The 225,400-nt window shown below is 59.1% G+C and carries 227 protein-coding genes, 2 tRNA genes and 1 pseudogene (2 of these 230 running past the window's edge); 143 read left to right on the top strand and 87 right to left on the bottom strand.

The genetic code is table 11. The features are described from left to right. The 3 genes in view from FBY12_RS08915 to FBY12_RS08925 are tightly spaced (each overlapping or abutting the next) and all read right to left on the bottom strand, a layout consistent with a single transcriptional unit that may run on beyond the window. Positions 1-1,649, bottom strand: partial view of a toxin VasX gene (locus FBY12_RS08915; protein ID WP_145252641.1) — the 5' portion only. 2,074 nt of this gene lie to the left of the window's left edge; 1,649 of the gene's 3,723 nt are visible here — the first part of the coding sequence; it begins with the start codon at positions 1,647-1,649; its stop codon lies beyond the left edge, outside the window. Next, positions 1,646-2,341, bottom strand: coding sequence for a DUF4123 domain-containing protein (locus FBY12_RS08920; RefSeq protein ID WP_178111737.1), 696 nt, complete (start codon positions 2,339-2,341; stop codon positions 1,646-1,648). Before FBY12_RS08920 ends, FBY12_RS08915 begins: the two co-directional genes overlap by 4 nt. Then, positions 2,338-4,404: a type VI secretion system tip protein VgrG gene (locus FBY12_RS08925; protein ID WP_145252643.1), complete on the bottom strand. Its 2,067-nt coding sequence runs from the start codon at positions 4,402-4,404 to the stop codon at positions 2,338-2,340. Before FBY12_RS08925 ends, FBY12_RS08920 begins: the two co-directional genes overlap by 4 nt. Before the next feature lie 252 nt (positions 4,405-4,656). Here FBY12_RS08925 and prfB point away from each other — a divergent pair. The 7 genes from prfB (at position 4,657) to FBY12_RS08960 (ending at position 11,593) form a co-directional block, all read left to right on the top strand. Beyond that, positions 4,657-5,752, top strand: a protein-coding gene (prfB, locus tag FBY12_RS08930) for a peptide chain release factor 2 (RefSeq protein WP_101207550.1) whose coding sequence is annotated in 2 segments (ribosomal slippage) — positions 4,657-4,728 and positions 4,730-5,752 — 1,095 coding nt in all. Because the reading frame shifts where the segments join, the coding sequence is not laid out codon by codon here. Positions 5,753-5,853: 101 nt separating this feature from the next. Further along, complete coding sequence (lysS, locus tag FBY12_RS08935) at positions 5,854-7,356, top strand: lysine--tRNA ligase (RefSeq protein WP_145252644.1); 1,503 nt, start codon at positions 5,854-5,856, stop codon at positions 7,354-7,356. 100 nt (positions 7,357-7,456) lie between these two features. Further along, a complete protein-coding gene (locus FBY12_RS08940) occupies positions 7,457-8,173 on the top strand; it encodes a TetR/AcrR family transcriptional regulator (RefSeq protein ID WP_092272720.1) in 717 nt (238 codons plus the stop codon). 154 nt (positions 8,174-8,327) lie between these two features. Then, a complete protein-coding gene (locus tag FBY12_RS08945; RefSeq protein WP_145252645.1) occupies positions 8,328-8,885 on the top strand; it encodes a hypothetical protein in 558 nt (185 codons plus the stop codon). A gap of 36 nt (positions 8,886-8,921) precedes the next feature. After that, positions 8,922-10,199 carry a flavohemoglobin expression-modulating QEGLA motif protein gene (locus tag FBY12_RS08950; protein ID WP_092272714.1) on the top strand — a complete coding sequence of 426 codons (1,278 nt, stop codon included), beginning with the start codon at positions 8,922-8,924 and terminating at the stop codon, positions 10,197-10,199. Between the two features lie 147 nt (positions 10,200-10,346). Further along, positions 10,347-11,267 carry an alpha/beta hydrolase gene (locus FBY12_RS08955; protein ID WP_145252646.1) on the top strand — a complete coding sequence of 307 codons (921 nt, stop codon included), beginning with the start codon at positions 10,347-10,349 and terminating at the stop codon, positions 11,265-11,267. Next, positions 11,264-11,593, top strand: coding sequence for a hypothetical protein (locus FBY12_RS08960; protein ID WP_145252647.1), 330 nt, complete (start codon positions 11,264-11,266; stop codon positions 11,591-11,593). Before FBY12_RS08955 ends, FBY12_RS08960 begins: the two co-directional genes overlap by 4 nt. Positions 11,594-11,700: 107 nt before the next feature. On the opposite strand, the gene FBY12_RS08965 is transcribed toward FBY12_RS08960, so the two are convergent. The 4 genes from FBY12_RS08965 to FBY12_RS08980 all read right to left on the bottom strand — a co-directional run bounded on the left by FBY12_RS08965 (position 11,701) and on the right by FBY12_RS08980 (position 15,607). Beyond that, complete coding sequence (locus FBY12_RS08965; RefSeq protein WP_145252648.1) at positions 11,701-13,458, bottom strand: hypothetical protein; 1,758 nt, start codon at positions 13,456-13,458, stop codon at positions 11,701-11,703. 172 nt (positions 13,459-13,630) lie between these two features. Continuing rightward, positions 13,631-14,419: an OmpA family protein gene (locus FBY12_RS08970; RefSeq protein ID WP_121731132.1), complete on the bottom strand. Its 789-nt coding sequence runs from the start codon at positions 14,417-14,419 to the stop codon at positions 13,631-13,633. 55 nt (positions 14,420-14,474) lie between these two features. After that, positions 14,475-14,888, bottom strand: a complete 414-nt coding sequence (locus tag FBY12_RS08975) for a DUF4398 domain-containing protein (protein WP_092272699.1) — start codon at positions 14,886-14,888, stop codon at positions 14,475-14,477. Positions 14,889-15,262: 374 nt separating this feature from the next. Continuing rightward, positions 15,263-15,607, bottom strand: coding sequence for a pilin assembly protein (locus tag FBY12_RS08980; RefSeq protein ID WP_121731131.1), 345 nt, complete (start codon positions 15,605-15,607; stop codon positions 15,263-15,265). 228 nt (positions 15,608-15,835) lie between these two features. On the opposite strand from FBY12_RS08980, the gene ppc reads away from it, so the two are divergent. The 7 genes from ppc to FBY12_RS09015 all read left to right on the top strand — a co-directional run bounded on the left by ppc (position 15,836) and on the right by FBY12_RS09015 (position 23,143). Next, on the top strand, positions 15,836-18,466 hold the full coding sequence (gene ppc, locus FBY12_RS08985; protein ID WP_145252649.1) for a phosphoenolpyruvate carboxylase: 2,631 nt from the start codon (positions 15,836-15,838) through the stop codon (positions 18,464-18,466). A 290-nt stretch (positions 18,467-18,756) separates the two neighbouring features. Beyond that, complete coding sequence (gene adk, locus FBY12_RS08990; RefSeq protein WP_121731130.1) at positions 18,757-19,404, top strand: adenylate kinase; 648 nt, start codon at positions 18,757-18,759, stop codon at positions 19,402-19,404. 93 nt (positions 19,405-19,497) lie between these two features. Next, positions 19,498-20,172, top strand: a complete 675-nt coding sequence (gene tsaB, locus FBY12_RS08995; RefSeq protein WP_121731129.1) for a tRNA (adenosine(37)-N6)-threonylcarbamoyltransferase complex dimerization subunit type 1 TsaB — start codon at positions 19,498-19,500, stop codon at positions 20,170-20,172. 234 nt (positions 20,173-20,406) lie between these two features. Then, positions 20,407-20,715 carry a hypothetical protein gene (locus FBY12_RS09000; protein ID WP_092272681.1) on the top strand — a complete coding sequence of 103 codons (309 nt, stop codon included), beginning with the start codon at positions 20,407-20,409 and terminating at the stop codon, positions 20,713-20,715. Then, positions 20,715-21,575 carry a DUF72 domain-containing protein gene (locus FBY12_RS09005; protein ID WP_145252650.1) on the top strand — a complete coding sequence of 287 codons (861 nt, stop codon included), beginning with the start codon at positions 20,715-20,717 and terminating at the stop codon, positions 21,573-21,575. The genes FBY12_RS09000 and FBY12_RS09005 overlap by 1 nt, the downstream gene beginning before the upstream one ends. A gap of 30 nt (positions 21,576-21,605) precedes the next feature. Next, positions 21,606-22,427, top strand: coding sequence for an isocitrate lyase/phosphoenolpyruvate mutase family protein (locus FBY12_RS09010; protein ID WP_145252651.1), 822 nt, complete (start codon positions 21,606-21,608; stop codon positions 22,425-22,427). 2 nt (positions 22,428-22,429) lie between these two features. Continuing rightward, a complete protein-coding gene (locus tag FBY12_RS09015; protein WP_145252652.1) occupies positions 22,430-23,143 on the top strand; it encodes an extensin family protein in 714 nt (237 codons plus the stop codon). A 19-nt stretch (positions 23,144-23,162) separates the two neighbouring features. Here the strand turns inward: FBY12_RS09015 and FBY12_RS09020 are convergent, their stop codons facing one another. Continuing rightward, a complete protein-coding gene (locus FBY12_RS09020; protein WP_145252653.1) occupies positions 23,163-23,783 on the bottom strand; it encodes an energy transducer TonB in 621 nt (206 codons plus the stop codon). 94 nt (positions 23,784-23,877) lie between these two features. Here FBY12_RS09020 and FBY12_RS09025 point away from each other — a divergent pair, with 94 nt between their 5' ends. Continuing rightward, positions 23,878-24,660, top strand: a complete 783-nt coding sequence (locus FBY12_RS09025; protein WP_101207543.1) for a class I SAM-dependent methyltransferase — start codon at positions 23,878-23,880, stop codon at positions 24,658-24,660. Between the two features lie 90 nt (positions 24,661-24,750). On the opposite strand, the gene FBY12_RS09030 is transcribed toward FBY12_RS09025, so the two are convergent. Beyond that, positions 24,751-25,401, bottom strand: coding sequence for a TetR/AcrR family transcriptional regulator (locus tag FBY12_RS09030; protein ID WP_121731125.1), 651 nt, complete (start codon positions 25,399-25,401; stop codon positions 24,751-24,753). 94 nt (positions 25,402-25,495) lie between these two features. Here FBY12_RS09030 and FBY12_RS09035 point away from each other — a divergent pair, with 94 nt between their 5' ends. The 3 genes from FBY12_RS09035 to FBY12_RS09050 all read left to right on the top strand — a co-directional run bounded on the left by FBY12_RS09035 (position 25,496) and on the right by FBY12_RS09050 (position 31,140). Beyond that, entirely contained in the window at positions 25,496-26,596 is a 1,101-nt protein-coding gene (locus FBY12_RS09035) for an efflux RND transporter periplasmic adaptor subunit (RefSeq protein ID WP_101207541.1), read from the top strand. 6 nt (positions 26,597-26,602) lie between these two features. Continuing rightward, complete coding sequence (locus FBY12_RS09040; RefSeq protein ID WP_121731123.1) at positions 26,603-29,668, top strand: efflux RND transporter permease subunit; 3,066 nt, start codon at positions 26,603-26,605, stop codon at positions 29,666-29,668. A 365-nt stretch (positions 29,669-30,033) separates the two neighbouring features. Further along, a complete protein-coding gene (locus tag FBY12_RS09050) occupies positions 30,034-31,140 on the top strand; it encodes a Fic family protein (protein ID WP_145252654.1) in 1,107 nt (368 codons plus the stop codon). 326 nt (positions 31,141-31,466) lie between these two features. Here the strand turns inward: FBY12_RS09050 and FBY12_RS09055 are convergent, their stop codons facing one another. Both FBY12_RS09055 and plsB read right to left on the bottom strand, forming a co-directional pair. After that, on the bottom strand, positions 31,467-32,156 hold the full coding sequence (locus FBY12_RS09055) for a DUF4197 domain-containing protein (RefSeq protein WP_092272652.1): 690 nt from the start codon (positions 32,154-32,156) through the stop codon (positions 31,467-31,469). A 130-nt stretch (positions 32,157-32,286) separates the two neighbouring features. Then, on the bottom strand, positions 32,287-34,788 hold the full coding sequence (gene plsB, locus FBY12_RS09060; RefSeq protein ID WP_145252655.1) for a glycerol-3-phosphate 1-O-acyltransferase PlsB: 2,502 nt from the start codon (positions 34,786-34,788) through the stop codon (positions 32,287-32,289). Between the two features lie 165 nt (positions 34,789-34,953). Between plsB and FBY12_RS09065 the strand changes: the two genes are divergently transcribed. Beyond that, positions 34,954-35,163 carry a cold-shock protein gene (locus tag FBY12_RS09065; RefSeq protein WP_092272646.1) on the top strand — a complete coding sequence of 70 codons (210 nt, stop codon included), beginning with the start codon at positions 34,954-34,956 and terminating at the stop codon, positions 35,161-35,163. A gap of 117 nt (positions 35,164-35,280) precedes the next feature. Here FBY12_RS09065 and FBY12_RS09070 read toward each other — a convergent pair whose 3' ends face one another. The 4 genes from FBY12_RS09070 to FBY12_RS09085 all read right to left on the bottom strand — a co-directional run bounded on the left by FBY12_RS09070 (position 35,281) and on the right by FBY12_RS09085 (position 40,485). Next, positions 35,281-35,658 (bottom strand): hypothetical protein, encoded by a 378-nt coding sequence (locus FBY12_RS09070; protein ID WP_121731119.1) that lies wholly within the window; start codon positions 35,656-35,658, stop codon positions 35,281-35,283. A 75-nt stretch (positions 35,659-35,733) separates the two neighbouring features. Further along, on the bottom strand, positions 35,734-36,543 hold the full coding sequence (locus FBY12_RS09075; protein WP_145252656.1) for a putative RNA methyltransferase: 810 nt from the start codon (positions 36,541-36,543) through the stop codon (positions 35,734-35,736). Beyond that, positions 36,543-37,694, bottom strand: a complete 1,152-nt coding sequence (dapE, locus tag FBY12_RS09080; RefSeq protein WP_145252657.1) for a succinyl-diaminopimelate desuccinylase — start codon at positions 37,692-37,694, stop codon at positions 36,543-36,545. The genes FBY12_RS09075 and dapE overlap by 1 nt, the downstream gene beginning before the upstream one ends. A 199-nt stretch (positions 37,695-37,893) precedes the next feature. Further along, positions 37,894-40,485 (bottom strand): glycosyltransferase, encoded by a 2,592-nt coding sequence (locus FBY12_RS09085; protein ID WP_121731116.1) that lies wholly within the window; start codon positions 40,483-40,485, stop codon positions 37,894-37,896. Positions 40,486-40,703: 218 nt separating this feature from the next. Between FBY12_RS09085 and tcdA the strand changes: the two genes are divergently transcribed. Beyond that, the gene (gene tcdA / locus FBY12_RS09090) at positions 40,704-41,516 is read left to right on the top strand and encodes a tRNA cyclic N6-threonylcarbamoyladenosine(37) synthase TcdA (RefSeq protein WP_178111738.1); all 813 of its coding nucleotides are present in this window, start codon (positions 40,704-40,706) and stop codon (positions 41,514-41,516) included. 103 nt (positions 41,517-41,619) lie between these two features. Here the strand turns inward: tcdA and FBY12_RS09095 are convergent, their stop codons facing one another. From FBY12_RS09095 to FBY12_RS09110, 4 genes are all read right to left on the bottom strand, one after another. Further along, positions 41,620-42,024: a SufE family protein gene (locus tag FBY12_RS09095; protein WP_145252659.1), complete on the bottom strand. Its 405-nt coding sequence runs from the start codon at positions 42,022-42,024 to the stop codon at positions 41,620-41,622. Beyond that, complete coding sequence (locus FBY12_RS09100) at positions 42,021-43,226, bottom strand: aminotransferase class V-fold PLP-dependent enzyme (RefSeq protein ID WP_145253278.1); 1,206 nt, start codon at positions 43,224-43,226, stop codon at positions 42,021-42,023. The genes FBY12_RS09095 and FBY12_RS09100 overlap by 4 nt, the downstream gene beginning before the upstream one ends. Before the next feature lie 417 nt (positions 43,227-43,643). After that, entirely contained in the window at positions 43,644-44,678 is a 1,035-nt protein-coding gene (gene dapD, locus FBY12_RS09105) for a 2,3,4,5-tetrahydropyridine-2,6-dicarboxylate N-succinyltransferase (RefSeq protein WP_092272623.1), read from the bottom strand. Positions 44,679-44,710: 32 nt separating this feature from the next. Then, positions 44,711-45,073 carry an ArsC family reductase gene (locus tag FBY12_RS09110; RefSeq protein WP_010462846.1) on the bottom strand — a complete coding sequence of 121 codons (363 nt, stop codon included), beginning with the start codon at positions 45,071-45,073 and terminating at the stop codon, positions 44,711-44,713. A gap of 246 nt (positions 45,074-45,319) precedes the next feature. Between FBY12_RS09110 and FBY12_RS09115 the strand changes: the two genes are divergently transcribed. Further along, positions 45,320-46,951, top strand: a complete 1,632-nt coding sequence (locus tag FBY12_RS09115) for a Na+/H+ antiporter (protein ID WP_145252660.1) — start codon at positions 45,320-45,322, stop codon at positions 46,949-46,951. Between the two features lie 5 nt (positions 46,952-46,956). On the opposite strand, the gene FBY12_RS09120 is transcribed toward FBY12_RS09115, so the two are convergent. From FBY12_RS09120 to map, 5 genes are all read right to left on the bottom strand, one after another. Beyond that, positions 46,957-47,709, bottom strand: a complete 753-nt coding sequence (locus FBY12_RS09120) for a hypothetical protein (protein ID WP_145252661.1) — start codon at positions 47,707-47,709, stop codon at positions 46,957-46,959. 31 nt (positions 47,710-47,740) lie between these two features. After that, positions 47,741-48,478, bottom strand: a complete 738-nt coding sequence (locus tag FBY12_RS09125; RefSeq protein ID WP_145252662.1) for a M12 family metallopeptidase — start codon at positions 48,476-48,478, stop codon at positions 47,741-47,743. 149 nt (positions 48,479-48,627) lie between these two features. Continuing rightward, a complete protein-coding gene (gene dapC, locus FBY12_RS09130; RefSeq protein WP_145252663.1) occupies positions 48,628-49,824 on the bottom strand; it encodes a succinyldiaminopimelate transaminase in 1,197 nt (398 codons plus the stop codon). 208 nt (positions 49,825-50,032) lie between these two features. Further along, the gene (locus FBY12_RS09140) at positions 50,033-52,735 is read right to left on the bottom strand and encodes a [protein-PII] uridylyltransferase (protein ID WP_092272460.1); all 2,703 of its coding nucleotides are present in this window, start codon (positions 52,733-52,735) and stop codon (positions 50,033-50,035) included. Between the two features lie 44 nt (positions 52,736-52,779). Further along, the gene (gene map / locus FBY12_RS09145; RefSeq protein WP_121731109.1) at positions 52,780-53,562 is read right to left on the bottom strand and encodes a type I methionyl aminopeptidase; all 783 of its coding nucleotides are present in this window, start codon (positions 53,560-53,562) and stop codon (positions 52,780-52,782) included. A gap of 387 nt (positions 53,563-53,949) precedes the next feature. On the opposite strand from map, the gene rpsB reads away from it, so the two are divergent. From rpsB to ispD, 23 genes are all read left to right on the top strand, one after another. After that, positions 53,950-54,687 (top strand): 30S ribosomal protein S2, encoded by a 738-nt coding sequence (gene rpsB, locus FBY12_RS09150; protein ID WP_003219330.1) that lies wholly within the window; start codon positions 53,950-53,952, stop codon positions 54,685-54,687. A gap of 192 nt (positions 54,688-54,879) precedes the next feature. Next, positions 54,880-55,743, top strand: coding sequence for a translation elongation factor Ts (gene tsf / locus FBY12_RS09155; protein WP_121731108.1), 864 nt, complete (start codon positions 54,880-54,882; stop codon positions 55,741-55,743). 211 nt (positions 55,744-55,954) lie between these two features. Then, positions 55,955-56,698, top strand: a complete 744-nt coding sequence (gene pyrH, locus FBY12_RS09160) for a UMP kinase (RefSeq protein WP_003172271.1) — start codon at positions 55,955-55,957, stop codon at positions 56,696-56,698. Then, the gene (gene frr, locus FBY12_RS09165) at positions 56,695-57,252 is read left to right on the top strand and encodes a ribosome recycling factor (RefSeq protein ID WP_145252665.1); all 558 of its coding nucleotides are present in this window, start codon (positions 56,695-56,697) and stop codon (positions 57,250-57,252) included. The genes pyrH and frr overlap by 4 nt, the downstream gene beginning before the upstream one ends. A 13-nt stretch (positions 57,253-57,265) precedes the next feature. After that, on the top strand, positions 57,266-58,021 hold the full coding sequence (gene uppS, locus FBY12_RS09170) for a polyprenyl diphosphate synthase (protein WP_092272448.1): 756 nt from the start codon (positions 57,266-57,268) through the stop codon (positions 58,019-58,021). After that, positions 58,021-58,827, top strand: coding sequence for a phosphatidate cytidylyltransferase (locus FBY12_RS09175; RefSeq protein ID WP_145252666.1), 807 nt, complete (start codon positions 58,021-58,023; stop codon positions 58,825-58,827). The genes uppS and FBY12_RS09175 overlap by 1 nt, the downstream gene beginning before the upstream one ends. Continuing rightward, positions 58,824-60,014 carry a 1-deoxy-D-xylulose-5-phosphate reductoisomerase gene (gene ispC / locus FBY12_RS09180; RefSeq protein ID WP_145252667.1) on the top strand — a complete coding sequence of 397 codons (1,191 nt, stop codon included), beginning with the start codon at positions 58,824-58,826 and terminating at the stop codon, positions 60,012-60,014. The genes FBY12_RS09175 and ispC overlap by 4 nt, the downstream gene beginning before the upstream one ends. A gap of 54 nt (positions 60,015-60,068) precedes the next feature. Further along, positions 60,069-61,421 carry a sigma E protease regulator RseP gene (rseP, locus tag FBY12_RS09185; RefSeq protein WP_109503181.1) on the top strand — a complete coding sequence of 451 codons (1,353 nt, stop codon included), beginning with the start codon at positions 60,069-60,071 and terminating at the stop codon, positions 61,419-61,421. Positions 61,422-61,495: 74 nt separating this feature from the next. Continuing rightward, entirely contained in the window at positions 61,496-63,886 is a 2,391-nt protein-coding gene (gene bamA, locus FBY12_RS09190; RefSeq protein ID WP_121731103.1) for an outer membrane protein assembly factor BamA, read from the top strand. Positions 63,887-63,931: 45 nt separating this feature from the next. After that, positions 63,932-64,435, top strand: coding sequence for an OmpH family outer membrane protein (locus FBY12_RS09195; protein WP_092272436.1), 504 nt, complete (start codon positions 63,932-63,934; stop codon positions 64,433-64,435). Between the two features lie 3 nt (positions 64,436-64,438). Beyond that, positions 64,439-65,494 (top strand): UDP-3-O-(3-hydroxymyristoyl)glucosamine N-acyltransferase, encoded by a 1,056-nt coding sequence (gene lpxD, locus FBY12_RS09200; protein ID WP_145252668.1) that lies wholly within the window; start codon positions 64,439-64,441, stop codon positions 65,492-65,494. 108 nt (positions 65,495-65,602) lie between these two features. After that, the gene (gene fabZ / locus FBY12_RS09205) at positions 65,603-66,043 is read left to right on the top strand and encodes a 3-hydroxyacyl-ACP dehydratase FabZ (protein ID WP_017336708.1); all 441 of its coding nucleotides are present in this window, start codon (positions 65,603-65,605) and stop codon (positions 66,041-66,043) included. Further along, the gene (gene lpxA, locus FBY12_RS09210) at positions 66,040-66,816 is read left to right on the top strand and encodes an acyl-ACP--UDP-N-acetylglucosamine O-acyltransferase (protein ID WP_092272430.1); all 777 of its coding nucleotides are present in this window, start codon (positions 66,040-66,042) and stop codon (positions 66,814-66,816) included. The genes fabZ and lpxA overlap by 4 nt, the downstream gene beginning before the upstream one ends. A gap of 2 nt (positions 66,817-66,818) precedes the next feature. Further along, positions 66,819-67,949, top strand: coding sequence for a lipid-A-disaccharide synthase (gene lpxB, locus FBY12_RS09215; RefSeq protein ID WP_092272427.1), 1,131 nt, complete (start codon positions 66,819-66,821; stop codon positions 67,947-67,949). An 11-nt stretch (positions 67,950-67,960) separates the two neighbouring features. Beyond that, complete coding sequence (gene rnhB, locus FBY12_RS09220) at positions 67,961-68,587, top strand: ribonuclease HII (RefSeq protein ID WP_121731100.1); 627 nt, start codon at positions 67,961-67,963, stop codon at positions 68,585-68,587. Between the two features lie 76 nt (positions 68,588-68,663). After that, positions 68,664-72,185: a DNA polymerase III subunit alpha gene (dnaE, locus tag FBY12_RS09225; RefSeq protein ID WP_145252669.1), complete on the top strand. Its 3,522-nt coding sequence runs from the start codon at positions 68,664-68,666 to the stop codon at positions 72,183-72,185. Positions 72,186-72,325: 140 nt separating this feature from the next. Continuing rightward, positions 72,326-73,273: an acetyl-CoA carboxylase carboxyltransferase subunit alpha gene (locus FBY12_RS09230; RefSeq protein WP_092272419.1), complete on the top strand. Its 948-nt coding sequence runs from the start codon at positions 72,326-72,328 to the stop codon at positions 73,271-73,273. Positions 73,274-73,394: 121 nt separating this feature from the next. Next, positions 73,395-74,708, top strand: coding sequence for a tRNA lysidine(34) synthetase TilS (gene tilS, locus FBY12_RS09235; protein WP_145252670.1), 1,314 nt, complete (start codon positions 73,395-73,397; stop codon positions 74,706-74,708). A gap of 274 nt (positions 74,709-74,982) precedes the next feature. Next, the gene (locus FBY12_RS09240; protein ID WP_092272412.1) at positions 74,983-76,614 is read left to right on the top strand and encodes a CTP synthase; all 1,632 of its coding nucleotides are present in this window, start codon (positions 74,983-74,985) and stop codon (positions 76,612-76,614) included. Positions 76,615-76,619: 5 nt separating this feature from the next. Beyond that, positions 76,620-77,465 (top strand): 3-deoxy-8-phosphooctulonate synthase, encoded by an 846-nt coding sequence (kdsA, locus tag FBY12_RS09245; RefSeq protein ID WP_145252671.1) that lies wholly within the window; start codon positions 76,620-76,622, stop codon positions 77,463-77,465. A 147-nt stretch (positions 77,466-77,612) separates the two neighbouring features. Continuing rightward, on the top strand, positions 77,613-78,902 hold the full coding sequence (gene eno / locus FBY12_RS09250; RefSeq protein ID WP_145252672.1) for a phosphopyruvate hydratase: 1,290 nt from the start codon (positions 77,613-77,615) through the stop codon (positions 78,900-78,902). Between the two features lie 190 nt (positions 78,903-79,092). After that, positions 79,093-79,371: a cell division protein FtsB gene (gene ftsB / locus FBY12_RS09255; protein WP_008028992.1), complete on the top strand. Its 279-nt coding sequence runs from the start codon at positions 79,093-79,095 to the stop codon at positions 79,369-79,371. Next, on the top strand, positions 79,368-80,075 hold the full coding sequence (gene ispD, locus FBY12_RS09260; protein WP_101207659.1) for a 2-C-methyl-D-erythritol 4-phosphate cytidylyltransferase: 708 nt from the start codon (positions 79,368-79,370) through the stop codon (positions 80,073-80,075). Before ftsB ends, ispD begins: the two co-directional genes overlap by 4 nt. 124 nt (positions 80,076-80,199) lie before the next feature. Here ispD and FBY12_RS09265 read toward each other — a convergent pair whose 3' ends face one another. Then, entirely contained in the window at positions 80,200-81,096 is an 897-nt protein-coding gene (locus FBY12_RS09265; RefSeq protein ID WP_145252673.1) for a LysR substrate-binding domain-containing protein, read from the bottom strand. Positions 81,097-81,214: 118 nt separating this feature from the next. Between FBY12_RS09265 and FBY12_RS09270 the strand changes: the two genes are divergently transcribed. The 8 genes from FBY12_RS09270 (at position 81,215) to rpoS (ending at position 88,432) form a co-directional block, all read left to right on the top strand. Further along, the gene (locus FBY12_RS09270) at positions 81,215-82,327 is read left to right on the top strand and encodes an S-(hydroxymethyl)glutathione dehydrogenase/class III alcohol dehydrogenase (RefSeq protein ID WP_145252674.1); all 1,113 of its coding nucleotides are present in this window, start codon (positions 81,215-81,217) and stop codon (positions 82,325-82,327) included. 91 nt (positions 82,328-82,418) lie between these two features. Beyond that, the gene (gene fghA / locus FBY12_RS09275) at positions 82,419-83,264 is read left to right on the top strand and encodes an S-formylglutathione hydrolase (RefSeq protein ID WP_145252675.1); all 846 of its coding nucleotides are present in this window, start codon (positions 82,419-82,421) and stop codon (positions 83,262-83,264) included. A gap of 43 nt (positions 83,265-83,307) precedes the next feature. Next, a complete protein-coding gene (ispF, locus tag FBY12_RS09280) occupies positions 83,308-83,781 on the top strand; it encodes a 2-C-methyl-D-erythritol 2,4-cyclodiphosphate synthase (RefSeq protein ID WP_092272393.1) in 474 nt (157 codons plus the stop codon). Further along, the gene (gene truD / locus FBY12_RS09285) at positions 83,778-84,836 is read left to right on the top strand and encodes a tRNA pseudouridine(13) synthase TruD (RefSeq protein WP_145252676.1); all 1,059 of its coding nucleotides are present in this window, start codon (positions 83,778-83,780) and stop codon (positions 84,834-84,836) included. The genes ispF and truD overlap by 4 nt, the downstream gene beginning before the upstream one ends. After that, positions 84,824-85,573 (top strand): 5'/3'-nucleotidase SurE, encoded by a 750-nt coding sequence (surE, locus tag FBY12_RS09290; RefSeq protein WP_121731091.1) that lies wholly within the window; start codon positions 84,824-84,826, stop codon positions 85,571-85,573. Before truD ends, surE begins: the two co-directional genes overlap by 13 nt. Before the next feature lie 41 nt (positions 85,574-85,614). Beyond that, positions 85,615-86,250 (top strand): protein-L-isoaspartate(D-aspartate) O-methyltransferase, encoded by a 636-nt coding sequence (locus FBY12_RS09295; RefSeq protein WP_177327881.1) that lies wholly within the window; start codon positions 85,615-85,617, stop codon positions 86,248-86,250. A 211-nt stretch (positions 86,251-86,461) separates the two neighbouring features. Beyond that, positions 86,462-87,319, top strand: coding sequence for a peptidoglycan DD-metalloendopeptidase family protein (locus FBY12_RS09300; RefSeq protein WP_121731090.1), 858 nt, complete (start codon positions 86,462-86,464; stop codon positions 87,317-87,319). Between the two features lie 105 nt (positions 87,320-87,424). Next, positions 87,425-88,432: an RNA polymerase sigma factor RpoS gene (gene rpoS, locus FBY12_RS09305; RefSeq protein WP_092272378.1), complete on the top strand. Its 1,008-nt coding sequence runs from the start codon at positions 87,425-87,427 to the stop codon at positions 88,430-88,432. A 480-nt stretch (positions 88,433-88,912) separates the two neighbouring features. Here rpoS and fdxA read toward each other — a convergent pair whose 3' ends face one another. Next, on the bottom strand, positions 88,913-89,236 hold the full coding sequence (gene fdxA / locus FBY12_RS09310) for a ferredoxin FdxA (RefSeq protein ID WP_064393166.1): 324 nt from the start codon (positions 89,234-89,236) through the stop codon (positions 88,913-88,915). Positions 89,237-89,377: 141 nt separating this feature from the next. After that, positions 89,378-91,945: a DNA mismatch repair protein MutS gene (mutS, locus tag FBY12_RS09315; protein WP_178111758.1), complete on the bottom strand. Its 2,568-nt coding sequence runs from the start codon at positions 91,943-91,945 to the stop codon at positions 89,378-89,380. Between the two features lie 485 nt (positions 91,946-92,430). On the opposite strand from mutS, the gene FBY12_RS09320 reads away from it, so the two are divergent. The 3 genes from FBY12_RS09320 to FBY12_RS09330 are packed head-to-tail and all read left to right on the top strand — an operon-like array spanning position 92,431 to position 94,629. Continuing rightward, the gene (locus tag FBY12_RS09320) at positions 92,431-93,366 is read left to right on the top strand and encodes a hypothetical protein (protein ID WP_145252678.1); all 936 of its coding nucleotides are present in this window, start codon (positions 92,431-92,433) and stop codon (positions 93,364-93,366) included. Between the two features lie 20 nt (positions 93,367-93,386). Continuing rightward, on the top strand, positions 93,387-93,590 hold the full coding sequence (locus FBY12_RS28145; RefSeq protein ID WP_371927396.1) for an AAA family ATPase: 204 nt from the start codon (positions 93,387-93,389) through the stop codon (positions 93,588-93,590). Position 93,591: 1 nt separating this feature from the next. After that, positions 93,592-94,629, top strand: a complete 1,038-nt coding sequence (locus tag FBY12_RS09330) for a DUF4435 domain-containing protein (RefSeq protein ID WP_145252679.1) — start codon at positions 93,592-93,594, stop codon at positions 94,627-94,629. A 36-nt stretch (positions 94,630-94,665) separates the two neighbouring features. Here FBY12_RS09330 and FBY12_RS09335 read toward each other — a convergent pair whose 3' ends face one another. The 11 genes from FBY12_RS09335 to FBY12_RS09385 all read right to left on the bottom strand — a co-directional run bounded on the left by FBY12_RS09335 (position 94,666) and on the right by FBY12_RS09385 (position 100,508). Continuing rightward, entirely contained in the window at positions 94,666-95,913 is a 1,248-nt protein-coding gene (locus FBY12_RS09335) for a site-specific integrase (protein ID WP_145252680.1), read from the bottom strand. Then, positions 95,880-96,077 carry an excisionase gene (locus FBY12_RS09340; protein ID WP_145252681.1) on the bottom strand — a complete coding sequence of 66 codons (198 nt, stop codon included), beginning with the start codon at positions 96,075-96,077 and terminating at the stop codon, positions 95,880-95,882. The genes FBY12_RS09335 and FBY12_RS09340 overlap by 34 nt, the downstream gene beginning before the upstream one ends. Before the next feature lie 166 nt (positions 96,078-96,243). Beyond that, positions 96,244-96,663, bottom strand: a complete 420-nt coding sequence (locus FBY12_RS09345; protein ID WP_145252682.1) for a hypothetical protein — start codon at positions 96,661-96,663, stop codon at positions 96,244-96,246. A 76-nt stretch (positions 96,664-96,739) separates the two neighbouring features. Next, positions 96,740-97,561: a YfdQ family protein gene (locus FBY12_RS09350; RefSeq protein ID WP_145252683.1), complete on the bottom strand. Its 822-nt coding sequence runs from the start codon at positions 97,559-97,561 to the stop codon at positions 96,740-96,742. Positions 97,562-97,613: 52 nt separating this feature from the next. Further along, complete coding sequence (locus FBY12_RS09355) at positions 97,614-97,958, bottom strand: hypothetical protein (RefSeq protein WP_145252684.1); 345 nt, start codon at positions 97,956-97,958, stop codon at positions 97,614-97,616. Between the two features lie 58 nt (positions 97,959-98,016). Continuing rightward, positions 98,017-98,259 (bottom strand): pyocin activator PrtN family protein, encoded by a 243-nt coding sequence (locus FBY12_RS09360; protein WP_145252685.1) that lies wholly within the window; start codon positions 98,257-98,259, stop codon positions 98,017-98,019. Next, positions 98,256-98,639 (bottom strand): hypothetical protein, encoded by a 384-nt coding sequence (locus FBY12_RS09365; protein ID WP_145252686.1) that lies wholly within the window; start codon positions 98,637-98,639, stop codon positions 98,256-98,258. The genes FBY12_RS09360 and FBY12_RS09365 overlap by 4 nt, the downstream gene beginning before the upstream one ends. Continuing rightward, on the bottom strand, positions 98,636-98,911 hold the full coding sequence (locus FBY12_RS09370) for a hypothetical protein (RefSeq protein WP_145252687.1): 276 nt from the start codon (positions 98,909-98,911) through the stop codon (positions 98,636-98,638). Before FBY12_RS09370 ends, FBY12_RS09365 begins: the two co-directional genes overlap by 4 nt. Before the next feature lie 10 nt (positions 98,912-98,921). Further along, entirely contained in the window at positions 98,922-99,488 is a 567-nt protein-coding gene (locus tag FBY12_RS09375) for a deoxynucleotide monophosphate kinase (protein ID WP_145252688.1), read from the bottom strand. Then, positions 99,485-99,691 carry a hypothetical protein gene (locus tag FBY12_RS09380; RefSeq protein ID WP_145252689.1) on the bottom strand — a complete coding sequence of 69 codons (207 nt, stop codon included), beginning with the start codon at positions 99,689-99,691 and terminating at the stop codon, positions 99,485-99,487. Before FBY12_RS09380 ends, FBY12_RS09375 begins: the two co-directional genes overlap by 4 nt. Before the next feature lie 139 nt (positions 99,692-99,830). Then, positions 99,831-100,508 carry a LexA family transcriptional regulator gene (locus FBY12_RS09385; RefSeq protein ID WP_145252690.1) on the bottom strand — a complete coding sequence of 226 codons (678 nt, stop codon included), beginning with the start codon at positions 100,506-100,508 and terminating at the stop codon, positions 99,831-99,833. A gap of 623 nt (positions 100,509-101,131) precedes the next feature. Here FBY12_RS09385 and FBY12_RS09395 point away from each other — a divergent pair. From FBY12_RS09395 to umuC, 36 genes are all read left to right on the top strand, one after another. After that, complete coding sequence (locus FBY12_RS09395) at positions 101,132-101,620, top strand: phage regulatory CII family protein (RefSeq protein WP_145252692.1); 489 nt, start codon at positions 101,132-101,134, stop codon at positions 101,618-101,620. Further along, a complete protein-coding gene (locus FBY12_RS09400) occupies positions 101,613-101,819 on the top strand; it encodes a TraR/DksA C4-type zinc finger protein (RefSeq protein WP_145252693.1) in 207 nt (68 codons plus the stop codon). Before FBY12_RS09395 ends, FBY12_RS09400 begins: the two co-directional genes overlap by 8 nt. Beyond that, a complete protein-coding gene (locus FBY12_RS09405; protein WP_145252694.1) occupies positions 101,816-104,515 on the top strand; it encodes a bifunctional DNA primase/polymerase in 2,700 nt (899 codons plus the stop codon). The genes FBY12_RS09400 and FBY12_RS09405 overlap by 4 nt, the downstream gene beginning before the upstream one ends. Before the next feature lie 340 nt (positions 104,516-104,855). Beyond that, the gene (locus tag FBY12_RS09410) at positions 104,856-105,326 is read left to right on the top strand and encodes a hypothetical protein (RefSeq protein WP_256663289.1); all 471 of its coding nucleotides are present in this window, start codon (positions 104,856-104,858) and stop codon (positions 105,324-105,326) included. Positions 105,327-105,515: 189 nt separating this feature from the next. Next, on the top strand, positions 105,516-105,860 hold the full coding sequence (locus tag FBY12_RS09415; RefSeq protein WP_145252696.1) for a phage holin family protein: 345 nt from the start codon (positions 105,516-105,518) through the stop codon (positions 105,858-105,860). Between the two features lie 167 nt (positions 105,861-106,027). Next, entirely contained in the window at positions 106,028-106,591 is a 564-nt protein-coding gene (locus tag FBY12_RS09420) for a hypothetical protein (protein WP_145252697.1), read from the top strand. A gap of 4 nt (positions 106,592-106,595) precedes the next feature. Next, positions 106,596-108,614: a phage terminase large subunit family protein gene (locus FBY12_RS09425; protein WP_145252698.1), complete on the top strand. Its 2,019-nt coding sequence runs from the start codon at positions 106,596-106,598 to the stop codon at positions 108,612-108,614. Position 108,615: 1 nt separating this feature from the next. Beyond that, a complete protein-coding gene (locus tag FBY12_RS09430; RefSeq protein WP_101209236.1) occupies positions 108,616-108,822 on the top strand; it encodes a phage head-tail joining protein in 207 nt (68 codons plus the stop codon). Further along, complete coding sequence (locus FBY12_RS09435) at positions 108,822-110,297, top strand: phage portal protein (RefSeq protein WP_145252699.1); 1,476 nt, start codon at positions 108,822-108,824, stop codon at positions 110,295-110,297. Before FBY12_RS09430 ends, FBY12_RS09435 begins: the two co-directional genes overlap by 1 nt. Next, entirely contained in the window at positions 110,297-111,457 is a 1,161-nt protein-coding gene (locus tag FBY12_RS09440; protein ID WP_145252700.1) for a head maturation protease, ClpP-related, read from the top strand. The genes FBY12_RS09435 and FBY12_RS09440 overlap by 1 nt, the downstream gene beginning before the upstream one ends. Continuing rightward, a complete protein-coding gene (locus FBY12_RS09445; protein ID WP_145252701.1) occupies positions 111,454-111,798 on the top strand; it encodes a head decoration protein in 345 nt (114 codons plus the stop codon). Before FBY12_RS09440 ends, FBY12_RS09445 begins: the two co-directional genes overlap by 4 nt. Positions 111,799-111,860: 62 nt before the next feature. Next, positions 111,861-112,856: a major capsid protein gene (locus FBY12_RS09450; protein WP_145252702.1), complete on the top strand. Its 996-nt coding sequence runs from the start codon at positions 111,861-111,863 to the stop codon at positions 112,854-112,856. 2 nt (positions 112,857-112,858) lie between these two features. Further along, entirely contained in the window at positions 112,859-113,179 is a 321-nt protein-coding gene (locus FBY12_RS09455) for a hypothetical protein (RefSeq protein ID WP_145252703.1), read from the top strand. After that, on the top strand, positions 113,176-113,835 hold the full coding sequence (locus FBY12_RS09460; RefSeq protein ID WP_145252704.1) for a hypothetical protein: 660 nt from the start codon (positions 113,176-113,178) through the stop codon (positions 113,833-113,835). The genes FBY12_RS09455 and FBY12_RS09460 overlap by 4 nt, the downstream gene beginning before the upstream one ends. Further along, positions 113,835-114,350 (top strand): hypothetical protein, encoded by a 516-nt coding sequence (locus tag FBY12_RS09465; RefSeq protein WP_145252705.1) that lies wholly within the window; start codon positions 113,835-113,837, stop codon positions 114,348-114,350. Before FBY12_RS09460 ends, FBY12_RS09465 begins: the two co-directional genes overlap by 1 nt. Next, positions 114,347-114,910, top strand: coding sequence for a phage baseplate assembly protein V (locus tag FBY12_RS09470; RefSeq protein WP_145252706.1), 564 nt, complete (start codon positions 114,347-114,349; stop codon positions 114,908-114,910). The genes FBY12_RS09465 and FBY12_RS09470 overlap by 4 nt, the downstream gene beginning before the upstream one ends. Positions 114,911-114,963: 53 nt before the next feature. Next, positions 114,964-115,221 (top strand): hypothetical protein, encoded by a 258-nt coding sequence (locus tag FBY12_RS09475; protein WP_178111739.1) that lies wholly within the window; start codon positions 114,964-114,966, stop codon positions 115,219-115,221. Positions 115,222-115,226: 5 nt separating this feature from the next. After that, complete coding sequence (locus FBY12_RS09480) at positions 115,227-115,553, top strand: GPW/gp25 family protein (RefSeq protein WP_101207319.1); 327 nt, start codon at positions 115,227-115,229, stop codon at positions 115,551-115,553. Next, the gene (locus FBY12_RS09485) at positions 115,550-116,431 is read left to right on the top strand and encodes a baseplate J/gp47 family protein (protein WP_145252707.1); all 882 of its coding nucleotides are present in this window, start codon (positions 115,550-115,552) and stop codon (positions 116,429-116,431) included. The genes FBY12_RS09480 and FBY12_RS09485 overlap by 4 nt, the downstream gene beginning before the upstream one ends. Before the next feature lies 1 nt (position 116,432). Further along, entirely contained in the window at positions 116,433-117,041 is a 609-nt protein-coding gene (locus tag FBY12_RS09490) for a phage tail protein I (RefSeq protein ID WP_101207321.1), read from the top strand. Beyond that, positions 117,034-118,452, top strand: a complete 1,419-nt coding sequence (locus tag FBY12_RS27805) for a phage tail protein (RefSeq protein ID WP_256663290.1) — start codon at positions 117,034-117,036, stop codon at positions 118,450-118,452. Before FBY12_RS09490 ends, FBY12_RS27805 begins: the two co-directional genes overlap by 8 nt. After that, positions 118,452-118,946 carry a DUF4376 domain-containing protein gene (locus FBY12_RS09500; RefSeq protein WP_145252708.1) on the top strand — a complete coding sequence of 165 codons (495 nt, stop codon included), beginning with the start codon at positions 118,452-118,454 and terminating at the stop codon, positions 118,944-118,946. The genes FBY12_RS27805 and FBY12_RS09500 overlap by 1 nt, the downstream gene beginning before the upstream one ends. Before the next feature lie 104 nt (positions 118,947-119,050). Next, positions 119,051-120,217 carry a phage tail sheath family protein gene (locus tag FBY12_RS09505; protein ID WP_145252709.1) on the top strand — a complete coding sequence of 389 codons (1,167 nt, stop codon included), beginning with the start codon at positions 119,051-119,053 and terminating at the stop codon, positions 120,215-120,217. 12 nt (positions 120,218-120,229) lie between these two features. Next, positions 120,230-120,733 (top strand): phage major tail tube protein, encoded by a 504-nt coding sequence (locus FBY12_RS09510; protein ID WP_145252710.1) that lies wholly within the window; start codon positions 120,230-120,232, stop codon positions 120,731-120,733. 14 nt (positions 120,734-120,747) lie between these two features. Continuing rightward, a complete protein-coding gene (locus tag FBY12_RS28010; protein ID WP_145252711.1) occupies positions 120,748-121,344 on the top strand; it encodes a phage tail assembly protein in 597 nt (198 codons plus the stop codon). Further along, entirely contained in the window at positions 121,334-121,456 is a 123-nt protein-coding gene (locus FBY12_RS27820; RefSeq protein WP_256663291.1) for a hypothetical protein, read from the top strand. The genes FBY12_RS28010 and FBY12_RS27820 overlap by 11 nt, the downstream gene beginning before the upstream one ends. Before the next feature lie 38 nt (positions 121,457-121,494). Next, the gene (locus FBY12_RS09520; RefSeq protein ID WP_145252712.1) at positions 121,495-124,593 is read left to right on the top strand and encodes a phage tail tape measure protein; all 3,099 of its coding nucleotides are present in this window, start codon (positions 121,495-121,497) and stop codon (positions 124,591-124,593) included. 9 nt (positions 124,594-124,602) lie between these two features. After that, a complete protein-coding gene (locus tag FBY12_RS09525) occupies positions 124,603-125,448 on the top strand; it encodes a phage tail protein (RefSeq protein ID WP_145252713.1) in 846 nt (281 codons plus the stop codon). Further along, positions 125,423-125,629, top strand: coding sequence for a tail protein X (locus FBY12_RS09530; protein ID WP_145252714.1), 207 nt, complete (start codon positions 125,423-125,425; stop codon positions 125,627-125,629). Before FBY12_RS09525 ends, FBY12_RS09530 begins: the two co-directional genes overlap by 26 nt. 90 nt (positions 125,630-125,719) lie before the next feature. Next, positions 125,720-126,766, top strand: a complete 1,047-nt coding sequence (locus FBY12_RS09535) for a phage late control D family protein (protein WP_145252715.1) — start codon at positions 125,720-125,722, stop codon at positions 126,764-126,766. A 50-nt stretch (positions 126,767-126,816) separates the two neighbouring features. Further along, complete coding sequence (locus tag FBY12_RS09540) at positions 126,817-127,380, top strand: glycoside hydrolase family 19 protein (protein ID WP_145252716.1); 564 nt, start codon at positions 126,817-126,819, stop codon at positions 127,378-127,380. Next, entirely contained in the window at positions 127,362-127,904 is a 543-nt protein-coding gene (locus tag FBY12_RS09545; RefSeq protein ID WP_145252717.1) for a lysis system i-spanin subunit Rz, read from the top strand. The genes FBY12_RS09540 and FBY12_RS09545 overlap by 19 nt, the downstream gene beginning before the upstream one ends. A 149-nt stretch (positions 127,905-128,053) precedes the next feature. Further along, positions 128,054-128,848: a DNA adenine methylase gene (locus FBY12_RS09550; protein WP_145252718.1), complete on the top strand. Its 795-nt coding sequence runs from the start codon at positions 128,054-128,056 to the stop codon at positions 128,846-128,848. Positions 128,849-129,315: 467 nt separating this feature from the next. Further along, complete coding sequence (locus FBY12_RS09555; protein WP_178111740.1) at positions 129,316-131,433, top strand: acyltransferase family protein; 2,118 nt, start codon at positions 129,316-129,318, stop codon at positions 131,431-131,433. Positions 131,434-132,282: 849 nt separating this feature from the next. Then, complete coding sequence (locus FBY12_RS09560) at positions 132,283-132,708, top strand: LexA family transcriptional regulator (protein WP_145252720.1); 426 nt, start codon at positions 132,283-132,285, stop codon at positions 132,706-132,708. After that, complete coding sequence (gene umuC / locus FBY12_RS09565) at positions 132,701-133,978, top strand: translesion error-prone DNA polymerase V subunit UmuC (RefSeq protein ID WP_145252721.1); 1,278 nt, start codon at positions 132,701-132,703, stop codon at positions 133,976-133,978. Before FBY12_RS09560 ends, umuC begins: the two co-directional genes overlap by 8 nt. 484 nt (positions 133,979-134,462) lie before the next feature. Here umuC and FBY12_RS09570 read toward each other — a convergent pair whose 3' ends face one another. The 3 genes from FBY12_RS09570 to FBY12_RS09575 form a co-directional block, all read right to left on the bottom strand. Next, entirely contained in the window at positions 134,463-134,672 is a 210-nt protein-coding gene (locus FBY12_RS09570) for a hypothetical protein (protein WP_145252722.1), read from the bottom strand. Between the two features lie 496 nt (positions 134,673-135,168). Beyond that, positions 135,169-135,336 carry a hypothetical protein gene (locus FBY12_RS27645; protein ID WP_178111741.1) on the bottom strand — a complete coding sequence of 56 codons (168 nt, stop codon included), beginning with the start codon at positions 135,334-135,336 and terminating at the stop codon, positions 135,169-135,171. Continuing rightward, positions 135,333-136,058 carry a zeta toxin family protein gene (locus tag FBY12_RS09575; protein ID WP_145253284.1) on the bottom strand — a complete coding sequence of 242 codons (726 nt, stop codon included), beginning with the start codon at positions 136,056-136,058 and terminating at the stop codon, positions 135,333-135,335. The genes FBY12_RS27645 and FBY12_RS09575 overlap by 4 nt, the downstream gene beginning before the upstream one ends. A 248-nt stretch (positions 136,059-136,306) precedes the next feature. On the opposite strand from FBY12_RS09575, the gene FBY12_RS09580 reads away from it, so the two are divergent. The 27 genes and pseudogenes from FBY12_RS09580 (at position 136,307) to recX (ending at position 155,564) form a co-directional block, all read left to right on the top strand. Next, positions 136,307-137,041 carry an XRE family transcriptional regulator gene (locus FBY12_RS09580; RefSeq protein WP_092272372.1) on the top strand — a complete coding sequence of 245 codons (735 nt, stop codon included), beginning with the start codon at positions 136,307-136,309 and terminating at the stop codon, positions 137,039-137,041. 396 nt (positions 137,042-137,437) lie between these two features. Continuing rightward, positions 137,438-137,632, top strand: a complete 195-nt coding sequence (locus FBY12_RS09585; RefSeq protein ID WP_145252723.1) for a Com family DNA-binding transcriptional regulator — start codon at positions 137,438-137,440, stop codon at positions 137,630-137,632. A gap of 67 nt (positions 137,633-137,699) precedes the next feature. Beyond that, positions 137,700-139,178, top strand: a complete 1,479-nt coding sequence (locus FBY12_RS27825) for a polymorphic toxin type 44 domain-containing protein (RefSeq protein WP_256663292.1) — start codon at positions 137,700-137,702, stop codon at positions 139,176-139,178. Next, positions 139,156-139,584, top strand: coding sequence for a hypothetical protein (locus FBY12_RS09595; protein WP_145252724.1), 429 nt, complete (start codon positions 139,156-139,158; stop codon positions 139,582-139,584). Before FBY12_RS27825 ends, FBY12_RS09595 begins: the two co-directional genes overlap by 23 nt. Before the next feature lie 210 nt (positions 139,585-139,794). Next, a pseudogene (locus FBY12_RS09600) lies at positions 139,795-139,911 on the top strand (transcriptional regulator); the annotation flags it as partial. 536 nt (positions 139,912-140,447) lie between these two features. Continuing rightward, positions 140,448-140,798 (top strand): phage holin family protein, encoded by a 351-nt coding sequence (locus tag FBY12_RS09605; protein ID WP_092272368.1) that lies wholly within the window; start codon positions 140,448-140,450, stop codon positions 140,796-140,798. 21 nt (positions 140,799-140,819) lie between these two features. Beyond that, the gene (locus FBY12_RS09610; RefSeq protein WP_145252725.1) at positions 140,820-141,329 is read left to right on the top strand and encodes a hypothetical protein; all 510 of its coding nucleotides are present in this window, start codon (positions 140,820-140,822) and stop codon (positions 141,327-141,329) included. 3 nt (positions 141,330-141,332) lie between these two features. Beyond that, entirely contained in the window at positions 141,333-141,944 is a 612-nt protein-coding gene (locus FBY12_RS09615; protein WP_145252726.1) for a phage baseplate assembly protein V, read from the top strand. Between the two features lie 12 nt (positions 141,945-141,956). Continuing rightward, positions 141,957-142,289: a phage baseplate protein gene (locus FBY12_RS09620; RefSeq protein ID WP_092272358.1), complete on the top strand. Its 333-nt coding sequence runs from the start codon at positions 141,957-141,959 to the stop codon at positions 142,287-142,289. After that, entirely contained in the window at positions 142,286-143,281 is a 996-nt protein-coding gene (locus FBY12_RS09625; RefSeq protein ID WP_109503900.1) for a baseplate J/gp47 family protein, read from the top strand. The genes FBY12_RS09620 and FBY12_RS09625 overlap by 4 nt, the downstream gene beginning before the upstream one ends. Next, positions 143,278-144,012 (top strand): phage tail protein I, encoded by a 735-nt coding sequence (locus tag FBY12_RS09630; RefSeq protein WP_145252727.1) that lies wholly within the window; start codon positions 143,278-143,280, stop codon positions 144,010-144,012. The genes FBY12_RS09625 and FBY12_RS09630 overlap by 4 nt, the downstream gene beginning before the upstream one ends. After that, a complete protein-coding gene (locus FBY12_RS09635; RefSeq protein ID WP_121731085.1) occupies positions 144,009-144,539 on the top strand; it encodes a hypothetical protein in 531 nt (176 codons plus the stop codon). The genes FBY12_RS09630 and FBY12_RS09635 overlap by 4 nt, the downstream gene beginning before the upstream one ends. A gap of 79 nt (positions 144,540-144,618) precedes the next feature. Beyond that, a complete protein-coding gene (locus FBY12_RS09640) occupies positions 144,619-145,239 on the top strand; it encodes a hypothetical protein (protein WP_121731084.1) in 621 nt (206 codons plus the stop codon). 9 nt (positions 145,240-145,248) lie between these two features. Beyond that, positions 145,249-145,506: a tail fiber assembly protein gene (locus FBY12_RS09645; protein ID WP_256663293.1), complete on the top strand. Its 258-nt coding sequence runs from the start codon at positions 145,249-145,251 to the stop codon at positions 145,504-145,506. Positions 145,507-145,584: 78 nt separating this feature from the next. Then, a complete protein-coding gene (locus FBY12_RS09650; RefSeq protein WP_121731083.1) occupies positions 145,585-145,770 on the top strand; it encodes a hypothetical protein in 186 nt (61 codons plus the stop codon). Between the two features lie 2 nt (positions 145,771-145,772). Further along, positions 145,773-146,939 carry a phage tail protein gene (locus FBY12_RS09655; RefSeq protein ID WP_145252728.1) on the top strand — a complete coding sequence of 389 codons (1,167 nt, stop codon included), beginning with the start codon at positions 145,773-145,775 and terminating at the stop codon, positions 146,937-146,939. After that, entirely contained in the window at positions 146,939-147,445 is a 507-nt protein-coding gene (locus tag FBY12_RS09660; RefSeq protein WP_121731081.1) for a phage major tail tube protein, read from the top strand. The genes FBY12_RS09655 and FBY12_RS09660 overlap by 1 nt, the downstream gene beginning before the upstream one ends. 183 nt (positions 147,446-147,628) lie before the next feature. After that, entirely contained in the window at positions 147,629-148,228 is a 600-nt protein-coding gene (locus FBY12_RS09665; RefSeq protein WP_145252729.1) for a phage tail assembly protein, read from the top strand. Positions 148,229-148,356: 128 nt separating this feature from the next. Next, the gene (locus FBY12_RS09670; protein ID WP_145252730.1) at positions 148,357-150,618 is read left to right on the top strand and encodes a phage tail tape measure protein; all 2,262 of its coding nucleotides are present in this window, start codon (positions 148,357-148,359) and stop codon (positions 150,616-150,618) included. Then, the gene (locus tag FBY12_RS09675) at positions 150,618-151,001 is read left to right on the top strand and encodes a phage tail protein (protein ID WP_145252731.1); all 384 of its coding nucleotides are present in this window, start codon (positions 150,618-150,620) and stop codon (positions 150,999-151,001) included. The genes FBY12_RS09670 and FBY12_RS09675 overlap by 1 nt, the downstream gene beginning before the upstream one ends. Next, positions 150,994-151,206, top strand: coding sequence for a tail protein X (locus FBY12_RS09680; RefSeq protein WP_145252732.1), 213 nt, complete (start codon positions 150,994-150,996; stop codon positions 151,204-151,206). Before FBY12_RS09675 ends, FBY12_RS09680 begins: the two co-directional genes overlap by 8 nt. Positions 151,207-151,215: 9 nt before the next feature. After that, positions 151,216-152,232, top strand: coding sequence for a phage late control D family protein (locus FBY12_RS09685; RefSeq protein ID WP_145252733.1), 1,017 nt, complete (start codon positions 151,216-151,218; stop codon positions 152,230-152,232). Positions 152,233-152,269: 37 nt separating this feature from the next. Then, the gene (locus tag FBY12_RS09690) at positions 152,270-152,860 is read left to right on the top strand and encodes a glycoside hydrolase family 19 protein (RefSeq protein WP_371927400.1); all 591 of its coding nucleotides are present in this window, start codon (positions 152,270-152,272) and stop codon (positions 152,858-152,860) included. After that, a complete protein-coding gene (locus FBY12_RS09695) occupies positions 152,842-153,372 on the top strand; it encodes a lysis system i-spanin subunit Rz (RefSeq protein WP_145252734.1) in 531 nt (176 codons plus the stop codon). The genes FBY12_RS09690 and FBY12_RS09695 overlap by 19 nt, the downstream gene beginning before the upstream one ends. A gap of 79 nt (positions 153,373-153,451) precedes the next feature. Beyond that, positions 153,452-153,952, top strand: coding sequence for a CinA family protein (locus tag FBY12_RS09700; protein WP_145252735.1), 501 nt, complete (start codon positions 153,452-153,454; stop codon positions 153,950-153,952). An 83-nt stretch (positions 153,953-154,035) separates the two neighbouring features. Beyond that, positions 154,036-155,088 (top strand): recombinase RecA, encoded by a 1,053-nt coding sequence (recA, locus tag FBY12_RS09705; RefSeq protein ID WP_092272316.1) that lies wholly within the window; start codon positions 154,036-154,038, stop codon positions 155,086-155,088. An 8-nt stretch (positions 155,089-155,096) separates the two neighbouring features. Then, complete coding sequence (gene recX / locus FBY12_RS09710; RefSeq protein WP_145252736.1) at positions 155,097-155,564, top strand: recombination regulator RecX; 468 nt, start codon at positions 155,097-155,099, stop codon at positions 155,562-155,564. Positions 155,565-155,614: 50 nt separating this feature from the next. On the opposite strand, the gene FBY12_RS09715 is transcribed toward recX, so the two are convergent. After that, on the bottom strand, positions 155,615-156,733 hold the full coding sequence (locus tag FBY12_RS09715; RefSeq protein ID WP_145252737.1) for a TIGR00730 family Rossman fold protein: 1,119 nt from the start codon (positions 156,731-156,733) through the stop codon (positions 155,615-155,617). A 348-nt stretch (positions 156,734-157,081) separates the two neighbouring features. Here FBY12_RS09715 and FBY12_RS09720 point away from each other — a divergent pair, with 348 nt between their 5' ends. After that, complete coding sequence (locus FBY12_RS09720) at positions 157,082-157,276, top strand: hypothetical protein (protein ID WP_121731072.1); 195 nt, start codon at positions 157,082-157,084, stop codon at positions 157,274-157,276. Positions 157,277-157,292: 16 nt separating this feature from the next. Here the strand turns inward: FBY12_RS09720 and FBY12_RS09725 are convergent, their stop codons facing one another. Next, complete coding sequence (locus FBY12_RS09725; RefSeq protein WP_121731071.1) at positions 157,293-157,718, bottom strand: PA3611 family quorum-sensing-regulated virulence factor; 426 nt, start codon at positions 157,716-157,718, stop codon at positions 157,293-157,295. A 190-nt stretch (positions 157,719-157,908) separates the two neighbouring features. Between FBY12_RS09725 and FBY12_RS09730 the strand changes: the two genes are divergently transcribed. Further along, positions 157,909-158,667 carry a tRNA-uridine aminocarboxypropyltransferase gene (locus FBY12_RS09730; protein WP_092272304.1) on the top strand — a complete coding sequence of 253 codons (759 nt, stop codon included), beginning with the start codon at positions 157,909-157,911 and terminating at the stop codon, positions 158,665-158,667. Positions 158,668-158,800: 133 nt separating this feature from the next. Here the strand turns inward: FBY12_RS09730 and FBY12_RS27830 are convergent, their stop codons facing one another. Next, complete coding sequence (locus FBY12_RS27830) at positions 158,801-158,929, bottom strand: hypothetical protein (protein WP_256663294.1); 129 nt, start codon at positions 158,927-158,929, stop codon at positions 158,801-158,803. Here FBY12_RS27830 and erdR point away from each other — a divergent pair. Both erdR and FBY12_RS09740 read left to right on the top strand, forming a co-directional pair. Then, complete coding sequence (erdR, locus tag FBY12_RS09735) at positions 158,922-159,572, top strand: response regulator transcription factor ErdR (protein WP_145252738.1); 651 nt, start codon at positions 158,922-158,924, stop codon at positions 159,570-159,572. The two genes, FBY12_RS27830 and erdR, sit on opposite strands and share 8 nt — an antisense overlap. Positions 159,573-159,646: 74 nt before the next feature. Further along, on the top strand, positions 159,647-160,009 hold the full coding sequence (locus FBY12_RS09740) for a diacylglycerol kinase (protein ID WP_092272298.1): 363 nt from the start codon (positions 159,647-159,649) through the stop codon (positions 160,007-160,009). On the opposite strand, the gene FBY12_RS09745 is transcribed toward FBY12_RS09740, so the two are convergent. Beyond that, positions 160,006-160,932, bottom strand: coding sequence for a LysR family transcriptional regulator (locus FBY12_RS09745; protein WP_178111742.1), 927 nt, complete (start codon positions 160,930-160,932; stop codon positions 160,006-160,008). The genes FBY12_RS09740 and FBY12_RS09745 overlap by 4 nt on opposite strands. Before the next feature lie 138 nt (positions 160,933-161,070). Between FBY12_RS09745 and fpr the strand changes: the two genes are divergently transcribed. After that, the gene (gene fpr / locus FBY12_RS09750; protein WP_003443014.1) at positions 161,071-161,850 is read left to right on the top strand and encodes a ferredoxin-NADP reductase; all 780 of its coding nucleotides are present in this window, start codon (positions 161,071-161,073) and stop codon (positions 161,848-161,850) included. Between the two features lie 122 nt (positions 161,851-161,972). Here the strand turns inward: fpr and tsaA are convergent, their stop codons facing one another. From tsaA to rimO, 6 genes are all read right to left on the bottom strand, one after another. Next, positions 161,973-162,671, bottom strand: coding sequence for a tRNA (N6-threonylcarbamoyladenosine(37)-N6)-methyltransferase TrmO (tsaA, locus tag FBY12_RS09755; RefSeq protein WP_145253288.1), 699 nt, complete (start codon positions 162,669-162,671; stop codon positions 161,973-161,975). Between the two features lie 166 nt (positions 162,672-162,837). Further along, on the bottom strand, positions 162,838-163,608 hold the full coding sequence (locus FBY12_RS09760; RefSeq protein WP_145252739.1) for an SDR family oxidoreductase: 771 nt from the start codon (positions 163,606-163,608) through the stop codon (positions 162,838-162,840). Between the two features lie 187 nt (positions 163,609-163,795). Beyond that, entirely contained in the window at positions 163,796-164,266 is a 471-nt protein-coding gene (locus FBY12_RS09765; protein WP_092272289.1) for a DUF1456 family protein, read from the bottom strand. Between the two features lie 74 nt (positions 164,267-164,340). After that, entirely contained in the window at positions 164,341-165,051 is a 711-nt protein-coding gene (locus FBY12_RS09770; RefSeq protein WP_121731065.1) for an rRNA pseudouridine synthase, read from the bottom strand. 190 nt (positions 165,052-165,241) lie between these two features. After that, entirely contained in the window at positions 165,242-165,715 is a 474-nt protein-coding gene (locus tag FBY12_RS09775) for a GNAT family N-acetyltransferase (RefSeq protein ID WP_145252740.1), read from the bottom strand. A gap of 108 nt (positions 165,716-165,823) precedes the next feature. Beyond that, a complete protein-coding gene (gene rimO / locus FBY12_RS09780; protein ID WP_092272280.1) occupies positions 165,824-167,161 on the bottom strand; it encodes a 30S ribosomal protein S12 methylthiotransferase RimO in 1,338 nt (445 codons plus the stop codon). Positions 167,162-167,449: 288 nt separating this feature from the next. Here rimO and FBY12_RS09790 point away from each other — a divergent pair, with 288 nt between their 5' ends. The 3 genes from FBY12_RS09790 to FBY12_RS09800 all read left to right on the top strand — a co-directional run bounded on the left by FBY12_RS09790 (position 167,450) and on the right by FBY12_RS09800 (position 170,118). Continuing rightward, complete coding sequence (locus tag FBY12_RS09790) at positions 167,450-169,351, top strand: potassium transporter Kup (protein ID WP_145252741.1); 1,902 nt, start codon at positions 167,450-167,452, stop codon at positions 169,349-169,351. Positions 169,352-169,528: 177 nt separating this feature from the next. Next, on the top strand, positions 169,529-169,819 hold the full coding sequence (locus tag FBY12_RS09795; RefSeq protein WP_121731062.1) for a type II toxin-antitoxin system Phd/YefM family antitoxin: 291 nt from the start codon (positions 169,529-169,531) through the stop codon (positions 169,817-169,819). Positions 169,820-169,830: 11 nt separating this feature from the next. After that, the gene (locus FBY12_RS09800; RefSeq protein ID WP_121731061.1) at positions 169,831-170,118 is read left to right on the top strand and encodes a type II toxin-antitoxin system RelE/ParE family toxin; all 288 of its coding nucleotides are present in this window, start codon (positions 169,831-169,833) and stop codon (positions 170,116-170,118) included. Between the two features lie 243 nt (positions 170,119-170,361). Here FBY12_RS09800 and FBY12_RS09805 read toward each other — a convergent pair whose 3' ends face one another. The 4 genes from FBY12_RS09805 to FBY12_RS09820 form a co-directional block, all read right to left on the bottom strand. Further along, on the bottom strand, positions 170,362-171,657 hold the full coding sequence (locus FBY12_RS09805; protein WP_145252742.1) for a virulence factor family protein: 1,296 nt from the start codon (positions 171,655-171,657) through the stop codon (positions 170,362-170,364). Continuing rightward, a complete protein-coding gene (mprF, locus tag FBY12_RS09810; protein WP_145252743.1) occupies positions 171,657-174,299 on the bottom strand; it encodes a bifunctional lysylphosphatidylglycerol flippase/synthetase MprF in 2,643 nt (880 codons plus the stop codon). Before mprF ends, FBY12_RS09805 begins: the two co-directional genes overlap by 1 nt. Before the next feature lie 278 nt (positions 174,300-174,577). After that, positions 174,578-174,654 (bottom strand) — tRNA-Met (locus FBY12_RS09815). Between the two features lie 220 nt (positions 174,655-174,874). Beyond that, positions 174,875-174,951 (bottom strand) — tRNA-Met (locus FBY12_RS09820). Positions 174,952-175,251: 300 nt separating this feature from the next. Between FBY12_RS09820 and dinB the strand changes: the two genes are divergently transcribed. After that, positions 175,252-176,313, top strand: a complete 1,062-nt coding sequence (dinB, locus tag FBY12_RS09825) for a DNA polymerase IV (RefSeq protein WP_145252744.1) — start codon at positions 175,252-175,254, stop codon at positions 176,311-176,313. Between the two features lie 109 nt (positions 176,314-176,422). Here dinB and FBY12_RS09830 read toward each other — a convergent pair whose 3' ends face one another. The 4 genes from FBY12_RS09830 to FBY12_RS09845 all read right to left on the bottom strand — a co-directional run bounded on the left by FBY12_RS09830 (position 176,423) and on the right by FBY12_RS09845 (position 181,196). Continuing rightward, complete coding sequence (locus FBY12_RS09830; protein WP_092272253.1) at positions 176,423-177,376, bottom strand: hypothetical protein; 954 nt, start codon at positions 177,374-177,376, stop codon at positions 176,423-176,425. 17 nt (positions 177,377-177,393) lie between these two features. Continuing rightward, positions 177,394-179,109, bottom strand: coding sequence for a proline--tRNA ligase (locus FBY12_RS09835; protein WP_145252745.1), 1,716 nt, complete (start codon positions 179,107-179,109; stop codon positions 177,394-177,396). A gap of 130 nt (positions 179,110-179,239) precedes the next feature. Further along, positions 179,240-180,799: an AmpG family muropeptide MFS transporter gene (locus tag FBY12_RS09840; protein WP_121731056.1), complete on the bottom strand. Its 1,560-nt coding sequence runs from the start codon at positions 180,797-180,799 to the stop codon at positions 179,240-179,242. 43 nt (positions 180,800-180,842) lie between these two features. Continuing rightward, on the bottom strand, positions 180,843-181,196 hold the full coding sequence (locus tag FBY12_RS09845) for an MGMT family protein (RefSeq protein WP_121731055.1): 354 nt from the start codon (positions 181,194-181,196) through the stop codon (positions 180,843-180,845). Positions 181,197-181,362: 166 nt separating this feature from the next. On the opposite strand from FBY12_RS09845, the gene FBY12_RS09850 reads away from it, so the two are divergent. Next, entirely contained in the window at positions 181,363-182,370 is a 1,008-nt protein-coding gene (locus FBY12_RS09850) for a DUF481 domain-containing protein (RefSeq protein ID WP_145252746.1), read from the top strand. Between the two features lie 78 nt (positions 182,371-182,448). Here the strand turns inward: FBY12_RS09850 and FBY12_RS09855 are convergent, their stop codons facing one another. After that, positions 182,449-183,876, bottom strand: a complete 1,428-nt coding sequence (locus FBY12_RS09855; RefSeq protein WP_145252747.1) for a toxin-antitoxin system YwqK family antitoxin — start codon at positions 183,874-183,876, stop codon at positions 182,449-182,451. A 132-nt stretch (positions 183,877-184,008) separates the two neighbouring features. Continuing rightward, on the bottom strand, positions 184,009-184,218 hold the full coding sequence (locus FBY12_RS09860; protein WP_002554837.1) for a cold-shock protein: 210 nt from the start codon (positions 184,216-184,218) through the stop codon (positions 184,009-184,011). A 355-nt stretch (positions 184,219-184,573) separates the two neighbouring features. On the opposite strand from FBY12_RS09860, the gene dcd reads away from it, so the two are divergent. Together dcd and FBY12_RS09870 are read left to right on the top strand one after the other, a co-directional pair. Continuing rightward, positions 184,574-185,140 carry a dCTP deaminase gene (dcd, locus tag FBY12_RS09865; RefSeq protein WP_054047011.1) on the top strand — a complete coding sequence of 189 codons (567 nt, stop codon included), beginning with the start codon at positions 184,574-184,576 and terminating at the stop codon, positions 185,138-185,140. Positions 185,141-185,246: 106 nt separating this feature from the next. Next, entirely contained in the window at positions 185,247-185,453 is a 207-nt protein-coding gene (locus FBY12_RS09870) for a hypothetical protein (RefSeq protein ID WP_121731052.1), read from the top strand. Between the two features lie 171 nt (positions 185,454-185,624). Here FBY12_RS09870 and pdeM read toward each other — a convergent pair whose 3' ends face one another. From pdeM to FBY12_RS09930, 12 genes are all read right to left on the bottom strand, one after another. Then, on the bottom strand, positions 185,625-186,278 hold the full coding sequence (gene pdeM / locus FBY12_RS09875) for a ligase-associated DNA damage response endonuclease PdeM (RefSeq protein WP_145252748.1): 654 nt from the start codon (positions 186,276-186,278) through the stop codon (positions 185,625-185,627). Next, complete coding sequence (locus FBY12_RS09880; RefSeq protein ID WP_145252749.1) at positions 186,278-188,764, bottom strand: ligase-associated DNA damage response DEXH box helicase; 2,487 nt, start codon at positions 188,762-188,764, stop codon at positions 186,278-186,280. Before FBY12_RS09880 ends, pdeM begins: the two co-directional genes overlap by 1 nt. A gap of 216 nt (positions 188,765-188,980) precedes the next feature. Continuing rightward, positions 188,981-189,745, bottom strand: a complete 765-nt coding sequence (locus FBY12_RS09885) for an ABC transporter ATP-binding protein (RefSeq protein ID WP_121731049.1) — start codon at positions 189,743-189,745, stop codon at positions 188,981-188,983. Between the two features lie 13 nt (positions 189,746-189,758). Continuing rightward, positions 189,759-190,877 carry a succinylglutamate desuccinylase/aspartoacylase family protein gene (locus FBY12_RS09890; RefSeq protein WP_145252750.1) on the bottom strand — a complete coding sequence of 373 codons (1,119 nt, stop codon included), beginning with the start codon at positions 190,875-190,877 and terminating at the stop codon, positions 189,759-189,761. Positions 190,878-190,904: 27 nt separating this feature from the next. After that, positions 190,905-191,615 carry an ABC transporter permease gene (locus FBY12_RS09895; protein WP_101207623.1) on the bottom strand — a complete coding sequence of 237 codons (711 nt, stop codon included), beginning with the start codon at positions 191,613-191,615 and terminating at the stop codon, positions 190,905-190,907. After that, on the bottom strand, positions 191,612-192,340 hold the full coding sequence (locus FBY12_RS09900; protein ID WP_145252751.1) for an ABC transporter permease: 729 nt from the start codon (positions 192,338-192,340) through the stop codon (positions 191,612-191,614). The genes FBY12_RS09895 and FBY12_RS09900 overlap by 4 nt, the downstream gene beginning before the upstream one ends. Before the next feature lie 56 nt (positions 192,341-192,396). After that, on the bottom strand, positions 192,397-193,179 hold the full coding sequence (locus FBY12_RS09905) for a transporter substrate-binding domain-containing protein (RefSeq protein ID WP_092272210.1): 783 nt from the start codon (positions 193,177-193,179) through the stop codon (positions 192,397-192,399). 192 nt (positions 193,180-193,371) lie between these two features. Further along, positions 193,372-193,914, bottom strand: coding sequence for a hypothetical protein (locus FBY12_RS27650; protein ID WP_178111743.1), 543 nt, complete (start codon positions 193,912-193,914; stop codon positions 193,372-193,374). A 111-nt stretch (positions 193,915-194,025) separates the two neighbouring features. Next, on the bottom strand, positions 194,026-195,714 hold the full coding sequence (locus FBY12_RS09915; protein ID WP_121757265.1) for an ATP-dependent DNA ligase: 1,689 nt from the start codon (positions 195,712-195,714) through the stop codon (positions 194,026-194,028). Beyond that, positions 195,711-196,745 (bottom strand): ligase-associated DNA damage response exonuclease, encoded by a 1,035-nt coding sequence (locus FBY12_RS09920; protein ID WP_145252752.1) that lies wholly within the window; start codon positions 196,743-196,745, stop codon positions 195,711-195,713. The genes FBY12_RS09915 and FBY12_RS09920 overlap by 4 nt, the downstream gene beginning before the upstream one ends. A gap of 188 nt (positions 196,746-196,933) precedes the next feature. Next, positions 196,934-199,384: a penicillin acylase family protein gene (locus FBY12_RS09925; protein ID WP_145252753.1), complete on the bottom strand. Its 2,451-nt coding sequence runs from the start codon at positions 199,382-199,384 to the stop codon at positions 196,934-196,936. A gap of 156 nt (positions 199,385-199,540) precedes the next feature. Beyond that, positions 199,541-200,185 carry a glutathione binding-like protein gene (locus FBY12_RS09930; RefSeq protein WP_145252754.1) on the bottom strand — a complete coding sequence of 215 codons (645 nt, stop codon included), beginning with the start codon at positions 200,183-200,185 and terminating at the stop codon, positions 199,541-199,543. 145 nt (positions 200,186-200,330) lie between these two features. Here FBY12_RS09930 and FBY12_RS09935 point away from each other — a divergent pair, with 145 nt between their 5' ends. Further along, positions 200,331-200,879: a cysteine hydrolase family protein gene (locus FBY12_RS09935; protein WP_145253290.1), complete on the top strand. Its 549-nt coding sequence runs from the start codon at positions 200,331-200,333 to the stop codon at positions 200,877-200,879. Between the two features lie 467 nt (positions 200,880-201,346). On the opposite strand, the gene FBY12_RS09945 is transcribed toward FBY12_RS09935, so the two are convergent. The 4 genes from FBY12_RS09945 to FBY12_RS09960 all read right to left on the bottom strand — a co-directional run bounded on the left by FBY12_RS09945 (position 201,347) and on the right by FBY12_RS09960 (position 203,194). Next, a complete protein-coding gene (locus tag FBY12_RS09945; RefSeq protein ID WP_101207616.1) occupies positions 201,347-201,562 on the bottom strand; it encodes an SEC-C metal-binding domain-containing protein in 216 nt (71 codons plus the stop codon). A gap of 5 nt (positions 201,563-201,567) precedes the next feature. Continuing rightward, positions 201,568-202,053 (bottom strand): LEA type 2 family protein, encoded by a 486-nt coding sequence (locus tag FBY12_RS09950; protein WP_145252756.1) that lies wholly within the window; start codon positions 202,051-202,053, stop codon positions 201,568-201,570. 162 nt (positions 202,054-202,215) lie between these two features. Beyond that, complete coding sequence (locus FBY12_RS09955; RefSeq protein ID WP_109503600.1) at positions 202,216-202,692, bottom strand: YchJ family protein; 477 nt, start codon at positions 202,690-202,692, stop codon at positions 202,216-202,218. Between the two features lie 4 nt (positions 202,693-202,696). Next, positions 202,697-203,194: a DUF6231 family protein gene (locus FBY12_RS09960; protein ID WP_092272180.1), complete on the bottom strand. Its 498-nt coding sequence runs from the start codon at positions 203,192-203,194 to the stop codon at positions 202,697-202,699. 189 nt (positions 203,195-203,383) lie between these two features. Here FBY12_RS09960 and FBY12_RS09965 point away from each other — a divergent pair, with 189 nt between their 5' ends. The 4 genes from FBY12_RS09965 to FBY12_RS09980 all read left to right on the top strand — a co-directional run bounded on the left by FBY12_RS09965 (position 203,384) and on the right by FBY12_RS09980 (position 206,089). After that, complete coding sequence (locus tag FBY12_RS09965) at positions 203,384-204,079, top strand: OmpA family protein (protein ID WP_145252757.1); 696 nt, start codon at positions 203,384-203,386, stop codon at positions 204,077-204,079. Positions 204,080-204,171: 92 nt separating this feature from the next. Further along, positions 204,172-204,897: an OmpA family protein gene (locus FBY12_RS09970; protein WP_121731039.1), complete on the top strand. Its 726-nt coding sequence runs from the start codon at positions 204,172-204,174 to the stop codon at positions 204,895-204,897. A gap of 162 nt (positions 204,898-205,059) precedes the next feature. Next, positions 205,060-205,338 (top strand): DUF1145 domain-containing protein, encoded by a 279-nt coding sequence (locus tag FBY12_RS09975; protein ID WP_145252758.1) that lies wholly within the window; start codon positions 205,060-205,062, stop codon positions 205,336-205,338. Then, positions 205,331-206,089 (top strand): collagen-like protein, encoded by a 759-nt coding sequence (locus FBY12_RS09980; RefSeq protein WP_121731038.1) that lies wholly within the window; start codon positions 205,331-205,333, stop codon positions 206,087-206,089. The genes FBY12_RS09975 and FBY12_RS09980 overlap by 8 nt, the downstream gene beginning before the upstream one ends. A gap of 76 nt (positions 206,090-206,165) precedes the next feature. On the opposite strand, the gene FBY12_RS09985 is transcribed toward FBY12_RS09980, so the two are convergent. After that, positions 206,166-206,630 carry a CopD family protein gene (locus FBY12_RS09985; protein ID WP_121731037.1) on the bottom strand — a complete coding sequence of 155 codons (465 nt, stop codon included), beginning with the start codon at positions 206,628-206,630 and terminating at the stop codon, positions 206,166-206,168. Between the two features lie 99 nt (positions 206,631-206,729). Here FBY12_RS09985 and dinG point away from each other — a divergent pair, with 99 nt between their 5' ends. The 5 genes from dinG (at position 206,730) to pdxH (ending at position 214,787) form a co-directional block, all read left to right on the top strand. After that, positions 206,730-208,874 (top strand): ATP-dependent DNA helicase DinG, encoded by a 2,145-nt coding sequence (gene dinG / locus FBY12_RS09990; RefSeq protein ID WP_121731036.1) that lies wholly within the window; start codon positions 206,730-206,732, stop codon positions 208,872-208,874. Positions 208,875-208,969: 95 nt separating this feature from the next. Next, positions 208,970-211,471, top strand: a complete 2,502-nt coding sequence (locus FBY12_RS09995) for a beta-galactosidase (RefSeq protein WP_145252759.1) — start codon at positions 208,970-208,972, stop codon at positions 211,469-211,471. A gap of 222 nt (positions 211,472-211,693) precedes the next feature. Further along, positions 211,694-212,839 (top strand): serine hydrolase domain-containing protein, encoded by a 1,146-nt coding sequence (locus FBY12_RS10000; protein ID WP_145252760.1) that lies wholly within the window; start codon positions 211,694-211,696, stop codon positions 212,837-212,839. A 116-nt stretch (positions 212,840-212,955) separates the two neighbouring features. Next, a complete protein-coding gene (locus tag FBY12_RS10005; protein ID WP_145252761.1) occupies positions 212,956-214,116 on the top strand; it encodes an OmpA family protein in 1,161 nt (386 codons plus the stop codon). 23 nt (positions 214,117-214,139) lie between these two features. Beyond that, positions 214,140-214,787, top strand: coding sequence for a pyridoxamine 5'-phosphate oxidase (gene pdxH, locus FBY12_RS10010; protein WP_109521706.1), 648 nt, complete (start codon positions 214,140-214,142; stop codon positions 214,785-214,787). A gap of 5 nt (positions 214,788-214,792) precedes the next feature. On the opposite strand, the gene FBY12_RS10015 is transcribed toward pdxH, so the two are convergent. Continuing rightward, on the bottom strand, positions 214,793-215,029 hold the full coding sequence (locus tag FBY12_RS10015; protein ID WP_121731031.1) for a hypothetical protein: 237 nt from the start codon (positions 215,027-215,029) through the stop codon (positions 214,793-214,795). A gap of 167 nt (positions 215,030-215,196) precedes the next feature. Here FBY12_RS10015 and FBY12_RS10020 point away from each other — a divergent pair, with 167 nt between their 5' ends. After that, positions 215,197-215,661 (top strand): glycine zipper 2TM domain-containing protein, encoded by a 465-nt coding sequence (locus FBY12_RS10020; RefSeq protein ID WP_092272142.1) that lies wholly within the window; start codon positions 215,197-215,199, stop codon positions 215,659-215,661. A gap of 63 nt (positions 215,662-215,724) precedes the next feature. Here the strand turns inward: FBY12_RS10020 and FBY12_RS10025 are convergent, their stop codons facing one another. The 3 genes from FBY12_RS10025 to nhaA form a co-directional block, all read right to left on the bottom strand. Continuing rightward, complete coding sequence (locus FBY12_RS10025; RefSeq protein WP_371927404.1) at positions 215,725-215,958, bottom strand: hypothetical protein; 234 nt, start codon at positions 215,956-215,958, stop codon at positions 215,725-215,727. Next, entirely contained in the window at positions 215,955-217,139 is a 1,185-nt protein-coding gene (locus FBY12_RS10030) for a colicin E3/pyocin S6 family cytotoxin (RefSeq protein WP_145252762.1), read from the bottom strand. The genes FBY12_RS10025 and FBY12_RS10030 overlap by 4 nt, the downstream gene beginning before the upstream one ends. A gap of 114 nt (positions 217,140-217,253) precedes the next feature. Beyond that, positions 217,254-218,441 carry a Na+/H+ antiporter NhaA gene (nhaA, locus tag FBY12_RS10035; RefSeq protein ID WP_121757264.1) on the bottom strand — a complete coding sequence of 396 codons (1,188 nt, stop codon included), beginning with the start codon at positions 218,439-218,441 and terminating at the stop codon, positions 217,254-217,256. Between the two features lie 257 nt (positions 218,442-218,698). On the opposite strand from nhaA, the gene FBY12_RS10040 reads away from it, so the two are divergent. Next, positions 218,699-219,793 (top strand): PLP-dependent cysteine synthase family protein, encoded by a 1,095-nt coding sequence (locus FBY12_RS10040; protein ID WP_145252763.1) that lies wholly within the window; start codon positions 218,699-218,701, stop codon positions 219,791-219,793. A gap of 269 nt (positions 219,794-220,062) precedes the next feature. On the opposite strand, the gene FBY12_RS10050 is transcribed toward FBY12_RS10040, so the two are convergent. The 3 genes from FBY12_RS10050 to FBY12_RS10060 all read right to left on the bottom strand — a co-directional run bounded on the left by FBY12_RS10050 (position 220,063) and on the right by FBY12_RS10060 (position 223,182). Further along, entirely contained in the window at positions 220,063-221,676 is a 1,614-nt protein-coding gene (locus FBY12_RS10050; RefSeq protein ID WP_145252764.1) for an NAD(P)/FAD-dependent oxidoreductase, read from the bottom strand. A gap of 95 nt (positions 221,677-221,771) precedes the next feature. Beyond that, positions 221,772-222,425, bottom strand: coding sequence for a COG3650 family protein (locus FBY12_RS10055; RefSeq protein WP_145252765.1), 654 nt, complete (start codon positions 222,423-222,425; stop codon positions 221,772-221,774). Positions 222,426-222,582: 157 nt separating this feature from the next. Beyond that, positions 222,583-223,182 carry a short chain dehydrogenase gene (locus FBY12_RS10060; protein WP_145252766.1) on the bottom strand — a complete coding sequence of 200 codons (600 nt, stop codon included), beginning with the start codon at positions 223,180-223,182 and terminating at the stop codon, positions 222,583-222,585. 105 nt (positions 223,183-223,287) lie between these two features. On the opposite strand from FBY12_RS10060, the gene FBY12_RS10065 reads away from it, so the two are divergent. After that, positions 223,288-224,202, top strand: a complete 915-nt coding sequence (locus FBY12_RS10065) for a LysR family transcriptional regulator (protein WP_101209352.1) — start codon at positions 223,288-223,290, stop codon at positions 224,200-224,202. Positions 224,203-224,295: 93 nt separating this feature from the next. Here FBY12_RS10065 and FBY12_RS10070 read toward each other — a convergent pair whose 3' ends face one another. Next, positions 224,296-224,997, bottom strand: coding sequence for an ABC transporter ATP-binding protein (locus FBY12_RS10070; RefSeq protein ID WP_054046931.1), 702 nt, complete (start codon positions 224,995-224,997; stop codon positions 224,296-224,298). Further along, a protein-coding gene (gene livG / locus FBY12_RS10075) for a high-affinity branched-chain amino acid ABC transporter ATP-binding protein LivG (protein ID WP_092272117.1) crosses the window boundary here: on the bottom strand, positions 224,998-225,400 show its 3' portion. The gene runs 365 nt beyond the window's last position; 403 of the gene's 768 nt are visible here — the last part of the coding sequence; the start codon falls outside the window, past its right edge; the stop codon is at positions 224,998-225,000.

A 225,400-nucleotide genomic window follows, 5' to 3' on the forward strand; every position in this document is an offset into this window, starting at 1 on the left:
TTGCGCGCCAGCGGATCCAGCTGCGCCGGCACGGTGGCGAGGCTGGCGAAAACCTGGCTGACGGCAAACAGTGCGGCGAGGTAATCAAAACCCTCAAGGCTCAAATGATCGGCCAGGGTTTGCTGGGTAACCGGTTGTTGCAGACACTCGGCCAGCAGCGCCTGCGCCATGTTCAGTTGTTGCCAGAGCAGGGCGCGTTCAGCGGTGGCGGTGAAGCGGTTGATGTCGCGGCGGCCGGCCTCTTGCACTTTGTCGAAACAGCCGTGCAGCGGGTTTTTCTGCCCGCCGATCGTCGCCGGCACGATCAGTTGCTGAACCATCACCGCGCTGGCGTGGTGCGGGTGCAGGCTGGCGCGCTCGGCATACCGCGCGAGCAATTGCTGTTGCTGCTGGATCTGCGAAACCAGATGCCGCACGCGGTGGCGTGGGTCTTCCAGCAACACGCCGCAGACGCCTCGCTCGCGGGCCGCTGCAAGCACGTCAACGACGGTGGGTTGGGCGAGCCAGAGATCCGCTTCATCGGCGGATGGGGCTTTTCCAAGCAATTGATCCAGCAATGCGGCGAGGCAATCAGCCCAGGCGCTGCTTTCAAACGTTGCAGGTAACGCAGGTGTGGTGCCTTGCTCCCACTGATCAAGACAGGCCTTGGCCTCGGTTTTGCGCTGCGCCGCGAATTCGCCCGAGAGGTCGCACACGTAACGGCCCGGATGGTCCAGCACGTATTCGAAACCACTTTGGCGAGCCCGTTGCGGGGCGATCAGGTTGAGGGGAAAGGCGCGTGCGGAGAGGTTGCGCCAGGTGATGCTGGCCTTCGTCGCGGTATCGGACGCTTGTGCATCCCACGCATTGAACGCACTGAAAGCTTCCAGCATCGCCGGCCCATCGGGCTGCTGCTCGAAAAGCCGCTCGAAGGTCTGACTCTCGCACTGCAACGCCGGGCTCTGACACCGCTGAGCGCGCAGCTGCGGATCGTCCTCCAGACGTTTCAGACGTGCAGCGCTCAGCTGGATTTCGCTGAAACACAGTTGCACGGCTTCGGCGGGTTGATGATTCCAGGTCGCGGGCAGCCAGATGTCGCTGAGATCGACGCCGCTGGCCTGTCGGTAGTCGTTGCTGAGTTGCTGGTCCTGTCGATAGGCCTGCAGATCGATATCGCGATAGGTCGTGAGTTCGTCGTCCTGCCGCACCTCGAGCTCACGCCACAAGCGATCACGGTAAAACACATAGACATAACCGCTGCGGCACAGCACCGGCGTGCCGAGGTCGTACTTGCTGCGAGTCCCGGGCAGCGCGGCGAAGGGCAGGATCGGCACGATCTGATTCCACTGCGCTTCCAATTGGCGCGGGGTGACACGCACATCTTCCAGCAACGGCAGGCGAATGGGCGAGCCGTGGGTGGTGGCAATTTCCAGCCACAACTGGTGTTTGAGTTGTGCCGACCAATCCCACACAAACAGCTCGCTGTGCACGCTGGTCAACCGCTCGGTTTCGCACGCGGCCTCCTCGGTCAGCGCCAAGAGCGGTTCGACGCCCGACTGATCGACGATCAGCAGTCGCTGGTTTTTGCAATGTCCGGTGCCAATGACCTGAACAATCAGCTTGTCGCGTTCGCAGCCGGGGCCTGCGGTCAGCTTGCCGAGGCGCGTCATGACTGGACCTGCGTGCAGTGGGCGTTCAGGAAGGCGCTGATGTCTTCGCTGTCGTCGATGCCCTGAGCCAGCGCTTGCTCCAGCAAATGGCTGGCCTGCATAAAGGAGTGCTGGGGATGTTGCTGCCACCAGTCATAAAGAAACTGTTCGTTGCGCTGGCGCGTCAAAGCGTCTTCCTGGGCGACGCTCAGCACCATCGCCCGGCGTGTCCATTCAATGCGCCAGTCGTTCGCGTGGGGATTGTCCAACCGCTGCCAGCCAGCTTCGCCTGCGGCTTGAGTGGCCCACGTCGCGCCGAACCAGCGCAGACGGCGGATCGGCCCGAGCCACAGGCTGAGGTCTTGCACAGTGCACGCGGCAAAAAAATAGCTGGCGACGGTCGGGTTGCTGTAGCGCAGCACGCCTTTGCGTTGCTGGTCGAAGTTGACGAACAGCATCTGGCGCAAATGCGCGAGTAGCGACGGCGTGTCGCTGGCGCTTTCGATCAGCAGGCCGGACCATTGCGCCGGGGTTTGCTCGATTGCCAGGGTGAGCGTTGGCTGGTTGTCCAGCCGGACCAGCAGTGGGCTCTGCTCGGCAAAACCGGCGAGTGAAGTACCGGCGAACAGCTTCTGGGTGTCGGGATGTGTCGCCAGGCGATAGAGCGTTTCGAGTTGCGCGGCGGGGCGCTCCAGCAAAATCCATGTGTTCATGAGCGAGCTCCATAGCCCAGGGCTCTGCGGCATTGGCAGTCGCTCAGCGGGCAGTCCAGCGGCGTGCCGCCGCTGGGCATCTGGCAGAGTTCAATCAAGGCCTCGTCGCCGAGCAGTTGTTTGAATAGGGCGGTTGAAACCGTTTCGGTGAGTACCGGCGTGCTCGCATCGAGCGCCACGGGTGTGGCGGCCATCGGCGGCATCGGCGCACCGCCGGTCATAACTGGCACGCTGCTGAAAATCCCTGCCGAATTGATCGTGAGCCACGCGCCAGCGGCCTGGAGCGTGACGCTGGCGCCGCCATCGATGACGACGTGGTGGCCGACGCTGACGTGCACCTGCTGTCGAGCGCTCAACCGATGGCTGGTGGCGCGAATGTGGCGGTCGCCATGCACGGTCAGGTGGTCGTCCTGACGGACTTCGGTCAAGCGGTTGCCGTGGGTGATGCGCTGTTCTTCTGCGTGCAGTTCATGCCGGGCGGTGCCACCAACCACAATGCTGCGCTGGTTGTCGATTTGAACCCGTTCGTCGTGCAACACGTGCTGTACGTAGTCGCGCTGGGCGCGCACGGATATTTCCTCCGCCCCTTTGCGATCCTCGATGCGCAGTTCATTGAAACCTGCGCCGCCGGGGCTGCTTTGGGTCTTGAAAGTGCTGCGGGTTTTCTCGGCGGGCAGGTCGAGCGGGGGACGATTGGCGCCATTCGGCAGGCAAGCGACGATCAACGGTTTATCCAGGTCGCCCTCATAAAACCCGACGATCACTTCCATGCCGACGCGGGGAATCAGCACGCTGCCATAACGGTCGTGAGCCCAGCCGCTGGCGACGCGCACCCAGCAACTGGAGTGTTCGTTGTGCTCGCCGTCACGGTCCCAGGGGAACTGAACACGCACGCGGCCGTATTCGTCGCAGTGGATTTCTTCGCCGGGAGGGCCGCAGACCACGGCGTGTTGATAGCCGTCGATGGTGGTTTTGGGATGAGCGAGCGCGGGCCTGAAAGGGGTGTCCCACGGCGTCGCAAGAAAGGTGTTGCGGTAGCCTTGGGAAAATTCGTCGGTCGGGTCGCTGGTGATCGATTCTTCAAGCACGCTCGGCTGTTTCCCGGTGTGGATGACTTCTGTCAGCAACCACAAGTCGTTCCATTCCTCGCGCGGATGATTGATCAAGGGCAGGAAGTGGCCGCTGAGCAACATTGACTGATCGCTGCGTCCGGTGGCTTGCCGATAATCGCTGCGGTGCCGCTCCAGTGCTCGCCGGGTGCGCTGCTTGCCCTGTTCGCGATCAGTGAAATGGCCGGGAAAGCCGTAGTCTTCAAGTCGCAGCAGCGAAGGATCTTTCGCGCCACTCTCCAATTGCAGTAAAGGTTTCTCGAAGTCGTAGTCGCGGCGGGTCACACCGGTGGCGCGGGTTTGCAGGGCGAGTGTGAAGGCATTGATCACCGGATCATCCGCGACCATCGCGCTGTCCTGCAGGTAGGCGGTGGGTTGGTGGAGTCTGGGGAATACCGTTTGATCATCGCCGAAGACCAGCACGTGCCCCTCGCGGCTGTGCTCAAAGTGGTAATGCAAGCCTTCTTCTTCGCACAGGCGCTGCAGAAAATTCAGGCAGCTCTCGCCGTACTGGACGCAATAGTCCCTCGGTCGGTAATCGCTGCCGAGGGCAAAGCGGTAGCGATCGCCGAGGATGCCGTGGCTTTCCAGGACCTGGGCGATGATCTGCGGCACGCTCAGTTTCTGGAATATTTTCTGGTCGAAACGGTGGCCCAGCCAGGCAAGGCTGGGCATCAGGCTGAGTTGGTATTGGGTCAGGCGCTTGCCTGCATCGCCCTGGCCGACGCTGTAAACCTGGCCATGAATGCCGGCGCCGTGGCCGTCAAAACTGAGGTAGGCGGTTCGATGCAGAAGGCTTTCCAGGTCCAGATCGGGACGTTCGCTGACCAGTTTGAGATCAAAGCGGAAAGGTTGGCTGATGGCTTCCTTGCCGGTGAACTCGAGGACCCGCAGATCGTGGGCTGACCCCTCGATGTCCAAGAGGAAAGAGGCTTGGTTGGCAGGCCCGAACATCACACATCCCTAGTGCTGATTTAGATGGGCGGGACTGTGGATGAGTGAGTGCGGGGTTTATGCAGGGCAGTTCTGTTTCTGGTGTAGGAAGAGTCGTTTTAGTAGTTAGGGATTTTCCTGGGGAGGTTTCCCGCATTTGAGGTGGCCAAAACGCTATTGAAGCGCATTCAGTCCGCCAGGCGGGCTGCCGTCAGAGCTTGATTACGTTATACTCGCCGGCTTTCAAAAGTTCGCCAACGAGTGCTGCCCGCCATGGAAATCAACCCGATCCTTAACAGTATCAAGGACCTGTCCGAGCGCTCCGAAACTATTCGGGGGTATCTTTGACTACGATCAAAAGCATGAGCGTCTGACTGAAGTCAATCGCGAGCTTGAAGATCCAGCAGTCTGGAACAACCCGTCGTACGCACAGGAACTGGGCCGCGAGCGCTCGCTGCTGGCTCAGATCGTCGACACCCTCGACGAAATGCACACCGGCCTCGCCGATGCCAAAGAACTGCTGCTGATGTCCGCCGAAGAAGAAGACCAGGGCGCCGTCGATGACGTCGCGACCGAGGTCGAGCGTCTGCGCGAATCCCTGGAAAAACTCGAATTCCGACGCATGTTCAGCGGTGAGATGGACGCCAACAACGCCTACCTGGACATCCAGGCCGGCTCCGGCGGCACCGAGGCCCAAGACTGGGCCAACATCCTGCTGCGCATGTACCTGCGCTGGGCTGACAAACGCGGTTTCGACGCGACCATCATGGAACTGTCCGCCGGTGAAGTTGCCGGGATCAAGGGCGCCACGGTCCACATCAAGGGCGAATATGCCTTTGGCTGGCTGCGTACCGAGATCGGCGTGCACCGTCTGGTGCGCAAGAGCCCGTACGACTCGGGCAACCGTCGCCACACCTCGTTCTCCGCCGTGTTCGTGTCGCCGGAAATCGATGACAACATCGAAATCGACATCAACCCGTCGGACCTGCGCATCGACACCTACCGCTCCTCGGGTGCCGGTGGTCAGCACGTAAACACCACTGACTCGGCCGTGCGTATTACTCACGTACCGTCCAACACCGTGGTCAGCTGCCAGAACGAACGCTCCCAGCACGCCAACAAAGACACCGCGATGAAAATGTTGCGGGCGCGCTTGTACGAGCAGGAAGTGCAGAAACGCAACGCCGCTTCGCAGGCCCTGGAAGACACCAAGTCCGACATCGGCTGGGGTCACCAGATTCGCTCTTACGTGCTCGATGCGTCGCGGATCAAGGATCTGCGCACTAACATCGAACGCAGTGACTGCGACAAGGTGCTCGACGGCGATATCGACGAATACCTGGTAGCAAGCCTGAAACAAGGGCTTTAAGGCCCGCGCTACAGGGCCAATACGGCCCTGTAGGAGCGTGGCTTGCCCGCGAACCCCGGCTCACGGCCGGGGGCAACGAACCTGATGGAATATCTAAAGACATGAGCGACCAAGAACTCGACCCGCAAGCCCTGCAACAGGAAGAAAACTCCCTGATCGCCCTGCGCAAGGAAAAGCTGGCTGCCGAGCGCGCCAAGGGCAATGCCTTCCCGAACGACTTCCGCCGCGAAAACTACTGCGAAGATCTGCAGAAAAAGTACGCGGACAAGACCAAGGAAGAGCTCGCCGAGGCTGCAATCCCGGTCAAGGTTGCCGGTCGCATCATGCTTAACCGTGGCTCGTTCATGGTGATTCAGGACATGACCGGGCGCATCCAGGTCTACGTCAACCGCAAAACCCTGTCCGAAGAAACCCTGGCCGCAGTGAAAACCTGGGACATGGGCGACATCATTGCAGCCGTCGGCACCCTGGCCCGTTCCGGTAAAGGCGACCTGTACGTTGAAATGACCGAAGTGCGCCTGCTGACCAAGTCGCTGCGCCCGTTGCCGGACAAGCATCACGGCCTGACCGACACCGAACAGCGCTACCGCCAGCGCTACGTTGACCTGATCGTCAACGAAGACGTGCGTCAGACCTTCCGCGTGCGTTCGCAAGTGATTGCGCACATCCGCAGCTTCCTGATGCAGCGCGACTTCCTCGAAGTCGAAACGCCGATGCTGCAAACCATCCCCGGTGGCGCAGCGGCCAAGCCGTTCGAAACGCACCACAACGCGCTGGACCTGGAAATGTTCCTGCGTATCGCGCCGGAGCTGTACCTCAAGCGCTTGGTCGTCGGCGGTTTCGAGAAAGTGTTCGAGATCAACCGCAACTTCCGTAACGAAGGTGTTTCGACTCGGCACAACCCTGAATTCACCATGTTGGAGTTCTACCAGGCGTACGCCGATTACGAAGACAACATGGACCTGACCGAAGAACTGTTCCGCGAATTGGCGCAGCTGGTTCTGGGCAGCACCGACGTGCCTTACGGCGACAAAGTGTTCCACTTCGGCGAACCGTTCGTGCGTCTGTCGGTGTTCGACTCGATCCTCAAGTACAACCCTGAGCTGAGCGCTGACGACCTGAACGATATCGACAAGGCTCGCGCCATCGCCAAGAAGGCCGGCGCCAAAGTGCTCGGCTTCGAAGGTCTGGGCAAGTTGCAGGTGATGATTTTCGAAGAGCTGGTCGAGCACAAACTGGAACAGCCGCACTTCATCACGCAATACCCGTTCGAAGTGTCGCCGCTGGCCCGTCGCAACGATGACAATCCGAACGTCACCGACCGTTTCGAACTGTTCATCGGCGGCCGCGAAATCGCCAACGCTTACTCCGAGTTGAACGACGCGGAAGACCAGGCTGAGCGCTTCATGGCGCAGGTGGCCGACAAGGACGCCGGTGACGACGAAGCCATGCACTACGACGCCGACTTCGTTCGCGCGCTGGAGTACGGCATGCCGCCGACGGCGGGCGAGGGCATCGGCATCGACCGACTGGTGATGTTGCTGACCAACTCACCGTCGATTCGAGACGTGATCCTGTTCCCGCACATGCGGCCGCAAGCGTAAACGTTTCAGTTAAAAAGCCGCCTAAAACAGGCGGCTTTTTATTGCCTGTCTGGTACAAACGTATCAATTGGTTACTTTTGACGTAAGAGGATTACCTGTCGTGAATCGTGCAATCGCTCAAGAAGGTGCAGCGGGTATCGCCACTGCGGTCGCTGAAAGTGTTCAGTACCAGGGCCGCAAGGCCAGCCGACAGGGCAGCGAGCAGCGGCGACAGGATATTCTCGATGCGGCCATGCGCATTGTCGTGCGCGACGGCGTGCGTGCGGTGCGTCACCGTGCAGTGGCGGCGGAGGCTGGCGTGCCGCTGTCGGCCACCACTTACTATTTCAAGGATATCGATGACTTGCTCACCGATACCTTCGCCCAATACGTGGAACGCAGCGCGGCTTACATGGGCAAGTTGTGGGTCAGCAATGAAGGGCTGCTGCGCGAAATGGTGGTCAGCGGTGACGGCACACCGGAGTCGCGTTCGCAGTTGGCCGACGACATTGCGCGGTTGATGGCCGATTACGTGCATCGCCAGTTGATCAATCGTCGCGAGCATTTGATGGCCGAACAAGCCTTCCGCCAAGAGGCGTTGCTCAACCCGCGCCTGGCGGTGTTGGTGCGTTCTCATCAGCAGATTCTGTTGCAGGGCACTTGCCAGTTATTCGAGGTGCTGGGTTCGCGCGAGCCACAACAGGATGCCAAAGTGTTGACGGCGATTATCGGCCGGATGGAATATCAGGGCCTGCTCAACGACGCCGAGCCTGCGGCCGAAGCCGAAATGCTCGGCATACTGACGCGGTACATGCACCTGGTGTTGGCGTCGGTTTGACCCCGTATCCCCTGTAGGAGCGAGGCTTGCCCGCGAAGGCGGATTGACAGTCAACAAATAGGTTGCCTGACACAACGCCTTCGCGGGCAAGCCTTGCTCCTACAGGGGGGCGGTGGCCGCATGAGGTCTGCGTTTGTTCATAGGGAGTTGTCGAATGAAAGCCTGGCGCGTCGTTGTGATCGCCTTGTCGTTCCTGCTGCTCAGTGGCTGTCTGGTGACCTTCAAGGAACCGCTGCCCGCGAGCGATCTTGCGCCCGAAGGCCTACTCGGCAAATGGACCAGCACCAACGCCTGGGGCGAGCCGATGAACCTCGAACTCACTCGCCTCGGCGATAACCGCTACCAGGCCGTCAGTTATTTCAAAGCCAAACCGCGCGAGCGCGAGGCTTTTTCCTTTACCGTGGCGCGCCACGGCAGCCGCTGGTACCTGTCAGCGCCGGTGCCGGCGCAGTTCGGCGGGCATTTCACCATTGCCGGGTTCGAGCTCAACGAAAAGCACGAATTGGTGGTCTACAACCTCGATCTCGAGCAGATCAAGCAAGCCATGGCGCAAAAGACCCTCAGCGGCGAAGGCTTGCAGACCGACGACGGCGAAGGCGTGCTGATCGACAGCGACCTGCGCAAGGTCTTCGCGTACCTCGACGACCCGGCCAATTCCGATGTGTTTATCGAAGCGGTGCGTTATCAGCGCCTGGCCAAAAACAGCAAATAACCCCAGCACGTAACGGTTTTACTACAGGAGTTTCGGGTGGACGATTACCAGCAGACGATACGCATTTTGTCCGATCGAATAGTGCTGGCGCAGACGCCGATTCGCGTCCTCGATGCCGTCAAGTGGGACGACAGCATCCGCAAGGGTTTCCTCAAGGCCAAAGGCAAGGAAATGCCCGCCGTTGACCGCGACTATTACCTCAATCGCCCACTGGCCTTCGACTCCAGCAAGGTCAAACTGGAATTCCAGAACATCGAGCGCGACATCACCCGTCAGCTCGGCCAGTTCAACCCGGTCGGCCAGATCATGCGGCGCATGTGCAAGGAATACCGCATGGTCGTGCGCATGCTCGAAGCGCGCGGCACCGAGGATTTCGGGCTGATTTCGCAGGAACTGTACGGCGCCGCGTCCGATGCGTTTCACGCCGGCGACCCGACTCTTGCCGATCTGGGCCTGATGCTTTCGGATTACCTGAACAACATCGACGGCCGTGGCGACCTCAAGGATGAGCCGAAAACCCTCACCGCCAAGGACGCCGTCAGCCTCTTGCAACATCGGCTGAACAAGGTGTTTGGGGAGGCCGAAGAAACCATTCGCGTGTTCGAATCCGACGGCATCGTCGCCGACGCAGCGGCGGGCGCCGACTACATCAAGATCCGCGCCGACGCGATGTTCAACGACCGTGACGTGCGCGCGCTGGAAGTGCATGAAGGTCTGGTGCACGTCGGCACCACGCTCAACGGTTTGAATCAGCCGATCTGCACCTTCCTGTCGAAGGGGCCGCCATCGTCCACCGTGACGCAGGAAGGTCTGGCGATTTTGATGGAGATCATCACGTTCGCCTCGTACCCGAGCCGTTTGCGCAAACTGACCAACCGCACCCGCGCGATCCACATGGTCGAGGAGGGCGCCGACTTCCTGCAGGTTTTCGAATTCTTCCGCGAGCAAGGTTTCGAAATGGGCGAAAGCTACGGCAACGCCAGTCGGGTGTTCCGCGGCTCGGTGCCCAATGGCCTGCCATTTACCAAAGACTTGTCCTACCTCAAGGGCTTTATCATGGTTTACAACTACATTCAGTTGGCCGTGCGTAAAGGCAAACTGGAGCAAGTGCCGCTGCTGTTCTGCGGCAAGACCACGCTGGAAGACATGCGCACGTTGCGTCAGTTGGTCGACGAAGGCCTGGTGGTGGCGCCGAAGTATTTGCCGGAACAGTTCCGCGACATGAACGCGCTGTCGGCGTGGATGTGCTTCTCCAACTTCCTCAACCACCTGAGCCTGGACCGGATCGAAGCGGATTATTCCAATATTTTGTAATGACGCTTCCCCCTGTAGGAGCACGGCTTGCCCGCGATGAACGATAACGCGGTCTTCAAGTAGACCGAGGCGCATTCATCGCGGGCAAGCCTTGCTCCTACAGATTGGCGGCGTATTTCGAATCCTATTTTTGCGAGGTTTCAAAGGATGAGAATCCTCGGCATTGCCTGCCTTCTCCTGACGCTGACCCTGACCGGCTGCAGCTCGCTGCTGTTCTATCCCGAACCGGGCCAGCCGTTCACCCCTGACCGGGCCAAACTCGAGTTCCGCGACGTCACCCTGACCACCGCCGACGGCCTCAAGCTGCACGGCTGGTGGCTGCCGGCGGCAAAAGGCGTCGAGGTCAAAGGCACGGTGCTGCACTTGCACGGCAATGGCGGCAACCTCTCGTATCACCTCGGCGGCAGTTGGTGGTTGCCGAAAGAGGGTTACCAAGTGTTGCTGGTGGACTATCGCGGATATGGACTGTCCGAAGGCAAACCGAGCTTGCCGGCGATCTATCAGGACATCGACGCTGCGTTCAATTGGCTCGATCAGGCACCCGAAGTCAAAGGCAAACCGCTGATCGTTCTCGGCCAGAGTCTCGGCGGTGCGATGGCCGTGCATTACCTGGTCCAGCACCCGCAGCGCCAGCCTCAGCTCAAGGCGTTGATCCTCGACGGCGCCCCCGCGAGCTATCGCGATGTCGGCCGATTTGCCCTGACCACCTCGTGGCTGACCTGGCCATTACAGGTGCCGTTGTCGTGGCTGGTGCCGGACGGCGACAGCGCCATCAACTCGATGGCGCAGCTCAACGGCGTGCCGAAACTGATCTTCCACAGCATCGACGACGCGCTCGTGCCCCTTTCCAACGGCATTCGTCTGTATCAAGCTGCGCCGCCACCGCGCGTGCTGCAACTGACCCGTGGCGGTCATGTGCAGACCTTCGCCGACCCGACCTGGCGCCAGGTGATGCTGCGTTACCTCGAAGACCCGCAGCATTTCAACGGGCTGCGCCGACTGGGCGAAATCCCCAATTACCCGGTGCCCCTGAATTCCAAAGATGAACCACCAGAGAGTCCGCAATGAGTGAAGAACGCAATCTGATCCCGATAATCCTCACCGGTATCGGCACCATCATCGGCACCGTCGGCGTGCTGTGGTATTACGGCTACCTGCACTTCGCCAAACCCGAAGATGCCTTGCTGCTCAGCGAATTCACCATGCTCAAAACCGTGCCGGGCGAAGACTACAAAATCTCCCTGCAACCGGCGCCGCAAGTCGCGCAATGCGTCGATGGCGTGCTGGTGCTGTTCGACATCGAACAGAAAGGCCTGACCGGCGTCTTGATCAACGCGCAGAAAAAAGCCGTGCGCTGCATGGGCCAGGAAACCCCGCAAAAACTCGAGCAATAACCGCAGCCACCGCTGATATCTGTAGGAGCAAGGCTTGCCCGCGAAGAGGTCGTCAGCCTCAACATCACTGTTGACTGGCCTGACGCATTCGCGGGCAAGCCTCGCGCCTACGGGTTGCGGCGCGCCTTCTCACTCACAAAAAAATCCCGTGTCGGATTACCCGTCGATTGCCGCTCGCCGTTCTTTTGATAGAACGTCACCCTGTGGTTGCCATTGGAAAACGGCGTCGTGCTTTGCGCCGACCAGTTGCCTTGTTCATCCACTAACGCTGAGGCGATAACGTCCGACGGCAGGCCGTTGGCGAGCATCGCTACGGAAACCGTCGCGCCGGCCAGACCGCTGCCGGAGAACGTCGGGTAAGGCGTGGTTTGTGAATTGTTCGCCGGCACATGGACGATGGCCGCATCGGGGGTCTCGATCACAGTGAATGACGGCGAGTAGCTGGCTCCGCCATTTTTGCTGCCCGAGTTGACGAGGTAGGCGGCCAGTCGTTGTTTGCCTGCGGCCAGAGGTTCATCGAGCTGCACTGACCATTTGCCGTCCGCCCGGACAATCGCCGAGCCGACGACCCCGACCATGTAGTGTTCGCGGGTTTTTTCAATCACTGCAACCGCTCCGGGCAATCCTGTTCCGGAGACGAAAGGCCGGTAGCCGGTTTTCTGATTGGCCGCAGGTTGTGCGACCACAACTCCCGGCAGCTCTGGGGTACACGTCGGCAACGGTTGATTATCCATAGCCACCGCAATCGTCGCGCCTTGGGTGTTATTCGAGCACAGGCGAACCTTCAATTTCGCCGCCGGATCGTTGACCACTCGCCCGATCTGCAACGCCGGATCGTCCGTCGCAAGCGTTTCCGGGGTGGCGTCGAGCTGCACGTTATCGACGCGTGTGGTCAGCGTGGTGTAACGCATCCAGACGCCATTCACCCGGTTGTCATCGACGGCGAAGTTATCGTAAGGCGGACCCGGCTGGCGGTATTCCAGAGCGATTTGCAACGGCTGAATGGTGCTGCTGCCCGGGCGATTCAGCAGATACAGCTGCGGTCCGACGCCGCCGAGGACGCCCAGCCGATACAGGCCGGTCTGGTTGATAACCGCCATTTGCGTGTCGTCCAGCCAACCGGCGTACCAGCGGTTGTGCGCCGGATACAGCGCCTGGACGCCATTGGAACCCTGCACCGGATCACCGGTATCGCCATAACGTTTGGTCGCGCAGCCGCTCGGCGCGTCCATGTCGACGCCGACTCCGGGGCAGTTGATGTACGTGTCGAACAGCCCGCCGAATTTGTTTTCATGGCTGAACCCCAGGTTGTGCCCGAACTCGTGCGCCCACAAATAGTGGCCTCTGAACGGTTGATCGCGCAGCACGATGTGGTTGCCCGGCATCGAGGCCTGCGCGCCACCGACGCCGTTCTTATGGACGACAAAAAAGTAGTCGTAGTTATCCGGCTCGTATCCTTGCGCGCGCGCCGCCGCTTTGGCGGCATTGATTTCGCCCCAGAACCCTTCGGGCGGCACCGGCTCGGTGAATCTTGCGGAAATCGTCGTGCCTTTGAGCACCAACTTGCCGCCGGACGCCTTGAGCAAATAATGGCTCAGCGAGAGGGGCTGCCCCGAGAAGCTCGAATCGTAGAGTTTGGGCATGTCCAGTTCACGATCACCTGGCCAATGCGCCGCCACTAGCAACGCGGTTTTGACCCCGGTGATCGGACGTTGATTGATTGCCGGATTCGGCAAGGCAAGGTCGGTCAGCACTGCATCGCTGGGCTCGACCGGGGTGGCGGCGGACGGCGCTGCGGGTGGCGTGCTGCACGCGACCAGGCTGGCGGCGAAGAATAACGTTGATGCGTGTCGGGGGAATCTCATGGGTCGCGCTCCTTTACGCCGAGAGGACAGGCGCTGCGCGATGTATGACCCAAGTGATACCGGTTTGCCTACTGTCATATCTGACAGGGCCGCCGCAGCGATCCGCAGTAAACACCCACGAAAAAGCCCCGCCTGATCGCTCAGGCGGGGCTTTTGCGTTACCGCGTGACGCTTAGTTCGAGCTCAGAGTCGAACGTGGCGCGACAGGCTGGTTGTCATTGGAAATAGTCACTTCCACACGACGGTTCATCGCACGACCCGAGGCGCTGGTGTTTTCAGCAACCGGGTATTCCTTGCCATAACCCTGAACAACGATGCGCGCTGGATCAACGCCCATTTTCACCAGAGCAGTGCGCACGGAGCCGGCACGGCGCTCGGACAGCGACTGGTTGTGGCTCGCAGTACCGGTGCTGTCGGTGTAACCCTCGACGATAACTTTGCGATCAGGGTTTTCCTGAAGGAATTGCGCCAGTTTGTTGATGTTCACCAGACCGCTGGATTTCAGGTCAGCACGGTCGGTAGCGAACAGCACGTCACCGAAAGTCACCAGCGTACCGCGTTCGGTCTGCTTGGCGTTCAGGCTGTCTTGCAGTTGCTTGATCTGCTGATCGCGAGCGTCCAGACGGGCCTGAGCACGTTGGGCAGCGGCGTTCTTCAGGTTGTTTTCAGCGGTACGCAGAGCGATGGTCTGCTTGGCCACTTCAACGCGCTGGTTGGTCAGGTAAGCCAGTTGGTCAACTTTGGCCTGGTCCTGTTTGTCCTGGTAAGCCTTGTCGGCCTTGTCCAGGTAATCGCTGGCGTCTTTGGTTTCCAGCGCCGCAACTTTGCTTGCTTGCGGGTTGGCTTGCAGGCCGGAATAGTTGACGCGAGCCTGTTCCAGGTTAGCGTTCGGTGGCGTCGAGCAGGCTGCCAGTGCAACGCTTGCGGCCAGGAGAGCGGGGATCATCAATTGTTTACGCATAATAATTCGTCCTTTCTATCGATAAGAGCTTCAGGCGTGTGGTCCGGATGCGCGCTTACTGCACAGTGCGCTGACTTTCCTGACGCAGTTCCTGAACACCTTTCTGGGAATCCTTGACTGCTTGCTCGGCTTTCATCGCCTGAGCTTTGCGCTCAGCTACACGAGCATCCCACTCGGCTTGTTCGGCCAGGGTGCGGGCTTCTTCGTATTTCTTGTCGTGCATGGCAATTTCAGCTTGCTTCAATTTGTCCTGAGCGGACTTCATTTCCACGGCTGCGAATTCAGTACCACCGGCGCTGACCGCGCTGTTCACGGCAGATTGGGTCACGGCGTATTGCTCGGTCGGCGGGTTCCCGGCGCAACCGGCAAGTACGAAGGTGCTACCGATAGCCAGTGCAGCCAGTTTCAGACCGCGCAGGTTAGTAAACGAGGATTTGGCAGTGCTGGTCTTCATGGTCTTCAACTCCATTGGATAACTCCTGAAAAACTTCTAATCCATCCTGGTTTTTGGAGCCGTAACCGAACTTTCAAAAGGTTATTTGAAACGGCCGTACCAGGCGTGGTTACAGGGTACGACCCGAGCGCTTTTTCAAAAGTTCAGAGAAGATGGCCCATTGCCTAAAAAAAATTTGATTGAGCGGACAAGGCTCTAGATCGGGAACTTTCGAGGTGTGCAGTGGTATGGCCAGGCTTTTCGAACCCCGGCAACCCACCTTTTTGAAGGGATATAAAAACCAATGCAGGAGTGAGCCTGCTCGCGATAGCGCTGTGTCAGCCGACGATTATTTCGACAGATCCAACGCTATCGCGAGCAGGCTCACTCCTACAGTTTTTGCGGCAGACTCAGTGGTTTTGCTCGTCCTCAACCGACGCCAGGTCATGCAAATGCCGACGCGACAACGCCAGAAAGCGTGGGGTCGGACCGACGTCCTCATAGAGCGGATCACCTTCCTCATCGGTGGCCACCACGGTCTGACCTTTCACGTACGGAAAGCTCGCTTCCAGCTCTTCCAACGCTGCGCCGATCAACTCGCCCAGCAGCTCTTCGGGATGCCGCTTCGGGTACATTTCGGTGATTGCCGCCAGGCGGGCGGCGGCTTCCACGTCCAGATGAATCGTGTAGCCAGTGTCGGTCAGGCGACCCTTGGCGTTTTCTTCCCAATGCTGGGCTAGTTCACGGATTTTCATAATGACCTCATGACATGCCCGCGTTCGGCAGGCAGGGTGAATGCCGCAATCGTGCGCGGCGGCAGCCGTTGTGCGGCTTACTGTTGAGACTAGCTTTTGGCCGCAAGGTTTAAAGTCACTTGGTCGTTCGCTTGTAAGAAGCGTTTTACAACGGCACTCTTTGACTCCAATGCACTAACGCCAATGCATGGCACTGAAGTCACCCGGATTTTTGCTGGAGAACTGCTGATGACCGATATTGATGCACGCTTGCGCGAGGATGTTCACCTGCTGGGTGAGCTGTTGGGCAACACCATTCGTGAACAGTACGGCGAGGGCTTTCTCGACAAGATCGAGCAAATCCGCAAGGGCGCCAAGGCCGACCGTCGTGGTTCGATGGACGCCGAACTCAGTGCCAGCCTCAACCAGTTGAGCGAAGACGAATTGCTGCCAGTGGCGCGGGCGTTCAACCAGTTCCTCAACCTGGCCAATATCGCCGAGCAATATCAGCTGATTCATCGCCGCGAAGAATCGCAACCGGCGCCGTTCGAAGCACGGGTTCTGCCGGAACTGCTGGCGCGCTTGCGCGGCGAAGGTCACAGCGCCGAATCCCTGGCCCGACAACTTGGGCGACTGGAAATCGAACTGGTCCTGACCGCGCACCCGACTGAAGTCGCGCGGCGCACGCTGATCCAGAAATACGACGCGATCGCCGCGCAACTGGCCGCGCAGGATCACCGCGACCTGACCAGCGCCGAGCGCGAGCAGATCCAGACAAAATTGCAGCGCCTGATTGCCGAAGCCTGGCACACCGAAGAAATCCGCCGCACCCGCCCGACGCCGGTCGACGAAGCCAAATGGGGTTTCGCGGTGATCGAGCATTCGCTGTGGCAAGCCATTCCGAATTATTTACGCAAGGCTGATCAGGCGCTGCACGCCGCGACCGGCCTGCGCCTGCCGCTGGAAGCCGCGCCGATCCGCTTCGCTTCGTGGATGGGCGGCGACCGCGACGGCAACCCGAATGTCACCGCCGCCGTCACCCGCGAAGTGCTGCTGCTGGCGCGCTGGATGGCCGCCGATTTGTACTTGCGCGATGTCGATCATCTGGCCGCCGAATTGTCCATGCAGCAGGCCAGCGACGCCCTGAAAGCCAAGGCTGGCGACAGCGCCGAACCGTATCGCGCAGTGCTCAAGCAGTTGCGTGAACGCCTGCGCGCCACGCGCAATTGGGCGCATGCAGCGCTGAGCCAAACCACCCCGGCACCGGCCGATGTGCTGCAAAACAACCGCGATCTGCTTGAACCGCTGGAGCTGTGTTTCAACTCGCTGCACGAGTGCGGCATGGGCGTGATCGCCGACGGGCCGTTGCTCGATTGTCTGCGTCGGGCAGTGACGTTCGGCTTGTTCCTGGTGCGCCTCGACGTGCGTCAGGACTCGTCGCGGCACACCGCAGCCATGACTGAAATCACCGATTACCTCGGCCTCGGTCGCTACGAAGACTGGAGCGAAGAGGAGCGCATTGCGTTCCTGATGCGCGAACAGAGCAACCGTCGGCCACTGCTGCCGGCGCACTTCAAACCGTCCGCCGACACTGCCGAAGTGTTGGCCACTTGCCGCGAAATCGCCGCCGCACCGGGCGCGTCCCTCGGCTCCTACGTGATCTCGATGGCTGGCGCCGCGTCCGACGTGCTCGCCGTGCAACTGTTGCTCAAAGAGGCTGGCGTGTTGCGGCCGATGCGCGTGGTGCCGCTGTTTGAAACCCTCGCTGACCTCGACAACGCCGGGCCGGTGATCGAAAAACTTCTGCTGCTGCCGGGTTATCGCGCGCGGCTGCAAGGGCCGCAGGAAGTGATGATCGGTTATTCCGACTCGGCCAAGGACGCCGGGACCACGGCGGCGGCGTGGGCGCAGTATCGGGCGCAGGAGCGTCTGGTCGATATCTGTCGCGAACAACAAGTGGAACTGTTGTTGTTCCACGGTCGCGGCGGCACGGTGGGGCGTGGCGGCGGTCCGGCGCACGCGGCGATTCTGTCGCAGCCACCGGGTTCGGTAGCCGGGCGTTTCCGCACCACCGAGCAGGGGGAAATGATTCGTTTCAAATTCGGCCTGCCGGACATCGCCGAGCAAAACCTCAATCTGTACCTGGCCGCCGTGCTCGAAGCGACCTTGTTGCCGCCACCACCGCCGGAACCGGCGTGGCGGCATTTGATGGACGAATTGGCCGCCGATGGCGTCGCCGCTTACCGCGCCGTGGTGCGCGAGAATCCGCAATTCGTCGAGTATTTCCGGCAGTCGACGCCGGAGCAGGAGCTGGGTCGTTTGCCGTTGGGCAGCCGTCCAGCCAAACGTCGCGCCGGTGGGATCGAAAGCCTGCGGGCGATTCCGTGGATTTTCGGCTGGACCCAGACGCGGCTGATGCTGCCCGCCTGGCTTGGCTGGGAAGCGGCGCTGAGCAAGGCGCTGGAACGCGGCGAAGGCGAGTTGCTGGGGCAGATGCGCGAGCAGTGGCCGTTCTTCCGCACGCGCATCGACATGCTGGAAATGGTCCTGGCCAAGGCTGACGCCGACATTGCGCAATCTTACGATGCGCGTCTGGTGGAGCCCGATCTGCTTCCTTTGGGTGCGCATTTACGCGACCTATTGTCGCAGGCGTGCGCCGTGGTGCTCGGCTTGACTGGCCAGTCGCAACTGCTGGCACATAGCCCCGACACCTTGGAATTCATCCGTTTGCGCAACACCTACCTCGACCCGCTGCATCTATTGCAAGCGGAGTTGCTGGCGCGGTCGCGGCAACAGGAAGTGGCGCAGGGCAGCCCGGTAGAACAGGCGCTGCTGGTGTCTGTGGCGGGGATTGCCGCCGGTTTGCGCAATACCGGCTGAGGTTTTTGCTGTGGGTTCAGGCACCTGGCGCGGGGAGCGGGTGCCTGCCGGCGAAGCGCGCCAGATGTCTGGCAGGCGACAGTTAATGACGGGGTTGCGACTAGGGTCACCTCGGCGCAAGGTCGCGATGGCCGTGGGTTTCTCCGACTTTCGGCGGCTTGTGTGGGCAAGGCCTGCTGTGTATCTTGATCAGCCTTTGGCCGTTTGGGCGGCCACACGACCCTATTTTTGAGATTGGCCCAAAGAGGCGAATCTGACGTTATCCATATAAAAATTTGAGGAGCACATCGATGCGCGTCATTCTGCTGGGAGCTCCGGGGGCCGGTAAAGGTACTCAGGCAAAGTTCATCACCGAGAAATTCGGCATTCCGCAAATCTCCACTGGCGACATGCTGCGTGCAGCGGTCAAGGCCGGCACCGAGCTGGGCCTGGTCGCCAAAAGCGTCATGGACAGCGGTGGTCTGGTCTCCGATGACCTGATCATCAATCTGGTCAAGGAACGCATCAGCCAGGCGGATTGCGCCAACGGTTTCCTGTTTGACGGTTTCCCGCGCACCATTCCTCAGGCTGAAGCGCTGGTGAAGGCTGGCGTTGAGCTGGACCACGTGCTGGAAATCGACGTCAAGGACGAAGACATCGTGCAACGTATCGCCGGTCGTCGTGTTCACGAGGCTTCCGGCCGCGTTTACCACATCGTCTACAACCCGCCGAAAATTGCCGGTAAAGACGACATCACTGGCGACGAACTGGTGCAGCGCAAAGACGATACCGAAGAAACCGTACGTCATCGCCTCTCGGTCTACCACGCGCAGACCGAGCCACTGGTGAAGTTCTACCAAGAGCTGTCGACCGCTCAAGGCAAACCGAAGTACAGCCACGTCGAAGGTGTTGGCTCGGTTGAAGCGATCACTGGCAAGGTGCTTGAAGCGCTGAGCTGAAAAGTCTGAAACGCTTCATCTTCTACGGCCCGCTTGCGGGCCGTAGTTGTTTATACTGGCGCCCCTTTTCTGACCTCTCTTACGGAAACATCGATGAGCACCTTGCTGGCCCTGGACACCGCGACCGAAGCTTGCTCCGTTGCCTTGCTGCATGACGGCAAGGTTACGAGCCATTACGAGGTGATCCCGCGCCTGCACGCGCAGAAGCTGTTGCCGATGATTCAGCAACTGCTCGCCGACGCCGGCACCACGCTGCAAGCGGTCGACGCCATCGCGTTTGGCCGAGGGCCGGGCGCGTTTACCGGTGTGCGCATTGCCATTGGTGTGGTGCAGGGGCTGGCATTTGCGCTGGAGCGCCCGGTGTTGCCGGTGTCGAACCTGGCCGTGCTGGCTCAGCGTGCGTATCGCGAACACGGCGTGAGTCAGGTCGCGGCGGCCATCGATGCGCGCATGGATGAAGTGTATTGGGGCTGCTACCGCGAGACGGCGGGGGAGATGCGGCTGGTCGGCAACGAAGCCGTGTTGCCGCCGGAAGTGGCGGCGTTGCCGGCGGATGCCAGTGGCGAATGGTTCGGCGCTGGCACTGGTTGGGGTTATGCCGAGCGAATTGGCGTCAGCCTGAGCGGGCAGGACGCAGCGATGTTGCCGCACGCCGAAGACCTGCTGACCCTGGCGCGATTTGCCTGGGAGCGCGGCGAGGCCATCGTCGCGGACGAGGCGCAGCCGGTTTATCTGCGCGACAAGGTTGCGACGCCGAAAGCGCGGTAATCCGTGAGACCGAGTTGAGTTCATCGCGGGCAAGCCTTGCTCCCACCGGATCTGCGCGACCCCTGTAGGAGCGAGGCTTGCCCGCGAAAGCTATCTGGCAGATATGCCCAATCGTCAGTTTGTACCCCTTCGCTTTAAACCTTTTTGCTTTTATGTGTTCTAGTTATCACTCGGCCGTTTGCGAAGTGGTCCGCGCGCCACTAAACTGCCATCATCGATACCGAGCATGTACTTATGCGTATAGACGGCCTTTCCTCTCAGTCCTACCCCATCAAGCGCAAGCCTCGCAAAGGCAATGTCGTGGTGGAAGAATCTGTCGATGACATCGACGGCGAGCTGGAATTTCCGTCCGAAGAGCAAATGGCCGCCCGCGCCGCCAAAGCCTCCGCGCAACGTCTGAGCAATCTCCCCGCCCGTCAGCAAGACATGCTTTACCACCGCGCCATGAGTAAAAGCGTCGCGATGGCCCTCGCCAGCTACCTGAGCACCGCCGGTTTTGTTGATTGGGATGCCGATGTGTTGGGCCTCGACCTCTACATCTGATGCTGCTGCCTTACTACCTCGGTTGCCCGTCCTGGAGTGAAAACGCCTGGCGCGATTACCTCTACCCGCAAGACGCAAAACCCGGCGAATTCCTCAGTCTTTATTCTCAAGTGTTCAACGCCGTCGAAGGCAATACGACCTTCTACGCCAGCCCGGCTGCCAGCACGGTGCAGCGCTGGGCCGAAACCATGCCTGAACACTTTCGCTTCACCGCCAAATTCCCCGGCGACATCAGCCACAGCGGCGACCTGCGCGAGCAACTGACCGCGGTCGAGACTTTCCTGCAACTGCTCAGCCCGTTGGGCGAGCGGGTTTCGCCGATCTGGCTGCAACTGTCGAAAAGCTTCACGCCGCAACGCCTCGCGGAGCTGGCCGGGTTTATTGACGCCGTCGACCGACCGTTGGCGATTGAAGTGCGTCATCGCGAATTCTTCGCCAAGGGCGACGCTGAACGCATGCTCAACCGGATGCTGCTCGAGCGCGGTGTCGAGCGCATTTGCCTCGACCCGCGCGCGCTGTTCAGTTGCACCTCGACCGCGCCTTCGGTGCTCGAAGCGCAGGCAAAAAAGCCCAACGTGCCGACGCGCCCGGCAGCGTTCACGCAGTTTCCGCAGGTGCGTTTTATCGGCCATCCGCAACTGGAGGCCAACGATCCGTTCCTGGTGCCGTGGGTTGAGAAAATCGCTGCGTGGATCGAAGAGGGGCGCACGCCGTATATCTTCCTGCACACCGCCGACAATCTGCTGGCGGCAAAACTGGCGCAACGCTTTCACGCAAAACTGATGACGCGTTTGCCTGGCTTGCCGCCGCTGCCTGAGCTATATAGAGAGCCCGCCGCCGAGCAACTTGGCCTGCTCTGAAGCGGATTTTCCTCTTCTCAGGAGCTGCCAATGGATGCGCAAACCCTTCGAGCCCAGGCGTTCAAAGCACTGCATGAACGCGCAGAGGCCTTCGTCATTCCCAACCCGTGGGACGCCGGCTCGGCGAAAATGCTCGCCAGCCTGGGCTTCGAGGCGCTGGCCACGACCAGCGCCGGTTACGCTTTTTCCAATGCACGCCCGGATGGCGCGTTGACCCTGGACGACACCTTGGCCAACGTCCGCGCGATTGTCGCGGCCAGCGATCTGCCGGTCGCGGTCGATCTGGAAAACGGCTTCGCTGATGATCCAGCGGAATGCGCGCAGAGCATTTTGCGCGCGGCGGAGGCGGGCGCGGTCGGCGGCTCGATTGAAGACGCCACCGGCCGGGCGGAAGCGCCGATCTACGGTTTCGACAATGCCGTGGCGCGGGTCAAAGCGGCGGTGGCGGCGGCGCGCAGTTTGCCTTTCCCGTTTACCCTGACGGCGCGCGCCGAAAACTTTTTGCACGGCAATCCTGATCTCGACGACACCCTTCGCCGCTTGCAAGCCTTCGCCGAGGCCGGCGCCGACGTGCTGTATGCGCCGGGCCTGCGCAGCGCCGAAGACGTGTTGGCGGTGGTCCGCGCGGTGGCGCCGAAACCGGTGAATGTGTTGATGTCCGGCGGGCTCCAATTGACCGTCGCGCAACTCAGCGAAATGGGCGTCAAGCGCATCAGCGTCGGTTCGGCGTTGGCCCTGGCGGCGTACGGCGAGTTCTTCCGCGCCGCCGAAGAGATCAAGACTTGCGGCACGTTCGATTTCACCTCGCGCTCGATGCCTTACGCGCAGGCCAATCAATTATTCAAAGGTTGACCATGCGTTTGAGTGGGTGGCGGTTGGTGCGGTTGTCGTGGTTGTTGCTGTTGTTGCTCGTCGGCGCGGCGGGCGTGAGCGTCTGGCGTGGCTGGGTGGCGGTGCCGGCGCAGTGGAATCCGTGGGCGCCGCTGGACGTCAAAGCTGCGCCGAATTTTCTCACCCGCTACAAGCTGATGCGCCTGCGCAGCGATGCGCAATTGTGCGATCAGGCGCTGAGCAGCTCCGGGTTGCGCACCAGCCGTCAGGCCGACAGTCCCAACGCGACCTGCCCGCTGACCAACACCCTGCGCGTGCAGGGCGGGGAGGTGGGCTTGAGCAGCAGTTTCCTCGCCAGTTGTCCGTTGGCGGTGGCGTTTGCCCTGTTCGAGCGCCACGCCCTGCAACCGGCGTCACAGGCGGTTTACGGCCAAGCCGTGACGCGGGTCGATCACCTCGGCAGTTTTGCCTGCCGCAACATGTACAACCGCGAGAACGGCGCGCGCAGCCAGCATGCCAGCGCCAATGCCCTGGATATCGCCGGTTTTCGCCTGGCGGACGGGCGCTCGGTCAACGTGCTCAAGGACTGGCCGAAGGACAATAAGGACGCGCAGTTTCTACGTCAGGTCCGCGATGGCGCCTGCGAGATGTTCAGTGTGGTGCTGAGCCCGGACTACAACGCGGCGCATCGTAATCACTTTCATGTCGATGTCGGGGGTTGGTCGGTCTGTCGCTAGCGGATGTGTTGCGAGGCGTTTAGGCGGCGATGCGCAGGTTTTGCAGGACGATCGGGCGCGCCCAGCCGTTATCGAAATCGAGTTGTTTCTGTTGTTCGAGCAGCTCTTGCGGCGAGAACGGCGGGAACGGTTTGTCCAGCAGGTGCAGTTCGAATTCGGCAATCGGCAAGTGCAGCGGACGCGGTTGTGGCGCCGGGCCGGCGGTTGGCACAGGCTGGCCAGCGGTGAGCACGATAGGGCGCACCCAGCCACTTTCGAAGTTCTGCTGTTGCTGCTGCGCGGCGATTTCTTCCGGCGGAAACGGTGGGAACGGTTTGTCGGCCAGGTCCATTTCGAACTCGGCAATCGGCAGGAACAGCGGCTCTGGCGGTTTGACCTGGGTTTCCGTCACATCGCATTCGCGCTGGGAAACGATGTGCGCGTAGAGCTCGCTGCCGACCGTTGGCTCGACTGGGCTTTGCAGATCAACCGGGGGAAAAGTCCCGCAGGCAGGCACCACACCGCTCGACTGTTCGGCCAGCGCCTGCGCAAAGAAATCTTGCCATAGGTGACTGACGCCGCTCAGTGCCTGGGAATTTCGCAGTGCATAATCGCCATGACGCGATATGTAGCCTACGGATGTGGTTTGAATGTCTGACATTTTTCTCGGTCGACGCTCAGCTCTGGCAAAATGCTCGATAGTTTTGTTATCGGACGTTTTTTGCCGATCATTAATTTTTTGAGCACTTTTCCCCATGATTGAACAACCTGCGGCCTGCCGCATCCATGTCGAGGCCTCGGCCCCGGCGTTTCAGCCACAAGCCGAGCAATGGGCCGAACGCCTGGGTTTGCCGATGCAGGTGGCTGACGGCGAGTTTGCCTTGCAAGTGGGCGAGCAGGGTTTGCAGTTGCAACAACTGGGGCCGGACGCGCCGGGGCCGGTGCGAGTCGACTTCGTTGAAGGTGGCGCGGCGCATCGCCGCTTGTTCGGCGGCGGCACCGGGCAAATGATTGCCAAGGCTGTCGGCATCGCCCAAGGCGTACGCCCACGGGTGTTGGACGCTACGGCGGGGCTGGGCAAGGATGCGTTTGTGCTGGCGAGTCTCGGTTGCGAGATGAGCCTGATCGAGCGTCAGCCGCTGATCGGTGCTTTGCTGGAGGATGGTCTGGCGCGTGCTGCAGAAGATTTCGACGTGGCGCCAATCGTTGCGCGGATGCGTTTGCTCAAGGGCAATTCGATCGAGGTGATGCGTAACTGGGAAGGCGAACCGCCGCAGGTGATTTACCTCGACCCGATGTTCCCGCACCGTGAGAAAACCGCGCTGGTGAAGAAGGAAATGCGCCTGTTCCGCCCGCTGGTCGGCGATGACCCGGATGCACCGGCATTGCTCGAAGCGGCGCTGGCGCTGGCCAGCCATCGGGTGGTGGTCAAGCGACCGCGCAAGGCGCCGTGCATCGCCGGGCCCAAGCCTAGTCATGCGCTGGATGGCAAATCCAGTCGTTACGACATTTATCCGAAGAAAGCGCTCAAGCCCTGATACCGAGTCGCTCCATTCGCGGGCAAGCCTCGCTCCTACAGGATCTGCGCGAACCTTGTAGGAGCGAGGCTTGCCCGCGAAGGCGCCCGACTAGGCGCCAACAATCTCAGGCCGGTACGCCCGCATAAACAACCCCACCACTTCGCGCACGTGACTCTCTGCCGCGTCGCCAACCAGCGGCTCGCCGCAGCCGTACAACAAACGAAAATTCCCCGCTCCCTTGAGCAGACAGAAAAAGTGCTCAGCCGCATTACGTGGTTTGTCGATGCTCAGCGCGCCGTTCTGATTGATCCTGCCCAGCAAGCGCTCCATTCCGTTGAGCATGCGATTCGGGCCGGCCTCGAAGAAGATCAGCGACAGTTTCGGGTCCTGGCTGCCGAGGCTGATCATCAACCGATGCAGGTTTACCGATTCATCGCTGTTGATCAGTTGATGAAAGCCGCGCGCGATATTCAACAGCACCGTTTCTACCGAAACGCCGTCAGGCAATTCGAAGAACAGCGTAGGCAATTGCTCTTCGCACTTGGCGGCGACAGCTGCGGAAAACAGCGTTTCCTTGTCGTTGAAGTGGCTGTAGACCGTGAGTTTGGACACCCCGGCCTCGGCCGCTACCGCGTCCATGCTGGTGTTGGCATAGCCGTTACTTACAAACAGAATTTTCGCCGCATCGAGGATGGCCTGGCGCTTGGCCAGATCCTTGGGGCGACCCGGACCATTTGAGGCTGAAAGATTGTTCGACATTCTTCGCTTTTAATACTGGACTGGTGAGTTTGCTATTAATAACATACCGGCCAGTATAATTATTCCAAGCACCATTAGCGAAAGGTCGTTTGCCATGTTGCGCTATGCCTTGCCACTCGCGTTGCCAGTCAGCCTGGCTTTTTTATTGTCGGCGTGCGGCCACGAGGAGGTGCCGCAAGTCAGCGTGCGACCGGCCATGGTGGTGCAACCGCAGCCTTCGGCTCAGGCCATGGAAAGTTATCCCGGCGAGGTTCGCGCCCGTTATGAACCGGAATTGGCCTTCCGCATTGGCGGCAAAGTCAGCCGACGACTGGTCGAGGAGGGCCAGCGGGTCAAGGCTGATCAGCCCCTCGCGGAACTTGATCCGCAAGATGTGCGCCTGCAACTGGAAGCCACGCGCGCCCAAGTGGCCGCCGCCGAGGCCAATCTGAGCCTGGTGCGCGCCGAGCGTGATCGCTACAAAACGCTGATGGACCGTCAGATGGTCAGTAAATCCGCGTACGACAATTCCGAAAACCTTTACCGATCCGGTGAAGCGCGCCTCAAACAAATCAAAGCCGAATTCAGCGTCTCGACCAATCAGGCGAGTTACGCGGTGTTGCGCGCGCCACAGGATGGCGTGGTCGCCAAGCGTTCGGTCGAAGTCGGGCAAGTCGTGGCGGCCGGGCAGACCGTGTTCACCCTCGCCACCGATGGCGAGCGCGAAGTGTTGATCAGCTTGCCGGAACAGAACTTCGGCCGCTTCAAGGTCGATCAACCGGTGTCCGTGGAATTGTGGACGCAACCCGATCAGCGTTTCACCGGGCGCATCCGTGAACTGTCGCCAGCGGCCGATCCAAAATCGCGCACTTTCGCCGCGCGTATTGCCTTCACCGCCGGCAAAGTCCCGGCCGAACTGGGCCAGAGCGCCCGGGTGTTTATCCAATCCGCCGCGGTGGTTTCGCTGTCGGTGCCGTTGTCGGCGGTCACTGCGGAAAACGGCGCGACTTATGTGTGGGTGGTCGGCGCCAACAACACCCTGAAAAAAGTCCCGGTGCGCGTCGGCGCGTTCGGCGAGAAAAGCGTGCCGGTGCTCGAAGGCCTCAGTGCCAGCGATTGGGTGGTGGCCGCCGGGGTGCATGTGCTTCACGACGGGCAGCAAGTGCGCCCGGTGGATCGCTCCAACCGGGTCGTCGATCTAGCGGAAAAGGAGTAATTCCCGATGGGTTTCAATCTTTCCGAATGGGCGCTGCGTAATCGCCAGATCGTACTGTTCCTGATGCTTTTGCTGGCCATCGTCGGCGCGCTTTCCTACACCAAACTCGGACAAAGCGAAGATCCGCCGTTCACCTTCAAAGCCATGGTTATCCGCACCAACTGGCCGGGCGCGACGGCGCAGGAAGTCTCGCGCCAGGTCACCGAGCGCATTGAAAAGAAGCTGATGGAAACCGGCGAGTACGAGCGCATCGTTTCGTTCTCGCGCCCGGGGGAATCCCAAGTGACTTTCGTCGCCCGCGATTCGATGCATTCAGCGCAGATTCCGGAGCTCTGGTATCAGGTGCGCAAGAAGATCAGCGACATTCGCCAAACCTTGCCGCCGGGCATTCAGGGGCCGTTTTTCAACGATGAATTCGGCACCACGTTCGGCAATATCTACGCCCTGACTGGCGACGGTTTTGATTACGCGGTGCTCAAGGATTACGCCGACCGCATCCAGATTCAGCTGCAACGGGTCAAGGATGTCGGCAAAGTCGACCTGCTGGGTTTGCAGGACGAGAAGATCTGGATCGAACTGTCCAACGTCAAACTCGCCACCCTCGGTTTGCCGTTGGCCGCCGTGCAGCAAGCGCTGGAACAACAGAACACGGTATCGACTGCCGGGTTTTTCGAAACCAGCAGCGAGCGATTGCAGCTACGCGTCACGGGGAATTTTCAGACAGTCGAGCAGATAGAAAACTTCCCGATTCGGGTTGGGGATCGTACGTTCCGCATCTCCGATGTCGCCAACGTGCGCCGCGGTTTCAACGATCCGCCGGCGCCACGTATGCGTTTCATGGCCGAAGACGCGATCGGTCTGGCTGTGGCGATGAAGGACGGTGGCGATATTCTGGTGCTCGGCAAAGCGCTGGAAATCGAGTTCGACCGCATCCAGAAAAACCTCCCGGCCGGCATGCAATTGCGCAAGGTCTCCGACCAGCCGGCGGCGGTGAAAACCGGTGTCGGCGAGTTTGTTCAGGTCCTGGTGGAAGCGCTGGCCATTGTGTTGCTGGTGAGCTTTTTCTCGCTCGGCGTGCGCACCGGCATGGTCGTCGCGCTGGCGATTCCGCTGGTGTTGGCGATGACGTTCGCCTGCATGTATTACCTTGGCATCGGCCTGCACAAGATTTCCCTCGGCGCGCTGGTGTTGGCGCTGGGGTTGCTGGTGGACGACGCGATCATCGCCGTGGAAATGATGGCGATCAAAATGGAGCAGGGTTTCGACCGGATCAAAGCCGCCAGTTATGCCTGGACCAGCACCGCGTTCCCGATGCTCACCGGCACGCTGATCACCGCTGCCGGGTTCCTGCCGATCGCCACCGCGCAATCGGGCACCGGTGAATACACCCGATCAATCTTTCAGGTGGTGACCATCGCGCTGTTGGCGTCATGGATTGCCGCCGTGGTGTTCGTGCCGTATCTGGGGGAAAAACTCCTACCGGATCTGGCGAAGATTCATGCCGCCAAACACGGCGCCGGGCAACCGGATCCGTACGCCACGCCGTTTTATCAGCGCGTCCGACGCCTGGTGGAATGGTGCGTGCGCTGGCGCAAAACGGTGATCACGCTGACAGTGGTGCTGTTTATCGCGTCCATCGTGTTGTTCCGTTTTGTCCCGCAACAATTCTTCCCGGCCTCGGGTCGTCTGGAGTTGATGGTCGATTTGAAACTGGCCGAAGGCGCATCGCTGAGCAATACCGCTGAAGAGGTTAAACGCCTCGAAGCTTTGTTGAAGGATCACGCCGGCATCGACAATTACGTCGCGTACGTCGGCACCGGTTCTCCGCGATTTTACCTACCGCTGGATCAGCAATTGCCTGCAGCGAGCTTCGCCCAGTTTGTAGTCCTGGCGAAAACCATCGAGGAGCGCGAAACCCTGCGCACTTGGCTGATCGAAACCCTCAACGAACAATTTCCGGCCCTGCGTTCGCGCGTTACCCGTCTGGAAAACGGCCCTCCGGTGGGTTACCCGGTGCAGTTCCGCATCACCGGCGAGCACATCGAGGAGGTCCGGGCGCTGGCGCGGAAAGTGGCGACCAAGGTTCGCGAAAATTCCCACGTGGTCAACGTCCATCTGGACTGGGAAGAGCCGAGCAAAGTGGTGTACCTGAACGTCGATCAGGACCGCGCTCGCGCGTTGGGCGTCAGCACCGCCAACCTGTCGAAGTTTTTGCAAAGTTCGCTGACCGGGTCCAGCGTCAGCCAGTACCGCGAGGACAACGAATTGATCGAAATCCTCCTGCGCGGCACCGTGCATGAGCGCACCGAACTGTCGTTGCTGCCAAGCCTGGCGGTGCCGACCGATAACGGTAAAAGCGTCGCGCTGTCGCAGATCGCCACACTCGAATATGGTTTTGAAGAAGGCATTATCTGGCACCGCAATCGCCTGCCCAACGTGACCATTCGCGCCGACATCTATGGCAAGGAACAACCGGCGACGCTGGTGCAGCAGATTCTGCCGACCCTCGAGCCGATCCGCGCCGAACTGCCGGATGGTTATTTGCTGGAAGTCGGCGGCACCGTTGAAGACTCGGCGCGCGGGCAGAATTCGGTGAAGGCCGGCGTGCCGCTCTTCATCGTGGTGGTGCTGACGTTGCTGATGCTGCAGCTGCGAAGTTTCTCACGCACGGTGATGGTGTTTCTCACAGCACCACTGGGACTGATCGGCGTGACACTGTTCCTGATGGTGTTCCGCCAGCCGTTCGGTTTCGTCGCCATGCTCGGAACCATCGCGCTGTCGGGGATGATCATGCGCAACTCGGTGATCCTCGTCGACCAGATCGAGCAAGACATCGCCGCCGGACTGAAACCCTGGCAAGCGATCATCGAAGCGACGGTGCGACGTTTCCGGCCAATTGTCCTGACCGCACTCGCGGCGGTACTGGCGATGATCCCGCTGTCGCGCAGCGTATTCTTCGGGCCAATGGCGGTGGCGATCATGGGCGGGTTGATCGTCGCGACGGCGCTGACCTTGCTGTTCCTGCCGGCACTGTACGCGGCGTGGTTCCGCATCAAGAAAGATCCCACATAAGCACGCGACGAATCCCACAGGGATTACAAAATCCCCTGTAGGAGCGAGCCTGCTCGCGATGGCGGTGTGTCAGGCGAATGCAATATCGACTGACACGGCCCCTTCGCGGGCAAGCCTCGCTCCTACAGTAGAGCGGTGGTGGCTGCGAGATTCGGGTAATCCACCAACCCCCTGTAGGAGTGAGCCTGCTCGCGATGACGGTGTGTCAGTCGGTACGTCTCTGACTGGTTAACCGCTATCGCGAGCAGGCTCACTCCCACAGGGTTTTGTTCCTACAGCTTTTTCAGAATGCTCCGATATTGAGTCGGCCCCGGCTCGATGGTGTACTCGAGGCTCGTTTTTCAAGAGCCGCCGAGACAGTCGTGATGAAAAAGCCACCCGCTCTCAAGGGCCGCACTGGCCCGGTGTTTGACTTGCTGGCGCAAGCGCCGCACAAGGCGCGCCTGGCGGATTACCTGGCGCTGCTCAAGCCTCTGGATGATCGCGGGCGCTACCTGCCATTTGCCGAGTTGCGCTATCGCTGGGCGCCCGGATTGGACGCTCACCTCTGTTGGGCGCTGGTGAAGAAGGCGCGGGCGGCGCAGTTCGTCCGCCTGCTGGCATTGGGTGAACCAGCGCAGTTGGCTAACTTTGTGATGACGCCGACGGCGCAAAAAGCGATTTGTGCGGTTGATCGGCACGCCACTACGGCGGCGCTGAAATACATGGCGAAGCAGATCGGCGAGCACGCGCATTTGAGTTATCTGCTCGCTGATCTGATCGAGGATGAGGCGATCAGCAGTAGCCAACTGGAAGGTGCAGCGACCACCACGCCGGTGGCCAAGGACATGCTCAGACGCCAACGCCTGCCGCGCACGCCCGACGAGCGCATGGTGATCGGCAATTACAAAATGATGAGTTTCGCCTGGGAGAAACGCAACGAACCGCTAAGCGTTGAACTGATCGCGGCGATGCATCGCGTGGGTGTCGAGGGGATTGATGACGAGCAATATTCGCCGGGGATTTTCAGGTTCAACGATGAAGTGGTGGTGCAGGATGGCGAGGGCAACACGGTTCATACCCCGCCGCCTGCAGAGGGGTTGTCAGTGCGCTTGCAGGCGCTGGCAAAGTGGATCAATCAAGCGCAATGCAACCCGGATCAGGCTGATTATCTGCATCCGCTGATCCAAGCCATCGCCCTGCATTTTGCGGTGGGTTATGAACACCCTTTTCGCGACGGCAACGGTCGGGTCGCGCGAGCGTTGTTTTATTGGGTGATGTTCAAGCATGACTATTCGGGTTTCCGTTACATCACCATCAGCACGCTGCTGCGTAATGCGCCGGTGAAATATGGGCGCTCTTATTTGAACAGCGAGGCGGATGGACTGGACCTGACGTACTTCATCGATTTTCAATGCTCGATCATTGCGAGGGCGGTCAGTGGGTTTACCGGGGCGTTTATGGAGGCGAGTCTGTTGGCTAGGGCGGGGTGACGGGTCAAATGCTATCGCGAGCAGGCTCACTCCTACAGTAGAACTGTGGTGGCTGCCGTATCCGGGTAGAACGCATATCCCCTGTAGGAGTGAGCCTGCTCGCGATAGCGTTGTGTCAGGCGACTGCAATATCGACTGCCACGACCCCTTCGCGGGCAAGCCTCGCTCCTACAGTAAATCGGCGGTGGCTGCGATATCTGGGCATAACGCATATCCCCCTGTAGGAGTGAGCCTGCTCGCGATGGCGTCATATCAGGCGACTGCGATATCGACTGACACGACCCCTTCGCGGGCAAGCCTCGCTCCTACGGGGTTTGGCATTGCGCTTACAGCGTGCCGAAGACTTTTTTGGCGAGGCTGGTGGCGGCGGCGGCCGGGTTCTGGCGGATGGTTTCTTCCTGTTTGCCGATCATCTCGAACAAACCGTTCAACGCCTGTTCGGTCACGTAGCTTTCGATGTTGGCGCTCTTCGCGTCGAGCACACCCAGCGTCGCGGCTTGGCCGGCGAAGGAATTGTATTGTTTGGCCAGGCCGACCTGGTCGGTGGCTTGTTTGACGATCGGCATGAACTTCGCGCGGATCTGTTCGCGGCTCGACTTGTCGAGGTATTGCGTCGCCGAATCCTTGCCGCCGCTGAGAATGCCCTTGGCGTCGGCCACGCTCATTTTCTTCACCGCATCCACGAGGATCGGCTGAGCCTGGGTCACGGCAGTTTCCGCCGCTTTGTTCATGCTGGTTTCCAGTTGCTCGACCTGCGCGCCCATGCCGAAAGCCTTCATTTTGCTCGCGACTTTACCGAGTTTGCCCGGCAGCTCGATCTTCACCTCAGGGTTATTGCTGAAGCCGCCCGGCGTGCCGAGTTGCTTGACTGCGAGTTGCGCGCCCTGGGTCAGAGCGTCTTTCAAGCCGCCGGTAGCGTCCTGTTGCGACAGATCACTGAGCGACAACGCCAGCGCGCTGGCGGAAATCATCAAACCTGCACAGAGGCCGGCGAAGCGAAGGGTAGGGCGGAGCATGGCGGCTTCCTTTTTGCGAATGGGAGAAAGGGTGGGAGTGAGCCTGCTCGCGATAGCGCTGGGTCAGCCAAACTGTTTCCGACTGATACAGCGCGTTCGCGAGCGGCTCGCTCCTACAGGTTTTATGGCTTCAGGCCTCAGGTTTCACGGCGACCTGATCCGCCGCATCTTCACTGCGATGCAGCGCCACCTGGCGGATCGACAAGCGAATCTCCGCCGGCAACACACGTTTCGCCGCGCCTTCGGCCAGTTCGCCGAGCAATTCGTGATAGCTCAACTTGCCGGACTCGTCGCGACGCAGCACATCGAGGTCGAGCATGGTCTGGATGAAGTGGCGGAACAGGCTCTTGTCGAAGAATTCCGGGGCGTTCAAGCCATGCAGGATCGACAGGCGTTGGGCCATGACCGTGCACAAGTCTTCCAGTTCTTCGGCGCTGATGCTGTGCTGGCCGCTGTTGAGCAGCAGTGAAACGGTCATGTAGAAACGTTGCAGCGTCTGCGCGATGCTTTTCGACAGCAGCGTCAGCAACACGAAATGGCGCGAACTCGGCGCGGGACGCAGGTACACATTGTTCTCGAAGCGCAGCAGGCCTTGCTCGACGAAGGCCTCAAGCCATTGATCAACCACCGCGTCCAGCTCTTCCATCGTCCAGCGGATGAACAGCTCCGATTGCAGGTACGGATACAGCGCGCGGGTGTAACGCAGGATCTGCTCGCGGCTCATGCGCGAGGTGCTCTGGAAGAAACTCGCCAGCAGCGCCGGCAGCGCGAAGATGTGCAACACGTTGTTGCGGTAATAGGTCATCAGCACCGCATTCTGCTCATCCAGATACAGAATCTTGCCCAGGGCATCGCTCTGTTCGGAAAGCAAATCCATGTCTTTCACGTGCTCGATCAACGCGCGGCCATCACCTTCCGGCAACGTGGTGTGCGGCGAGTAAGGAACCTTGCGCAGCAGCGCCAGATACAGATCCAGCACTCGCGCCATCGCCCGATCGTCCAACGCCAGACGGCTGGTGGACAGCAGCGCCAGCGCCACCAGATTGACCGGGTTGATCGCCGCCGCTTCGTTCAGATGCTGCGCGACTTTCTCGCCGAGACGGTTGGTGGTTTCGTTGAGCCACGCCGGTTTGAACTGCGGGCCGAGTTCCTGCGAGCGCCAGTCCGGCTGTTCGCTGTCGAGGAACTCGGCGAGTTTGATCGGTTCGCCGAAGTTCACCGCCACCTGGCCGAAGCGCTGCTTGAGCGCGCCGATGACTTTGAAGATGTCGAAGATCGATTCCTTCTTCTTGCTCGCGCCACGCAATTCGCCGAGGTAGGTCCGGCCTTCGAGCACGCGCTCATAACCGATGTACACCGGCACAAACACGATCGGCATGCGCGACGAACGCAGGAAGCTGCGCAGGGTGATGGCGAGCATCCCGGTTTTCGGTTGCAGCATGCGCCCGGTGCGCGAACGGCCGCCCTCGACGAAATACTCGACCGGGAAACCTTTGGTAAACAAAGTGTGCAGGTATTCATTGAATACCGAGGTGTACAGCGGATTGCCCTTGAACGTCCGGCGCATGAAAAACGCGCCGCCGCGGCGCAGCAGGCTGCCGATCACCGGCATGTTCAAGTTGATCCCGGCGGCGATGTGCGGCGGGGTCAGGCCGTTGCGAAACAGCAAGTACGAAAGCAGCAGGTAATCGATGTGGCTGCGGTGGCACGGCACGTAGATCACTTCGTGACCCTGAGCGACTTTCTGCACGCCTTCGATGTGATTGACCTTGATCCCGTCGTAGATCTTGTTCCAGAACCAGCTCAGCACCACTTCGAGAAAACGGATCGCGGTGTAGGTGTAGTCCGAAGCAATCTCGTTGCCGTAACGCAGCGCCTGGGCCTTGGCTTTTTCCGGGGAGATTTTTTCGCGCTCGGCCTCATCCAGAATCGCTTGCTTGACCAGCGGCTGGTTGAGCAAACCCTTGACCAGATTGCGTCGGTGGGAAATGTCCGGGCCGATGACGGCCGCTTTGAGGTTGCGAAAGTGCACCCGCAGAATGCGCTGGGCCATGCGCACGGTGCGTTCGTGGCCCTTGTTGTGCTCGATCAGTTCGCGCAGGTGAATCGGTGCCGAGAACTGCACACGGGTCTTGCGCCCCAGAATCATGATGCTGAGCAAACGGCGCAAACGCCCGGTGACCGCCCAACTGTCGGCAAACAACAGCTTCCACGGGCTCGACTCGCTGTCCGGCGACTGCCCCCAGAACACGCTGACCGGAATGATCTGCGCGTCTTCGGCGGCGTTCTGGCTCAGGGCGCTGACCAGTCGGGTCAGGGCCGGCGGCGCGCCGCGTTTGTCCTGGCGGCCGAGCCAGTCAGGCTCCGGCGTCAGGTAAAAGAACGCCGCCGGTTCCAGCAGATTGCCCACCGACACCGGCAGCACCGGGCGCGGCAGACCGGCCTTGGTGCACTCGGTGTCGACCACGGCAAGGTCGGTCAGCGAAGGGTTTTGCAGGACGTAAAACACCGGACGGCTGCGGTCGAGGTTGAGGGTAAGGGACGACTGATTGATCGTCTCCGAGCGAACCCAGAGGTACAACAATCGGCGCAGGGTGCCAAACACCAGACGGCGGAACGGGGAACGGGTCATACGGCTTCTGCGTGAGTGAGTGAAACCGAGCGTTTGCTCGGGGGCGGACAGTGTGCCGTATTCGCCGAAAATCGGCAAAAAAGCGCTCAACCATTCTGTAGTTGAGCATTTTCGCGGCTGTCATATACTCGACCGCTCAAAATAAAAACAAAGAGGTAAAGACACATGGCAACGCGCGAAACCGGCAGTGTGAAGTGGTTCAACGACGCCAAGGGTTACGGCTTTATTCAGCGCGAGGACGGGGTGGACGTGTTCGTGCATTACCGCGCGATTCGCGGCGAAGGGCACCGTTCGCTGGCCGAAGGTCAGCAGGTTGAATACGCCGTGGTGACCGGCGAGAAGGGTTTGCAGGCTGAGGATGTTATAGGTCTGTAACCCGATCCCCGGATCACGCATGACCCGTAGGAGCGAGGCTTGCCCGCGAAGGCGTCATCACTGGCGCTAAAAGCTTCGCGGGCAAGCCTTGCTCCTACGGGTTTGTGGTGTGGCTGGTTACGCGGTCTTCCAGGTGATCTCTTCTTCGCCATCGGCGCTGATGCGCATCCAGCGATCGGCGGTCTCTTCACCTTCTTCCTCGACCCACGTGCCCGGCGCGCAACGCACTTCGACGTTCAGCGCGGCGAACGCGGCGCGGGCGCAGGCGATGTCGTCGTCCCACGGCGTCTGGTCGCTTTCCAGGTACAGGCTGTTCCACTTGCCCACGGCTTTCGGCAGCCAGGTGACCGGTACGTTACCGGCGGTGCACTTGTAGGTCTGACCTTTTTTTACCCACTCACTGCATGGACCCAGCGCGGCGCTGAGCCAATCGGCGACGGCTTTGTAGTCGACGTCGGCGTCTTTCAGGTAAATCTCGATATCGGGTTGGCGCATGGATGTCCTCACTGCGGTCTTGAAAAATCCATTCGCGGATTTAGCCGGCCTCAAGCTGTTGCTCAAGACCAAAAATTATTGAAGTACGAAGTAATCGTAACGCATCGAAACGGTGACTTCGAACGGCTCGGCCTGCTCGATCACGGCCGCGCGGCGTTCGGCACTGGCGCGCCAGCCGTGCGGCGTCATGGCCAGCAGATTGGCGCGATCCTGACCCTTTTCCAGCGTCAGTTTGAATTCCAGGGTTTCGCTGTGCGCCAGCGCCATGCCTTCCGGCACCAGAGCCAAATGCTTGTCGTCGGTGTATTCACGCACCTCGTCGTACAGGCGTTCGCGCAATTCCATCAGATGGCCGCTGGTCGGCCCGACTTTCATCAAGCCGCCGCCGGGGCTGAGCAGGCGCTTGGCCTCTTCCCAGTCCAGCGGACTGAACACGCTCGCCAGAAACTGACAACTGCCGGACGCCAACGGCACGCGCGCCATGCTGGCGATCAACCAGGTCAGGTGCGGGTTGCGTTTGCAGGCGCGTTTGACCGCTTCGCGAGAAATGTCCAGGGCGTAGCCGTCAGCATTGGGCAACGCTTCGGCGATTTGCGCGGTGTAATAACCTTCGCCACAACCGATGTCGAGCCAGCGCTGCGGCGCGTATTGCCCGGCCAGCTCGGCCAGGCGCTTGGCCACTGGCGCGTAATGGCCGGCGTTCAAGAAGTCGCGACGGGCCTCGACCATTGCCAGGTTATCCCCAGGGTCGCGGCTGTTCTTGTGCTGCACCGGCAACAGGTTCAGGTAACCCTGGCGCGCGCGGTCGAAACGGTGCCCGGCGGGGCAGGCAACGCCATTGTCCACCGCGTTCAGCGGTTCGCTGCAGATCGGGCAGGCAAGCATCAGGCGAGCAACTTGATCAGGGTCTGGTAATAGATTTCGGTCAGCACATCGAGGTCTGCGGCGAGCACGCGTTCGTTGACCTGATGAATGGTCGCGTTGACCGGCCCCAGCTCAACCACTTGCGTGCCCATGGTCGCAATGAAGCGCCCGTCGGAGGTGCCACCACTGGTGGAGGCCTTGGTCTCGCGCCCGGTGATGTCCTTGATGCTCGATGCCACTGCGTCGAGCAATGCGCCCGGCTCGGTGAGGAACGGCAGGCCCGACAGCGCCCAATCGATGTACCAATCGAGGCCATGTTTGTCGAGGATGTCGGCGACGCGTTTTTGCAGGCCTTCGACGGTGGATTCGGTGGAGAAACGGAAGTTGAACACCGCCACCAAATCACCCGGAATCACGTTGGTCGCGCCGGTGCCGGAGTTGACGTTGGAAATCTGAAAACTGGTCGGCGGGAAGAAATCGTTGCCGTGGTCCCAATGCTCGGCGGCCAGTTCGGCCAGCGCAGGGGCGGCGAGGTGGATCGGGTTTTTCGCCAGATGCGGATACGCCACGTGTCCCTGAATCCCGCGCACGGTGAGCTTGGCGCCGAGCGAGCCGCGACGGCCATTCTTGACCACGTCGCCGACCAGCGTGGTGCTCGACGGTTCGCCGACGATGCACCAGTCCAGACGTTCCTTGCGCGCAGCGAGGCGTTCGATCACGGCTTTGGTGCCGTGGTGCGCCGGGCCTTCTTCATCGCTGGTGATCAGGAAAGCCACTTTGCCCTTGTGGTCCGGATAGTCCGCGACGAAGCGCTCGGCGGCCACGGTCATCGACGCCAAGCTGCCTTTCATGTCCGCTGCGCCACGCCCGCAGAGCATGCCGTGTTCGTCGATCAGCGCGTTGAACGGGTCAATCTGCCACGCCGTCACCGGACCGGTCGGGACCACGTCGGTGTGACCGGCGAAGCACAGGACCGGGCCGTCGTGTTTGCCGTGGGTGGCCCAGAAGTTATCCACATCCTCGATGCGCATTGGCTCGAGTTGGAAACCGGCATCGCCCAGGCGCTGCATCATCTGCTTCTGGCAATCGGCGTCGACCGGCGTCACGGACGGACGGCGGATCAGGTCGATGGCGAGTTGAAGGGTCGGCGAAAGGTCGGCGTGGGCCGTCATGGAAAACTCCGGAGCTTTATTTATCTGTAGGAGCGAGGCTTGCCCGCGAAGAACGATGATGAGGTGTATCTGTTACACCGCGTCGCTTCGTTCGCGGGCAAGCCTCGCTCCTACAGGATTGGGGCGTGGCGCGCAAAATGGCGGTTATCTTAAAGCAAAACGGCGGCCATTGGCCGCCGTTTAGTGCATCCCGACTGATTTAGACGGCCGGTGCCGGCGCAGGCTCCGCCGCCGGTTTAGGCAGCGAAGACAGGAACGCCATGATCAGCGCCGCCAGGTACGGCAGCGATTGCACCAGCAGCATGATCACCCAGAAGCGCATGTCGTTGCTCGGCAGGCCGTTGACCAGGAAGATACCCAGCGCCGCGCCCCACAGCAGCAACATGATGAACACCTCTTCACGCGCTTCCGAAATCGCCACCCAGAAACCATGGTTATCAGCGTTTTTCGGGGTGCGGAAGAACGGAATGCTGGTGGTGAAGAAACCGTACAGCACCGCTTTGGCAATGGTGTGCGACAACGCCAGCCCGGCCAGCGCCGCGCAGAATGCATCCTTCAGGTTGACCCCGACCGCACGGCGGTAGAGGAAGATGATCTTGCCGACCTTGAACACAAACAGCGCCAGTGGCGGGATCGCGAAAATCAGCAGCGGCGGATCGACCCGTTGCGGCACGATGATCATCGCCGCCGACCACAACAGCGCGCCGACGGTGAAGAAGATATTCATGCCGTCCGCGACCCACGGCAACCAGCCCGCGAGGAAGTGGTAACGCTGGCCACGGGTCAACTCGCTACCCTTGCCGCGCAGCAGGCTGGCGGTGTGCCGCTTGATGATCTGAATCGCGCCATAAGCCCAGCGGAAACGCTGTTTCTTGAAGTCGATAAACGTATCCGGCATCAGCCCCTTGCCGTAGCTCGTGTGGTAGTACGCCGCCGACAAACCTTTCTCGAATACACGCAAGCCCAACTCGGCGTCTTCACAGATGCACCAGTCGGCCCAGCCGAGTTCCTCGAGCACCGAGCGCCGGGTCATGGTCATGGTGCCGTGCTGGATGATCGCGTCACGGTCGTTGCGGGTGACCATACCGATATGGAAGAAACCTTTGTATTCGGCGTAGCAGAGCTTCTTGAAGGTGCTTTCGTTCTGATCGCGATAATCCTGCGGCGACTGCACCACGGCGATTTTCGGATCGGCAAAGTGCGGCACCATGTGCTTCAGCCAGTTCGGCTCGACGCAGTAATCGGAGTCGATCACCGCAATCACTTCGGCGTCCTTGGCGGTGTGCGGGATCAGGTAATTCAGCGCGCCACCCTTGAAGCCGGCCAGCGGCGCGACGTGGAAAAACTTGAAGCGCGGGCCGAGGGTTGCGCAGTAATCGCGCACCGGTTCCCAGACCGCCGGGTCTTTGGTGTTGTTGTCGATGATCAGGACTTCGAAATCCGGATAGTCGAGGTTGGCCAGGGCGTTGAGGGTCTGTTTGACCATCTCCGGCGGCTCGTTGTAGCACGGTACGTGAATCGAGACTTTTGGTCGGTAGTCCGAATCCCCCACGACCGGCAGGAATTCTCGCCGGCGCTTGTGGGTCCAGACCGCTTCGGCCAATTCATGCGCCTCGGTCAGCAACACGATAAACACCCCGAGCGCACCGAGCGCGAGGAGGAACCCCACGGTCAGGCTGAACCAGGTGCTGTATTGCTGGCTGTAGTCGTAGCCGATCCACACCAGAACCGAACCGCACAAAAACGCAATAAACGTCAGGAACGTGCGGCCACGTTGGCGCAGGGCCGAGCCGTCGATCATCAGCAAGGTCAGCGACAGCAGCGCCAACACCGCCGAGCCGATGGCCAGCACGCGCCATTGCGGGATCGCCACGACCGGGCCTTCGAAGTTGAATTTCTGCTGGCGCGCGGCATTGAACACGCCCCAATACGCGCCCACCGAACCTTCGTCGCTGGCCTTCCACGGCTGGTCAAACGCTTCGATCACGAAGTAGTTGAAGCCTTGGCGGTTGAGTTTGTTGACCAATGTGCGCAGGTAAATCGCCTGGTCGGCGGGGCTCGCATCGGTGCCGCCGCGCATGCGGCCGTTGCTCGGCCAGCCAACCTCCGAGAGCAGCAGCGGTTTTTTCGGGAACATCTTTTTCAGGTCGCGAGCGCGGTCGAGAACGAACTGGCCAGCCTTGTCCACCGGGACAAATTCCCAGTACGGCAGAACGTGCGCGGCGATCAGGTCGACGTGCTTGGCCAGTTCCGGGTGTTCTTCCCAGACGTGCCATTGCTCGGACGTGGTCACCGGCACTTTCACCGCCGCGCGCACGCGGTCGAGGATCACGCTGAGTTCGGCGGCGGTAATTTCCTTACGGAAGATTGCCTCGTTGCCTACAACCACGCGAACCACGCTGCGCGAGGTGTTGGCCAATTCAATGGCGCGCAGGATCTCGCGTTCGTTGCGCTCCTGGTCCGGGCTGATCCAGATCCCCAGCGTCACGCGCAAGCCGAACTCTTCGGCGAGTTTCGGGATGTCTTGCAGGCTGCCGTCGACCGAGTAAGTGCGGATGTTGTCCGTCAGCTTGCTCATGATCTCCAGGTCGCGACGCATTTCGTCGTCGGACGGGTACTGGTCTCTCTGCGGGTACTGGCCTTGTTGAAACGGCGAGTAAGAAAAACCGGAGATTTGTTCAGGCCAGTTGGGGGCGGTGACCGGGCGATTGATCAGCGCCCAGAAGCCGGTAAACAAAGCGGCGATGGCGAGCACCACAACCAGGTTGAGTCCAAATTTACGCGATGACATAGCTTTTTCAGGTTCCAGAGGCTGTGGAACGAAGGAACGGTCGGCGGTTGCCAAGGGGCGCGCATCCTACACCGTGCTTCCGCTTACCGTACAGGCGATAGCGAAAAGCCTCACATTTGGCAATCCGGTTTCACATAAGTTCTTACACTTGTCGCTTGTCGCTTAGAACTTGTGGCCGCGTAGCCCTATAATGCGCGCCGGTTTTTGGGGTAATGGTCATGAGTACAGAAGATCCGCGGTTTGCCGGCATCGCTCGGTTGTATGGCATTGAAGGCCTGGAGCGTTTGCGCGCGGCCCATGTGGCGATTGTCGGCGTCGGTGGCGTCGGTTCCTGGGCGGCGGAAGCCGTGGCGCGTTGTGGCGTCGGCGAGATTTCGCTGTTCGACCTCGATGACGTTTGCGTGAGCAACGCCAACCGCCAGTTGCACGCGCTGGACAGCACCGTCGGCAAACCCAAGGTCGAGGTGATGGCCGAGCGTCTGCGCGGGATCAACCCGGACTGCACGGTGCACGCGGTGGCGGATTTTGTGACGCGCGAGACCATGGCCGAGTACATCACGCCGAATATCGATTGCGTGATCGACTGCATCGACAGCGTGAATGCCAAGGCTGCGCTGATTGCCTGGTGCAAGCGCCGCAAGATCCAGATCATCACCACCGGCGGCGCGGGCGGGCAGATTGACCCGACGCTGATTCAGGTCTGCGACTTGAACCGCACCTTCAATGACCCGTTGGCCTCGAAAGTGCGCTCGACCCTGCGCCGCGACTACAACTTCTCGCGCACCGTGACTCGTCATTACAGCGTGCCGTGCGTGTTTTCCACCGAGCAACTGCGCTATCCGAAACCGGACGGGAGCATTTGCTTGCAGAAGAGTTTTGTCGGCGACGGCGTCAAGCTCGACTGCGCCGGCGGGTTTGGCGCGGTGATGATGGTCACGGCGACGTTCGGCATGGTCGCGGCGACCAAGGCTGTGGACAAGATCGTCGCGGGCGTGCGGCGCCCGGCGGATCGGATTAAACCAGCGGTTTGAGCGGTGTGGCTGATGGCCTCATCGCGAGCAAGCTCGCTCCCACAGGGGAACGCATTCCAGGGTGGGAGCGAGCTTGGGGTTTAAGCGGTGTGGCTGATGGCGATTAACCAGCCAACTCATTCATTCGCTGTAACACGGCATTGAGGCCATTACTGCGCGACGGGGATAACTGTCTGCTCAGTCCAAGCTGGTTAAACCACTGCGGCAAATCCACTTGGCGCAGTTCATCTGCCGACAACCCGTTGACCCGCGCCAGCAGCAACGCGACCAACCCGCGAATCAATCGTGCATCGCTGCTCGCGGCGAACTGCCAATGGCCATCGCGCAACGCACCGACCAGCCACACCTGGCTTTCACAGCCATGCACACGGTTGGCGTCGACTTTATCCGCATCACTCAACGCCGGCAGGCGCTCGCCCCACTGCATCAGCAAACGGGCGCGTTGCTCCCAACTCGCGGCATTGTGAAAGGTTTCGAGGGCGACGGCGGCGTCGTCAGGCAAGCTCATCGCAGCAACTCCAGGGCTTGATCCAGTGCTTCAAAAAAGCGTTCCAGATCCTCCGAGTCGTTGTACAGCGCCAGCGACACCCGGATCGCCCCGGCCAGTTCGAAGCTTTTGAGCAACGGCATGGCGCAGTGATGGCCGGCGCGCACGGCGATGCCCTGTTCAGTCAGCAAATGCGCCAGATCCGAGTTATGCACACCCTCAACGACAAAACTGGCCAACGCGAGCTGCGGTTTGCCCAGCAGCCGAATGCCATTGCGCGCCTGCAAGCCTTTGAGCAAATACGCATGCAGCGCGGCTTCGTGGGCCGACACCGCGTCCTGATCCAGCCCGGCGAGGTAATCCAGCGTGGCGCCGAGGCCGATCACGCTGGCAATCGGCGGCGTACCGGCCTCGAAACCTAGCGGCGCGGGGCGGAATCGCGCGTCGTGGTAATTGGCATCGAGGACCATTTCGCCGCCGAATTGCCACGGCCGCAGCTGCTCCAGCGCCGCGTGACGGCCGAACAACACGCCGAGGCCATCGGGCCCGTAGAGTTTGTGACTGGAAAACACGTAGAAGTCGCAACCCAGCGCCTGCACGTCGTGCCGGCCGTGGACCACGCCTTGCGCGCCATCGACCACGGTCAGCGCGTTGTGCGCCTTGGCCATGGCCAGCAACTCGGGCAGCGGTTGCCAGACGCCGAGCACATTCGACAGCTGACTGACCGCCAGCAAACGGGTGCGCGGGCCGATCAATTGCGCGGCGGCGGCGAGGTCGATCACGCCGTCGCCATCCAGTGGCAAAACCACCAGTTTCAGCTCGCGACGCAGCGCCAGTTGCTGCCACGGCAGCAGGTTGGCGTGATGTTCCAGAGCGCTGATGACAATTTCATCGCCCGGATTGAATAAGTGTTCCAGCCCATAGGCCAGGAGGTTCAGCGCGCTGGTGGCGCCGTGGGTGAAGATGATCTGCCCGCAATCGCCCGTATTGAGCCATTGCGCGACTTTGCTGCGGCTGTCCTCGAACGCCTGGGTCGCGTGGGCGCCGGGCAGGTGTTGCGCCCGATGCACGTTGGCCGCGCCATTGGCGTAGTAATGCGCCAGGGCATCCAGCAGGGCTTGCGGTTTTTGCGTGGTGGCGGCGTTGTCCAGATAGGTCTGGTCTTGCCGTTGCAGCGCGGCGATGGCCGGGAAATCGGCGCGCCAGGGAGACGGAATCATCATGCAATCGGGCCCTGTTGAACATGGGCTGGGGGAACGCCTGACCTTGCCCGTGACGTTGATTTTGACCTTGTAGGAGCAAAGCTTGCTCGCGAAGCTTTTGGCAGTTTCAAAGGCCTCTTCGCGGGCAAGCCTCGCTCCTACATAGATCCTGTGGAGCAAAGCTTGCTCGCGAAGCTTTTGGCGGTTTCAAAGGCCTCTTCGCGGGCAAGCCTCGCTCCTACATAGATCCTGTAGGAGCAAAGCTTGCTCGCGAAGTTTTTGGCAGTTTCAAAGGCCTCTTCGCGGGCAAGCCTTGCTCCTACATAGATCCTGTGGGAGCAAAGCTTGCTCGCGAAGCTTTTGGCAGTTTCAAAAGCCTCTTCGCGGGCAAGCCTCGCTCCTACAAGGGCAGGGCGCAGGTATCGTCGAACGTTTTGCTTAGTTGTGAGCGTGCAGCGCTTCGTTCAGTTCGATGGCCGATTTGTGGGTTTTGCATTCCACCGCGCCGGTCTCCGAATTGCGCCGGAACAACAGGTCAGGTTGACCGGCCAGTTCGCGAGCCTTGACCACTTTCACCAGTTTGTTGTGCTCGTCCAGCAGCGCCACTTTGGTCCCGGCGGTCACGTACAGGCCCGATTCGACGGTGTTGCGGTCGCCCAACGGAATGCCGATACCGGCGTTCGCGCCGATCAGGCAGCCTTCGCCCACCTTGATCACAATGTTGCCGCCGCCCGACAGGGTGCCCATGGTCGAGCAACCGCCGCCCAGGTCCGAACCCTTGCCGACGAATACGCCGGCCGAGACACGACCTTCGATCATGCCCGGGCCTTCGGTGCCCGCGTTGAAGTTGACGAAACCTTCGTGCATCACCGTGGTGCCTTCGCCGACGTAAGCGCCCAGACGAATACGCGCCGCGTCAGCAATACGCACGCCGGCCGGGACCACGTAGTCGGTCATTTTCGGGAATTTGTCCACCGAGAACACTTCCAGCAACTCGCCACGCAGACGCGCTTCGAGTTGATGCTCGGCCAGTTCGGCGAGGTCGATTGCGCCTTGGCTGGTCCACGCCACGTTCGGCAGCAGCGGGAACACTCCGGCCAGATTCAAACCATGCGGCTTGACCAGACGGTGCGACAGCAGGTGCAGCTTGAGGTAGGCCTCAGGCGTCGAAGTCAGTTGTGCGTCTTCAGCCAGAATGGTCGCGACCAGCGGCTTGTGGCTTTCGGCCAGACGGGTCAGCAAGGCAGCCTGGGCAGCGTCGACGCTTTTCAGCGCTTCGGCCAATTGCGCAGCCTGAGCGGTGGTGAACGTGATGGCCTGGTTGCCTTCGCTGTAACCGAGTACCGGCGCAATCGCGGCAACCAGTTCGGCCGAAGGATTGAGCAGCGGCTGGGCGTAGAACACTTCCAGCCAGGTGCCTTGACGGTTTTGCGTGCCGACACCGAAGGCCAGGCTGAACAGAGTATTGGACATGTTGGGACCTCTAACAAAAAAGAACGGGCTGCTTACTTGAGGGCGGCCGCGTAGATATCTGGCTTGAAGCCAATCAGGGTTCGGTCACCGAGATCAAGCACCGGGCGCTTGATCATCGAGGGTTGTGCGAGCATCAGTTCGATGGCTTTGGCTTGGTCGAGATCGGCTTTGCGTTCGTCGTCGAGTTTGCGAAAGGTCGTGCCTGCACGGTTCAACACCACTTGCCAACCGTGCTCGTCGCACCATTGGGTCAGATGTTCACGGTCGATTCCGGCCGTTTTGTAATCATGGAAGTCATAGCTGACAGCGTGTTCATCGAGCCAGGTGCGCGCCTTTTTCATGGTGTCGCAGGCTTTGATGCCGAAAAGGTGCAACGTTTTACTTGAAACGGTCAAGGAATTGCCCCCTTTACAGGTGCTGGAAAAAAATGGTGACGGATTATGCCATGACCGGGCGGTTTCCACGCAAAACCCGCAAACGCAAAACCTGTGGGAGCCGAGCTTGCTCGCGATAGCGGTGGATCAATCCGCCTCAAGCGTGACTGTTACACCGCCATCGCCAGCCAGCTCAGCTCCCACAACGACAAGTCTAAGCGGCTAATATGGCACTTCAATGCTGTCGAATACCTGGGAAAACGCTTTATGCAAACTGCCTACACCGTCCTGATCCTGTTAATGCTGGTCGGCGTTTCGCGCCTGATCGGGCGGGTGATCCCCCTGCCGCTGCCGCTGGTGCAAATTGCCGCTGGCGCCTTGCTGGCCTGGCCGACGCTGGGGTTGCACGTAGCGCTGGACCCCGAGCTGTTCCTGTTTCTGTTCCTGCCACCGCTGCTGTTTTCCGACGGCTGGCGCATGCCCAAACGAGAATTGTGGCGCCTGCGCGGGCCGATTCTGACCCTCGCCGTAGGCTTGGTGCTGTTCACAGTGGTCGGCGCCGGGTACTTCATTCATTGGCTGATTCCGACAATTCCTTTGCCGGTGGCTTTTGCCTTGGCGGCCGTACTGTCGCCGACCGACGCCGTGGCAGTCTCGGCGATTTCCCAGAACCGCCTGCCGACGCCGCTGATGCACATGTTGCAGGGCGAAGCGCTGATGAACGATGCCTCGGGCCTGGTGACCTTCAAATTTGCTTTGGCCGCAGCGGTCACGGGCGTGTTCTCGCTGGCCAATGCGAGCCTGACGTTCGTGCTGGTCGCGGTCGGCGGGCTGGCCATCGGCGTGGCGCTGAGCTGGCTGGTCGGGCGTTTGCGCTCGTGGATGGTCGCCCGAGGCTGGGACGATCCGGCGACCCACGTGGTGTTCATGTTGCTGCTGCCGTTCGCCGCGTATGTGCTGGCCGAACGCCTCGGCGCTTCAGGGATTCTGTCGGCGGTCGCCGCCGGGATGATGCAGAGCTGGCTCGATCTGCTGCCGCGCCAGACCAGTACCCGGTTGCTCAATCGCAGCGTCTGGTCGTTGCTGGAATTTGCCTTCAACGGCCTGATCTTCCTGCTGCTGGGCCTGCAACTGCCGGACATCATCAAAGCGGTGGCCAGCCACGAAACCTCGTTGTGGCCGACCTTGTTCTACCGCTGCCTCGACGTGGTGGCGATCTTCATGGTGTTGCTGGTGTTGCGCTTCATCTGGGTGCAAAGCATCTGGCGGCTGTCCGGGCTGCTGCGGCGCTGGCGTGGTGAGGGCGAGCTGACGCCGGTGCCGACGGCGCGCTCCTGCTGGTTGTTGACGGTCGGCGGCGTGCGCGGCGCGGTGACCCTGGCCGGCGTGCTATCGGTGCCATTGTTGATGGGCGGCGACGCGTTTCCCGAGCGCGATTTGCTGATTTTCATCGCCGCCGGGGTGATCCTGCTGTCGTTGGTCGCGGCGTGCATTGCCTTGCCTTTGTTGCTGCGCGGCATCGAGAAAAGCCCCGACGATAAACGCCGTAATGAAGTACGCGACGCGTGGCGCAAAACCGCTGAAGCGGCAATTCATGCGCTGGAAGTCGAGGAGGCCAAACCTGCCGACGCGGCGCAAGCAGCGCTGGCGGCGGAACTGAAGGCGCGGCTCATGTCCGAATATCGCCATCAACTTGAGGTGTTCAACGATTCTGCCGAGGCGCAGGCGCTGGCGTTCGAAATGGATCTGCTGGAGCGGCGCTTGCGTTTGAAGGCACTGCGCGCGCAACGCCTGGAGTTGTACAAGTTGAGTCGTCATCACCAGATCGGTGATGACGTGTTGCGCGAAGTATTGGGCGAGCTGGACATGAGCGAGGCGAACCTCGGACAGGTCAAATAGACAACTTATTCATCTGGCGCGGCAGGGTAGGGATACGCTGCCGCCATGAAGGCTTTGTCCTTGTCGCTAAGCACCAAGTTGAGGTCAATCTTGAAATCGCCTTCGGTCCAATCCTCGCGGATCGCGTAGTGCATGATCGATTTCGGATCATAGTCGGAGTAACGCACTTCATTGCCATCGAATCGAGTGAGATAACGTTCGTCCACGACGGTGCGCGCGTAGTGGTCTTCATCGGCAAACTGATCAGCGCCATGCGCCGCGTAAAGTGCGCGCAAGTCCCATGGAATGTTCACTTCAGGGTGTTGGTGTTCATGCAGGGCGCCCAATACATGGCCAAACTCGTGCATCACATTGGCGGCAAAAAATCCCGGCATACGCATGTCCGGGGACAATCCCATAGTTGCGCCTTCTGTGCGTAACAGCGCGTCGGTGCCGATCAGCGACCAATAGGTGCCCGGTGTCTGGGTAATGCGGATATCGCCCTGATCGCCTTCGATGAAAAGAAACTCAAGGTTGATATGCGGCAGCCAATTATTGGCGGCTTCCATAGTTGCCTGAATGAAGTCGTCATCACCATCGAGGAAGGCAATATGCAGCGTGCGGCCGGGTGCCCAGAACCTGGTATGTTTGGCCACGGCACGTTTACCACGACCGCCCGAAGAGGCAATTCGATTGGCGGGGTTTTCATTAATGGCAACCTCGTAAGAGGCGCTCAAGTCATCGACGTTTATAATTTCGCAAGGTGTTGAATCATGCATGTTTGAACTTCCATGTTTAGCGGGTTTTAAATCAGGGGGTGGTGTTGGCCTTCGGGTAAGCTTTGCGCATATTGCGCCTGTCGAGTTTGCTGATGCGCATATTGCGCGGAACTTCCCAATCACCGATTGTCAGTTCATTAGTGACGACGTAATGCATGATTGACTCCTTGTCATAAGGGCCTTGCATGAAGTCGACTGTCGGCAATAACGTGAACAAATTGTAATCGACTTGTTCTTTGGTCCATTGATAGTGAGCTTTGTAGTAGTCATAGACTTTAGGTTTGTCCCACGGGATGTTCGCCTTGGGGTGCAGGTGTTCGTGCTGCAGGCCCAGCGCGTGGCCGAACTCATGCAGTATGGTCCATTCGAAATCGTTGTCCTGCGGGTCGACGAACAGGCTCAGTGTCGGCTGGTCCGTTGGAGCCAGTGTCGCGTCCGTGCCCACATAAGACTCATTGGTTTGTGCGCCGGTCTTTATACGGATATCACCGCTTAATGCCTGGTCAAAGGTAAACGTCAGGTTGGTAGACGGTTCCCATTGTCTGATGATGCCTTCGATTTGTTTTCTTAGCGTCTCAGGCTCGGCATTGACAAACGTAATATTCAAACTGCGTCCATTGCCCCAGAATTTACTCCATTGGCCTACTGAACGTTTATGTCGTCCACCCGAAGTTAGTGTTAATTCATTGGCTGGATTTTCCTTAATGGCAACTTCAAAGGACGCCAGAAGATTATCTGGACTTATGACCTTGCAAGGATGGGTGTTCATTGTCGACTTCCATGTGAGCAAACGAAATTATGCGTGCATTGGAAGGCTAAGCGAGTTGGTGAGATTTGTTAAGTTGTAATTCGATTGACGCTGTTACTTGATGTTTTAACGCCGCACGGCATTGCGCCGTGCGGAGTATTAGGGGCTTGTTATTTGTTGGTAATAAACGCGCGAATACGTTCCGCCGCTTCAACACATTCCGCCAGCGGTGCAACCAGCGCCATGCGAATGCGTCCGGCGCCAGGATTGAAGCCGTCGACATCGCGGGACAAGTAAGAGCCCGGCACCACAGTTACATGTTCTTTGACGAACAAGTCGCGGCAGAATGCTTCGTCATCGCCATCAATGTTTGGCCACAAGTAAAAACCGCCGTCCGGGCGCTGCACGTCCATGACCGGGCTGAGGATTTCCAACACTGCGTCGTACTTCTCGCGATACAACGCACGGTTGGCGCGCACGTGCACTTCGTCGTTCCACGCGGCGACGCTGGCCAGTTGCGTTTGCACCGGCATCGCGCAGCCGTGGTAAGTGCGATAGAGCAGGAAACCTTTGAGGATGTCGGCGTCACCGGCGACAAAACCCGAGCGCAGGCCCGGCAGGTTGGAGCGTTTCGACAGGCTGTGAAACACCACGCAACGTTTGAAATCGTTGCGGCCCAGTTCCACGCAAGCGCTGAGCAGACCCGGCGGCGGCGTTTGTTCGTCGAAGTAGAGCTCGCTGTAGCACTCGTCGGCGGCGATCACGAAATCGTATTGGTCGGCGAGGGCGATCAGTTTTTTCAGGGTGTCGACCGGAATCAACGCGCCAGTCGGGTTGCCCGGCGAACACAGGAACAGAATCTGGCAGCGTTTCCAGATGTCCGGGGAGACCGCGTCGAAATCCGGGTTGAAGCCGTTTTCATCCAGGCACGGCAGGTAATGCGGCTTGGCGCCGGCGAGGAACGCCGCGCCTTCGTAGATCTGATAGAACGGATTCGGGCTGACCACCAGCGCATCGTCGCCACGGTTGACCACGGTTTGCGTGAAGGCAAACAGCGCTTCGCGGGTGCCATTGACCGGCAGCACGTTGCGCGACGGGTCGAGCCAGCCGGTCGGCACGTTGAAGCGCCGCTCGCACCATGCGGCGATGGTTTCACGCAGCGCCGGGATGCCGAGGGTGGTCGGGTACACGGCCATCTGATCCAGATTGCTCGCCAGCGCTTCGGCGACAAAACTCGGCGAACGGTGCTTCGGCTCGCCAATCGACAGCGCAATCGGGCGCTTGTCGGGGTTTGGCGTGACGCTGCCGAGCAGCGCGCGGAGCTTCTCGAAAGGGTACGGCTGCAACTGGTTCAGAGCGTTGTTCATCGGTGCGGGGTCTCTTTGAATGTGGGAAGGCTCCCAATCTCAGCCAGGGCACAAAACCTGTGGGAGCGAGTTTGCTCGCGATGACGGCGGGACTTTCAACATCAATGTGTGCTGATCCACCGCTATCGCGAGCAAGCTCGCTCCCACAAGGGTTCTGCTTGACTGAACATCTTTGGGTTTGCCCATCCCACAGGGGAAATTTGTTAATTCAAATACTGATACGCGACAAGTTGATCTCGGGTTCCTGGCTGACGGTCAGCTGTTCGACGATTGCATCCTGCAAACGGCTGCACAGCAACGGGTCGGACAGCGGTTGATTGTTGGCGTCGGTGATGAAGAACACGTCTTCCACGCGTTCGCCAAGGGTCGCAATCTTCGCGTTCTGCAACGACAGGTCGAATTCGAGAAAGATATTGCCGATCCGCGCCAACAGCCCTGGCCGATCCGGCGCGCTGAGTTCCAGAACGGTCACCGGGCGCTGCGCGTCGTTGTGAATCGTCACTTGCGGGGCAAAGGTGAAATGCTTCAACTGGCGCGGCACCCGGCGCTGAATGATCGTCGGGTAATCGTCAGGGTTGCGCAGCGCTTCGGTCAGGCCTTCGCGGATCTTTTTCACCCGCGCCGGGTTATCGCCGATCGATTCGCCCTCGGTGTCGAGCACGATGTAGGTGTCGAGGGTGAACTGGCTGCTGGAGGTGATGACCCGCGCGTCGTGAATGTTCAGGTTGAGCTGGTCCATCGCCGCCACGGTTACCGCGAAGAAGTCATGCTGGTCCGGCGCATAAATGAAGATCTGCGTGCCGCCCTCGAACTCGCGTTGCGTGGTTTCCTTGATCAACACCAGCGGCCCGCCATCGGCCGGCTGCTGCAGGATCGCGTCACTGTGCCAGGCGACATCGCCGGCGGTGTGGCGCAGGAAATAGTCATCGCCCAGTTGCGCCCACAATTGCTCGACGTCGTCCGGGTCGGTGCCGCCGCGCACCAGAATATCCAGCGCTGCGCTTTGGGTCTGGCGGATCTGTTCTTCGCGATCGACCGGGTTTTCCAGGCCGCGACGCAACGCACGCTTGGTCTCGGTGTAGAGCTGGCGCAACAGACTGGCGCGCCAGGAATTCCACAAGGTCGGGTTGGTCGCGTTGATGTCGGCGACGGTCAGCACGTAGAGGTAATCGAGGTGCGTTTCATCGCCGACGATCTGCGCGAAATCGTGGATCACCTGCGGGTCGGACAAGTCCTTGCGCTGCGCGGTGGTCGACATCACCAAGTGGTTTTGCACCAGCCAGACGATCAGGCGGCTGTCCCACGTCGGCAACTGATGACGCTGGCAGAACGCCTCGGCATCCACCGCGCCGATGTCCGAATGGTCGCCATGCCGGCCCTTGCCGATGTCGTGGTAAAGCCCCGCGAGGTAGATCAATTCCGGTTTCGGCAGCTTGGCCATGAGCTTGCTGGCCAGCGGGAATTTTTCCGACACCTGCGTGTACTGCAACTTACGCAAATGCTTGATCAGATTCAGCGTGTGCGCGTCGACGGTATAGATGTGGAACAGGTCATGTTGCATCTGCCCGACGATAAAACCGAACTCCGGCAGATAGCGCCCGAGGATGCCGTAACGGTTCATCCGCCGCAGGTTGCGGTGAATGCCGATCTTGCATTTGAACAGTTCGATAAACAGGCTGGTGTTGCGAATATCGTTGCGGAAATCGTCGTCGATCAGATGGCGGTTTTCTCGCAGCAGACGAATGGTGTCGGCGCGCACGCCTTTGATTTCCGGCTGCTGAGCCATCAGCACGAAGATTTCGAGCATGGCGAACGGCGTGCGGCGGAACACATTGTCGTTGCGCGCTTCGATGTAGCCATCGTGCAACTGGAACCGCGAATTGATCGGCTGCGGCGGCGCTTCGTCCTCCGGCGCGAGGATGACTTCTTCGAAGTGCTGGATGATCAAGTCGCTGAGCTGGGCGATGCTCATGACCACGCGGTAATACTGTTGCATGAAGTTTTCGATGGTGTGCTTGGTGTCGTCCCCTTCGAAACCGAGCAGCGCGGCGATCGAGCGCTGGTGGTCGAACAACAAGCGGTCTTCGGAACGTCCGGCCAGCATGTGCAGGGCGTAGCGGACCTTCCACAAAAACTCCTGGGAGGAGGCGAGCAGGGCGTTTTCACTCTCGACCAGAAAGCCTTCGCCGGCGAGGGCGCGCAGGTTCAGCGTGCCGTACTGACGACGGGCCACCCACAGAATCGTCTGGATATCGCGCAGACCACCGGGCGAGCCTTTGACGTTGGGTTCGAGGTTGTATTCGGTGTCGTTGTATTTGTGGTGGCGGGCCTTTTGCTCGGCGCGCTTGGCCAGGAAAAACTCTTTGCTCGGCCACATGTGCGCGGTGCTGGTGACGTCGAGCATGCGCTGGCGCAGGCGCTCGGGGCCGCAGATGGTGCGGCTTTCCATCAGGTTGGTGACCACCGTCAGGTCGGCACGCGCCTCGACCGCGCATTCGTCCACCGAGCGAACGCTCTGACCGACCTCAAGGCCGATGTCCCACAGCAGCGTCAGAAAACGCTCGATGGAATCGCGGAAAATCTCGTGGTCGGCGCTGTCCAGCAGGATCAGCAGATCGATGTCGGAATACGGGTGCAACTCGCCGCGCCCGTAGCCGCCGACCGCGATCAGCGCGATGTCGGCGTCTTCGCTCCAGTTGAACTGCTCCCAAGCCTTTTGCAGGATGTTATCGACGAACCAGGCGCGATCCTCGATCAGCCGGCGAATGTCGCGGCCGCTGCGAAAACGCCCGTCGAGCACCTCGCGGGCCTGGCGAATCGCCTTCTTGAAAGCCGCGATGGGGCTGGCTTTCAGGGCCAGTTCAGCCTGGAACTGGCCACGGTCGAAGAGTTCGGGATCCACCTGCGGCATCGATTGGCTTTCCTTTCTATAAGGCTAGGGGCAGAACGGGTCGATCAGGCCGAAACGCGCGGGATGGTGTCATCGGCGCGCAGGGTGAAGATCTCGTATCCGGTTTCGGTGACCAGCAGCGTGTGTTCCCACTGCGCCGAGAGTTTGCGGTCCTTGGTGATAGCGGTCCAGCCATCGCCGAGCACTTTGGTGTCAGCCTTGCCCTGGTTGATCATCGGCTCGATGGTGAAGGTCATGCCGGCTTGCAGTTCCATGCCGGTGCCCGCGCGGCCGTAGTGGAGGATTTGCGGCTCCTCGTGAAACACTTTGCCGATGCCGTGGCCGCAGAATTCGCGAACGACCGAAAAGCCGTTCTTTTCCGCGTGTTTCTGGATCACTTCACCGATATCGCCGAGGCGGCAGCCGGGTTTGACGATTTCAATCGCCTTGTACATGCATTCCTGGGTGACCTGCGACAGGCGCTCGGCCCAGACCGGCACGGTGCCGACGTGGAACATGCGGCTGGTGTCGCCGTGGTAGCCGTCCTTGATCACGGTGACGTCGATGTTCACGGTGTCGCCATTCTTCAGCGGCTTCTCGTTCGGGATGCCGTGGCAGACCACGTGGTTGATCGAGGTGCAGATCGACTTCGGGAAGCCTTTGTAGTTGAGCGGGGCGGGAATGGCTTTCTGCTCGTTGACGATGTAGTCGTGGCAGAGGCGATCGAGTTCTTCGGTGGTGACACCCGGTTTGACATGTTCGGCAATCATTTCCAGCACATCGGCGGCCAGTTTGCCGGCGATACGCATTTTGGCGATGTCCTCGGGAGTCTTGAGGGTGACGGTCATACAGGCTCTCTCTGCGCTCGATGGCGCTTTCTGAATACAAAGGGGGCTTTTTCGCGATCAGTGGTCGCGGCCCTGAAAAACGCGATTCTAACAGACGATCACGGCAAATCTGAGCTTCTGTGTCTATGGATGTAAGTCGCTTCCCTCTATAGATAGGTGCATGGGCGGGCGATTCCAAGGGTGCAAATAAAGGCGCGCGCGAGGAATCGAGAATCCTGGTTCCGTTTTTTTCTGCCCTGTGATATAAAATGCGCCGCTTTCCGGGGATACCCCGAAAGGCTTAAATCCACACACGTGTCGACACGATGACCTGGGTGCCTTCAGCTGATGCTGCTGGTTGGTCATTGGGATACGTGGAGGCCAAACCCGACTTATTAAGGAACTATCATGTCCCAAGTCAACATGCGCGATATGCTGAAGGCCGGTGTGCACTTCGGTCACCAAACCCGTTACTGGAACCCGAAAATGGGTAAATACATTTTCGGCGCGCGTAACAAGATTCACATCATCAACCTTGAAAAAACCCTGCCAATGTTCAACGAAGCTCTGACTTTCGTAGAGCGCCTGGCCCAGGGCAAAAACAAGATTCTGTTCGTCGGCACCAAGCGTTCCGCTGGCAAGATCGTTGCTGAAGAAGCAGCACGTTGCGGTTCGCCGTACGTCGATCACCGCTGGTTGGGCGGCATGCTGACCAACTTCAAAACCATCCGTGCTTCCATCAAGCGTCTGCGTGACCTTGAAGTGCAAGCCGAAGACGGTACTTTCGCCAAGCTGACCAAGAAAGAAGCGCTGATGCGCACTCGCGATCTTGAGAAGCTCGATCGTTCCCTGGGTGGTATCAAGGACATGGGCGGTCTGCCAGACGCACTGTTCGTTATCGACGTTGATCACGAGCGCATCGCGATCACCGAAGCCAACAAGCTGGGCATCCCGGTTATCGGCGTAGTCGATACCAACAGCAGCCCGGAAGGCGTTGACTACATCATCCCAGGCAACGATGACGCAATCCGCGCTATCCAGCTGTACATGGGTTCGATGGCTGACGCAGTAATTCGTGGTCGCAACCACGTTGCTGGCGGCACCGAGCAGTTCGTTGAAGAAGCTCCGGTAGCAGCAGCTGAGTAATTGACGCTTTGGCGTTGACTCAGTAAGCAAAAAGGGGGCTTGGCCCCCTTTTTGCCACCTCGAAAACCATTTGTCGGTAGCGCAGCTACAGCTTCTGTAACGTGCAGCGACCTGCAAGGGTGTTTCGGGAAGAATTGATCGCCCGTTCGATCGGGTGGAATGGTTGAAAACCTATCCAAGAGGATTTTTGAAATGGCAGAGATTACTGCAGCGTTGGTCAAAGAACTGCGCGAGCGTACTGGCGAAGGCATGATGGACTGCAAGAAAGCCTTGACCAAGGCTGGCGGCGACATCGAAAAAGCCATTGATGACATGCGCGCTTCGGGCGCCATCAAGGCTGCCAAGAAAGCGGGCAACGTTGCCGCTGAAGGCGCTATCGCTCTGAAAGAAGACGGCAAGTCCGCCGTTCTGCTGGAAGTGAACTCGCAGACCGACTTCCTGGCTCTGCAGGACGACTTCAAGGCATTTGTTGCTGCAAGCGTTGAAAAAGCGTTCGCCGACAAACTGACTGACGTCGCTCCGCTGATCGAAGCTCAAGAAGCTGCTCGCCTGGTACTGGTCGGCAAGGTTGGCGAAAACGTCAACATCCGTCGTCTGGCGCGCGTTGAAGGTGACGTTGTTGGCGGTTACCTGCACGGTAACAAGATCGGCGTTGCAGTTGTCCTGAAAGGCGGCACTGTTGAGCTGGCCAAGGACATCGCCATGCACGTGGCGGCGACCAACCCTGAATTCCTGCTGCCGTCGGAAGTTTCCGATGAAGCGGTAGAGCGTGAGAAGGGTGTATTCCTGACTCTGAACGCTGACAAGATCGCCGGCAAGCCGGAGAACATTGTTGAAAACATGGTCAAGGGCCGTATCAGCAAGTTCCTGGCCGAGGCTTCCCTGGTTGAGCAGGCGTTCGTCAAGAACCCTGAAATCAAGGTTGGCGAACTGGCCAAGAAGGCTGGCGCTGAAATCGTTTCCTTCACTTACTTCAAAGTAGGCGAAGGCATCGAGAAGCCGGTCGACAACTTCGCTGAAGAAGTTGCTGCCCAGCTGGCTGCCGCCAAGCAATAAGACGGTTTTCATAACTGTCGCCCTGAAGAGGCTGCCCGCTAACGCGCGCAGCCTCTTTTCAGATGGGCTGCCAATTTTTGATTGGTTTCCCGTTGGAACTGGCTTACAAAGCCATGTTCCGATGGCGCTGAAGCAGCGCCAAGCTAGAGTGAACGCCAGCTGTAAACAGCTCGCAAAGAATTTTTAAAATACGCCGCAGGAGAGATTCGCAATGGCTCAGCAGGGCAGTGGTTATCAGGCTCGCTATAAACGCATTCTACTCAAGCTTAGCGGCGAGGCCCTGATGGGCTCGGAAGAGTTCGGGATTGACCCGAAAGTTCTGGATCGCATGGCGCTGGAAGTGGGCCAATTGGTCGGCATCGGTGTGCAGGTCGGTCTGGTGATCGGCGGCGGCAACCTGTTTCGCGGGGCAGCGCTGAGCGCGGCCGGCATGGATCGGGTAACCGGCGACCACATGGGCATGCTGGCCACTGTGATGAACGCCCTGGCCATGCGCGATGCGCTGGAACGTGCCAATATCTCGGCTATCGTGATGTCGGCCATTTCCATGGTTGGCGTGACCGATCACTACGATCGCCGCAAGGCCATGCGTCACCTGAACGCCAAGGAAGTGGTTATTTTCGCGGCCGGTACAGGCAATCCGTTCTTCACCACGGATTCGGCAGCGTGCCTGCGTGCAATCGAAATCGATGCCGATGTCGTGCTCAAGGCGACCAAGGTCGATGGCGTCTACACCGCTGACCCATTCAAAGACCCGCATGCCGAGAAGTTCGATCATCTGACTTACGATGAAGTACTGGATCGCAAGCTGGGCGTGATGGACCTGACCGCTATTTGCCTGTGCCGCGACCACAAGATGCCGTTGCGCGTATTTAACATGAACAAGCCCGGCGCCCTGCTGAACATTGTGCACGGCGGCGCTGAAGGGACCCTGATCGAGGAAGGCCAACAATGATCAACGAAATCAAGAAAGACGCTCAAGAGCGCATGCAAAAATCCCTGGACTCTCTGGCGCACGCGTTCGGCCAGATCCGTACCGGCAAGGCTCACCCAAGCATTCTGGGCAGCGTGATGGTGCCGTACTACGGCACAGACACTTCCATCACTCAAGTGGCCAACATCACCGTAAAAGACTCCCGTACCCTGCAAGTCGTGGCATTCGAGCGCAACATGCTCGCCGCTGTCGACAAAGCGATCCAGAGCGCCGGTTTGAACCTCAACCCGACCAACCTGGGCGAGTTGCTGCTGATCTCCATGCCAGCCCTGACCGAAGAAACCCGCAAGGGCTTCACCAAGCAGGCTCGCAGCGCAGCGGAAGACGCGCGCGTTGCCGTGCGCAACATCCGTCGCGATGCGTTGGGCGAGCTGAAGAAACTGGTCAAGGACAAGGAAATCAGCGAAGACGAAGAACGTCGTGCCGCTTCCGATATCCAGAAGCTCACCGACAAGGCTGAGGCCGACATCGACGCGGCGACCAAGCAAAAAGAAGCGGACCTGATGGCCGTATAAGGGTCGCGTTTTCATGGATAAGACCAAGCAGACTGCGCCGTCCGCGGTGCCGCGCCATGTCGCGATCATCATGGATGGTAACAATCGCTGGGCGAAGAAACGCTTTATGCCGGGTGTCGCCGGGCATAAAGCGGGTGTGGATGCGGTACGGGCGGTGATCGAGGTGTGCGCCGAGGCCAAGGTCGAAGTGCTGACCCTGTTCGCCTTCTCCAGTGAAAACTGGCAGCGCCCTGCCGATGAGGTCAGCGCCTTGATGGACCTGTTCTTCAAGGCGTTGCGTCGTGAGGCCAAGCGCCTCAACGACAACAACATATGCCTGCGGATCATCGGCGACCGTTCGCGTTTCCATCCCGAGCTGCAAGCTGCCATGCGTGAAGCCGAGGCCATTACTGCCGGCTCCAACCGCTTTATTCTGCAGATCGCCGCCAACTACGGCGGTCAGTGGGATATCGCGCAAGCCGCGCAGCGTCTGGCGCGGGAAGTTCAGGCCGGGCATCTGCGCCCGGAAGACATTACCCCGGAACTGCTGCAAACCTGTCTGGCGACTGGCGACCTGCCATTGCCGGACTTGTGCATTCGTACCGGCGGTGAACACCGCATCAGCAACTTCCTGCTATGGCAACTGGCTTACGCCGAGTTGTACTTCTCCGACCTGTTCTGGCCGGACTTCAAACACGACGCCATGCGCACTGCGCTGGCCGATTTCGCTTCTCGTCAGCGTCGCTTCGGTAAAACGAGCGAGCAGGTCGAGTCTGGAGCCCGGGTTTAATGCTTAAACAACGAATCATCACTGCGCTGATCCTGCTGCCGATTGCCCTGTGCGGGTTTTTCCTGCTCGAAGGTTCCGGTTTTGCCCTGTTCATCGGGCTGGTCGTGACCCTTGGTGCCTGGGAGTGGGCGCGTCTGGCAGGTTTCGCGGAACAATCGGTTCGCGTCGGTTATGCGGCAGTCGTCGCGCTGATGCTGCTGATCATGCACCTGGTGCCCGGCCTCGCCCCTTGGGTGCTGGGCGCCGCGGTGCTGTGGTGGGCGGTGGCAACCTATCTGGTGCTGACTTACCCGAGCACCACCGGCCATTGGTCCAGCGCCGCGTGCAAACTGGTCATCGGCCTGTTGATCCTGTTGCCAGCCTGGCAAGGTCTGGTCCAGATCAAACAGTACCCGTTGGGCAACTGGCTGATCATGGCGGTGATGGTGCTGGTCTGGGGCGCTGACATTGGTGCTTACTTTTCCGGGCGCAAGTTCGGTAAACGCAAACTGGCGCCGCAAGTCAGCCCGGGCAAAAGCTGGGAAGGCGTCTATGGCGGCCTCGCGCTGAGCCTGGTGATTACGCTGGTGGTCGGCCTGGTGCGCGACTGGACCGTGGCGGAACTGCTTAAAGGCCTGCTTGGCGCGGCGTTGATCGTGTTCATTTCGGTCGTGGGCGACCTCACCGAAAGCATGTTCAAGCGTCAGTCCGGGATCAAGGACAGCAGTAATTTGCTGCCAGGTCACGGCGGTGTGCTTGATCGTATCGACAGCTTGACCGCAGCCGTTCCAGTGTTCGCGGTGCTGTTGTGGATGGCGGCACCGTGAGCCGTCCGCAGCAGATTACCGTCCTCGGCGCGACTGGCTCGATTGGCCTGAGCACCCTGGACGTGATTGCGCGTCATCCCGAGCGTTATCAGGTTTTTGCCTTGAGCGGCTTCTCGCGCATCAGTGAGTTACTGGCGTTGTGCGTGCGGCACACGCCGCGTTTTGCCGTGGTCCCGCAACTGGCGGCCGCGCGTGGTTTGCAAGACGACTTGCGCGCGGCCGGGTTGCCGACGCGTGTGCTGGTGGGGGAGGAGGGCCTGTGTCAGGTCGCCGCCGACCCTGAAGTCGACGCGGTAATGGCGGCCATCGTCGGTGCGGCGGGCTTGCGTCCGACCCTGGCGGCGGTCGAGGCCGGCAAGAAGATTCTGCTGGCCAACAAGGAAGCGCTGGTGATGTCCGGCGCCTTGTTCATGCAGGCTGTGCGCAAAAGCGGCTCGGTGCTGTTGCCAATCGACAGCGAGCACAATGCGATTTTCCAGTGCATGCCGAATGATTTCGCCCGCGGTCTGGGTGCGGTCGGCGTGCGTCGGATTTTACTTACAGCCTCTGGCGGACCGTTCCGACAGACGCCGATGGCAGAGTTGGAGCATGTGTCCCCTGATCAGGCGTGCGCGCACCCGAACTGGTCTATGGGGCGCAAGATTTCGGTCGATTCGGCCAGCATGATGAACAAAGGCCTCGAATTGATCGAAGCCTGCTGGTTGTTCGATGCCAAGCCATCGCAGGTCGAAGTGGTGATTCATCCGCAGAGCGTGATCCATTCGCTGGTCGATTATGTCGATGGTTCGGTGCTGGCGCAGTTGGGTAATCCGGACATGCGCACACCGATTGCCAACGCCTTGGCGTGGCCGGAAAGGATTGATTCAGGCGTTGCCCCGCTGGATCTGTTTGCCATCGCCCGCCTGGATTTTCAGGCCCCCGACGAAGAGCGCTTCCCGTGCCTGCGTCTGGCACGGCTGGCGGCGGAGTCGGGCGATAGCGCGCCGGCGATGCTGAATGCGGCGAATGAAGTGGCGGTCGCGGCGTTTCTCGACGGACGGGTTCGTTACCCGGAAATCGCGAGTATCATCGAGGACGTCTTGAATCTGGAGCCTGTGGTTGCGGTGAATGATCTTGAGACGGTATTCACCGCAGACGCCAAGGCGCGTTTGCTGGCCGAGCAGTGGTTGAGTCGTCACGGGCGATAAGTGTTGCAGGACGTTGGCCCAATGCAGCACTGGATAGGATTGCGGAGAAAGTAGATGAGCGCGCTCTATATGATTGTCGGCACCCTGGTAGCCCTGGGCGTGCTGGTCACCTTCCACGAATTCGGCCACTTCTGGGTCGCGCGTCGCTGTGGGGTCAAAGTGCTGCGCTTCTCCGTCGGCTTCGGCATGCCGTTGCTGCGCTGGCACGACAAGCAAGGCACCGAATTTGTCCTCGCTGCCATTCCGCTCGGCGGCTACGTGAAGATGCTCGACGAGCGTGAAGGCGAAGTGCCGCTCGATCAGATCGATCAATCGTTCAACCGCAAATCCGTGCGTCAGCGTATCGCCATCGTTTCTGCGGGGCCGATCGCCAACTTTCTCCTGGCAATGGTGTTCTTCTGGTTGCTGGCCATGCTCGGCAGCGAGCAGATCCGGCCGGTCATCGGCGCGGTCGAGTCGGGCAGCATCGCTGCCAAGGCCGGCCTCGGCCCGAACCAGGAAATCGTCGCCATCGACGGCGAACCGACCTCCGGTTGGGGTGCGGTCAATTTGCAACTGGTGCGTCGCCTCGGCGAGAGTGGCACCTTGCAGTTGCTGGTGCGCGAGCAGGGTTCTACCGCTGATACGCCGCGTGAGCTGGTGCTGGAACAGTGGCTGAAAGGCGCAGATGAGCCTGATCCGATTCGCTCGCTGGGCATTCGTCCATGGCGTCCGGCGATTCCACCGATCCTTGCCGAACTCGATTCGAAAGGCCCGGCGCAAGCCGCAGGTCTGAAAACCGGCGACCGTCTGCTGGCGCTCGATGGCAAACCGCTGGACGACTGGCAACAGGTGGTCGACACGGTACGTATTCATCCTGATACCAAAATCATGCTGCGCGTCGAGCGCGATGGTGCTCAAATCGACGTCCCTGTGACGCTCGCGGCACGCGGCAGCAGCAAGGCAGCCACGGGTTATCTGGGCGCCGGGGTAAAAGCAGTCGATTGGCCACCAGAGATGATTCGCGAGGTCAGTTACGGTCCCGTGGCAGCAATTGGCGAGGGTGCTCGACGCACTTGGACCATGAGCGTACTGACCCTCGATTCGCTGAAGAAAATGTTGTTCGGCGAGCTCTCGGTAAAAAACTTGAGTGGACCGATAACCATTGCTAAAGTGGCGGGCGCTTCTGCCCAGTCGGGTGTCGCTGATTTCCTGAATTTCCTTGCTTATCTGAGTATTAGCCTGGGGGTTCTGAATTTGTTGCCCATTCCTGTACTGGATGGGGGACATTTGTTGTTTTATCTGATCGAGTGGGTGCGTGGTCGCCCCCTGTCGGATCGGGTGCAGGGTTGGGGGATACAGATCGGTATCAGTTTGGTGGTCGGGGTGATGTTGCTTGCTCTGGTCAATGATCTGGGTCGACTGTAACGCTTCGCTGAATTGCGAATCTGCCGCATTTTGCGGCAGTTTGTTTATTGCCAGTTGGAATAAGAAAGGACTTCATGAAACGTCTGCTGCTAACTGCGGTTCTCACCGTATTGATGATCGCCGAAGTTCACGCCGAGTCCTTCACTATCTCTGATATTCGCGTCAATGGCCTCCAGCGGGTCTCCGCGGGTAGTGTCTTTGGTGCCTTGCCGTTGAACGTCGGTGAGCAGGCGGACGATCGTCGCCTGGTGGAATCCACTCGTGCGTTGTTCAAAACCGGGTTCTTTCAAGATATCCAGCTGGGTCGCGAAGGCAATGTCCTCGTTATCACGGTAGTCGAGCGTCCGTCGGTCGCCAGTATCGAGATCGAGGGTAACAAGGCCATCTCCACTGAAGACCTGATGAAGGGCCTGAAACAATCCGGCCTCTCCGAAGGCGAGATCTTCCAGCGTGCCACCCTCGAAGGTGTGCGTAACGAACTGCAACGTCAGTACGTTGCCCAGGGTCGTTACTCGGCCACTGTCGACACCGAAGTGGTGGCGCAGCCGCGTAACCGCGTCGCGTTGAAGGTCAACATCAACGAAGGCACCGTTGCCGCCATCCAGCACATCAACGTGGTGGGTAACACGGTATTCGCCGACGACGACCTGATCGACCTGTTCGAACTCAAGACCACCAACTGGCTGTCGTTCTTCAAGAACGATGACAAGTACGCTCGTGAAAAACTCTCCGGTGACCTGGAGCGTCTGCGCTCCTACTACCTGGACCGCGGCTATATCAACATGGATATCGCTTCGACCCAGGTGTCCATCACCCCGGACAAGAAACATGTCTACATCACCGTTAACGTCAGCGAAGGCGAGAAGTACACCGTTCGCGACGTGAAACTGAGCGGTGACCTGAAAGTGCCTGAAGATCAGGTCAAGTCCCTGCTGCTGGTGCAGAAAGGCCAGGTGTTCTCGCGCAAGCTGATGACCACCACTTCCGAACTGATCACCCGTCGTCTCGGTAACGAGGGTTACACCTTCGCCAACGTCAACGGCGTGCCTCAGCCGCACGAAGAAGACAACACCGTAGACATCACCTTCGCCGTTGATCCAGGCAAGCGTGCCTACGTGAACCGCATCAACTTCCGTGGCAACACCAAGTCCGAAGACGAAGTGCTGCGTCGTGAAATGCGTCAGATGGAAGGCGGCTGGGCTTCGACCTACCTGATCGACCAATCGAAAACCCGTCTTGAGCGTCTGGGCTTCTTTAAAGAAGTCAACGTCGAAACGCCGGCCGTACCGGGCGTGGATGACCAGGTTGACGTGAACTACAGCGTGGAAGAGCAGGCTTCCGGTTCGATTACCGCCAGTGTCGGTTTCGCCCAGAGTGCCGGTCTGATCCTCGGTGGTTCGATCACCCAGAACAACTTCCTCGGTTCGGGTAACAAGGTCAGCGTCGGTCTGACCCGCAGCGAATACCAGAGCCGTTACAACTTCAGCTATGTCGATCCGTACTGGACTGCTGATGGTGTGAGCCTGGGTTACAACGCTTTCTATCGCACCACTGACTACAAAGACCTCGACGTCGATGTAGCAAGCTATGCGGTAGACAGCCTGGGTGCTGGCGTCAGCGTCGGCTACCCGATCAGCGAAACGTCGCGCCTGACCTTCGGCCTGACTGCGCAACAGGACAAGATCAAGACCGGTCAATACACCGTTGATGAGATCTTCGACTTCGTGAACCAGGAAGGCGATAACTACCTCAACTTCAAGGCGTCTGCCGGCTGGTCCGAATCGACGTTGAACAAAGGTGTGCTGGCAACCCGTGGCCATTCCCAGAGCCTGACTCTGGAAACCACCACGCCGGGCAGCGACCTGTCGTTCTTCAAACTTGATTACCGCGGTCAGCTGTTCCAGCCGATCACTGAAAACTACACCGTGCGTCTGCACACTGAATTGGGTTACGGCGACGGCTACGGTTCGACCGATGGCTTGCCGTTCTATGAAAACTACTATGCTGGTGGTTTCAACTCGGTTCGTGGTTTCAAGGACAGTACTCTTGGCCCGCGCAGTACGCCGAGCCGTGGTGCTGGCGTGACTGGTAACACTGGCACTCTGCGCGACCCGGATCAGGATCCACTGCCGTTCGGTGGCAACGTCCTCATCCAGGGTGGTGTCGAGGTGTTGTTCCCGCTGCCATTCGTCAAGGATCAGCGTTCCCTGCGGACTTCGGTCTTCTGGGACGTGGGTAACGTATTCGATTCCAAGTGCGACAAGACGACCAACGCCAATGTCGGCACCAGCGCTCAAACCGAGTGCAACGACATCAGCCTGAGCAACGTCGCCAGCTCCGTCGGTGTCGGCGTGACCTGGGTCACCGCACTGGGTCCTCTGAGCTTCGCGTTGGCCATGCCGATCAAGAAACCGGATGACGCTGAAACTCAAGTGTTCCAATTCTCCCTCGGCCAGACGTTCTAAGCGTCTGACCCAAGATAACGACAATGGATTTTGTAGGAGTGCATCGTGCGTAAGTTGACTCAATTGGTTCTCCTGGCGACCGTACTGGTTGCAGGCCCGGCTTTTGCCGACATGAAAATCGCCGTTCTGAATTATCAGATGGCTCTGCTCGAATCCGACGCGGCGAAAAAATACGCCGTCGACGCCGAGAAGAAGTTCGGCCCACAGCTGAGCAAACTGAAAACCCTGGAAAGCAGTGCCAAAGGTATTCAGGACCGTCTGGTTGCCGGTGGCGACAAGATGCAGCAAGGCGAGCGTGAGCGTCTGGAGCTTGAATTCAAGCAAAAGGCCCGCGACTTCCAGTTCCAGTCCAAGGAACTGAACGAAGCCAAAGCCGTTGCTGACCGTGAAATGCTGAAGCAGCTGAAGCCAAAACTGGACAGTGCTGTGGAAGAAGTCATCAAGAAAGGTGCTTTTGACCTGGTCTTCGAGCGTGGCGCAGTGATTGATGTCAAACCTCAGTACGACATCACTCGCCAGGTTATCGAGCGCATGAATCAGCTGAAGTAATCCATGACAGCGACTATAAAGCTCGGCCAATTGGCCGAGTTCCTCGGCGCCACCCTGAGTGGCGACGCGGAGAAGGAAATTACTGGGCTAGCCACTTTGCAAGAGGCTGGCCCAGCTCAGTTGAGCTTTCTGGCAAATCCTCAATACCGTAAATACCTCGCGGACAGCAAGGCTGCAGCACTGTTGCTGAAGGCTGCTGATGCCGAAGGTTTTGCCGGTAACGTGCTGATCGTGCCTGACCCGTATCTGGCGTACGCGCGCATCTCCCATCTGTTCGACCCCAAACCCAAAGCGGCTGCCGGTGTTCATCCGACGGCAGTGATTGCGGCGGACGCGGTGGTTGACCCGGCGGCGAGCATCGGTGCGTTTGCGGTGATCGAAAGCGGCGCTCGGATTGCGGCGGGTGTCACCGTTGGCGCGCATTGCTTCATCGGCGCGCGCTGCGAGATTGGCGAGGGCGGTTGGCTGGCTCCGCGGGTCACGCTGTACCACGACGTGCGCATTGGCAAACGCGTGGTGATTCAGTCGGGCGCCGTGCTCGGTGGCGAAGGTTTCGGTTTCGCCAACGAGAAAGGCGTGTGGCAGAAGATCGCGCAGATTGGCGGCGTGCTTGTCGGTGACGACGTCGAGATTGGCGTCAACACCGCTATCGATCGCGGGGCGCTGGCCGATACCGTGCTGGGCAATGGTGTGAAGCTCGACAACCAGATCCAGATCGCGCACAACGTCCAGGTCGGTGATCACACCGCCATGGCGGCGTGCGTGGGCATCTCCGGCAGCACCAAGATCGGCAAGCATTGCATGCTCGCCGGCGGTGTCGGGCTGGTGGGGCATATCGAGATTTGCGACAACGTTTTCCTGACCGGGATGACCATGGTGACCCACTCGATTACCGAGCCGGGTTCCTATTCTTCCGGGACAGCCATGCAGCCGGCTGCCGAGTGGCGCAAAAGCGCGGCACGCATCCGTCAGCTCGATGACATCGCGCGGCGTCTGCGACAGTTGGAAAAGCGAGTAGGGGACGTGACCCCTGGCGATAATGCTTCATCAGATGGCTGATACCATTTCCATATCAAGTGTGCACAGCCGCTAGACTGCCTCCTTGATTTGCTAGAGGGGTGCGCGTCAGTCGCGCGCTCCCAATCTTTACATAGGCTTCCCCCCGAAATGATGGACATCAACGAGATTCGCGAATACCTGCCTCACCGTTACCCGTTCCTGTTGGTGGACCGGGTCGTGGAACTGGATGTGGAAGGCAAGCGCATTCGCGCCTACAAGAATGTCAGCATCAACGAGCCGTTCTTCAATGGTCACTTCCCTGCGCATCCAATCATGCCGGGCGTACTGATCATCGAAGCAATGGCTCAGGCTGCCGGTATCCTTGGCTTCAAAATGCTCGACGTGAAGCCAGCTGACGGCACGCTTTACTACTTCGTCGGCTCCGACAAGCTGCGTTTTCGCCAGCCTGTCACCCCCGGCGATCAGTTGATCCTCGAAGCCCGTTTCATCAGCTGCAAGCGCCAGATCTGGAAGTTCGAGTGCCAGGCTTCGGTCGACGGCAAACCAGTCTGCTCCGCTGAAATCATCTGCGCGGAACGCAAACTATGAGTTTGATTGACCCTCGCGCAATCATCGATCCGACAGCCGTACTGGCTGAGGGTGTCGAGGTCGGCCCATGGTCGATCGTCGGCGCAGGTGTGGAAATCGGCGAGGGGACAGTGATCGGGCCGCATGTAATTCTTAAAGGCCCGACCCGCATCGGCAAGCACAACCGCATTTACCAGTTTTCCTCGGTAGGTGAGGACACGCCCGATCTGAAATACAAGGGTGAAGAAACCCGCCTGGTCATCGGTGACCACAACGTCATCCGTGAAGGCGTGACGATTCACCGTGGCACTGTGCAGGACCGCGCCGAAACCACCCTCGGTGATCACAACCTGGTGATGGCCTATGCGCACATCGGCCACGACAGCGTGATCGGCAACCACTGCATTCTGGTCAACAACACCGCGCTGGCTGGCCATGTGCACGTTGACGACTGGGCGATCCTTTCCGGTTTCACCCTGGTTCACCAGTATTGCCACATCGGCGCCCACAGCTTTTCCGGTATGGGCACCGCCATCGGCAAAGACGTTCCCGCGTATGTCACGGTGTTCGGCAACCCTGCCGAAGCCCGCAGCATGAACTTCGAAGGCATGCGCCGTCGCGGTTTCAGCGAGGACGCCATCCACGCCTTGCGTCGCGCCTACAAGGTGGTTTACCGCCAGGGCCTGACGGTTGACCAGGCGCTCGCCGAACTGTCCGAACCTTCGGCACAGTTCCCGGAAGTCGCGGTATTCCGTGATTCCATCCAGTCTTCGACTCGCGGCATCACTCGTTAATCATGGCTAATTTGCGTATTGCGCTGGTAGCGGGTGAGGCTTCCGGTGACATTCTGGGCGCCGGTTTGATGCGTGCTCTCAAGGCACAGCACCCGGCGGTGGAGTTCATCGGCGTCGGTGGCCCGTTGATGCAGGCTGAAGGCCTGACCTCGTACTTCCCGATGGAACGGCTGTCGGTCATGGGCCTGGTGGAAGTGCTCGGCCGCTTGCGCGAGTTGCTCGCGCGGCGCAAGAAACTGGTCGCCGACCTGATCGCTGAGAAGCCGGACGTGTTCATCGGCATCGATGCGCCGGACTTCAACCTCAACATCGAACTGAAGCTGCGTCAGGCCGGGATCAAAACCGTGCATTACGTCAGCCCGTCGGTGTGGGCATGGCGGCAGAAGCGCGTGTTGAAGATTCGCGAAGGCTGCGACTTGATGCTGACGCTGTTTCCGTTCGAAGCCAAATTCTACGAAGAGAAGGGCGTGCCGGTGCGTTTCGTCGGGCACTCGCTGGCCGATGCGATTCCGCTGCAAGCCGACCGCGCCGCCGCGCGCGCCGAACTCGGTTTGCCGGACGGGCCGTTAGTGGCGCTGATGCCGGGCAGTCGCGGCGGTGAAGTCGGGCGTCTCGGTGCGCTGTTCCTCGATACCGCCCAGCGTTTGCGCGCATTGCGCCCCGGTGTGCGTTTTGTGGTGCCGTGCGCCAACCCCGAACGCCGCGCGCAACTCGAAGAACTGCTGGCCGGGCGCGATCTGCCGCTGACATTGCTCGACGGCAAATCCCATCTGGCGCTGGCGGCCTGCGACGCGGTGTTGATCGCTTCCGGCACGGCGACGCTTGAAGCGTTGCTGTACAAACGGCCGATGGTCGTTGCGTATCGCTTGGCGCCGCTGACGTTCTGGATTCTCAAGCGCATGGTCAAAAGTCCTTACGTCTCGCTGCCCAACTTGCTAGCCCAGCGCCTGTTGGTCCCGGAGTTGTTACAGGACGATGCGACGGTCGAAGCGCTGGCCCAGACCTTGTCGCCATTGATCGAGGGCGGCGAGGAGCAGACTCGCGGTTTCGACGAGATTCACCGCACCCTTCGTCTGGACGCCTCCAACCAGGCGGCGGACGCCGTGCTAAAACTGATCGGCGAAATACAATGAGTAAGACAAGCATGCAAATGGGGCTGGATTTCACTTTGGTTGCAGAAGCCGTGGATTTGGTTGCCGGAGTTGACGAAGTCGGTCGCGGTCCGCTGTGCGGCGCCGTGGTCACCGCTGCGGTGATCCTTGATCCGATGCGACCGATCATCGGCCTCAATGATTCGAAGAAGCTCACCGAAGCGCGCCGCGAAAAGCTCTACGACGAAATCTGCGAGAAGGCGCTGAGCTGGTGCATCGCTCGCGCTGAAGTCGAAGAAATCGACGAACTGAACATCCTCCACGCCACCATGCTGGCCATGCAACGCGCTATCGAAGGCCTGCACATTCAGCCGAAACTGGCGATGATCGACGGCAACCGCTGCCCCAAATTGTCGATGCGCGCCGAAGCGGTGGTGCAGGGCGACGGCAAGGTCCCGGCGATTGCTGCGGCATCGATTCTGGCCAAGGTCAGCCGCGACCGCGAGATGGCCGCGTTCGAATTGATCTATCCGGGTTACGGAATGGGCGGCCACAAAGGCTACCCGACGCCCGTTCATCTGGAAGCGCTGGCCCGTCTCGGACCGACGCCGATTCACCGACGCTCGTTCGCCCCGGTGCGTTTGGCGTACGAGGCGCGGGAAAACCTGATTGTGATTTAGTCGCAAGGCTGATGTTTTTTCCAAGGCCCGGTACAATCCGGGCCTTGTTGTTTTCATGACATAACGCAGGATCACCATGCCGGCTTCATTCGTTCACCTACGCCTGCACACTGAATATTCCCTGGTCGACGGTCTGGTGCGGATCAAACCGCTGGTCAAGACCTTGGTCGGCATGAACATGCCTGCCGTTGCGGTCACCGACCAGAACAACATGTGTTCGCTGGTCAAATTCTATAAAGCTGCCATGGGCGCAGGCATCAAGCCTATCTGCGGCGCCGACCTGTGGCTGTCGAACAAGGATCCGGACAACGCGCTGAGCCGGATCAGCCTGCTGGCGATGAACGGCGTCGGTTATCGCAACCTCACTGAACTGATCTCGCGCGGGTTTATCGACGGTCAGCGTAATGGCTCGATCATCATCGAGCGCGAGTGGGTGGCCGAAGCGAGCCAAGGCTTGATCATGCTGTCGGCGGCCAAGGAGGGCGAGATCGGCCTGGCCATGCTCGGCGGCAACCCGGCCGAAGCGGAAAAACTCGCGCGGGAATGGATGGCGGTGTTCCCGGACCGTTTTTACCTGGAAATCCAGCGCACCAGCCGCCCCAATGACGAAGAACAATTGCACGGCGCCGTGGCCCTGGCCGAGAAAATCGGCGCGCCGCTGGTGGCGACCAACGATGTGCGCTTCATCAAGCAGGAAGATTTCGAGGCGCACGAAACCCGCGTCTGCATCGGTGAGGGCCGCGCCCTCGACGATCCGCGGCGTTCGAAGAATTACAGCGATCAGCAATACCTGAAAAGTGCCGAGGAAATGGCTGAGCTGTTCAGCGATATTCCCGAGGCGCTGGCCAACACGGTCGAGATCGCGAAGCGCTGCAACATCGAAGTGAAGCTCGGCAAGCACTTCCTGCCCAACTTCCCGATCCCCGATGGCATGACCATCGACGAGTATTTCCGCAAGGTGTCGTTCGATGGCCTGGAAGATCGCCTTAGCGTGCTGCTGCCCAAGGACACCACCGAAGACTACGAAACCAAGCGTCAGGTCTACGTCGACCGGCTGAATTTCGAGCTGGATATCATCATCCAGATGGGCTTCCCCGGTTACTTCCTGATCGTTATGGACTTTATCCAGTGGGCCAAAAGCAACGGCGTGCCAGTAGGACCGGGGCGTGGATCGGGTGCCGGGTCGCTGGTGGCCTATGTGCAGAAGATTACCGACCTCGACCCGCTGGAATATGACCTGCTGTTCGAACGTTTCCTTAACCCGGAACGGGTCTCGATGCCCGACTTCGACGTCGACTTCTGCATGGATGGCCGGGACCGCGTGATCGAATACGTGGCCGAAAAATACGGTCGCAACGCGGTCAGCCAGATCATCACCTTCGGTTCGATGGCGGCCAAGGCTGTGGTCCGTGACGTGGCGCGGGTGCAGGGCAAGTCCTACGGCTTGGCGGATCGCCTGTCGAAGATGATTCCGTTCGAAGTCGGCATGACCCTGGAAAAAGCCTACGAGCAGGAAGAAATCCTCCGCGACTTCATCAAGGTCGATGAAGAAGCCGCGGAAATCTGGGACATGGCACGCAAGCTCGAAGGCGTTGTGCGTAACGTCGGTAAACACGCCGGTGGTGTGGTGATCGCGCCGACCAAACTGACTGACTTCTCGCCGATCTATTGCGACGAAGCCGGCGACGGTCTGGTAACCCAGTTCGACAAGGATGACGTCGAGGCGGCCGGCCTGGTGAAGTTCGACTTCCTCGGTCTGCGAACGCTGACGGTGATCGACTGGGCGCTGAAAACCATCAACCGCGACCGCGCCAAAGTCGATCAGCCGCCGCTGGACATTGCGTTCATTCCGCTGGATGACAAGCCGACTTACCAGTTGCTGCAAAAGGCTGAAACAACTGCGGTGTTCCAGCTCGAGTCGCGCGGCATGAAAGAGCTGATCAAAAAGCTCAAGCCCGACTGCCTGGAAGACTTGATCGCACTGGTCGCTCTGTTCCGTCCGGGCCCGCTGCAATCGGGCATGGTTGACGACTTTATCAACCGTAAGCACGGTCGCGCCGAGCTGGCGTATCCGCACTCGGATTATCAATACGAAGGCCTCAAGCCAGTATTGGCGCCGACTTACGGCATCATCCTGTATCAAGAACAGGTGATGCAGATCGCCCAGGTAATGGCCGGTTACACCCTCGGCGGTGCGGACATGCTGCGTCGCGCCATGGGTAAGAAAAAACCCGAAGAAATGGCCAAGCAGCGCGGCGGTTTTATTGAAGGTTGCAAGACCAACAATATCGAAGCCGACCTTGCCGGTAACATTTTCGACCTGGTGGAAAAATTCGCCGGTTACGGTTTCAACAAGTCTCACTCCGCCGCTTATGGTCTGGTGTCGTACCAGACTGCATGGCTGAAAACCCATTACCCGGCGCCGTTCATGGCTGCGGTACTGTCGGCGGACATGCACAACACCGACAAGGTCGTGACCTTGATCGAAGAAATTCGCACCATGAAGCTGCGTCTCGACGCGCCGGATGTGAATACTTCGGAATTCAAGTTCACGGTGAACGACGAGGGCCGGATCATCTATGGCCTCGGCGCGATCAAGGGTGTCGGCGAAGGTCCGGTGGAAGCGATTACCGAAGCGCGTCAGGACGGGCCGTTCAAGGACCTGTTCGACTTCTGCGCGCGGGTCGACCTCAAACGCATTAACAAACGTACCCTCGACGGTCTGATCCGCAGCGGTGCGCTGGATCGTCTGGGGCCGTACTTCCATGACGAAACCAAAGCCTATCAGGCCAATATCGACCGCAACCGCGCGGTGTTGCTGAACGCAATGGAAGGCGCGATCAAAGCCGCCGAGCAGACCGCGCGCACCCACGACAGCGGCCACGCCGACCTGTTTGGCGGGTTGTTCGTCGAAGAAGACGCCGACGTTTATGCCAACCACCGCAAGGCCAAGGAGCTGACTCTGAAGGAACGCCTGAAAGGTGAGAAAGACACCTTGGGCCTGTACCTGACCGGTCACCCGATTGACGAATACGAAGGCGAGATTCGCCGTTTTGCCCGCCAGCGCATCATCGACCTGAAACCGGCGCGCGATACCCAGACCGTCGCCGGCATGATCATCGCACTGCGAGTGATGAAGAACAAAAAGGGCGACAAGATGGGTTTCATCACCCTCGACGACCGCTCCGGCCGGATCGAAGCGTCGCTGTTTGCCGAAGCGTTCCATTCCGCGCAGTCGCTGTTGCAGACCGACGCGATGGTGGTGGTCGAAGGCGAAGTCAGCAACGATGACTTCTCCGGCGGTTTGCGCTTGCGGGTCAAACGCGTGATGAGCATGGAAGATGCGCGGACCAACCTCGCTGAAAGCCTGCGCCTGAAGCTGCACACCAAGGATTTGAAAGGCGATCAGCTACGCTGGTTGGGTGAATTGTTCAAGCGTCACCGCGGCGCGTGCCCGATCACCATGGAATACACCAGCCCCGATGCGAAGGCCTTGCTGCAGTTCGGCGAGACCTGGCGGATCGACCCGGCGGATGCGTTGATTCAAGCCTTGCGTGACCAGTTCGGGCGAGACAACGTCTTCCTCCAATACCGTTGACGGTCAGGCTCGATTACCAACGCCTGATCTCGACCTGAATTTTTAATCTCGACCTGAACGCGCCTCTCCCTTAAGGTAGGGCGCGAATAGACAACCGGCCGGCCCAAGCTCTCTTGGAAGTCGACCCAAGACGGACGCCTATGAACCCGAATTTTCTAGATTTCGAACAGCCGATCGCCGACCTGCAAGCCAAGATCGAAGAGTTGCGCTTGGTCGGTAATGACAATTCGCTGAATATCGGCGATGAGATCTCCCGCCTGCAGGACAAGAGCAGCACCTTGACCGAAGACATCTTCGGCAAGCTGACCAGCTGGCAGATCGCGCGCCTGGCGCGTCACCCGAAACGTCCGTACACCTTGGACTACATCGAGCACATCTTCACTGAGTTCGATGAGTTACACGGCGACCGTCACTTCTCCGACGACGCCGCCATTGTTGGCGGTATCGCGCGTCTGAATGATGAGCCGGTGATGATCATCGGTCACCAGAAGGGCCGCGAAGTGCGCGAGAAAGTTCGCCGCAATTTCGGCATGCCACGTCCGGAAGGCTATCGCAAAGCGTGCCGCCTGATGGAAATGGCCGAACGTTTCAAAATGCCGATCCTGACCTTCATTGATACCCCGGGCGCCTACCCTGGCATCGACGCCGAAGAGCGCAACCAGAGCGAAGCGATTGCCTGGAACCTGCGTGTCATGGCGCGTCTGAAGACGCCGATCATCGCCACCGTCATCGGTGAAGGTGGTTCCGGCGGTGCTTTGGCAATCGGCGTTTGCGATCAACTGAACATGCTGCAGTACTCGACCTACGCGGTGATTTCGCCGGAAGGTTGCGCATCGATTCTGTGGAAAACCGCAGAAAAGGCACCGGATGCTGCTGAAGCGATGGGCATTACTGCCGAGCGTCTGAAAGGCCTGGGTATCGTGGATAAGGTCATCGGCGAACCACTGGGCGGCGCGCATCGCGATCCAGCGGCTGCTGCGGCTTCGATCCGTGCCGAGCTGAGCTCGCAACTGGCGATGTTGAAGGGCTTCGACACCGAAGCGCTGCTGACCCGCCGTTATGAGCGCTTGATGAGCTACGGCCTCTAAGCCGAGCACTTGCTCTTGTAGGAGCAAGGCTTGCCCGCGAAGGGGGCGCCTCGGTTTTAATGACCGACCGCGTTATCGTTCATCGCGAGCAAGCTCGGCTCCTACAGGTTTTGGTGTACTCATGACACTTGGCGCAGTACTTCTAGGGCAGCTTGCCCCGTGGCGCAACGCCGCAACTTGGCGCATCGCGTTCTCCGGCGGACTCGATTCCACCGTCCTGCTGCACCTTCTGGCCAATCTCGCAAAATCCCACTCCCTGCCGGCGCTCAGCGCCCTGCATGTCCACCACGGTTTGCAACCGGCGGCGGATGCGTGGCCGGCGCATTGTCAGGCCATCTGCGATGGCTTGGGCGTGCCGCTGAAAATCGTGCGCGTGCAGGTTCAGCCCGGCGCCAGCCTGGAACGTGCCGCGCGGGAGGCGCGTTATGGCGCTTTCATTGAGGCGACGCAGTGCAGCGAGGTGCTGCTGACCGCCCAGCACCGTGACGATCAGGCTGAAACCTTGCTGTTTCGCCTGTTGCGTGGTGCCGGTGTGAGAGGGCTGTCGGCAATGCCGAGCCAGCGAGCGCTGGGTCACGGGCACCTGTTTCGGCCGCTGCTCAACATCAGCCGCGCCGAACTCGAAACCTATGCCCGCGCGCATCAATTGCGCTGGATCGACGACCCGTCGAATCAGGATCGCCAGTTCTCGCGCAATTACCTGCGCCACCAAGTGTTGCCGATCCTCACCGAACGCTGGCCGCAAGCCCCAGCGACCATCGCGCGCAGTGCCGCACATCTGCGCGAGGCCCAGCAACTGCTCGACGAGTTGGCGCAGATTGATCTCGCCGCAGCCGCTGGCAGCAATGATTTTGCGTGGCTGGGGTTGCCGTCGCTGGACTTGGCGTCGCTGCAAAAGCTTTCCGCGGCCCGTCAACGTAATGCCTTGAGCAATTGGCTGAACCAGCGCACGCGGATGCCCGACAGCGACCATTGGTCGGGATGGGAGAATCTTCGCGACGCCACCGGCGATGCGCGTCCGATCTGGCGCTTGGCCGACGGTGAATTGCATCGCAGCGTTGGGCGCATCTGGTGGTTATCCGGTCCATGGCTGCGCACGCCGTCGATGGTTTTGAGCTGGTCAAATCCCGAATCATCTTTGATGTTGCCGGATAACGGCCTGCTGACTTTGAGCGGGCGGCTCCCCGATGGGCCGCTGCTGATCCGCTATCGTCAGGGCGGCGAAGTCATGCATCTGCCCGAGCGCGGCCATCGCGACCTGAAGCGTTTGCTTAACGAAAGGGGCGTACCGTCATTCGTGCGTGGCAGATTGCCGCTGCTCTATCGCGCCGACCAACTGCTTGCAGTGGCGGGGTTGCGGGGGTTGAACGGGGAGGCGGGCGAAGGCTGGAATTTACATTGGCAGCCGCCGAGCGAAGATCAAGGTTTGAGCTGATAGGGGCTTTCCGGTAGACTACGCTCCCTTCTTGATACAACTTCTGTGGATTCGCCTGAATTGCAGGAGTTGCCGATTACCAAGCAGTCTTTGCTGGGCGATTCCAAAAAATGTGTAGCGAGCAACGCACCGGAGTTTCATCTCCCGGTCTGTCACAACGCGGCGGTTTTTTTGAAAGGTGCACTGTGATTAATGCAGGTGATCGGGGGCTTCGGCCTTCCTTCGCTTTCCCCGGCGGCTCGGACCGCTTTAACGCAGACTTCTAGGGTTTTTCATGACGCGCTACATATTCGTCACGGGCGGTGTTGTTTCTTCATTGGGGAAAGGCATTGCCTCGGCTTCATTGGCGGCCATCCTGGAGGCGCGGGGACTTAAGGTCACCATGCTGAAGCTGGACCCGTACATCAACGTTGACCCGGGCACCATGAGCCCGTTCCAGCACGGTGAAGTGTTCGTCACCCACGACGGCGCCGAGACCGACCTGGACCTGGGCCACTACGAGCGGTTCATCCGCACGACCATGACCCAGAACAACAACTTCACCACTGGCCGTGTCTACGAACACGTGCTGCGCAAAGAGCGCCGTGGTGATTACCTGGGCGCGACCATTCAGGTGATCCCGCACATCACCGACGAAATCAAGCGCCGCATCATCAAGGGTGCCGGCGACGCTGACGTGGCGATGGTCGAGATCGGTGGCACCGTCGGTGACATCGAGTCGCAACCGTTCCTCGAAGCCATTCGTCAATTGCGTTTCGAAGTCGGCGCCAAGCGCGCGATGCTGATGCACCTGACGCTGGTGCCGTACATCGCCACTGCCGGCGAAACCAAAACCAAACCAACCCAGCACTCGGTCAAGGAACTGCGTTCCATCGGCCTGCAGCCTGACGTGCTGGTGTGCCGCTCCGATCACCCGATCGACATCTCGTCGCGTCGCAAGATCGCCCAGTTCACCAACGTTGAAGAACGTGCGGTGATTGCGCTGGAAGACGCCGACACCATCTACAAGATCCCGGGCATCCTGCACTCGCAAGGCCTGGACGATTTTGTTGTCGAGCGTTTCGGCCTGCAATGTGGCGGCGCCGATCTGTCCGAGTGGGAAGCCGTGGTCGACGCCAAGCTCAACCCTGAGCATGAAGTCACCATCGCCATGGTCGGCAAGTACATGGAACTGCTGGACGCCTACAAGTCGCTGATCGAAGCGATGAGTCACGCCGGCATCAGCAACCGCACCAAGGTCAACCTGCGCTACATCGATTCCGAAGACATCGAAAACCAGGGCACCGCGCTGCTCGAAGGTGTCGACGCGATCCTCGTTCCGGGCGGCTTCGGTCTGCGCGGCGTGGAAGGCAAGATCACCGCCGTGCAATACGCTCGCGAAAACAAGGTTCCGTACCTCGGCATCTGCCTCGGCATGCAAGTGGCGGTCATCGAGTTCGCCCGTAACGTGCTGGGCTGGAAAGACGCCAACTCCACCGAGTTCGATCGCGCCAGCGGTCACCCGGTCGTGGGCCTGATCACCGAGTGGGAAGATGCCACCGGCGCGGTCGAAACCCGTACCGAAGCGTCCGATCTGGGCGGCACCATGCGTCTCGGCGCACAGGATTGCCTGCTGGAGCCGGGTTCGCTGGTTCACGATTGCTACGCCAAAGACGTGATCGTCGAACGTCACCGTCATCGTTACGAAGTGAACAACAACCTGCTGCCGCAAATCATGGAAGCCGGCCTGAAAATCTCCGGTCGTTCCGGTGATGGCGCGTTGGTCGAAGTGGTCGAAGCACCGGATCATCCTTGGTTCGTCGCTTGCCAGTTCCACCCGGAGTTCACCTCGACACCGCGCGACGGTCACCCGTTGTTCACCGGTTTCGTCAAAGCAGCGTTGACTCAACACCAGAAGAAGGCTTGATTCCAATGGCGCAGAAGATCATCCGTGTAGGCGATATCGAGATTGCCAACGACAAGCCAATGGTGCTTTTCGGTGGCATGAACGTGCTGGAAAGCCGCGACATGGCGATGCAGGTCTGCGAAGAGTACGTAAAGGTTACCGAGAAACTCGGTATCCCTTACGTGTTCAAGGCCAGTTTCGACAAGGCTAACCGTTCCTCCGTGACCTCTTACCGTGGCCCCGGCCTGGAAGAGGGCATGCGTATTTTCCAGGACATCAAGCAAGCCTTCGGCGTGCCGATCATCACCGACGTCCACGAGCCTGATCAGGCTGCGGTCGTCGCTGAAGTCTGCGACATCATTCAGTTGCCGGCCTTCCTGTCGCGCCAGACCGACCTCGTGGTCGCGATGGCCAAGACTGGCGCGGTGATCAACATCAAGAAAGCCCAATTCCTTGCGCCGCACGAGATGAAACACATCCTGAGCAAATGCGTGGAAGCGGGTAATGATCAGTTGATCCTCTGCGAGCGTGGTTCGAGCTTCGGCTACAACAATCTGGTCGTCGACATGCTCGGCTTCGGCATCATGAAGCAGTTCGAATACCCGGTGTTCTTCGACGTGACTCACGCGCTGCAAATGCCTGGTGGTCGTTCCGATTCCGCCGGCGGGCGTCGCGCCCAGGTCACCGATCTGGCCAAGGCCGGCATCAGCCAGTCGCTGGCCGGTCTGTTCCTCGAAGCACACCCGGACCCGGACAACGCCAAATGCGACGGCCCTTGTGCCTTGCGCCTGGACAAACTGGAGCCATTCCTGGCCCAGCTCAAAGCTCTGGACGAACTGGTCAAGAGTTTTCCGACGGTAGAAACCGCGTAAACCTCATTGCTCCCTGTAGGAGCAGAGCTTGCTCGCGATGGCGCCCGAGAGAGCGCCGTCAGCGAGTCAGTCTTGTGTAACAATGCGGCCCACAAGTTATAAATCGATCTGTACGAGCGTTTCGTCAACTTTGGAGTGTTTACAACAATGGCAAAAATCGTCGACATCAAAGGTCGTGAAGTTCTCGACTCCCGTGGCAATCCCACCGTCGAAGCGGACGTGCTTCTCGATAACGGCATCATCGGTAGCGCTTGCGCGCCGTCCGGTGCTTCCACTGGCTCGCGTGAAGCGCTCGAGCTGCGTGATGGCGACAAAAGCCGTTACCTGGGCAAAGGTGTACTCAAAGCTGTAGCCAACATCAACGGTCCGATTCGCGACCTGCTGTTGGGTACCGATCCAAGCGACCAGAAAGCCCTCGATCACGCGATGATCAAGCTCGACGGTACGGAAAACAAAGGTTCGCTGGGCGCCAACGCGATCCTCGCCGTTTCCTTGGCCGCAGCCAAGGCCGCAGCACAGGACCAGGACCTGCCGCTGTACGCGCACATCGCCAACCTCAACGGCACGCCGGGTGTTTACTCGATGCCGGTGCCGATGATGAACATCATCAACGGTGGCGAACACGCCGATAACAACGTCGACATCCAGGAATTCATGGTGCAGCCGGTTGGCGCCAAGTCTTTCTCGGAAGGTCTGCGCATGGGCACCGAGATTTTCCATCACTTGAAAGCTGTGCTGAAGGCCCGTGGCCTGAGCACTGCAGTCGGCGATGAAGGTGGTTTCGCGCCTAACCTGGCGTCCAACGAAGACGCCTTGAAAGTGATCTCCGAAGCCGTGGCCAACGCCGGTTACACCTTGGGCACTGACGTGACTCTGGCACTGGACTGCGCGGCCAGCGAATTCTACGAAGACGGCAAATACAACCTGTCTGGCGAAGGCCAGGTGTTCACCGCTGAAGGTTTCGCTGATTACCTGAAAGGCCTGACCGAACGTTATCCGATCATCTCGATCGAAGATGGCCTGGACGAGTCCGACTGGGCTGGCTGGAAGATCCTAACCGACAAGATCGGCGAGAAGACCCAACTGGTAGGCGACGACCTGTTCGTAACCAACACCGAGATCCTGAAAGAAGGCATCGATAAAAAGATCGCCAACTCGATCCTGATCAAGTTCAACCAGATCGGCACCCTGACCGAAACCCTGGAGGCCATCCAGATGGCCAAGGCTGCCGGTTACACCGCCGTAATCTCGCACCGCTCCGGCGAAACCGAAGATTCGACCATTGCCGACCTGGCCGTGGGCACTGCGGCTGGCCAGATCAAGACCGGTTCGCTGTGCCGTTCCGATCGCGTGTCCAAGTACAACCAACTGCTGCGTATCGAAGAGCAGTTGAATGGCAAAGCCAAGTACAACGGTCGCAGCGAATTCCGCGGTTAAGCTGGACGTGGTAAAAAGCGCTACACAGAAAAAAAGGTATCGGATTGTGTCGAAATAAGTCGCGACAGCGATGGATTTGCCACTAATCTGATGCCTTGAGAGCACAAGCCTGGGTCTTCCAGGCTTCGTGCTATCAGAAGCTTCATAGTTTTGGCATGGCTGTCTTTTTTCACTGGATACCTGATATTCGATGCGCAGTCCCAATTGGTTGTTCCTCGTTTTGCTCCTGCTGCTGGCTGGCCTGCAATACCGCCTGTGGGTGGGAAATGGCAGCCTGGCGCAAGTGGCCGAGCTGACTCAGCAGATCGCAGATCAACACGCTGAGAACGAAGGCTTGCTGGAGCGCAATCGGGTGATGGACGCCGAAGTCAGTGAGTTGAAGAAAGGCATGGAGACCGTTGAAGAGCGGGCTCGTCATGAGCTGGGTATGGTCAAGGACGGTGAAACCCTTTACCAGTTGGCTCAATGATCCAGTCGTTACCGGCCTTCTGGGCCGTGATTCCTGCCGCGGGCGTCGGTGCCCGAATGGCTGCGGACCGTCCCAAGCAATACCTGCAACTGGGCGGCCGAACAATTCTCGAACACAGCCTCGGCTGTTTCCTTGACCATCCTTGCCTGAAAGGCCTGGTGGTCAGTCTTGCTGTTGATGATCCTTATTGGCCAAACCTGGCCTGTGCTGGCGATGCGCGGATTCAGCGCGTCGACGGCGGCGCCGAGCGTTCCGCTTCGGTGCTTAATGCCTTGCTGCATTTGCACGCATTGGGTGCCGACGAAGAAGACTGGGTGTTGGTGCACGACGCCGCGCGGCCCAATCTGGCGCGCGATGACCTGGACAAATTGCTTGGTGAACTGGCCGATGATGCGGTCGGTGGTTTGCTCGCAGTGCCGGCGCGGGACACGCTGAAGCGCGTCGACAAGCACGGGCGTGTAGTTGAAACCGTGGATCGCAGCGTGATCTGGCAAGCGTACACGCCGCAGATGTTTCGCCTCGGTGCGCTGCATCGGGCATTGGCTGACAGTCTGGTGGCGGATGCCGTTATCACTGACGAAGCGTCGGCGATGGAGTGGGCGGGGCTGGCGCCACGCTTGATTGAAGGGCGCTCGGATAACCTCAAGGTTACGCGGCCGGAAGATCTGGAATGGTTGCGGTTGCGTTGGGCTAATCGCCGCTGAGTTTTGTGGCGTTTGGCGAATGGCTATCGCGAGCAGGCTCACTCCTACAAGGTTATGCGTTGAATACAAATCCAGTGTAGGAGCGAGCTTGCTCGCGATGGCGGTGGTTCGGTCAACCCATCACTCAGACCCGATACTCCGGCCGCTCAGCCAACCCTTCCTTCAAATAATCCACCAACTTTCTCACCTTCGGCGACAGATGCCGTTGCTGCGGATACAGCGCCCACACGGCGGTATTCGGCGGTTGATGCGCTTCCAGTAACGAAATCAATTCGCCGCTCTTCAGATGCTCCAGCACGTAATAATCCGGCAACTGACACAACCCCACGCCTAACAGCGCCGCATCCAACACCGCTTGCCCACTGTTGCAACGCCAGTTGCCCTGCACACGCTGGGAAAATTCGCGGCCGTTCTGTTCCAGTTGCCACAGATCCGAACTGCCGATCAGGCAATTGTGCCGACTCAATTCCGACAAACTGTGTGGGCGGCCATACCGTTCCACGTAGGACGGTGACGCGCACAGGTACATGCGGCGCGGCGCCAGGCGTGCGGCCACCAGTCGCGAGTCCTGCAAGCGACCGAGGCGGATCGCCAGATCGAGGCCTTCATGCACCAGATCGAGCTGGCGATTGCTCAGCTCGATGTCGACCCGCAGTTGCGGATACAGCGCCATGAACCGGGTCACCAGCGGCACGATAAAGCGCTCGCCGTAGGCCACCGCGCAGGTCATGCGCAGCATGCCTTTGGGTTCGCTGGTCAGATCGCCGACCGCACGCAGCGCTTCTTCGCGGCCATCCTGCAAACGCTGGCAATGTTGCAGGAAGGTTTGCCCGGCTTCAGTCAGCGTCACTCGGCGCGTGCTGCGATACAGCAAGCGCGTCTGAAGTCGTTCTTCCAGACGTACGATTTGTCGACTGACATGCGAGGAAGAAACCCCAAGATGTTCCGCCGCAGCGGTGAACTGGCTGCATTCGGCGACGGCGACAAATTCGTCGATCCCTTCCCAACGGTTTTCAGACATCGCGGATTATCCCTGTACAGCAATAATATTTTGCGTTTGGCCCGATTATTCATCGTTCGGCCATGTATTACACTCCTGTTCTTGTTTTTATATTCATTCGATTCACTGGAGAGTCAGCATGATCAAGTCGCGCGCCGCCGTAGCCTTCGAGGCGAAGAAACCCCTTGAGATCGTTGAAGTCGATGTCGCCATGCCGAAGGCCGGTGAAGTTCTGCTTCGCGTCGTGGCCTCCGGGGTCTGCCACACCGACGCTTACACCTTGTCCGGCGCCGACCCGGAAGGCATCTTCCCGTCGATCCTCGGCCACGAAGGTGGCGCCGTGGTTGAAGCCATCGGCGAAGGCGTGACCTCGGTTGCGGTCGGCGATCACGTGATTCCGCTTTACACCCCGGAATGCCGCCAGTGCAAATACTGCCTGTCGGGCAAAACCAACCTGTGCCAGGCGATTCGTTCGACCCAAGGCAAAGGCCTGATGCCGGACGGCACTACGCGCTTTTCCTACAAGAGTCAGCCGATTTTCCACTATATGGGCACCTCGACTTTCTCCGAGTACACCGTGCTCCCGGAAATCTCCGTTGCGAAGATTCCGAAAGAAGCGCCACTGGAAAAAGTCTGCCTGCTCGGCTGCGGCGTCACCACCGGCATCGGCGCCGTGCTGAATACTGCCAAGGTCAAACCGGGTGACACCGTGGCTATTTTTGGTCTGGGCGGGATTGGCCTGTCGGCAGTGATCGGCGCTGCCAAAGCCAAGGCTGGGCGCATCATCGCGATCGACATCAACCCGGAGAAATTCGAGATCGCCAAGCAATTGGGTGCAACCGATTGCGTCAACCCGAAAGACTTCGATCGTCCGATCCAGGAAGTCATCGTCGACATGACCGATGGCGGCGTCGACTTCTCCTTCGAATGCATCGGCAACGTGCAACTGATGCGCGCAGCCCTTGAGTGCTGCCACAAGGGTTGGGGCGAATCGGTGATCATCGGTGTCGCCGGTGCTGGCCAGGAAATCGCCACGCGTCCATTCCAACTCGTGACCGGGCGCGTCTGGCGCGGGTCGGCGTTTGGTGGCGTGCGCGGTCGTACCGAGTTGCCGAGCTATGTCGAAATGGCCGAAACCGGCGAGATTCCTCTGGACACTTTCATCACCCACACCATGGGTCTGGAAGATATCAACAAGGCGTTCGACTTAATGCACGAAGGCAAGAGCATCCGTACCGTCATCCATTTCTAAAAAGCAGCGGTAAGCCGCAAGCCATAAGCTGCAAGCGAGCGCGCCTCGACTTGCAGCTTCAAGCTTGTGGCTTACCGCTGGGAGGATTCCCGTGAGCCTGGAAAACATCTCTTGCCAGAAAAGCTTCGGCGGCTGGCACAAGCGTTATCGGCACCGTTCCGATGTGCTCGGTTGTGACATGGTGTTTGCCGTGTACCTGCCGCCGCAAGCGGAGCAGGGCGGCAAGTTGCCGGTGCTGTACTGGTTGTCCGGTTTGACCTGCACCGACGAAAACTTCATGCACAAGGCTGGCGCGATGCGCATGGCCGCCGAGCTCGGGCTGATCATTGTTGCGCCGGACACCAGCCCGCGCGGCGCCGATGTGCCGGGCGATCCGGAGGGTGCCTGGGATTTCGGCCTCGGTGCCGGTTTTTACCTGAATGCCACGCAGGAACCCTGGTCGCGGCACTATCGGATGCATGACTACGTGGTGCAGGAATTGCCCGCGCTGGTCGAAGCGCATTTCCCGGCATCGATCAAACGCGGCATCAGCGGCCATTCCATGGGCGGCCACGGTGCGCTGGTCTGTGCGTTGCGCAATCCGGGGCGTTATCAATCGGTGTCGGCATTTTCGCCGATCAACAACCCGATGGATTGCCCGTGGGGTCAAAAAGCCTTCTCCCGTTACTTGGGCGAGGACCGTTCGAAGTGGCGTGAATGGGATGCCTGCGCGCTGATCGCCGAGGCCGACGAGAAGCTGCCGTTGCTGGTCGATCAGGGTGATCGCGACGATTTCCTCGCCACTCAACTCAAGCCCGAAGCCTTGCAGCACGCCGCAAAACTTGCCGGCCACCCGCTGACGTTGCGCCTGCAACCGGGTTACGACCACAGCTATTTCTTCATCGCCAGCTTCATTGACGACCACTTGCAGCATCACGCACGCGCTCTAGCCGAGTAATGCGGGTAGAATCACGCCCTGACAAAAATCGGGGCGTTTTTTTATGCGTATTGGCCACGGCTATGATGTGCACCGTTTCGCTGAAGGCGATTTCATTACTCTGGGCGGCGTGCGCATTGCACACAGCTTCGGGCTGCTCGCTCATTCCGACGGTGACGTCCTGCTGCACGCCTTGAGCGATGCCTTGCTCGGCGCGGCTGCGTTGGGCGATATCGGCAAACATTTCCCGGACACCGACCCGACCTTCAAGGGCGCCGACAGCCGCGCGCTGTTGCGTCACGTGGTCGCGCTGATCCACGCCAAGGGCTGGAAAATCGGCAACGTCGATAACACCATCGTTGCCCAGGCGCCGAAAATGGCCCCGCATATCGAATCGATGCGCGCGCTGATTGCCGCGGATCTTCAAGTTGAGTTGGATCAAGTGAACGTGAAAGCTACCACCACCGAGAAGCTCGGCTTCGTCGGTCGCGAAGAAGGCATCGCCGTGCATTCCGTTGCCTTGTTGCTGCGCGCATGAACGAAGCGCAATTGCTTGGCCCGCGTGCGTATGGTGATGCCCTCGGCAGCGCCGTGCTGAAAGCGACGGCAGAAGATTTCCAGGTCGATGAAGTCCTCAATATTCCCCTGAGTGGCGACGGCGAACACCTGTGGATCTGGGTGGAAAAACGCGGTTTGAACACCGAAGAAGCGGCCCGGCGAATTGCCAAGGCTGCCGGCGTGCCGTTGCGCACCGTCAGTTACGCAGGGCTCAAGGACCGTCAGGCGTTGACGCGCCAATGGTTCAGCGTGCAACTGCCGGGCAAGGCTGACCCGGATCTGTCGGCGGCTGAAAACGACACGTTGAAGATTCTCAAGACCGGCCGGCATAAACGCAAACTGCAACGCGGTGCCCATTCCGCGAACGGTTTCACGTTGCGCCTGACCCAATTTGCCGGCGACAAAGCGGCGATTGAAGAGCGTCTGCAATTGATCGCCAAACAAGGCATCCCCAATTATTTCGGCACCCAGCGCTTTGGTTTTGACGGCGGCAATGTCGTCGATGCGCGCGCCTGGGCGGCGCGCAAAGCGTTGCCGGAACAGCGCAATGTGCGTTCGCGTCTGTTGTCCACGGCTCGCAGTTTTCTCTTCAACCAAGTGTTGGCGGCGCGAGTAGCCGACGGTAGCTGGCAGCGTGCGCAGGTCGGCGATTTGCTGGCGTTCACCGACAGCCGCAGTTTCTTTCCGGCGGGTGAGGCTGAATGCAGCGATCCGCGCCTGGCGATTCTTGACCTGCACCCGACCGGCCCGCAGTGGGGCGAAGGTGACTCGCCGACGACGGGCGCTGTCCATGAACTGGAGCAGGCAATCGCCAGCCGCGAAGCAGACTTGCGCGACTGGTTGATTAACGCCGGTATGAGTCACGAACGCCGCATCCTGCGGCTGCCCATTGCCGGGTTGACGTGGCATTATCCCGAGCCTGACATTCTGCAACTGGAATTCGTCCTGCCGGCCGGATGCTTCGCCACCGTATTGGTGCGTGAACTCGTCGATCTGGTGCCGGTGGGGCAGACGGACAGCCCATGCGTATTCTGATTTCTAACGACGATGGGGTAACCGCACCCGGTCTCGCCGCGCTTTATGCTGCGCTGGCGGATTTCACCGAGTGCGTGGTTATCGCCCCGGACCAGGACAAAAGCGGCGCCAGCAGTTCGCTGACGCTCGACCGTCCGTTGCACCCGCAAACCCTCGCCAATGGCTTTATCAGCCTCAATGGCACACCGACCGATTGCGTGCACCTGGGCCTCAATGGCTTGCTTGAGCGTGGGCCGGACATGGTGGTTTCGGGGATCAACCTCGGCGCCAACCTCGGTGACGACGTGTTGTATTCCGGCACGGTGGCGGCGGCCCTCGAAGGGCGCTTCCTCGAACGTCCTGCGTTTGCCTTTTCGCTGGTCTCACGGCAAGTGGAGAACCTTCCCACAGCCGCTTACTTTGCGCGCAAACTGGTCGAGGCTCACGCCGACCTCCAATTGCCACCGCGCACGGTACTCAACGTGAACATTCCGAACCTGCCGCTGGACCAGATCCGCGGTATCAAGTTGACCCGACTCGGGCATCGCGCTCGCGCTGCGGCGCCGATGAAAGTGGTCGACCCGCGTGGCAAGTCCGGTTACTGGATTGCCGCTGTCGGGGACGCCGAGGATGGCGGCCCGGGCACCGACTTTCATGCGGTGGTGCAGGGCTATGTTTCAATCACTCCACTACAACTGGATCGCACCTTCAATGATGCCTTCAGAAGTCTCGATGGCTGGCTGGAGGGGCTGCACTAATGGGTCGTGAACAAGACGATATGCTCCGTCGCGGCATCGGCATGACCTCGCAACGTACCCGCGAGCGCTTGATTCAGCGGTTGTACGAAGAGGGCATTTGCAACGCCAAGGTGCTGGAAGTCATCCGCCGCACGCCTCGTCATCTGTTCGTTGACGAAGCCTTGGCGCACCGCGCCTACGAAGACACCGCGCTGCCGATCGGCAACAACCAGACCATTTCCCAGCCTTATATGGTGGCGCGCATGAGCGAGCTGCTGTTGGAGGCCGGTCCGCTGGACAAGGTCATGGAGATCGGCACCGGCTCGGGTTATCAGACTGCTGTGTTATCGCAACTGGTTGAGCGGGTGTTCTCGGTGGAGCGCATCAAGGTTTTGCAGGATCGGGCCAAGGAACGTCTGGTTGAACTCAACCTGCGCAACGTGGTGTTCCGCTGGGGCGATGGTTGGGAAGGCTGGCCGGCACTGGCGCCGTACAACGGCATTATCGTCACCGCCGTCGCCACTGATGTGCCGCAAGCGTTGCTTGATCAATTGGCTCCGGGCGGGCGTCTGGTGATCCCGGTGGGGTCCGGCGAGGTCCAGCAATTGATGCTGATCATCCGTGAAGAGCAGGGCTTTTCCAGGCGTGTGCTGGGCGCGGTGCGCTTCGTTCCACTGCTCAACGGGCCGCTGGCCTGAGCATTTGTTACGCCGCGCTGAATTCTCACAGATCGGCCGTGTCTTACAGCGGCGACGTTTGTTTAAACGGGATTCATCGGCGGGCAGCAAACGTGTGCGAGCAGTGAATTCGCTTCATTAAAGGTAAAGCCTGCAGCGCCCGTTATACTTGCGACATTTCGTGCCGAAACACGGCAATCCATATTTTCAGCCACCACAAAGGGAGCGGCGGGTGAGTCTCACAGTCATTGCGCAGCGTATGGGTACAGCAAGCTTTCAGCGCCTGGTGACTGGCCTTGTCTTGAGCACGTTGCTGGTCGGTTGCTCCAGCACCAAGTCGAGCACCGTGGGCGTGGTCGATCGCAACAAATCGGTCAACCAGCGTCCGGCAGTGACCACCGGGCAATATGTCGTTCGACCAAAAGACACCTTGTTCTCGATCGCTTTTCGCTACGGCTGGGACTACAAAGCCCTCGCCGCACGGAACAATATTCCTACGCCGTATACGATCCATCCGGGTCAGACAATTCGCTTTGACGGTCGCACCGGTTCAACGCCGCCGACGGTATCGAGTTCGTCCACTTCAACGCCTTCTTCGACGTTGAAAACCACGGTAATCCGCCGCCAGTCAAATGGCGCAACGACCAGTACTGCGGTGGTTGCACCGTCCGTCGCGAGCAAGGTTCCGCTTGCTCCACTGCCTCCAGCGGGCCCAGCCCCGACCGGCTGGGGATGGCCATCTAATGGCATATTAATTGGTAAATTCTCTTCAAACGGTAGTTTGAATAAAGGAATTGATATCGCCGGGGATTTGGGACAGCCTGTTTTAGCTGCGTCTGATGGGACGGTGGTATACGCCGGGAGTGGCTTAAGGGGCTACGGCGAATTAGTCATCATCAAACACAGCGATACCTACGTCAGTGCCTACGGACATAACCGCAGGCTTTTGGTTCGGGAGGGGCAGCAGGTCAAAGTCGGGCAGACAATTGCCGAAATGGGGTCGACGGGCACAGACCGGGTGAAACTGCATTTTGAGATTCGCCGCCAAGGTAAACCTGTAGATCCGCTGCAATTCCTGCCGCGTCGTTGATTTGTTGTCAGCCTGTTCCGTCACGTAGAGGGGACAGGCTTCAGCGCTGCCAAGGATAAAGGCGCCGCTTGAGCTTGAGGTCGAACTCACCAAAGGACTATAACAATGGCTCTCAGTAAAGAAGTGCCGGAGTTTGACATCGACGATGAGGTTCTCCTTATGGAGACCGGCATCGCCACGGAATCGATGTCGGATGATGAAGGGGCAGCTCCACCTTCCGTTCGTACTAAATCCAAACACTCCGCTTCGCTAAAGCAGCATAAGTACATTGATTACACGCGGGCACTCGATGCCACGCAGCTGTATCTCAATGAAATCGGCTTTTCCCCTCTGCTCTCCCCGGAAGAAGAAGTGCATTTTGCGCGTTTGTCGCAGAGTGGCGATCCGGCTGGGCGCAAACGCATGATTGAGAGCAACTTGCGCCTGGTGGTGAAAATCGCCCGACGCTACGTCAATCGTGGCTTGTCGCTGCTGGACCTGATCGAAGAGGGCAACCTCGGTCTGATCCGCGCGGTGGAGAAGTTCGACCCTGAACGCGGCTTCCGCTTCTCGACCTACGCAACCTGGTGGATTCGTCAAACCATCGAGCGCGCGATCATGAATCAGACCCGGACCATCCGGCTGCCGATTCATGTGGTCAAGGAACTCAACGTGTACCTGCGGGCTGCACGCGAGCTGACGCAAAAGCTCGATCACGAACCTTCACCCGAAGAAATCGCCAACCTGCTGGAGAAACCAGTGGGCGAGGTCAAGCGCATGCTGGGCTTGAACGAGCGGGTTTCTTCGGTCGACGTCTCGCTGGGTCCGGATTCGGATAAAACCCTGCTGGACACCCTTACCGACGATCGCCCGACCGATCCATGCGAACTGCTGCAGGACGATGACCTGTCCCAGAGCATTGATCAGTGGCTTTCGGAGCTGACCGACAAGCAACGCGAGGTGGTCATTCGCCGCTTCGGCCTGCGCGGTCACGAGAGCAGCACGCTTGAAGATGTAGGCCTGGAAATCGGCCTCACCCGGGAGCGGGTCAGGCAAATTCAGGTCGAGGGCCTCAAGCGACTTCGCGAGATTCTCGAGAAGAACGGCCTGTCGAGTGAGTCGCTGTTCCAATAAAGCGTTCACTCACTGGCAACAACAAGCCTCGACTGGTTCGGGGCTTTTTGTTGCCCGCCAGAAAACTCTGGATCGTAGACTCGTGCTGTAAGACTTCGCTTACTCTCTCGTAAGTGTTCGTTATTTTTACAGGTTGGCGGTTGGCGCTTTTGTTGGGTGCTTGTCTTTAACTAACTGTAAATAAAGGATATTTCTTTTTATTAAGCTCATATGACAGCCCTAGCCAGCTGTGCAGGCCGGTTGCCGATGTCGGGGATCTCTTTAGTATCTGAACTGTGTCGACGGACAGACACACCCTTCAAGGATGAGGGGAAGGACATTGCAGGACGCAATTCATCAGGACGATGAAAAGGATTAAAGGGAATAAGGACGAAATGTGGGCGGGTCAAACCGCCCCTTTTTTTTGCCTGCAGAAAAGTTGTTTGATTCTGCAAAAACAAAAAAGGCCCGCAAGGGGCCTTTTTCGAGAACGCGGGGCAATCAGCGTTCGAGATCCTTGATCTTGCCTTTGACGCCATCCCACTCTTCGGCATCGGGCAACGATTCTTTCTTCTCGGTGATGTTTGGCCAGATCTCGGCCAGATCAACGTTCAGCTGAATAAATTCCTGCATGTCTTCCGGGACTTCATCTTCAGAGAAGATGGCCACGGCCGGGCATTCCGGTTCGCACAGTGCGCAGTCGATGCACTCATCCGGGTGAATCACCAGGAAGTTCGGGCCTTCGTAAAAGCAGTCCACCGGACAGACTTCTACGCAGTCGGTGTACTTGCACTTGATGCAGTTGTCGGTGACGACGAAGGTCATTTCTAATTTTCTCCTCAGGCGGCGGCAGCGGAGCCCCTTCACGTTGGGGTCGCCAGGTTTGGGAGCGATAGTCTGCAGGCCGGCTAAACGCCTGCAGCATCCCAAACCGCGCGAGATTCTAACAGCTTGCAGGCAAGTGCGTTAGATCCGTGTCTTTAGTGCATAGAGCATTTCTAATGCACGACGCGGACTCAGATCATCCAGGTCGAGTTTAGCCAGTTCGTCGAGCACCGGATGCGGCAGGCTGGCGAACATGTCGCTCTGCAGCGGCGCGGCCGGTTTGCCCTTGACCGGTTTCGGTACTTCGTGGGGCAGGGCGGTGGCCTCGAGGCGACCCAGATGCTCGCGAGCACGCACGATCACTTCGCTCGGCACACCGGCCAGTTGCGCGACCGCCAAGCCGTAGCTCTGGCTCGCCGGGCCGGGCAGTACGTGGTGGAGGAAGACGATGCGTTCGTTGTGCTCGGTGGCATTCAGGTGCACGTTGGCCACCAGCGGCTGCGCTTCCGGCAAAACGGTCAGTTCAAAGTAGTGCGTGGCGAACAGCGTGTAGGCGCGCAGATAGGCCAAGCGCTCGGCCGCCGCCCACGCCAGCGACAGGCCGTCGAAGGTGCTGGTGCCGCGACCGACTTCGTCCATCAACACCAGGCTGCGCTCGGTGGCGTTGTGCAGGATGTTCGCGGTTTCGCTCATTTCGACCATGAACGTCGATCGCCCGCCGGCCAAGTCATCGCTGGAGCCGATACGGGTGAAGATCCGGTCCACCAGCGACAGTTCGCAACTGGCCGCCGGGACGAAACTGCCGATGTGCGCGAGCAACACGATCAGCGCGGTCTGGCGCATATAAGTGGATTTACCGCCCATGTTCGGGCCAGTGATTACCAGCATGCGCGTGTTGTCGTCGAGGCTCAGGTCGTTGGCCACAAACGGCGTGCTCAGCACTTGCTCGACCACCGGGTGACGACCCTGGCTGATGCGCATGCACGGCTCGTCGACGAAACGCGGGCAGTTCAGATCGAGGTTCAGCGCACGTTCGGCGAGGTTGCTCAGCACGTCCAGCTCGGCGAGTGCGGCGGCGGTGTCTTGCAGCGGCGGCAGTTGCGCAATCAGGCTTTCGAGCAGCGCTTCATAGAGCATCTTCTCGCGCGCCAAGGCACGGCTCTTGGCCGACAACGCCTTGTCTTCGAACGCTTTGAGTTCCGGCGTAATGAAGCGCTCGGCACCTTTAAGCGTCTGGCGCCGGATGTAGTCGGCGGGCGCTGACTCAGCTTGTTTGCTCGGCAACTCGATGAAGTAACCGTGGATGCGGTTGTAGCCGACTTTCAGGTGCGAGAGGCCGGTGCGGGCCTTTTCGCGCGCTTCGAGATCGATGAGAAACTGCCCGGCGTTTTCGCTGAGCGATTGCAAGTCGTCGAGTTCGGCGTCGTAACCGGTTTTCAACACGCCGCCGTCACGGATGACCGCTGGCGGGTTGTCGATGATGGCTTTTTCCAGCAGCGCCGCCAGTTCCGGGTAGGTGCTGGTGGTCGCGGCCAGTTGAATGATGTGCGGGGCTTCGAGCTCGCGCATCGCCACTTGCAACTCGGGCAGCGCGCCGAGGGCATCACGCAGGCGAGCGAGGTCGCGAGGGCGGGCGTTACGCAGACCAATCCGCGCCAGTATCCGCTCGATGTCGCCGATTTCCTTGAGCTGCGGTTGCAGCTTTTCGAAACGGTAATTGTCGAGCAGATTGGTGATCGAGGTCTGACGCGCCAGCAATACAGTCAAGTCGCGCAGTGGACGGTTGAGCCAGCGGGTCAGCAAGCGGCTGCCCATGGCGGTCTGGCAGCGATCGACCACCGATTGCAGGGTGTTGTCGCGCCCGCCGGCCAGATTGGTGTCGAGCTCGAGGTTACGACGGCTCGCGCCGTCGAGCACCACGGTGTCGTCCAGGCGCTCATGACGCAAACTGCGCAAGTGCGGCAGGGCGGTGCGTTGCGTTTCCTTGGCGTAGCTGAGCAGGCAACCGGCGGCGCCGATGGCCAGCGTCAGGTTTTCGCACCCGAAGCCTTTGAGGTCTTGCGTGGAAAACTGCTGACAGAGACTTTTCAACGCCGAGTCGCGCTCAAAATCCCACGGCGCACGGCGACGAACCCCACGACGTTTCTCCGCCGGCAGGTCCTTCGGCCAGTCATCCGGGATCATCAGTTCCACCGGATTGACCCGCTCCAGTTCCGCCAGCAGATTTTCCCAACCCTTGATTTCCAACACGGTGAAGTTGCCGCTGGTGATGTCGAGCACTGCCAGACCGAACAGGCGCTCATCGCCCAGCACCGCAGCGATCAAGTTGTCGCGACGCTCATCGAGCAACGCTTCATCACTGACCGTGCCCGGCGTAATAATCCGCACCACCTGACGATCAACCGGGCCTTTGCTGGTCGCCGGATCGCCGACCTGCTCACAGATCACCACCGACTCGCCGAGTTTCACCAGCTTCGCCAGATAACCCTCGGCGGCGTGGTAAGGAATTCCACACATCGGAATCGCCTGCCCCGCCGATTGCCCCCGGGCCGTCAGGGTAATGTCCAGCAACTTGGCGGCCTTCTTCGCGTCTTCATAGAAGATCTCGTAGAAGTCGCCCATGCGGTAGAACATCAACTGGTCGGGGTGCTGATTCTTCAGCCGCCAGTATTGCTGCATCATCGGCGTGTGGCTGGATAAATCTAAAATGGCTTTATTCATCAGTGACTTAGCGATATTGGCTCAAAAATGTGGGGCAAAAATGGGGCATTCCGCGCTGAGGATGGTTGCTTTTGCAGAAACAGGCGAGTAGGTGTTTTCATCCTCCTTACGTGAATAGATTCTGGCGACACCATCATCAGCATCATAATGCTAGATAAGCCTACCATGATTGCCAATGTTGCTCATGCGAGCACGGCAGCCCGTACCTCGGCATCATCTGGCTAGTGTTTGTACTTAATGACGGGCTTTTAGTCCTAACCTAGGTCAGGTAACGCACCATTTACGCTATCTCCCTTATGATCGGAGTGGTGCTGTGGATTCAAGAGCTTAAGGTTCGATTTCAGTATGAGTAGGGGCAAAAAAAATGATGGACGCTTACGTATTTTTCGGCTAGGTGATATATTTTCCAATTAATGTGTTAAACGTCGACTGCTCTGTAGCTTTTGGTTGCGTGACGAAAATAGGGGTGATAATTGAACCGTCTGCAAAAAATCTCGTTATTTAATATGCCAAGTGCAGCGCGAGAAATTGTCATTCCATTGAAAGATGAGTGCAATATTCTTGTATTCACTGGATATAATGGCGTCGGTAAGTCGCGAGTTTTGAGCGCTTTAGTTGAGATGCTGTCTCTAGCTCGGGACGTTAATTATAATGACATGTCAAATAATTGGGTGATGCAGCTCGACTTTGATGGCGGGTACAAGTTTCGTGGTTGTAAAATAGATACCCAAGGGCGTTCCAGAAAAAAAGACTACGAAGCTAAAGTCGAGAAGTTGCTAGAGGTTGAACAGTCATTAAAAGAGTCGTACGAGCAAATTGTTAAAGCTACTTTTACAGATCGTAAGGCGGGTACGTATGCCTCCAAAAGTAGCGATGATGACTTGCGTTCTTTTTGTGCGTTGCACTTGAATGATCCCCCAGGTGGGGATCAGCTTGGCTTTGTTGAGTCGGTAAAAGTTGTTGGTTTTATCAATGATAAGGTGATATTGGGGGCTGATAGGCCCGAAGATGAAGCTGTATTTGACAAGGATGTACTGGAAGGTGATTTAAATAAAACACTTTATGTCTTGATCAAGGAGTTTGTTTCCAGTCAGGCGGTGAAAGCTGGGGTTGAGGAGGAAATCGGAAAATATGTTTTTGAGTATCTGGCTGCTCAGAAAATTAAAAAGCCGTCAGAAAGCGACATGAAGAATGTCAAGGCGTTCGTTTCGGAAAAGCTAAAAAATCGGAGCTTGGTTGAAGAGGATTCGAGTGTCTTTTCTCAGCATGCAATGTTTGTGGAAATCAATAAGATATTTTCCCTGACTTCTCGCAAGCTTGTTTATGTGCACGGTTCGCTATCTATTGAGCTGAAAGGCGGTAAGGTGATTGGGTGGCTTGAGCTTTCGAGGGGGAGAAAACGCTTCTAGCGCTCTTTCTAATCGTTTTTTTGAATCGTGATGGTGCTCTATTCGTTCTGGATGAGCCTGATCTCTCGCTGCATATGGAGTGGCAAAAGATGATTTTGCCGGCATTGCTAAAATTGGCGCCAGTCTGCCAATTTATCGTTGCAACTCACTCGCCTTTTTTGGTTATGAATACTGGGTCTGAACAAATTGTAAACATGGCGAAATTGGTTTCGGAGGCGATTTAAGATGTTGTCAGACTCTGAATATGGCTTTGTGATTAGCTCTGATGACATCCAGAAAGCAAGCATGTTTAACATCGATGGTTCTGATAGAGTCACTGTTTTAGTGTGGGTCGAATCTCGAGAGGATAAGAGGTTCTGGCGGGCATGCCTTCCGAAGATTGAAGGGGTACACTTTGATCTGAAAATTGCGAGCCAGGCTACGGCATCTGATGAGAAAAAAGCCAATGGATGTACTCGTTTATTAGCCCTCAGGGCCATTGGTGACCTGATACCGGGCCATAATCTCATATTTTGCTTAGATAGTGACGAGCGCTTTCTTTCAGAACTTTATCGGGCTGGAGGAGTTTCCACAGAAGCACATATTTATTATACAAACGTGTATTCGATTGAGAATGCAATTCTTCACGGAGCACATGCAGATCGAGTATTTGAAGCAGTCACCGCTTGCTCGATTCGTGAGCTGCACTATTGCCCTTCTCAGTTTTTGAATAAGGTGAGTGCTGCTGTATACAATACTGTGCTGTTGCTGGCATTTAGCCTGAACAGTTTTGACTATAGTTTAGTTGGCAAGTTTAAGAGGGATTTTCTGGCTGCCATTGCAAATGTGGGGGCGATGGATTTGGAAACTGATATAGATGATTCAGTGGTGTTTTTGGGTTTTAAAGCTGCTCTGGCAGAGATCAATAGAGAGCTTGTACTTAATATTTATAACTGTGGGGCTGAGCAGCAATATTCTAATTTTATGGTTTCCGTCTCTGATGAACTAGTTAATGAGGCCAATGCTTATCTTTTTGTTCGCGGTCATGATTTATTTAATTCATTTGTCCGAGTTTTTGAGACGGTTAATAAAAAACTGAAGCGGGATGAAGTTTCTCTTGTGGCACAATTGCACAACGGTGCGAGGGATATGATGAATGCTGTGCGGAATGAGTGGGCGGAATTTGGGGGGGCTTTGAAGTATGGTTTCTACGCCGCCACCCCGCCTGTTCCATTTTTTGAGCGTACAGTGAATAGGATAAAGACAGACTACAGCCCGCGTTGAGTTAGGAGTCAGGCAAGTCATAAGATTCGAATTTATTTACTTTGTACGGCCCTGATCCAGCATGCTCCATATGCGTGAGAGCTCCATGGACGACTCGTCCTCCATCCATTTTGCATAGACTTGGACAAGCATTGTGAAATCTATATGGCCCATCTGTTTGGCAATAAAAGCCAAATTGCCGCGGGCTGTTAGGCACCAACAGGCGTACGTATGTCGAGTCTGATACGGGCGGCGTGGGCGTATCCCTGAGCGCCTTTGAATCGCAGCCCATTTTGTATTCCAAGAAGTTGGAATAAACCATTGGCTGATTACTTTTTTTCGAGCCTGCGTTGCTGGGGATAGCAGTGGAGTTGCTTTTACCATGCGGCTCTCGTGGCGATTCATATACACATTTATAGTTTGCGGTTCGTGATCAGCTACCAACTCCATCAGGATTTTGCATGCTTCGACTGCTGGCGGCATCAATAGCACAGTTCGCGGTTTTCCAGTCTTGGGGACTTTGAATGTTCCGTCTGCTGTGATTGCCCTGGTGATGTAGAGCTGTCCGGCAATTAGGTCAATGTCTTCGACTGCTAGCGCGCACATCTCGCCCGGGCGAAGGCCCGTGTAAACGGCGAGAGTGATTGCGGCCGAGTCCTGTGGGTGCAAGCAGCCTTCGGTAAGCAACTGATCGAACTCACTTTTGGTCAGCGGATCGGGTTCGCGTCCGACCATCGCGAACCGAATGCAGGCGGCGGACAGGCCCTTGCGACAGTAACTGTTGTTTTCACACCACTCCAAGAATCCGGCAAACGTAGCTAAATAATGATTCGCCGTCGAAGGCGCCCTTGTGGCGATCAGCTGGGTCCTGAGTAGCTGGATGTCTTCGGGTATTAGAATGCCCGCTAATCGGTCAGGCCCAAGCAGTTCAGTACAGATATCCAGCGCATAACCGTATTTTTCTTCGGTCATTGGAGTTATATCAACGGCTTTCAGAGGTTTGTAGCGGTCCATAAGCGCTGCTACGCGTTCGTCTTTTACGTTGGTGTAGGTGGTCGAGTGTTTCGAATTGGGGAAGTGCCGGCCGTAATCAAAGTGCCCTGTCTTGATCTCGTGAATAATCGCCGCCCTTAGTAGGGCGGCATGTTTGATGTTGGCTTTGGTGACCGGAAGGCCGAGAGATTCACGGCAGCGGACTCGCCGCCACATGAACACGACGCGAATGTTGCCGCCGTGTATTTCAATCCCTTTGTGCTTGGCCAGTTCCGCCTCTAAGCTGCTTGCTGCGGTGCGCTCTCGGCCCACTTGTCATACTCCGTCATGTTGATTGCAATGCGGCCATCGGGTGTCTTACGCCAGATCCGCCCTTGAGCCCAGCTGCCGTTTTTCACTTTGTGGCGAATGGCGTCTTCGCTGTAGCCCGTAAGTTCTGAGGCGCGGTTAATCATTACCCAGCGTGGAAGGCTCATTGCTCTCGCTCCTCTGCGCGCCGTGCGATGCCTTCAGCCTGGCGCTGTTTGCTGCATTTTTGATGGTTGCCGTGTGCCCGCGACTTGTCACATTTGTCACAGATGACATCGAGGTCGAGAGGTGGCATCTGGCCGCTCCGTATTCGGACTGTTCGGCGAAGGGCAGTCATGCTGCAATTTCCTGCGTTACCGGTTCCAGAATGCTTGCCATGGCGAGAGCCTGGTCGCGGAGCGCAAGGGTGTCTCGTTCGAGTTTCTTGCCTGTGGGAAATGCGCTGAATGTCTCTGCCGCAATTCGCAGTTGTTCGGCGATGGCCAGCAGAGTTTGTCGTTCTGATTCCCCTAGTTTTGAGGCGGCCAACGCGCGCTCATAGTGGGAGTACAGTTGCTTGCGGTGGTCCTGCGCCTGATCAAGCGATCGCTTCAGGTTGTGGATCGTGCTTGAGTTATCCGATTGCTGAACTGCTTTACCTTCGTCAATACCTTTGATGCGGCCATCGTTTAGGCCTCCGCAATAGCCTGCCCAATATATAAGGCCAACAAGTGCGATTAGAGCGATCAGTGCGCAAATCTGAATTGCTGTCATGTGCTGTGTTCCTAGGTAGAGCCCGCCGTCAGGATTTTTGGTGAGAGGCTGGCGGCGGGCTATTAGTTGGGGGGAGTTACAGGGTGGCTTCGTACAGCGGTACTTCGCCGATTGCGCTCTGGATCTTCTGGCGAACGGCGTTGTAGGCCTCTTCAAGCACTTTGTCCGGGCGCACCAATTCGAACCACATTTGCAGGCGACCTTCTACGATGCGATAGCGGAAGCGGGCTGGAACGCAGAAGGCGTCACCGCCGAGGAATGGTTTCACCGCGATGAAGAACTGTTCGGGAATGCGCAACTGGCCCGCTTCGCCGGCGCGACCGTCGATTTCTTCGTTGTAGGTCAGTTGAACCTGGCCGTTATCGAGGCGGGTGCCTTGGCGGAAGGTGATGTTTTTCTTGGCTTCCAGGGTGCGGCTGATTTCCAGCATGTCGGCAGGGCTGGGGTCGTTCGTTTCGTTAAGGCGCTGGGTGATGTCCCTGACATTCTCTTCGATGAACTCGGCGAACGTTTCTTGATTCATGCGCTTGCGGTCGTTCTCTTTCCAACGACCCCACTCGATGCTGGTAGGGCAACGGTACGTGGCCACGTGGTCGCGCCAGGCGGGAGCGGTTGGCTGGTGGTAGTCGATAACTGCAAGGAAGGTTCGGCCTTCGGGGCCATTGCAGAACACTGCGGTAGCGGCATCGGCGAAGCGGTTCACGTATGCAATGAAGGACTCGGCATCAAGCACGGTGAGTTTCTGGCGCGCGCGCGTTGGGTTCGGTAGCAGGTGCTCAAGGGAGTGGACACCCACTCCGTCAGGAAGCAGAGAAATGGGTGCGGCCAGCCCTTGATGATCGATCGGTTTGCCGATCGCCTGTGCGAGGGTGACAAGTTGTTGAATGGCTTGTTGCATTGGGCGTGCTCCATTGGGTGATGCTGTGGTGAGAGGTTTTCGGAGTCAGGCGTTACGGACTTACGTGGCGCAATTTTTCCGGTGCCGGGTCTTCGCTGACTGTGCGCAATGGCAGGTCCTGTTGCCGTGGGTCGCGGCGGGTCAAGTTGCCCTCGGGGGTCAGGAAGAACAGCGATGTGCCGCGAGATAAGATCGGTTCTTTCGCTTTAACGTCGGCCTTGATCGTCATCTGGCCACTGCCGTCAGGCTTGTAGGTAAGCTTGATGGTCAGTTCACCGCCCTTGCCGGTCTGGCGGATGGCATCGATCAGGCTATGTTGGGTTTCGCTGAGTTCATCCAGTAAGCCTCCGGCCTCGATGTCCCGTAACGTGTCGATGAAGGGGCGAGCTTTGCTCATGTGCTGTGCCTCATTAAGTGGGTGTTGTTTGCCCCTGGACGGCAGGGGCACCGTTGAATCAGGCTGCTTCCTCCTCCCCTTGGGCGTCGAGGAAGGCGGCCAGGTGATGCAGGTACACCACCGGTTTAGTCCGGACTGACCTGTGCAGGTGCGTCACGACCAAAGCAATGCGGCCAGCCTTGATCTCACTTAGCAGGTAGCGGTCCGTGCGGATGTGCGAGAAGTACTGTTCCCGCACTGTGGTCAGAGACGGGCAAGGCGTGGCGAACTGCTTGCGAAGCTGGTCGAGGGTATTGCTCATGCAGCAACCTCCCCGAACCCCTCCGCAGGGGGCACCAATTTGAGGCGGATCAGTTCGGCGAGGCTTTCTTTGCTTTTGCCCATTCCGGCGGCGCAGACGTTGCCTTTTGCATCAGCGACAACGGCGCCGAATGGATACTCGGGCGAGTTGGTCGGGGTGACATAGGCCACTTGGCCTTCTTGAATCACGTTGTTGACACAGCGAAAGACCTCAGCCAGTTCCACTGTTCGGCAAGGCATGCTGTCTAGCAGGTCAATCGCTTCGCTCGCGGCGCCAATCAGGGTGGCGCGGCTGACTACGCCAGGGCTGTCCAGGTAGATGGGGATCAGTCTCAGGGCGCCGAGCGCTTGGGTGTAGGCATTGAAATAGTTGGTTTTCATGCTGCGGCGTCCTTGTGCGTGATGGTGATATCCAGCTTCTTGGCCAGCCATTGCACGCCAGCCTCGGTGACCATCACCACGGCGTAATGCTTGTAACGGGTGGTGGTCCCGATCTGAACGCTACGCGGGTCTGAAAACAGATTGCCGCCGCCACGGTGGTGGCTGGCCAGGTCGCCGCTTTGCGTTAGCACGCGAAGCGCACGCAGTTGCTCACGGAATTTTCGGGGTTTGAGGCCGAGCACTGCGGCGGTTTCGTCCAGGGTGCGGTTCATGGCGCAGTCCTCAGTCGACTGCTGCACGGGTGTGCAGCGTGTCCACGATGTGGTTGACGTTCGTGAACAATTCCTCGAACGGGCCATTGTTCGTCAGCCACAAGTCGCCAAGAGCAAAGCGGATTCCGTTTTCGCTGCTGTGCTGTTTTACGGGTGTTGCCACCACACGATCCATGTGAACTACGACGCCGCCGCGCTTACGGATGAAGTCAGCTTCGTTGTTGAACCGAACGTCGCTGACGACGAAGCCGCGTGCGGTGTCGTGGGTGCGTGCCAGTAGGTCAAGGTTTTGCGCAGCCAGTAGCAGCCACAGTTCAGGGTGCACGCTGTTACGGCCCCACTCAGTGCCTAGGGACTGCATCAGCTCGCGGGGTGAGCGTCCCAACCATGGCAACGCTTGTTCCTTTTGCTCGCCTTCGAAGTCGCAGGGGCTCAGGTTGAGGATGTGCATAAGGCCGTCACGCAACGGATCAGCGAACGCGTAGGACTGGAATCCGTGATTGTTCACCAGGTGTTGTGCTGCGGTGTCTTTGCCCGAGCGAGCCCGACCAGCAAGGCCGATTAGAAGTGTCGTCATGCTGCGTCGCCCCCAAACGGCGAGTGGCTTTCATCAGCGGTGGCATTGTTGAGAGCCTGGATGGCCTTGGTGCGACCTTTGGGGGCGGTGATCACCAGTAGGCCGGTGCGGCGCTGGATGGCTTCTACTGCTGCGCGGCTGCTGCATGCTGCTGGGTGGAGGTAGACCGGGCAGCGGGTGTTGCTGTGCTGTGTGGTTTGCATGGCTCGTACTCTTTGGTGAGAGGTATACGATGCAAACGATACAAATACGTATTGATCTAGTCAATACGTATTCGAATTGATTTTTCAAGAAGCATAAAAAAGCCCGCAAGAAGCGGGCTCCATCTGGTGCGGCGATGTATCAGAAAATTTCTAGCTTCGAGAAGACGACGCCACAAATCATGGCGTCGTCTCCCAGTTCGATGATCGGTTCAGGCCAAGCAGGATTCAGCGGCTTTAGAAATCGACGCTTCCCTTCCATAACCAACTGTTTAAACGTTGCTTCTTGGCGATCAACCAATTTAGCGATAACAAGTGAGCCGTTCTCGGCATCCTTCGCGGGGTCAACAAAAATGATATCGCCATCTCTGAAGGATCGTCGTTCATGCTGGTTAAACATCGAAAGTCCGCGCACCCTGAGAGCGTAGCTTTGGCTGCTATGGGACGCGGCGCATGGTAGCCAGATCTCTGCATCATCAATGGTTCGCACATCTTCAATCTCACACCAGGCGCCTGCCTGTACCCAAGAAATCAAGGGTACATATCCTTTGATCGCCGGGCCTGGCTCAACGTTAGTCTCAGATGAAGATGAGGGGCTGATCTCAACGCCTGGGGCCTTGTGTTCGCCTCCTTTCCACAGCCAGTTGCTGCTGACTTTTAAGGCTTTGGCAATTTTTTCAATGTTTTCGTGGCGAGGGCTGGCAACCGCATTCGTCACGATTCTATGAATCGTTGGCTGGGGGACGCCAGAACGGCGACCAAGCTCGCCTTCAGAAAGACTCAGTTCTTGCATGCGTTGAGCAATGCGATCGGCAATCACTTTTTTCTGCCTTGATTCAAAAACGTATCGGCGATTGTATTGAATAGATCAATACGTTTGTGTATTGTGTCGTTCAATGCGAAAGCGCATCGGTGAACGATATGACTATCCAAGAAATGCTCGCGGAGTTACTGCGGTCGGGTTTATCCCAACGTGTTATCGCAGAGCGTGTGGGAACAACGCAGCCGACTATCAATCGTGCTGCTAAAGGTGCTGATGTTCGGTACGTAACAGGAAAGGCCATTGAGGGCCTTTACATGCAAGTAAAAGCGGAAGCTGGCCTGAAGTCAGCAGCTTAGAAGGGTGCTGAGCTGGGGCCTCTCACCATAAGAATCCCCCAGCCCAGCGGTGGCGATACGCAGCACATACCGTACCGCCACTTGAAACACCGGCCTGAAATCTCTCACCAAAGAAACTACAGGCCAGAAGCAACGAGCTACGCAAGGTACATGCAAATCGCTACATAGCGCGTCGGCCCAGGACCTCTCACCATAAGAATCCCCTGGGCCGACTGGAACGATGAGCCGTGCTGCACAGCACGATTCGCACAGCACATCGGTCGTGGTCGTAGGATAGAGCGTGTTTTGCTCTACGGCCACACCGTAAACAGGGGATTTACGGTTATGAGTCGCACAGATCTTTTGCCGGACGCTGGTCCGGTCCTTTCTCTGCGTCATGCGCTTTATCGCGCTGGGCGTGATTATCGGGGCGGCATCACGGCCCTGGCTTTCGACATGGTCATGGATAACGACTCGCTTCAGAAAAAACTGAAGCTCGACGAAGAGCGCCGTTGGCTGACGCCGGACGAGTTGGAAGAGGTTATCCGGCTGACGGCCAGTCCGTTGCTGCTGGACGCGCTGATGCGTCCTGCCGGTGTGGTTTGGTACAAACCAGTTCCAGTACCTGCAACTTCGGAAGCGCTGAAAGCTGTTGGTAATGTTTTGGGTGAGACTGCAGAGTTCGTATCGAGCATGCATGAAGCTGCCCGGGACAACGTCTGGGAGCTTCATGAGGTCCTCGCGTTGGAGAAGCACGGAGCTGATGTGATCCGTGGAATTCTCGGCATCATGGCGGGTGCCCGTCAGGCGATGGAGGATCGCAAAGATGGCTGACGATATCGATCGCGCTAACGACCAAGCTCAATATCTGCTCGACGTTGCTCTTCACCGAAGTCGCCGTATCCCTTCAAATCGCGTCAGCGCTCAATTCTGCGAAGACTGCGATGAGCCGATTCCGTTGCTTCGACAGCAGACGATTCAGGGTTGCCAGACCTGTGTCAGTTGCCAGGGGTTGCGGGAGCGGCGCAGATGACTGAGCACGACAACCGTTTGCCTACTGCTGATTGGGCTCAGTTTTACGTTGAGACGTTTGGTTTGGCGCTGGTTCCGATTGAGCCAGGTCAGAAAGGCCCGAAGGGGATGGGTTGGAACAAGCCGGGTGGGTACTTCACCGATTCGGCGAAGGCTGCAGCATTCTGGACAAAGAAGCCTGAGCACAACCTTGGTGTTGTGCTTGGTCCCAGCCGTATCTGTTCCCTGGACGTCGATGACGTGCAGTGGACGCGGCATGTTCTCTATGACCAGCTGGAAATTGATCTTGATGCGATGGCGTTGGTGTTTCCGACGGTGGTGGGCAACCCAGCACGCTTTCGCATTATGTTCCGCGTCCCTGACGGTCTTGAACTAAGCCGTCATTCGCTGGCGTGGCCCAACGAGAAAGACCCTGACGGATCGATACACAAGGCGCTGATCGCCAAGGCAAAAGCTGCGAAGGAAGCCGGTGATGCGGCGGGTGAAGCCGAGGCGCGAGCTGAGGCGGACGAATACCAGCGCATTACGGTGTTCGAGCTGCGCGGTGGGTTGGTGCAGGATGTATTGCCACCATCGATTCACCCTGGCACGGGTAAACCTTACACCTGGCGCACGCCGCCGAGTGTGAGTGATGGCTTGCCGATGCTGACTCCGGAGTTGCTGTCCATCTGGAACAACTGGGACATATTCAAGCGCGATGCTGAGGCGGCGTGTCCATGGGCGCCAAAGCCGAAAAAACCGCCGGCCAAGGTCATCAAGCGTGCGCCACCGGCAGCCGGTAAACCCTCGGTGATCGACGAGTTCAATCGCAGTCACGACGTTGAAGAGCTGCTGCGTGCCCACGACTACATTAAGCGCGGCAGTAAGTGGCTGTATCCACACAGCAGCACCGGGCTGCCGGGTGTGACGGTCAGTGATGATGGCAAGGTCTATTCGCACCACGGCGCTGATCCGCTCGCGAACGGGCACCAGAACGACGCGTTTGAGGTGTTCTGTTTGTTGCAGCATGGTGGCGACCAGTCTCGGGCCGTCAAGGACGCCGCACGATTGCTCGGTATGCAGCATTCTTCGCGACCGGACCCGCGTGATCTTCCCCCGACCCCATCAGGTGATCCGAGCGAGCCGAGCTGTACGCCGGACGAAGGCGGCGAGGCCGCTCCGGCTTCTGACGGGGGGGCGGGGGAGGCGCTCACGCTTGAACAGATCCTTCGGCGGTATGCCCTGGTGGAAGGCACCACTCACGTGTGGGACTTCGACCAGTCGCGGGTGATGAAGAAGTCGGCGTTCGAAGCGCGTGTCGGCAAGCCGTTGGCGAAACAATGGGCGGAAGACACCGAGCACCGCAAGCTGATATCCGATGACCATGTGCGCGACATCGAGCAGTCGCGGCGGATGGCGGGCAAGAAGGGCGGTGCCTTCGGGATGCCGCCAACCGAGCGTTACGTGTACATCGATGGCACCAAGGACGTCTGGGATCGTGAGAAGAAACGCCGTGTTGCCGAGGGTGCAGTGAAAATGGCCCTCGGTGACACGTACCCATTGTGGCTGAACAGCAGCGAGCGGCGGGTGGTAGACGTTGACCACATTGTTTTTGACCCGACGATGACCAAGGACCCGAGCATCTACATCAATACCTTTGATGGCTTGCCGCTGGAGCCGCTAAGGGACGATGCCGCATGTGCCAACTTGCGGTGGTTGATCTCGTTCCTATGTAATCACGATGAAAATGCGGCGCTCTGGTTGACTCGCTGGCTGGCGTTTCCGCTGCAGCACCTGGGCGCGAAGATGGATACCGCTGTGCTGATGCACTCCAGTATGGAGGGCTCGGGTAAGAGTCTGTTTTTCGCCGATACGATGGGCAAGTTGTACGGCCAGTACGCCGCGACAGTCGGACAGACTCAGTTGGAAAGCAATTTCAACGCCTGGCAAAGCCGGAAGCTTTGGGCTGTTTTCGAAGAGGTGGTCAGCCGCGATCAGCGTTACAACCAGGTGGGCAAAATTAAACACCTGGTGACGGGCAAAACGGTGCGGATGGAATCCAAGTTCATCAATGGCTGGGAGGAATCCAACCATATGAACGCGGTGTTCTTGAGTAACGAGATCATGCCATGGCCGATCAGTGACAGCGATCGCCGAATGCTGGTTGTGTGGCCCTTGGACACCTTGCCGGTGGCGCGCCAAAAAGCCATTGGCCGGGAGCTGGAGCAAGGCGGTGTCGCAGCTCTTTATGGCTGGCTGTTGTCGGTTGATTTAGGCGACTTCAATCAGCGAACGCGTCCGCCATCCACTGACGCCCGTGAACGCCTGGTGGCTTTGAGTCGGGCCGGCTGGCAGACGTTTCTACACCTGTGGAAATACAGCGAGCTGGGTCAAGGACTCTGGGGGCCGTGTCTTTCCACTGACCTTTACTCGTTGTTCCTGGAGTGGTGTCAGCGCAACAAAGAACACGTAATGAGTCAGACAAAGTTTTCGCTGTTCATCAATTCCGAAGTGGAAAAAACGCGATCAATACCTTGGACCGATGGGAATAATCGCAAGTTTGGTGCGTTCTTCTTTCCGGTTGACCAGGATGCTTCCCCGCCCCCATCACTGAAGTCGGCCGTGCTTGGCGCGGTGGTTGTCGACTGGCGGGCAAACGCGAAGCTGGCAGGGTGGAATGTGGACAGCTGGGACCACATTAAGGCGGCTGCCGCATGATTACGCTTAAAAGTGTGTTGGGTGTGTCGGGTGTGTGTCGGGTTGGTTTTGGCTACCCAACACAGTTTCAGTCCTTTGTTTGCGAGGGCTTCCGGCTGTTGTGTTGGGTGTGTTGGGTTTGGCGTCGCGGGCGCGCATGCGTGACGTTATTTGCACTGAAGACAACGGTAAGAATTTTTTCTTATGCGAGGACAGAAAAACTCAACAAACCCAACACACTCAACTCAAAGCTAATAAGAGTATTGATTTTAAAGGGATTTATTTGTGTTGGGTTTGTGCTGGGTAACCGGTTTTCTGTGTGGGGTTCGGTTTTTCGGGGGGTAGGGCGATGATCGAGGCAATGGAAGTGCTGCTGAAGCATTGGGGCGAGCAACTTCGGAGTAATGGCGAGGTGGGAGGGATGGGTAGCCCGATGGCAACGATCATGGAGTGGGGCGGATGTGCGCCACGCGGCACTCCCGGATCGCGGATCATTATGGGGGCTGGTGCCGGACCTGATGCAGTTGCTCAGGAAATCGGTTCGGCTCTTTCCGAGATCGCTCGACAGGATGGGCGGGGAGAAAGGCTGCAACAGTTGGCGGTCTTGCGCTACGGCTACGACCCTGCACCGACCTGGGCTTCGCAAATGCATGAACTGGGTTATGTGTCCAAGGCGAAGCAAACCTATTACGACCTTGTGCACAGTCTTCATTTGCGGCTCTTTGAGGTGCTGGCTGAACGCAAAGATGCACGTAAGTGGCTAACCGCTGGTCGGGGCGTTTTACCTCAAAGTCTCCTCAAAGTTGCGTCAAAGTTGCGTAGAGCGGGATAACCGAAAATGCGCTCTTTTCGGTTCCGTACTTAGGGGGTAAAAAGTCACCACGATATGAATTCTGCGCCTCGGCGCTTTCCCCGAGCACGTGCTGTGCACCGTCCTGGCAAGCGCCACGACACTGAAAACCCTGCCCTCCGGCGGGGTTTTCTTTTTGTGTTTGGCGCGCTCTTTCACTTGAGGCACAACATGACAAATGAGCAGCAAGCCCTGGCAGAGATGCCGATCTGGTTAGTGATCGTTCTGGCCCTGGTCGGCGGCGTATCCGGTGAAATGTGGCGAGCCGACAAGGATGGCGCGCGAGGTTGGGCATTGATGCGGCGCCTTGCGCTTCGGTCCGGTGCCTGCATTGTCTGCGGGGTGTCCGCGATGATGCTGATGATCGGCGCGGGCATGACGATCTGGACGGCTGGCAGCTTAGGTTGTCTGACCGCGATGGCCGGTGCCGATGTCGCCATCGGTCTTTACGAACGCTGGGCCGCCAAGCGGCTGGGCGTCTCCGATGTGCCACCTGTCAGTGGCGAGCAGGGGTGAGGAAAGGCGGCGGGGCGCCGAAAACCGCCGGGGACCCTGGGGTTATTCGGGGGGTACGGGGTCGGAAACCCGCGGGAAAGCGTTAGCGGCTAAGTTTTCCACGTTGGTTGACAGAGGTTGACAGAGGTTGACAGTGGTTGACAGTCCCAAGTTGACAGGAGGTTTACATGACCATTTTGACCCGCACCGAATATGCGGTAAGTAAGGGCTGGTCCCGTCAGTACGTTGGCAAATTGGCCCAGCTTGGCCGTCTCGTGTTGACGATGGATGGAAAGGTGGATGTTGAGGCGAGCGATCAATATCTCGCGATGACCAGCGATCCTTCTCGAAGTAATTCCCTTGGCAACACTCCGCTGGTCATCGCCAGCCAAGAGCGAGACCCCGTATTTCCGCCTGCATCTCTGGACGCGACTCCCATGGCTGCGCCGGACTACCAAAAAGCACGCACTCGGCTTGCACTGGCGCAAGCTGAAAAGGCCGAGGGCGAAGTGCTCAAAGCGAACGGGGAGTTGGTGGAGCGAGTCGTTGTCGATGAGGCTGCTTTCGCATCGGGTCGAATGGTTCGCGATCTGATCTTAGCGCTGCCGCCCAAGCTCGCCCCAGAACTGTCGGCAATGAATGATCCTTGGGATATCGAAAAACACCTGATGAAAGAACTCCGTGGGGTCCTTGAGGATGCCGAGCGCATTTCCACGGAGGACTTTATTCACGCTTTAACTTCTACGAGCTAGACCTATGCCCGCCGAATACGCAAACGGTGCAGAGGTGTACCGCGAGGCGTATTACCGTGGGCTGCGTCCAGAGCCAGCGCTTTGGGTTGATGAGTGGGCCGATGAGTACATGCGGATCCCGCGTGACACCGGCGCTGCCGAACCTGGTCAATATCGTACTTCGCGCACACCTTATGCTCGCGAGCCGATGCAGTGTTTGTCGCCGTCGCATCGGTGCAAACGCGTGGTCACTATGGTGGCCTCCCAACTTATGAAAACGCAGATCGCCTTGAACTGGATCGGCGGCCTCATCCACATGGCGCCGTCGAACATCCTGACGTTGTTGCCCAGCCTCGGCCTGGCGAAACGGGTGTCCTCGCGGATCGCCAAAACGATCAAGGCGACGCCGGTGCTGCGCGAACGCGTGGCGTCGAGCCGGTCGCGCGACGCACGCAACACCATGGACACCAAGGAGTTCGAAGGCGGCTCGCTGTACGTCACCACCGCAGGCTCAGCAGCCAACCTGTCGGAGCTCTCGGCGCGTTACGTTTACGGCGACGAGATCGACCGTTGGGAAGTCGACATCGGCGAGGAGGGCGACCCGATCGAGCTGGCAGAAACTCGGGGAAGTACCTTCGGCCGCAACGCCAAGTTCTATTTCTCCAGCTCGCCGACGATTAAGGGCGCGTCGCGAATCTCTGACCTGTTCGAGGGCAGCGACCAGCGTTATTACTACGTGCCATGCCCGACCTGCGGGCACATGCAAGTCCTGGAGTGGGAGCGCCTGCACTACTCGAAAGACTTCACCGTAGTGCATTACCAGTGCGCCGGGTCTGAGTGTGACGTCCTGATCGACGAATACCATAAGGGTGAAATGCTCGCGAAAGGCGAGTGGCGCGCCCATGCCGAAGGCGATGGCGAGACGGTCGGCTTTCACCTCAACGCGCTGTATTCGCCGCTGGGCTGGATGGACTGGAAGTCGCTGGCCAAGCAATTTGAGAAGGCAAAAAAGGCGCAGGCCAAAGGCGATCTTGAGCCTATGCAGGTGTTCTACAACACCCGATTGGCAAAGGTGTGGGACAGCGCCCAGGAGCAAACCAAAGCGGACGAGCTCAGGCAGCGCGCCCGTTTGGAAGGCTACACCCTCGGCTCGATGCCGGCGGCGGTGATGATGATCACCGGAGCTGTCGACGTACAGGCCAATCGCCTGGAGTTCATGGCCATGGGCTGGGGCACGGGAATGGAACGCTGGGTCATCGACTATCAAATTGTTGCAGGTGATCCCGCAGACGAGCGCACCTGGGCAGCACTGGACGAATTACTCAAAGCCAAATATCGCCATCCCTGCGGCGTTGGTCTCGGCATTCTCGCGGTTGCCGTTGACTCCGGCGGTCACCACACCGATGAGGTGTACCAGTTCTGTCGCGTTCGCCGCTGGCGCAATGTGTTCGCCATCAAGGGTGCAAGCAAACCCGGCAAGCCGGTCATTGCTCAACGCCCATCCATGGTTGACGTGACGTGGAAAGGTCAGACCGAACGCAACGGCGCCGAGCTGTGGTTTGTCGGTACCGACACCGCGAAGGACTGGATCTACAACCGTTATTCGTTCCCTCCCGGGCCAGGTGCGCTGCACTTTGCTAATGACCTGCCGGATGATTTCTTTGATCAGTGCGTCGCCGAACGCAAAGTGGCCCGCTACATCCGTGGTCACAAGCGGATCGAATGGGTGAAGGGCAAAGCCGAGCGCAACGAAGCGCTCGACTTGATGGTGTATTGCCTGGCCATGGCGCATTACCTGGGTCTGAACCGCTACAAAGAACACGACTGGGAACGCGTGCGGCAGTCGCTCGCGCAGTCAGGGCTTTTTGATGATGCCTTGGGCATCACGCCCGTTCAGGGGGAGCGGCTCAACACTCCGGCACCCACGACGCACGTCGCGCGCCAAGTCGCGGCTACGCCCGTCGTGCCAGTCGCACCGACGCGACCCGATGCACAACCACCTCAACGCCGCAGCTCTACCAGCGGTTACCTGAAGAGACGCTGATATGTCATTTACCCAGAAGCACCTCGACGCGGTTGAGGCGGCCATCGCTCGCGGCGAGAAAACCGTGCGCTACACCGACCGAACCGTGGAGTACCGCACCGTCGACGAGCTGCTGAGGGCTCGTGAAGAGATTCGCTCCTCGCTGGTCAATGCCGCTGGAGCGCGCTCGCGTGTCGTGCGGCTATACCACGGAGGCAAAGGACTCTAATGGCTCGCTATCCGACGCTGACCCGTAACGGATTCGTGTTGCCGTCGAACATCAAGGCCAGCTATGAGGGCGCCGGGGAAGGGCGCCGATCCGCTGGCTGGGATGCTCCGGACAACGGAATCAACAGCATCAACACCCCGGCACTGCGCAATTTGCGCTCGCGTTCACGGGCGGCGGTTCGCAACGACCCGTATGCCTTCAACGTAATCGACAAGCGTGTCAGCAACTTGATCGGCACGGGCATTACGCCACGGCCGACGACCGATGATGATGCTTTACGCAAGCTGCTGCAGGAGTTGTGGGGCGATTGGGTCGATGAATCAGACGCCGATGAGCGCACCGATTTCTACGGCCAGCAAGCCTTGGTCGCGCGCACGGTGGAAACCTCGGGCGAATGCTTCGTGCGGTTGCGACCGCGCAGTCAGAACGAAGGTCTGGCCGTGCCGCTGCAGTTGCAGATCCTGGCGCCGGAGTTTGTGCCGCACGACAAGTTTGAATCCACCAAAAACGGCAACGTTATCCGCGCCGGAATCGAGTTCACGCCCGGCGGGAAACGGGTGGCGTACTGGATGTACCTGGCACATCCGCGCGATGCGGCATCACTGAACGCCGGTTACAACCAACTGGTGCGCGTCCCGGCCGCCCAGGTGCTGCACATCTTCGAGCCGGTCGAGCCCGGTCAGTTGCGAGGGGTGCCGCGTTTGTCGCCGGTGCTCAAACGCCTGCGCAGCCTCGACAACTACGACGATGCGGTGTTGTTCCGGCAGGAAGTGGCGAACTTGTTTGCTGGCTTCATCAGTCGCCCTGCGCCGGACTCTGGGCAAACGCCACGCGATCCGGTTACCGGCCAGTTGCTGGATCTGGATCGAGACGGCTTCACCCCGATGGTGGCGCTGGAGCCCGGCACGATGCAGGAGCTAGGACCAGGTGAGGAAGTCGAGTTCTCCAAGCCGCCGGATGCGGGCAACAACTACCCCGACTTCATGCGACAGCAACTGATGGCGGCCGCCGCCGGTTCTGGTACGCCTTATGAAATTCTCACCGGTGACATGCGCGGGATTAACGACCGAGCATTGCGGGTGGTACTGACCGAATTTCGACGCCGCCTGGAACAACTGCAATTCAGCGTTTACGTCCACCAACTGTGCCGCCCGGTTCGGGCTGCCTGGATGGACATGGCGGTGCTGTCGGGTGTCTTGCAACTGCCTGCTTACGCGCAGAAGCGCCGCGACTACCTGCGTACTCGTTGGGTACCGCAGGGCTGGGCTTACATCCAGCCGGTGCAGGACGTGCAGGCACGACGCATGGAAGTGCAGGCCGGCTTCGCTTCGCGTAGCGAGATGGTCCTGCGCACCGGCTACGACGCCGAAACCGTCGACGCGGAAAACGCCGCTGACCTGGCCCGTGCCACGGCACTGGGCCTCAACTACAACACCCTCGATCCCGTCGAAACCAACGACGACAAGGAGCAATGATGAGCAAGAAAGCGCGACCGCGCATCTACAACCGGGCGGGCAAGCAGGTGCAGGTCGAAGACAAAACCTGGTACGCGGTTCAGGCCAGCGGCGAGGCCACCTCGCGCGTTATCGAAGTCTTTGTCTATGGGGAAATCGGCACCTGGGGCATCACCGCCAATCAGTTCGTGCAGGACCTGCGCGCCATGGACGACGGCGTGTCGCCGGTGGTCGCGGCGTTCAACAGCATCGGCGGGGATCTGTTCGACGGGTTGGCAATGCATAACGCACTGTCGCGTCTGGGCGAGCGCTGCACCGGCCGGATCGACGCGTTGGCCGCCAGTGCTGCCAGCGTGGCGGTGTGTGGCGCACACAAGGTCGTGATCGCGGCCAACGCCATGCTGATGATTCACAACCCTTGGACCTACGCGGCCGGGGACGCTGACAACTTCCGCAAAGTGGCCGACGTGCTTGACCAGACGATGGAGGCGATCATCGCGGCGTACAAGGCCAAGGCGCCCGACGTTGATGAGGTCGAACTGCGGCGCCTGGTTGCTGCGGAAACTTGGCTCACCGCCAATGAAGCGGTAGCCCTGGGCCTCGCCGATGAGGTCGGCGACGGGGTCAAGGTCAAGGCCTGCATCGGACAGGGCGCGGTGTTGCAGCGGTTTCAGCACGCGCCGGCAGAGTTGCTGGCCCAGCTCGACGAACCGCCTGAAGAGGATCCCGAAACGGATCCTGAGCCGATCGAGCCGCCACTGGTTCCGATCGTGGTCGACTCGGCCAAATTGGCGTTGATGATCACCCAGCGTTGCGCGGCGGCAGGCATCAGCAACCTGATCGAGCCGTTGCTCAATTCGACCCAGCTCGAAAGCGAAGAGATCGTCTTGGCCGGCTTGACCCGCGCCAAAGCGGTGAATGACCTCTGCGTGGCCGCCCGCTTGCCGGAGTTCAGCGCCGAATACGTCGCGGCGGGCCTGGATGCTGCGGCGGTGCGCGCGCGCCTGTTCGACAAGATTGTCACCAGCGGTAAGGGCTTTGAAATCGACAACAGCCTGCCGCTGGACAATGACCCAGCACCGAAGGTGCTGGCCAAACAACCTGATCCCACTTCGATCTGGGCTTCGCGACAAGCGGCTCAAACTGGAACCGCGCACCGCGCGAAAGGAGCAAGAGCATGACGATTAAAAAAGAGCCGATCCACGCGGGTGAGTTTCTCCTGTCCGAAGGCGCGGGGAACATTTCGCGAGAAACGATCAACGTCGCCGCAGGCCCTGCGCTGAACCCGGGTCAAGTCCTTGGGCTGGTGACCGCCTCCGGCGAATTCGCACCGTATGACCCGGCCGCTGAGGATGGTTCGCAGGCGGCTGTTGCGATTCTCTACGGTCCATTGGGCGAGTCGGACATCGTGCGTCGGGGACGCGCCGTGGTGCGGATGGCGGAGGTCAGCGAAGTGCACCTGACCGGGCTGGATCCGGAGGCCGAGAAGGATCTGGCCACTCATTCTTTGATCGTTCGTTAAGCCCCCTCAGCCCTGTTCACCCAACCCGCCTTGAGCGGGTTTTTCATTTCTGGAGAGTACCCATGGCCGACATCGCCATTTTTGACGACGAAGCGTTTACCGTGACTGCGCTGACTGCCGCACTCAATGATCAACCCTACCTGCCGGGGCGCATCAGTGCCTTGGGCCTGTTTCGCGAGGAAGGGATCACCACCCTGACCGTGCAGATCGAAAAGGACGGCGACACGCTGGCCTTGGTCCCTGCCGGTGAGCGAGGCAGCTCCGGCCTGGTAGTCGCAGCCAGCAAGCGCAACCTGATCCCGTTCAACACCGTGCACCTGCCGGAGCGCTTCACCATCAAAGCCGACGAAATCCAAGGCATTCGCGCCTTCGGTACTCGCACCGAGTTGCAGGCGGTGCAGGACGTGGTCAATGCCCGTTTGGCCAAAGCACGCCGTCAGTTGGACGCGACCCACGAATTCCAGCGCATGGGCGCGCTCAACGGCCTGATTCTCGATGCCGATGGCAAGACGGTGCTGCTGGATCTGTATGACCGCTTCGGTGTGTCGCGTCAGAAGTTGTCCATGGGCCTGGCCGATCCGAGCACTGAGCTGCGGGTCAAAAGCGGTGAAGCGTTGGACATGCAGGAAGATGCGCTCGGCAGCGTGACCAGCACCGGTTCTCGCGCCTTCTGCGGTAAGAATTTCTGGAACAAGTTGATCGTGCACAAGTCGGTCAAAGAAACCTATCTCAATAGCCAACAAGCAGCCGCCCTGCGTGGCGACGCGCGGGAGAGTTTCGAGTTCGGCGGCATTATCTGGGAGCGTTACCGTGGCAAGGTTGCCGGTGTGTCTTTTGTTCATGACGACAAGGCGCTGCTGATTCCTGAGGGCGTTCCGGATTTGTACCTCTCGGTGTTTGCGCCGGCTGACTACATGGAAACGGTCAACACGCAGGGCATTCCGTACTACAGCATGATCGAGCCGCTGCCATTCAACAAAGGCATGGCCGGTGAAGCGCAGTCCAACCCGCTGCACCTGTGCACTCGGCCTCGCGCACAGATCCTGCTGGAGCTCTGAGCGTGAGCTTTCGCGACCTGGTCGCCGAGGTCGATGCGGTGGTTTTCGAGACGCTGGGCGATACCGCACGGATCGAGGGTCGCGAACAACCAGTGTTCGGCATGTTCGCCGCGCCTTGGTTGCAGCCCAAACTCGGCAAGCTCAACACCGGTTTACGTGAACCTCGTTTCGAAATCCGCGTCAGCGATTCGGTGGGGCTTGAGCGTGGTCAAATGGTCAGCATCGATTTGCCTGCTTTGGATGGCGGCGGCGATTACGACCTGGTGCAACTGGAGCCCAGCGGCGACGGCTTAGTCGCCTTGATCCTGAGGATGCGCCCATGAGTGTCGGTAGCCATTTCAAACCCTCGGCCGGCGGTGGGATGATTTCTATCCAGTCTTCGGCGGCCGATCTTCTAGCGTTTCAGGACTTCGCCAAGCTGGTGCCCAAAGCCGCCGCGACGGCGCACCGGCGCGCGATCAACAAGACGTTGGGATGGTTGCGTACGCACATTGCCCGAGCCGTCAGTCGACAAGAGCGCATCGCCGTTGCGGCGGTGCGTCAGCGGTTGCGCAGTTACCCGGTGTCAGGTGGCGCTTCGAGCGGCAAGCTCTGGTTTGGTTTGAACGCCATTGAGTCCAGCCGGATCGGCCGAGCGCGGCAGGCTGGCAGTGGGGTGTCAGTGGCAGGTCGGCGCTATCAAGGCGCGTTTCTCAAGAAGGTCTATGGCAACAAACCGGACATCTGGATCCGCACGGCGAGCAAGCATTTCAATGGCGACGATTACCCCGACAGCACGGTATCACCTGGGCACGGGGCGAGTTCCGGTTGGGTTGCTGAAAACGGCAGCCGCTTTCCGCTGGCGAAAGCCAAAGTCTCGCTGGAGCAAGCCCGACCGCACTTCGAAAGCTGGGTGCGAAAAGCCGATGAGCGCCTGTTGGAAATCCTGAAACAGGAGCTCAACTTCGAGCTGCAGAAGTACCTCAAGAGGATCGCGTAATGCCCGACGAGCCCTTTAATCTGGAGCTGCTGTATCACGCGGTGGAACACCACTTGAAGGCCAATCTGCCGGGGGTTCTGACCGTGAGTGCCTGGCCGAACATCCAAGACCGTATCGCGTTGCCGGCGGTGTTCTTGGAACTGGCTGAGATTGAGCCAGGTGTCGACATAGGCACCGGTGAAACCACGTTGGTCTGCAAATTCGAGGCGCGCATCATCGTGGACCCGATCCGGCCGCATCATCAGCAGCAGGCCGTGCAATTGGCGACCCAGCTTGCCGTGATACTGCGCGCGCAGACGTGGGGATTGGAGGTCGAGCCGGCGGAGTTTGTGCAGGCCCTGCAGGACTGGACGCAACCAGCGCTGGATGGCTACACCGTCTGGCTGGTGGAGTGGACGCAGCAAGTCTACCTCGGTCCGCAAGAATGGCCGTGGCCTGACCAGCCACCGGGCTCACTGCTGTTCGGCTTTAACGAGGATGTTAAAGAGAACTTCGTCCCCTCGGGGGAAATGTGAGCTACGCAAGCGCCCAGCACGATCGCATGCTGGCCGGGGTGGTCAAGGCGTGTTACGTGGTGGCGGTTGATCTGGCGGCATCGCCACCGGTGTGCCGCGTCTCGGATGGCGAGTGGACCAGCGCTTGGGTGCGCTGGCACAGCATCGCCGCCGGCAAGGCGCGGCACTGGCGGGCGCCGTCCCTCGGCGAGCAGGGAGCGTTGATCAGTGCCAGCGGTGAATTGGGGCAAGGAACCTTCATTCCCGGTCTGTACGGGAATGCTGGCCCGCCGCCGGATAACCGCGACCATGTGGAAGTCTGGCGGTTTGATGACGGCGGCTCGCTGGTCTATGACTGGCAGGCCAAGAGCTACACCATCACGCTGCCGAGCGGCACGATGACCATCAGGGTCGGCGGGACGCAAGCGGTCGTAACTGATAGCGCCGTTACCGTAACGTCCGGGACCATCAACCTGAAAGGGGCGGTGAATATCGACGGTCCGCTGCACGTTACACAGAACATCACCGGCGACATGGCGATCCTCGACACGACGGGGAACAGCAACCACCACAAGCATTAATTTCAACCACGACAGCCCGCCAAGCGCGGGTTTTTTCATGCCTGGAGAAGCACATGTCCAAGAACCTCAACACGCCTGTCAGTGAAGTTCAATCGCAGCTCGACGTGGCAGAACGCCCGCTGACGCTGGCAGCACCGACCACTCAGTTTTTGAAGTTTCGCGACAAGGTTTACACCTCGCGCACCCTGATCATCCCGCCAAGTAACCGCACGTTGTTGGTGGCGAAGGCACAGGTCGAGGTAGCGCCGGCCGATGCCGAGGCGTTGGCTTACCTCAAGGCCAGCGCGGAATTCGAGCCTCTGAAGGAGTGATGTAGATGATCGGAATGGATCGCCAGACAGGCCAACCCATTTCCGGCATCGACCATTTGCGGCAGTCCATTGCTGACATTTTGGGCACGCCGTTAGGCAGCCGCCGGCATCGGATGGACTACGGCAGCAAGTTACGGCGGTTTATAGACTTGCCTGTGAACGAAGGCTGGAAAAGCGCGGTACAGGCTGAAGTCGCTCGCTCCCTGGGGCGCTGGGAGCCGCGTTTGAAACTGGATCAGGTGCGTGTTCTGTCGGTGTTAGGTGGGCGAGTCAATCTGAAGATCGCCGGCGTTTACCTGGGCGACGGCGTCACGCTGGAGGTGGCCGTATGAGTATCGTGGATCTGTCGTCATTGCCGGCGCCTACCGTGCTGGAACCGCTGGACTTCGAAGAGGTTTACGAAGAAAAAATAGGCGTGTTTCGCGGCTACATGGGCGGCAACTGGACGGCCAAGCTGGAGAGTGATCCGGTGGTCAAGGTGCTGGAGGTGGCCGCTTATATCAAGGTCGGCAACCGTGCCCGTGTTAACGATGCCGGCAAGGCCGTTTTGCTCGCGCACGCCATCGACGGCGACCTCGATCACCTGGGCGCGAACGTCAATTTGAAGCGCCTGGTTGTCCAAGCCGAGGATCTGCTGGCCGTGCCGCCGGTGCCGGAGGTCAAGGAAGAAGACGACCCGTTCCGCGAGCGTATCCAGTTGGCCTATGAGGGCCTGACCACGGCTGGCCCGCGTAACAGCTACATCCTGCACGCCCGTAACGCCTCGGGATTGGTGGCGGACGCCACGGCCGAAAGCCCGGCGCCGTGTTTCGTTACGGTAACGGTGCTGGGTTTGGAAGGGCAGGGCGTGGCCCCGCCTGAGCTGCTGGCTGCGGTGGCCGCCGCGCTCAATGACGACAATGTGCGGCCGGTGTGCGATCGGGTCACGGTGCAGAGCGCCCAGGTGATTCCCTACAAGATCGAGGCGATTTTGCACATGGCTGGCGCTGGCCCTGAAGCGGATGCCAGTTTGGCCGAAGCGATAAGCCGGTTGGCGGCGTGGATCAACCCGCGCAAGCGGTTGGGCGTTGAGGTGGCGCGGTCTGGCGTAGACGCCCAGTTGCACGTTGCCGGCGTTTCCCGGGTCGAGCTGGTCGGATGGCAGGACTTGGCACCGACCAAGGCGCAGGCGGCGTTCTGTACGGGCTACACCGTCAAGTTGGCGGGCTGATATGAAAAGTCTACTGCCGCTTAATAGCACGCAACTGGAACGGGCCATGGAGGCCGCGTTTTTCGAAAAGACCATTGTCCCGCTGCGCGATCTGTACAACGCCGATACCTGTCCGGTGCATTTGCTGCCGCACTTGGCGTGGGCGTGGTCGGTGGACCGCTGGGATTACCGGTGGAGCGAGGCGACCAAGCGCGCGGCCATTAAGGCCTCTTACTACATCCACGCTCACAAGGGGACCATCGGCGCGCTGCGCCGGGTAGTTGAGCCCCTGGGCTACCTGATCGAGATTATCGAGTGGTTCAAGATGGTGCCGGAGGGCATCCCGGGCACGTTCGCGCTAAAGGTCGGGGTTCTCGACACCGGCATCACCGAGGAAATGTATCAGGAGCTTGAGCGGCTGATTGACGACGCCAAGCCGGTCAGCCGGCACCTGACGGGTCTGGCGATCAGCCTCGAAACTCAAGGCAATTTGAACATTGCGGTGTCCCTCTATGAGGGCGACGAAATCGACGTTTACCCGCCGGTCATGCGTGACATTGAGGTCACTGGCAGCTTCGGTGTGGTTGGCCGCGAACACTCCATAGACACCCTGGACGTTTATTATGATTGATGCGAATTCCCAGTTTTTCGCCATCCTCACGAAAGTGGGGAGAGCCAAACAGGCGAATGCCGACGCACTCGGTATTCCCTGGAAAATCACCGAAATGGGCGTGGGTGATGCCAATGACACCGACCCGATCCCAAGCGAGGCGCAAACGCGGCTGATTAACGAGTGGCGGCGCCGTCCGCTGAATCAGCTGCGCATTGACCCGGCCAACACGGCGGTGATCATCGCCGAGCAAATTATCCCGGCCGATGAGGGCGGGCGCTGGATTCGCGAAATCGGTCTGTATGACGCTGACGGGGATCTGGTGGCGGTGGCCAACTGCGCGCCGAGCTTTAAGCCGATGCTGTCGCAGGGCTCCGGCCGCACCCAAGTGGTGCGGATGAATTTCATCGTTTCCAGCACCGGCAACATCACGCTCAAGATTGACCCGTCGGTGGTGCTGGCCACCCGCGACTACGTTGATAAGAAAATAATTGATATTCCGGCCGCCTCAACCACCAAGTTTGGCTTGGTGCGGTTGGCTACTCAGGAGGCCGTTGACGCTGGTGATGACAAATCGTCGGCTGTTACCCCGCTTACGTTAGCGGTGCGTTTAGCCACGGCCCTCACATCTATCCCGGCGGCTACCGTTGCTTTTTTTGGCTTGATGCGGCTGGCAAATCAGGAGCACGTTGATGCGGGAACGGATACAGCAAGAGCTGTTACGCCGGCAACGCTGGCTTCGCGATTGTCTGCGGCCATTGGCGCTATTCCAGCGGCAGCTACCGCCGTGTATGGCCTTGTTCGTTTGTCGACTCAGGAGCAAGTTGATACTGGTGCGAATTCGGTTACGGCGGTGACGCCGGCGACGCTCAAGGCCCGATTGTCTGCGGCTATTGGCGCAATCCCAGCGGCCGCTACGGAGGCGCTTGGATTGATTCGGCTAGCGACTCAAGAACAAGTTGATACGGGTATTGATACGACGCGAGCTGTCACGCCGGCAACGCTGGCGGCGCGGTTGGGTGCCGCCATTGGCGCCATTCCAGCGACTACGGCTGACGTGCTTGGCCTAATTCGTGTGGCGACTCAGGCGCAAGTGGATGCAGGCACGGAAATGGCTGCGGCGGTCACGCCTGCGACGCTGAAAGTTCGGATGGGGGCATGGTTCAAGTCGGTTAATAACGTTGTTGCAAGCCGTGCATTGAACGTCACCTATACAAACACTACTGGCCGATCGATGATCGTTAACGTGGCATTGGTAACAACGGCGGTGAATCAGACCTGCGCGCTTGTCGTCAACGGAGCCACGATGTTCGGAGGGTCTTTTCCCTCTGCTGGTTTTAGCATTGCCGGGACTTTTGTGGTTCCCGCCGGTGCGACCTACTCGGTTCCGCCCGGCTCCTACACGCTTCAGACCTGGTATGAGGTTTCGTAATGCATTACTTCGTGGATGGTGGCAAAAAAGTTTTTGCTTTTGATAAAGAAAAGGATGCGCCTAAAGGTCTATCCCCGATCGGAGCTGCTGAAGCTTTGGCGCTGGCGGCGGGGCCGCCTGCCGAGGTGGATTATCCGGCCTTGATCGCAGCTGAACGGTACAAGCGCGAAGGCGTAGGCATTACCGTTGATGGCTTTTTAATAGATACGACCCGAGACGGCCAGGCCCTGATCGCCGGTGCTGCGGTGTCGGCGATCCTTGATCCGGCTTACTCCTGTAGCTGGAAGACCGGCGCCGGCTTTATCGAGCGTAATGCGGCTCAGTTAGTGACGATCGCGACAGCCGTTCGGGAGCATGTTCAGGCCTGTTTCGATCGCGAGCGTGATTTGTTGAACTCAGTCAAGATCGGAGAGTTTCGGGGAGATATGTTGGCACTCGGTTGGCCGGATTCGCCGCCTAAGACAGCGCTTGATCCTGAATCGATCGCCGAATAAACGCCCCGCACTGACGGGGCGTTTTCTTTTCCGTTACGCGTAACACGAACAACCCTAGCAGCCTCGCTTATGCGGGGCTTTTTCGTTTCTGGAGATCGAGCTTTATGAGTTTCTTTCACGGCGTTACCACCACTTCGGTCGATACCGGTGCGCGCACCATTTCGCTGCCGTCGTCTTCTATCATCGGGCTTTGCGCCACCTTTACCCCGGGCGTCCTCGGCGGCGGTACGGCCAAGGCTGGCGAACTGAAGCTGATCACCACCGAGCGCGAAGCCATTGCCGCCTTCGGCGCGGACTCGGCTATCACGAAAGCCTGCCAGGCGATCTACACCAAGGCCAAGGCGGTGATCGTCGCCATCGGCGTGCCCAAGATGGAAGACGCGGCGCTGCAAACCTCGGCGATCATTGGCGGCGTTCTAGCCTCGGGTCAGCGTACCGGCCTGCAAGCGTTGCTCGATGGTAAAAGCCTGTTCAACGCCCAGCCGCGGCTCTTGATTGCCCCGGGCCACACCGCCACGCAAGCGGTGGCCACCGCGCTCGATAGCCTGGCGCAGAAGCTGCGCGCGATCGGCATTCTCGACGGCCCAGGTACTACGGATGAGGCCGCCATGGCTTACGCCGATAACTTCGGCAGTCGCAACCTGTTCATGGTCGATCCGGGTGTGCAGTACTGGGACACCACCCTCAGCAAGACGGTGGATGCGCCGGGCTCGGCCTGGGTAGCGGGCTTGTTCGCCTGGACGGATGCGGAATACGGCTTCTGGGGGTCGCCGTCGAACAAGGAGTTAACCGGCATCACCGGCACCACTCGCGCAGTCGAATACCTGGACGGCGACGAGACGTGCCGAGCCAACCTGCTGAACAACGCCAATATCGCAACGATCATCCGTGACGACGGTTACCGCCTCTGGGGCAACCGCACGCTGTCGAGCGATCCGAAATGGGCGTTCGTTACCCGCGTTCGCACGCTGTTCATCCTGATGGATGCGGTACAGGCCGGGCACAAGTGGGCGGTTGACCGCTCGATCACGAAAACTTACGTCAAGGACGTCACCGACGGGCTGGACGCATTCATGCGCGACCTGAAAGCCCAGGGCGCAATCATCAACTTTGAAGTGTTCCCGGATCTGGAGCTGAACACGGCCAGCCAGATTGCCCAGGGCAAAGTTTACTGGCGCATCCGCTTCACCGACGTGCCGCCGGCAGAAAACCCGAATTTCCTTTTCGAAGTCACCGATCAGTGGATGACCGAAGTTCTTGAAGCAGCCTAAGGGGCCACGTAAATGATTCCTCAAACTTTGTTCAACACCAACCTGTTCGTCGATGGCGTGAACTTCACCGGCGACGTGCCGAGCCTGACGCTGCCCAAGCTGACCACCAAGACTGATGCGTATCGCGCTGGCGGCATGGCCGGCGAGATTGAAATGGATCAGGGCCTGGAAAAAATGGAGGCGTCCTTTGTCACCAAGGGCATTCGCCGTGAGTCGCTGAAGTTCTTCGGTCTGGCCGACGGCACGGCGTTCAACGCGTCGTTCCGTGGTGCCTTCAAGGGGCAGAAGGGCACGGTGACCGCTGTCGTGGCTACCCTGCGCGGCCGGCTCAAAGAGGTCGATCTGGGCGACTGGAAGGCCGGCGACCCTGCGGAGATCAAGCACGCGATCGCCGTCAATTACTACAAACTCGAAATCGACGGTCGCCTGATGTACGAAATCGACATGGTCGCCGGTATTCAGGTCATCGACGGCAAAGACCAGCTCGCGGAAGTGCGCACCGCACTCGGCCTCTGAGGGAATAGATCCAGATGACTCAAGCAATTAAGAAAATGCCGGATTGGCTGGTGCTCACCGGTGAGCACGCTGTCGTGACCCTGTCGCGTCCCAGCGAAGCCAACGGGGTGAAGGTCGAGAAGGTCACCCTGCGCGCACCGACGTTGCGCCAGGAACTGGCGGCTGATGCGGCCGTGCAGGGTGATGCAGAGCAGCGCGAGTTGCTGCTGTTCGCCGGGCTCGCGGAAATGGGTATCAAAGATATCGAAGGCCTGAAGCTGGTCGACTACCACCGCTTGCAGGCCGGTTACGAGCAACTGGTGCCGCAATTCTCGGACGCCAAAGAGCAAGCCGCCTGGCTCTCCGTCACGCCGGATAACGCGCTGGTGACGCTGTTATGTCCCGTCGAAATCAACGGAGTCATGGTCGATAAGTTGGTCATGCGTTCCCCGACTGTGCTCGATGTTCGGGCGGCTAATCGTGAGTCGGGTGGTGATGAAGTGCGCCGCGAAGTGGTGCTGTTCGCCAATTTGACCGGCGTCAATGTCGGCGAGCTGGAGGGCCTGAAGTTGGTGGATTACTACCGTTTGCAGGCCGGCTATTTTCGCCTGGTGCGCGACGATGGGGTTTGATCCCAGCGTCATAAAAATGGCCGCGAAACGTCTGGCGGCGGAAACCGGATTTTCCGCCGCCGAGATTCAGTCAATGCCGTTTGCGGAAATGGTGTGGTGGCTCACGGACTGAGCCGCCTTCGGTAAGGCTGTGCAAATAGGGGCCATGACATGGCGAACAAAATCGCCCTCGGGCTGGTGATTGGTGGTGCCGTCAGTTCTTCGGTCGGCGCTGCATTCAAGGATGTGACAGGGCGGATCAAGCGCCTTGAGGCGGAAGGCGCCAAAGCGCGCGTATTGCAACGCACAATTGGCGACACTATCCGCTTGCGTGAGGAGTGGAAAAAAGCCCACGACAGCGGCGCCGCCGGCGCGTCCAAATTGCTCAACCGGTTGAACTCCAACCTCGACAGCTTGAAAAAACAGGGCGTTGAAGTCGGGCGTCTGGAGAAGTCCTATCGGGCCATGGGGCAAGCGGCCAACAAAGCTGAGTTGAAAGCCCGGGGGCACCAACAAATCAAGGACGGTTCTGACGGCTTGAAAAAGACGGTCGGGGCCGCTGTCGTGGGTATCGGTGCTATGGCCGTGCCGACGAAGGTCAGTGCGGACTTCGGCGCGATCGTTCGTGACATCGCGATCAAGGCCGGCATTGCCAACAAGCCTCAAGAAAAGGAGGTATCGCGCAAGATCATTGATACCTCGCGTGAAACGGGGATGGCACGTAACGACGTGGCCGACGTGGTCAACCAGCTGGTTGGCGCCGGTATGGATTTAAGCAAGGCGCTGGAGTATGCGCCGGTCGCGGCCAAATTCGTCGTTGGGCAAGGGTCCAGCGGCGTCGATACGGCGAAAATGATCAATGCCCTCGGGCAGAACGCAAAGATCACCGACCCGAAGCAGATGCAGCAGGCCCTTGAGGCGATCGCCTTTCAGGGGCAGGCGGGCAGCTTCGAAGCGGCCGACATGGCCAAATGGTTCCCTGAACTGCTGGCCAACATGAGCGGCCTGGGTATCACCGGCATGGATGCGGTGACGCAATTGGGCGCCATGCTGCAGGTGCAGATGAAGTCTGCCGGCGGCGCTGATGAGGCGGCCAACAACCTGAAAAACTGGATGGGCAAAATCGGCTCGACCGATACCGTCAAGGCGTATGAAAAGGCCGGCATCGACTACAAGGGCTCGATGCAGACCGGTTTGCAAAACGGTATGTCCACGCTCGAAACCAGCATGGCGTTGGCGCAGAAGTACATTCAGGCGACTGATCCCAAGCGCGCGGCCGAGATGGCCAAGGCGACGGCGGATATCAGTCAGCAAGCGGACCCGGAGAAAGCCAAGGCCATGATGGCCTCTCTGGAAGCGTCCCTGCGCACGGGCGACCTGTTTGCTGATATGCAGGTCAAGGCCGCGCTGTCGGCGTATATGCAGAACAAGGCGCTGTACAGCCAGCTTAAAAACGACTCGCGCGACGCAACGGGCATCCTGGACAAAAACCTCAGTGAGCGGCGCGAAGCGTCCTCACAGAAGTGGGCCGAAATGGCCCAGTCGATGGATGACGCCATGCGCAGCGTGGGGGACGCGCTGCGCCCGGTCACGGACGCTGTGGCCGAAACGTTGACCAAAGTAACCCGGGGCATCACGGCGCTGTCTGACAGCACGCCCGGGGTGGTGTCGGGCGTTGCCCTGGTCGGTGGCGCACTGGTCACTCTGTCGGGGCTGTTCAGTTCCTTCAAGATGGGGAAAGGGCTGTTCAACCTGGCGCGCGGTACGTTGGGCGGCAAGGGCAAGGCCGGCGAAATCCAAAAGGTTTTTGTCACCAACGCCCAGGACGGCGACAGCGATGGCGATGGCAAGGACGATGCGCCCAAGGGCAAAGCCGGCAAAGCGTTGTCACTGGTGGAAACCGGTCTGAAGGCGGTGGCAGCCCTCACGGGTAAAGCGGTCGATGGCGACGAGGATGGCGACGACGCGGACGGCAAGGGCGAGAAGGCCGGCAAGTTCGACCTGATATCGACCGGCCTCAAAGTGGTGTCGATCGCCAAGGAGGCGGTTTCCGGCGGTGACGATGACGACAAGGGCGGCGCTTCGGGCTCTGATGACGACGGCGTCAAAAAGGTGTTCGTGGTTAACGCGAATGCCATGGGTGGCGGCGGTGACGGCCCGGGAGAAAAACGCCGGCGCGGTCGTGGTGGGCGTCGCGGCGCTGCACGGCGTTTGGGCGGATCGTCCCGGGTCGGTGGTGGCTCGCGATCGCGCATCCCTGGGCCACGTCCGCCGGTGGTGCGATCGCCGATCCCGGGACCGCGTCCGCCAGTGCCGGGGGCACGTCCTCCGGTAGTGCGCTCGCCGATTCCGGGGCCACGTCCACCGGTGCCGGGTTCGCCTGTTCCGGGACCACGTCCACCCGTTCCGCGTCCGCCCATTCCGCTGCCGCGTCCACCCGTGCCGCCGATTCCACCGGTGCCGGTTCCGGCCGGTGCGATGGCCAAGCTGGGCGGGGTGGTGCAGGCGGTTGGCAAGATTGGCAAAGCCGCGAAGATGATTCCCGGCGGTTCGCTGATGGAAGCCGGCGCCATGGCGTTCGATACCTATGAAAACGCCAAGACCAAGGACGAGAAGGCCGAAGGCTATGGCGCCGCCGCCGGTTCGCTGGCGGGCACCATGGCGGGCGCAGCAGCAGGCGCGGCCATTGGTTCGGTGGTGCCGATCATCGGTACGGCCATTGGTGGCTTGATTGGCGCGTACCTGGGCAGCCAAGGCGGCCAAGTCCTCGGCGGTGCTGTGGGCAAGTCGCTGTTTGGGGGCGAGGATGAAAAGCCCGAGGACAAACCGCCCGAGAAGCCCGCCGCACCGATCACGCCGTTACTACTGGCGCCGCGTCCGGGGCCAGCGGTTCCCAGCTTGGCCACTCTGACCCGGCCGGTTAATGGCGCGGCCGTTCCGGGCGACCAGGCGTACGGTTCCGGTGCGTTGCTGATGGCTTCGGCCCCGGCGCCGCAAGAGCCGGCGCTGGGCGACGTGGCCCGCGCCTTGGCCGTGCAGGCGCAGGCCAAGCCGGCGGCCGTGGCCATTAAGCCCAAGGAGCCCGAGAAGCCTGTGCCGGCGAAAGTGGATCAGCAGTTTCAGTATTCGCTGAACATGCCGGTTACGGTCCAGGGGGATGTCAAAGACCCGCAACGCTTGGCCCAAGACTTGATGCCGCACATGCGGCTGATGATGGCGGATGCGGCGAAACAGAACGCCGCCAAGCTCTACGACGAACCGCACCTTTAAGGAGGCCGCATGGCGTATATGGAACAGTTGCAATCGGGCCTCAAGTATCTGGTGGACGCGGGGGAGGCCGGCCGGCGCAGTGCCGACGGCATGCTCGGCCCGGTCAACGGCGCGATCAGTGAAATTACTGGCGCGGCGTCCGAGCTGGAAAACATCCCGTTCGTGGGGCCGGCGATCGGCGCCAAGCTTCAGCGGGTCATGCGCGGGGTTAACGCGGCACAGGCCAAGGTCGGCCAGGTCGTCGCGGTCTATGGCCGCGCGACCCGGGCGGCGGCCGAAGTGCAGGAGCGATTAGGGGTGCTCAAGGAACAGGCTGGCAAGGCGGCGACGGCGATCAATAACATCGCCGGCAAGGTCAGTCCGGCGTTGGCCAACATCGTGCCCACCAGCGCCTTTGCCGGTGATGCGACGCCGGCGCCGGAGGCGGTGAAGCCGTTCCCGCACCTGATGATCATTCAGCCGCGCGACCCGAAGCTGGAGCCGTATTACTTCAATCTGGACACGGCGGCGTTTGACGAGCTGAGCCGTTCGACTGAATTCCGTTGGGCGTCCCAGGAACGACTCTCGCGCCGCCCGGCACAGCAGGCGGTCGGCCAAGGCGATGAGAAAATGACGCTAAAGGGCACGATCTACCCGGGTTTCAAGGGCGGCCTCAAGCAGCTCGATACGCTGCGCTCGATCGGCGCCAGGCTTCAGCCGCTGACTATGACCACGGGTTATGGCGAAGTGATTGGCACCTGGTGCCTGAAGACGATCAGCGACGAGCAGGGCGCGTTTTTGCACGGCGGGATTCCGCGTAAACAGGGGTTCACTTTGGAGTTTGTGCGCTATGGCGACGACATGCAGAACGTCTGATGGGGACATGCTCGATGTCATTTGCCATAACTATTACGGGCATTTGAACGGCAGCACCGAGGCCGTGCTTGATGCCAATCAAGGCTTGGCCGATGAGTCACAGCCGTACCGCACTGGCGTGGTCATTGTTCTGCCGGATCTGCCCAGCCCGACCGCCGAGGTTGTCAGCTTGTGGGATTGATCTCGATCGTCGCCGGCGACGCGTTGCGTTACGCGTAACGGTCCTTTGTTTTCTTGCCCGCCTTGTGCGGGTTTGTTTTGGATGAAATTCATGACCCCGACTTTTCGAATCGTTGCTGACGGCGCCGATGTGACGGCCAAGATCAATGATCGGTTGTTGTTGCTGCGCACCTCGGACAAGCCGGGGATGGACTCCGACGAGTTTGAGTTGCGTATCGATGACCGAGACGGCCAGGTGGTGCTACCTCGGCGCGGCAGTTCTATCGAGATCTATTTGGGCTATGTCGAGACGTCCCTGGTGCGCCTGGGGCGTTATGCGGTGGACACGGTCGAGGTGTCCGGCCCGCCGGATACGATCGTGATCAAAGGCAAGGCCAGCGACATGCGCGGCAGCGGTAAGACCATCCGCAGCGGCAGTTGGGAGGGCGTGCCGCTGTCGAAGATCGTGGCCGATGTCGCGGCGCGTAACGGCTGGGAGCCGGCGTGTCCGGTGACCACGAAAGTCGCTCGCGTGGACCAGCTCGGAGAGTCGGATTTCAATTTCATCACGCGCCTGGCCAAGCAATACGACTGCACGGCCAAAGTGGTCGACGGCAAATTGATGGTTATGCCGCGCCAAGGTGGCCAGACGGCCAGCGGCAAGTCGTTCGGGGGGATCACCCTGACGAAAAGCGACCTCAGCCGCTGGCAATTCAGCCTCGGCGATCGCAACTCGCACAAGGCCGTGGCGACCAAGCATCAAGATAAAAAGAGCGGCAAGTTAGAGGTGGTCACGATCGACAACGAGGACGCCCCGGAAGGGTTGCCGGCAGTGCATACCGATCGACATATCTACCCGAACAAGACGGCCGCCGAGTCGGCGGCCAAGGCGCGCTTAGCGGCGTTCAATCGCTCGACCGCTGACGTGCGTTTCGAAATGGACGGTCGGACAGACATCTTTGCCGAGCGTCCCATTATTGCCCAGGGTTTCAAGGAAGGCCTTGATGGCGAATATCTGGCTGATTCGGTGGAGCAGGTATTCACCCAGTCCGGTTGGTCGACCACCGTCGAATGCAATGCCGGCAAGAAAGGAAAATCCAAAGGCACGAAAAAGAAAGCCGCGAAACCACCGCTCAAGGTGGTGAGCGTCGCACCGTAAACGCATCCCATGGCCGCCTGTGTGCGGTTTTTTATGTCTGGAGATTTTTTATGTCCGTTACGAAACAACAGCTGCAACGCATCATGCCGAACGCCCGCCGCCAAGCGGGCGTTTTTGTATCCGCCCTAAACGCGGCGATGGCGCATCGGCAAATCAATACGCCGAAGCGTCAGGCTGCATTCTTGGCCCAGCTCGGACATGAGTCGGGCCAGCTGCAGTACGTCCGCGAGCTGGGCGGCGACCAGTACCTGAGCAAATACGACACCGGCAATCTGGCCGCGAACCTGGGCAACACACCAGACGCGGACGGAGACGGCCAATGCTATCGCGGTCGCGGCCTGATCCAAATCACCGGCCGCAACAACTACCTGCGCTGCAGCCTGGCCTTGTTCGGTGATGAGCGATTGCTGCGCACCCCTGAGCTGCTCGAGCTGCCGCAATGGGCCGCCGAGTCCGCGGCATGGTTCTGGTGGGTGCGCGAGCTGAATGCGCTGGCCGATCGGGACGACTTCGACGCGATCACCCGCAAGATCAATGGTGGACTTAACGGATTAGCGGATCGGTGTGAGCTGTGGAAGCGGGCGAGGGCGGTGCTATGCGTCTCGTCGACCTGATTCCAGCACCGTATCGGCTGCTGGCCATCGGTGGACTGCTGGTTGTAGTGGCCGGCGGTTCGGCCACGCTGGCGTGGCAGGTTCAGGATTGGCGTTACGGCCAGCAGTTGGCGGAGCTAGCCCGCCTGCAGGCCGAGACGATGAATCAGCAAACCCAAGCGGCCGCGACGCAACAGCAAGCCGAGCAGGACAAACGTCTGGCCCTGGAGCAACGGCTTTCTGCCAGCGAACAAACCCATTACCGAGTTTTGAGCGATGCCCAACGTGATCAAGGTCGCCTGCGCGACCGTCTTGCCACTGCTGATCTGCGCCTGTCAGTCCTACTCGACACCGGCGCAGTCGCCGGCGGCGACTCAGTGCCAGCCACCACCGCCACCGGCGGCGTGGTTCATGGCGCCACAAGAGCCCAACTTGACCCAGCGCATGCTCAACGAATTATCGGCATCACCGATGCCGGCGACCAAGGACTGATCGCCCTGGCGGCCTGTCAGGCCTACGCCAAAGAAGTCTCAACACCGAAGTGAAAAAGAGCGGCCGGGGTGGATGCGTCAACATCCTACCCAACCGCCGTCCCTGCAGATTGGCCCTGCAAGTCCAGCCAAGGCTCTTACTCCGTGCACGAAGCGCGGCGAGCCTAGCACCTGTTTATCCATACAGTAAAGGTCTTGCTCTCATGTCTACACCCATCATCCCTTGGATGGGCGGCAAACGCCGCCTGGCCGACCGCCTCATTCCTCTCTTCCCACCGCACGAATGCTACGTTGAAGTCTTTGCTGGCGGTGCCGCGCTGTACTTCATGCGGCCCCAGGCCGCGCCGGTTGAAGTTCTCAACGACATTAACGGCGACCTGGTCACGCTGTACCGTGTAGTGCAGAACCACTTGGAAGAATTTGTGCGCCAATTCAAATGGGCGCTGAGTTCGCGCCAGGTATTCGAGTGGCAGAAAATGACCCGCCCCGAAACCCTCACCGACATCCAGCGCGCCGCCCGATTTTTCTACCTGCAGCACCATGCCTTCGCAGGCAAGGTCACCGGGCAGACGTTCGGGACGGCCACCACCGGCCCGGCCATCAACCTGTTGCGGATCGAGGAGAATCTCTCGGCCGCCTGGCAGCGCTTGTCCGGCACCTACGTCGAACACCTACCCTGGCTCGAATGCGCGGAACGCTATGATCGTGCCCATACCTTTCACTACATGGACCCACCTTACTGGCAGACCGCCGGTTACGGCGTGGACTTTCCGTTCGAAAACTATGAACGGATGGCCGACTTCATGCGGCGCTGCAAAGGCAAGGTGATGGTCAGCATTAACGATCATCCTGATATCCGTAAGATATTTGATGGATTTCATATTGAGTATCTTGAGATTCAATACAGCAACAGTAATCAGCGCCTCAACAAGGCAGCCGCTAGCGGGGAATTGGTGGTTTTGAATTGGGATCCTCAACTGTTGGGAGGATTGTTCTAAATATCGCTAAAACAATGCAGAGAATTACCTTTCGAAAAAAGGAACTGCAGATAAACCTTATAGGATTGCGACAAGGATCATCCGAATTGGTTCGTGAGCTAGCTTTCGATTGATCTCCCATGTTGAGACCACACTGAATGAACGCTATTAAGCGAGTTGAGTAAAACCTAGATGTTTAATTAATTAAAGAAGAGATATACGGACGCCCAAAAATTAACGACTAGCAGTACTGGCAGCCCAGTGGCAAATGTGGTAGTGCAGAGCCGGTTTCGGATGCTTAGGAGCGAGTAACCGGCGCTTTGCGTCAAATGCTTGGAACATTCCAAGTGAAGGTTGCAGTGGGCCACATGCCAGCAGTACTATGCGCGGCCTGTTTGGCAGCCTTAAATCAACTGAACTCTAGGTTTGCTTTATGCCGATATGTGATCTGGCTGCAGCGAACCATCACCCAGTGGAACTGCACCGCAATGAATTTGAAGACGCCGAGTCTCAAGGATGTAAAAGAGTCGTCAAAGGTTCCTCATACGGAAAATCGCGAACATTTAAAATATCGCCCTGATATCGATGGTCTCAGGGCGATTGCTATTATTGCTGTAGTCATATTTCACGCATTTCCCAGTATGCTTTCGGGCGGTTTTGCTGGGGTTGACGTGTTTTTTGTAATATCCGGTTTCTTGATTTCTAGCATTATATTCAGGAGCCTGCATCTCGGTACTTTTAGTTTTGTGGATTTTTATTCCCGGAGGGCCAAAAGAATATTCCCGGCTTTAGTTGTAGTGCTACTGTCGACCTATGTATTCGGATGGTTTGCGCTCCTGCCTGATGAATTTAAGCAGCTCGGAAAGCACGTCGCTGCGGGAACTTTGTTTTTCCAGAACTTCAATCTGTTGGGGGAGTCAGGATATTTCGATACATCATCAGAGCTGAAGCCCTTAATGCACCTTTGGTCGTTAGCGATTGAAGAGCAGTTTTATCTGATATATCCACTAATTATTTGGGGCGCGTGGCGCATAGGTTTGAATGTAATCTTCACGATCACTTCTCTATGTTTTCTATCCTTTTGTCTCAATATATATGGAGTGGGTTCTGATCCTGTAAACACGTTCTTCGCGCCTCATACACGGTTTTGGGAATTGTTAGTGGGCGCGATCTTGGCATATTTCTACTACTCTCGCGCTAAAGAGGGTTCAAAATACCAAGTGTCAAAATTTTTTAGTAGCACGTTGAGCAACGCAATGTCCCTCTTGGGATTAGTTTTCATTGTTTTTGCAGTAGTCTTCATAGATAGCGGGAACGTGTTCCCCGGCTGGTGGGCTTTGCTGCCTGTTATGGGAACAGGTATGCTGATTTTGGCTGGGCCTGGTGCATTGGTAAATAGGACCATTCTGAGCAATCGGTTCATGCTTTTCGTGGGAGTTATCAGTTATCCACTGTACCTCTGGCACTGGCCGATACTGTCATATGCTAGAATCATGGAGTCTGCCGTTCCTATATGGGAGATTCAGATCGCGGCGGTATTGCTAAGCATTCTGCTCGCTTGGTTGACTTATCGTTTTGTCGAAATGCCAATCAGATTTCAAGCCAAAACAGTACATAAGCCGGTCTTTCTATGGGCGGTGATGCTTTGTATTGGGGGGGTCGGATACGCAACTCATGATCAGGACGGCTTTGCATTTAGAGTTCGGGAGCTCGACAGCAGTAACAGTCAGTTCGGTTGGGGCGCTCTCACGAACGAAAATTGTAAAAAAGCCTACCCAGCATTCTGGGCAATTGACCATTGCACAATGACACGTGAGGGAGCTCCTTCAGTGATGTTGATTGGTGACTCCCACAGTGATCACATCCGGCTAGGTTTGTCTGAAGCATTGGCTAAAACTGGTGAGAATCTTTTGAATCTTGGTGTCTCCGGCTGCACACCTTTTTATGATGTCGCTTCCCACCCAAAAGGTGTTCAGGATTGGTGTTCTATTTATATTAATAAGGCACTAGAACTGGCCGCTAATGCCGAGTCCGTGAAAACCGTGGTTCTATCGTCCAGGGGGCCAATGTATCTTACTGGTGAAGGGTATGAAGAGGGAGAGGATCTTATTCACCATAACAGAGTTCTGGAGCTCATAGGCAATCCTGATGTGAAGGATTATAATGCTGTATTTGAAACTGGAATGAGGAGTACTTTGAAAGTACTCGCCGAAGCGGGTAAGAAAGTAGTTTTTGTCTTGGATGTTCCAGAGCTCGGTTTTTCTCCAAGGTCATGCGTTGACAGTCGCCCATTGCGCCTGACTAGTAAAATAAAGGAGCCTTGTGCTGTAGCTCGTTCAGAAGTAGATGCGCGAAATAGTGAATACAGAAAAGTTGTATTTAGAGTTTTGAAAGATTTTCCGCTCGTGAAGCTTTTCGATGCGCAAGCAGTCCTTTGTGACTCCAACTGGTGTTGGGCTATGATCGACAACAAAATTCTTTATCGGGATGATGATCATTTATCTATTAGCGGGTCCGAACTTATGGCGAAGGATCTTCTGCCTATCGTTACTAGTTCGCTTCTGGTGAAAAATGAAAAATCATTAGATGGCGCAGCGACTAAGTAATATATGAACGAAAGCTTAACTCGTAGATTGAGCCCGCCGAGTGCGGGCTTTTTTACTCAACCAGCTAGATCTTGGGCGTGCTTAACAATATTCGCAATTTTGGACAATTGGCTTTGCTCGGCCGTGGCGAATAGTTCGATGCCAACCTTGTTTTTTACTCACCCTCCGTTGGGTGATAGCTGAGCTTTTGGTAACGCATTAGATCTGTTAGAAGGTTAGGGCTGCAGACGATGTGGTCCCAAATGCAGGGATAAAGCGAGTGGCGGATCTATGACTGGCGCCGATTCCCTGCGGCCAGCGCTGTCGACGGTGATGATGAAAAAGCCGTCGTGCTCGCTGGGCGCAAGCCTGCATTGTGATATTGGCGGATCGCGGCGCACAGGCTCGATGTTAGGTCCCGTCGACGGGTGAGGTAGGGCTGCTTCTTCGGCCCGCCTTCATCGACCCTGTTGTTCGCGATGATTGCCCGATGCGGCCGGCTTGAGCGAAGGAAAGGGCCGTTGGCGACTTTCTCGACTCGCGCATTAATCGGCACTACACGGACCATGGCCCAATGCGGACGCCATCCCTATCGAATTATGTCAGCGTGCAGGCACTTACCTTCTTGAAAAAAAGAGCCGACCGTGTGGTGGGTGGGGGCCGTTTTTGTAACACGCCAGAGACTGATCGCGAGTGTTATTGACCATTGCATTGGGCATGCTCAGCGCTGCAACGAAGTTGTGGGTACTGTTGTATTGCGAAGTCGCCTACACATGGGTATCCCGCTTATCTGATAGTTCCTACAAAAATTGACCGAATGGCGTTCTGAAAGTTAACTGTACATTCGTACAGTATTGGAAGTCGCACGTCATGAGCTTTTTGAATCTAGGCCTAATCGCCGAAGGCGGCCTGAAATTGCCACTGTGCCTGTTTCAGGTTCCCGCTGGGTTTCCGTCTCCCGCAGCAGATCATATCGAGGCGCAAATATCGCTCGATGAAGTAATGAATATCCGCGCGCCGCATGTCTATCTGGTGTCGATAACTGGGGAGAGCATGCAGGGCGCCGGTATCTTCGAAGGTGATCTAGCGATAGTAGATCGGTCGCTCGAGCCGGTCCACGGCCATATCGTCGTCGCATTGCTGAATAACGACCCGGTGTGCAAACGGCTTTGCATACGCGGCAAAGATGTGATCCTTCTCTCTGAAAACCCCAAATATCCGCCGCGGTACGTGCTCGAGAGCGATGAGCTTTCCATCTGGGGTGTGATCACCGGCAGCGTGCGCAGCCATGTCTAATTCACCCCCCGTCTTTGGCTTGATCGACTGCAACAGTTTTTACGCCAGTTGTGAGCGCGTGTTCCGACCAGATCTGGCCAAGGTTCCAATCGTGGTCCTGTCGAACAACGACGGCTGCGTCATTGCCCGCAGCTACGACGCCAAGCCCTTCGTGAAAATGGGCGAGCCGTATTTCCAGATTAAACACAAGCTGCGGCAGCTTGGCATCGTCGCGTTCTCATCCAATTACGCCCTATACGGCGACATGAGTGAGCGCGTCATGTCCTTAATTGAGTCAATGGTGCCGGCAGTGGAGGTGTACAGCATCGATGAGGCGTTCGCTGATCTAACTGGCATCGACGGCCTTGACGCGCTTGGTCGGCAGATCCGCAGCCAGGTGCTGCGTAGCACTGGCATCCCTGTTGGTGTTGGCATCGCTCCCACCAAGACCTTGGCCAAGCTAGCCAACCACACGGCAAAACGGTTGCAGGCCCAAACAGGCGGTGTCGTGAACATCTGCGACCAAGTGAAACGTGACTGGGTGCTTCGCAACACCGATGTGGCTGAGGTGTGGGGCGTGGGCCGACGCATGAAGGTGCACCTGAACGCGATGGGGATTAAAACCGCCATGGACTTGGCTAAGTCCGATGCATGGACCTTGCGCAAGAACTTCAGCGTCGTGATCGAGAAAACCGCGCGTGAATTGGCCGGAACACCGTGCCTTGAATTGGATGAGCCCGATCCGCCGAAGCAAGAGATCTGCTGCAGCCGCATGTTCGGCAAAAGGCTGAAAGAGTTACCGCCGATCAAGGAGGCAGTCGCCACCTACATGATGAGGGCATCGGAAAAGCTCCGAGCCCAGAAATCTCTATGCAAGAAGATCCGCGTCAGTATCCGCACTGGCATGTTCAATCCGGAGGAAGCCAAGTATGCAAATGGTGTGCTGATCGATCTTCCCTACCCGACGGACGATGTTCGACTGTTGACCAAGGCGGCGGTCAACGCGCTTGATCGGGTATTCCGTCAAGGCTTCAACTACAGCAAGGCGGAGGTGATGCTGCTGAATCTCTGCCAGCCGGGCGAATACACCGACGACCTGTTTGCTGTATCGCAGCCGGTTGAGGCAACTCGGGTCATGGCGGTGCTGGATCAGGTAAACGGGCGCTGGGGTAGGGGGACGCTGCGCGCCGCCAGCGTGCCTTCAAACCCTGATTGGGGCATGCGTCGGGAGATGATGAGCCAAAGCTACACGACGAAGCTGGACCAGTTATGGAAGGTGGCCTGTATCTAGGGACGTTGGCGCTTTGCCGGTAACGGGCGTCCAGTGAAGGCTTTGAGGTCGGACCGTGTGTTGCAGTTAGCTTTGAAGTTTTAGATCGTGACGTAAAAGAATGCCGTCAATCATCTTCTCTAATTGATCCAAGGTGTAAGGTTTGTGAAGATAAGATGCGAAAGAAGGAATTAAATTTTCGTCAACTAAATAACCTGAACAGAGAATTGACGGAATGGTCGGCCATTTTTCATGGGCCGCTCAGAGAAATTCCGTACCCTGTATTCCGCCAGTGAATCCTTGATCCGCAATTGGATGCGTGCGCGCGGAGGTGAGCGGATGCCTTGGGAAGAAGGCGCGACAGGGGGATGCCGCGTTACCAATAACGCCGTTTACGTTCAAAAGGCCCCTACACTTCAGCCGAGTGTGGGGACCTTTTTGGTCCAGGGTCCGTTGGCACCTTTGAACTCTAATCAAGAAAGTCTATGCATAGCAGCGATAGCAGTCACTCCGGCGCCATCAGCACTGCCAGCGTCAACTTGATGAATTCTTCATTCTTGTCGATGGTTTCCAGAGCTCCGCGAATGTTGTCGGCAACATCGGCAGCGCCCCGCGCTTCGACCCAATTGGAAAGCTCCATAATGGCCGCTTCCAGAGCGAGTTGATTTTCGTTGAGTTTGAACAGTATGGAAGGGAGTAGATCTGAGTTCGGCATTGTGTTCCTCCGTGAAGAGGTGAGGGTATCAGGATGTTGGCTGGCTGAAAGCACCTTGCTATGCAAAGTTGTATTGGCAATCGAAGGGTTACCTGGTGTCGCTGTGAACTAAGGCGAGAGTGGGGCAAAAATGGGGCAAACCGTACGCCAATCCATGCCATTCAACGCCAATCATGCGTGTCTACGTGCAGTGGTGATGTGCGCTGAGGCCCCATAAACACATGGCGTCGGGGCTTAGCGACCGAAATACTGCAGCACAATCGGCGTGTGGGAGGACAGATCGGAGAGTGCTTTATTCATCGGAAATCAGGAAAACTCGTTGAAAGATGTAGGGCAAAGGAGGGGCATCGGCCCGGCTTTTCCGCGATGGGCGCAAGGTTAACATGGGTGGTCTGTGGGGCGCAGGCATCTGAGCCCGATGGCGCTTCGGACCATGACCGTGAAACAAAAAAAGCCCGGCATTTGGCCGGGCTTTTCGATGATCTGCGAAGTGCTGTCAGCCTTGTTTGGTCTCGACTTGCATCATCACAAGATTCTGCTGCTTGGTCGCCTCGATCAAAACCTCACTGTAAACGCGTTTTTTTTGCTCCGATTTAGCGTTACGGATAAAGTCGGCAAAAAGGCTTTTGGCGCCCTTGTTATTGCCTGGCTTGATCGAAATCATGATTTCGCTCCTGATGATAATTCGAGCGTGGCCTCTAGATCGGCCCGCGTATGGCGCTCAGGTATATGGTAGTCAATCTTATCGACGCCGGCTTTGTACAGACGTCCCGAGTTATCGATATGTTTGAGCAGCAAATCCACATGTATATCGCTGCCGTACTCTAGCTTAAGTGCGTTTACAACGTCACGCGCCGCGAAATACTGATCGATGAAGTGCGCTTTGCGAATTCTTCTGCCCTCCGCTTCCTCTCGGGCTTTGACAAAGCCCCAGGCAAGTTGCGGATTTTGATAGACGTACAGGATTTGTACAAACCGTCCCTTTTTCAAGGATCTCTCGACATTTTTTCTGGCGACATCAATGTTTGAAAACGTGCCGTCGAGTAGAAAAGATTGTCTCTGGTCGAGAGCGAAGTCGAGTATTTTTTCTACGAGGATCGAAACGCCGCCCTGAAAAAGCCAAGAATTCGCACCGGTGTATTCCGAAAACTCGTTCCGAAGCTCGTCCGGATCGATCCGCAAGATTTTCGTGTCGGCGAAAAGATTCAAAAGGGCGATTGATGCTTCAGTTTTACCAGCCCCAGGGGAGCCCGCCATGAACACCGACACCGGTGCTTCTTCCGGGGGATAAATTGCTTGGTTCGTCCGACGCGTTCCGATTGTCTTCTTGTTTGCACGAGCGAAGCTCACCGCTTGGGCAGATACCTTTATCTCTCCAGGCGTCATTTGATGCCTTGCAGGTATCGTCTCATTCACCACGAGCAAACTCCTTTTTGTTAGTCGCAATCTCCGGCGCTGCGAAGCTTAGCCCGGTCAGGCAAGGTTGAAGTGGTAGCAAGTGAAACAAGAGGTGTGTGCCTCCGTTACAGGGCGGGGTCAGCGAAGCCTCTCAAAAACCCGCGCGAGACTTCTTTTTTCAGGTTTATGCATATCTGCATTTGTTTTCCTGAAAAACATCAAGCATTATTCGCGTTATGCAAAAACGCAACGTTTCCTCAGTCTTAAGAGCATTGCTCGATCAGCACGGGATCTCCCCCACGGAGCTTCACCGTCGCACGGGTGTGCCGCAATCCACTCTCTCGCGGATTCTCAGCGGGAAGATCGTCGATCCTTCGGATAAGCACATTTCGAAGATCGCCGAATACTTCGCCGTCAGCACCGACCAGTTGCGCGGGCGCATGGACCTTGCGCCCGCCGCTGGCGGTGGCCGCGATCATCTACATTCCGAACTCAAGGACATAAGTTTGTGGGACGACGACACCCCAGTCGATGACGACGAGGTGTCCGTGCCCTTTCTTCGCGAGGTTGAATTGGCGGCAGGATCAGGAAGATTCGTGATTGAAGAGAGCGAGCGCTCAAGCTTGCGCTTCGGCAAACGCAGTCTGCGGCACAACGGGGTGCAGTTCGATCAAGCCAAATGCGTGACGGTACGCGGCAACAGCATGTTGCCGGTGCTGCGCGATGGCGCGACCGTCGGGGTCAATGCCGGCAAATGCGGGATCGGCGACATCGTCGACGGCGACCTTTATGCGATCAACCACAACGGCCAGTTGCGGGTGAAACAGCTTTACCGCTTGCCGACCGGGATTCGCCTGCGCAGCTTCAATCGCGACGAACACCCGGACGAGGACTACACCTTCCAGGAAATCCAGGAAGAGCAAATCGTCATCCTCGGTCACGTCTTCTGGTGGGGCATGTACGCTCGCTGACGTGACCACCCGCCATCAAACCCGCCGCCCGGCGGGTTTTTTTTCGCCTGCAGAAAACCGCCATCGCGAATCTTTGAAAAGGGTTTGTGTATTGGCCTTGGTGGTCAAATGCAATCACGTGTTCTGTTTATACGCGCACGTGGGTAGTTATGAAAATTCTCGATAATTTGTAGCATGACAGTCGTTTTTAGCCATCGATACGACCGAAGGATTAGGGTTGAGACAAGGTTTGAAATACATCCAATTACACAATCTTGGCGAAGGCGTTATATAACCATGAAGGCGGGTACATGACCCGCGAGAGTATTATGCGATCCTCCCGATTTTAACTTTTGGAGGCTATAGGCTTCGACGGCGGAGGCGAATAAGCTTGGGCTAAAGCAAAAGGATTTGCAGATGTTGAAGGATTGCAGATGCGGAAAGTGCAATAAGCTTCTCGCACGAGTGGGTGAATTCAGCGATATTCAAATCAAGTGTTCACGCTGTGGAACCTTGAATCACATGAAGGCCGATGAGTCTCGAATAGCGCCGGAGAGCGCTGCGCCTCTTTCTAATGAAATAGGTGCTCCTATAATAATTAAGGATAAATGAGATGAGATCTGGTCCAGGGAATGTGTTGAATCTGTCGGCTACTATAATTCGCGATCGTGAGCCCGCGATGCCCATCATCCCCGGTATTCATGCCGGAGGTGGCTACAATTTCGTTATGGGCAATTCGTTTGGAATGCCCGTGTTCTCTTCGCAGCAAATGAGCAATCTGCTTGGCCGGCTAAACGCGGCAATCGCCTACGCAGATGCTCATGTCCCTACCGTGAAAAAAACTTTAGAGGATAACTACAATAACGCTTCCCAAACAGTTTCTCAGTCGATCGAGGATCAGCTGGTGGAGACGCGCAGGCAATTCGGTAGTGAGTCCTTGGCGCCAGTTGAAGCTGTAAGGCGGGAACTGAAAGTCAGAGATGTTTTGTTAGCGCAGAAAGTTGCGGAATTTCAGGCTGACAGTCTGATTGCAAATAGTTTTTTTGGTGGGGACCCTCTGAGTCGTACAGAATCCGATATTGCTTTTCGGTTATACGAAGAACTACGCAAGAGAAAGACGTCTTTTGATGCGTCTTTGAAGGCATGGGAGCAATCCCACCAAGCTGCGTATTCCGCGAAGCTTAATATTGCCCATATCAATATGCTTAACGTTCAGTACGCGTCGGTGGTTAGTTTTCTGAATGCGTTACAACAAAAAGAGCAGGCAGAAGCGAACGAGCAGAGCAAAATTTGGGCGGAGATCCGTACATGGGCGGACAAGCTTAATGCTCGGCGCGATCCGATCGTAACTCAGTATCATCAGGATCTCGCCAATTTGGTCAGCAACGTCCAGTCTGATCTAGACGTTGAAAATGCGTTGCTAGGACCTCTAACGAATCAGACGCCTGAGAGCTGGGTTGCTCGCGCCCTCGCCTTGGTAGCGATGCTGCAGGATCGTAGACTCGCCAAGTTGAAAGAGTATCGTGCTGCTTTAAGCAAATTTCCGAACATTGATTTCACGAAGAGTGAGCTTAAAGGTTTTCTGGAGCGCGCACGAGATGGTGGACTCGATGCAGACGATTCTTTTGAACGAGAAGTTAATTTAATCAGCATGGCCTTTCGTGAAGATGTTCTGTTACACGAACTCCGGGATTTGTCGGCTAGGCTGCCGACCTTGCGTACAGCTGAAGCAAGTATCGCACTAGCAGACGCCGAATCACGCGCAAGTCTGAATGAACCTCCGACCTCGCCTCCAGGCGTATCGCTGGATGCAAATCTGGAATTTGCTAAAGGGCAAAAGGATTTCTACGGTGTCACCGGTATCGGTTTTATTTATCACTGGTTTTATCTTAAAGTGAAAAATCGTGGCGACTGGGATTACAAACAGCGCGGCCGTCAATATGAAGAGTTTGGGAATTTTAATTACGGAGCAACTGGAGCGGCTGCAGGCATTCCAGATGCAGTATTGTTGAGGGCCGCGGGAGCAGCGCAGATCCTGGCTGGAACCTCATCGGGTGATTTCAGTGAGTGGTGGCTTGGATCACCATATGGTGATGATCCGGTCGACCAAGTATGGATCCAGGCAGGAATCGATTATGCGAAAAGTAAAATATTATAAAAGACTGTTTTTGATTTTGTTTGTAGTCTGTTTGGTCCAAGCGTCTTACATTTTCATCTCTATGCCCGTATCGCCTGAGCCCACGCGCGTGGTTTCAAACACGGCCCTAAATGATGGAGCATCGATATTTGAAGTTCTTTACGATTCAGGTGGCGCAACAGTACCATTTGTTTATCGGTATTTTGTTGTAGGCCCGAGAGATGATCGGGGCGATGATCTGGCGAGACTTAAAGATCTACAGCCGTTTCTTGTTACTAAGACCTCCGGCGCTGTTGGTCAGGTTGTCAATAATAGGGTAAAGCTTCAAGTGTTTGATGCTATCTATGATTTTCATAATGTTGGATCCTACGTGGTAGACAAAAAATTAAAGCTCGTCAGGTTTGACTTAAATTCCGTGTCGCCATAGTAGAGCTATGCTTTTATTCGTTCTCTTACGCCGGCTCAACACCGGTGTTTTTTATAAAAAATAATGAACAGCGGTAGATTTTCAATCTCACACCTCGCCCTTTTGCACTCTGTAATAGGGGGCTATGAGAAAGGTCGAGTATTATCCCTTGCGCTAAAACTGGCTTCGGGCTCAGCAAAACCCAGTATCCAATAAAGTTATTGGCCGATGCTGCGCAGCTTCAATCGTGACGAACACCCGGACGAGGACTACACCTTCCAGGAAATCCAGGAAGAGCAAATCGTCATCCTCGGTCACGTCTTCTGGTGGGGCATGTACGCTCGCTGACGTCACCACCCGCCATCAAACCCGCCGCCCGGCGGGTTTTTTTTCGTCTGCAGAAAACCGCTAACACCCGCATTCACGGGGGTTTCATGCGCCTGTGCATTTCTCCCGCACAAATAAATGCATTTATGCATTGACTGTATATGCATCCATGCATATTCTTTGTCTCAAGCGGCTCAACAAAGCAGCTCGAAACCAGGCTCTTTAGTTCCACGACAAAGGCAGCGATGAACCGGCCTCAACGGTTCAGAGGGTTGGCAACTGACCCGGGTGTGCAGCGTAAAGCACCAAAAGCAGTTATCCGGCGGGCAGGGACCGCGGTCGGAAAAACAATTTGAATCGATCCGTACCGCGCCAGTAGCGCCGAACGATCAGCGCAGGACCGCATTACTGAAAAGCCCGGCGTGCTGCCGGGCTTTTTGGAATGCCTACCTGATGTCAGGCACGTCGAGAGACAAGGTTTGAAACACCTGGCCATCCCTCTATCCACACACAAACACAAACAACTGATCCTCATCAATTACACCAGGAGGTGTGACATGACAAACGAGCAACAAGCGTTGCTGGACATGCCGATCTGGCTTGTCATCGTCCTCGCCCTGGTGGGCGGGGTGTCTGGCGAAATGTGGCGCGCCGACAAGGAGGGCGCCCGAGGCTGGGCGTTGATCCGGCGCCTGGCATTGCGCTCCGGGGCGTGCGTGATCTGCGGGGTCTCGGCAATCATGTTGCTGTACGCCGCCGGGGTGTCGATCTGGGCGGCTTGCGCATTCGGTTGCCTGACGGCGATGGCCGGGGCGGACGTGGCCATCGGGCTTTACGAGCGTTGGGCGGCGAAGCGCATTGGTGTCTGCGATGTGCCGCCGCGTGATTCTCGTTCTGATCAGCCATAAGCCGCAGCCCTGGAGGCATCAATGACCGTCGTACTGGAAAAACCTTCGCAGCTTGTTGCGGCCATCGCCGAAACGCTGCGGATTGCCTTTCCCGGCCTGAAGACCGGGCTTCACCAAGACTTTGCCAGCGACGACGAATCCGCCTGGATTTTGATCGCGATCGACCATGACCAACCCGGCGACCGCGCCAATAACGGACGTATTGCGCATGCCCTGACGGTGTCGCTGCAAATCGTCCTGCCGACCGCGCAACCGGGTTGGGATCTGGCCTGCGAGTTGAAACACCTGATCATCGATAACCGCTGGAAACTTCCCGGTGATCAATGCGACGTGCCGCTGAATATCGATGGCCTGCCATCAGTGTTCCTCAGCGCTACACGGCAATACCAAGCCTGGACGGTTTCTTTCACCCAGACGCTTTACCTCGGCCCGCTGTTGCTCGAGGACCCGATCGGCGTGGCGAAATTTGCCCGCACCTGGGAAGTGTCGGACATCGACGACCCGGCTCAATACACCGCACTGGAGGACTAGCGCATGTTGGAAGCGCTGCTAACGATGCAACTGGGGCCGATCATCGAACGATTGGCGCAAATCGACACCGAGCTCGATGACGTGTACCGGCGCGCCGACAGTTTTTGTCGGATTGGCGTATGTCAGCAGGTCGATGCGGCGAGCAATACCTGCCGCGTCAGCCACGGTGATTTGCTGACACCGGCGATTCGCTTTTTCAACCCGAGTGCCGGCGCCCAGAGCGAATCGCGCATTCCCTCTGTCGGCGAGCAATGCCTGCTGCTCAACCATGGCGGGGGCGAGGGCGGCGGCCAGTCCGTTGCGCTGTTCGGGCTTAACGGTGACCAGTATCCGCCGACCTCGACGCAGGCTTCGTTGACGCGTCGCCTCTATCAGGACGGCAGCGAAAATGGTTACGACCACGCCGCTCATGTCTTCCACTGGAAAAACGGCCCGGCCGCGTTTACCGGCTCTCGCGAGTCTCTGGAACTGAACATCGGCCCGGCCCGACTGGCGATGACGCCGCAGGCAATTACCTTGCAGCTCGGCGCGGTCGGCCTGCTGATCGACGCCGGCGGCGTGCACCTGAGCGGCCCATTGGTGGATCACCAGGGCCGCGTCATCAGTACCGCATAAAGAGTCTTCCCCATGATCGGAATCGATAGAAACACCGGCGCCAGCGTCGACGATTGGCCGCAGTTTGTGCAGCGCGCCACTCGGGCGTTGACCACGCCTTTGGGCACTCGTCAGAAACGCCCTTTGTATGGCAGCACTCTGCCCGAACTACTCGGGCAAAACCTTGGCGACGATGTGCTGATCCTCGCCCAGAGCCACGCTGCGCAAGCCTTTTACAACGCGCAAAACGGCATCGGTGATTTCGAGCCGCAAGTCATCGTCGCCAGTCGGCAGGGCGCGGGATTGCTGCTGCGCTTCGCCGGGACCTGGAAAAACCGTCAACAGACCTTCGAGGTGGTGACATGAGTATGTTGATCCCCGGCCAAAACCAATTGGCCGAGCCGGCCATCGTCACGGTCGAGGTCTTTGAAGACTTGCTCGCCGAGTTCAAGACCTTCGTCGTGGAATACGTCGGCGCCCGTTCACCCGAAAGCGCGGCAAAACTGCTGGTCAGCCTGGACAACGAAAGCGAATTGCTGACCCTGGCGCTCGAAGCCTTTTGCGTGCGTTTGCAAATCCACGAGCGTAAATACAACGCCCGGATCAAGCAGATGCTGGCGTGGTGGGCGACTGGCAGCAACCTCGATGCACGCCTCGCGGACATGGGCCTTGAGCGTCAATTGCTGGACCCCGGCGACCCGGCGGCATTCCCGCCCGTGCCGCCGGTTTACGAAAGCGACGATGACGCCCGGTTGCGTTATTACCTGGCGCCGCATGCACCGGCGGCGGGGTCGCGGATGCAGTATCGGCGGGAAGTTTTCACCCTCGGCGAAAGGCCCGCAGTGAAAGTCGACAGCGCCTCTGCCGGGGTGCTGACCGTCACTTACACCTTCAGCCCGGACGGTTTCGCCGCACAGGTCAAGGATGGCAACGGCCGCCGCACTGCGCCTGGCGAAGTGCGGGTCACGGTGCTTGCCCGAGAGGGCGATGGCACGCCGTCCGCTGAACTGTTGCAAGGCGTGCGCCAGCACTTTGCCCGGCCCGACGTGCGCCCGGAAACGGACCTCGTGACTGTGCAAGGCGCGCAAATCAAAAACTACAAAATCCGCGTCGTCGCGAAGATCAACGCCGGCCCGGATTCCGGGTTGACCAAAGTCGCCGCGCAGCAGCAGTTGCAAGCCTATGCCGATGCGTGTCATCGCCTCGAAGGACGCGTCGACCCGAGCTGGATCGACTACACGCTGCACAGCGCCGGCGCGGTTCAACTGCAAATCCTCGAACCGCTGGCGCCGATTGTCACAAGCGCATTCCAGGCCCCGTACTGCACGGGCGTCGAGGTTGAGGTGGACACGCTATGAGTGATCACCAACCGCGTCCGAGCCTGCTGCCGGCCAACAGCTCAGCGCTGGAAAGGGCGCTGGATATTGGTTTCGGCAGATTGCTGGAGCGCATTCAACCGCCGTTTCCGCAGTTGATGAATCCGGCTGAAACACCGGCGGCGTTTCTTCCCTATCTCGCTTCGGATCGTGGTGTCAGTGAATGGGATGCTGATGCCAGTGAGGCCGAGAAACGCCTGACGGTTTCGTTGTCCTGGCAGATACAACGCCAGGCAGGCACCCATAAAGCGCTGAGTTACGCTGTGGAATCGTTGGGTTTCACGCCGAACATTTCGGCTTGGTACCAGCAGCAGCCTCAGGGCAATCCGTACACCTTCGACGTGCAGGCAATCATCGGCTCCAGTTGGTCGAGTGGTGATCACAGTCGCTTGATCCATCGAATCAATGCGGCCAAGAGCGAGCGCGACGAAGCCACCATCACCATCGTGCACGAGACCACTGGCGGACTACGGCTGGCTGCCGTGGCGGACCGTGGCTTGAGCATCGGCGATGACAGCCAACCCGGCGCGCTGCCCTCGGTATCGCTGGGATGCTCGATAGCGCTGGGCGGTGGCATGCACACGCCGTTGTCGGACAGCGAATTGACGTTGAGCGCGGCGTTGCCCGAGTTGGCGTTGCGGGCGGGGCTTACCAGTGTTGGGGTTTCCCAGCGCTACACCATTAATGACTATGACCTGAGAGCGCAGCTATGACAGATGAGATTACGCGCCTGGTTCGTTTCACTTCCGCCGGTCTGGGTGAAGTGTTGCAGGCAAAGAACCAAGGCTTGAAAGGTGAGATTACTCACATCGGTGCCGGGACCGCACGGTATGACCCGGATGGCTCGGAAACCGCCCTGCGCGACGAGCGTCAGCGCGCGGCCATCGTCGATTATGACGACTTGGGCAATGGGCAACTGAGGATGGCCGCGCTGTTCGATGGCGCGGATGAATATGAAATCGGTGAGTTCGGTTTCTTCCTCGCCAGCGGCACATTGCTGGCGGTGTATTCGGTCGCTGGCAAGTTGCTGACGTACAAGGCTGCTGCCGCGCGGGTCCTGCAAAAGTTCACGCTGGATATTTCTCCGCTGCCGGCCAACAGCGTGACCGTCGTAGTCGGCTCGGAGAATCTCAACATCCTGATGAGCGAGGAGTTCACTGCGCTGGCCTGCGCCGACATCGACAACATGACGCGTCATGTCGAGCTGTTGCTGCGGGTAATGACGCTGCAAAGCCAATAAATCAATCAACCTTTGTGTACGGCGAGTGCCCATGTCTGGACACGGCGCCAACCTGTTCAACAGCATAGGAATCTGAAGCGTGAGTCTAGAAACTACTGTCGCATCGCTGGTGACGGCGGCCAATAACCTGACCGCAGTGGTCAACGGCAAAATTGGCACGATCAACAGCACCATGGCTACTGCGGTGGCCCAATTTAATGAATGGCGAAATCTGAAGGACGTTGAAGGCGATCCGGCTGCGCTTGGCACCATTCGCCGCAACTTGCTGCAAGGCTTTGTAACCGGCACCGGCGGTGTACAGGGGGTTGGCGCGCAGGGCGATTTTGTGACCACCGACCTGGGTGTCTCCACCAACGTTTATATTCATTTCAAGATCCCTTTGAACATCAACGTCAATTCGGAAATGTTCTGGTTCAACATCAAGGGATACAGCTACGGCACGGCGAAGATTATCGAAGAAACGCTGGTCGGTTACTGCTACCAACCCACGCGCACCCTGCAAAACGTATCCACCTTCGGCAACATGACCCCGTCCTGCTACGTGGATACCGCCGGCAATATCGTGATGCGTATTCTCGTCCCCAACATTTATTTCACCACTGTGCGCATCGACACCATGCGCGTAGGTAATGGTCGGTTGTTCAACCTTGGTGATCTGAAAACCAAGTTGTCGCTCGCTGAAACCGTCGAATTTAGTTAAGGAACTGACATGTCTGATACCTCTGTAAACCTGCGCAACGACTTTCCCCTCGCGGTCCCGATGCCGGAAATCGAATGGGCGGCGGTGCGCACGCGGCGCGATCAACTTTTGTTCGCCACGGATTTCACCCAATTGCCGGATTACCCGGCGACCGCTGCCCAATTGGCCGAAGTCACCGCGTACCGCAAGGCGCTGCGCGATGTACCGGAAAAAGCCGAACATCCTGACAAAGTGGTCTGGCCGTCGTTGCCCGCCTTCGTCAAGTAACCCACACCGCGAGAGCGGTTTTTTTTCGCCCGCACAAAGCCCCTTTGACGGGGCTTTTCCGTATCTGGAGAAACCCAAATGGCACAACGCCAAACTTACACCGTCCTCGTCCCGTTCCCCGTCGGGCGTGGCCACTGGTCGACCGCTGGCGAGGACCTCGACTTGCTCGACGTCGAAGCCAACGCACTGCTGAGTGCCGGTCGTCTTGAGCTGAAAACTCCTACCACCCAGGCCGATAAGGCCGCTGCCAAGAAGGCTGAATAACCATGGCTGAGGTTTTGAACTTCGAGCACAACGGCATTACCGTCAATGCCACTGAATCGCCCGAGGCCATGGGTGGCCTGGGCGACAACGTCATCGGCCTGGTCGGCACGGCGCCCAACGCCGATCCGCTGATCCCGCGCAACTCGCCGTTTCGCATCAACAGCTTCACCACCCAAGGGCTGCTCGATCCGACGGGCGCCGAGTCGGGCACGCTGTTTCACGCGGTGTACCAGATTCTCAAAGTGGTGAAAGTGCCGGTCTATGTGGTCATCGTCGAAGCGGGCGACGCCGCGGCGGACACCGTCAACAACGTGATCGGCGGTGTCGAGCCGGTGACCGGACGCAAACTGGGCCTGGCTGCGTTGGGCGGTGTGCCGGAAGACCTGACCATCATCGGTGCGCCAGGCTTCACCGGGACCAAAGCAGTGGCCAGCGAATTCGCTTCGTTCGGCAAGCGCATCAAGGCGCGTGTAGTGCTCGACGGCAAGGATGCCGCGGTCGCTGATCAAGTGACTTACAGCCAGGAACTGGGCGGTGCGGACCTAGGTTTCGACCGCTGCCTGCTGGTGCACAACATGCCGGCGGTGTACTCCAAAGCCGCGAAGAAAAACGCGTTCCTCGCGCCATCGAGCCTGGCCATCGCCGCGCTGGCGAAGGTCAAGCAATGGGAGAGCCCGGGCAACCAGGTGACCTACGCCGAGGACGTTTCGCGGGTGGTCGAATACAACATTCTCGACACCTCCACCGAGGGCGACCTGCTTAACCGCTACGGCATCAGCTATTACGCCCGGACCATCCTCGGCGGCTTCTCGCTGTTGGGTAACCGTTCGATCACCGGCAAGTTCATCAGCTACGTCGGCCTCGAAGATGCGATCAGCCACAAATTGGTCAAGGCCGGACAGAAAGCCATGGCCAAGAACCTGACCAAATCCTTCATGGATCAAGAGGTCAAGCGCATCAACGACTGGCTGCAAACCCTGGTCGCTGACGAAACCATTCCCGGCGGCAGCGTGTACCTGCACCCGGAATTGAACAGCGTCGAGAAGTACAAGAACGGCACCTGGTTCATCGTCATCGACTACGGTCGCTTCGCGCCGAACGAACACATGGTTTATCAACTCAACGCCCGCGATGAAATCATCGAGCAGTTCCTGGAGGATGTTCTCTAATGTTTACCAACCGTGTAAGACAGGCCATTGCGGCCACCCTGCAGGGCCTGCCGTTGTCGACGACGGTGGAAAGTTTTATCCCGCCGAAGGTCGACTTCATCATGGAACCGATGGCGTCCGGACGCTTTATCCCCGAGGACATGATCAAGAGCGCCACCGCGCTGACCGCCACGTTGACGCTGCAAGGCGCGGGTCCGGAAATCATGTTGGCGCTCGGTGTGAAACTCGGCGAGGAGATCCTGCTGAGCGTGCGTGAAGCCGGCACCGACCAGGATGGCAAAACCTGGTTTATCTACCACACTGTCGGCGGCAAGCTGAAATCGATGACCGAATCGACCATCAGCATGACTGACAAGCAGACCTTCGCGCTGGCCCTCAGTTGCCGCACCTATAACCGTATCGAGAACGGCATCCCGGTGATCGACATCGACGCGCGCACGCAAAAGTTCATGCTCAACGGCGTCGACATTCTCGGCGACGCCCGCCGCGCGGTGCTGCTGACCTGATCCGCGCCACCACCGCCGGTTAAACGCAAAACCTGTGGCAGCGAGCCTGCTCGCGGTAGCGCCGTGCCCGACACATTGCTGCCGGATGAGGCCAAGCCTTCGCGAGCATGCTCGCTTCCATAAGCGCACTTTGATTGAGCGGTATGGCGCGATCCCCTCCACGAACCACCAAGGAATCCCTTCATGTCCTGGATACCTCCCACGCATGTGCTGCTGTCGCCGATTACCGCTGACGACGAATCGCAGATCACCCAGATCCAACTCAAACCGTTGTTTTATGCCGCGCAAAAAGAAGCTCTGGCCCGCGCCGGTGACGATGAGGACGATCAGTTTTTCGAACTGGCGAAATTGGCCAGCGGTTTGTCGGTCAAGGAACTCGATCAGCTCAAACGCCCGGACTACGTGAGCATCGCCCAGTACGTGCACGAAATGTCGACGCGTCCGGCCTCGCATTTCCTGCAGCAGGCCAGCGCAGCCGAGGACAAATCAGCCCTCGCGCAATCGCCTGATCCCGATCAAGTGCAATTGCTGCAACCACTCAATGCGGGCGGTCGCAGCATGACCACGCTGAGCCTGGAAATGCCGGTGCTGCGTGCAACCAAAGCGATGAAAAAACTCAAGACCGCCAAGGAGCGCGCCGAATTCATTACCGCGCATTGCACCGGCCTGATGCTGCCCGATCTGGACCTGTTGACCGTGCCCGACTGGACCCAGTTGCAGGTGCGCATAGACGATTTTTTAAACAAACCGGCGGCCTTCTTTCAGAGCGCGACATCGAAGTAATCCTCGATGTGGTGCCGCTCATTTACCCGGTAAGTGAAGCGCAGATTCTGGAGTGGGACGCTGGCAAGGCATTGCGCCGCTACGACATCGCGGTCACTCGCCTTGGCCTCAAACAGGAGTAGAGCGAGATGGCGGAAGACACTTATTCGCTCAAGTTCAGCGCAGTCGATCAAGACGCCTGGGCGTTGAATGGCGCTGGCAAAAACGCCGATCTGGCGCCGCCCGATACTTCGGGCACGGTCGCCCCGGATGCGCAGCAGGGGTTCGCCGGGCTGAGTCTGGCGCTGGCCGGGGCGAGTCAGGAAATCAACGCGCTGACCAAAGAGCAGGGACAGCTGCGCGCGGTGCTGGAATCCCTCAATACCACGCTCACCTCGCAACGTTCGTTGTTGCAAGGGATGAACGACAAGCCTGGGCCTATGGACGGTTCGAGCGCTGGCGCTGACCTGAGCAGCAAAAGCGCGGCCAGTGACAATCAACCTTATGCGCCGTTGCGGCCCGCGATCAATCTCGACGCGGCCATGGCCGATCTGGCGTTGGTGATCAAGTTTGAAGGTGATCAGCGTCGGGAACTGGCGATCACCAACGAGAAAATGGCCAGTGAGCGATTGGTCGCCCCGAGCAAAGCGAGCGCGGTGGATCTGACCAATGTCGAGATCGCGGCGGCCAAGGCTGGTGTGGGTAACGACCAGCGCGACGCCTACGGAAACGTCGATACGCTGAAGCGACAGGACAAAATTGTCGAGTTCACCCGCGACGCGGCGATTACTGCGTCGGCATTCAAGCTGAATGTGCAGGATGCCTCGGAGCTGTTGATCGGCTGGCGCACCTCGATGAATCTCGATCGCCCGCAAACGCAAGACCTTGCCGACGCGACGAGTGTGCTCGGCAGAAACATGAGCGCATCGGAGGCCGATATCGGCTCGATCCTCAGTCATTACGGAGCGGCTGCAACCAATGCCGGCATGACGCCCGAACAGGCTGCGGCGCTCTCGGCAGCGTTGCTCAATGCCGGGGTGAAAACGACTGATGCGGGAGTCGCGTTGGAGAAAATCACCACGACCTTGGCGTCGGGTGAGCCGAAGACCCCAGGCCAGCAAGCGGCGTGGACGCAACTGGGGCTTGATCCAGGTTTGCTTGCCAGCGGCATGCAAGAACGTGCGCCGCAGACCATCATTTCCGTGCTCCAGGCATTGAAGGCACAACCCGCCGCCGAACGCTCCGGGCTCGCCACGCAGTTGTTTTCCGTCGACAAGCCGATTGTGCAATTGCTGCAGAACGTCAGCGAAGTCGAGCGCGCCTTCACGTTGGTCGCCAAAAAGAATACTTACGCGACCTCTGAAGGCGTCGATAACAGCGCGGTGCAACAAGCGGCGCAGATCCGGGCCGAGAGTTCGCAAGCGCACTGGGACGGTTTCAACGCGCAATTGCAACGACTGAAAATCTCGGTCGGCGACAGCGTATTGCCGCTGTTCAATGGCCTGCTGCTACCCATCGGCGCGGCCACCAATAGCCTGAGTAGTTTCGCCGAGATGTTTCCGGTGGTGACTGGGGCACTGGTCGTCGGCGCCGCAAGTTTCAAGACCGCGAAAATGCTCGACACGGTCAAGGGCTGGTTGGGCGCCGACGACGGTGCTGGCAAGGCTCAAGGCAAAAAACCACCCGGCCTCGGCAGCAGGCTGATGACCCGCGTCTCCTCGATGAGCAGTTTCGTTACTGAAAAAATCAGCAGCGCGTACAACTCGAGCGTTTCCCGGGCGACGGCAACCGCCGAGCAATTCAAATCCGTGGTCAGCAGCCGTTACGCGGGCATGACGTCCAGTGCCGGTCGAAGCTTGATCAGTCAATCGAGCCGCATCGGTCGCGTCGCTGGTCCGCTGGCGACCCCGCTGATGCTGGTGGATTCGGGTATCGACGTGGCCAAGGGCGTGCGCAACAAGGACGCCAGTCTGGTCGGCGCGGGCGTCGGTTCGGCGGTCGGTGGGCTTGCAGGTTTCTACGCCGGAGCCGCTACCGGCGCCGCGATTGGCACGTTCATTTTCCCCGGCCCGATGACTGCCGTCGGCGGTTTGGTCGGCGGGGTGCTGGGCGGGCTCGGCGGCAGCGTTGGCGGCAGGCAGGTCGGTTCGTGGCTGGGCGACAAACTCGTCAGCCCGGTCAATCGCCTCGCACCTCCCGAGCAGATGAGCAAGGACCTCGCCGGCGCGCAGGCGAATAACCGCCACATCACCTTTGCGCCCGTGATCAACATCAGCGGCCAGGACCCGACGCAGGCACGGCAAATTGCCAAACTTGTGCAGCAGACGCTCCACGCGCAATTCATGCCGCTGATGATGGGCAATCCACTCGCCGCGCGACGCGACGCGGCGCTCACCGATGGAGGTGTTTGATGCGACAACAAATGGCCTTGGGCAGCTTCATTTTCGGGCTGTCCAGAGACTTCGCCTACAGCGGCCTGGTTCGCTCGTCGAGTGGCGGTTGGGTTGACCTGAACATTCTCACCAGCAAGCCGAAATCCAGCCAGACCGGCCAAGGTCTGGAAACGCTGAGCATTTCCGGCAGATCGATGTACGCGGTAGCCATGCAGCGCCTCGACGAGTTGCGTGCGTTGCAGGCGTTGCGCGTGCCGCTGCCATTGGTCGACGGCATCGGCCGCAACTGGGGGTTGTGGCGCATTGACAGTGTGTCGGAGACCCAGTCCGACATCATCGATGACGGCACCGCGATGCTGAATAGCTGGACCATCCAATTGTCGGAGTTCGTCAATGCGTAGGGTCAGAAGTATCGCCGGCGATTCAGTCAATCTGTTGCTCTATCGCGAACTCGGCCGCATCGATGATGCGATCGAAGAAGCGCTGTGGCGCTTGAATCCAAGCCTCGCCGAACACGGCCCGGTGCTGCCGGCCGGAGTGTCGGTGGTGTTGCCCGAAGTGTTGCCGCAGATGTTGGCCGCAGCGCCCGTTTCGGCGTGGGATTAAGGAGGTTACATGACGCTTGGATTTACACCGGCCGTGGAGATTTACGGCGCCAATGCCACGCTGCTCAACGAGCGGCTGGTCAGTTGGGTGCACACCGATGCGTCGGGGATCGAGTCTGACAAGATCCAACTCATCATCGATATCGACGGGCTCGAAGGACTGCCCAGCCTTGGCGGCAGAATCGGTTTTCGGGTGGGTTACCAAGAGACCGGGCTGGTCGACAAAGGCGTGTTTGTGATCACTCAGCGCAAGCCGTCTCTGTACCCGCTGCAGTTATCGCTGACGGCGATGTCGGCGCCGTTGAGTGTCGGTGATGAGACCGGCTTCAGGCAGCGTCGATCTGCCAGTTATGGTCCCATCACCCTCGGCGCGCTGTTCCGCCAGTTGACCATGAAGCACGGTTTTTCACCGCGTGTGGCGCCGGAGCTGGAGTCGAAAAAAATCGATCACATCGACCAGAGCAACGAAACGGACATGGGTTTTCTGACGCGTGTCGCGGCTATTTATTTCGCCGTGACCAAGCCGATCAAAGGGCTTTATGTGTTGGCGTTGCGCGGGCAACTGACATCGATTTCGGGCAAACCGGTCACCGAAGTGTTGCTCTCCGTGACAAAGGACAATCGCCCGGGCGACCCGGCTTTTATCAGCGCGGTGCTCGATGAGAAGGCCCAATCGAAATACCAGGGCTGTGTGACGACCTGGTGGGATGCAGCGGCGGGCAAGCAGCGTACGTTTCAGTTGGGCGTCGCGCCGTTCAAAACCCTGCCACGGCGTTGCCAGAACGAAGATCAGGCCAGGGCTGCAGCCGAGGGCGAATTGCGCAGGCTGGAGCGCGAGGCTTTCACGCTGACCATTACCTGCCCGGGGCATCCGGACCTGGCGGCGGAAGGGGTGATCCACCTCGACGCCACTTGGCCGAAAATCATGCAGGGCCGATGGTCCGTCAACACGCTGACCGCCAGTGGCAGCCGTGCAGAAAGCTATCAATGCACCCTTGTCGCGAACTGCCTCGATCCTTCGCAGTAAAAACTCGTCGCTATTCTTTTGATTCTGGAGCGCTTTCATGACGATCAATCCGATCCTCGCGCCGCTGCCCCTTACGTCGGCACAATTGCAGCAACTGTTCCCCAACGCCCGCACCCAAGCGGGCGTTTTCATTTCCGCCCTCAACACCGCCATGACCCACCGCAACATCAACACGCCGAAACGCATCGCCGCGTTCCTCGCGCAGGTCGGCCACGAGTCGGGGCAGTTGCAGTACGTGCGGGAGTTGGGCAGCGACCAATACCTGAGCAAGTACGACACCGGCAGCCTCGCCGCGCGTTTGGGCAATACCCCGCAGGCGGATGGCGACGGTCAGAAGTACCGCGGCCGTGGGCTGATTCAGATCACCGGACGCGATAACTACCGAACCTGCAGTCTTGGCTTGTTCGGTGATGATCGTTTGCTGTTTATCCCCGAACTGCTGGAAAAACCGCAATGGGCCGCCGAATCCGCCGCGTGGTTCTGGGAGCAGAAAGGTTTGAACGAACTGGCTGATCGCGACCAGTTCAACAGCATCACGCGGCGGATCAACGGTGGTCTCAACGGGCTCGAGGATCGCCTGCAATTGTGGGCGCGGGCGAGGGCGCTGTTATGCCAGCCTTCAGCCTGATGTCCTGGCGGGTGATTGGCGTCGTGCTGTTGGTAGCCGTGTTGGCGGGTGTTGCGGCGGCGCTGGCCTGGCAGGTTCAGGGTTGGCGGCTTGGCCGGCAACTGGCGGAGCAGGCCAGATTGCATGCGCAAACGCTGAGTCAATTGAGCGAAGCAACGGCGACCCAGCAACGGGCCGAGCAGGCTAGACGCCAGGCTCTGGAGCAACGTTTGTCGGCCAGTGAGCAAACCCATTATCGAGTGCTAAGCGATGCCCAACGTGATCAGGATCGCTTGCGCGATCGTCTTGCTACTGCTGATGTGCGCCTGTCAGTCCTTCTCGACGCCAGCGACCTCGCCGCCAATTGCGCATTGCCCGCCGCCACCGGCGCCGGCGGCGTGGATCATGGCGCCGCACGCGCCCGACTTGACCCGGCGCATGCTCAACGAATTATCGCCATCACCGACGCCGGCGACCGCGGATTGATTGCCTTGCAGGCGTGTCAGGCGTATGTGAAAGCCCTGGCTCGCTAACATTTGGACCCATGCTGCGGCTTGCAAGCGGCATTTGCTCGTGTACGGTGGTTCCATTGCGCTCGATCAGGAGAGGACTGTGAAAGAAATCACCCAGCTGGCCGCTGAACTTGGCAGACGCCTGCAGGTTCTCAATGCTCATGTCACCACTGCCGAGTCGTGTACCGGTGGCGGGATTGCCGAGGCGATCACGCGTATTCCCGGGAGCTCGGCCTGGTTTGAGGCTGGCTACGTGACGTACTCCAACCGGCAGAAAACCGCGCAATTGAATGTTCCCGAGGCGTTGTTTGAATCGGTGGGGGCAGTCAGTCGCGAGGTGGTCGAGGCCATGGTGATTGGCGCGCAGGACAAAAGTCATGCGCATTTTGCCGTGGCGGTCAGCGGTGTCGCGGGGCCGGATGGCGGCTCGGCGAGCAAGCCGGTGGGCACGGTCTGGCTGGCCTGGGGTGTCGGCGACGCGGTTTTCAGTGAGGTCCAGCACTTTGCCGGCAACCGCGACGAGGTCCGCCGACAAACGGTGAAGGCCGCGCTAGAGGGGCTGCTGCGCCACGCCGCCGGAGAAATCTCAAATCAGGGGTAGGCGATCCTCAAACGCTGTGGAATAATACTGGCTACTTATACAGGTGTTGGCCGTCAGGCCTTATTGATTACGTGAGGACTTTAATGGACGACAACAAGAAGAAAGCCTTGGCTGCGGCCCTGGGTCAGATCGAACGTCAATTCGGCAAGGGTGCCGTGATGCGTATGGGCGATCAAGACCGTCAGGCGATCCCGGCTATTTCCACTGGCTCTCTGGGTCTGGACATCGCGCTCGGCATTGGCGGCCTGCCAAAAGGTCGTATCGTCGAGATCTACGGTCCTGAATCCTCCGGTAAAACCACACTGACGCTGTCCGTGATCGCCCAGGCTCAAAAAGCCGGCGCGACCTGCGCATTCGTCGACGCCGAACACGCACTCGACCCTGAGTACGCTGGCAAACTGGGCGTCAACGTCGACGACCTGCTGGTTTCCCAGCCGGACACCGGCGAGCAGGCCCTGGAAATCACCGACATGCTGGTGCGTTCCAACGCAGTTGACGTGATCATCGTCGACTCCGTTGCTGCACTGGTGCCGAAGGCTGAAATCGAAGGCGAAATGGGTGACATGCACGTGGGCCTGCAAGCCCGTCTGATGTCCCAGGCGCTGCGTAAAATCACCGGTAACATCAAGAACGCCAACTGCCTGGTTATTTTCATCAACCAGATCCGGATGAAAATCGGCGTGATGTTCGGCAGCCCGGAAACCACCACCGGTGGTAACGCGCTGAAGTTCTACGCCTCGGTTCGTCTGGACATCCGCCGTACTGGCGCGGTGAAAGAAGGTGACGAGGTTGTTGGTAGCGAAACCCGCGTCAAGGTTGTGAAGAACAAGGTTGCTTCGCCGTTCCGTCAGGCCGAGTTCCAGATTCTTTACGGCAAAGGCATCTACCTCAACGGTGAGATGATCGACCTCGGTGTGCTGCACGGTTTCGTCGAGAAGTCCGGTGCCTGGTATGCCTACAACGGCACCAAGATCGGTCAGGGCAAGGCCAACTCGGCCAAGTACCTGGCAGAAAACCCGGACATCGCCGCAACGCTCGAGAAGCAACTGCGCGACAAGCTGCTGAGCCCGGCACCGGACGTCAAGGCGTCGCCAGCCAAAGCGACTGCTGATGACCTGGCTGACGCTGATATCTGATTGATCCGATGACCGCCGTACTCGATACACTCGTCGCGGTGCGGCGAACCGCCATGGACCTGCTCGCCCGACGCGAGCACGGTCGAGTCGAGCTGACGCGTAAACTGCGTCAGCGCGGCGCTCTCCCTGAAATGATCGACACCGCGCTCGACCGGTTGACGGAAGAGGGCTTGCTCTCCGAATCCCGTTACCTCGAAAGTTTTGTCTCCTACCGCGCCCGTTCCGGCTATGGGCCTTTGCGGATCCGCGAAGAACTCAGCCAGCGTGGTCTGCAGCGTCCCGACATCGAACTCGCGTTACGCGAGAGCGGTATCAATTGGCAGGAACAACTGGAAGAAACCTGGCGTCGCAAGTTTGCCGGGCACCTGCCGATCGACATGCGTGAACGCGCCAAGCAAGGGCGTTTTCTCAGTTATCGGGGGTTTTCCATGGAGATGATCAGTCGCTTGTTCAGCGGTCGAGGAGTCGACGATTAAATGAAAACGGCCCGCTATTTCGATAGCGGGCCGTTTTTTTTGCCTGTCGTTTAGCTCACGTTCGACGGTTCCCGTGAACGCTGTTGCGCTTGGGGTTGGGGCTGCTCCCAGTTTTCCGGCAGGTTGATGTAATCCACCAGTTCGCGCAGGCGCCCATGGTCACGGGCATTGAAGGTGAAAGCCAGTCGCGCCAGATGGCTGAACTGCGGATCATCGTGCTCTTCGCCGGCATAAACGTGCTGATGGAAATGATCGCTCAGGCACAAATCGGCGAAAGCCGTTTGCATCTCTTCAAGCGCATCTTCGCTGAGTTGATGATTCATGCGGATCACAAACTGCTTTTTGAGCCAGCGGCTGGAGTGGAAGTTGCTGTAGAACTGGTTGATCTCAGCCACCGCCTCTTCGGCGCTGTGGACCAGGCTGACCAGCTTTAAATCTGTGGGCAGGATGTAGCGGTTGTCCGCCAGTTGATGTTGGATAAAATCCAGCGCGCCTTGCCAGAACGTGCCACCCGGCACATCCAGCAACACCACTGGCACCAAGGGGCTTTTGCCCGTCTGGATCAACGTCAGCACTTCCAGCGCTTCGTCCAGTGTGCCAAAACCGCCGGGGCACAAAACCAGTGCATCGGCCTCTTTGACGAAGAACAGCTTGCGCGTGAAAAAGAAGTGGAAGGACAGCAGATTGGTCGTGCCTTGCACCGTCGGGTTGGCATGTTGCTCGAAGGGCAGGGTGATATTGAAACCCAGGCTGTGCTCCCGACCGGCGCCTTCATGGGCGGCGGCCATGATCCCGCCGCCGGCACCGGTGATCACCATCAGGTCCGAGCGTGCAATTGCAGCGCCGAGTTCGCGGGCCATGCCATACAGCGGATGTTCAATCGGCGTGCGCGCCGAGCCGAAAACCGTGACTTTGCGACGTCCCTTGAACTGTTCCAGCACACGAAAGGCGTGCTCCAGTTCGCGCAGGGCTTGCAGGGTGATCTTGGCGTTCCAGCGGTTGTGATCTTCCTGGGCCATGCGCAGCACAGTCAGGATCATGTCGCGGTAAATCGGAATATTGGGGCTGTTCGGTGAAACCAGCTTGAGTTGCTCTTCGACCTTGCTGATGAGGTCGTGGCCGCTTTCTTCAAAATGACGGCTGAGGAGGTCATTCGGTAGGTAAGGCATTCAACTTCTCCTTGCATGCAGGCTGTGGTTTTCCCAGTGCATGGAAAAAACCTTCGCAACAAATACACAACGGGCCGCTCCTTTTCGGCCTTCAATACAGTGTGAATAGATTAAATCTAGTCCCTCGAGGGCAATTGCGCCGGGTTGATCATTGCGCCGCAAAGTCTTTCCTGGCAACCGCTTATTAACGATTCCCGAGGTGGTTTCGCCGCTCGTCTGAACGTGGTCCCGGTGGCTGTGGCTCTGATTTACTAAGTTACAGATGTGACACGACAACTTTGCGTCAACGACAACACGCAAGGTTCACGCGATTCAGGGATCAGAGGGTGTGCAGGGAGGCGGGAAGCCATGGCCAGATTGATTCTGGAGATCGATGCGCAACTGTATCGATTATTGAAATCGGCAGCCGAGACCAATCATTTGAGTCTTGAAGAGGAGTGCTGTCGGCGTCTGGGCGGCGGCGAACGCCGGTCGCGCTATTTGCAGGCATTGTTGGCAGAATTGCGCGCCGAGGATGAACAGCGGCGCGCCAATTCTCGATAACTGCTTCTTCCGATAATTACTTCTTCTTCGCCGGACCGGCTTTCGGGCAATCGGATTCCTGATAGCTGGCAGAGCCGACGTTGCGGTTGGTCTTCACTTCGGTGAAGTCGTAGCGCATCACCGCGCCTTTGGCCATCAGTTTGCGGAACGATGGATTGTTGCAAACCGACGCGCCCAGCTGGAAATACACGGCTTTGGGGTCAGCGCGCATTTTGTCGGCATGGCTGCTTTGCACGCTCAGGTGGTTGATCAGCGTAGTGCCTTCAACGGTGTAGCCCTGATCAAGAATGTCTTCGTTGATTGCCCGAGGCGTGCCGACGCTGCTCTGTGCGGCGACGTTGCGCAGTTCTCTGCTGAGATTTTGCTCACTCAAGGAAGCGGCTTGAGCGGTGAAGGACGACGCCAGCAAAACGGCAGCGGTGGGAACGATAAGGCGCAGCATGAAACTCTCCTGGTTCAGTGACTGGTGATTTCGACCAGCCACATGACTGTGCGTTCAGTGGCGGCGAATTATAGGGGAGCGGGCCCGGACGGTACAGGCTTGCGCCGGCCGCTCTGATAAACTGCGGCACTTTCCCCGTTGCCGAGTGCCTTTTTGTGTCGATTTACCTTGCCTGTCGGCGTTGCCTGCGATGAATCCCGTGCCTGCCAAGTTTGCGATAAACGCCGTGGCCCGTTTGCGCGATCAGCGCGAAGAGGAAGGTATCAAGCCGATTCAGGCCCGTGGCTGGCGGGCAACGCGGTGCCGCGCCTGCCGCGTGATCGAGAGCCATTGCCTGTGCGCGTGGCGTCCGCAGGTGGAAACGCGCTCTGGCGTGTGCCTGATCATGACCAATAAAGAAGTGTTCAAACCGAGCAATACCGGTTGGCTGATTGCCGACGTGGTGCGCGATAACCATGCCTTTATATGGTCGCGCACCGAGACCGATCAGCAGTTGCTGGACTTGCTGGCCGATCCGCAATGGCAGCCGTATCTGGTGTTTCCCGGCGAATATGTCGAGCCCGAACGGGTGACCAATACCGTCGACGTCGATAGCAGCAAGCGGCCGCTGTTCATTTTGCTCGACGCCACGTGGACCGAGGCGCGGAAGATTTTCCGCAAAAGCCCTTATTTCGATCGCCTGCCGATCCTCAGCCTGTTGCCGGAAAAGCTCTCGCGTTACCGATTGCGCCGCTCGACCCGCAGCGAGCATTTGTGCACTGCGGAAGTGGCCGCATTGTGTCTGGATCTGGCGGGCGACAGCGCCGCGGCCTCGGCGCTGGACGCCTACTTCGACGTCTTCAGCCAACATTATCTGGACGCCAAGCAACAGCTGGAAATGAACGTGGAAACACCCGCGCACGCCGAGCTGAAGCCATTCGTGCAGAACACGGCGCCGGTGATCGGCTGATTGTCGCCCATACTGCAAAGAACTGTCCCGGCAACGCACCTTGACCACCCTTGTTTGGCTGGGCATGCTTGGCGCCGATTGGGGTGCGGCCAAAGTTTGATACGCCGACTTCTTACGTCCGGGAGCTGCTTGCTCAGCCCGCGTAATTGGCGTTGAACGTGCCCTGTTGGTGCAGCTCCGTGGCTGCACCCAGAGTTGTTTTGGCGAGGCCTGAATGCATCAGGCGTCCCATGAAAAACAGGATCATTTGAAAAATGGCCACATACGAAATCCTGATTGCCGATGACCATCCCCTTTTTCGTAGTGCGCTGCATCAGGCGCTGACCCTGGGCCTGGGCCCCGACGTGCGTCTGGTGGAAGTGGCAAGTATTGCCGAGCTGGAAACCCGTCTCGACGAAAAGGCCGATTGGGATCTGGTGCTGCTGGACCTGAACATGCCCGGCGCTTACGGTTTTTCCGGGCTGGTGCTGTTGCGCGGGCAATACCCGCAGATCCCGGTGGTGATGGTTTCGGCGCAGGAAGAAGCGACGATCATGGTCAAGTCCCGTGAATTCGGCGCCAGTGGTTTTATTCCGAAGTCGAGCGACCTCGGGGTTATTCAAAAAGCCGTGCGTGCGGTGCTGGATGGCGATGTGTACTGGCCGCCGCAGGCGTTTGAAGCGGTGAGTGTGTCCGCCGAGGCCAAGGCTGCCAGTGAAGGGCTTGCGAGCCTGACGCCGCAGCAGTTTCGCGTATTGACGATGGTCTGCGAGGGTTTGCTGAACAAGCAGATCGCCTATGAGCTGAGCGTGTCCGAAGCGACGATCAAGGCGCATGTCACGGCGATTTTCCGCAAGCTGAATGTGCGGACCCGAACCCAAGCTGCTTTGCTCTTGCAACAACTTGAGTCAATTTCGAATAATTAAGCGCCGCTTATTCACGCTTTTTTGACTTTGATTACTCTAGCTTTCCCACTCCTTTCTGGTCAGTTGCCCACTCTATGTCACCTTTTAAAGGCCAGACCGGCCTCAAACGCATCCTCAACGCCTCCGGTTATTCACTGGACGGTCTGCGCGCAGCCTTCACCGGCGAGGCGGCTTTTCGGCAACTGGTGTTGCTCAACGTCGTGCTGATTCCGCTTTCGTTCTTCCTGAACGTCAGCCGCGTCGAGCAAGCGTTGTTGATTGCCGTGTGCCTGTTGGCGCTGATTGTCGAGTTGCTGAATTCGGCGGTAGAAGCGGCCATCGACCGCATTTCCCTTGAATTGCACCCGCTGTCGAAGAACGCCAAAGACATGGGCAGCGCCGCTCAGTTCGTGGCGTTGACCATGATTGCGCTGGTGTGGGCGGTGATCCTGCTTTAAGCGATGCTCGGCAGGACGATCTCGTCGCTGCGCTGAACCCCAGCGGTGAAAGCGCGGCACAAGTCGAGGAATTCGCGCATCGCCGGTGTCTGAAATTTCTGTTTGTGCCAGATGAAATAGAACTGCCGCGCCAGGTCCAGATCTGGCGTCTCGACCGCCACCAGACTGCCGCGGCGGAATGCATCGCGCAGCGCCAGGCGTGAAATGCAGCCAATCCCCAAGCCTGATTCCACCGCGCGTTTGATCGCTTCGGTGTGTTCCAGCTCGAGGCGAATATTCAACGCGCTGCGATGGTGACGCATGGCTTGATCGAAGGTCAGGCGCGTGCCGGATCCTTGTTCACGCAAAATCCATGCTTCGTGGCTCAATTCTTCCATGCTCGCGATGCCGCGTTTCGCCAGCGGATGTTGCGGCGCGCAGAACACCACCAGTTCATCCTCGACCCAGCTCTGCACTTCGATATCCGGATGGCTGCAATCACCTTCTATCAGACCCAGATCAATTTCGTAGTGAGCGACTTGTTGCACGATGTTGGCAGTGTTCTGCACGTGCAGTTTCACCTGGCTTTCCGGGTGGCGCTGCATGAAGCTGCCGATCAGCAACGTCGCCAGGTAATTGCCGATGGTCAGGGTCGCGCCGACGGCCAACGAGCCGAAACCGGATTTGCCGTTAAGCAAGTCTTCGATCTCTTTGGACTGGTCGAGCAGCGCCACCGCTTGCGGCAACAGTTGTTTGCCGAGGGCATTAAGGCTCAGGCGTTTGCCGGCGCGGTCGAACAGTTGGCAACTGGACTGGCGCTCCAGCTCGGTGATCGAGGTGCTGGCCGCTGATTGCGAGAGGTTGAGCAGACCCGCAGCACGGGATACGCTTTCCTGCTGAGCAACGGCGACGAAGACTTGAAGTTGACGTAGAGTAAATCGCATATCTATATAACCGATAACCCTTATCTTAATAATCCAGTTAACAGATATTGTGGCTGCCATTAGAATGCGATGCAATTGCGCACATCGGTTCATTTTTCACGCAGCCAGCGCAGACCAATCTCCAGGAGTCCCACGTACATGAGCAACATGAACCACGAGCGTGTCCTCAGTGTTCACCACTGGAACGACACTCTGTTCAGCTTCAAGTGCACCCGTGATCCGGGCCTGCGCTTCGAGAACGGTCAGTTCGTGATGATCGGCCTGCAACAGCCCAATGGCCGCCCGCTTATGCGCGCTTACTCGATTGCCAGCCCGAACTGGGAAGAGCATCTGGAGTTCTTCAGCATCAAAGTGCCTGATGGCCCGCTGACTTCTCAGTTGCAGCATCTGAAGGAAGGCGACGAGATCATCATCAGCAAGAAGCCTACCGGCACGCTGGTGCTGGATGACTTGAAGCCTGGCAAACATTTGTACCTGCTCAGCACCGGTACCGGTCTGGCGCCGTTCATGAGCGTCATCCAGGACCCGGAAACCTACGAGCGTTTTGAAAAAGTGATCCTGTGCCACGGCGTGCGTTACGTCAACGAAGTCGCCTACCGCGAGTTCATTACCGAGCACCTGCCGCAGAACGAGTTCTTCGGCGAGGCCCTGCGTGACAAGTTGATCTACTACCCGACCGTGACCCGCGAGCCGTTCGAGAACGAAGGTCGTCTGACCGATCTGATGCGCAGCGGCAAGCTGTTCAGCGACATCGGCCTGCCACCGATCAACCCGCAGGACGACCGCGCCATGCTGTGCGGCAGCCCGAGCATGCTCGACGAAACCAGCGAAGTGCTGAACAGCTTCGGCCTGAAAGTTTCGCCTCGGATGCGCGAGCCGGGTGACTACCTGATCGAGCGAGCGTTCGTCGAGAAGTAAGCACACCGCTGTTTTACCTGTGGGAGCGAGCCTGCTCGCGATGGGGGAATGTCAGTCGACATCAATGTTGACTGTCACACCGCCATCGCGAGCAGGCTCGCTCCCACAGTTGTTTCTGGTGCTCAGTCCTTCGCGGGGATAACTTCGAGGACGCGAATCAAACCAGCCTCGGGGTAATGCCAACGCACATCCAGGTCCCAGAACTGCGCGCCGTATTCTCTTTCGGGTGCAGGAATCTGATACGCCGGGCGAGGGTCTTGCGCCAGACACTGCTCGATCAGCGCCACCAACGGCTCATCCAGACGCTGAGCATGGCCATGCGCCTGCTGCAATGCCGAATCCGTCCACTGCACGGGAATCAGCTGCGGCGCGGCACTGGCAATGCTGTTGGAGGCTTCGTCGATGATGTCGGCGTAAGGCACGTAGGGTTTGATGTCGAGAATCGGCGTGCCGTCGAGCAGGTCGATCCCGGAGATGAACAGCCGATTGGCTTCGACCTTGTCCAGTTTCACCACCGATTGGCCGATGCCATTGGGCCGATGTGTCGCGCGGGTGGCAAACACGCCCATGGACTTGTTGCCGCCCAGACGCGGCGGGCGGACCTTCAGGCGCGGCTTTTCTTCGAGGGCCTGGTGAAACAGGAACAGCAACCAGACATGGCTGACCTGCTCCAGGCCCTGCACCGCGTCACCCTGATCGAACGGCGCCACCAGTTCCAACACGCCGCGCGCGGCCGGGGCCAGTTGCGGTTGACGGGGGATGGCGAATTTCTCCTTGAAGCAGGAGCGCACGAAGCCGATGGGGGAAACGCTGTAGGTCATGGTTTGGGTCGAGGCGGGAATGGAGGCGGGCATGATAACCCGATCGACCGTTACATCGGTGGTGCCTGTCAGTCCGCCATCGAGCAAGCTCGCTCCCACACTGATCTCGCGTGCGGCATAGATCAAATGCAGGAGTGAGCCTGCTCGCGATGGCCGCGCTGCCGATTTAAAGGCTGAACCCACCATCCAACGGAATAATATTCCCCGTCATGTAAGCCCCAGCCGTACTCGCCAGACTGATCGCCAGCGCGGCCATTTCTTCCTCGCGGCCCCAGCGTTTCATCGGGATCAGCGCCGTATCTTCCGCAAGTGCCTGCTCATCGTTGCCAATATGCTGGGTCATTTTGCTTGGGAACCGACCCGGCGCGATCACGTTGACATTGATGTGCTGGCTGACCAGTTCGCGCGCCAGAATCCGCGACAATTGATGCAGCGCAGCCTTGCTCGGCCCGTAGGCATACGCCTGTTCGCCAAACGAAGAAATCCCCGCGACCGAGCCGATGTTGATGATCCGCGCCGGATTGGCTGCCGAACCGGCCTTGCGCAACAACGGCAGAAACTGCTGGATGCAATTGAACACCGAGGTCACGTTCAACTGCATGACCTTTTCCCAGCCCTTCACCGGGTAGCTCTCCAGTGGCGCGCCCCAAGTGGTGCCGGCGTTGTTCACCAGAATATCCAGTTGATCGACCTGCTCGCCGAGGCGCGTGGCCAGTTGCAGTACGCCTTCCTCGGTGGCCAGATTCGCCGCCATTGCCTGACAGCGGCCCAGCGCGCTCAATTCTTCGGCGGTTTGCTGGCAAGCCTCGGCGTCGCGCGCGCAGACGAACACCGTGGCGCCGGCCTCGACGTAGGCCCTGGCGATCATTTTGCCGATACCACGGGTGCCGCCGGTCACCAGAGCGGTGCGGCCTTGCAGGGAAAAGTAGGGGTGCATGGCACTTCCTTCGACTGAGAGCTGAGGGTCAATACACCCTAGTCGTCAGCCGCCAGAAGCGGAGCCACTATTTTTGCGAGGAATGAAGCGCTATGTCGCTCCCCTGTAGGAGCAACGCTTGCTCGCGACGGCGTTTTTGAGATCGCCTTCGCGGGCAAGCCTCGCTCCTACAAGAGGGGGCAGGCGATTACTGCGGGCGAACGCGCAGGGTCAGGCCTTTGAGGAAGTTACGCAGCAACTGGTCGCCGCAGGTGCGGTAGTTGGTGTGGCCGAACTTGCGGAACAGTGCGCTCAGCTCAGGCTTGGACACCGGGAACTCGGAAGCCTTGAGGATCGCGTGCATGTCGTCTTCTTTCAGTTCGAAAGCGACGCGCAGTTTCTTCAGGATGATGTTATTGGTCACCGGCGTTTCGATTGGCTGCGGCGGACGGCTTTCGTCCTTGCCGCGCTTGAAGATCACCAGGCCATCGAGGAAGTGCGCCATGACTTCGTCCGGGCAGCGCACGAAGCCTTCTTCGTCCTCTTCTTTCTTATCGAGGTAAGTCAGCAGGTCTTCCATGGACACGTCCATGCCGCCGATCTTGATGATCTCGATGAGTTTCTTGTCGCTGATGTCGAGCATGTAGCGCACGCTGCGCAGTACGTCGTTATGAATCATGGTGTGCAATCCTGATATCGGCAGTGGGCGCCGCATAAAAAGCGGCGCCGAGATGTAGGGCGGCGTGAAAAGTCTTAGAACTTCTCTTTGCCGGACAGGTAGCGCCATTGGCCCAACGGCACTTTGCCGATGGACACGCCGCCGATGCGAATGCGACGGATGGCGACAACCTTGAGGCCAACGGCCTGGCAGAACAGGGCGATTACGCCCGGTTGCGGGTTTTTCATGGCGAAGCGCAGACGGTTCTCGTTCTGCCAACTGGCCTTGACCGCCGGCAGCTCCTTGCCTTTGTAGGTGAGACCGTGATTCAGGCGATTGAGGCCGTGAGCCACCATGTCGCCTTCGACCTCGACCACGTATTCCTGCTCGATTTTCGCCGCATCCGCCGTGAGTTTTCGCAGGATCTTCCAGTCCTGGGTGAACACCAGCAGACCGCTGGCGTTGGCCTGCAGGTCGGTGCTGGCGGTCAGGCGCAGGAAGTGGCCCTTGAGCGGTCGCTTGCTGAAGCGGTGTTCTTCGCTCAGGGTCTCGGGGCTGAGGGTTGCCAGCGCGGTGTCTGCGTCCATGCCCACGGGCACGTTGAGCAGGATGGTCACCGGCTCTGGCGCAGTGGCCTTGGCTTCTGGATCAAGCTCGACTTTCTGCTGGTCGACCTTGAATTGCGGCTCGTCGATGACTTCGCCGTCAACGGTGACCCAGCCGCCCTCGATGAACAGCTCAGCCTCCCGACGGGAACAGCCGACGAGTTCGATGAGGCGTTTGGAGAGACGAATCGGGTCAGTCATGACAGGGCCGTAACAAAAAAGGGGTGGGCATTGTACCTGCTGGGCGCCGGTTAATCCCGGCTCCATTTGCGAGGTTCGGCTTTTTGTGGGAGTGAGCCTGCTCGCGATAGCGGTGGTTCAGTCAATTTAGCTGTTGAATGACATACCGCAATCGCGAGCAGGCTCACTCCTGCACTTGATTTGTTTTGTGTCAGCCATGGTTGGAACGTTGCTGGTTCTGGCGCAAACGCATGTGCAGCAGCGGGTAGGGTTGGCCCATGCCGTCATGTTCGGTGCGGCCAATCACCTCAAAACCCTGCTTGAAGTAAAACCCCAGCGCTTGCGGGTTCTGCTCGTTGACGTCCAGTTCGTAAGCGTTCAAATGTTCCAGCGCATAACGCAGCAACTGTTTGCCCAAACCCTGACCGCGATGCGCCGGGTCGATGAAGAGCATTTCAATCTTGCCCGCCGCGATCCCGGCAAAACCGGTGATGCGCTGGCGCGAGTCTTTGGTGCAGATCAACATCACGGCATCGAGGTAACGGGTCAGCACCAGGTTCTTCAGCAGTTCGATGTAACTGTCCGGCAGAAAGTCATGGGTGGCGCGCACCGATGCCTCCCAGACCCGTGTGAGTTCTGCGTAATCGCTTTGTTTCGGCGTATGAATGACCGAGTGCTGGCGCATGCCCGCCTGCCTCCGTTGGGTAGTGATAAGAATCCTTTCTTCAGAAACGATAGACGTAAAAAAGCCCCGCATCTCGTCTAGAGAGCGGGGCTTTCGGATTTTTTGCGTTTAGATCTGTTCAGCCCACAAGTCGTATTCGTCGGCGTCGGTGACTTTGCACCAGACTTTGTCGCCCGGCTTCAGGTTGCTGCCGTTGTCGATAAATACGTTGCCGTCGATTTCCGGGGCATCGAAGAAGCAGCGGCCGACCGCGCCTTGCTCGTCGACTTCATCGACCAGCACTTCGATTTCACGGCCGACGCGCAGTTGCAGGCGCGCCGAGCTGATCGCTTGCTGGTGCGCCATGAAGCGATCCCAACGGTCTTGCTTGACGTCGTCCGGGACGATGGCCGCGTCCAGCAGGTTGGCCGGGGCGCCTTCGACCGGCGAGTACTGGAAGCAACCGACGCGATCAAGTTGCGCTTCGGTCAGCCAATTCAGCAGGTACTGGAAGTCTTCTTCGGTTTCGCCGGGGAAACCGACGATGAAGGTCGAACGGATGATCAGGTCCGGGCAGATCTCGCGCCAGTTCTTGATCCGCGCCAGGGTCTTGTCTTCGAACGCCGGGCGTTTCATCGCTTTGAGGACTTTCGGGCTGGCGTGCTGGAACGGGATGTCCAGGTACGGCAGGATTTTCCCGGCGGCCATCAGCGGGATCAGTTCGTCAACGTGCGGGTACGGGTAAACGTAGTGCAGGCGCACCCAGACACCGAGCGAGCTCAGGGCTTCGCAGAGTTCGGTCATGCGGGTTTTCACCGGCGCGCCGTTCCAGAAACCGGTGCGGTACTTGACGTCGACGCCGTAGGCGCTGGTGTCTTGCGAAATCACCAGCAGCTCTTTGACGCCGGCCTTGACCAGACGCTGCGCTTCGTCGAGGACGTCGCCGACCGGACGGCTGACCAGTTTGCCGCGCATCGACGGGATGATGCAGAAGCTGCAGCTATGGTTGCAGCCTTCGGAAATCTTCAGGTACGCGTAGTGGCGCGGCGTCAGTTTCACGCCTTGCGGCGGCACCAGGTCGATCAGCGGGTTGTGATCCTGACGCGGCGGCACGGCGTCGTGCACGGCGTTGACCACTTGCTCGTATTGCTGCGGACCGGTCACGGCGAGCACGCTCGGGTGGACCTTGCGAATATTGCCTTCCTCGACACCCATGCACCCGGTGACGATGACCTTGCCGTTTTCCTTGATCGCTTCGCCAATCACTTCCAGCGATTCAGCCTTGGCCGAGTCGATGAAGCCGCAGGTGTTGACCACCACCACATCGGCGTCTTCGTACGTGGACACAACGTCATAGCCTTCCATACGCAGCTGGGTAAGGATGCGCTCGGAGTCGACCAGGGCTTTTGGGCAGCCCAGAGATACGAAGCCAACCTTTGGATTGGCCGTGGCGGGAGTGGTGGACATGTCTAACCTCGGTATTTGTTGACGCCTCCAGCCGGGAACGGCAAGGCGACTGACGGGCACTTGGTGTGCCTCTGATCAAAAAGTGCGCAATTCTAGCGATGGGCGAGGCACTTGACCAGCTTTATGAGGGAAATGCGACGAGTGCTGCGCTATGCTTCGCGCCGTTGAGCTTTATCGGTTTTTCATAGTCAATAAAACGTCTGTAACAGTAAGTAAAACGGCGCATGCTGCACGGCAAAGCATAGTGCTTCTTATATGAAGTCCGGGTCTGAGTGGTAGGAGTGGTGGATGGGTCAGGCAAGTAGTCAGACGGCGGGCAGCGAGCATTCGGCAGCAAAACCGATCGGCATGCTGGTCGCGGCGGTCGGGGTGGTTTACGGCGATATCGGCACCAGCCCGTTGTATACGCTCAAGGAAGTTTTTTCCGGGGCCTATGGCGTGCCGGTCAACCATGACGGTGTGTTGGGCATCCTGGCGCTGATCTTCTGGTCGCTGATCTGGGTGGTCTCGTTCAAATACATGATGTTCGTGCTGCGCGCCGACAACCAGGGCGAGGGCGGGATCATGGCCCTGACCGCGCTGGCCCGTCGCGCCGCCGCCGGGCATCCGAAACTGCGCACTTTGCTGGTGGTGTGCGGGCTGATCGGCGCGGCGCTGTTCTACGGCGACAGCATGATCACCCCGGCGATCTCGGTACTTTCGGCGGTCGAAGGCCTCGGGCTGGCATTCGATGGCATCGACCATTGGGTCGTGCCGCTGTCGCTGGTGGTGCTGGTGGCGCTGTTTTTGATTCAGCGCCACGGCACCGCGCGCATCGGCATTCTATTCGGGCCGATCATGGTCACCTGGTTTGTCGTGCTTGGCGCCCTTGGCGTTTACGGAATTCTGCAACACCCGGAAGTGCTTCAGGCGATGAACCCGGTGTGGGCCGTGCGCTTCTTTATTGTCCATCCGGGCATGGGCGTGGCGATTCTCGGCGCGGTGGTGCTGGCACTGACCGGCGCCGAAGCGCTGTACGCCGACATGGGTCACTTCGGCCGCAAGCCGATTGCCCGCGCGTGGTTCATCCTCGTGTTGCCGGCGCTGGTGCTCAACTATTTCGGCCAGGGCGCGTTGCTGCTCGGTGATCCGGAAGCGGCGCGCAACCCGTTCTATCTGTTGGCGCCGAGCTGGGCGCTGATCCCGCTGGTCGGTCTCTCGACACTGGCCACTGTGATCGCCTCGCAAGCGGTGATTTCCGGCGCGTTCTCGCTGACCCGTCAGGCGATCCAGCTCGGCTACATTCCGCGCATGCACATCCAGCACACCTCCAGCGCCGAACAGGGCCAGATCTACATCGGCGCGGTGAACTGGTCGCTGATGGTTGGCGTGATCCTGCTGGTGCTCGGCTTCGAATCCTCCGGCGCGCTGGCCTCGGCGTACGGCGTTGCGGTGACCGGCACCATGCTGATGACCACCGTGCTGGTATCGGCGGTGATGTTGCTGCTGTGGAAGTGGCCACCGATCCTCGCAGTACCGTTGTCGATCGGTTTCCTCGTCGTCGATGGCCTGTACTTCGCCGCCAACGTACCGAAAATCGTCCAGGGCGGCGCGTTCCCGGTGATCGCCGGTATCGTCCTGTTCGTGCTGATGACCACCTGGAAACGCGGCAAACAACTGCTGGTCGAACGTCTCGACGAGGGCGGCCTGCCACTGCCGATCTTCATCAGCAGCATCGCCGTGCAACCGCCGCATCGCGTCCAGGGCACCGCCGTGTTCCTCACCGCGCGCCCCGATGCCGTGCCCCACGCGCTGTTGCACAATTTGCTGCACAATCAGGTGCTGCATGAGCAAGTGGTGCTGCTGACGGTGGTTTACGAAGACATCCCGCGCGTGCCGGCGTCACGCCGTTTTGAAGTCGATGCGTACGGCCAAGGCTTCTTCCGGGTCATCCTGCACTTCGGCTTCGTCGACGAACCCGACGTGCCGCAAGCGCTGAAACTGTGCCACCTCGCCGAACTCGACTTCAGCCCGATGCGCACCACCTACTTCCTCAGCCGCGAAACGGTCATCGCCTCGAAACTCGAAGGCATGGCGCGCTGGCGCGAAGCACTGTTTGCGTTCATGTTGCAGAACGCCAACGGCAATTTGCGGTTTTTTAATCTGCCGCTGAACCGGGTGATTGAGCTGGGGACACAGGTGGAGATGTAAGCCTTTGGAGAAAAGCCCCCGCTGCCGTTGAGGTAGCGGGGGCTTTTTTGTGTGTGGTGGTATCGCCTCTGGCTCAAGCCAATCAATTTTTTCCGCTTGATCTATGCAGAATTAAACGCAACACTCTGCGCACAAACGTATGCAGGGTTAAGACATATAAAGAGGCAGGAGGTGTGTATGACTGCATTGCTAGAGCGTGCTGACCAGGCAATCTCTGTGACTGCAATGGTAAGGGGCTTCAGTGCAAGGCTTAAGGAAATATCCAGCCGCGCCACTGAGCGTCTGGTGATCTTTAAAGACAATCAGCCAGCGGCGGTCATTATCAACGTCGATGCGTATCAGGAAATGCTCGATGAGCTTGAGGACCTTCGCATCGAGGCCGCAGCTCGCGAGCGATTGATCGGTTTTGATCAGGCCACGGCGGTCAGCCACGACAATATGCGGGCCCGCTACGCCAAAAAGGACTAAGGGAGCTGTGGATGATTTGGGGCGTTATCTATCATCCGGAAGTCCAGAAGGATCTGGATCTGCTCGGAGCTGTTTCTGCTAACCGTATTCTTGATGTGATCGAAGAGCGAATAATCAACGGCGAGCCGGACAAGAGCGGTAAACCGCTCAGGGCCAGCCTTGCAGGCTGCAGACGGATTCGAGCAGGCGACACGCGCATTGTTTACCGGGTTAACGGGAAAGCGATTGAGGTATTGATCATCGCGGTGGGCGCCCGGCGCGACGCAGAGGTATACGATGCCGCGGAACGCCGTGTTTAAAAGCCCCCGTTGCCGTTGAGGTAGCGGGGGCTTTTTTGTGTCTGGTGGATATTTCGAAGGAACAAAAATCCCCTGTAGGAGCGAGCCTGCTCGCGATAGCGGTGGATCATTCGCTATCGATGCTGCCTGAGCCTACGCCATCGCGAGCAGGCTCACTCCTACAGGAAAGCAGGGTGTCTGCTGCAATGAAAAAGCCCCCGCAACCTTAGGCTGCGGGGGCTTTTTTATTCAGCGAGGCTTACATCACTCCTGCGCTGCTTCTTCCTTGGCCTGACGCTTCTCGATGATGTCCACCAGCCGCTTTGCCAGCGCCGGGTAGTTTTCATCGAAGTGATGCCCTCCCGGCAGTTTCAGCGCTTCGCCTACGGCGCTCTTGTCAGTACAGCCGCTCTCGTCGACTTCTTCTTCGCCGTAGATGCACACCACTTTGTCGGCGGGCAGTTTGGCCATTTCCGGGCCAGTGGCGGCTTCTTTACCGGCGTTGCCGAGCCAGCCTTCGACTTCGATTTCGAAGCTGCCGGTGCGGGCGAACGCCAGCAGAATGATCGCGTCGACGCGTTGCTGCTCGGCGGGTTCCAAGCGGTTGTAGATCGCTGGCAACACGTCGGCGCCGAACGAGTAGCCGGTGAGGATGAAGCGTTTGGTGCCCCATTTCTGCCGGTAGTGCTGCATCAGTTCGGCGAGGTCGAGGGCGCTTTGCTCGGGGCTCTTGTGCTGCCAGTAGTAGCGCAGGGTATCGATACCGACCACCGGATAACCGATTTTGGCCATCTCGCCCGCCACATCGCGGTCGAGGTCGCGCCAGCCGCCGTCACCGGAGAGGAACAGGGTGACGGTGTCCTTGGCCTGGCCAGCCGGGACTTCGACGACCGGAATCTGCAGGCCGCCTGCGGCTTTATCGCCGCCGACGAGAATCTTGCGCAGTTCGTTGTTCAGCACTTGCGGCAGGTTGATGTCGTAGTCGCTGATGCTGGTTTCGGCGTTGGGTTGATCGCGCACAAAACCGGCGCTGGTGTCGTCCGGGTTGTCGTTCCAGGCCGCCAGCCAGTGGCCGTGGGTCGCAGTTTTTGGCAGCAGGTGCGTGCAGCCGGGTTTTTCCAGCGCGAGGTCGACGGAAACGGCTTGCGCCTTGTCGTCCTTCTGCTCGGCCAACCAGCGCCACGCCAGCACAGCGCCGGGGCCGATGCCGCTGACCAGCGTTGCCGGGCCTTGCAGTTGGCGCAAACCCGATTGCAGCGCGCGGCTTTGCAGCAGGCAGTCCTTGGGCAGGATCACCTGGACGATCTGCGCCGAACCGCTGCGGCTCAGGGTCTTGAGTTGCTGGTCGTTGAGTTTCTGTTCGTCGGGCACTGCCACCAACACCTGAGCCTTCGGCGTGGTGCCGGGGATCACGCGTGTCATGGCCACGCCATCGGCTGGCGGCAGTTGTTCGAGCGTCGGTTCCGGTGCCGGGCGTTTCATGTACCAGTAACCGCCACCGGCAATCAGGGCCAGCATTACCAGTGCCGCCAGTACGTACCGCAAGGAGCGTTGAATCATCAGCGTTTCACCAATCCAGTCAAGCCGCCTGCAATCAGGGCGGCAGTATCGGCCAGCGCCACCAGCGGATCGAGTCCGGCGGGCACGGCCATATAACGGGGTTCCCAGTCAGGCTGGAATTTGTCTTTGAAGCGGCGCAAGCCTTGGAAGTTGTACAGCTGCTCACCACGGCGGAATACCATCGAGCCCAGACGCTGGGTCAGCGGTGCGCCACGCCGGGGTTGTAGCCCCGAGAGCGGCACCATGCCCAGGCTGAAACGCGCGTATCCATGGTTTTTATAATGTTGAATCAGGCCGACCATCATGAATTCCATGGTCAGCTTCGGCGCTTCCGGGTGCGCGCGCATCAGGTCGAGGCTGGCCAAGTCATGGCTGTAAGTCTCGAGCAGGTTGGCGAATGCCACCGGGCGCCCTTCGAAACGAATCACCGCGACGCGGAAATGCTTGAGGTATTCATCGCTGAAACGGCCGAGCGAGAAGCCTTTCTCGCGCACGTTCTTGCCGGTCAGCCAGGCATCGGAAATCACCCGCAGCTCGTCCATCGGCGCGTGGCCCGGTTCGTGGATTTCCAGCGACAAGCCGTCGCGGGTGCCACGGTTCCAGGTGTAGCGCAGGTCTTTCATCTCTTTGCCCTTGGCTTCGAGATCAAAGCGATGCAGATCGACCCGCGCTTCTTCGCCGAGCTTGATCGCGGTCAGGCCGATGTCCATGTAGTACGGCAGGTTCTCGGCGCGCACCTGATAGAACACCGGGCGGGCGTGATGGATATCGCAGAGGTCACGGAACTGCCAGATCATTTCCGCACGTTGCTGGCTCGGACCGATCGGGTCGTACAACGCCACCAGGCTGCGGCCACGGCGCGCGTACATCAGGAACGCCTGGTCGTTGGGATGAAACAGCAACGCCTTGTCGCCGGTGAGCGCGAGGCCGCCGTCGGGTTGCGATGACGCCATGAGGATTTTCACCGCGCGGTCCAGCTCTTCCGTGGTCGGCAAATGAATCACCGGACGCGCCGTGCGCAGCAACCAGGTCAGCGAAACCACCACCAGCAGCACGGCGGCGCCCAGCAGCGAGCGCAAGCCACGCGGCGCATCGGCGTCGAGGGTGAACTGCCACCAGAGCTGATGGCTGTAAGGCACATCCTGATACGCAAACAGCAGCAGCCACATCGACGCCGCGAGAACGCACAGGCTGGCCACCAGATACAGCGGCGAGAACGGCAGTTCAGTCAGGCGGCTGGCGCGATAGAACGAACTGCGAAACACCCCGAGCAGGCTCGCGGTGAGGGTCATCAGGCAGGCTTCTTCCCAGTCGAAACCCTTGAGCAGCGAGAGCAGGGCGCCGACCAGCAACAGAATGGTGGTGAGCATCCACGCCGCCGAGAGTCGGCGGCGCAGGCCTTGAGCCAGCAGCAAACACAGCACGCCGATCAGGCTGGCGCCAAAGTGCGAGGCGTCGACCAGGCGATGCGGGATCAGAAAACCGATGTGTTCCAGGCGGGTGTCGATCTCCGGAGTCGCGCCGGAAAACAGCAGCACCACGCCGGACAGGAACACCAGCAACGCCAGAATCGGCGCCGCCAGACCGGACGCCGCGCGCAGCGACTGGCGCGATTGGAACAGGCGTTGGCCTTCATTGATCAGCAGGAAGATGCACGCGACCAGCAGCGGCAGCACCACGTAAATCAGACGATAAAGCAGCAGCGCAGCGGCGAGTGGCGCAGCGCCGAGCGTGTCGGCAAACGCGGCAAGCAGAATCGCTTCGAACACGCCGACGCCGCCGGGTACATGGCTGAGCACGCCGGCGGCCAGCGCCAACAGGTAAACCAGCAGGAACGCACCGAAGGGCGGCGCTTCCGGCAGCAACAGATACAACACTGTGGCGGCCGCGGCGACGTCCAGCGCGGTGATCACCAGTTGCAGAAAAGTCAGGCGCCGGCCCGGCAGGCGCAGCGTGCGGCGGCCGGCCTTGACCAGCAAGTTGTCGGGGTAGGGCTGTTCGGGCAAACGCCGACGATAAATACCGATCGCCAGCACCGCAGTCAGCAGCAGCACCGCAGCGGCAATCACGCCGAGCAATATTTCGGAAAGTCCCAGCGCGGCAGAGGCGGCGGGCAGGTTGCTCAAGGTCGCGAGCGCTGCCAGCGGTGGTAGCGCGCAACCGAGTGAGAGGCTGGCAAACAGCGTCATGTGCGCGACGTCGGCAGCGCCCAGACCATGCCGTGCATATAAACGGTAGCGAACCGAGCCGCCCGAGAGCATCGACAGGCCGATCGCGTTACCGATGGCGAACGCGGTAAAACCGCCCAGCGCCAACGTTCGCGGCGCCAGCGTGACGCCGGCATAACGGCTGGCCGACCATTCGTAGCCGAGCAAAATAATGAAGCCAACAACAGTCGCGGCCAGCGCACCGATCAATGCCGGTTTCGGCACTTCCAGGATCGAGTCGTGGAGTGCGTACAGATCAAGTTCGCTTAATAGATGGCGACAGGCAATCAGCGCAATGGCGAACAACAGCAGGGTGACCGCCAGACCAATCGGCTGGCGGTACTTGCTGACTCGATCAAGCAGGCGCAAACGCTCGGCTTTGATCGGTTGTGTCGCGGTGACGGGGTCTTGTGAATCAGACGAATTGGCGCGCATCAATCACCTCTTGGATTGTGCGCGACAGGATGGAGGTATCGAGCCAAGTTACCAATCCCTGTAGAAAAAAATAATCACAAATTGTAACGCCTCTCACCGCTGTTCGGTGATCGTGCGTCATCGGTCGTACACAGCCAGCCAAGGACTCAGCATAGACTGGCCTGAAGGCGAGGGCGGGTCTGGTACGGTTCACTGCACGATGACAGATCATTGTTGCGAAAGGACTTTTTCGACAGATACAAAAAAGGCCACTCTTTCGAGTAGCCTTTCTTGATGTTTGGTTGCGGGAGCCGGATTTGAACCGACGACCTTCGGGTTATGAGCCCGACGAGCTACCAGACTGCTCCATCCCGCGTCTGTGTGGCGGCATTCTACAGAGGAACGCCGGGGTGTCAACGGTTAACTTTGAATTAGGTCAAATAAGCGTGAATTAGCGTCCGATGGTGACGAGTGACAGGTAAGCATCGGAATCAGAACGATTTCTGCTTTATCGCCAGTGCGCGGCCAAGTGCCGAATCAGACAAAATAGACGCGCACAAAAAAGGCCACTCTTTCGAGTAGCCTTTCTTGATGTTTGGTTGCGGGAGCCGGATTTGAACCGACGACCTTCGGGTTATGAGCCCGACGAGCTACCAGACTGCTCCATCCCGCGTCTGTGTGTCGGCATTCTACAGCGCAGCGCGAGTGTGTCAACCTTCAATGTGAAGAAAAACGCTTGTTGTTCAATCGCTTAGCCTTGGAAAGGGGTGGGTGAAAGCGCTACAAGGCAGGCATGGCAAGGGCTGCAGCTCTATTGGGAGGGTTCGTTCGATTGAGAAAACAAATTCATCGCGCCTTTTCCTACACGTAATAAAGAAGATTCAGAGTACTGGTGCTATATACAGGTGTCAGTGAGATACTGCCGGCCCGGCTCGTTAACGCCGTATTTATTTGCCATGAACACCGCTTTTATATGACTCAACGCAAAATCATCCACGTCGACTGTGACTGTTTCTACGCCGCCATCGAGATGCGTGACGACCCGCGCCTGGCCGGCAAGCCTCTGGCGGTGGGCGGTTCGGCGGACCGGCGCGGCGTGATTGCGACCTGTAACTACGAAGCGCGGGCCTATGGCGTGCGGTCGGCGATGTCGTCGGGGCATGCCTTGAAGCTGTGCCCGGACTTGACCATCGTCAAGCCGCGAATGGACGCCTATAGAGAAGCATCGAAGGAAATTCACACGATCTTCACCGATTACACCGACCTGATCGAACCGCTTTCCCTCGACGAGGCTTACCTCGACGTGTCCGACAGCGCGCATTTCGGCGGCAGCGCCACGCGCATTGCTCAGGACATCCGTCGTCGCGTCTCCAATCAACTGCACATCACCGTGTCTGCTGGCGTGGCGCCGAACAAGTTTCTGGCGAAGATCGCCAGTGACTGGAAAAAGCCCAACGGTTTGTTCGTGATTACGCCGGATCAGGTCGAGGATTTCGTCAGCGGATTGCCAGTGAGCAAACTGCACGGCGTAGGCAAGGTCACCGCCGACAAGCTCGGCCGGCTCGGCATCGTCGATTGCGCGCATTTGCGCGAGTGGAACAAATTGGCGCTGGTGCGCGAATTCGGCAGTTTCGGTGAGCGACTTTGGAGCCTGGCGCGTGGGATAGATGAGCGGCTGGTGCATAACGACAACCGTCGGCAGTCCATCAGCGTCGAAAATACCTACGATGTCGATCTGCCGGATCTGCGCAGTTGTCTGGATAAACTCCCTGAATTGCTCGAAACCCTGTCCGGACGCATGGCGCGGATCGACAGCAGCTATCGGCCGGGCAAACCGTTCGTCAAAGTGAAATTCCATGACTTCACGCAAACCACGCTGGAACAGGCCGGGGCAGGGCGGGATCTGGGCAGTTATCAGTTGTTATTGACCCAGGCGTTCAATCGCGGCGGTAAACCGGTGCGGTTGTTAGGGGTCGGGGTGCGGTTGGAGGATTTGCGCGGAGGGTTTGAGCAGATGGAGTTGTTTGAGCGGTAGCGACAGGTTTTGATGCGGTGAATGTGAGGACGCTTTCGCGGGCGAGCCTCGTTCCTACAGAAAAACACGATACCCGTAGGAGCGAGGCTTGCCCGCGAAGCTTTTGCCATTAATTCGGATTCGGATCCGCCACCAGTCGCCCGGCATCCTTGGTCAATGACTTGAGGAATTCGGTCTGCAGCTCCGGATCGTTGCGCGTCAGCTCGATCAGGCTTTGCTCCAGCTCACTGGCTTCTTCTTCCAGACCCAATTCCGACAGACGTTTGACCCGGTGTACCCACTGGCTCACTTCGTCGTCTTCAAGATCGTCGTAAATCAAGCCATGCGCTTCGAGCAGTTTGCCGCGCAACCCGCTGCTGACCGCCAGGGACGAGTCAGTGTGCACGTCGTCCTGGGCGTCGGCGACGGTAATCAGCAGCCGGCTCAGATGGTTGATGTCATGTTCAGCGAACGGGCTGTCCAACAGGTTCAGGCGCAACACGCCGTTCTTGTCGGTGTTCAGTTCGAAGGTTTCCTTGCCAGCCTTGACCTGTACCGGGCGTTCGCTCCACGGCAGGCTCGAATATTCGGTGCGCTTGTCCAGCTGAACTTCGTCGATGCCGGCGAGGTTTTGCTGGGCGCGGCCGTGAGACTGCACGTTCATGAACGGGTTGATCCCGGCGAAACCGTAGCTCAGCCAATCCTTGGTCACGCTGTCCGGCAGGTTGCCGAGGGCGAACACGTTGACCACGTTCGCGCCAACACCGGCCACCACCGCGACCATCCCCAGCGGGATCTCGTAGACCTCCCGCCAAGGTTGGTAAGGTGTATAGCGGTCGTAATGCCGCGTGACCTCGAACTCGGTGACTTCGAAGGATTTCTGCTCGTGGATTTTCACTCGTCGTTGCGGCAGCTCAAGCACCTTGGGCTCACCGACATCGATCTGCAGGCTGTGATCGAGCAATTTGCGCTCGACACGTTCCTCGTGCTCGCTGCGTTGCGACATTTGATTGGCACAACCGCTGACCAGCAGGGTGCCGCACAGGGCGGCACCACCGAGGCCTAAGGTGTTTCGCTTGAACATGACTTCTCTATCTGGTGTCAGCGGCGGATACGCGCCTGGAGGAAGGACAGCACGTCAGCGACCGGCAGCGCTTGCGCTTCGGCCTCGGTGCGGCTCTTGTATTCCAGGTTGCCTTCGGCGAGGCCGCGGTCACTGACCACGATCCGGTGCGGAATGCCGATCAGCTCCATGTCCGCGAACTTGATGCCCGGGCTGGTTTTCTTGTCACGATCGTCCAGCAGCACTTCGAAACCGGCCGCGGTCAATTGCGCGTACAGCGTGTCGGTGGCTTCGCGAACCTGTTCGTTGTCGTAGCGCAGTGGCACCAAAGCGATCTGGAATGGCGCGAGGGTGTCGCTCCAGATAATCCCTTTGTCGTCGCTGTTCTGCTCGATGGCCGCAGCCACCACGCGCGAAACGCCGATGCCGTAGCAACCCATTTCCAGGGTCACCGGCTTGCCGTTCTCGCCCAGCACTTCGCACTTCATCGCTTTGCTGTACTTGTTGCCCAGCTGGAAGATGTGCCCGACTTCGATGCCGCGCTTGATTTCGAGGGTGCCTTTGCCGTCCGGGCTCGGGTCGCCAGCGACAACGTTACGCAGGTCGGCCACGGTTGGAACCGGCAGATCGCGCTCCCAGTTCACGCCGAAGTAGTGCTTGTCGTCGATGTTGGCGCCAATGCCAAAGTCGCTCATCAGTTCAACCGAGCGGTCGATGATGATTGGCAGCGGCAGGTTCAACGGACCGAGGGAACCGGCACCGGCGCCAATCGCGTCGCGCAGTTCACTCTCGGACGCCATCACCAGCGGGCTGGCAACGCCTGGCTGCTGGGAGGCCTTGATTTCGTTCAGCTCATGGTCGCCACGGATGATCAGGGCAATCAGCTTGCCCGCTTCTTCGGCGTGAACCACGAGGGTCTTGATGGTTTTTTCGATCGGCAGACCGAAACCTTCGACCAGTTGCGCAATGGTCTTGGCGTTCGGTGTGTCGACCAGACGCAGCTCTTCGGCAGGCGCGGCGCGGGACGTTTCGCGCGGTACGGCTTCGGCCTTCTCGATGTTCGCCGCGTACTCGGAACCGTTGCTGAAGACGATATCGTCTTCGCCGGATTCAGCCAGTACGTGGAACTCGTGGGAGCCGGCACCGCCGATCGAGCCGTTGTCAGCTTCGACAGGACGGAACTTCAGGCCCAGGCGCGTGAAGATATTGCAGTAGGCCTGGTGCATCCGATCGTAAGTGACCTGCAACGATGGCTGGTCGGCGTGGAAGGAGTAGGCGTCCTTCATGATGAATTCGCGGCCGCGCATCAAACCGAACCGTGGACGGATTTCGTCACGGAATTTGGTCTGGATCTGGAACACGTTGATTGGCAGCTGTTTGTAGCTGCTCAACTCGTTGCGCATCAGGTCGGTGATCACTTCTTCGTGGGTCGGGCCGGCGCAGAAATCGCGACCGTGACGATCCTTGAAGCGCAGCAGCTCAGGACCGTACTCTTCCCAGCGACCGGATTCCTGCCACAGTTCAGCCGGCTGAGTGCTCGGCATCAACACTTCGAGCGAGCCGGCGGCGTTCATTTCTTCACGAACGACGGCTTCGACCTTGCGCATGACTCGCAAGCCCATCGGCAGCCAGGTGTACAGGCCCGAGGCGAGTTTGCGGATCATGCCGGCGCGCAGCATCAGCTGGTGGCTGATCACGACCGCGTCGGAAGGCGTTTCTTTCTGTGTGGCGAGCAAAAATTGACTGGTGCGCATGGTTGGCCGTTGTCGGTTGCTGATGACGAGAAATGACGGAGCATTGTACGGGCGAGATCTGCTGACGTACAGAAGTGCGGCCGGCGGTGTGGCTCGATGGCGCGATTCCTCGCGCCATCGAAGAACTTTCCTACGGCTGATCCGCGACCGGCGTTTGTGCCGGTTCAGGTGTCGGCTTTGGGCCGGCCCGGCGGCTCTCCTGGAACCAGTGCAGGGCGATCAGCAGCAGCGTCGGCACGCCAAGCAGCGCGGTGATCAGGAAGAAGTTGTGATAGCCGAATTTCTCCACCATGACCCCGGAATAGCCGCCGATCAGGCGCGGCAACAAGAGCATGATCGAGCTGAGCAGGGCGTATTGAGTGGCGGAGAACTTTAGATTGGTCAGGCTCGACAGGTACGCGACGAACGCTGAAGTCGCCAGGCCCGAGCTGAAGTTGTCGAGGGAAATGGTCAGGATCAGCATGTTCAGGTCCGGACCCATGTCCGCCAGCATCAGGAACAGCAGGTTGGTGCCCGCCGACGTGATGCCGCCGATCAACAGGATCGGCAGAATGCCGAATCGCACGATCAGCAAACCGCCCATGCCGGCGCCGACCAGCGTCATGATCAGACCGAAGATTTTGCTGACGCTGGCAATCTGGTCCTTGGTGAAACCCTGGTCGATGTAAAAGACGTTGGCCATCACGCCCATCACCGTGTCGGACATCCGATACGTCGCGATCAGCCCGAGCAGCAGGAAGGCCTGCCAGCGGTAACGCAGAATGAAGTCGTTGATCGGCGTCAGCACCGGCGCCAGACCGCGGCGGCCCATGGCTGACAGGCACATGGCGGTCAGCGTGATATAGAGGATCGCGCGCAGGAACGCGCGGTCTTCGAGCAGCAGGTCGAGCAGGCTGTCGTTGCCGAACAGCACGCTGGCGAAATCAGTGTTGTAGAGCTGGGTGAACATGGCCGGCACCGACACCAGCAGCACGATCAGGACAAACACCGACGCCAGTTGATGGACAAAACTGTAGCGCCCGGCCTGCAATTGAGTGCGCAGCGGCACCGGCGGTTCGCGCATGAACAGCGTGGTCAGCAGCGCAGGAATCATCAGCGCGCCGAACAGCACATAAGTGCCGGCCCACGCCGAGTGCTGATAGTTGAAACCGGTGGAGCCAAAACCCTCGGCGAAGAACAGCGCACCAGCGGTCGCCAGCAACGCAGCAATGCGATAACCGGACATGTAGCTGGCAGCTAGGGCGGCCTGGCGGCTGTCGTCGGCGATTTCCAGACGGTAGGCATCGACCGCGATGTCTTGCGTGGCGGAGGCGAATGCGACGACCACGGCAATCGCGATCAGCCATGACAAGTGCTTCTGCGGATCGCAGAAACCCATGCCGATCAGGCCGAGGATCACCAATGATTGCGAAAGCACCAGCCACGAGCGGCGGCGGCCGAGTTTGCCGAGTAACGGCAGGCGCCATTGATCGAGCAGCGGCGACCACACCCATTTAAAGGCGTAGGCCAAACCGATGAGGCTTGCATAACCGATGGTTTCGCGAGCAACACCGGCTTCACGCAACCAGACTGACAACGTCGAAAACACCAGCATGTAGGGCAGGCCGGCGGCGAAACCAAGCAACAACAGCACAAGTGTTGAAGGGCTGGCATAGGCGGCGAGCGCGGCGCGCCAGGTTTTACGGGGCATGGGCTGGAGTCTGCCTCAAGATTACGGAAACAAAGCGCGCACTCTAACCGCTGTGCTCTACCGGGCGCCAGCCATGACGCTGAATATCAACACGATTGTTCAGGACACTGACGCCTTCGGTGCGCAAACGCGCGCGTTGTTCATCGCCCGAAGCGCTGCCCACCGGCAAGCTGATTCGCCCACCGGCACCGAGCACGCGATGCCATGGCAGCGTGGTGTCACTGGGCAATTGGCTCAAGGTGCGCCCGACCCAGCGCGCGGCGCGGCCGAGCCCGGCCAGTTGGGCCAATTGCCCATAACTGACGACTTTGCCTTCGGGCACTTGGGCCAAGGTCAAATAGAGTGCCGTGCGTCGGATTTGCGCCGGGCTTTCGGGTTCGCTGGTTACGTCGTTCACGTCCGCAATACCTGGGGGAAATTGGTTTCTGTCGCCGGCAGATTAGATCCTGAAGTGACAATTGAGAAATGAACTCAATTGAAATAGTCGGGTCTGTCCTTGCTAGCGCGTTATTCCCAGGGATAATGCCGACTTTTTTTCGCAAACCAGAGCCTTCGATCCGCTTATGTTGTCCAGAACCTTGTTGTGCCTCGCTGTCTTCAGTGCTTCCACGCCTTTGCTCGCCGACACCGTATGGTTGAAAAACGGTGACAAGTTAAGCGGCAAGATCACTGTGTTCGATGGCGGCAAACTGCTGATCCAGACCGCGTACGCCGGCGCTATCCCGATTGACTGGAAACAGGTCAAAACCCTGGAGAGCGATCAGGAGCTGCTGGTCAAACAAGACGCTTACAACGGCGAGAAGGCCAAATCGCTGCACGCGGCCGAGGATGGCAAAGTCACCCTGGCCAACGGCGAAGCGCCGAAAACCGTCGAGTTGACGAGTATCCAGCAGATTCTCAAGCCTAAACCGGTGGTCGAAGATCTGGTGTGGAAGGGCAACGTCGACATGGCCCTGGATTATCAGCGCGCCGAGAAGGACACCGATGATTACGACGTCGGCTTCAAGACATCCGCGCGTCATGGTCGCTGGCGGCACATTGCCGAAGGCGAGTACAACCGCGAATTTCAGGACGACGTGGTCACCACCGATAACTGGCGCGCCGAATACTCCCTCGACCGCTTCCTGACGGATCACTGGTACTGGCAGGGTCGCTTGAACTACAAACGCGACAAGGTCGAAGAGCTGTCTCGTCAGCGCGTCGTCGGTACCGGTCCGGGTTATCAATTCTGGGACAACGAACTGGGCGCGTTCTCGCTGGGTTCGCTGCTCAACCGTACCGATTACGAATACAGCGATGGCGGCAAGGACAACTTCTATTCGGTCGCGATGAAGTGGGATTACAACCGTTACCTGATTGGCAAGAAAGTCGAGTTCTTCACCAATGGCGAACTGGGCAAGCCGCTTTCCGGCGTGGCCGATTACTCGCTGGATGCCGAATTGGGCTTGCGCTACAAGGTCACCGAGTGGGCTTCGCTTAACCTCAAAGCCGAGCGCGATGTCATCAGCGGCACCAGTGACGCGGATTTGAACAAGACGCGCTACACCGCAGGGTTTGGCGTGGCTTGGTAAACAGCTGACAGAATCAAAAAAATCGCAGCCACTGAGGCTGCGATTTTTTTTGATTTTTTTTAGGGGAGCAACCGCGGCTTACGTGCATTCACCCTGACGCACGCCGGCCTCGTAGCGGCATTCGCCATTCGGCGTGCCGTCCTGCTTCCACATACGCATCACGCCTTGCTCGCGGCCCTCGACGTAATCGACCGATGAGCTCATCTGGCCGTTTTCGAACCAGGTGATGGCCGGGCCCTGCAGTTTGCCGTCCTTGTAGATGCGGTGGTCCTTCAACTGGCCGTTCTGATACCACTCCTTGAAATCGCCCTGTTCGCGATGCTTTTCGTCCCATTGCCACTGCACGGTTTGCACGCCTTGCGCATTCCACGTGGCGTAGCTGCGTTGTACCTGTTTCTCGAAATAGTTTTTTTCTTCGACTTTGCCGTCGGCGTAGTAGCTGATGACCCAGCCGTCCGGGCTGCTGTCGACGTTGTTGCGCGTGCTGCGCACCGCGCCGTCTTCGAAGTAGGACGTGCTGGCGCCCTGTGACAGGCCTGCGACGAAAGTGCTGCTGTCCTTGAGTTTGCCGTTGGGGTAATAGCTCAGGGCCGGGCCGTCCGGAACGTCGTTGCGATAACTGATTCGGCCAATCACTGCGCCGTTTTCGTCATGTTCCAGGTATTCGCCGTCGACGCGTTTGCCCTGATGCCAGTTATAGGCTTCTGCCTCTTTGCCGTTGTCGTGATAAGTGGTTTCCCAGCCTTCCAGTTGACCGTCCAGGTAATGAGAGCGCTTGGTGAGCGCGCCGCTGTCGGAATAGCTGAGCACTTCACCTTGCGGGTTGCCCTGCAAGTCGTAGTTCAGGGTCTGGCCGATTTTTCCGTTTGAGTAATAGGTTTTTGATTCGAGCACCGGTTTGCCCGAGACAAAGTCCTCGGCGTCGACGAAATAGTCGCGGCGTACGGCGCGGTTTTCCACGTAATGGATCTTCGCGTGCCAGGCTTTGCGCTTTTTATCGTAGGTCAGTGGCATCGGCAGGTAGAACGTCGCCTGACCTTTGCTGGTCGGCGCGTATTCCTCGTCCAGATACAACTTGCCGTCCACCAGCGATGTGGTCAGTTGCGTGCATTCTTCCGGCGTGCAGGCGCGGACTTTCTCGAAAAATGCGCGTTTGCCTTCGCATTCCGAGAGCGTTATCAGCAACGGGGTTTCATCGTCGATCAGTTGCTGCACTTCGTCGATCAGTCGGCCGAACGATTCGTTGGGCACACCCACCGATTCCGGCGTGAGGTAAACCTCGTTGCTGCCGCAAGCGTGTTCGGTCGACAGCTGCAGTAATACCGCCGCGCGCAGCTGTAACTGCGAGGCGCCTTGTGCGTCAGGGCCTTTGGCGAGATAGGTTGCGTGGGTGTTCATGCCGACGATGATGGTCGGGTGGTCGGGGCGGGGATCGGCGTGAATCGAGAAGGGCAATGAGAGGGCGATCAGTGCTGCGCCCAGGGTTTTCCATTGGTTGAACGGCATCCTGCTGCTTCCATGTGATTTTCCAGGTGGCGAATCATATAGAAGGAGGGCGCTCTGGCATAAGGCAAAAATACTCGCCCACAAAAAAGCCCCGCTTTTAAGGGCGGGGCTTTTTACTAAAGCAAGTACAAGTTAGATAACTTGAACTTCTTCAGCTTGCATGCCTTTCTGACCGCGGGTAGCGATGAAAGAAACCTGTTGGCCTTCTTTCAGGCTTTTGAAGCCGTCGGATTGGATAGCTTTGAAGTGAACGAACAGGTCGTCACCGGATTGTGGAGTGATGAAGCCGAAGCCTTTTTCATCGTTGAACCACTTAACGGTACCGGTTTGGCGATTAGACATGGTGTAACTCCTTGAACAAAGATAACTGCGACGCAGGAAGAACCCTGGCCGAGACTGAGTGCAAAGAGCAGGAAAAATTCTTGTAGATGGTTGGATCGAAATTCAACATATCGTGTAGAGATTCTCAGTGACACAAGCAGCACAGTGGCGCCACCTTAACCCTTTTTGCAGAACGTGCCAATGCTTCTTGCGAATGTTTCTCTGATTTCGTGACTGACGGTGCATCGGATCGACGCCAAGGCCCGGCAATCACGGGGGATCGCCGAGAATTATTTCTCGCACTTTGAACCCGGAGCGTGCGCCTAGTAAGATGCCGGACAGAATTTTTCCACCTCGCTATTCAGGACACCCCGCCATGAGCATCAAATCGGACAAGTGGATTCGCCGCATGGCGCAAGAGCACGGCATGATCGAACCGTTCGTCGAGCGCCAGATGCGCGGTGAAGGTGCCGAGCGGCTGATCTCCTATGGCGTCTCGAGCTATGGCTACGATGTACGCTGCGCCGGTGAATTCAAGGTGTTCACCAACATCAACTCGGCCATCGTCGACCCTAAGAACTTCGACGAGAAGAGCTTCGTTGATGTCACCAGCGACGTCTGCATCATCCCGCCGAACTCCTTTGCACTGGCGCGCACCGTGGAATTCTTCCGCATCCCGCGCAACGTGCTGACCATCTGCCTGGGTAAAAGCACCTACGCGCGTTGCGGCATTATCGTCAACGTGACGCCGCTTGAGCCTGAATGGGAAGGTCACGTCACCCTGGAATTCTCCAACACCACGACCCTGCCGGCGAAAATCTACGCCAATGAAGGCGTGGCGCAGATGCTGTTTTTCGAATCCGACGAAGAGTGCGAAGTGTCCTACAAGGACCGTGGCGGCAAGTATCAGGGCCAGCGCGGCGTCACATTGCCACGCACCTGAGTCGTCCATCTGACAGGTTCGGGGAATTCTTTGGCGGCTAAACACTCTATTGGGTGTACTGCCCGGTTTGCTTACAGCGGACCGGGCCACTGCTCAGGAGTGCTCCATGAAGATCGATCCGCAAATAAGCGCCGAACTGGCCAGGCTCGAGCCCAATCAAGTCGGTGTCCTGGCCTGGTCCTTGTTGGCGCATCCGCCAATGCTGGCAGGGGGCATCCCCGGCCAACCCGACCCAGACACCCCTAACGAAGAGCCCACCGAACCCGGTGTGCCAACCCTGCCAGATGAGCCACCTCCGGCGCCTGTCGCCTGATATCGCTGATATTGATCCCGCGCTCGTCGCATGACGCGGGATTGATAACGCCTTACCCCTATTCGATAACGCGTTACCCGTAGGAGCAAAGCTTGCTCGCGATGGCGGTGCATCGGTCAACGAATATTTGCCTGATTAAACGCCATCGCGAGCAAGCTTTGCTCCCACAATTCAAACTGGCCAAATCTCGCCATCGCCGATGACGAACACCCGACAGCTCTCATCCCGATCCACCTGATACCCGCCGGTAAACGCGCCGAACGCAGGCATCAGGCTGATCTGCTCGCCCAATCTGAAACACGCCAGACGCAAACTTTGCCGACCCTTGCCATGCAACCGATAAACCGGGTGCACGTGGCCCGCCAGTACGTGGCGGCTCGGGTGCGGATCCGGTTCGTGCTGCAACGCAAACGGCCCCAGCAGCAGCGGTTCCGGGACCACGCGGATATTCAGCGAGTCCGGCGGATAGCCCGCACGTTTGTCGTGATTGCCGCGAATCAGCGTCATCGGCAGCTCTTTATGGCGCTCGCGCCAAGTCGCCAAGGCGTTCAAGGTCTCGGTCGCGTGCGAACCCGGCCCATGCAGAAAGTCGCCAAGAAATATCAACTGACGGCAGGGCAGGGCCGCCAGCAAGCCATCCAGCACCGCGATGTTTTGCGAGGTGGTGCCGCGCGGCACCGGTTGCCCGAGGCTGCGATACGCCGCAGCCTTGCCGAAATGCACGTCGGCGATCAGCAAAGCCTGTTGCGCCGGCCAATAAATCGCTTTCTCGGGCAACAACCACAGCTCTTCGCCAGCCAGGCGCACGGGAAAAGGCGCGCCCATCAGTTTTTCCCGGTTTCAGCGGTTTTTTCCAGATCACCGACCATTCGGCGGATGCGATCAGCGAGTTTTTCCGAGCTCATGCTCTCGCGCATTCTTTCCACCAACAGCGGAAAGCCCAGTGGCGTAGGACGTTTGATCTGATGCAAGTCGAATCTCAAACTATTGATGTGGGCCAACGTTTCCTCCAGTCGCCGAATATCCAATTCTTCCCGTAGGACTTCTTCCCCAGCCTGGGCCAACAACAGGTTGTCGGCGTCGTACTGTTTGAACACCTCGAAAAACAAACCGCTCGATGCCTGCACCTGCCGCGTACTTTTCGGCGCGCCGGGGTAACCGGCGAACACCAGCCCGGCAATCCGGGCGATCTCGCGAAAGCGTCGCAGTGCCAGTTCCCCGGCATTCAGGCTGGCGAGCACGTCGGCGAGCAGATTGTCGGCGCTGAGCAATGCCGGATCCAGGTGTTCGGACCAATCGACATAGGTGGCGCTGAGCAATTCGAGCCCGTAATCGTTGACCGCAATCGAGAACGTCACCGCTTGGCGTTGACTGATCCGCCACGCCAACAGGCTCGCCAGGCCCAAATGCACTTGGCGCCCGGCGAACGGATACAGGAACAAATGCCAGCCTTCGCGCGACTTCAGCGCTTCGGCCAACAAGCTGTTTTCAGTCGGCAGGCCGGACCAGCGTTGCTGCACTTCCAGCAGCGGGCGCAGCGCTTTCATTTCCGGGCCGACAAATGTGCCCTCGGCGGCGCTGCTGAAACGTGCGACCACCGCCCGCGCCAATTCGTTGGAAAGCGGCATGCGCCCGCCATTCCAACGCGGCACCGCGGCGCGTTTGACCGTGCTGCGGCGTACATACGCGGTCATGTTTTCGACGCGAATCAGTTCCAGCAATCGCCCGGCAAACAGGAATCCATCGCCAGGCTTGAGGCGGGCGATAAACCCTTCCTCGACACTGCCCAGCGTTTTGCCGCCACCGCCCTTGCTCCAGAACTTCAGCTGGATGCTCGCGTCGCTGACAATCGTGCCAATGCTCATGCGATGCCGTCGCGCCAGTCGCGCATCGGGTACGCGCCACACGCCGTGTTCGTCCGGTTCGACCCGGCGATAATCCGGATACGCCGTCAGAGAAAGTCCGCCGTGACGTACGAAAGCCAGCGCCCACGCCCAATCCGCCAGGGTCAGATCGCGATAAGCCCAGGCGCCGCAGACTTCTTCGTACAACTCTTCAGGAATAAAGCCACCGCCGAGCGCCATGCTGACCAGATGCTGCACCAGCACATCCAGCGGTTTGTGCGGCGATTGGCGCGGTTCGATGCGCCGTTGCGCCACGGCGTCTTGCGCGGCGGCAGCTTCGACCAGTTCGAGGCTATGGGTCGGCACCAACGTCACGCGTGACACCCGCCCCGGCGCGTGACCGGAGCGACCGGCACGCTGCATCAGCCGCGCCACGCCTTTCGCCGAGCCGATCTGCAGCACGCGTTCGACCGGCAAAAAGTCCACGCCCAAGTCGAGGCTGGAGGTGCAGACCACCGCTTTCAGTTGACCGTCCTTGAGCGCGCGCTCCACCCAATCGCGGGTGTCGCGCGACAGTGAACTGTGATGCAAGGCAATCAGCCCGGCCCAGTCCGGGCGCGCTTCCAGCAAGGCCTGATACCAGATCTCCGATTGCGCGCGGGTGTTGGTGAACACCAGCGTGCTGGGGCTGGAATCGAGTTCGGCGACCACTTGCGGCAACATCTTCAAACCGATGTGCCCGGCCCACGGAAAACGTTCGATGGCGGGAGGCAGCAGGGTGTCGACGCGTAGGTCTTTGCCGTTTTCGCCCTGCACGCTGACGCCGTTGTCTTGTGGGATTAATACCTGCTGCGCGTGGTCCTGATTACCCAACGTCGCGGAAACGCCCCAGACGATCAACTCCGGATGCCAGTGGCGCAACCGCGCGAGGGCCAGTTGCAACTGCACGCCGCGTTTGTTGCCGATCAATTCGTGCCATTCATCCACCACCACCATGCGCAACGTCGACAACGCCGTTTGCGCATCGGCGCGGGCGAGCATCAGGGTCAGGCTTTCCGGGGTGGTGATCAGCGTTGTCGGCAAGCGCCGGCTCTGGCGTGCACGTTCGCTGCTGCTGGTGTCGCCGGTGCGCAGGCCAACGCTCCAGCCAATCTGCAAATCCTGCAACGGCGCTTCGAGCGCGCGCGCGGTGTCGGCGGCCAAGGCGCGCATCGGCGTGATCCACAGCACGGTGATCGGCTCGGCGGGCGGTTTGCGCTTTTTCGGTTTCTCAACGGGCGTGACGGTAGAAGCAAAGCGATTGAGCGCGCCGAACCACACCGCGTAGGTTTTACCGGCGCCGGTGCTGGCGTGCAGCATCCCGGATTCGCCGTTTTTGACTGCCGTCCACAGCTGTTTCTGAAAGGCGAATGGCTTCCAGCCGCGAGCGGTGAACCATTTTTTTGCGTAGTCGGGGGAGTTGCCCATGCCGGCCGTGTGCGCTCTGAAAGTCTTCTTTCAGTGACCACGGCGGCGGGCGAAAGGTTTAAAGATGATGTACTGACATTGATGACCACACACGGACCTGTAGGAGCAGAGCTTGCTCGCGAAGGCGTCGTATCAGTCAACATAATCGTTGGCTGATAGGACGCCTTCGCAAGCAAGCTTCGCTCCTACAGGGTGAGCGGTGTTGTTGGGTGGCGGTTATTTGAGATTACCGCTGAGAAACTGCTTCAGCCGCTCGCTCTTCGGGTTGCCCAGCACCTCTTCCGGCGCGCCTTCTTCTTCCACCAGACCCTGATGCAGGAACAACACTTGGCTCGACACTTTGCGCGCGAAGCTCATTTCGTGGGTGACCATGATCATCGTCCGGCCCTCTTCGGCCAGCCCCTGAATCACCCGCAGCACTTCGCCTACCAGTTCCGGGTCGAGCGCCGAGGTCGGTTCATCGAACAGCATCACCTCCGGCTCCATCGCCAGTGCGCGGGCAATCGCTACCCGTTGCTGCTGGCCGCCGGAGAGGAACGCCGGGTATTGATCGGCCACTCGCGCGGCCAAACCGACTTTGTCCAGATAACGCCGCGCGCGGTCCTCGGCTTCTTCTTTGCTGCAACCGAGCACGCGGCGCGGCGCCATGGTGATGTTTTCCAGCACCGTCATGTGGCTCCACAAGTTGAAATGCTGGAACACCATGGCCAGCCGCGTGCGGATCCGTTGCAGTTCATCAGGGTCGGCGACGTGCATGCCGTGGCGGTCCTTGACCATGCGCACGTCTTTGCCGTCGAGGCTCATTGCGCCGTCGTTGGGTTGCTCAAGGAAATTGATGCAACGCAGGAACGTGCTTTTGCCCGAGCCGCTGGCGCCGATCAGGCTGATCACGTCGCCGGTGTTGGCCTTGAGCGAAACACCTTTGAGCACATGATGGTCGCCGTAACTCTTATGCAGGCCTTCGATGGTCAGTTTGTACATGGGGCATGCATCCTCAAGGCGAAAGTAGGTAGCCGCTGCGATAGGCTTCGGTGCCCGCGACGTGGGCGATCACCATGCCGGCAGTGGCCATGCGCCGCAGCGAGCGGGCGTACATCAACCCGGCGGCGGTGCAGTGGATTGGGGTGACGCGATCGAGGATCGGGTCGATGACTTCGGCGATCAGTTGCCCTGCTTGCAGGTATTGCCCCGGTTGCGCGCAGAACACCAGCAAACCGCCGACCGGCGTGGCCACCGGTTCGACGCCGGCCAGCGGCGTGGCGGGATAAGGCAGATCGGGCAGAGGCGCCGCTTCGCCAGCGATGGCGCCGACGTGGATCAGATAGTCGAGCAACGCCTGGCAATCGACGCTGGCCAACGGGTGATTGACGTCACCCTGACCGCGCAATTCGACGGTGACCGAAAAACTCCCCAGCGGAATATTGAAGTGCTCGCCGAAGCGTTCCTGCAACTGCCACCAAAGCAAGGTAAAACACTCATCAAACGACTGACCGCCGGAATCGGTGGCGAGCAGGCTGGCCTCGGCGCCGATGTAGCGCGCCAGCGGCTCGACCTGCGGCCAGGCCTCGGGCGTGGTGTAAAGGTGCGCGACGGCTTCGAAATCGCAATGCAGGTCGAGCACGATGTCGGCGTCGCAGGCCAGCCGTTGCAGGGTCAGGCGCTGGGATTGCAACTGCGTGCTGGCGGTCTGGCGGGCGAGGGCGTTGCGCAGGCTGCTGCGGATCAATTGGAGATTGTGCTGCGGATCGTCGCCGAGCTGGCCTTCGATATCGTTGCCGACTTCTTCGCTCAAATCGACGAACCAGCGGTTGAAATTCTGCCCGCTCTCCAGCTCGTAACGGCCCAGCGGCACGTCCATCAGCACTTGTTCGAGGCCGACCGGGTTGGCAATCGGCACCAGGACAATTTCGCTGCGCAAACGCCCGGCCGCTTCCAGCTCGGCCAGGCGTTGCTTGAGGTGCCACGCGACGAGCATGCCGGGCAATTCGTCGGCGTGCAGGGACGCCTGGATGTAGATCTTGCCTGTGGCCGACGCGGGGCCGAAATGAAAACTGTGGATGTGTCGCGCAGTCCCCGGCAGCGGGGCCAGCAAGTCATGGATCTGGTGGCGCATCGTGCGTTTCCTGAAACAGTAAAAGGCCTAGTGGGTCGGCCCGAGGAAGGCTAGCCAGCGGCGTTCGGCAAGTCGAAACAGGCCAACCAGCGCAAAGGTTATGGTCAGGTAGATCAACGCGGCGATGCCGAACGACTGAAACGTCAGGAACGTCGCCGAGTTGGCGTCCCGCGCCACTTTCAGAATGTCCGGGATGGTCGCGGTGAATGCCACGGTGGTCGAGTGCAGCATCAGGATCACTTCGTTGCTGTAATACGGCAACGAGCGACGCAGGGCGGACGGCATGATCACGTAGGCATAGAGCTTCCAGCCGGTCAGACCGTAGGCCTTGGCCGCTTCGACTTCACCGTGCGCCATGCTGCGAATCGCCCCGGCGAAAATCTCCGTGGTGTAGGCGCAAGTGTTCAGGGCGAAAGCGAGGATGGTGCAGTTCATCGCATCCCGAAAGAACGCGTCGAGCACCGGTTGTTCCCGGATCGCCGCGAGGCTGTAGATGCCGGTGTAGCAAATCAGCAACTGGATATACAACGGCGTGCCACGGAACAGGTAGGTGTAAAACTGCACCGGCCAGCGAATGTAGAAGTGCGGCGACACCCGCGCAATCGACAGTGGGATCGACACCACAAAACCAATGCAGATCGAGGCGCTGAGCAGCCACATGGTCATCGCCAGACCGGTGATGTTGTAGCCGTCGGTATAAAGGAAGGGTTTCCAGTATTCCTGCAAGAGTTCGATCATCGTACGGCCTCCCGGGAGCCGGCGGCGTAGCGGCGTTCGAGCCAGCGCAGGACGAAGTTGGAAATGCTGGTGATCACCAGATAAATCAGCGCGGCGAGCACCAGAAAGTAAAACAGTTGATAGGTGCTTTTACCGGCGTCCTGCGCAGCCTTGACCAGATCGGCAAGGCCGATGATCGACACCAGCGCGGTGGCCTTGAGCATCACCATCCAGTTATTGCCGATGCCCGGCAGGGCGAAACGCATCATCTGCGGGAACACCACCAGCCGAAAGCGCTGCCCGCGTTTGAGGCCATACGCGGTGGCGGCCTCAACCTGGCCGCGCGGCACCGCGAGAATGGCGCCACGGAAGGTTTCGGTGAAATACGCGCCGTAAATGAAGCCCAGGGTGATGACCCCGGCGCTGAACGGATTGATTTCGATGTATTCCCATTCCATCAAATCGGTGAACGACGTCAGCCAGGTTTGCAGGCTGTAGAAAATCAGCAGCATCAGCACCAGGTCCGGCACCCCGCGAATCAGCGTGGTGTAGAGCTGCGCCGGCACGCGCACCAGTTTGAGTTTTGACAGTTTGGCACTGGCGCCCAGCAAGCCGAGGAGCACGGCGACTAAGAGCGACAACACCGATAATTTGATGGTCATCCAGGTGCCTTGCATCAGCAACGGACCGAAGCCCTGAAGGCTGAAGGCAGAGAGCCCCAGATTTTGTAAGAGGTTTTCGAACATAAATCAGCAACCTGATCGAGTAAAAAAAGCGCCCATCGTGAGATGGGCGCCGGGCATTATTTGCCGCTGTACAGATTCAGATCGCCAAAGTGTTTCTTCTGAATGGTGGCGTAGGTGCCATCGTCGTGTAACGCTTTGATACCTTTATCCAAAAGTGCCTTGAGGTCTTTGTTACCTTTAGAGATACCGATAGCTGTTTTGGCTGGCAGCAATTCGCTGTCGACCGGCTTGCTGATCTCGTAGCCTTCACCTTTTGGCGACTTCAGGAAGCCCAGTTCGGCTTGCAACATGTCCTGAATGGCGGCATCGAGGCGACCCGACGTCAGGTCCGAATACACCTGATCCTGGTTCTGGTAGGCCTGGGTTTTCACCCCGGCCTTGTCCAGCACGGCTTTGGCGTAGGCTTCCTGAATGGTGCCTTGCTCGTAACCGACGGTCTTGCCCTTCAGCGAAGCGACGTCTTCGCTCAGGCCGGAACCCTTCTTGAACACGTAAGCGGTTGGGCCGGAGAACAGTTCGTTGGAGAAGTCGATGACTTTTTCGCGAGCCGGGGTGACGGTCATCGAAGAGATCACGCCGTCGAATTTATTGGCCTTGAGGCCCGGAATCATGCCGTCGAAATCGCTTTCGACCCATTTGCACTTGACCTTCAGCTCGGCGCAGATCGCGTTGCCCAGGTCGATATCGAAGCCTACCAGGCTGCCATCGGCCGCTTTCGACTCGAACGGTGCGTAGGAAGGGTCAACGCCAAAACGCAGCTCTTTATATTCCTTGGCCAGCGCGGAGCCGGCAGCCATGCACAACGCCAGTGCAGAAAGGGTCAGCAATGCTTTTTTCATTATTCAATCCCTAAAAACCAATATGAGCGCTTGTGGCGCAGAATTATTGTTACTGGAAAGCGTAAGACCTAATGAAAGTAGCAATTTCCGAACCAGAGTCCCGAACAAGCGTTTTAAAAGGTGATTCAACAAATGCCTGAACAGGATTTGTGCACGCAAATGGGCGTGCGGAAATTGCTGCACCAATATAGTTCAGATCCGGGGAAAGGCTGGATGAGGGTTGTTTTGGGAAAGCGCGGAGTCAGTTGGTATTTGCTTTGACTGACCCTGCGCCATCGCGAGCAGGCTCACTCCTACAAGGTTCGCGCAGAACAGAATATCCGTGAACACCACCAATCCCGTGTGGGAGCGAGCTTGCTCGCGATGGCGGTGGGTCGGCGGAATCTCTTTCAACTGACACGCCGTCATCGCGAGCAAGCTCGCTCCCACATTTGATCCGGTTCCGTATATGGTTTCTATCAACACCGCTGAACCCCTGTGGGAGCGAGCCTGCTCGCGATAGCGGTGGGTCAGCGGAATCTCTTTCAACTGACACGCCGTCATCGCGAGCAAGCTCGCTCCCACATTTGATCCGGTTCCGTACACGGTTTCTATGAACACCGCTGAACCCCTGTGGGAGTGAGCCTGCTCGCGATAGCGGTGGGTCAGCGAAATCTCTTTCAACTGACACGCCGTCATCGCGAGCAGGCTCACTCCCACATTTGATTCGGTTCCGTACACGGCTTCTGTGGACACCGCTGAACCCCTGTGGGAGCGAGCTTGCTCGCGATAGCGGTGGTTCAGCGAAATCTCTTTGACTGACACTCCGCTTTCGCGGGCAAGCCTCGCTCCTACAGGGGCAATCGGTTAGCTCAGGAGGTCTTGCAGGGTTGCGAGGCTGTCGGCTTCTTCGACGGTTTTGTCCTGGCGCCAGCGCAGCATTCTTGGGAAGCGCACGGCGATTCCGCTTTTGTGCCGTTTCGACAGCGCGATGCCTTCGAAGCCCAGCTCAAACACCAGACTCGGCGTCACACTGCTCACCGGCCCGAACTTCTCCACCGTGGTTTTGCGCACGATGCCGTCAACCTTGCGCATTTCCTCATCGGTCAGCCCCGAATACGCCTTGGCAAACGGCACCAGCGTACGCTCGCTGGCGTCCGGCGGGCCGTCCCACACCGCGAACGTGTAGTCGCTATAAAGACTCGCGCGCCGGCCATGCCCGCGTTGCGCGTAGATCAACACCGCGTCAACGCTGAACGGCTCGACTTTCCATTTCCACCAGACGCCCATGTCCTTGGTCCGGCCGACGCCATACATCGCGTCCCGCGCCTTGAGCATCATCCCTTCGACGCCGAGGCGCCGCGACGCTTCGCGCTGTTCGGCGAGGTCGAACCAGTCTTTGCCGGTGAGCAGCGGCGAGGCCAGCAGCACCGGGCTGTTGCACGTCGCGATCACCTGCTCCAATTGCGCGCGGCGCTCAGCCTGCGTGTGGTTGCGCCAATCTTCGCCCTGCCATTCCAGCAAATCGTAGGCGAGCACCACCACCGGCACGTCTTCGAGGATTTTCTTGCCGAGGGTTTTGCGCCCGATGCGTTGTTGCAGCAAGGCAAACGGCTGCACGGATGGCGGCGCGGTGGATTGCGGATCGAAGGCGTCCTCGGTGTCCGGTTGCGAGGATTTCCACACCACAATTTCACCATCGATCACCGTGCCGTCCGGCAAACCGTGGGTCAGCGCATGCAATTCGGGGAAGCGCTCACTGACCAATTCCTCGCCGCGCGACCAGATCCACAACCGTCCCTCGCGCTTCACTACTTGCGCGCGGATGCCGTCCCACTTCCATTCCACTTGCCATTGGCTGGCCGGGCCGAGCAGCGCTTCAAACTGCTCGACCGGTTGCGCCAAGGCATGCGCGAGAAAAAACGGGTAAGGCTGACCGCCGCGTTGCGCGTGTTCTTCATCGGATTGCGGCGCGATCAGTTTCAGGTAACTCGCAGCGGTCGGGCGGTTGGACAGGTCGGTGTAACCCACCAGACGCTGGGCCACACGTTTGCTGTCGAGATCGGCCATCGCCGCCAATGCGCGAGTGACCAGCAACTTCGAGACGCCGACGCGAAAGCTGCCGGTGATCAATTTGATGCACAGCATCAGGCTCGCGCTGTCGAGTTGTGCCCACAGCGACGGCAAATGTCGGGCGAGAAATTCCGGCGTTTCACCGCGCAGCGGCAGCAGTTTTTCTTCGATCCATACCGCGAGGCCGTCGGTTGAGCTGTGATCGCTTTCCGGCAATACCAGTGAAATGGTTTCCGCCAGATCGCCGACAGCCTGGTAACTTTCCTCGAACAACCACGGCGAAAGTCCGGAAATGCTCACCGCCAATTCCCGCAGTGCGCGCACCGGCACCAATTGCCGAGGCCGCCCGCCAGACAAAAAGTACACCGCCCATGCCGCATCTTCCGGCGCGGCTTGTGCAAAGTAGGCTTGCATGGCCGCCAGTTTGGCGTTGCTTGAGGTGGTGGCGTCGAGTTCGGCGTACAGCTCGGCGAAGGCTTTCATCGTTGCCCCTCGGCAAGTTCGGCGGGCGCGGCGCTGTTTTCTTCTTCGTCATCGCCGTATTCAGTGCTGAAACCTTGGGCGTCGAGGCCTTTCTCGCGCAGATGCTGGACCAGCACACCAATCGAGCCGTGAGTGACCATCACTCGTTCGGCGCCGGTCTGCTCGATGGCCCACAGCAGGCCCGGCCAATCGGCGTGGTCCGAAAGCACAAACCCGCGATCAACCCCGCGCCGCCGCCGTGGGCCGCGCAACCGCATCCAGCCGCTGGCGAAACCGTCGCTGTAGTCGCCGAAGCGGCGCATCCAGGTGCTCGCGCCGGCGGAGGGCGGGGCGATGACCAAAGCTTGGCGCATGATCGGGTCGCTTTTTTTGATGTCGCCGGCGTAAATCGTCGGCGGCAGATAAATCCCCGCGTCGCGATAGACGCGGTTCAGTGGTTCGACGGCGCCGTGCGAGAGAATCGGGCCGATGCTGGCGTCGATGCCGTGCAGAATCCGCTGCGCCTTGCCGAAGGAATAGCAGAGCAGCACGCTGGCCTTTTGCGCGGCGATATTGGCCCGCCACCATTGGTTGATCTCGGCGAAAATCTGCGCTTGCGGCTGCCAGCGGTAGATCGGCAGACCGAAGGTCGATTCAGTGATGAAGGTGTGGCAGCGCACCGGTTCGAACGGCGCGCAGGTGCCGTCGGGCTCGATTTTGTAATCCCCCGAGGCGACCCAGACTTCACCGCCGTATTCGAGACGCACTTGCGCCGAACCAAGCACATGGCCGGCCGGATGAAAGCTCAGGGTTACGCCGTGGTGCAGCAAACGCTCGCCGTAGGGCAGGGTTTGCAGGTTGATGTCCTGGCCCAGACGCGAGCGCAGAATCCCTTCGCCGGGCGTCGCTGCGAGGTAATGCTGATTGCCGCGATGCGCGTGATCGCCGTGAGCGTGGGTGATCACCGCACGTTCCACCGGGCGCCACGGGTCGATGTAAAAATCCCCGGCGGGACAGTACAAACCTTCCGGGCGCGCGATAACAAGATCCATATTTGTTGCCAAATTCGGGGGACTTGTTAGGTATGAGGCTTGCGTGAGGGGGGAAGTTCTATCGGAGTTCAGCGCGATTCCTGTGGTAGCGAGCTTGCTCGCGATGGCGGAATTTCAGTCAGCCTCATCGTTGACTGTAAAGGCCTCATCGCGAGCAAGCTCGGTCCCACGGGGGGCAGGATTGTTGCTTATTTCCCCGGTGTCAGGGTCAAACGCGCCTTGCCGTACACCTTGTCGAAGTTCTGCGGCTGCAGCGGCAGGCTCATGTATTGGCCTTTCAGCCATGGGTCGATGCTGTTCAGATAATTCGGGCTCGCCGGATTGCCCGACTGCCCGGTGCCGTTCTGCCCCATCAGCGGTTCAGCCTGGCCGAAGTCGACGATAAAACGCATCGCCGGTACTCGCGTTGTATTGAAGTTCTCGCCCCAGGCGAACGCTGCGGTGTTCAACGTGGTGTGATCGCCGCCGGCCGCCATCGGCCCGCGAACGGTCTGGCCATTGGCATTTTTCCATTCGTAGCGGTGCAATTTGCCCCACTGCCAGGCCTTGTGATCGCCGCCCATTTGGCTGTCGCCAGCACTGATCGCCGCCGCCAGACTGCGCGCGAGAATCGCCGGTTTGTCTTCTTTCTGCGGGGTGCGCGCGTCGTCCCAAAATGGACTGTCTTCGCGAGCGAGCAGGTGATCGGCCTGCGCCGCGTAGGACAACTCGCCGTTGGCGGTAAAGGCTTGCCACGCCGGGCTGCTTTCCGGGCCAAGTTCGTCGAGGAAAATCTGCTTGGCGCTTTCCTGCAGGAACAACTCGTAGATCGCTGCGTCGGCAGAGGTCGGGCTGAGCTTGCCGTCGAACGCCATCAAGCGCGTCAACGCTTCGCGAGCCTTGCTGCGATCCGCTTCCGGCAACTTGTCGATTGCCTGTTTCAGCGGCTGCGGCATGCCCGGCGCTTCAAACATGCTTTTCAGTTTGGCGGCGAACGTGGTGGTCTGGTCGTACTGCATGGCGATCAGGCTGCGCGTTTCGTGCTTGCCCGCGCCGGCCAGTTGGGCCATGCGCTCGCCGCGTTCCGGGGCAGACCAGGAATTCGACAATTGCATGCCGTAACCATGCGGAATCACCCTTTGGTTGGCGGTGCCGAGCCAGCCTTGCGCCGGGTCCTGGTCGTAAGGATGGAGCATCGGGTCGGCGTAACCGTCCCAGTCGTAGCGACCTTCCCAGCCCGGCGATGGCAGCAGGCCTTCGCCTTCGCGGCGATTCGGGTAACGGCCGGTGACTTGCCAGCCAATGTTGCTGGCGTCGGCGAACACCAGATTGAGGGCGATGGCGCGGATCTCGCGGCTGGCGTCCGAGGCTTTCTCGACGGTTTGTGCGCGGGACAGGTCGAAAAAAGCGTCCAGAGTTTTGTCGTCAGTGAAGCTTGGGGTCTGCAACGCGACGCCAAAACCATTGGCCATGTTCAGGCCCTGCGCACTGTTGAGCAGCGCGCCGTGGCGGGTTTCGTACACCGGTTCGCGAATCGAGCGCTGGCCTTTGACAAAGAAGGTTTCGTTGCGCACGGCCACCGGCTGCCATTTGTCGCCGACGTCGTAAGCGAGGCCATTGCCCTGGCGGCGGATTTTTTCCAGGAACAGGTCCTGGTTGTCGCCCATGACCGCGGTCATGCTCCACGCCACTTTGCCGTTGAAACCGCCGAGCACCATCGGCAGGCCGGCGACGCTGACGCCCGCCGCCTGATATTTCGGCGCGCGGATCTGCACGTAGCTGTACAGCGACGGCACGCCCAGCGGCCCGTGACTGTCGCTGGCCAGCAGGCTTTTGCCGCTGCGGCTGCGTTGCGGGCCGATCGCCCAGTTGTTCGAGGAGGTGGCGCCGAGCATGTTCAAATCCGCCAGTTGCGCGGTGGCTTTGCTGATTTCGGCCAGACCGGGAATCGCGCCGTTGAGCTTGATGCCTTGCAGTTTGTCCGCTTCGGCCACCGGCAGTTTTTCGTCGGGCGCGGACGGCGTCAGCCACGGCAGTTTGTCGGTGGTGACGGTTTGCGCGAGCACCAGCGCGGAAATTTCTTCCGGCAGGTTGGCCGATTGGCTGAAGTTGAGCAGGCAGAAAATCAGCGCCGAATCTTCAGGTTTCCAGTATTCAGGTTTGTAGCCGCTGGCGGCGAGGTCGGCCGGCAGCTTGTCGCGGTAGCGGAACAGGTAGGCGTTGACGCCGCGCGCATAGACTTCGAAGAAGCGCTTGAGGCGTGGCGACGAAGCTTTATACAGCTCGCCGGCGCTTTTCTTCAGGTTGACGGCGCGCATGTAGCGGTCGGCGTCGAGCAGGTCGGCGCCGGACATTTCTGCCAAACGGCCTTCGGCCAAGAGGCGCATGGTGACCATTTGCGTGATGCGGTCGCTGGCGTGCACGTAACCGAGGGCGAATAGCGCGTCGTGGAAGCTGTTGCTTTCGATCAGCGGCATGCCCATGGCATTGCGCCGCACCGAAACGTTCTGCGCCAAACCCTTGAGCGGCTGCACGCCGGAGGCTGGGGGGAGGGTGTCCTGAGTGTCCCAGGTCTGACAACCGGTCAGGCTCAAAACACCGGCCACTGCTGCGGCAACGCCGAACCGGGGAAGAAAATGTGTGAGGGCTGGCGAGGCCATGGCAAAGCTCCTGCGGGGGTAGTAACGCAATAAAGCCGCTACGTTAGTGAGCAGGAGGTAGCCGCGCAAGCGGGGCGCAGGGTTATTTGCGGATTTGTCCGATAAACCGCCGATCCGCAGACCCTGATCCCCCTCGCCACAAGGATCGCTTTGATCTCAAGACTTAGGTGGGTTGACCTTCGCCGCCAGTGCATAAGCCTTCACCGTCGCCGGGCGATTCTGGATGTGGGTGAACCAGCGCAGCACATTGGGGAAGTCCTCGAGTTTCTGGCTCTGCCATTTGTGCGAGACGATCCACGGGTAGATCGCCATGTCGGCAATGCTGTATTCGCTGCCGGCGACGAATTCGTTATCCGCCAGTTGCTTGTCGAGCACGCCGTAGAGGCGCGCGGTTTCGTCGATGTAGCGCTTGATCGCGTAGGGGATTTTCTCCGGGGCGAACTGGCTGAAATGGTGATTCTGCCCGGCCATCGGCCCCAGACCGCCCATCTGCCAGAACAACCATTGCAGCGCCTGTTGGCGTCCGCGCAGGTCTTTGGGCAGGAACTTGCCGGTCTTCTCGGCGAGGTACAGCAGGATCGCGCCGGACTCGAACAACGACAGCGGCTCACCGCCGTCGGCCGGCTCGTGATCGACGATTGCCGGGATTTTGTTGTTCGGCGAGATCTTCAGGAAGACAGGCTTGAACTGGTCGTTCTGGCTGATGTTGATCGGGTGCACGTCGTACTTGAGGCCGGCCTCTTCGAGGAAAATCGAGATTTTGTGGCCGTTCGGGGTGGTCCAGTAATACAGGTCGATCATGGAGTACTCCAGAAAATAGACGTCGTTAAGTACGGACAGCCAGCGCTCGCATTAGGTCGTCCTGATTGCACCGCAGAGCTTGCCTGTAGGAAGAGGTGATGCTGAAGTGCGGGAAATTCAATGACCCGACGTGAGAAAAGTCAGCATGGAGCTCAAGACCAACGCGGCGCTGATCATCATCGATCAACAGAAAGGCATCCTGCATCCCCGCTTGGGACGTCGAAACAATCCGCAGGCTGAAGAGCGCATCGTTGAATTGCTGGGGTATTGGCGCCGCACCGCGCGGCCGGTGATTCACGTGCAGCATTTGTCGCGCTCAGCGGATTCGGTGTTCTGGCCGCAGCAATCGGGCGTCGAGTTCCAGGATCGGTTTCAGCCGATGACGGGGGAGCGACTGATCCAGAAGCAAGTGCCGGACGCGTTTTGTGCGACGGGGCTGGAGGCGCAGTTGCGTGAGGTGGGGATTGAGCAATTGGTGATCGTTGGGGTGGCGACCAATAATTCCGTGGAATCGACAGCGCGCACGGCGGGGAATCTGGGGTTTGAAGCGTGGGTGGTCGAGGATGCGTGTTTTACCTTCGACAAAGCTGATTTTTTCGGCAACCCGCATTCCGCCGAGGAGGTGCATGCGATGTCGCTGGGCAATCTGCATGGCGAGTACGCGACGGTCATCAACAGCGAACAAATCCTGTAGGAGCAAGGCTTGCCCGCGAAAGCGATTTCACATCCGGCAAAAATGTTGAATGACACGCCGCCATCGCGGGCAAGCCTCGCTCCCACCGGGGACGCAGGGTGACCGCAAAAAGGGATGTCACCCCGTTTCAAATGTAGGAGCAAGGCTTGCCCGCGAAAGCGATTTCACATCCGGCAAAAATGTTGAATGACACGCCGCCATCGCGGGCAAGCCTCGCTCCCACAGGGGACGCAGGGTGACCGCAAAAAGGGGTATCACCCAATTTCAAATGTAGGAGCAAGGCTTGCCCGCGAAAGCGATTTCACATCCGGCAAAAATGTTGAATGACACGCCGCCATCGCGAGCAAGCTCGCTCCCACAGGGATTTGCGGCGGACACAAAAGTCGTGTCTGGCACCGGTAAAACTGTGGGAGTGAGCCTGCTCGCGATGGCGGTTCAGCGGGCGAAGCAGGTGTCCGCCCGAAGCATCAAGCGCCGTGGCACTTCTTGAATTTCTTGCCGTTGCCGCAAGGGCAAGGGTCGTTGCGACCGACATCTTTCAGGGCGTTGCGCACTGGTTCCTGATGGGCGTGGCCGCAGTTCGGGCCGTGAACGTGGCCATGGTCGTGATCGTGGTGATCGTGGGCATGAGCGTCATGGTCGTGATTGCAGTCTGGGCCATGGACGTGGGGTTGCTGGGTCATCGGGTTTACTCCGGAATTAAATCGGCGGGGATTATCACGCCATTCCGCGCCAGGTGCACGTAGTGCGCGATGAATAAACCGGTTTCCAGTTCACCTTCCAGACGATAGGGAATGGGCTGCTTGGGACTTTTCAGCATTTTCACCAGGTCGCGCACCTTCGGCCACAGGTTGGTGCGGATCGGCACTTTGAAATAAGCGCTGCGCTTGGGCCCGACGTTGAACCAGTGCTCATGCTCGCCCTCGGTCAGCAGCATGTCGCCCAGATGAATGCGGTATTCCAGACCGCGCACGGTCAAGTCGTCATTGTTGGGATTGTCGATGCGAAAGTGCAGGAGGAATTTCTGCTCCAGCAGCTTCGCGCGCACCACCTCGACCTTGACCAGATGCACCTGCGGCTCGGGCTCGTCACTGCTGAACCAGGAGGCGCAACCGCCCAGGCTCAGAAGAATGAACAAGGTGAGCAGATGTAAGGCGTGGCGTTGACGGATCATGGTGGTGGTTCTCACTTGTAGCAGCTGGCGAAGCCTGCGTTCGGCTGCGAAGCAGTCGCCATCCTGGCAACTCGGTCTAACCGGCACACCGCGGCGCCTGATCTCACGACTGCTGCGCAGTCGAACGCAGCCTTCGGCAGCTGCTACAGGGTGACCATCATCTCAATTGCCGAAATAACCGGCACAACACTTCTTGAATTTCTGCCCGCTCGCGCACGGGCAAGCGTCATTGCGCCCAGCCTTGAGCGCCACGGTCGGGTCGATGAAGTACCAGCGCCGGTCGTTCTGCACAAACGATGAACGCTCACGGTGACTGTGTTCGCCGCTGCCATCGTGCCAGCGCGCGGTGAAAGTGACGAAAGCGTGTTCCGGTTGCCCGCCCAGCACTTCCGAACTTTCCACCTCAAGCCCCAGCCAAGTGCTTTGCGCGCTCCAGTCGCTCATCGACTGCCGATCCAGCCCGGCCTGTTGCGCGGGCAGGGTGGTCGCCACCAGATAATCGACCAGCCCCAGCACATAGGCGCTGTAGCGCGAACGCATCAAGGCCTCGGCGCACGGGGCCGGGTGGCCGGCATGGTAATGGCCGCAGCAGGCGTCGAGCAGGGTGCCGCTGCCGCAAGGGCAAATGGATGTACTCATTGCGTTACCACCAGTATTTCCCGAAGTTTTCCGGATTGGCCCAGAACCGCGCGTTGAGCCAGTCGGGCACCTGTTTATAGTCAAGCAGATCATAGGTGAACAGCGTCAGCACCTGATCGTCGCGCTGGAAACGTTCGCTGGCCTGCAGCGCCAGGGAGAAAAAGTCGGTTTCCTGCCATTGGCTGGCTGGCAGGTCGGCCAGTACCGCGATGCGGCTGGCGTTGAGGTTGCGAATCCCGCCGAGCAGATTCAGGCCATCGCGCTTGGGCAGATGTTCCAGACAATCAACCACCAGCGCCAGATCAAAACGCCGCGCCGCCAGCTCTGGCGGCAACGGCCCGGGCGCCGCGTGGGCGACGCAACTGTCCGGGTGCGCGAGCTTGAACGCCGCCACGGCGGGGAATTCGCTGGCGCCAATCAGCAACAGCCGCGCCGGTGCGTAAAGGTCAAGCAAAGCGGCCAAGGCCTGCTGCGGCGTGCGCGAAGAAATACCTGCAATCATCGAAGATCCTCAATCAGAGCGCCAAGACTAGCCTGCCGCAACCTCCGGGCCTAGAGCCATTGTCCGGCAAAAGTGCCGATGTCCCGTGAACACGGGCTAAAACAGCGATGGCCTATTGCTGGCGGAGATTAAAACTGCGGTCTTTACTCCCTGAATCGGTTTCAAGCCGATCCCTCAGGAGAAAACTAGATGAGCATAGTTCGGACAGCATTACCCTTGGTGCTGCTAACCAGTGTGTTGACTGGTTGCGCAGGTTTGCAGAAAACCGACTGGCCGACCTGTGCGGCGGTCGGTGGTGTCGTCGGTGCAGGGCTGGGTGCGACCGAAAGCACCGCATGGGCCGGCGGCGGTGCGCTGTTTGTCGGCGGCATGGCGGCGGCGTATTGCTGGGTTCACGGTGACGGCGACGAGGACGGTGATGGCGTGCCGGACAGCCGCGACAAGTGCCCGGGCACACCGCGCGGGGTTCAGGTGGATGCTGACGGCTGCCCACCACCAGCGCCGGCGCCAGTGGTAGAGGAAGTAGTGGTCGTCAAGGAAGAAACCATTGTCATCCGCGACGTGCACTTCCAGTTCGACAAAGCCACGCTGACCCCGTCCGACAAACTGGTCCTCGACAAAGTCGCGACGCGCCTGAAACAGGAAGCGGCGACCGCGCGCCTGACCGTCAGCGGCCACACTGACAGCGTCGGCAGCGATGCCTATAACCAGAAGCTCTCGGATAAACGTGCGCATTCGGTGGTGGAATACCTGATCCAGGGCGGCGTGCCGCGCAGCAGTTTTGTTTCCGTGACCGGCCTCGGCGAGAGCCAGCCAGTGGCTGATAACAAGACGGCTGATGGCCGCGCGCAGAACCGCCGCACCGAAATCAAAATCGAGCGTTAAAGCCCCTTCCGCGCCGCGGCTTGTGCAGTCGCGGTTGCGGGTCTTTACTCCTGTGTAACCGGTATGGGCCGGTAACACAGGAGCATTCACAAATGAGCGTTCTCATACGCACCGTCTTGCCGGTTCTGCTGCTTGGCAGCTTGTTGACCGGTTGCGCCACTCACAGCGATGGCACTGCCCCGCTCAATCAACGTACCTGGCCGATCTGCAGCGTCATCGGCGGCCTGGTCGGCGGCGGCCTCGGTGCTCTGCAAAGTAGCGCATGGGCGGGCGGCGGAGCAGCGCTCGGGATCGTTACGGGTGGTTTGATCTGCTATGCGCAGGACGGCGACGAAGACAGCGACGGCGTGTTCGACCGGCGTGATCGTTGCCCCGACACCCCTGAAAACACCGTTGTCGATCATCGCGGCTGCCCGCGGCCGGTGTACCCGGTCAGCGTCAAACCGGTCGAGCCAGCGCCGCCGGCGACAGAAGTCATCACGCTGAGCGATGCCGGCAACGTGCTGTTTGACTTCGACAAATCCGACCTCACGCCTGCCGCTCGCAGCGAGCTTGATGCGCTGATGGCCAAGTTGCAGAACGCCGATGTGGTCAGCATCAAAGTCATCGGCCATACCGACAGCACCGGTTCGGACGCCTACAACCAGGCATTGTCGGAGCGCCGCGCGAGCAGCGTCGCCGCTTATCTACTGAGCCAGGGCCTGGCGCCAAACAAACTCACCAGCGAAGGCAAGGGTGAAAGTCAGCCGGTTGCCGACAATGAAACGGAGGAAGGGCGGGCGCAGAACCGTCGCGTCGAGTTGCACATCAATCGCTGATGCCTAACGCGGGCGTCGATCAAAAGCCTCGATCTAGAGCCGCCGGGCCGGTAAAACGGTGAAACCGGCGGCCTTCTGGATGAATTTTCCGTTGCCCACTGGCGCATCCCGCGTGGAAGCCGTTACTGTGCGCCCAAAGAATAATTCTCAACGGGGGAGCGTATGAAGGTGTTCTGGGGGCTGGGGAAGCTGTTGACCCTGCTGTTCTGGTTGGTGGTGCTGGTCAACTTGCTGATGCCGTTTATCAATCCGCTGCACCTGCTGGTCAATGTGGCCGGCGCTCTGTTGGCGGTTATCCATTTTCTTGAGGCGCTGCTGTGTTTTCGCAGCCTCAGAGGTCGCGCCCATCCGTGGCGTGATCGTTTGAAGATCCTGTCTTTTGGCGTTTTCCATTTGCAAACCATTCCGGCCCCGGCCGTACAAGGGGCTACCCATGCGTAAACTTTGTCTGCTTGCCGCGTTCATCAGCCCGTTGGCCTGTGCCCAGGTCGTGAGCGTTGAAAGCAATTCCCTGATGCGCTTGCCGAATAACACCAGCACGTTGCAGCTCGAACGCCTGGACGTTGCCGATTACGGCACGTTGCTGATTCCGTCCAACGTCACGGAAGTGACGGTCGGCGAATTGCACCTCGGGCGTGACGCGCGAATTGCCATCGTTCCGGGCGAACAGGCGCTGGAGCTGAAAGTCAGCCGCGCCGAATTGTCCGAAGGCAGCTCGATCACCTCGCGCGGGGCGCCGGGGACGTATCAGAAAGCCGCTCGTTCGGGACGTAATCTGAATCTGCAGATCAAGGCACTGGATGCACCGATGTTGAGCGTCGACGCACGCGGCGGAGCGGGCGCGCCGGGTTTTGTCGGGCTGGATGGCGCTTACGGTGAGGACCCGGGTTGCACGTGGGGCCAAGCCGGTCGCGGATTCAACGGCAGCGATGGCAGCGATGGCCAACCGGGCGCGGCTGGCGCGTTGGTGCGTCTGGAAGTGCCGCGCAGTTATCCGCTGGAGCAGATCAAGGTTCAGGTTGCGGGCGGTGCCGGCGGTTTGGCCGGGCCGGGCGGCAAACCGGGCAAGGGCGGCAAAGCCAAGGGCTGCCTGGTGTATGAGGCGGACGGCGGCAAGAGCGGACGTCCGGGCCTCGACGGCCAACCGGGACCTGCCGGCGCGGCGGGCGCGGTGACGATTCAGCGGTTATAAAACTGCCGAGTAACCGATTGTTCCCACGCAGTGGGAACGATCAATCCTGTAGGAGCGAGGCTTGCCCGCGAAGCTTCTAAAACATCGGCCGAGCCGAAGCTATCGCCACCAGCAGCAACCCGACAATCAGATTGATCCCCACCAATCGGCGAATTTTCCCCAGCGCCGCTGCACCCGTCGGCCAATCCTGCGCGTCTACCGCAGTGCGCAACTCCGGCAGCAACAATGCCTGAATGCGGATAAACAGCGCCGTCATCACCACGTACAAACCCATCATCACTTGCACGTAACGCGGCGCGGTTTCAAAACCGGCGTATTGCAAATGAATCATGCCCACGCCGCTGATCGGCAAAACCACTACCGCGACCCAGACCCAGCGGAAAAAACCTTGAAACACTTCTACCCACAGCTTCAACCGGCCGGGGCCCTCCAGGGCCTTCATCGCCGCCGGGCGCAGGACCATCCAGGCGAAAAACATGCCGCCGACCCACACCAGGGCGGACAGTACATGCAGGGTATAAACGAGGCTAAAAGCGGTCATTGAGGTACTCCGTTCTGCGCGGGATTAATTAGCGCGGTATGATAGCCGCCATCCGAAACCACTGAAAATTTATCCAGCGTTTTTTGCGCCCGACAATCCATGATCAGCACCGAACTCAAAACCACGATCCAGGGCGCCTACTCGCGTTTTCTTGAAGCCAAGAGCCTCAAGCCGCGTTATGGCCAACGCCTGATGATCGCCGAAATCGCCAAAGTCCTCGGTGACATCGACACCGACGACGAAGGCCGGCGCAGTGGCGACCCCGCGATTGTCGCGGTGGAAGCCGGCACCGGCACCGGTAAAACCGTGGCTTACAGCCTGGCGGCGATTCCCACGGCGAAAGCGGCGGGCAAGCGCCTGGTGATCGCCACGGCCACCGTCGCCCTGCAAGAGCAGATCGTCTACAAGGACCTGCCCGACCTGATGCGCAACAGCGGGCTGAATTTCAGCTTCGCGTTGGCCAAGGGTCGCGGGCGCTATATGTGCCTGTCCAAGCTCGACATGCTGCTGCAGGAAGGTCACGCGCAAACCGCCACTGCGCAACTGTTCGAAGAAGATGGCTTCAAGATCGAGGTCGATGAGGCCAGTCAGAAACTCTTCACCAGCATGATCGAGAAGCTGGCCGGCAATAAGTGGGACGGCGACCGCGACAGTTGGTCCACCGCCCTCGAAGACGCCGATTGGGCGCGCCTGACAACCGATCACAGCCAGTGCACCAACCGCCATTGTCCGAACTTCGGCCAGTGCGCCTTCTACAAGGCGCGCGAAGGCATGGGCAAGGTTGACGTGATTGTCACCAACCACGACATGGTGCTCGCCGACCTCGCCCTCGGCGGCGGTGCGGTGTTGCCGGACCCGCGCGATACCATTTACGTGTTCGACGAAGGCCACCACTTGCCGGACAAGGCAATCGGTCATTTCGCCCATTACACGCGCCTGCGTTCCACCGCCGACTGGCTGGAAACCACGGCCAAGAACCTGACCAAATTGCTCGCCCAGCATCCGCTGCCGGGCGACCTCGGCAAGTTGATCGAGCAGGTGCCGGAGCTGGCGCGTGAGATCAAGACCCAGCAGCAATTCATGTTCACCGCGTGCGAGCAGGTCGCCGATTTCAAACCCGGCGAAGACGTCGAAGGGCGCGAACGACCGCGGCACCGTTTCGTCGCCGGGGTGATCCCCGAGCACATGCGCGAGATGGGCATCGAGCTGAAAAAAGCCTTCGCGCGCCTGACCGACCTGTTCACCCGCCTCACCGAACTGCTCAAGGAAGGCATGGACGGCGAGGTCAACATCGGCATCGCCAGCAACCAGGCCGAAGAATGGTATCCGCTGTTCGGCAGCCTGTTGTCGCGTTCATCCGGCAACTGGGAATTGTGGACCGCGTTCACCGCCGAAGACCCGGAAGACAGTCCGCCAATGGCCCGTTGGCTGACCCTGGCCGAAAGCGGTTCGCTGTTCGACATCGAGGTCAACGCCAGCCCGATCCTCGCCGCCGAAATGCTCCGGCGCAATCTGTGGAACGTCGCTTACGGCGCGCTGGTGACTTCGGCGACGCTGACGGCGCTCGGCACGTTCGACCGCTTCCGCATGCGCGCCGGCCTGCCGAAAAAAGCCGTGACCGCCGTGGTGCCGAGCCCGTTCCATCACGCCGATGCTGGCGTCTTGCGGGTGCCGGACCTGAAAGCCGATCCGCGTGATGCGCCGGCGCATACCGCGGCGATCATTCGTGATTTGCCGGAACTGGTCGAAGGTTCGCGCGGCACGTTGGTGCTGTTTTCCTCACGCAAACAGATGCAGGACGTGTTCGACGGCCTCGACCGCGACTGGCGCAAGCAAGTGTTCATTCAAGGCAACCTGTCGAAACAGGAAACCCTGAACAAGCACAAGGCGCGGGTCGATGGCGGGGATTCCAGCGTGCTGTTCGGCCTTGCGAGTTTTGCCGAAGGCGTCGATTTGCCGGGCGCATATTGCGAGCACGTGGTGATCGCGAAGATTCCGTTCTCGGTGCCCGATGATCCGGTGGAAGCGGCACTGGCCGAGTGGATCGAAGCACGCGGCGGCAATCCGTTCATGGAAATCTCGGTGCCGGATGCTTCGCTGAAACTGGTTCAGGCCTGTGGTCGTTTGCTGCGAACCGAAGAGGATCGCGGCACGATCACCTTGCTTGATCGGCGTCTGGTGACCCAGCGTTACGGCAAAGCGATCCTCAACGCATTGCCGCCGTTCCGTCGTGAAATTTCCTGATACACGCGTGGGCCTTTTGGCCTACCGTGTTGTCTATCCCTCAATCACCGCTTTTCCACTGGCCATTGTTGGTCGTCAGGGAGAATTTCGTTCTCATGATTCGTCGTTCGTTGCCTGCTGTATTTGCCCTGTTGTTCGCAACGCCGTTGTTGGCCGCCCCCGCTGGCCAGCAGACGCTGTTCAACTTTGTGCGCCCCGCCGATGTGGTCCAGGTGGCGACGCAGGACGCCAGCCTGCCGCAATCCAACGCCGAACAAACGGCCGAAGGCGAAGTGCTGCGCCGGGTGACGTTTAACCCGACTGCGCAACCGACCTTGCGCCTGAGCCCGCAAAGCGGCGCGTGGGACTGGTCGCAATCGGGCGTCATGAGCCTGCGGATCCAGAGCGCGATGAGCTGGGCCGTGACCCTCTACGTAAAAATCCAGAGCAACGACGGCAAGACGCTGATCAGCCGCGTCGATCTGCCGCCCGGCCCGGTGCAAACGTTGCTGGTGCCATTGGTGGCCAGCACGCCGCTGAGTCAGGGCATGAAGGCCGGCCCGCCGATGCCGATCACGTTTGACGGTCAGCGCGTGTTGCTGGCCAGCAGCACTGGTGAACTGGATCGCAGTCAAGTGGTGTCGGTGAGTTTGTCGATGGATCAGCCGAAAGTCGCGCAAAGCATCCTGCTCGAACGCTTCGGCGTGCAGGACGGCGAAGCGGTGACCAAAGCCGCTTACGGCGGTGTGGTTGACGCGTACGGGCAATCGACCCGCGCGAAATGGCCCGAGAAAGTCAGCAACGACGAACAACTGAAAGCCGCCGCCGGCAAAGAACAGCAACAACTGAAAACCTGGCTGGCCGAGCGTGCAAAGTCGCCGCTGGATAAATTCGGTGGTTTGAACAAAGGCCCGGTGTTCAAGTCCAGCGGCTTCTTCCGCACTGAAAAGCGCGACGGCCGTTGGTATCTGGTGACGCCGGAAGGGCATCCGTTCTATTCGATCGGGGTGAACACCGTCGCGCCGGACGTCGCTCGAACCTACGTCGCCGGTCGCGAGTGGATGTTTGAAGCACTGCCGCAAGCCGCCGAGCCGCTGGCCATTCATTACGGCGACGGCGACAACCGTGGCGGCAACGGCGCCGATCAGGGCCGCGCCTTCAACACTGGCCGCTGGTTCGACTTTTATGGCGCCAACCTGCAACGCTTGTACGGCCAACCGTGCGCCGTCGCCAGCGAAACCAAGGCTGGCGTCGCTGAAGCCGCCAAGGCTGACGCCGTCGCGGCAACCGCTGAAAAATCCGCCGAGCCAGCGGTCAAGCCTGCCACCGCAGAGGCCGGAATCGCCGAAGCGGCGCAGAGCCACGCGGTCGAAGCGGCCAAAGTCGAGCAAGCTCCCGCTGAACCGTGCAAAGCCGTGGTCGACGAACAGCGCTGGGCCAGTCACACGCTGGATCGCTTGCAAGCCTGGGGTTTCAACACCGTCGGCAACTGGAGCGCGCCGGTGCTGGCCAACGCCGATCGCGTGCCGTACACCTTGCCGCTGTCCATCGTCGGTGATTACGCGAGCATCAGCACCGGCACCGACTGGTGGGGCGGCATGCCCGATCCGTTTGACCCGCGTTTTGCCATGGCCACCGAGCGTGCAGTGGCCATTGCGGCGCGCGATCATCGTGACGACCCATGGTTGATCGGCTATTTCGCCGATAACGAACTGGCTTGGGCCGGTCCCGGCAATGATCCGAAAGCCCGTTACGCCTTGGCTTACGGCACGCTGAAAATGACTACTGATGTGCCAGCCAAACGCGCGTTCCTCAAGCAATTGCGCGATAAATATCGCAATCAGGCCGGTTTGTCGAAAGCCTGGGGCATTGAGCTGCCGGCGTGGGAATTGATGGAAGATCCGGGTTTCGTGCCGCCGCTGCCAAGCGCCGAACATCCGGAGATCGAAGCTGATTTCAAATACTTCCAGAAAGTCTTCGCCGACACTTATTTCAAGACCATTTCCGACTCGCTGAAATGGCACGCGCCGAACCAGTTGCTGCTCGGCGGCCGTTTCGCCATCAGCACCCCGGAAGCGGTGCAGTCCTGCGCGCAGTATTGCGATGTGCTGAGTTTCAACATGTACACCTTGCAGCCGCAGGACGGTTACGACTTCGCGGCGTTGCGCAGCCTCGACAAACCGGTGCTGATCACCGAATTCAACTTCGGCTCGGCGGATCGCGGCCCGTTCTGGGGCGGCGTGACGCAACTGGCCAAGGAAGAAGATCGCGGCCCGGCTTACGCCAACTTCCTCAAGCAGGCGATCAGCGAACCGTCGATTGTCGGCGTGCATTGGTTCCAGTATCTGGATCAGCCCGTCAGCGGGCGTTTGCTGGATGGCGAAAACGGCCACTTTGGCCTGGTCGGCATCACCGATCTGCCGTTTCAGGGCTTTGTCGACAGCGTGCGCAAAAGCAATCTGCTGACGGTTGAGCAACTCGGCAAAGAGGCCGAAAAGGCTCGAGCTGAAGCGGACAAGGCCAGCCACGAAGGCGAGGGCGGCCGTCAGGGCGACGCCGGCAAAGGCCCGGGCAAGGGCGAAGGGCACACCGGCGGACATTCTGCGAACGGGCATTAATACCTGAGACCGAGTGGCCTTCTTCGCGGGCAAGCCTCGCTCCTATAGGTTCTGCGCAAAACCTGTAGGAGCGAGGCTTGCCCGCGAAGGCGTTCTGATTTAACTCACTATTCCCGAACAATCCCTCCGTTAACCGACCGCCCAGCCCGCACCTGTTCCCAAAACCCTTCAGGGCTGGAACAATGCGAACCACTTTGTGAGCGTTTAGGCGGGGAGTTGTGGGTGCAGATTCAAGGTCATTACGAGCTTAAGTTCGAAACGGTGCGCGAAGCTTTCGCGGCATTGTTCGACGATCCCCAGGAACGTGGCGCGGCGTTGTGCATTCAGGTCGGCGGTGAAACCGTCATCGATCTTTGGGCCGGTACCGCCGACAAGGATGGCGCCGAAGCCTGGCACAGCGACACCATCGCCAATCTGTTTTCCTGCACCAAGACCTTCACCGCCGTCACCGCGTTGCAATTGGTCGCCGAGGGCAAGCTGCAATTGGACGCCCCGGTTGCTCGTTACTGGCCCGAATTTGCCGCCGCCGGCAAAGAATCCGTCACCCTGCGCCACTTGCTCTGCCACCAGGCCGGTCTGCCAGCCCTGCGCGAATTGCTCGCCCCCGAAGCCTTGTATGACTGGCACACCATGACCGACGCGCTTGCCGCCGAAGCACCGTGGTGGACGCCGGGTCAGGGCCACGGTTACGCCGCGATCACCTACGGCTGGCTGGTCGGCGAGTTGTTGCGCCGTGCCGACGGGCGTGGGCCGGGCGAATCGATCGTCGCGCGGGTCGCCAAGCCGTTGGGCCTGGACTTCCATGTCGGTCTGGCTGACGAAGAGTTTCACCGCGTCGCGCACATCGCCCGTGGCAAGGGCAACAGCGGCGACGCTGCGGCCCAGCGCCTGCTGCAAGTGACGATGCGCGAGCCGACCGCGATGTCCACCCGAGCCTTCACCAATCCGCCGTCGATCATGACCAGCACCAACAAACCGGAATGGCGACGCATGCAGCAGCCTGCCGCCAATGGCCACGGCAACGCGCGCAGCCTCGCGGGTTTTTACGCCGGGCTGCTCGACGGCAGCCTGCTGGAAGGCGAAATGCTCGACGAGCTGACCCGCGAACACAGCCTCGGCGAAGACAAGACTCTGTTGACCCGGACCCGATTCGGTCTGGGTTGCATGCTCGATCAGCCGGATGTGCCGAACGCCACGTATGGTCTCGGCCCACGGGCGTTTGGCCATCCCGGCGCTGGCGGTTCAATCGGTTTTGCTGACCCGGAGCACGATGTGGCTTTCGGTTTTGTGACAAATACCCTGGGACCGTATGTTTTGATGGATCCTCGCGCGCAGAAGCTGGCAAAGGTACTTGCCACTTGTCTGTAAAACGCCGCTGAACGCGTCTGCGCCGGGAACCTCGTTACCTTTTTCGATTCAAAGCGTCTGTTTATGTGGTCGATGTGGCCTTTTGATTTTTTATTACTTCATTTTGTGGATATCCAATGTCATCCAATAAAACCCTAGCTTTGGCGCTGTGCTTCGCGATCACCGGTTGCGCACAAACTCCACAAAATGACGCCGAGGGCGGCAGCCACTGGTGGCAATTCGGTTCCTCCGACAAAGTCGCCGCCAATGAACCTGCTGCGGCGGCCCCGGCGCCAGCCCTGGCGGCGAAACCTGATCCAATCAAACAAGCGATCACCGCACCGGTGGTCAAAGCTGAGAGCAGCAGCCGTTGGTACTGGCCGTTTGGTTCCGATGATGGCGCCGATACTGCTGCGGCCAAGCCGGAAGCCAAAACCGAAGCCAAACAGGACGCTGTCGCCAAGGCTGACGCCGAGGCGGGTGGCAAATGGTGGTGGCCGTTCGGCGGCAAACAGCAGCCTACTGCCAAAGCCGTGCCGATGCCGGATCCGAAAGTCACCCAGGCCTGGCTCGACGATTACGAACCGCGCCTGCGCGCCGCGATCAAGGACAGCAACCTGCAACTCGAACGCCGTGAAAACGTCTTGGTAGTTACTGCGCCGGTTGAAGGCTCGTTCAACCCGGATCGCCCGGCCATGCTGCTGCCGGTGACCCTCGGCCCATTCAGCCGCGTCGCAAAGATTCTCGAACTCGATCCGAAAACCGCAGTTTTGGTTCTCGGCCACAGCGACACTTCGGGCGCCGCACCGGCCAACGTCAAGCTGAGCCAGGAACGCGCCCAATCGGTAGCGGCAATCTTCCGTCTCAGCGGTCTGCAGCGTGATCGCCTGATGTTGCGCGGCATGGGTGGCGAAGCGCCGCGTGCGGCCAACGACAGCGTTGAAGGTCGTGCGTTGAACCGTCGTGTCGAATTGCTGGTGACTCCGCAAAACACCATGGTCGCGCTGCTCAGCAAGTACAACATGCCAGCGCCGGCGCCCGTCACGATGGTGGCCAAGCAAGAAGCGAAACCGGTGGTCAAGCCAGTCACGCCGGCGCCAGTCGCGAAGAAAGCCGCTGCCCCTGCCGCGAAAAAAGCCCCGGTGAAAAAAGCTGCCGCCAAGGCGCCAACGAAAACTGCTGCCAAGGCTCCGGCGAAAAAAGCCCCGGCCAAAGCCACAACTCCAGCGAAAAAAGCCGCACCGTCCAAAGCCTCCACTGACAAGAAAGTCGCCGCTGCGGATGCTGCGAAGAACTGATCGTTAACCACAAGGAAAGCGCCATGACCCAGGCCCTGGCTGATATGCGTCGCGACTACACCCGAGACGGGCTGACCGAGGCGCAAGCCCCGGCCGAGCCGTTCGCGCTGTTCCATCAGTGGTTCGCCGATGCGGTGAAAACCGAGCAGGTGCCGGTCGAGGCCAACGCGATGACCCTGGCCACCGTCGATCTCGACGGCCGGCCGCATTGCCGCATTCTGCTGCTCAAGGGCCTGGACGCTCAGGGTTTTACCTTCTTCACCAACTATGACAGCGCCAAGGGCCAGCATCTGGCGGTGAATCCGTTCGCCGCCATGACGTTTTTCTGGCCGACCCTGGAGCGTCAGGTGCGCATCGAAGGGCGGGTGGTCAAGGTGTCGCCCGAAGAGTCTGACGCTTACTTTCAGGTCCGGCCGCTGGGCAGTCGCCTCGGCGCCTGGGCATCCCCGCAGAGCCGGGTGATCGCTGATCGTGGCGAGCTTGAAGAGTTACTGAAGATTACCGAGCAGCGCTTCACTGACACTCAGCCGCACTGCCCGGAACACTGGGGCGGTTACCGTTTGCTCCCCGAGCGCATCGAGTTCTGGCAAGGCCGTTCGAGCCGCCTGCACGATCGCCTCAACTATCGCCTGCAGGACGCCAACTGGATTCTTGAACGTCTGGCACCCTGAGCAGTCTACCGACCGGGATAGCTTGCAGCAGCGGCCTCCAGCCATTGCGGCAAGTCCCGACGCTTGATCTTTTGCGCTTGCGCGTTTGCCAGTTGCTGAAGCATGAAGGCTTTTTTGTCCTCGTCTTTTCCGGCTAGAGCTAACGCCAAGTCGCGGTCCATCCAGCGTTTGATACGGACGTACAGCCACCAGTGGAAGTACAAACCGGCCGCAGTCGTGACGACAATGATGAAGTAGTCCATGAAAAATCCTTGGGTCAACGGCGCAGTCTGGTGGATTTGACGCTACTGTGTGGTGAGTTCAGAGGCGCCTGTACCGGGCCTGAATGAAACCAATTTTATCCGGGCGATGCCGTGACAGGCGTCAAGCTGCGGAGTTTAATGAATACCTGTCCTTTGGAGTTGATGCTATGCGTAAGTCTGTCCTGCTGGTTGCTTCCTTTTCCACGATGGTGATGTTGCTCACCGGCTGCCAGTCCAGCCTGACCGGTGACTCCTATTCCCGTGACGAAGCGCGTCGTGTGCAGACGATTCGCATGGGCACCATCGAATCCCTGCGTCCGGTGAAAATCGAAGGCACCAAGACCCCGATCGGCGGCATCGCCGGTGCAGCGGTCGGCGGTGTCGGCGGCAGCGCCATCGGCGGCGGTCGCGGCAGTATCGTCGCGGCAGTCATCGGCGCCGTTGCCGGCGGCCTGATCGGTTCGGCCACCGAAGAAGGCCTGACCCGCGCCCAAGGCGTCGAAATCACCGTCCGTGAAGACGACGGCAGCATGCGCGCCTATGTGCAGCAAGTGCAGGAGAACGAGGTGTTCCGCGTCGGCGAGCGCGTGCGGATCTCGACAGTTGATGGCACGAGCCGCGTTTCGCACTAAGCGAGCGTAGGGTAAGGAAAAACCCCGATCAGGTGACTGGTCGGGGTTTTTTGTTTGTGCGACCTAAGCATTGCAGCTGAGTTGAAAGATGTACGCCGGGTCGTAAATGTTCTTCTCCATTATTTCTTCTAGCGCAGAGAGCTGCGTCCGTGTGAGGTCGTATCCCTCCCATCCCTGTTGGTCTGCGGTCCATCCCATGATTTTTTTCACCTGCTCATCGAATCCGTTGGGTACTTGTTCCTCGAACGCGAGTAGCTCGGTTTCTTTGTCGAAAGCTTCAATCAGATAGAAAATCACGGTTCTACTTTCCTTGTCTTATCTGCAGGTTTGGTCTGTTCGCCAGTCTCTGGATTAAATTCACCGAGGTGACGACCACGTCTGTCGTACATTTCGACGGTTGCGTGCTGTGAGTCCCATTCGAAAATGACCCCTGTCGAAGTTTTCCATCGTTTTCGCAGACCTCCGCCGCCCTTGACGGTAGTTTTCCGGTTTGCCTTCACTGCATCAGGAAACGCAGTGAGATCTGTCGGCGCCGGGTGATATTTGTGAGTAGGAACACTCACCACAATATAAACCGGCTTCACCCCCGACCCTGCCGGAAACACCAGGATGAAATCCTTGTAATCCGGCGGATAAACCGGGTTCACGATGATGCCAGCGGCGGCCTCGGTCGGTGGGTACACCCAGATGTGCGGTGCTTGCGGGGCGGCTTCCAGTTTGGGGATGCCGAGAATGTCAGATCCATCCACCGCTGGTGTCCAGATCAGCTCTATCCCATCGCCCAGATCAGCTATTTGCTGACTACCGCGCACGTTGAACTTCACAACATCGACCATTTCCCATTCGCGGTGCTTGCCGGTGTAAAAGCCGTAACCTTTCAAGCTGCCGTCAACCTGCTGCTCAACCCTGAGGCGAACCCGAATGCGAGCCTGTTTCAGCGCCCGCAGTTGCTCTTCGGTGTACAGCGCGCTATCGCCCAGGCTTGGTGTCCAGAAGAGCGCGACCACCCCGGCCAGCGTGGCAGCTCCTGCTGCGGTGATGGCCGCGGGGGCTGTGAGAGCGGGAATTTGAAGCGCCAGTCGGCCAATGCCTAATGAGACGGTCGAGCCACTGATCGTTTGAAGATCCAGCAAGCCTGCATCGCCCGCTCCGCGAGCACCGAGCCACGCGATTTCCCCGTAGTCCTTGAGGCTATCGGTGGGCACCATGCCCGAAGGGTTGGAGTAATCGATGATGGCGTCCGGCAATTTGCAGGACTTGGCGAAGACACATCCGGCGCGGATGGCTTGTTGTTTTTTTGTGGGGGAGAGCGCCAGCGTGCGTTCGAAGGCTTCCTGCCGGGCGAGCATGGCGTCGTAGGCATTTTGCCGGGCGTCTCGGTCGGCCAGCTCGGTGGCGCTCATCAAGCGGTGGGTGACGTGATGACCGTCACCCGCGGGAGGGTTTTTAATCCTTGGAATATCCTTGTTGCCAGCCACTGCTCGTCCTTTCATTCGTCCATCGGCAGCCCCGAATAAAGGGGCTACGCGACGTTAACGAAGGTCACTGAGCGTGACTGTAGGACGGTTCCTTAATGTGGCTGGGAGTGTTCTCTAATTGACCGCTATACCGCGTTTGCGACTTGCTGCCGCCGTCACCGCATAACCAATCAACGCGGCCATGATCGAGCCGGTCAGGATGCCCATTCGGTCCATTCCCGCGTAATCACTGGCGCCTGGCACGAACGCCAGCGAGCCGACAAACAGACTCATGGTGAAACCGATGCCGCAGAGGATGGCGACGCCCAGCACCTGACCCCAATTGGCGCCCTGGGGCAGGGCGGCGATGCCGGTTTTGACCGAGAGCCAAGTCAGGCCGAACACGCCCAAGGTTTTGCCCAGTAGCAGGCCGATGGCGATGCCCATCGGCACGTGATGGGTGAAGCTGTCGACGGTGACGCCGCTCAGGGACAGGCCGGCGTTGGCGAAAGCGAACAGCGGCAAAATCCCGTAAGCCACCCACGGATGCAGCGCGTGCTCCAGGGTCATCAGCGGCGAGGGTTCGGCATTTTTGGTGCGCAGCGGGATGCAAAACGCCAGCGTCACGCCGGCCAGTGTCGCGTGGACACCGCTTTTGAGCACACACACCCACAGGATCATGCCGATGATCAAGTACGGCCCGAGCTTGACCACGCCGAGCCGGTTCATCGCAATCAGCGCGACGATGCAGGCGCCAGCCAAGGCCAGCGACAGGGTCGAGAGGGTGCCGGAATAGAAAATCGCGATGACGATGATGGCGCCGAGATCGTCGATGATCGCCAAGGTCATCAGGAACAATTTCAGCGACACCGGCACACGTTTGCCGAGCAGGGCCAGCACGCCGAGGGCGAACGCGATATCGGTGGCCATTGGAATGGCCCAGCCGCCCAGCGCTGCCGGGTCGTGGCGGTTGATGAACCAGTAGATCAACGCCGGCACGACCATGCCGCCAATCGCCGCCGCGCCGGGCAGGACGATCTGCGAGGGTTTCGACAATTGGCCGTCGAGGACCTCGCGTTTCACTTCCAGACCGATCAGCAGAAAGAACAGCGCCATCAGCCCGTCGTTGATCCACAGCAGCAACGGTTTGGCGATTTTCAACGCGCCAATCTGCGCCACCACGGGGGTGTCGAGCAGGCCGTTATACAGCCACGACAACGAGGAATTGTTGATGATTAAAGCCAAAGCGGCGGCGGCGATCAGTAGCAGACCGCTGGCGGCTTCCAGCTGGAAGAAACGTGTGAACGTGCTACGCAGAGGCAAGGTCGCTCTCCATCGATGATTCAAAAGGTGGCACACCCTAACCTGTACCGTTAGTTGTTAAAACAAAAGTTATATTCTTTTTTGTTATATGCCTTTACCGGGTTGATGGCTGTGCAGAGCAATGCGCAAAGAGCCTAGCAGTTCCCGGTGTTATTGGGCCTAGGCTGTATCTGTGCGTGCTGTAGGAATTCTCCTAAGCTTGTGCGTTGAGCCTTGAAACAAGGACGACTCTTGCTTGATTCATTGAGATAACCACCATGAGCGACACCCGACAGTGGGCCCGCGAAGCGATCCAGATCATTGAAGCCGACTTCCAGCGCAGCGCCGACACCCACCTGATCCCCTTGCCGCTCCCGGGTTTGCCCGGCGTCGAGTTGTACTTCAAGGATGAATCGAGCCATCCCACTGGCAGCCTCAAACATCGGCTGGCCCGTTCACTGTTCCTGTATGCGTTGTGCAACGGCTGGCTCAAGCCCGGCGCGCCGGTAATCGAGGCGTCGAGCGGTTCGACGGCGATTTCCGAGGCGTATTTCGCGCGGATGTTGGGCTTGCCGTTTATTGCGGTGATGCCCGCGACGACGTCGAAAGAGAAGATTGCGCAGATCGCTTTTTATGGTGGCAACAGCCATCTGGTGGAGGACCCGACGCAGATCTACGCCGAGTCTGAGCGCCTGGCGCGCGAGCATGATGGCCACTTTATCGACCAGTTCACCTATGCCGAGCGCGCGACCGACTGGCGCGCGAACAACAACATTGCCGAGTCGATCTTCCAACAGATGCGCTTCGAGCAGCATCCGGAGCCGAGCTGGCTGATTTCCAGCCCCGGCACCGGCGGCACTACCGCGACGTTGGGTCGTTACGTGCGCTATCGCCAGCATTGCACCCGCGTGCTGTGCGCCGATGCCGAGCGTTCGGTGTTTTTTGACTATTACCAGACGGGCGATGCAAGTTTGCGGCTGGAATACGGTTCGCGAATCGAAGGCATTGGCCGACCTCGGGTGGAAGCGTCGTTCTTGCCGAAGGTGATCGATGCGATGGTCAAGGTGCCGGACGCTTTGTCGTTGGCGGCCATGCATTACCTGGCGCAGCGCCTGGGCCGGCGAGTGGGTGGGTCGAGCGGGACTAACCTGATTGGCGCATTGATCGCGGGCCGGGAAATGGTCGCGGCGGGGCAGTCGGGGTCCATCGTGGCGATCTTGTGCGATGGCGGCGAACGTTATGCCGCGACCTACTACGACGAGGATTGGCTCAAGGGCCAAGGCTACGAGTTGAGCGGATTGATCGAAGCGGTCGCCGCCAGTGCCGAGCGCGGCGAGCCGCTACCCGACAGCGTCCTGCGCGCCAACATCTGAAGCAAAACTGCTGTTGCATGAGCAAGGCGAACCAATGTGGGAGCGAGCTTGCTCGCGATGAGGGCTGAACATTCAACAGATGCGCTGAATCGGAAACCGTCTTCGCGGGCAAGCCTCGCTCCTACAGAGGATTTTTGTCGTGCGAACCAATGTGGGAGCGAGCTTGCTCGCGATGAGGGCTGAACATTCAACAGATTAGTTGACTGGACTTCCGCTATCGCGAGCAAGCTCGCTCCCACAGGGTTTTGCAGTGTTTGCCGATTTCAAGGTCAGGCTGGCAGGCCGAGGATGTCGCGCGCGACGGCTTCGGCGATGCGGATGCCGTCGACGCCCGCTGACAGAATGCCGCCCGCGTAACCTGCGCCTTCACCGGCCGGGAACAGGCCTTTGACGTTCATGCTTTGCATCGACTCGTTGCGGGTAATCCGCAGCGGCGACGACGTGCGTGTCTCGATGCCGGTCAACACCGCGTCATGCAGCGAGTAACCGCGAATCTGCTTTTCAAACGCTGGCAACGCTTCACGGATCGCTTCAATCGCAAATGCTGGCAAAGCCAACGCCAGATCACCCAGTGCCACGCCCGGCTTGTAAGAGGGCTCGACACTGCCCAACTCGGTCGACGGCTTGCCCGCGATAAAGTCGCCGACCAGTTGCGCTGGCGCTTCGTAGTTGCTGCCACCGAGCACAAAAGCGTGGGATTCCAGGCGTTCCTGCAACTCGATGCCGGCCAGTGGACCGCCCGGATAATCGACTTCCGGGGTAATGCCGACAACGATGCCGGAGTTGGCATTTCGCTCGTTGCGCGAATACTGGCTCATGCCGTTGGTGACCACGCGGCCCGGCTCGGATGTGGCCGCGACCACCGTACCGCCCGGGCACATGCAGAAGCTGTAAACCGAACGGCCATTCTTGGCGTGGTGCACCAGTTTGTAGTCGGCGGCCCCGAGTTTCGGGTGGCCAGCGTATTTGCCCAGCCGTGCGCGGTCGATCAGCGACTGCGGGTGTTCAATGCGGAAACCCACCGAGAACGGCTTGGCTTCCATGAACACGCCACGGCCGTGAAGCATGCGGAAGGTGTCGCGGGCGCTGTGGCCGAGGGCCAGAATCACGTGTTTTGAATGAATCTGTTCGCCGCCATCCAGCTCCACGCCGAGCAATTGGCCGTCCTCGATCAACACGTCGGTGACCCGCTGCTGAAAGCGCACTTCGCCGCCCAGCGCACGAATCTGCTCGCGCATGTTTTCCACCACGCCGGTCAGTCGGAACGTACCGATGTGCGGTTTGCTGACGTAGAGAATCTCTTCCGGCGCACCGGCCTTGACGAACTCATGCAGGACTTTGCGGCCGATGAACTTAGGGTCCTTGATTTGGCTGTAAAGCTTGCCGTCGGAGAAAGTCCCCGCGCCGCCCTCACCAAACTGCACGTTGGATTCCGGGTTGAGCACGCTTTTGCGCCACAGGCCCCAAGTGTCTTTGGTGCGCTGACGGACTTCGGTGCCGCGTTCGAGAATGATCGGCTTGAAGCCCATTTGCGCCAGCAACAGCCCGGCGAAAATCCCGCACGGGCCAAAACCGACGACGATCGGCCGTTGCTGCAGATCGGCTGGCGCCTGGCCGACGACTTTGTAGCTGACATCCGGCGCGACGTTGACGTTACGGTCATCGGCGAATTTGTGCAGCAACGCCGCCTCATCCTTGGCGCTGAGGTCGATCGTATAGATGAAGCACAATTCGGAAGACTTCTTGCGCGCATCGTAGCTGCGCTTGAACAAGGTGAAATCGAGCAGTTCATCACTGGCGATGCCCAGGCGCTGGACGATGGCAGGGCGCAGGTCTTCTTCGGGATGGTCGATCGGCAGCTTGAGTTCGGTGATTCGTAACATGACAGGATCCGGGTTCGCGGGGCGCACAACTGCGCCAAGGCGTTTGAAGGCGGCGATTATAAGCCCCAAACGCCGGTCCCGTGAGGCAAAAACGATCAGTCGTTACGCGCCCCGCCGAAATACCCGCAACCGCGCTGCACCTGGCCGTCGATCCGCAGTTCGGCGCTCATATGCTGGACGCTGCCGGTGCTGCTGTCGACGCAACGTTGCGGCGCCACCCAGAGTTCGATGCGCTGGTTATTGGCCTCGGTGCTGAGATTGAAGCGGCCATCGCCGAGTTGCTCTTCCACATAAGGCACGGCCAATGGTGGCTGGCCGGCGCGGTCGATGACCATGCCTTTGCCGCTGACTTTGACGTTCCACTCAGGCCCGTGGCCGGCAGCGCGCAGGATCAGCATCTTGAAATTGGGGTCATCGCACGCCACGCCGGAGCGTTCGACGCGGTACAACTGCTGCAGATCGAGACGGCTTTCGACGAGGCGCCCATTCACATCTGCAAACAGCTTGCCCTGGTCATCGGCGAGGGTCGCAGCCTCCTGCAGGACGCTGGTGCCGCCCGTGTCATTGACCTCGAAACTGCGCTGTTCATTGCACGGCTGAAACATCAGTTTGCCGTCGGCTGCGGTCAACTGGCCCTGCATGCGGGTCTGGCCGACATGCGCGGCACTTTGGCGCGGGCCATCGAGCAACTGGCACGCGGCGAATAACGGAAGCAGGGCGATCAGGACGAGGGAACGGGCAACACGCATCTTTGGTTCTCCAGACAAGTGCCGCCACGTTACGCAGCCTGACCGTTCATCACAACCCCGCCGAATACGACAAACCTTGTAGGAGCAATGCTTGCTCGCGATGACAATCTCGAGAACGCCATCGCGGGCAAGCCATGCTCCTACGGTTCGCGGCGCCTTAACCTACGTGAAAGGTCTGACCGGTTTGCAGGCCTTCGACACTTTTCGCGTAGGCCAACGCCACATCGGCGGCGGGAACCGGCTTGTACCCCCGGAAGTACGGTGCATAACTGCCCATCGCTTCCAGCAGCACCGTCGGGCTGATCGAGTTGATCCGCAGACCGCGCGGCAACTCGATAGCGGCGGCACGCACGAAACTGTCGAGCGCGCCATTCACCAGCGCTGCAGAGGCGCCGCTGCGAATCGGGTCATGGCTGAGCACGCCAGTGGTGAAGGTGAACGAGGCGCCATCATTGGCAAACTCGCGGCCGATCAGCAGCAAATTGACCTGGCCCATCAGTTTGTCGTTGAGGCCCAGCGCAAAACTCTCAGCAGTCATTTCGCCCAGGGGCGCAAAGGTTACGTTACCGGCGGCGCAGACCAGCGCATCGAACTTGCCGGTTTGCGCAAACAGCTTGCGGATCGACCCGCTGTCGCTGATATCCACGTTGAAGTCACCGCTGTTACGCCCGATCCGAATCACTTCATGGCGCTGCGAAAGCTCCTTGTCGACCGCCGAACCAATCGTACCGCCTGCGCCAATCAAAAGAATTTTCATCGTGCTGTTCCTCGAAGTAGTTGAACGAGGGCTCAGTCTAGGGTGGTTTTTTCTGCGGATAAGCGCACTAATGGGCAACCTTTGGTTTTCAATTGGAAACAATCCATGAGCGAAATGGATGACTTGGCGGCGTTCGCCGTGCTGATCGAAGCCGGCAGTTTTACCCTCGCGGCCCAGCAATTGGGCTGCAGCAAGGGTCAGCTATCGAAACGCATCAGCCTGCTGGAATCGCGGTTTTCCGTGGTTTTGCTGCAACGCACCACGCGGCGTTTGAGTTTGACCGCGGCAGGCGCTGCGCTGTTGCCGCAAGCGCAGGCGCTTGTAGTCCAAGTGGAAAGGGCGCGTCAGGCATTGGCGCGTTTGAAGGACGACATGGCCGGACCGGTGCGTATGACGGTTCCGGTTTCGCTCGGGGAAACCTTCTTTGATGGTTTGCTGCTGGAATTCTCCGGCAAGTACCCCGACGTGCAGATCGAACTCGATTTGAGCAACAACTTCCGCGATCTGTCTCGCGACGGTTTTGACCTCGCGGTGCGTTCCGAAGTCGGCAATGACGAACGCCTGGTCGCGCGGCCGTTATTGGCCTGGAATGAAATGACCTGCGCCAGCCCGGCCTACCTTGAGCGATACGGCGAACCGCTGACGCCGCAGGATCTGGCCGAGCATCATTGCCTGCTCAACAGTCATTACAGCGGCCGCGAAGAATGGCTCTACCACCAGCAACATGAATTGCTCCGGGTGCGCGTCTCGGGGCCGTTCGCCAGCAACCATTACAGCCTGCTGAAAAAAGCCGCGCTGGCCGGCGCCGGCATTGCGCGCTTGCCGTCGTACTTGCTGCAAGCGGAATTGGCTGACGGCCGATTGCGCTGGCTCCTGCGCGATTATCAGACGCGTCGGATGCCGATGTACCTGGTTCACCCGTATCAGGGCGGCCTGCCGAAACGCACGCAAGTGCTGGCGGATTATCTGATCGGCTGGTTCAAACGCAGCGGCGAAGCCCTCGACCGACTCCAGCGATAATCTGCGCCCCAACACAACCTTGTGGGAGTTTGTGGGAGTGGAGCAGGCATAAAAAAACGGCCCGAAGGCCGTTTTTTTATTCAACGCTAAACCTCAACCGCCCAAATACGCTTCACGCACTTTCGGATCGGTGAGCAGTGCTTCGCCGGTCCCTTGCATCACCACGCGGCCGTTCTCCAGAACATAGGCGCGGTCAGCAATTTTCAGTGCCTGGTTGGCGTTTTGTTCGACGAGGAACACCGTCACACCGTCCTTGCGCAGTTGTTCGATGATGTCGAAGATCTGCTGGATGATGATCGGTGCCAGGCCGAGCGACGGCTCATCGAGCAGCAGTAGCTTGGGTTTGCTCATCAGCGCACGGCCGATGGCGAGCATTTGCTGTTCGCCGCCGGACATGGTGCCGCCGCGTTGGGCGAAACGCTCTTTCAGGCGTGGGAAAAGTCCGAGAACCTTGTCCATCTGTTCCTGATAGTCGCCCTTGTCGGTGAAAAATCCGCCCATCGCGAGGTTTTCTTCAACGGTCAGACGGGCAAACACCCGACGACCTTCCGGCACCACGGCAATGCTCTTGCGCATGATCTGCGCGGAGCTCTGGCCGACGAGTTCTTCGCCCATGTATTTGATGCTGCCGCTGTGCGCTTGCGGCGAACCGCAGAGGGTCATCAGCAAGGTCGATTTACCCGCGCCGTTGGCACCGATCAGGGTGACGATTTCGCCTTGGCGGATTTCCACGTTGACGCTGTGCAGCGCCTGGATCTTGCCGTAGAAGGTGGAAACGTTTTCGAATTGCAGCATTTACGCTTCCCCCAGGTAGGCTTTGATCACTTCAGGATTGTCGCGGATCTGCGCCGGCGTGCCGTCGGCCAGAGGCGTGCCCTGGTTGATCACAACGATGTGGTCGGAAATGCTCATGACCAGTTTCATGTCGTGCTCGATCAGCAGCACGGTGACGTTGTGCTCCTCGCGCAACATGCTGATCAGCGCTTTGAGGTCTTCGGTTTCCTTCGGGTTCAGACCAGCGGCCGGTTCGTCGAGCATGAGGATCCGCGGACGGGTCATCATGCAACGGGCGATTTCCAGACGACGTTGCTGACCGTAAGCCAAGGTGCCGGCAGGACGGTTGGCGAATGCCGTGAGGTTGACCTTGTCCAGCCAGAACTCGGCAAATTCCATCGCTTCGCGCTCGCTTTTGCGAAAC

Origin of the sequence: Pseudomonas sp. SJZ131 (assembly GCF_007828705.1) — a bacterium.
Lineage (GTDB): Bacteria > Pseudomonadota > Gammaproteobacteria > Pseudomonadales > Pseudomonadaceae > Aquipseudomonas > Aquipseudomonas prosekii.

Bases quoted from the DNA above. Each gene is read 5' to 3' on its own strand.
- FBY12_RS09115 (WP_145252660.1), top strand. From the start codon at position 45,320: ATGCAAACTGCCTACACCGTCCTGATCCTGTTAATGCTGGTCGGCGTT.
- FBY12_RS09800 (WP_121731061.1), top strand. From the start codon at position 169,831: ATGATTTGGGGCGTTATCTATCATCCGGAAGTCCAGAAGGATCTGGAT.
- FBY12_RS09980 (WP_121731038.1), top strand. From the start codon at position 205,331: ATGCGTAAACTTTGTCTGCTTGCCGCGTTCATCAGCCCGTTGGCCTGT.
- FBY12_RS09745 (WP_178111742.1), bottom strand. From the start codon at position 160,932: ATGCGATTTACTCTACGTCAACTTCAAGTCTTCGTCGCCGTTGCTCAG.
- FBY12_RS09660 (WP_121731081.1), top strand. From the start codon at position 146,939: ATGTTTACCAACCGTGTAAGACAGGCCATTGCGGCCACCCTGCAGGGC.
- FBY12_RS09355 (WP_145252684.1), bottom strand. From the start codon at position 97,958: ATGAGCAAAGCTCGCCCCTTCATCGACACGTTACGGGACATCGAGGCC.
- FBY12_RS09025 (WP_101207543.1), top strand. From the start codon at position 23,878: ATGATTGAACAACCTGCGGCCTGCCGCATCCATGTCGAGGCCTCGGCC.
- mprF (WP_145252743.1), bottom strand. From the start codon at position 174,299: ATGCGCGCCAATTCGTCTGATTCACAAGACCCCGTCACCGCGACACAA.
- FBY12_RS09295 (WP_177327881.1), top strand. From the start codon at position 85,615: ATGACCTCGCAACGTACCCGCGAGCGCTTGATTCAGCGGTTGTACGAA.
- map (WP_121731109.1), bottom strand. From the start codon at position 53,562: ATGACCGTCACCCTCAAGACTCCCGAGGACATCGCCAAAATGCGTATC.
- FBY12_RS09545 (WP_145252717.1), top strand. From the start codon at position 127,362: ATGCGTCTCGTCGACCTGATTCCAGCACCGTATCGGCTGCTGGCCATC.
- FBY12_RS09770 (WP_121731065.1), bottom strand. From the start codon at position 165,051: ATGACTGACCCGATTCGTCTCTCCAAACGCCTCATCGAACTCGTCGGC.
- FBY12_RS09095 (WP_145252659.1), bottom strand. From the start codon at position 42,024: ATGAGCTTGCCTGACGACGCCGCCGTCGCCCTCGAAACCTTTCACAAT.
- rseP (WP_109503181.1), top strand. From the start codon at position 60,069: ATGAGCGCGCTCTATATGATTGTCGGCACCCTGGTAGCCCTGGGCGTG.
- FBY12_RS09870 (WP_121731052.1), top strand. From the start codon at position 185,247: ATGAAGATCGATCCGCAAATAAGCGCCGAACTGGCCAGGCTCGAGCCC.
- FBY12_RS09550 (WP_145252718.1), top strand. From the start codon at position 128,054: ATGTCTACACCCATCATCCCTTGGATGGGCGGCAAACGCCGCCTGGCC.
- FBY12_RS09350 (WP_145252683.1), bottom strand. From the start codon at position 97,561: ATGCAACAAGCCATTCAACAACTTGTCACCCTCGCACAGGCGATCGGC.
- FBY12_RS09805 (WP_145252742.1), bottom strand. From the start codon at position 171,657: ATGATTCAACGCTCCTTGCGGTACGTACTGGCGGCACTGGTAATGCTG.
- FBY12_RS27805 (WP_256663290.1), top strand. From the start codon at position 117,034: ATGATTGATGCGAATTCCCAGTTTTTCGCCATCCTCACGAAAGTGGGG.
- FBY12_RS10065 (WP_101209352.1), top strand. From the start codon at position 223,288: ATGAGCGAAATGGATGACTTGGCGGCGTTCGCCGTGCTGATCGAAGCC.
- FBY12_RS09885 (WP_121731049.1), bottom strand. From the start codon at position 189,745: ATGTACAAACTGACCATCGAAGGCCTGCATAAGAGTTACGGCGACCAT.
- FBY12_RS09635 (WP_121731085.1), top strand. From the start codon at position 144,009: ATGACAGATGAGATTACGCGCCTGGTTCGTTTCACTTCCGCCGGTCTG.
- FBY12_RS09595 (WP_145252724.1), top strand. From the start codon at position 139,156: ATGCGAAAAGTAAAATATTATAAAAGACTGTTTTTGATTTTGTTTGTA.
- FBY12_RS09520 (WP_145252712.1), top strand. From the start codon at position 121,495: ATGGCGAACAAAATCGCCCTCGGGCTGGTGATTGGTGGTGCCGTCAGT.
- FBY12_RS08955 (WP_145252646.1), top strand. From the start codon at position 10,347: ATGAGAATCCTCGGCATTGCCTGCCTTCTCCTGACGCTGACCCTGACC.
- FBY12_RS09645 (WP_256663293.1), top strand. From the start codon at position 145,249: ATGTCTGATACCTCTGTAAACCTGCGCAACGACTTTCCCCTCGCGGTC.
- FBY12_RS09585 (WP_145252723.1), top strand. From the start codon at position 137,438: ATGTTGAAGGATTGCAGATGCGGAAAGTGCAATAAGCTTCTCGCACGA.
- FBY12_RS09435 (WP_145252699.1), top strand. From the start codon at position 108,822: ATGGCTCGCTATCCGACGCTGACCCGTAACGGATTCGTGTTGCCGTCG.
- umuC (WP_145252721.1), top strand. From the start codon at position 132,701: ATGTCTAATTCACCCCCCGTCTTTGGCTTGATCGACTGCAACAGTTTT.
- FBY12_RS09370 (WP_145252687.1), bottom strand. From the start codon at position 98,911: ATGAACCGCACCCTGGACGAAACCGCCGCAGTGCTCGGCCTCAAACCC.
- FBY12_RS09465 (WP_145252705.1), top strand. From the start codon at position 113,835: ATGCCCGACGAGCCCTTTAATCTGGAGCTGCTGTATCACGCGGTGGAA.
- FBY12_RS09085 (WP_121731116.1), bottom strand. From the start codon at position 40,485: ATGTCATCGCGTAAATTTGGACTCAACCTGGTTGTGGTGCTCGCCATC.
- FBY12_RS09360 (WP_145252685.1), bottom strand. From the start codon at position 98,259: ATGAGCAATACCCTCGACCAGCTTCGCAAGCAGTTCGCCACGCCTTGC.
- FBY12_RS09860 (WP_002554837.1), bottom strand. From the start codon at position 184,218: ATGTCTAATCGCCAAACCGGTACCGTTAAGTGGTTCAACGATGAAAAA.
- FBY12_RS09490 (WP_101207321.1), top strand. From the start codon at position 116,433: ATGAAAAGTCTACTGCCGCTTAATAGCACGCAACTGGAACGGGCCATG.
- FBY12_RS09040 (WP_121731123.1), top strand. From the start codon at position 26,603: ATGGGTTTCAATCTTTCCGAATGGGCGCTGCGTAATCGCCAGATCGTA.
- FBY12_RS09795 (WP_121731062.1), top strand. From the start codon at position 169,529: ATGACTGCATTGCTAGAGCGTGCTGACCAGGCAATCTCTGTGACTGCA.
- truD (WP_145252676.1), top strand. From the start codon at position 83,778: ATGAACGAAGCGCAATTGCTTGGCCCGCGTGCGTATGGTGATGCCCTC.
- FBY12_RS09265 (WP_145252673.1), bottom strand. From the start codon at position 81,096: ATGTCTGAAAACCGTTGGGAAGGGATCGACGAATTTGTCGCCGTCGCC.
- FBY12_RS09365 (WP_145252686.1), bottom strand. From the start codon at position 98,639: ATGAAAACCAACTATTTCAATGCCTACACCCAAGCGCTCGGCGCCCTG.
- FBY12_RS09505 (WP_145252709.1), top strand. From the start codon at position 119,051: ATGAGTTTCTTTCACGGCGTTACCACCACTTCGGTCGATACCGGTGCG.
- FBY12_RS09960 (WP_092272180.1), bottom strand. From the start codon at position 203,194: ATGATTGCAGGTATTTCTTCGCGCACGCCGCAGCAGGCCTTGGCCGCT.
- FBY12_RS09765 (WP_092272289.1), bottom strand. From the start codon at position 164,266: ATGATTCATAACGACGTACTGCGCAGCGTGCGCTACATGCTCGACATC.
- FBY12_RS09500 (WP_145252708.1), top strand. From the start codon at position 118,452: ATGCATTACTTCGTGGATGGTGGCAAAAAAGTTTTTGCTTTTGATAAA.
- dnaE (WP_145252669.1), top strand. From the start codon at position 68,664: ATGCCGGCTTCATTCGTTCACCTACGCCTGCACACTGAATATTCCCTG.
- FBY12_RS09650 (WP_121731083.1), top strand. From the start codon at position 145,585: ATGGCACAACGCCAAACTTACACCGTCCTCGTCCCGTTCCCCGTCGGG.
- FBY12_RS09535 (WP_145252715.1), top strand. From the start codon at position 125,720: ATGACCCCGACTTTTCGAATCGTTGCTGACGGCGCCGATGTGACGGCC.
- FBY12_RS09740 (WP_092272298.1), top strand. From the start codon at position 159,647: ATGTCACCTTTTAAAGGCCAGACCGGCCTCAAACGCATCCTCAACGCC.
- FBY12_RS09855 (WP_145252747.1), bottom strand. From the start codon at position 183,876: ATGCCGTTCAACCAATGGAAAACCCTGGGCGCAGCACTGATCGCCCTC.
- FBY12_RS09690 (WP_371927400.1), top strand. From the start codon at position 152,270: ATGACGATCAATCCGATCCTCGCGCCGCTGCCCCTTACGTCGGCACAA.
- lpxD (WP_145252668.1), top strand. From the start codon at position 64,439: ATGACAGCGACTATAAAGCTCGGCCAATTGGCCGAGTTCCTCGGCGCC.
- fdxA (WP_064393166.1), bottom strand. From the start codon at position 89,236: ATGACCTTCGTCGTCACCGACAACTGCATCAAGTGCAAGTACACCGAC.
- FBY12_RS09020 (WP_145252653.1), bottom strand. From the start codon at position 23,783: ATGTCAGACATTCAAACCACATCCGTAGGCTACATATCGCGTCATGGC.
- plsB (WP_145252655.1), bottom strand. From the start codon at position 34,788: ATGACCCGTTCCCCGTTCCGCCGTCTGGTGTTTGGCACCCTGCGCCGA.
- FBY12_RS09000 (WP_092272681.1), top strand. From the start codon at position 20,407: ATGCGTATAGACGGCCTTTCCTCTCAGTCCTACCCCATCAAGCGCAAG.
- FBY12_RS09270 (WP_145252674.1), top strand. From the start codon at position 81,215: ATGATCAAGTCGCGCGCCGCCGTAGCCTTCGAGGCGAAGAAACCCCTT.
- FBY12_RS09120 (WP_145252661.1), bottom strand. From the start codon at position 47,709: ATGCATGATTCAACACCTTGCGAAATTATAAACGTCGATGACTTGAGC.
- FBY12_RS09620 (WP_092272358.1), top strand. From the start codon at position 141,957: ATGATCGGAATCGATAGAAACACCGGCGCCAGCGTCGACGATTGGCCG.
- FBY12_RS09380 (WP_145252689.1), bottom strand. From the start codon at position 99,691: ATGCAAACCACACAGCACAGCAACACCCGCTGCCCGGTCTACCTCCAC.
- FBY12_RS27825 (WP_256663292.1), top strand. From the start codon at position 137,700: ATGCCCATCATCCCCGGTATTCATGCCGGAGGTGGCTACAATTTCGTT.
- FBY12_RS08920 (WP_178111737.1), bottom strand. From the start codon at position 2,341: ATGAACACATGGATTTTGCTGGAGCGCCCCGCCGCGCAACTCGAAACG.
- FBY12_RS09725 (WP_121731071.1), bottom strand. From the start codon at position 157,718: ATGCTGCGCCTTATCGTTCCCACCGCTGCCGTTTTGCTGGCGTCGTCC.
- FBY12_RS09430 (WP_101209236.1), top strand. From the start codon at position 108,616: ATGTCATTTACCCAGAAGCACCTCGACGCGGTTGAGGCGGCCATCGCT.
- FBY12_RS09930 (WP_145252754.1), bottom strand. From the start codon at position 200,185: ATGATCGACCTGTATTACTGGACCACCCCGAACGGCCACAAAATCTCG.
- FBY12_RS09580 (WP_092272372.1), top strand. From the start codon at position 136,307: ATGCAAAAACGCAACGTTTCCTCAGTCTTAAGAGCATTGCTCGATCAG.
- FBY12_RS09925 (WP_145252753.1), bottom strand. From the start codon at position 199,384: ATGGCCTCGCCAGCCCTCACACATTTTCTTCCCCGGTTCGGCGTTGCC.
- FBY12_RS09400 (WP_145252693.1), top strand. From the start codon at position 101,613: ATGGCTGACGATATCGATCGCGCTAACGACCAAGCTCAATATCTGCTC.
- FBY12_RS09005 (WP_145252650.1), top strand. From the start codon at position 20,715: ATGCTGCTGCCTTACTACCTCGGTTGCCCGTCCTGGAGTGAAAACGCC.
- FBY12_RS10060 (WP_145252766.1), bottom strand. From the start codon at position 223,182: ATGAAAATTCTTTTGATTGGCGCAGGCGGTACGATTGGTTCGGCGGTC.
- dapD (WP_092272623.1), bottom strand. From the start codon at position 44,678: ATGTCCAATACTCTGTTCAGCCTGGCCTTCGGTGTCGGCACGCAAAAC.
- FBY12_RS10015 (WP_121731031.1), bottom strand. From the start codon at position 215,029: ATGGACTACTTCATCATTGTCGTCACGACTGCGGCCGGTTTGTACTTC.
- FBY12_RS09655 (WP_145252728.1), top strand. From the start codon at position 145,773: ATGGCTGAGGTTTTGAACTTCGAGCACAACGGCATTACCGTCAATGCC.
- FBY12_RS09450 (WP_145252702.1), top strand. From the start codon at position 111,861: ATGGCCGACATCGCCATTTTTGACGACGAAGCGTTTACCGTGACTGCG.
- dinG (WP_121731036.1), top strand. From the start codon at position 206,730: ATGATCAGCACCGAACTCAAAACCACGATCCAGGGCGCCTACTCGCGT.
- FBY12_RS10050 (WP_145252764.1), bottom strand. From the start codon at position 221,676: ATGTTACGAATCACCGAACTCAAGCTGCCGATCGACCATCCCGAAGAA.
- ftsB (WP_008028992.1), top strand. From the start codon at position 79,093: ATGCGCAGTCCCAATTGGTTGTTCCTCGTTTTGCTCCTGCTGCTGGCT.
- FBY12_RS09330 (WP_145252679.1), top strand. From the start codon at position 93,592: ATGTTGTCAGACTCTGAATATGGCTTTGTGATTAGCTCTGATGACATC.
- FBY12_RS09835 (WP_145252745.1), bottom strand. From the start codon at position 179,109: ATGCGCACCAGTCAATTTTTGCTCGCCACACAGAAAGAAACGCCTTCC.
- FBY12_RS09685 (WP_145252733.1), top strand. From the start codon at position 151,216: ATGACGCTTGGATTTACACCGGCCGTGGAGATTTACGGCGCCAATGCC.
- FBY12_RS28010 (WP_145252711.1), top strand. From the start codon at position 120,748: ATGACTCAAGCAATTAAGAAAATGCCGGATTGGCTGGTGCTCACCGGT.
- FBY12_RS09415 (WP_145252696.1), top strand. From the start codon at position 105,516: ATGACAAATGAGCAGCAAGCCCTGGCAGAGATGCCGATCTGGTTAGTG.
- tsaA (WP_145253288.1), bottom strand. From the start codon at position 162,671: ATGACCTACAGCGTTTCCCCCATCGGCTTCGTGCGCTCCTGCTTCAAG.
- FBY12_RS09065 (WP_092272646.1), top strand. From the start codon at position 34,954: ATGGCAACGCGCGAAACCGGCAGTGTGAAGTGGTTCAACGACGCCAAG.
- FBY12_RS09125 (WP_145252662.1), bottom strand. From the start codon at position 48,478: ATGAACACCCATCCTTGCAAGGTCATAAGTCCAGATAATCTTCTGGCG.
- FBY12_RS09695 (WP_145252734.1), top strand. From the start codon at position 152,842: ATGCCAGCCTTCAGCCTGATGTCCTGGCGGGTGATTGGCGTCGTGCTG.
- lysS (WP_145252644.1), top strand. From the start codon at position 5,854: ATGAGCGACCAAGAACTCGACCCGCAAGCCCTGCAACAGGAAGAAAAC.
- FBY12_RS09920 (WP_145252752.1), bottom strand. From the start codon at position 196,745: ATGGATCTTGTTATCGCGCGCCCGGAAGGTTTGTACTGTCCCGCCGGG.
- surE (WP_121731091.1), top strand. From the start codon at position 84,824: ATGCGTATTCTGATTTCTAACGACGATGGGGTAACCGCACCCGGTCTC.
- FBY12_RS09775 (WP_145252740.1), bottom strand. From the start codon at position 165,715: ATGCGCCAGCACTCGGTCATTCATACGCCGAAACAAAGCGATTACGCA.
- pyrH (WP_003172271.1), top strand. From the start codon at position 55,955: ATGGCTCAGCAGGGCAGTGGTTATCAGGCTCGCTATAAACGCATTCTA.
- FBY12_RS09420 (WP_145252697.1), top strand. From the start codon at position 106,028: ATGACCATTTTGACCCGCACCGAATATGCGGTAAGTAAGGGCTGGTCC.
- FBY12_RS08965 (WP_145252648.1), bottom strand. From the start codon at position 13,458: ATGAGATTCCCCCGACACGCATCAACGTTATTCTTCGCCGCCAGCCTG.
- FBY12_RS09405 (WP_145252694.1), top strand. From the start codon at position 101,816: ATGACTGAGCACGACAACCGTTTGCCTACTGCTGATTGGGCTCAGTTT.
- FBY12_RS09030 (WP_121731125.1), bottom strand. From the start codon at position 25,401: ATGTCGAACAATCTTTCAGCCTCAAATGGTCCGGGTCGCCCCAAGGAT.
- rimO (WP_092272280.1), bottom strand. From the start codon at position 167,161: ATGTCCACCACTCCCGCCACGGCCAATCCAAAGGTTGGCTTCGTATCT.
- FBY12_RS09140 (WP_092272460.1), bottom strand. From the start codon at position 52,735: ATGCCGCAGGTGGATCCCGAACTCTTCGACCGTGGCCAGTTCCAGGCT.
- FBY12_RS09445 (WP_145252701.1), top strand. From the start codon at position 111,454: ATGACGATTAAAAAAGAGCCGATCCACGCGGGTGAGTTTCTCCTGTCC.
- FBY12_RS09625 (WP_109503900.1), top strand. From the start codon at position 142,286: ATGAGTATGTTGATCCCCGGCCAAAACCAATTGGCCGAGCCGGCCATC.
- dapC (WP_145252663.1), bottom strand. From the start codon at position 49,824: ATGAACAACGCTCTGAACCAGTTGCAGCCGTACCCTTTCGAGAAGCTC.
- FBY12_RS09345 (WP_145252682.1), bottom strand. From the start codon at position 96,663: ATGACAGCAATTCAGATTTGCGCACTGATCGCTCTAATCGCACTTGTT.
- FBY12_RS09935 (WP_145253290.1), top strand. From the start codon at position 200,331: ATGGAGCTCAAGACCAACGCGGCGCTGATCATCATCGATCAACAGAAA.
- FBY12_RS09995 (WP_145252759.1), top strand. From the start codon at position 208,970: ATGATTCGTCGTTCGTTGCCTGCTGTATTTGCCCTGTTGTTCGCAACG.
- rnhB (WP_121731100.1), top strand. From the start codon at position 67,961: ATGCAAATGGGGCTGGATTTCACTTTGGTTGCAGAAGCCGTGGATTTG.
- tilS (WP_145252670.1), top strand. From the start codon at position 73,395: ATGACACTTGGCGCAGTACTTCTAGGGCAGCTTGCCCCGTGGCGCAAC.
- FBY12_RS09915 (WP_121757265.1), bottom strand. From the start codon at position 195,714: ATGAAAGCCTTCGCCGAGCTGTACGCCGAACTCGACGCCACCACCTCA.
- FBY12_RS09100 (WP_145253278.1), bottom strand. From the start codon at position 43,226: ATGATGATTCCGTCTCCCTGGCGCGCCGATTTCCCGGCCATCGCCGCG.
- FBY12_RS09010 (WP_145252651.1), top strand. From the start codon at position 21,606: ATGGATGCGCAAACCCTTCGAGCCCAGGCGTTCAAAGCACTGCATGAA.
- FBY12_RS09480 (WP_101207319.1), top strand. From the start codon at position 115,227: ATGATCGGAATGGATCGCCAGACAGGCCAACCCATTTCCGGCATCGAC.
- fabZ (WP_017336708.1), top strand. From the start codon at position 65,603: ATGATGGACATCAACGAGATTCGCGAATACCTGCCTCACCGTTACCCG.
- FBY12_RS09680 (WP_145252732.1), top strand. From the start codon at position 150,994: ATGCGTAGGGTCAGAAGTATCGCCGGCGATTCAGTCAATCTGTTGCTC.
- eno (WP_145252672.1), top strand. From the start codon at position 77,613: ATGGCAAAAATCGTCGACATCAAAGGTCGTGAAGTTCTCGACTCCCGT.
- FBY12_RS27820 (WP_256663291.1), top strand. From the start codon at position 121,334: ATGGGGTTTGATCCCAGCGTCATAAAAATGGCCGCGAAACGTCTGGCG.
- rpsB (WP_003219330.1), top strand. From the start codon at position 53,950: ATGTCCCAAGTCAACATGCGCGATATGCTGAAGGCCGGTGTGCACTTC.
- FBY12_RS08945 (WP_145252645.1), top strand. From the start codon at position 8,328: ATGAAAGCCTGGCGCGTCGTTGTGATCGCCTTGTCGTTCCTGCTGCTC.
- FBY12_RS09830 (WP_092272253.1), bottom strand. From the start codon at position 177,376: ATGTTCAAGCGAAACACCTTAGGCCTCGGTGGTGCCGCCCTGTGCGGC.
- FBY12_RS09715 (WP_145252737.1), bottom strand. From the start codon at position 156,733: ATGCCTTACCTACCGAATGACCTCCTCAGCCGTCATTTTGAAGAAAGC.
- FBY12_RS09575 (WP_145253284.1), bottom strand. From the start codon at position 136,058: ATGACGCCTGGAGAGATAAAGGTATCTGCCCAAGCGGTGAGCTTCGCT.
- recA (WP_092272316.1), top strand. From the start codon at position 154,036: ATGGACGACAACAAGAAGAAAGCCTTGGCTGCGGCCCTGGGTCAGATC.
- FBY12_RS08975 (WP_092272699.1), bottom strand. From the start codon at position 14,888: ATGGAGTTGAAGACCATGAAGACCAGCACTGCCAAATCCTCGTTTACT.
- FBY12_RS08980 (WP_121731131.1), bottom strand. From the start codon at position 15,607: ATGAAAATCCGTGAACTAGCCCAGCATTGGGAAGAAAACGCCAAGGGT.
- FBY12_RS08970 (WP_121731132.1), bottom strand. From the start codon at position 14,419: ATGCGTAAACAATTGATGATCCCCGCTCTCCTGGCCGCAAGCGTTGCA.
- FBY12_RS09395 (WP_145252692.1), top strand. From the start codon at position 101,132: ATGAGTCGCACAGATCTTTTGCCGGACGCTGGTCCGGTCCTTTCTCTG.
- FBY12_RS08960 (WP_145252647.1), top strand. From the start codon at position 11,264: ATGAGTGAAGAACGCAATCTGATCCCGATAATCCTCACCGGTATCGGC.
- FBY12_RS09895 (WP_101207623.1), bottom strand. From the start codon at position 191,615: ATGATCGAACTCTTGCAGGAATACTGGAAACCCTTCCTTTATACCGAC.
- FBY12_RS10070 (WP_054046931.1), bottom strand. From the start codon at position 224,997: ATGCTGCAATTCGAAAACGTTTCCACCTTCTACGGCAAGATCCAGGCG.
- FBY12_RS09525 (WP_145252713.1), top strand. From the start codon at position 124,603: ATGGCGTATATGGAACAGTTGCAATCGGGCCTCAAGTATCTGGTGGAC.
- FBY12_RS09890 (WP_145252750.1), bottom strand. From the start codon at position 190,877: ATGCGCCACCAGATCCATGACTTGCTGGCCCCGCTGCCGGGGACTGCG.
- FBY12_RS09790 (WP_145252741.1), top strand. From the start codon at position 167,450: ATGGGTCAGGCAAGTAGTCAGACGGCGGGCAGCGAGCATTCGGCAGCA.
- bamA (WP_121731103.1), top strand. From the start codon at position 61,496: ATGAAACGTCTGCTGCTAACTGCGGTTCTCACCGTATTGATGATCGCC.
- FBY12_RS09460 (WP_145252704.1), top strand. From the start codon at position 113,176: ATGAGTGTCGGTAGCCATTTCAAACCCTCGGCCGGCGGTGGGATGATT.
- FBY12_RS09375 (WP_145252688.1), bottom strand. From the start codon at position 99,488: ATGACGACACTTCTAATCGGCCTTGCTGGTCGGGCTCGCTCGGGCAAA.
- FBY12_RS09945 (WP_101207616.1), bottom strand. From the start codon at position 201,562: ATGACCCAGCAACCCCACGTCCATGGCCCAGACTGCAATCACGACCAT.
- dinB (WP_145252744.1), top strand. From the start codon at position 175,252: ATGACTCAACGCAAAATCATCCACGTCGACTGTGACTGTTTCTACGCC.
- FBY12_RS09485 (WP_145252707.1), top strand. From the start codon at position 115,550: ATGAGTATCGTGGATCTGTCGTCATTGCCGGCGCCTACCGTGCTGGAA.
- FBY12_RS09955 (WP_109503600.1), bottom strand. From the start codon at position 202,692: ATGAGTACATCCATTTGCCCTTGCGGCAGCGGCACCCTGCTCGACGCC.
- FBY12_RS09675 (WP_145252731.1), top strand. From the start codon at position 150,618: ATGCGACAACAAATGGCCTTGGGCAGCTTCATTTTCGGGCTGTCCAGA.
- tsf (WP_121731108.1), top strand. From the start codon at position 54,880: ATGGCAGAGATTACTGCAGCGTTGGTCAAAGAACTGCGCGAGCGTACT.
- FBY12_RS09560 (WP_145252720.1), top strand. From the start codon at position 132,283: ATGAGCTTTTTGAATCTAGGCCTAATCGCCGAAGGCGGCCTGAAATTG.
- FBY12_RS09340 (WP_145252681.1), bottom strand. From the start codon at position 96,077: ATGAGCCTTCCACGCTGGGTAATGATTAACCGCGCCTCAGAACTTACG.
- FBY12_RS08925 (WP_145252643.1), bottom strand. From the start codon at position 4,404: ATGTTCGGGCCTGCCAACCAAGCCTCTTTCCTCTTGGACATCGAGGGG.
- erdR (WP_145252738.1), top strand. From the start codon at position 158,922: ATGGCCACATACGAAATCCTGATTGCCGATGACCATCCCCTTTTTCGT.
- ispF (WP_092272393.1), top strand. From the start codon at position 83,308: ATGCGTATTGGCCACGGCTATGATGTGCACCGTTTCGCTGAAGGCGAT.
- adk (WP_121731130.1), top strand. From the start codon at position 18,757: ATGCGCGTCATTCTGCTGGGAGCTCCGGGGGCCGGTAAAGGTACTCAG.
- FBY12_RS09175 (WP_145252666.1), top strand. From the start codon at position 58,021: ATGCTTAAACAACGAATCATCACTGCGCTGATCCTGCTGCCGATTGCC.
- dcd (WP_054047011.1), top strand. From the start codon at position 184,574: ATGAGCATCAAATCGGACAAGTGGATTCGCCGCATGGCGCAAGAGCAC.
- pdxH (WP_109521706.1), top strand. From the start codon at position 214,140: ATGACCCAGGCCCTGGCTGATATGCGTCGCGACTACACCCGAGACGGG.
- FBY12_RS09555 (WP_178111740.1), top strand. From the start codon at position 129,316: ATGAATTTGAAGACGCCGAGTCTCAAGGATGTAAAAGAGTCGTCAAAG.
- FBY12_RS09425 (WP_145252698.1), top strand. From the start codon at position 106,596: ATGCCCGCCGAATACGCAAACGGTGCAGAGGTGTACCGCGAGGCGTAT.
- FBY12_RS09985 (WP_121731037.1), bottom strand. From the start codon at position 206,630: ATGACCGCTTTTAGCCTCGTTTATACCCTGCATGTACTGTCCGCCCTG.
- FBY12_RS09970 (WP_121731039.1), top strand. From the start codon at position 204,172: ATGAGCGTTCTCATACGCACCGTCTTGCCGGTTCTGCTGCTTGGCAGC.
- uppS (WP_092272448.1), top strand. From the start codon at position 57,266: ATGGATAAGACCAAGCAGACTGCGCCGTCCGCGGTGCCGCGCCATGTC.
- FBY12_RS09670 (WP_145252730.1), top strand. From the start codon at position 148,357: ATGGCGGAAGACACTTATTCGCTCAAGTTCAGCGCAGTCGATCAAGAC.
- FBY12_RS09900 (WP_145252751.1), bottom strand. From the start codon at position 192,340: ATGTTCGAAAACCTCTTACAAAATCTGGGGCTCTCTGCCTTCAGCCTT.
- FBY12_RS09070 (WP_121731119.1), bottom strand. From the start codon at position 35,658: ATGCGCCAACCCGATATCGAGATTTACCTGAAAGACGCCGACGTCGAC.
- FBY12_RS10005 (WP_145252761.1), top strand. From the start codon at position 212,956: ATGTCATCCAATAAAACCCTAGCTTTGGCGCTGTGCTTCGCGATCACC.
- FBY12_RS09965 (WP_145252757.1), top strand. From the start codon at position 203,384: ATGAGCATAGTTCGGACAGCATTACCCTTGGTGCTGCTAACCAGTGTG.
- FBY12_RS09665 (WP_145252729.1), top strand. From the start codon at position 147,629: ATGTCCTGGATACCTCCCACGCATGTGCTGCTGTCGCCGATTACCGCT.
- frr (WP_145252665.1), top strand. From the start codon at position 56,695: ATGATCAACGAAATCAAGAAAGACGCTCAAGAGCGCATGCAAAAATCC.
- FBY12_RS09530 (WP_145252714.1), top strand. From the start codon at position 125,423: ATGGCGACGACATGCAGAACGTCTGATGGGGACATGCTCGATGTCATT.
- FBY12_RS10055 (WP_145252765.1), bottom strand. From the start codon at position 222,425: ATGCGTGTTGCCCGTTCCCTCGTCCTGATCGCCCTGCTTCCGTTATTC.
- ppc (WP_145252649.1), top strand. From the start codon at position 15,836: ATGACCGATATTGATGCACGCTTGCGCGAGGATGTTCACCTGCTGGGT.
- FBY12_RS09850 (WP_145252746.1), top strand. From the start codon at position 181,363: ATGTTGTCCAGAACCTTGTTGTGCCTCGCTGTCTTCAGTGCTTCCACG.
- FBY12_RS09440 (WP_145252700.1), top strand. From the start codon at position 110,297: ATGAGCAAGAAAGCGCGACCGCGCATCTACAACCGGGCGGGCAAGCAG.
- FBY12_RS09240 (WP_092272412.1), top strand. From the start codon at position 74,983: ATGACGCGCTACATATTCGTCACGGGCGGTGTTGTTTCTTCATTGGGG.
- tcdA (WP_178111738.1), top strand. From the start codon at position 40,704: ATGAGTACAGAAGATCCGCGGTTTGCCGGCATCGCTCGGTTGTATGGC.
- FBY12_RS09730 (WP_092272304.1), top strand. From the start codon at position 157,909: ATGAATCCCGTGCCTGCCAAGTTTGCGATAAACGCCGTGGCCCGTTTG.
- FBY12_RS09615 (WP_145252726.1), top strand. From the start codon at position 141,333: ATGTTGGAAGCGCTGCTAACGATGCAACTGGGGCCGATCATCGAACGA.
- FBY12_RS09230 (WP_092272419.1), top strand. From the start codon at position 72,326: ATGAACCCGAATTTTCTAGATTTCGAACAGCCGATCGCCGACCTGCAA.
- FBY12_RS09055 (WP_092272652.1), bottom strand. From the start codon at position 32,156: ATGCTCCGCCCTACCCTTCGCTTCGCCGGCCTCTGTGCAGGTTTGATG.
- FBY12_RS09410 (WP_256663289.1), top strand. From the start codon at position 104,856: ATGGAAGTGCTGCTGAAGCATTGGGGCGAGCAACTTCGGAGTAATGGC.
- FBY12_RS09050 (WP_145252654.1), top strand. From the start codon at position 30,034: ATGAAAAAGCCACCCGCTCTCAAGGGCCGCACTGGCCCGGTGTTTGAC.
- FBY12_RS09720 (WP_121731072.1), top strand. From the start codon at position 157,082: ATGGCCAGATTGATTCTGGAGATCGATGCGCAACTGTATCGATTATTG.
- FBY12_RS10020 (WP_092272142.1), top strand. From the start codon at position 215,197: ATGCGTAAGTCTGTCCTGCTGGTTGCTTCCTTTTCCACGATGGTGATG.
- FBY12_RS09035 (WP_101207541.1), top strand. From the start codon at position 25,496: ATGTTGCGCTATGCCTTGCCACTCGCGTTGCCAGTCAGCCTGGCTTTT.
- FBY12_RS09975 (WP_145252758.1), top strand. From the start codon at position 205,060: ATGAAGGTGTTCTGGGGGCTGGGGAAGCTGTTGACCCTGCTGTTCTGG.
- FBY12_RS09540 (WP_145252716.1), top strand. From the start codon at position 126,817: ATGTCCGTTACGAAACAACAGCTGCAACGCATCATGCCGAACGCCCGC.
- FBY12_RS27645 (WP_178111741.1), bottom strand. From the start codon at position 135,336: ATGATTTCGATCAAGCCAGGCAATAACAAGGGCGCCAAAAGCCTTTTT.
- FBY12_RS09570 (WP_145252722.1), bottom strand. From the start codon at position 134,672: ATGCCGAACTCAGATCTACTCCCTTCCATACTGTTCAAACTCAACGAA.
- dapE (WP_145252657.1), bottom strand. From the start codon at position 37,694: ATGACGGCCCACGCCGACCTTTCGCCGACCCTTCAACTCGCCATCGAC.
- FBY12_RS09475 (WP_178111739.1), top strand. From the start codon at position 114,964: ATGTCCAAGAACCTCAACACGCCTGTCAGTGAAGTTCAATCGCAGCTC.
- kdsA (WP_145252671.1), top strand. From the start codon at position 76,620: ATGGCGCAGAAGATCATCCGTGTAGGCGATATCGAGATTGCCAACGAC.
- lpxA (WP_092272430.1), top strand. From the start codon at position 66,040: ATGAGTTTGATTGACCCTCGCGCAATCATCGATCCGACAGCCGTACTG.
- FBY12_RS09605 (WP_092272368.1), top strand. From the start codon at position 140,448: ATGACAAACGAGCAACAAGCGTTGCTGGACATGCCGATCTGGCTTGTC.
- FBY12_RS09760 (WP_145252739.1), bottom strand. From the start codon at position 163,608: ATGCACCCCTACTTTTCCCTGCAAGGCCGCACCGCTCTGGTGACCGGC.
- FBY12_RS10040 (WP_145252763.1), top strand. From the start codon at position 218,699: ATGAGCGACACCCGACAGTGGGCCCGCGAAGCGATCCAGATCATTGAA.
- FBY12_RS09075 (WP_145252656.1), bottom strand. From the start codon at position 36,543: ATGCTTGCCTGCCCGATCTGCAGCGAACCGCTGAACGCGGTGGACAAT.
- FBY12_RS09905 (WP_092272210.1), bottom strand. From the start codon at position 193,179: ATGAAAAAAGCATTGCTGACCCTTTCTGCACTGGCGTTGTGCATGGCT.
- rpoS (WP_092272378.1), top strand. From the start codon at position 87,425: ATGGCTCTCAGTAAAGAAGTGCCGGAGTTTGACATCGACGATGAGGTT.
- ispD (WP_101207659.1), top strand. From the start codon at position 79,368: ATGATCCAGTCGTTACCGGCCTTCTGGGCCGTGATTCCTGCCGCGGGC.
- FBY12_RS09880 (WP_145252749.1), bottom strand. From the start codon at position 188,764: ATGGGCAACTCCCCCGACTACGCAAAAAAATGGTTCACCGCTCGCGGC.
- pdeM (WP_145252748.1), bottom strand. From the start codon at position 186,278: ATGGGCGCGCCTTTTCCCGTGCGCCTGGCTGGCGAAGAGCTGTGGTTG.
- fpr (WP_003443014.1), top strand. From the start codon at position 161,071: ATGAGCAACATGAACCACGAGCGTGTCCTCAGTGTTCACCACTGGAAC.
- FBY12_RS09610 (WP_145252725.1), top strand. From the start codon at position 140,820: ATGACCGTCGTACTGGAAAAACCTTCGCAGCTTGTTGCGGCCATCGCC.
- recX (WP_145252736.1), top strand. From the start codon at position 155,097: ATGACCGCCGTACTCGATACACTCGTCGCGGTGCGGCGAACCGCCATG.
- FBY12_RS09950 (WP_145252756.1), bottom strand. From the start codon at position 202,053: ATGATCCGTCAACGCCACGCCTTACATCTGCTCACCTTGTTCATTCTT.
- FBY12_RS09015 (WP_145252652.1), top strand. From the start codon at position 22,430: ATGCGTTTGAGTGGGTGGCGGTTGGTGCGGTTGTCGTGGTTGTTGCTG.
- FBY12_RS09840 (WP_121731056.1), bottom strand. From the start codon at position 180,799: ATGCCCCGTAAAACCTGGCGCGCCGCGCTCGCCGCCTATGCCAGCCCT.
- FBY12_RS09510 (WP_145252710.1), top strand. From the start codon at position 120,230: ATGATTCCTCAAACTTTGTTCAACACCAACCTGTTCGTCGATGGCGTG.
- lpxB (WP_092272427.1), top strand. From the start codon at position 66,819: ATGGCTAATTTGCGTATTGCGCTGGTAGCGGGTGAGGCTTCCGGTGAC.
- tsaB (WP_121731129.1), top strand. From the start codon at position 19,498: ATGAGCACCTTGCTGGCCCTGGACACCGCGACCGAAGCTTGCTCCGTT.
- FBY12_RS09630 (WP_145252727.1), top strand. From the start codon at position 143,278: ATGAGTGATCACCAACCGCGTCCGAGCCTGCTGCCGGCCAACAGCTCA.